This window comes from Sphingobium abikonense NBRC 16140, assembly GCF_001598335.1.
GTDB lineage: Bacteria > Pseudomonadota > Alphaproteobacteria > Sphingomonadales > Sphingomonadaceae > Sphingobium > Sphingobium abikonense.
In genome coordinates this window covers 1-168,086 of record NZ_BCYT01000007.1, presented here as the reverse complement: position 1 = coordinate 168,086, position 168,086 = coordinate 1, and the positions used below count along the sequence as shown (strand labels likewise).

Annotated in this window: 169 protein-coding genes, 2 tRNA genes, 3 pseudogenes and 1 other annotated feature; of the genes and pseudogenes, 76 read left to right on the top strand and 98 right to left on the bottom strand. The window is 64.8% G+C overall.

The features are described 5' to 3' along the window. From SAB01S_RS10685 to SAB01S_RS10640, 10 genes are all read right to left on the bottom strand, one after another. Positions 1 to 713: outer membrane protein (locus SAB01S_RS10685; RefSeq protein ID WP_062732994.1), on the bottom strand; the 713-nt coding region annotated here is incomplete at its 3' end. Positions 714 to 913: 200 nt separating this feature from the next. Continuing rightward, the gene (locus SAB01S_RS10680) at positions 914 to 1,414 is read right to left on the bottom strand and encodes a DUF2793 domain-containing protein (protein WP_439646668.1); all 501 of its coding nucleotides are present in this window, start codon (positions 1,412 to 1,414) and stop codon (positions 914 to 916) included. Positions 1,415 to 1,454: 40 nt separating this feature from the next. Then, positions 1,455 to 3,653, bottom strand: coding sequence for a phage tail protein (locus SAB01S_RS10675; RefSeq protein ID WP_062732993.1), 2,199 nt, complete (start codon positions 3,651 to 3,653; stop codon positions 1,455 to 1,457). Positions 3,654 to 3,666: 13 nt separating this feature from the next. After that, positions 3,667 to 4,050, bottom strand: a complete 384-nt coding sequence (locus SAB01S_RS10670) for a C40 family peptidase (protein WP_062732992.1) — start codon at positions 4,048 to 4,050, stop codon at positions 3,667 to 3,669. Further along, the gene (locus tag SAB01S_RS10665; RefSeq protein WP_062732991.1) at positions 4,047 to 4,856 is read right to left on the bottom strand and encodes a phage/gene transfer agent baseplate hub protein; all 810 of its coding nucleotides are present in this window, start codon (positions 4,854 to 4,856) and stop codon (positions 4,047 to 4,049) included. The genes SAB01S_RS10670 and SAB01S_RS10665 overlap by 4 nt, the downstream gene beginning before the upstream one ends. Then, positions 4,853 to 7,174: a DUF2460 domain-containing protein gene (locus tag SAB01S_RS10660; protein ID WP_062732990.1), complete on the bottom strand. Its 2,322-nt coding sequence runs from the start codon at positions 7,172 to 7,174 to the stop codon at positions 4,853 to 4,855. The genes SAB01S_RS10665 and SAB01S_RS10660 overlap by 4 nt, the downstream gene beginning before the upstream one ends. A 2-nt stretch (positions 7,175 to 7,176) precedes the next feature. Further along, positions 7,177 to 7,734 (bottom strand): hypothetical protein, encoded by a 558-nt coding sequence (locus SAB01S_RS10655; protein ID WP_062733017.1) that lies wholly within the window; start codon positions 7,732 to 7,734, stop codon positions 7,177 to 7,179. Between the two features lie 133 nt (positions 7,735 to 7,867). Continuing rightward, positions 7,868 to 8,068 carry a phage tail assembly chaperone gene (locus SAB01S_RS10650; RefSeq protein ID WP_021225479.1) on the bottom strand — a complete coding sequence of 67 codons (201 nt, stop codon included), beginning with the start codon at positions 8,066 to 8,068 and terminating at the stop codon, positions 7,868 to 7,870. Further along, entirely contained in the window at positions 8,065 to 8,376 is a 312-nt protein-coding gene (locus SAB01S_RS10645; protein WP_062732989.1) for a gene transfer agent family protein, read from the bottom strand. Before SAB01S_RS10645 ends, SAB01S_RS10650 begins: the two co-directional genes overlap by 4 nt. Further along, positions 8,373 to 8,780, bottom strand: coding sequence for a phage major tail protein, TP901-1 family (locus SAB01S_RS10640; protein WP_062732988.1), 408 nt, complete (start codon positions 8,778 to 8,780; stop codon positions 8,373 to 8,375). Before SAB01S_RS10640 ends, SAB01S_RS10645 begins: the two co-directional genes overlap by 4 nt. A 138-nt stretch (positions 8,781 to 8,918) precedes the next feature. On the opposite strand from SAB01S_RS10640, the gene SAB01S_RS10635 reads away from it, so the two are divergent. Then, complete coding sequence (locus tag SAB01S_RS10635; RefSeq protein ID WP_062732987.1) at positions 8,919 to 9,242, top strand: hypothetical protein; 324 nt, start codon at positions 8,919 to 8,921, stop codon at positions 9,240 to 9,242. A gap of 173 nt (positions 9,243 to 9,415) precedes the next feature. Here SAB01S_RS10635 and gp17 read toward each other — a convergent pair whose 3' ends face one another. The 7 genes from gp17 to SAB01S_RS10605 all read right to left on the bottom strand — a co-directional run bounded on the left by gp17 (position 9,416) and on the right by SAB01S_RS10605 (position 13,694). Further along, positions 9,416 to 9,820 (bottom strand): tail completion protein gp17, encoded by a 405-nt coding sequence (gp17, locus tag SAB01S_RS10630; RefSeq protein ID WP_062732986.1) that lies wholly within the window; start codon positions 9,818 to 9,820, stop codon positions 9,416 to 9,418. Then, entirely contained in the window at positions 9,817 to 10,014 is a 198-nt protein-coding gene (locus tag SAB01S_RS10625; RefSeq protein ID WP_062732985.1) for a hypothetical protein, read from the bottom strand. Before SAB01S_RS10625 ends, gp17 begins: the two co-directional genes overlap by 4 nt. Further along, the gene (locus SAB01S_RS10620; protein ID WP_062732984.1) at positions 10,011 to 10,547 is read right to left on the bottom strand and encodes a head-tail connector protein; all 537 of its coding nucleotides are present in this window, start codon (positions 10,545 to 10,547) and stop codon (positions 10,011 to 10,013) included. Before SAB01S_RS10620 ends, SAB01S_RS10625 begins: the two co-directional genes overlap by 4 nt. Continuing rightward, positions 10,547 to 10,825 carry a phage fiber-tail adaptor protein gene (locus SAB01S_RS10615; RefSeq protein ID WP_021225473.1) on the bottom strand — a complete coding sequence of 93 codons (279 nt, stop codon included), beginning with the start codon at positions 10,823 to 10,825 and terminating at the stop codon, positions 10,547 to 10,549. The genes SAB01S_RS10620 and SAB01S_RS10615 overlap by 1 nt, the downstream gene beginning before the upstream one ends. Then, positions 10,822 to 10,992 (bottom strand): hypothetical protein, encoded by a 171-nt coding sequence (locus SAB01S_RS18470; protein WP_157078327.1) that lies wholly within the window; start codon positions 10,990 to 10,992, stop codon positions 10,822 to 10,824. The genes SAB01S_RS10615 and SAB01S_RS18470 overlap by 4 nt, the downstream gene beginning before the upstream one ends. Continuing rightward, positions 10,989 to 12,485 carry a tail fiber domain-containing protein gene (locus tag SAB01S_RS10610; RefSeq protein WP_062732983.1) on the bottom strand — a complete coding sequence of 499 codons (1,497 nt, stop codon included), beginning with the start codon at positions 12,483 to 12,485 and terminating at the stop codon, positions 10,989 to 10,991. The genes SAB01S_RS18470 and SAB01S_RS10610 overlap by 4 nt, the downstream gene beginning before the upstream one ends. Before the next feature lie 93 nt (positions 12,486 to 12,578). Beyond that, the gene (locus tag SAB01S_RS10605) at positions 12,579 to 13,694 is read right to left on the bottom strand and encodes a phage major capsid protein (protein ID WP_062732982.1); all 1,116 of its coding nucleotides are present in this window, start codon (positions 13,692 to 13,694) and stop codon (positions 12,579 to 12,581) included. A gap of 194 nt (positions 13,695 to 13,888) precedes the next feature. On the opposite strand from SAB01S_RS10605, the gene SAB01S_RS10600 reads away from it, so the two are divergent. Together SAB01S_RS10600 and SAB01S_RS10595 are read left to right on the top strand one after the other, a co-directional pair. Next, positions 13,889 to 14,341, top strand: a complete 453-nt coding sequence (locus SAB01S_RS10600) for a DUF805 domain-containing protein (protein ID WP_062732981.1) — start codon at positions 13,889 to 13,891, stop codon at positions 14,339 to 14,341. A gap of 2 nt (positions 14,342 to 14,343) precedes the next feature. Further along, the gene (locus tag SAB01S_RS10595) at positions 14,344 to 15,018 is read left to right on the top strand and encodes a phytanoyl-CoA dioxygenase family protein (RefSeq protein WP_157078326.1); all 675 of its coding nucleotides are present in this window, start codon (positions 14,344 to 14,346) and stop codon (positions 15,016 to 15,018) included. An 81-nt stretch (positions 15,019 to 15,099) separates the two neighbouring features. On the opposite strand, the gene SAB01S_RS10590 is transcribed toward SAB01S_RS10595, so the two are convergent. Together SAB01S_RS10590 and SAB01S_RS10585 are read right to left on the bottom strand one after the other, a co-directional pair. Then, positions 15,100 to 15,504: an HK97 family phage prohead protease gene (locus tag SAB01S_RS10590; RefSeq protein WP_062732980.1), complete on the bottom strand. Its 405-nt coding sequence runs from the start codon at positions 15,502 to 15,504 to the stop codon at positions 15,100 to 15,102. Continuing rightward, positions 15,501 to 15,809: a DUF6127 family protein gene (locus SAB01S_RS10585; RefSeq protein WP_157078325.1), complete on the bottom strand. Its 309-nt coding sequence runs from the start codon at positions 15,807 to 15,809 to the stop codon at positions 15,501 to 15,503. Before SAB01S_RS10585 ends, SAB01S_RS10590 begins: the two co-directional genes overlap by 4 nt. A 16-nt stretch (positions 15,810 to 15,825) precedes the next feature. Here SAB01S_RS10585 and SAB01S_RS10580 point away from each other — a divergent pair, with 16 nt between their 5' ends. Then, positions 15,826 to 16,029: a hypothetical protein gene (locus tag SAB01S_RS10580; protein ID WP_062732978.1), complete on the top strand. Its 204-nt coding sequence runs from the start codon at positions 15,826 to 15,828 to the stop codon at positions 16,027 to 16,029. A 43-nt stretch (positions 16,030 to 16,072) separates the two neighbouring features. Here the strand turns inward: SAB01S_RS10580 and SAB01S_RS10575 are convergent, their stop codons facing one another. Both SAB01S_RS10575 and SAB01S_RS10570 read right to left on the bottom strand, forming a co-directional pair. Then, positions 16,073 to 17,203 carry a phage portal protein gene (locus tag SAB01S_RS10575; RefSeq protein ID WP_062732977.1) on the bottom strand — a complete coding sequence of 377 codons (1,131 nt, stop codon included), beginning with the start codon at positions 17,201 to 17,203 and terminating at the stop codon, positions 16,073 to 16,075. A gap of 117 nt (positions 17,204 to 17,320) precedes the next feature. Beyond that, on the bottom strand, positions 17,321 to 17,659 hold the full coding sequence (locus SAB01S_RS10570; protein WP_062732976.1) for a hypothetical protein: 339 nt from the start codon (positions 17,657 to 17,659) through the stop codon (positions 17,321 to 17,323). A 124-nt stretch (positions 17,660 to 17,783) separates the two neighbouring features. Between SAB01S_RS10570 and SAB01S_RS18465 the strand changes: the two genes are divergently transcribed. Both SAB01S_RS18465 and SAB01S_RS10560 read left to right on the top strand, forming a co-directional pair. Continuing rightward, positions 17,784 to 18,164, top strand: a complete 381-nt coding sequence (locus SAB01S_RS18465) for a hypothetical protein (protein WP_218016151.1) — start codon at positions 17,784 to 17,786, stop codon at positions 18,162 to 18,164. Between the two features lie 157 nt (positions 18,165 to 18,321). Then, complete coding sequence (locus SAB01S_RS10560; RefSeq protein WP_062732974.1) at positions 18,322 to 18,783, top strand: hypothetical protein; 462 nt, start codon at positions 18,322 to 18,324, stop codon at positions 18,781 to 18,783. Between the two features lie 23 nt (positions 18,784 to 18,806). Here the strand turns inward: SAB01S_RS10560 and SAB01S_RS10555 are convergent. Beyond that, positions 18,807 to 20,120, bottom strand: a pseudogene (locus SAB01S_RS10555) (DNA-packaging protein). Positions 20,121 to 20,238: 118 nt separating this feature from the next. On the opposite strand from SAB01S_RS10555, the gene SAB01S_RS10550 reads away from it, so the two are divergent. Beyond that, complete coding sequence (locus SAB01S_RS10550) at positions 20,239 to 20,427, top strand: hypothetical protein (RefSeq protein ID WP_062732973.1); 189 nt, start codon at positions 20,239 to 20,241, stop codon at positions 20,425 to 20,427. A 42-nt stretch (positions 20,428 to 20,469) separates the two neighbouring features. Here the strand turns inward: SAB01S_RS10550 and SAB01S_RS10545 are convergent, their stop codons facing one another. The 7 genes from SAB01S_RS10545 to SAB01S_RS10520 all read right to left on the bottom strand — a co-directional run bounded on the left by SAB01S_RS10545 (position 20,470) and on the right by SAB01S_RS10520 (position 27,419). Beyond that, on the bottom strand, positions 20,470 to 21,777 hold the full coding sequence (locus SAB01S_RS10545) for a M28 family peptidase (RefSeq protein WP_062732972.1): 1,308 nt from the start codon (positions 21,775 to 21,777) through the stop codon (positions 20,470 to 20,472). Between the two features lie 531 nt (positions 21,778 to 22,308). Further along, the gene (locus SAB01S_RS18460) at positions 22,309 to 22,944 is read right to left on the bottom strand and encodes a hypothetical protein (RefSeq protein ID WP_157078323.1); all 636 of its coding nucleotides are present in this window, start codon (positions 22,942 to 22,944) and stop codon (positions 22,309 to 22,311) included. Between the two features lie 274 nt (positions 22,945 to 23,218). Next, positions 23,219 to 23,449: a hypothetical protein gene (locus SAB01S_RS10540; RefSeq protein ID WP_157078322.1), complete on the bottom strand. Its 231-nt coding sequence runs from the start codon at positions 23,447 to 23,449 to the stop codon at positions 23,219 to 23,221. Between the two features lie 116 nt (positions 23,450 to 23,565). Further along, positions 23,566 to 24,117 (bottom strand): hypothetical protein, encoded by a 552-nt coding sequence (locus tag SAB01S_RS18845; protein WP_245646457.1) that lies wholly within the window; start codon positions 24,115 to 24,117, stop codon positions 23,566 to 23,568. A 158-nt stretch (positions 24,118 to 24,275) separates the two neighbouring features. Further along, the gene (locus SAB01S_RS10530) at positions 24,276 to 24,923 is read right to left on the bottom strand and encodes a glutathione S-transferase family protein (RefSeq protein WP_062732969.1); all 648 of its coding nucleotides are present in this window, start codon (positions 24,921 to 24,923) and stop codon (positions 24,276 to 24,278) included. 64 nt (positions 24,924 to 24,987) lie between these two features. Next, positions 24,988 to 26,478: a SulP family inorganic anion transporter gene (locus SAB01S_RS10525; protein ID WP_062732968.1), complete on the bottom strand. Its 1,491-nt coding sequence runs from the start codon at positions 26,476 to 26,478 to the stop codon at positions 24,988 to 24,990. Between the two features lie 67 nt (positions 26,479 to 26,545). Further along, positions 26,546 to 26,601: a sequence feature (sul1 is cis-regulatory element that is thought to sense ions involved in sulfur or methionine metabolism; They are found in Alphaproteobacteria), on the bottom strand. Positions 26,602 to 26,648: 47 nt separating this feature from the next. Then, positions 26,649 to 27,419, bottom strand: coding sequence for a phosphocholine cytidylyltransferase family protein (locus SAB01S_RS10520; protein ID WP_062732967.1), 771 nt, complete (start codon positions 27,417 to 27,419; stop codon positions 26,649 to 26,651). Positions 27,420 to 27,541: 122 nt separating this feature from the next. Here SAB01S_RS10520 and SAB01S_RS10515 point away from each other — a divergent pair, with 122 nt between their 5' ends. Then, positions 27,542 to 28,852: a lipopolysaccharide biosynthesis protein gene (locus SAB01S_RS10515; RefSeq protein ID WP_062732966.1), complete on the top strand. Its 1,311-nt coding sequence runs from the start codon at positions 27,542 to 27,544 to the stop codon at positions 28,850 to 28,852. Here the strand turns inward: SAB01S_RS10515 and SAB01S_RS10510 are convergent. The 15 genes from SAB01S_RS10510 to SAB01S_RS10440 form a co-directional block, all read right to left on the bottom strand. Next, positions 28,849 to 29,643 carry a nucleotidyltransferase family protein gene (locus tag SAB01S_RS10510; RefSeq protein WP_062732965.1) on the bottom strand — a complete coding sequence of 265 codons (795 nt, stop codon included), beginning with the start codon at positions 29,641 to 29,643 and terminating at the stop codon, positions 28,849 to 28,851. The genes SAB01S_RS10515 and SAB01S_RS10510 overlap by 4 nt on opposite strands. 55 nt (positions 29,644 to 29,698) lie before the next feature. Beyond that, positions 29,699 to 31,255 carry a M23 family metallopeptidase gene (locus SAB01S_RS10505; protein ID WP_062733015.1) on the bottom strand — a complete coding sequence of 519 codons (1,557 nt, stop codon included), beginning with the start codon at positions 31,253 to 31,255 and terminating at the stop codon, positions 29,699 to 29,701. Positions 31,256 to 31,391: 136 nt separating this feature from the next. Further along, a complete protein-coding gene (locus tag SAB01S_RS10500; RefSeq protein WP_062732964.1) occupies positions 31,392 to 31,739 on the bottom strand; it encodes a hypothetical protein in 348 nt (115 codons plus the stop codon). 10 nt (positions 31,740 to 31,749) lie between these two features. After that, positions 31,750 to 32,490, bottom strand: coding sequence for a hypothetical protein (locus SAB01S_RS10495; protein ID WP_062732963.1), 741 nt, complete (start codon positions 32,488 to 32,490; stop codon positions 31,750 to 31,752). A gap of 18 nt (positions 32,491 to 32,508) precedes the next feature. Beyond that, positions 32,509 to 33,162, bottom strand: coding sequence for a hypothetical protein (locus SAB01S_RS10490; RefSeq protein ID WP_062732962.1), 654 nt, complete (start codon positions 33,160 to 33,162; stop codon positions 32,509 to 32,511). A 70-nt stretch (positions 33,163 to 33,232) separates the two neighbouring features. Then, on the bottom strand, positions 33,233 to 34,642 hold the full coding sequence (locus tag SAB01S_RS10485) for a hypothetical protein (RefSeq protein ID WP_062732961.1): 1,410 nt from the start codon (positions 34,640 to 34,642) through the stop codon (positions 33,233 to 33,235). A 72-nt stretch (positions 34,643 to 34,714) separates the two neighbouring features. After that, on the bottom strand, positions 34,715 to 36,307 hold the full coding sequence (locus SAB01S_RS10480) for a beta strand repeat-containing protein (protein WP_062732960.1): 1,593 nt from the start codon (positions 36,305 to 36,307) through the stop codon (positions 34,715 to 34,717). Positions 36,308 to 36,531: 224 nt separating this feature from the next. Further along, a complete protein-coding gene (locus SAB01S_RS10475) occupies positions 36,532 to 37,542 on the bottom strand; it encodes a CsgG/HfaB family protein (RefSeq protein WP_021225444.1) in 1,011 nt (336 codons plus the stop codon). 22 nt (positions 37,543 to 37,564) lie between these two features. After that, positions 37,565 to 37,987, bottom strand: coding sequence for a curli assembly protein CsgF (locus tag SAB01S_RS10470; protein WP_245646456.1), 423 nt, complete (start codon positions 37,985 to 37,987; stop codon positions 37,565 to 37,567). A 150-nt stretch (positions 37,988 to 38,137) separates the two neighbouring features. Beyond that, on the bottom strand, positions 38,138 to 38,998 hold the full coding sequence (locus tag SAB01S_RS10465; protein WP_062732959.1) for a helix-turn-helix transcriptional regulator: 861 nt from the start codon (positions 38,996 to 38,998) through the stop codon (positions 38,138 to 38,140). A 318-nt stretch (positions 38,999 to 39,316) separates the two neighbouring features. After that, on the bottom strand, positions 39,317 to 40,351 hold the full coding sequence (gene queA / locus SAB01S_RS10460; RefSeq protein ID WP_062732958.1) for a tRNA preQ1(34) S-adenosylmethionine ribosyltransferase-isomerase QueA: 1,035 nt from the start codon (positions 40,349 to 40,351) through the stop codon (positions 39,317 to 39,319). A gap of 27 nt (positions 40,352 to 40,378) precedes the next feature. Continuing rightward, the gene (locus SAB01S_RS10455; protein WP_062732957.1) at positions 40,379 to 41,131 is read right to left on the bottom strand and encodes a peptidylprolyl isomerase; all 753 of its coding nucleotides are present in this window, start codon (positions 41,129 to 41,131) and stop codon (positions 40,379 to 40,381) included. Between the two features lie 120 nt (positions 41,132 to 41,251). Further along, complete coding sequence (gene coaD, locus SAB01S_RS10450) at positions 41,252 to 41,764, bottom strand: pantetheine-phosphate adenylyltransferase (RefSeq protein ID WP_021225438.1); 513 nt, start codon at positions 41,762 to 41,764, stop codon at positions 41,252 to 41,254. A gap of 4 nt (positions 41,765 to 41,768) precedes the next feature. After that, complete coding sequence (locus SAB01S_RS10445) at positions 41,769 to 42,677, bottom strand: polyprenyl synthetase family protein (RefSeq protein WP_062732956.1); 909 nt, start codon at positions 42,675 to 42,677, stop codon at positions 41,769 to 41,771. A gap of 5 nt (positions 42,678 to 42,682) precedes the next feature. After that, positions 42,683 to 42,934, bottom strand: a complete 252-nt coding sequence (locus tag SAB01S_RS10440) for an exodeoxyribonuclease VII small subunit (RefSeq protein WP_062732955.1) — start codon at positions 42,932 to 42,934, stop codon at positions 42,683 to 42,685. A gap of 179 nt (positions 42,935 to 43,113) precedes the next feature. On the opposite strand from SAB01S_RS10440, the gene SAB01S_RS10435 reads away from it, so the two are divergent. Continuing rightward, positions 43,114 to 43,497, top strand: a complete 384-nt coding sequence (locus SAB01S_RS10435; RefSeq protein ID WP_021225435.1) for a hypothetical protein — start codon at positions 43,114 to 43,116, stop codon at positions 43,495 to 43,497. Between the two features lie 82 nt (positions 43,498 to 43,579). Here SAB01S_RS10435 and SAB01S_RS10430 read toward each other — a convergent pair whose 3' ends face one another. Beyond that, complete coding sequence (locus tag SAB01S_RS10430) at positions 43,580 to 44,014, bottom strand: DUF805 domain-containing protein (RefSeq protein WP_062732954.1); 435 nt, start codon at positions 44,012 to 44,014, stop codon at positions 43,580 to 43,582. A gap of 103 nt (positions 44,015 to 44,117) precedes the next feature. On the opposite strand from SAB01S_RS10430, the gene purL reads away from it, so the two are divergent. Both purL and SAB01S_RS18455 read left to right on the top strand, forming a co-directional pair. Beyond that, positions 44,118 to 46,295, top strand: a complete 2,178-nt coding sequence (gene purL / locus SAB01S_RS10425) for a phosphoribosylformylglycinamidine synthase subunit PurL (protein ID WP_062732953.1) — start codon at positions 44,118 to 44,120, stop codon at positions 46,293 to 46,295. A 75-nt stretch (positions 46,296 to 46,370) separates the two neighbouring features. Continuing rightward, positions 46,371 to 46,994, top strand: a complete 624-nt coding sequence (locus SAB01S_RS18455; protein WP_157078320.1) for a hypothetical protein — start codon at positions 46,371 to 46,373, stop codon at positions 46,992 to 46,994. A 125-nt stretch (positions 46,995 to 47,119) separates the two neighbouring features. Here SAB01S_RS18455 and SAB01S_RS10420 read toward each other — a convergent pair whose 3' ends face one another. After that, on the bottom strand, positions 47,120 to 47,656 hold the full coding sequence (locus SAB01S_RS10420) for a GNAT family N-acetyltransferase (protein WP_062732952.1): 537 nt from the start codon (positions 47,654 to 47,656) through the stop codon (positions 47,120 to 47,122). A 46-nt stretch (positions 47,657 to 47,702) separates the two neighbouring features. After that, the gene (locus SAB01S_RS10415) at positions 47,703 to 48,470 is read right to left on the bottom strand and encodes a methyltransferase domain-containing protein (protein WP_062732951.1); all 768 of its coding nucleotides are present in this window, start codon (positions 48,468 to 48,470) and stop codon (positions 47,703 to 47,705) included. Between the two features lie 57 nt (positions 48,471 to 48,527). Between SAB01S_RS10415 and SAB01S_RS10410 the strand changes: the two genes are divergently transcribed. The 3 genes from SAB01S_RS10410 (at position 48,528) to bfr (ending at position 50,606) form a co-directional block, all read left to right on the top strand. Further along, entirely contained in the window at positions 48,528 to 49,748 is a 1,221-nt protein-coding gene (locus SAB01S_RS10410) for a DUF418 domain-containing protein (RefSeq protein WP_245646455.1), read from the top strand. Between the two features lie 60 nt (positions 49,749 to 49,808). Continuing rightward, positions 49,809 to 49,979, top strand: a complete 171-nt coding sequence (locus SAB01S_RS10405; protein ID WP_021225428.1) for a (2Fe-2S)-binding protein — start codon at positions 49,809 to 49,811, stop codon at positions 49,977 to 49,979. A gap of 147 nt (positions 49,980 to 50,126) precedes the next feature. After that, positions 50,127 to 50,606 carry a bacterioferritin gene (gene bfr / locus SAB01S_RS10400; protein WP_062732949.1) on the top strand — a complete coding sequence of 160 codons (480 nt, stop codon included), beginning with the start codon at positions 50,127 to 50,129 and terminating at the stop codon, positions 50,604 to 50,606. 220 nt (positions 50,607 to 50,826) lie between these two features. On the opposite strand, the gene SAB01S_RS10395 is transcribed toward bfr, so the two are convergent. Further along, positions 50,827 to 51,234, bottom strand: a complete 408-nt coding sequence (locus tag SAB01S_RS10395; RefSeq protein WP_062732948.1) for a (deoxy)nucleoside triphosphate pyrophosphohydrolase — start codon at positions 51,232 to 51,234, stop codon at positions 50,827 to 50,829. An 85-nt stretch (positions 51,235 to 51,319) separates the two neighbouring features. Here SAB01S_RS10395 and SAB01S_RS10390 point away from each other — a divergent pair, with 85 nt between their 5' ends. Both SAB01S_RS10390 and SAB01S_RS10385 read left to right on the top strand, forming a co-directional pair. Then, on the top strand, positions 51,320 to 51,505 hold the full coding sequence (locus tag SAB01S_RS10390) for a Flp family type IVb pilin (RefSeq protein ID WP_009821173.1): 186 nt from the start codon (positions 51,320 to 51,322) through the stop codon (positions 51,503 to 51,505). 139 nt (positions 51,506 to 51,644) lie between these two features. Beyond that, positions 51,645 to 51,809 carry a Flp family type IVb pilin gene (locus SAB01S_RS10385; RefSeq protein ID WP_009821172.1) on the top strand — a complete coding sequence of 55 codons (165 nt, stop codon included), beginning with the start codon at positions 51,645 to 51,647 and terminating at the stop codon, positions 51,807 to 51,809. Between the two features lie 75 nt (positions 51,810 to 51,884). Here the strand turns inward: SAB01S_RS10385 and SAB01S_RS10380 are convergent, their stop codons facing one another. The 5 genes from SAB01S_RS10380 to SAB01S_RS10360 all read right to left on the bottom strand — a co-directional run bounded on the left by SAB01S_RS10380 (position 51,885) and on the right by SAB01S_RS10360 (position 57,371). Further along, positions 51,885 to 53,357 (bottom strand): M48 family metalloprotease, encoded by a 1,473-nt coding sequence (locus tag SAB01S_RS10380; protein ID WP_062732947.1) that lies wholly within the window; start codon positions 53,355 to 53,357, stop codon positions 51,885 to 51,887. A gap of 85 nt (positions 53,358 to 53,442) precedes the next feature. After that, a complete protein-coding gene (locus SAB01S_RS10375; protein WP_062732946.1) occupies positions 53,443 to 54,387 on the bottom strand; it encodes an acetyl-CoA carboxylase carboxyltransferase subunit alpha in 945 nt (314 codons plus the stop codon). 11 nt (positions 54,388 to 54,398) lie between these two features. Beyond that, a complete protein-coding gene (locus tag SAB01S_RS10370; RefSeq protein ID WP_062732945.1) occupies positions 54,399 to 55,331 on the bottom strand; it encodes a tyrosine recombinase in 933 nt (310 codons plus the stop codon). Between the two features lies 1 nt (position 55,332). Then, the gene (locus SAB01S_RS10365; RefSeq protein ID WP_062732944.1) at positions 55,333 to 57,177 is read right to left on the bottom strand and encodes a hypothetical protein; all 1,845 of its coding nucleotides are present in this window, start codon (positions 57,175 to 57,177) and stop codon (positions 55,333 to 55,335) included. Positions 57,178 to 57,182: 5 nt separating this feature from the next. After that, on the bottom strand, positions 57,183 to 57,371 hold the full coding sequence (locus SAB01S_RS10360) for a hypothetical protein (RefSeq protein ID WP_009821167.1): 189 nt from the start codon (positions 57,369 to 57,371) through the stop codon (positions 57,183 to 57,185). Positions 57,372 to 57,466: 95 nt separating this feature from the next. Between SAB01S_RS10360 and SAB01S_RS10355 the strand changes: the two genes are divergently transcribed. Continuing rightward, positions 57,467 to 58,015, top strand: coding sequence for a shikimate kinase (locus SAB01S_RS10355; RefSeq protein ID WP_062732943.1), 549 nt, complete (start codon positions 57,467 to 57,469; stop codon positions 58,013 to 58,015). Then, positions 58,006 to 59,118, top strand: coding sequence for a 3-dehydroquinate synthase (gene aroB, locus SAB01S_RS10350; RefSeq protein ID WP_062732942.1), 1,113 nt, complete (start codon positions 58,006 to 58,008; stop codon positions 59,116 to 59,118). Before SAB01S_RS10355 ends, aroB begins: the two co-directional genes overlap by 10 nt. Before the next feature lie 9 nt (positions 59,119 to 59,127). Here aroB and SAB01S_RS10345 read toward each other — a convergent pair whose 3' ends face one another. Then, positions 59,128 to 60,285 carry a GNAT family N-acetyltransferase family protein gene (locus SAB01S_RS10345; protein WP_062732941.1) on the bottom strand — a complete coding sequence of 386 codons (1,158 nt, stop codon included), beginning with the start codon at positions 60,283 to 60,285 and terminating at the stop codon, positions 59,128 to 59,130. 150 nt (positions 60,286 to 60,435) lie between these two features. Here SAB01S_RS10345 and SAB01S_RS10340 point away from each other — a divergent pair, with 150 nt between their 5' ends. After that, on the top strand, positions 60,436 to 61,506 hold the full coding sequence (locus SAB01S_RS10340) for a fatty acid desaturase family protein (RefSeq protein WP_062732940.1): 1,071 nt from the start codon (positions 60,436 to 60,438) through the stop codon (positions 61,504 to 61,506). 164 nt (positions 61,507 to 61,670) lie between these two features. On the opposite strand, the gene lptG is transcribed toward SAB01S_RS10340, so the two are convergent. Together lptG and lptF are read right to left on the bottom strand one after the other, a co-directional pair. Further along, positions 61,671 to 62,771, bottom strand: coding sequence for an LPS export ABC transporter permease LptG (gene lptG, locus SAB01S_RS10335; RefSeq protein ID WP_021225416.1), 1,101 nt, complete (start codon positions 62,769 to 62,771; stop codon positions 61,671 to 61,673). Between the two features lie 3 nt (positions 62,772 to 62,774). Continuing rightward, a complete protein-coding gene (lptF, locus tag SAB01S_RS10330) occupies positions 62,775 to 63,983 on the bottom strand; it encodes an LPS export ABC transporter permease LptF (RefSeq protein ID WP_062732939.1) in 1,209 nt (402 codons plus the stop codon). A gap of 129 nt (positions 63,984 to 64,112) precedes the next feature. On the opposite strand from lptF, the gene SAB01S_RS10325 reads away from it, so the two are divergent. Next, positions 64,113 to 64,607: a DUF2141 domain-containing protein gene (locus SAB01S_RS10325; RefSeq protein WP_031297797.1), complete on the top strand. Its 495-nt coding sequence runs from the start codon at positions 64,113 to 64,115 to the stop codon at positions 64,605 to 64,607. Between the two features lie 10 nt (positions 64,608 to 64,617). Next, positions 64,618 to 65,586: a diacylglycerol/lipid kinase family protein gene (locus tag SAB01S_RS10320; RefSeq protein WP_062732938.1), complete on the top strand. Its 969-nt coding sequence runs from the start codon at positions 64,618 to 64,620 to the stop codon at positions 65,584 to 65,586. Positions 65,587 to 65,596: 10 nt separating this feature from the next. Here the strand turns inward: SAB01S_RS10320 and xth are convergent, their stop codons facing one another. The 6 genes from xth to SAB01S_RS10290 form a co-directional block, all read right to left on the bottom strand. Beyond that, the gene (xth, locus tag SAB01S_RS10315) at positions 65,597 to 66,373 is read right to left on the bottom strand and encodes an exodeoxyribonuclease III (protein ID WP_062732937.1); all 777 of its coding nucleotides are present in this window, start codon (positions 66,371 to 66,373) and stop codon (positions 65,597 to 65,599) included. Positions 66,374 to 66,447: 74 nt separating this feature from the next. Then, the gene (erpA, locus tag SAB01S_RS10310; RefSeq protein WP_021225409.1) at positions 66,448 to 66,774 is read right to left on the bottom strand and encodes an iron-sulfur cluster insertion protein ErpA; all 327 of its coding nucleotides are present in this window, start codon (positions 66,772 to 66,774) and stop codon (positions 66,448 to 66,450) included. Between the two features lie 80 nt (positions 66,775 to 66,854). Next, positions 66,855 to 67,583, bottom strand: a complete 729-nt coding sequence (locus tag SAB01S_RS10305; RefSeq protein ID WP_174525641.1) for a M23 family metallopeptidase — start codon at positions 67,581 to 67,583, stop codon at positions 66,855 to 66,857. 106 nt (positions 67,584 to 67,689) lie between these two features. Beyond that, the gene (locus tag SAB01S_RS10300) at positions 67,690 to 68,499 is read right to left on the bottom strand and encodes a ferritin-like domain-containing protein (protein ID WP_062732936.1); all 810 of its coding nucleotides are present in this window, start codon (positions 68,497 to 68,499) and stop codon (positions 67,690 to 67,692) included. Then, complete coding sequence (gene bcp / locus SAB01S_RS10295; protein ID WP_062733012.1) at positions 68,496 to 68,957, bottom strand: thioredoxin-dependent thiol peroxidase; 462 nt, start codon at positions 68,955 to 68,957, stop codon at positions 68,496 to 68,498. Before bcp ends, SAB01S_RS10300 begins: the two co-directional genes overlap by 4 nt. Next, on the bottom strand, positions 68,957 to 71,647 hold the full coding sequence (locus SAB01S_RS10290) for a bifunctional [glutamine synthetase] adenylyltransferase/[glutamine synthetase]-adenylyl-L-tyrosine phosphorylase (RefSeq protein WP_062732935.1): 2,691 nt from the start codon (positions 71,645 to 71,647) through the stop codon (positions 68,957 to 68,959). The genes bcp and SAB01S_RS10290 overlap by 1 nt, the downstream gene beginning before the upstream one ends. Before the next feature lie 100 nt (positions 71,648 to 71,747). On the opposite strand from SAB01S_RS10290, the gene SAB01S_RS10285 reads away from it, so the two are divergent. Next, positions 71,748 to 71,921: a hypothetical protein gene (locus SAB01S_RS10285; protein ID WP_236616825.1), complete on the top strand. Its 174-nt coding sequence runs from the start codon at positions 71,748 to 71,750 to the stop codon at positions 71,919 to 71,921. Between the two features lie 73 nt (positions 71,922 to 71,994). Next, entirely contained in the window at positions 71,995 to 72,363 is a 369-nt protein-coding gene (locus SAB01S_RS10280) for a hypothetical protein (RefSeq protein ID WP_062732934.1), read from the top strand. 42 nt (positions 72,364 to 72,405) lie between these two features. Here the strand turns inward: SAB01S_RS10280 and ypfJ are convergent, their stop codons facing one another. Then, complete coding sequence (ypfJ, locus tag SAB01S_RS10275; RefSeq protein WP_062732933.1) at positions 72,406 to 73,281, bottom strand: KPN_02809 family neutral zinc metallopeptidase; 876 nt, start codon at positions 73,279 to 73,281, stop codon at positions 72,406 to 72,408. Positions 73,282 to 73,429: 148 nt separating this feature from the next. Between ypfJ and SAB01S_RS10270 the strand changes: the two genes are divergently transcribed. From SAB01S_RS10270 to SAB01S_RS18450, 5 genes are all read left to right on the top strand, one after another. Further along, positions 73,430 to 74,623, top strand: a complete 1,194-nt coding sequence (locus tag SAB01S_RS10270) for a patatin-like phospholipase family protein (protein WP_062733011.1) — start codon at positions 73,430 to 73,432, stop codon at positions 74,621 to 74,623. Further along, positions 74,620 to 75,411, top strand: coding sequence for a 3-hydroxybutyrate dehydrogenase (locus tag SAB01S_RS10265; protein ID WP_062732932.1), 792 nt, complete (start codon positions 74,620 to 74,622; stop codon positions 75,409 to 75,411). Before SAB01S_RS10270 ends, SAB01S_RS10265 begins: the two co-directional genes overlap by 4 nt. A 280-nt stretch (positions 75,412 to 75,691) precedes the next feature. Further along, positions 75,692 to 77,200: a S10 family peptidase gene (locus SAB01S_RS10260; protein ID WP_062732931.1), complete on the top strand. Its 1,509-nt coding sequence runs from the start codon at positions 75,692 to 75,694 to the stop codon at positions 77,198 to 77,200. A 77-nt stretch (positions 77,201 to 77,277) separates the two neighbouring features. Beyond that, the gene (locus SAB01S_RS10255) at positions 77,278 to 78,639 is read left to right on the top strand and encodes an amidohydrolase (protein ID WP_062733010.1); all 1,362 of its coding nucleotides are present in this window, start codon (positions 77,278 to 77,280) and stop codon (positions 78,637 to 78,639) included. Positions 78,640 to 78,645: 6 nt separating this feature from the next. After that, positions 78,646 to 79,524 carry a hypothetical protein gene (locus tag SAB01S_RS18450; RefSeq protein ID WP_157078319.1) on the top strand — a complete coding sequence of 293 codons (879 nt, stop codon included), beginning with the start codon at positions 78,646 to 78,648 and terminating at the stop codon, positions 79,522 to 79,524. 102 nt (positions 79,525 to 79,626) lie between these two features. On the opposite strand, the gene bdcA is transcribed toward SAB01S_RS18450, so the two are convergent. Then, positions 79,627 to 80,340, bottom strand: a complete 714-nt coding sequence (gene bdcA, locus SAB01S_RS10245) for an SDR family oxidoreductase (protein ID WP_062733009.1) — start codon at positions 80,338 to 80,340, stop codon at positions 79,627 to 79,629. A 72-nt stretch (positions 80,341 to 80,412) separates the two neighbouring features. Between bdcA and SAB01S_RS10240 the strand changes: the two genes are divergently transcribed. Further along, positions 80,413 to 81,012: a TetR/AcrR family transcriptional regulator gene (locus SAB01S_RS10240; protein ID WP_062732929.1), complete on the top strand. Its 600-nt coding sequence runs from the start codon at positions 80,413 to 80,415 to the stop codon at positions 81,010 to 81,012. Here SAB01S_RS10240 and SAB01S_RS10235 read toward each other — a convergent pair. The 5 genes from SAB01S_RS10235 to SAB01S_RS10215 form a co-directional block, all read right to left on the bottom strand. Then, entirely contained in the window at positions 81,009 to 81,998 is a 990-nt protein-coding gene (locus SAB01S_RS10235; protein WP_062732928.1) for a nucleotidyltransferase domain-containing protein, read from the bottom strand. The genes SAB01S_RS10240 and SAB01S_RS10235 overlap by 4 nt on opposite strands. Further along, positions 81,995 to 82,858: an HprK-related kinase A gene (locus tag SAB01S_RS10230; RefSeq protein ID WP_062732927.1), complete on the bottom strand. Its 864-nt coding sequence runs from the start codon at positions 82,856 to 82,858 to the stop codon at positions 81,995 to 81,997. Before SAB01S_RS10230 ends, SAB01S_RS10235 begins: the two co-directional genes overlap by 4 nt. Then, entirely contained in the window at positions 82,855 to 83,163 is a 309-nt protein-coding gene (locus SAB01S_RS10225) for an HPr-rel-A system PqqD family peptide chaperone (RefSeq protein WP_062733008.1), read from the bottom strand. Before SAB01S_RS10225 ends, SAB01S_RS10230 begins: the two co-directional genes overlap by 4 nt. Positions 83,164 to 83,206: 43 nt before the next feature. After that, on the bottom strand, positions 83,207 to 84,367 hold the full coding sequence (locus tag SAB01S_RS10220; protein ID WP_062732926.1) for a glycosyltransferase: 1,161 nt from the start codon (positions 84,365 to 84,367) through the stop codon (positions 83,207 to 83,209). 106 nt (positions 84,368 to 84,473) lie between these two features. After that, the gene (locus SAB01S_RS10215; protein WP_245646458.1) at positions 84,474 to 84,812 is read right to left on the bottom strand and encodes a hypothetical protein; all 339 of its coding nucleotides are present in this window, start codon (positions 84,810 to 84,812) and stop codon (positions 84,474 to 84,476) included. 203 nt (positions 84,813 to 85,015) lie between these two features. Here SAB01S_RS10215 and SAB01S_RS10210 point away from each other — a divergent pair, with 203 nt between their 5' ends. The 7 genes from SAB01S_RS10210 to phoB all read left to right on the top strand — a co-directional run bounded on the left by SAB01S_RS10210 (position 85,016) and on the right by phoB (position 92,436). Continuing rightward, a complete protein-coding gene (locus SAB01S_RS10210; RefSeq protein WP_062733007.1) occupies positions 85,016 to 86,311 on the top strand; it encodes a sensor histidine kinase in 1,296 nt (431 codons plus the stop codon). Positions 86,312 to 86,413: 102 nt separating this feature from the next. Next, positions 86,414 to 87,466, top strand: coding sequence for a substrate-binding domain-containing protein (locus SAB01S_RS10205; protein WP_062733006.1), 1,053 nt, complete (start codon positions 86,414 to 86,416; stop codon positions 87,464 to 87,466). 10 nt (positions 87,467 to 87,476) lie between these two features. Continuing rightward, a complete protein-coding gene (gene pstC / locus SAB01S_RS10200; RefSeq protein ID WP_062732924.1) occupies positions 87,477 to 88,871 on the top strand; it encodes a phosphate ABC transporter permease subunit PstC in 1,395 nt (464 codons plus the stop codon). Positions 88,872 to 88,977: 106 nt separating this feature from the next. Continuing rightward, positions 88,978 to 90,219 carry a phosphate ABC transporter permease PstA gene (pstA, locus tag SAB01S_RS10195; protein ID WP_062732923.1) on the top strand — a complete coding sequence of 414 codons (1,242 nt, stop codon included), beginning with the start codon at positions 88,978 to 88,980 and terminating at the stop codon, positions 90,217 to 90,219. An 8-nt stretch (positions 90,220 to 90,227) separates the two neighbouring features. Then, positions 90,228 to 91,016, top strand: coding sequence for a phosphate ABC transporter ATP-binding protein PstB (pstB, locus tag SAB01S_RS10190; RefSeq protein ID WP_021225387.1), 789 nt, complete (start codon positions 90,228 to 90,230; stop codon positions 91,014 to 91,016). Between the two features lie 20 nt (positions 91,017 to 91,036). Then, positions 91,037 to 91,732 (top strand): phosphate signaling complex protein PhoU, encoded by a 696-nt coding sequence (gene phoU / locus SAB01S_RS10185; protein ID WP_009821133.1) that lies wholly within the window; start codon positions 91,037 to 91,039, stop codon positions 91,730 to 91,732. 2 nt (positions 91,733 to 91,734) lie between these two features. Next, complete coding sequence (gene phoB / locus SAB01S_RS10180; RefSeq protein WP_021225385.1) at positions 91,735 to 92,436, top strand: phosphate regulon transcriptional regulator PhoB; 702 nt, start codon at positions 91,735 to 91,737, stop codon at positions 92,434 to 92,436. A gap of 178 nt (positions 92,437 to 92,614) precedes the next feature. On the opposite strand, the gene def is transcribed toward phoB, so the two are convergent. Then, positions 92,615 to 93,145 carry a peptide deformylase gene (def, locus tag SAB01S_RS10175; RefSeq protein ID WP_062732922.1) on the bottom strand — a complete coding sequence of 177 codons (531 nt, stop codon included), beginning with the start codon at positions 93,143 to 93,145 and terminating at the stop codon, positions 92,615 to 92,617. Between the two features lie 60 nt (positions 93,146 to 93,205). Beyond that, positions 93,206 to 93,802: a recombination mediator RecR gene (recR, locus tag SAB01S_RS10170; protein WP_062732921.1), complete on the bottom strand. Its 597-nt coding sequence runs from the start codon at positions 93,800 to 93,802 to the stop codon at positions 93,206 to 93,208. Positions 93,803 to 93,856: 54 nt separating this feature from the next. Here recR and fmt point away from each other — a divergent pair, with 54 nt between their 5' ends. Together fmt and truA are read left to right on the top strand one after the other, a co-directional pair. Next, positions 93,857 to 94,765, top strand: coding sequence for a methionyl-tRNA formyltransferase (gene fmt, locus SAB01S_RS10165; protein ID WP_062732920.1), 909 nt, complete (start codon positions 93,857 to 93,859; stop codon positions 94,763 to 94,765). A 92-nt stretch (positions 94,766 to 94,857) separates the two neighbouring features. Further along, positions 94,858 to 95,598: a tRNA pseudouridine(38-40) synthase TruA gene (gene truA, locus SAB01S_RS10160; protein WP_062732919.1), complete on the top strand. Its 741-nt coding sequence runs from the start codon at positions 94,858 to 94,860 to the stop codon at positions 95,596 to 95,598. Here the strand turns inward: truA and SAB01S_RS10155 are convergent. Beyond that, positions 95,589 to 96,317, bottom strand: a complete 729-nt coding sequence (locus tag SAB01S_RS10155) for a queuosine precursor transporter (protein WP_062732918.1) — start codon at positions 96,315 to 96,317, stop codon at positions 95,589 to 95,591. The two genes, truA and SAB01S_RS10155, sit on opposite strands and share 10 nt — an antisense overlap. Before the next feature lie 67 nt (positions 96,318 to 96,384). On the opposite strand from SAB01S_RS10155, the gene SAB01S_RS10150 reads away from it, so the two are divergent. Then, positions 96,385 to 96,461 (top strand) — tRNA-Arg (locus SAB01S_RS10150). A gap of 21 nt (positions 96,462 to 96,482) precedes the next feature. On the opposite strand, the gene SAB01S_RS10145 is transcribed toward SAB01S_RS10150, so the two are convergent. The 3 genes from SAB01S_RS10145 to fsa form a co-directional block, all read right to left on the bottom strand. Further along, positions 96,483 to 98,396, bottom strand: coding sequence for a BCCT family transporter (locus SAB01S_RS10145; protein ID WP_062732917.1), 1,914 nt, complete (start codon positions 98,394 to 98,396; stop codon positions 96,483 to 96,485). A gap of 145 nt (positions 98,397 to 98,541) precedes the next feature. Then, positions 98,542 to 98,892, bottom strand: coding sequence for an antibiotic biosynthesis monooxygenase family protein (locus SAB01S_RS10140; RefSeq protein WP_062732916.1), 351 nt, complete (start codon positions 98,890 to 98,892; stop codon positions 98,542 to 98,544). Positions 98,893 to 98,970: 78 nt separating this feature from the next. After that, positions 98,971 to 99,624: a fructose-6-phosphate aldolase gene (fsa, locus tag SAB01S_RS10135; RefSeq protein WP_062732915.1), complete on the bottom strand. Its 654-nt coding sequence runs from the start codon at positions 99,622 to 99,624 to the stop codon at positions 98,971 to 98,973. 121 nt (positions 99,625 to 99,745) lie between these two features. Between fsa and SAB01S_RS10130 the strand changes: the two genes are divergently transcribed. The 3 genes from SAB01S_RS10130 to SAB01S_RS18090 are packed head-to-tail and all read left to right on the top strand — an operon-like array spanning position 99,746 to position 102,811. Continuing rightward, on the top strand, positions 99,746 to 100,393 hold the full coding sequence (locus tag SAB01S_RS10130; RefSeq protein WP_062732914.1) for a DUF2490 domain-containing protein: 648 nt from the start codon (positions 99,746 to 99,748) through the stop codon (positions 100,391 to 100,393). Positions 100,394 to 100,439: 46 nt separating this feature from the next. Further along, positions 100,440 to 102,611 (top strand): primosomal protein N', encoded by a 2,172-nt coding sequence (locus SAB01S_RS10125; protein WP_062732913.1) that lies wholly within the window; start codon positions 100,440 to 100,442, stop codon positions 102,609 to 102,611. Next, entirely contained in the window at positions 102,539 to 102,811 is a 273-nt protein-coding gene (locus tag SAB01S_RS18090) for a DUF1289 domain-containing protein (protein WP_369405243.1), read from the top strand. The genes SAB01S_RS10125 and SAB01S_RS18090 overlap by 73 nt, the downstream gene beginning before the upstream one ends. On the opposite strand, the gene SAB01S_RS10120 is transcribed toward SAB01S_RS18090, so the two are convergent. Both SAB01S_RS10120 and ada read right to left on the bottom strand, forming a co-directional pair. Next, positions 102,747 to 104,279 carry a tetratricopeptide repeat protein gene (locus tag SAB01S_RS10120; protein ID WP_062732912.1) on the bottom strand — a complete coding sequence of 511 codons (1,533 nt, stop codon included), beginning with the start codon at positions 104,277 to 104,279 and terminating at the stop codon, positions 102,747 to 102,749. The genes SAB01S_RS18090 and SAB01S_RS10120 overlap by 65 nt on opposite strands. Positions 104,280 to 104,349: 70 nt before the next feature. After that, positions 104,350 to 105,405, bottom strand: coding sequence for a bifunctional DNA-binding transcriptional regulator/O6-methylguanine-DNA methyltransferase Ada (gene ada / locus SAB01S_RS10115; RefSeq protein ID WP_062732911.1), 1,056 nt, complete (start codon positions 105,403 to 105,405; stop codon positions 104,350 to 104,352). 112 nt (positions 105,406 to 105,517) lie between these two features. Between ada and SAB01S_RS10110 the strand changes: the two genes are divergently transcribed. The 12 genes from SAB01S_RS10110 (at position 105,518) to SAB01S_RS10055 (ending at position 118,750) form a co-directional block, all read left to right on the top strand. Then, entirely contained in the window at positions 105,518 to 107,077 is a 1,560-nt protein-coding gene (locus SAB01S_RS10110; RefSeq protein ID WP_062733005.1) for a S1C family serine protease, read from the top strand. A 187-nt stretch (positions 107,078 to 107,264) separates the two neighbouring features. Beyond that, positions 107,265 to 107,819, top strand: a complete 555-nt coding sequence (locus SAB01S_RS10105; RefSeq protein ID WP_062732910.1) for a F0F1 ATP synthase subunit delta — start codon at positions 107,265 to 107,267, stop codon at positions 107,817 to 107,819. 10 nt (positions 107,820 to 107,829) lie between these two features. Then, the gene (gene atpA / locus SAB01S_RS10100; protein ID WP_062732909.1) at positions 107,830 to 109,359 is read left to right on the top strand and encodes a F0F1 ATP synthase subunit alpha; all 1,530 of its coding nucleotides are present in this window, start codon (positions 107,830 to 107,832) and stop codon (positions 109,357 to 109,359) included. After that, complete coding sequence (locus tag SAB01S_RS10095; protein ID WP_062732908.1) at positions 109,356 to 109,730, top strand: hypothetical protein; 375 nt, start codon at positions 109,356 to 109,358, stop codon at positions 109,728 to 109,730. The genes atpA and SAB01S_RS10095 overlap by 4 nt, the downstream gene beginning before the upstream one ends. Before the next feature lie 29 nt (positions 109,731 to 109,759). Further along, positions 109,760 to 110,644, top strand: a complete 885-nt coding sequence (locus tag SAB01S_RS10090) for a F0F1 ATP synthase subunit gamma (RefSeq protein ID WP_062732907.1) — start codon at positions 109,760 to 109,762, stop codon at positions 110,642 to 110,644. 21 nt (positions 110,645 to 110,665) lie between these two features. Continuing rightward, positions 110,666 to 112,111: a F0F1 ATP synthase subunit beta gene (gene atpD, locus SAB01S_RS10085; protein WP_021225369.1), complete on the top strand. Its 1,446-nt coding sequence runs from the start codon at positions 110,666 to 110,668 to the stop codon at positions 112,109 to 112,111. 175 nt (positions 112,112 to 112,286) lie between these two features. Next, positions 112,287 to 112,541, top strand: a complete 255-nt coding sequence (locus SAB01S_RS10080) for an ATP synthase F1 subunit epsilon (RefSeq protein ID WP_021225368.1) — start codon at positions 112,287 to 112,289, stop codon at positions 112,539 to 112,541. A 118-nt stretch (positions 112,542 to 112,659) separates the two neighbouring features. Next, on the top strand, positions 112,660 to 114,660 hold the full coding sequence (locus SAB01S_RS10075) for a hypothetical protein (RefSeq protein WP_062732906.1): 2,001 nt from the start codon (positions 112,660 to 112,662) through the stop codon (positions 114,658 to 114,660). Next, positions 114,657 to 115,232, top strand: a complete 576-nt coding sequence (locus SAB01S_RS10070; RefSeq protein ID WP_062732905.1) for a hypothetical protein — start codon at positions 114,657 to 114,659, stop codon at positions 115,230 to 115,232. The genes SAB01S_RS10075 and SAB01S_RS10070 overlap by 4 nt, the downstream gene beginning before the upstream one ends. Positions 115,233 to 115,327: 95 nt before the next feature. Further along, entirely contained in the window at positions 115,328 to 116,863 is a 1,536-nt protein-coding gene (locus SAB01S_RS10065; protein ID WP_021225365.1) for a TadA family conjugal transfer-associated ATPase, read from the top strand. A 101-nt stretch (positions 116,864 to 116,964) separates the two neighbouring features. Continuing rightward, a complete protein-coding gene (locus SAB01S_RS10060; protein WP_062732904.1) occupies positions 116,965 to 117,777 on the top strand; it encodes a class I SAM-dependent methyltransferase in 813 nt (270 codons plus the stop codon). 94 nt (positions 117,778 to 117,871) lie between these two features. Further along, on the top strand, positions 117,872 to 118,750 hold the full coding sequence (locus tag SAB01S_RS10055) for a DMT family transporter (protein ID WP_281179049.1): 879 nt from the start codon (positions 117,872 to 117,874) through the stop codon (positions 118,748 to 118,750). Here the strand turns inward: SAB01S_RS10055 and SAB01S_RS10050 are convergent. Continuing rightward, positions 118,722 to 119,153, bottom strand: coding sequence for an OsmC family protein (locus SAB01S_RS10050; protein WP_062733003.1), 432 nt, complete (start codon positions 119,151 to 119,153; stop codon positions 118,722 to 118,724). The two genes, SAB01S_RS10055 and SAB01S_RS10050, sit on opposite strands and share 29 nt — an antisense overlap. Positions 119,154 to 119,239: 86 nt before the next feature. Between SAB01S_RS10050 and SAB01S_RS10045 the strand changes: the two genes are divergently transcribed. From SAB01S_RS10045 to SAB01S_RS09995, 11 genes are all read left to right on the top strand, one after another. Beyond that, positions 119,240 to 119,605 (top strand): PRC-barrel domain-containing protein, encoded by a 366-nt coding sequence (locus tag SAB01S_RS10045; protein WP_062732903.1) that lies wholly within the window; start codon positions 119,240 to 119,242, stop codon positions 119,603 to 119,605. Between the two features lie 157 nt (positions 119,606 to 119,762). Further along, positions 119,763 to 120,431, top strand: a complete 669-nt coding sequence (locus SAB01S_RS10040) for an RBBP9/YdeN family alpha/beta hydrolase (RefSeq protein ID WP_062732902.1) — start codon at positions 119,763 to 119,765, stop codon at positions 120,429 to 120,431. Between the two features lie 110 nt (positions 120,432 to 120,541). Continuing rightward, complete coding sequence (locus SAB01S_RS10035) at positions 120,542 to 120,730, top strand: YezD family protein (RefSeq protein WP_021225359.1); 189 nt, start codon at positions 120,542 to 120,544, stop codon at positions 120,728 to 120,730. Positions 120,731 to 120,897: 167 nt separating this feature from the next. Beyond that, positions 120,898 to 123,279, top strand: coding sequence for a TonB-dependent receptor (locus SAB01S_RS10030; RefSeq protein WP_062732901.1), 2,382 nt, complete (start codon positions 120,898 to 120,900; stop codon positions 123,277 to 123,279). A 93-nt stretch (positions 123,280 to 123,372) separates the two neighbouring features. Beyond that, positions 123,373 to 124,245: a 3-methyl-2-oxobutanoate hydroxymethyltransferase gene (panB, locus tag SAB01S_RS10025; RefSeq protein ID WP_062732900.1), complete on the top strand. Its 873-nt coding sequence runs from the start codon at positions 123,373 to 123,375 to the stop codon at positions 124,243 to 124,245. 75 nt (positions 124,246 to 124,320) lie between these two features. Further along, a complete protein-coding gene (locus SAB01S_RS10020; protein ID WP_062732899.1) occupies positions 124,321 to 125,019 on the top strand; it encodes a tetratricopeptide repeat protein in 699 nt (232 codons plus the stop codon). A gap of 14 nt (positions 125,020 to 125,033) precedes the next feature. Then, positions 125,034 to 126,377 (top strand): outer membrane protein assembly factor BamB family protein, encoded by a 1,344-nt coding sequence (locus SAB01S_RS10015; protein ID WP_439646669.1) that lies wholly within the window; start codon positions 125,034 to 125,036, stop codon positions 126,375 to 126,377. Positions 126,378 to 126,491: 114 nt separating this feature from the next. Beyond that, positions 126,492 to 127,862: a ribosome biogenesis GTPase Der gene (gene der / locus SAB01S_RS10010; protein ID WP_062732897.1), complete on the top strand. Its 1,371-nt coding sequence runs from the start codon at positions 126,492 to 126,494 to the stop codon at positions 127,860 to 127,862. Next, positions 127,852 to 128,094 carry a sulfurtransferase TusA family protein gene (locus tag SAB01S_RS10005; RefSeq protein ID WP_281179047.1) on the top strand — a complete coding sequence of 81 codons (243 nt, stop codon included), beginning with the start codon at positions 127,852 to 127,854 and terminating at the stop codon, positions 128,092 to 128,094. The genes der and SAB01S_RS10005 overlap by 11 nt, the downstream gene beginning before the upstream one ends. Positions 128,095 to 128,135: 41 nt before the next feature. Continuing rightward, on the top strand, positions 128,136 to 128,600 hold the full coding sequence (locus tag SAB01S_RS10000; protein WP_439646667.1) for an Hpt domain-containing protein: 465 nt from the start codon (positions 128,136 to 128,138) through the stop codon (positions 128,598 to 128,600). A gap of 44 nt (positions 128,601 to 128,644) precedes the next feature. Next, the gene (locus tag SAB01S_RS09995; protein WP_062733000.1) at positions 128,645 to 129,661 is read left to right on the top strand and encodes an LLM class flavin-dependent oxidoreductase; all 1,017 of its coding nucleotides are present in this window, start codon (positions 128,645 to 128,647) and stop codon (positions 129,659 to 129,661) included. On the opposite strand, the gene SAB01S_RS09990 is transcribed toward SAB01S_RS09995, so the two are convergent. Continuing rightward, positions 129,627 to 130,745, bottom strand: a complete 1,119-nt coding sequence (locus SAB01S_RS09990; RefSeq protein WP_062732896.1) for an acyltransferase family protein — start codon at positions 130,743 to 130,745, stop codon at positions 129,627 to 129,629. The two genes, SAB01S_RS09995 and SAB01S_RS09990, sit on opposite strands and share 35 nt — an antisense overlap. A gap of 190 nt (positions 130,746 to 130,935) precedes the next feature. Here SAB01S_RS09990 and SAB01S_RS09985 point away from each other — a divergent pair, with 190 nt between their 5' ends. Further along, complete coding sequence (locus tag SAB01S_RS09985; RefSeq protein ID WP_062732999.1) at positions 130,936 to 132,573, top strand: ATP-binding protein; 1,638 nt, start codon at positions 130,936 to 130,938, stop codon at positions 132,571 to 132,573. A 4-nt stretch (positions 132,574 to 132,577) separates the two neighbouring features. On the opposite strand, the gene SAB01S_RS09980 is transcribed toward SAB01S_RS09985, so the two are convergent. From SAB01S_RS09980 to SAB01S_RS09950, 7 genes are all read right to left on the bottom strand, one after another. Beyond that, complete coding sequence (locus SAB01S_RS09980; protein ID WP_062732895.1) at positions 132,578 to 134,029, bottom strand: MATE family efflux transporter; 1,452 nt, start codon at positions 134,027 to 134,029, stop codon at positions 132,578 to 132,580. A gap of 143 nt (positions 134,030 to 134,172) precedes the next feature. Further along, entirely contained in the window at positions 134,173 to 136,962 is a 2,790-nt protein-coding gene (locus SAB01S_RS09975) for a valine--tRNA ligase (protein WP_062732894.1), read from the bottom strand. 45 nt (positions 136,963 to 137,007) lie between these two features. Continuing rightward, a complete protein-coding gene (locus tag SAB01S_RS09970) occupies positions 137,008 to 137,694 on the bottom strand; it encodes an NnrU family protein (RefSeq protein WP_157078318.1) in 687 nt (228 codons plus the stop codon). Positions 137,695 to 137,746: 52 nt separating this feature from the next. Further along, the gene (locus SAB01S_RS09965; RefSeq protein WP_062732893.1) at positions 137,747 to 139,774 is read right to left on the bottom strand and encodes a S9 family peptidase; all 2,028 of its coding nucleotides are present in this window, start codon (positions 139,772 to 139,774) and stop codon (positions 137,747 to 137,749) included. A gap of 105 nt (positions 139,775 to 139,879) precedes the next feature. After that, a complete protein-coding gene (locus tag SAB01S_RS09960) occupies positions 139,880 to 140,350 on the bottom strand; it encodes a DUF2497 domain-containing protein (protein ID WP_062732892.1) in 471 nt (156 codons plus the stop codon). A 71-nt stretch (positions 140,351 to 140,421) separates the two neighbouring features. Continuing rightward, positions 140,422 to 141,915, bottom strand: coding sequence for a TolC family outer membrane protein (locus SAB01S_RS09955; protein WP_062732891.1), 1,494 nt, complete (start codon positions 141,913 to 141,915; stop codon positions 140,422 to 140,424). 20 nt (positions 141,916 to 141,935) lie between these two features. Continuing rightward, positions 141,936 to 142,568, bottom strand: a complete 633-nt coding sequence (locus tag SAB01S_RS09950; RefSeq protein ID WP_062732890.1) for a protein-L-isoaspartate O-methyltransferase family protein — start codon at positions 142,566 to 142,568, stop codon at positions 141,936 to 141,938. A 189-nt stretch (positions 142,569 to 142,757) separates the two neighbouring features. Between SAB01S_RS09950 and SAB01S_RS09945 the strand changes: the two genes are divergently transcribed. After that, positions 142,758 to 142,831: transfer RNA gene (locus SAB01S_RS09945), tRNA-Cys, on the top strand. Positions 142,832 to 142,993: 162 nt separating this feature from the next. Further along, a pseudogene (locus SAB01S_RS09940) lies at positions 142,994 to 144,190 on the top strand (tyrosine-type recombinase/integrase). 65 nt (positions 144,191 to 144,255) lie between these two features. Here the strand turns inward: SAB01S_RS09940 and SAB01S_RS09935 are convergent. From SAB01S_RS09935 to SAB01S_RS09910, 6 genes and pseudogenes are all read right to left on the bottom strand, one after another. Then, the gene (locus SAB01S_RS09935; RefSeq protein WP_062732997.1) at positions 144,256 to 144,429 is read right to left on the bottom strand and encodes a helix-turn-helix domain-containing protein; all 174 of its coding nucleotides are present in this window, start codon (positions 144,427 to 144,429) and stop codon (positions 144,256 to 144,258) included. Positions 144,430 to 144,641: 212 nt separating this feature from the next. After that, complete coding sequence (locus SAB01S_RS09930; protein WP_062732889.1) at positions 144,642 to 144,872, bottom strand: DUF2274 domain-containing protein; 231 nt, start codon at positions 144,870 to 144,872, stop codon at positions 144,642 to 144,644. A gap of 9 nt (positions 144,873 to 144,881) precedes the next feature. Next, positions 144,882 to 145,142, bottom strand: a pseudogene (locus tag SAB01S_RS18840) (TrbI/VirB10 family protein); the annotation flags it as partial. Between the two features lie 345 nt (positions 145,143 to 145,487). After that, entirely contained in the window at positions 145,488 to 146,996 is a 1,509-nt protein-coding gene (locus SAB01S_RS09920; protein ID WP_241763586.1) for an aldehyde dehydrogenase family protein, read from the bottom strand. Between the two features lie 68 nt (positions 146,997 to 147,064). Then, positions 147,065 to 149,428: a TonB-dependent receptor gene (locus SAB01S_RS09915; RefSeq protein WP_062732887.1), complete on the bottom strand. Its 2,364-nt coding sequence runs from the start codon at positions 149,426 to 149,428 to the stop codon at positions 147,065 to 147,067. A 90-nt stretch (positions 149,429 to 149,518) separates the two neighbouring features. Then, entirely contained in the window at positions 149,519 to 150,820 is a 1,302-nt protein-coding gene (locus SAB01S_RS09910; RefSeq protein WP_062732886.1) for a cytochrome P450, read from the bottom strand. Positions 150,821 to 151,041: 221 nt separating this feature from the next. Here SAB01S_RS09910 and SAB01S_RS09905 point away from each other — a divergent pair, with 221 nt between their 5' ends. After that, complete coding sequence (locus tag SAB01S_RS09905; protein WP_062732885.1) at positions 151,042 to 152,145, top strand: NAD(P)-dependent alcohol dehydrogenase; 1,104 nt, start codon at positions 151,042 to 151,044, stop codon at positions 152,143 to 152,145. Here the strand turns inward: SAB01S_RS09905 and SAB01S_RS09900 are convergent. From SAB01S_RS09900 to SAB01S_RS09885, 4 genes are all read right to left on the bottom strand, one after another. Continuing rightward, positions 152,120 to 152,863 (bottom strand): MerR family transcriptional regulator, encoded by a 744-nt coding sequence (locus SAB01S_RS09900; RefSeq protein ID WP_051034284.1) that lies wholly within the window; start codon positions 152,861 to 152,863, stop codon positions 152,120 to 152,122. The genes SAB01S_RS09905 and SAB01S_RS09900 overlap by 26 nt on opposite strands. Before the next feature lie 71 nt (positions 152,864 to 152,934). Beyond that, positions 152,935 to 153,978, bottom strand: a complete 1,044-nt coding sequence (locus SAB01S_RS09895; RefSeq protein WP_062732884.1) for a Rieske 2Fe-2S domain-containing protein — start codon at positions 153,976 to 153,978, stop codon at positions 152,935 to 152,937. 145 nt (positions 153,979 to 154,123) lie between these two features. Then, entirely contained in the window at positions 154,124 to 154,903 is a 780-nt protein-coding gene (locus SAB01S_RS09890; protein ID WP_062732996.1) for an SDR family NAD(P)-dependent oxidoreductase, read from the bottom strand. A 59-nt stretch (positions 154,904 to 154,962) separates the two neighbouring features. Then, positions 154,963 to 157,215, bottom strand: a complete 2,253-nt coding sequence (locus tag SAB01S_RS09885; RefSeq protein ID WP_062732883.1) for a TonB-dependent receptor — start codon at positions 157,213 to 157,215, stop codon at positions 154,963 to 154,965. A 244-nt stretch (positions 157,216 to 157,459) separates the two neighbouring features. Here SAB01S_RS09885 and SAB01S_RS09880 point away from each other — a divergent pair, with 244 nt between their 5' ends. The 6 genes from SAB01S_RS09880 (at position 157,460) to SAB01S_RS09855 (ending at position 164,614) form a co-directional block, all read left to right on the top strand. Continuing rightward, on the top strand, positions 157,460 to 158,749 hold the full coding sequence (locus SAB01S_RS09880) for a Rieske 2Fe-2S domain-containing protein (RefSeq protein ID WP_245646454.1): 1,290 nt from the start codon (positions 157,460 to 157,462) through the stop codon (positions 158,747 to 158,749). A gap of 147 nt (positions 158,750 to 158,896) precedes the next feature. After that, positions 158,897 to 159,829, top strand: coding sequence for a PDR/VanB family oxidoreductase (locus SAB01S_RS09875; RefSeq protein WP_062732881.1), 933 nt, complete (start codon positions 158,897 to 158,899; stop codon positions 159,827 to 159,829). A 133-nt stretch (positions 159,830 to 159,962) separates the two neighbouring features. Further along, positions 159,963 to 161,261 carry an MFS transporter gene (locus SAB01S_RS09870; RefSeq protein ID WP_245646453.1) on the top strand — a complete coding sequence of 433 codons (1,299 nt, stop codon included), beginning with the start codon at positions 159,963 to 159,965 and terminating at the stop codon, positions 161,259 to 161,261. Beyond that, the gene (locus SAB01S_RS09865) at positions 161,258 to 162,886 is read left to right on the top strand and encodes a GMC family oxidoreductase (protein ID WP_062732880.1); all 1,629 of its coding nucleotides are present in this window, start codon (positions 161,258 to 161,260) and stop codon (positions 162,884 to 162,886) included. The genes SAB01S_RS09870 and SAB01S_RS09865 overlap by 4 nt, the downstream gene beginning before the upstream one ends. A gap of 11 nt (positions 162,887 to 162,897) precedes the next feature. Next, entirely contained in the window at positions 162,898 to 164,385 is a 1,488-nt protein-coding gene (locus SAB01S_RS09860) for an aldehyde dehydrogenase family protein (protein WP_062732879.1), read from the top strand. A 10-nt stretch (positions 164,386 to 164,395) separates the two neighbouring features. Further along, entirely contained in the window at positions 164,396 to 164,614 is a 219-nt protein-coding gene (locus SAB01S_RS09855; RefSeq protein WP_062732878.1) for a hypothetical protein, read from the top strand. Positions 164,615 to 164,616: 2 nt separating this feature from the next. Here the strand turns inward: SAB01S_RS09855 and SAB01S_RS09850 are convergent, their stop codons facing one another. Continuing rightward, the gene (locus SAB01S_RS09850; RefSeq protein ID WP_062732877.1) at positions 164,617 to 165,849 is read right to left on the bottom strand and encodes a LysR family transcriptional regulator; all 1,233 of its coding nucleotides are present in this window, start codon (positions 165,847 to 165,849) and stop codon (positions 164,617 to 164,619) included. A gap of 203 nt (positions 165,850 to 166,052) precedes the next feature. On the opposite strand from SAB01S_RS09850, the gene SAB01S_RS09845 reads away from it, so the two are divergent. Further along, on the top strand, positions 166,053 to 167,192 hold the full coding sequence (locus tag SAB01S_RS09845) for an acyl-CoA dehydrogenase family protein (protein ID WP_017181774.1): 1,140 nt from the start codon (positions 166,053 to 166,055) through the stop codon (positions 167,190 to 167,192). Between the two features lie 220 nt (positions 167,193 to 167,412). Here SAB01S_RS09845 and SAB01S_RS18650 read toward each other — a convergent pair. Next, positions 167,413 to 168,086: hypothetical protein (locus SAB01S_RS18650; RefSeq protein ID WP_169802560.1), on the bottom strand; the 674-nt coding region annotated here is incomplete at its 5' end.

Below are 168,086 nucleotides of genomic sequence, written 5' to 3'. Positions count from 1 at the left end.
TATTCAATTGGGGGTTGGAGGGGGGCAGGTATCTGGGACATCTGATGCGGCGGCGGAGCCGCTTCTTCCGGCGCACCGAAGTTGTAGGTCAGGCCGAGCAGCAGGCTGTGCGTGCGCAGCTTGGTTTCGGCGTTCGAACCGGCCTGGCCGTAGATGCTCTGATAAGCCGGGATCAGCTTGATATCGTCCTGGTTGAAGAAGCGATACTTCAGCGAAACGTCGACATTGTTGGTGACCGGGTAACGAACACCCGCGATCGCCTGCCAGGCGAAACCGGTGTCGCTGTCGTTCACGATGTCCGAAGCGAGCTTGCCGCGCGACACGCCGACACCGCCGCCGACGAAGCCCTGCAGGCCATCATCGGGACCGAAGTCCAGCAAACCGTTCAGCATGAACGACAGGGCCGAAGCAGCGCCGCCGAAGCCGCCGCCGGTCTTGTCGAAATCGATCTTCGCACGCTTGTAGGCGGCTTCGGCTTCGAGGCGGAAGCCACCGAAGTCGTAACCGATGTTGGCATCGAAGTCATAGCCCTTGTGGTAGTCGATCGACGGGACCGCCGAACCACCGGGAGGGACGGCGTCGAAGGTCAGGTCCTGATCTTCAACGAGCAGCACGCCGGCGTCCACGCCAACATACCAGCTATTATCGCGCGCCAAGGCCGGGGTGGCCAGGGCACTGGTCGCAAGCGCAGCCGCGAGGGCAAGCTTCCGCATATGGATTCCCCTTTCAAAAGTGTCACGAAGGACTGCTGAAACCCTGTAGTCAGGAGAAGGTTTCATGGCAAGTCCACAATTAGTGAAACCGTTGCAAAAATAACGCACTAGCCTTTTTAACGCGATCCGATCAGGCTAATGCCTGCAAATTCTAGACTATTGACGCACCCGTGCAACAAGAAATGAGCAATCCCGTAATATTACGCAACAATCAGGCCATGGGATCGCAGGCTGTCGAGAATGGCGGCGATGGTTGATCGGGCCTGCGCGTCAATCACGCTCCCCCCGCTCGGCGCGGCAATAGCCGCCTGCCGCTCGCCAACCACTTTTTCATCACCGATATAAAAGCCATCTGGCCGGATCGGGCCTGCCCGCCACTGACTCCCGTCATGAACGCGCGTCAGCCCTTCGTCGGCGACCATAACGGCAAAACCGGCACGGGCGGGAACAAATCGCCAGCCACCCTCCGTCCAGCATGCGAGGGAGCCGCTCTGCCCCTCCCATGCGCCCAGCGCCCCGTCCGCGACGATCCAGCATTGCCCCGGCGCCGGCCCCTCCGGCGGCATGGCCGCCGACGCACTCTCCACCCGGCTCAGCAACAGCGCATCGACCAGCACCAGCGCCTCATTATGCACGATTTCCTTGTGCGCCTGGCCCGCGAACAGCAGCGGCAGGCCCCATATCGGCGTGACATCCATCATCCGACTCCTTCTCTCGTTTCCCTGTGATCGCAACCCATTGTCACAGCGTCAGCATTAGGCTCGCCCCCCGCCCGATCGCATAGGTTCCCCGCTGCCGCACCGCGATCAGCACATCGCGCCCGTCCATGCCGTCCGCCGCGATCATGTCGGCGCCATAGGTCCAGCTGGCGCTTGTCACCTCCTGCGCCCGCACCACGATCGCGCCGTCCAGAACCTCCACCCCATAGCGCTCGCTTTCCTCGCCCAGCGGCACGTCCGTTCCGCTCAGCCAGCGCCATCCGTCGCGACTCCGCCGGGTCCATTCGATCGTCCAGCCGCCCGCCCCGTCGCGCCCCGCGCGCATATGCACGGGCGCAAGCGGCTTCAGCGCCTCGCCGCTGATGGTCAGCATCGCCTCGGCCGGCGCCACATCGCCGATGCCGACCGCCGAAACCCGCAGCACGCTCCCCGCCTCGCTGTCCGCGCCCTGCATCGACAGCGGCTCGACCAGCCGCCCTTCCTCGATCAGCAGGAACGGCTCGCCCGCCATATGCTCCGCCATCGCCCAGTCGGTGCCGCGCACCCCCCGGCGCAGCCCGCTCAGCCGATAGGTCGCAGCACCGGTCCGCTCGGCCGTGTCGAACTGGATCAACTCACGCCCCAGCAAGGCCAGGTTCCGTCCCTGGTCCAGCGCGGCTTCATCGACACTCAGCAACACCATGTCCGCCGCCAGCAGCGTCACCGAAACGGATTGCCCGCGATCCACCAGCAACGCGCTGCCCCCGGGCAAGACCGTATCGGCAACGCCCATCACCGCGCGTCCGGCGCTGCGGCCGATCGGCACCGCCTCCCCGCTCGCGCCCGTGACGAACAGCGCCGCATTGCGCCAGCCAGCCCCGCCGCTCGCCGCCGCCACGACCAGAGGCGCGCTCGCCACGCCGTCCGCAATGCGCGGCAGGTCTGCCAGCAGCAAAGTCGTCGGCCCGTGGGGCGCATCCACCGGCCGCACGATCGCTCCCGATCCCGCACCTATAGGCGGCGCGCCACCGCCACCGGGCAGCCGCCGCAGCGCCAGCCGCACCGCCATCGCTTCCCATTCGCGCTCCTCGATCCGCCACAGCCCCGCCGCCCGATCCACGGTCACAACGTCGCCCGCCGCCAGCCCAAGCGCCCGCCAGTCGCAGCGCACCGTCATGCGCGCCCGGCCGGCCCAGCGCGCCCGCAGACGGTCGCTCGCCAAAGCCCGCGCCGCATCGGGGTCCAGCACGGCGGGCAGGTCGATCCCGCTTTCGCTCCGCCCCGCCCCCGGCCGCGTCACCCGCTGCATCCCGGCCTGATAATCGCGCGCCGCATCATGGTAACGCAGGCTCAGCGCCACCGGCACGCCATCGGCCGAACCGCCTTGATGCTCTACCGGGTCGATCGCTCGGCCATTGACCCGCTGCGCCAGCGCCTCGTCCGCAATGGTACCCGCCGCCGCGCCTGCGTCCACCAGCGCCAGCCCATCCGCTCCCGATCGCAGGCCCAGACCAAAGGCTTCGACCAGCGGCATCACCGCCTCGCGCATGTCCGCCCCGCTCGCGGCAAAGCCATCGACGCTGATCGAAGCCGGCCCCGCCAGCCGCGCGCCGCTTAGTTCGCCGGCAATGCGACCCAGCGACACCGCCCCCTCATCCGCCTCCACCTCGAATGTCAGCGACGGGATGCGATTGCCATAATCGGCCAGCGCCAGATCCTCGAACACGACATAGGCCAGGCCGCGATGCGCCGGCGTCGCACCGATGCCCTGCGCCGAGGCGATCAGCGGATCGGGCGATTGCCCCTCATCGCCTTGATGCACCCGGAACGCGCCCAGCTCCGTCTTGAAATCGCCCGCCGCCCCGCGCAACAGATTGCCGTCCGCCCATATCCGCCGGATCGCCCGGATCGGCCGCGACGACAGCGCCACCGCGATGCTCGCCGAATAGCTGTAGCTCGTCACGCTCGGCCGCCCCTTGCCACCACCGCTGCGGCTCGACGTCTCCTGCAAATCCGTCGCCCAGATCACCGTGCCCGCCACCCGCATCGTGCCAAAGATGGCGGGAAGCTGCGTGCCATAGCTGGATGTCTGCACCTGCAAATCGGACAGGCGCGCGCCTTGCCGGCCCTTGGGCTTAAACAGCACTTCATTATCGAAAGCGTTGCCGATCAGGCCGCCAATCGCCCCGCCGATCGGCCCGCCCAGCACGGTGCCCACCGCGCTCAGCACTATCGTCGCCATGCTTGCCCCTCCTTCATGCCCGCCACCAGCCGATGATCGGCCAGGGCGATTCTCCCGGCATTTCCACCACGCGCCGCAACCCGGCATGGGCGTGGACGAACCCCGCGCCGGTCCCGATCATCAGATGCAGTTGCAATGGTCCCGGCCGCACCAGCGCCAGGTCGCCTGCCTGCCCCTCCGCCACCAGACGCAATCCCGCGGCGTTCAGCCAATGCGCCGCGCGCTCCGCATCGCCGCTGCGCAATCCATAAGCGCGTGGCGCGGCGCGCCCCAGCGCCAGCGCGGCCACGCCCACGCAATCCAGCCCGTCCCGGCCACGCCCATGCAGCCGGAACGGCACGCCCACCAGCGCCCGCGCCGCAGCGACGATGGCCGCCGCGCCCTCTTCCCCGCTCATGCGCCGGGATAGCGGGTCAGGAGGTCCATGCCCGGCAGAAACGGCTCGCCCCGGAAATTGGCGATATTGCCGAAGCGCGCGCCACAGGTCGCCGCCTGCCGGTCGCACCCTTCGGTCAGCAGCGCCAGCGTTCCCGGCTCCACCGCAAAGGCCGGCGCATCCGCCAGCGTCAAGCCGGACGCATCATTATCCAGCACCGCCTGCGTCAGCCCCGCATTGCGCCCCGTCATCCACCGCACCGCGCCAAAGGCATAGACCCCGGGCGCCAGCCCGGCGACGGCGACCTCCGCTCCCGCCGCGGCGTCCACCGCCACGATCCGCCGCCGCCCCGCCATGTCGACCCGGCAGGCCCGGTCGCCTAGCCGCGCCCGGCAGTCGGGCGATGTGCTCGGGGCCACCGGCGCGCCCAATATCGCCGCCGCCCCCACCAGTTCGGCGGAAAATTCCTGCCCCTTGCGCGACACCGCGCCCATCTCGCCCCGCGCCAGCAGCAGCCACAGCGCGCCCGGCGCCTCCCATTGCGTCACCCTTAACTCCAGCGCCGCGCCGTCCCAGCGCCCCGCCATCAGGTCCGCCTCGCTGATCGCCTCGCTCGACAGCGCGCCCGCCACGTCGCTGTCCTCGCCGTCCAGCGTGATGCCGCTGCGCACCGCCGCCGGCGTCATGCCCGGCGCGGCGCGATAGATGAGGCCGCCAATCTCCAGGTCGCGGTCATGGCTGGTGAGCCCGATCGTCACTCCGTCGTGCCGCGCGATCCGCCAGCAAAAGGCCAGCGTGCACAGCGCCTCGTCCAGTCCGCCGATCATTCGCGTATCTCCACCAGCGGCACCGACACCGCTTCGCCTGCGGCAAAGGTCGCGCGGTTCACCTCCAGCCGATCCTCGGCAAAGCGCACCGGAACATCGAACCGGTAGCCGGCGGTCAGCACCACGCCCGCCCCCGGCGCCTCGTCGAACGCAATCACGCCCAGCCCGGAATGGCTCCAGCCGTCGATCATCTCCACCCCGTCTGCCGCGACGCGGATGCTGCCCGCGACCGGCCGGGTGATCCGCCGCGCCTGCGCCTCCTCACCCGCGCCATAATGGCGCATCAGCGGGAATTGCGACCGCACGCCGTCGCCCACGCCCAGCCGCTGGTCGATCGGCGATGGCGCCGCGCCCGCCGGGCCGCTGCGGTCATCATAGGGATCGGTAAAGCGAAACCCCCGCGCCGCCCCGCGCCGCGCCCGGAAAAAGTCGATCAGCACCCTTATGTCCGCCTCCGACCGCACGCCCGGCCCGGCATCATAGGACAGGCGCGCATCCGCCCAGTCGCTCGACCGCCGCTCATGCCCCGAAGGGCTCTCGACAATCTGCGTCGAAAAGGCCGGGCTCAGGCTCGCCTCCCGCCCGATCGCCAGCGGAAAGCGCACATCGTCAAAGGCTTGCACCCCATCCTCCCCTTCTATGCTGAAACAGGTAAAGCCGTCGCGGCACACTTGCGGCAGTGCCCAGATGAATGTCGCCGCCGTCCCGCGCGCCACGGACGCGCGCGCCGCCGCCATGATCGCCCGCCATTGCCCGGATTGTTCGGGTAACAGGACGAAGCCGGCCAGATAATGCTGGTCCTCGACCGGATAGCCCAGCCGCACCGTCGCCAGCGTGATCCCGCGCTCGGTCAGGTTGGGGCGCCCCTCCGTCACCCAGTCATAATCTTCCAGTTGCAGCACGTCGAACGCCGGGGCCGCCCATCCGACCGGCATGTTGGCGCGTTTGGCTTCGGGCGCGCGCGGGTCCAATATCGTGGGCAGATAGGCCAGCAGATGAGTCTCCGCGCCCGGCGCAGCCGCCTTCACCGCCGCGCACAGCGCCGCCGTCGACGCCGCCAGCATCGCGCCCGCCGCATCCAGCAGCGCGCATTGCGCCGCGTCCATTTCGCCCCATAGGCTCGGAATCGACACCGGCGCGCCACCCAGCGCCGCCCGCGCCGCGTCATCATACAGGCAGATGCGCCCGTCGCCCGGCATCACCCACCACCATGGCTCGCCGACCTGAAACAGGATCGACAAGTCCGCGTCCAGGCCTTTGGAAACAAAGGCTGTCGCGATCGCCTGCAAATAGGCCATCGCTCCACCATGCGCGGGCGACAATAATGTCGATGGCGGCTCCCATCCGGTCAGCGCCGGGTCGCCATTTTCGGCCCGCTGCTTCCAGTCGTTCCAGCAATGGGCGTTGAACAGCTCATAGGATAGCGACCATATGACGCCGAACCCCAGCGCCTTCGCCCGCCGCGCAAAATCCCGGTGCCACGCCGCGCACGGCGCATTCAGCGCCCCGCCGGCCAGGCTGACATACAGGTCGCTGCCCAGCCGTTCGAGCCGGAAATAATGGCTCATCCCGACATAATGGTTGATCGCCCCGCGATAGCCCAGCGCATGGATCGCCGCGACCACCCGCTCGGGCGTCTGGTTGAAACAATCGTCATAGCCCGTCGCCATGCTCAGCCCATGTTCGGGCAGCATGACGTCGCCCACCGCCAGCACCGATCCCGCCCCCTCGCACGCGATGGCGCTCAGTTCCGCCCAGCCTTCCTGCGCTTGGACAAAGGGCGTATCTCCTTCGTCATACCCGGGCGGGACGAGCGAAATGAACATCCGGTCGACATCGCCTGCCCATACCGGGTCCGCCTCCTGCGGCAGGTCATATCCCGCCATCAGCGCGGCAAAATCCAGCCGGATGACAGCATCTTCCGGCCCACCACTCGCATAATTCCACAAGCGCACATACCAGACGCGCGGGTTGCCTGCTGCGTCGCGCCCCTCGATCGTCAGCGTCGGCCCATGCGTTTCGTCCAGCCGACGCAGCCCGCCGCTGCGCCAGCGGAACGACAGCACGCAATCCCGAAAATCCCGGTCCGTTTCATAGGCCAGCAGCGGGTGGCTCCATCTGTCCTCCGCCTCCCAGATCAGCCCCGCCAGATCGCCCGACCCATAAAAGACCGCGTCGACCCGTAAGGCATCGGGCGCGCTCGTCACCACGCTCGCCATCATCGGCCGGGGAAAATTCACCGTCCAATGCGTCGCCGCGAACCGCTTGAGGAATCCCGCCTCCTGTCCCTCGCGCGTGTCCGCCAGCCAATATCCCATGCTCATTGCTCCAGCGCCCCCCTGACCGCGCGCGCAACCTGTCGCGCGCTGCGCGCCAGCATGCGCGGCTCGCTCTCGCCTCCCCGTCCGTTCACCGCGATGCTCACCCGCACGTCACGCCTGGCTCCGCCATGGGCGACCACCTGCCCGCTCGTCGTGGGCACGAACATTTCCGGCCCGCGCTCCCCGACCATATAGGCGCGTCCCGGCGCCACCGGCCCGCCCGTCGCTCGCCCCGGCAGCCCCAGCACCGACGTCAGCAGGGTCGCGCCCAGCCCGACCAGCCCGCCATTGCCCGACCCCCCGCTCCCCAGCGCCGACCGCAGGCTGCTCGCGGCAATCTGGTCCAGCGTGCTCAGCGCCAGTCGCTTCAGATCCTCAAAGCCGAACTTGCCCGTCCGCACCGCGCGCAGCAGCCCCTGCTCGATGCGCAGCCCCGCCCGCTCCGCCCCGCTCGCCAGCGGTCCTTCCAGGCTCGCCCGCATCGCCTCGACATCGCGGCCCAGCCCTTGCGTATCGGCCCGCACCCGCACCACCAACGTCTCGACATCCTCGTCCATCGCCGCCTCCATTCGCTCTCTGAAAAATCCTCCCCTCGCAGGGGAGGTGGCAGCACGCAGTGCTGACGGAGGGGTGTCGCGCTCTCGGCCCGCTGACCCTTGAGTCACGCTATGCTCGGCGCACCGCCCGCCCCTAATCCGGCATCGCACCCATCAGCCGCGCCAGCTCCGCGCCATCCACCCCGGCCGCGTCCTCCGCCGCCTCGCCCTTCGCCGCCGTCAGTACGCTCGTCAGTTCGGCCGGCGTCGCGCGCCAGAACTCGTCCGGCCGCCAACCCAGCAGCCAGCCGGCCAGTCCCGCCAGTCGACCGGCTCGCTCGGCAAAGCGCGTCATTTCCCCGCCAAAATCTGTTGCAGCACCGCGCGCAGCACCGGCGTCACCCGGGCCAGGCCCAGCGCCAGCACCGCCTCGCCCAGCGCCTCGCGGCTCAACGCCTCGCGATCGACCAGGCAATGCCACAGCAACGCCACCAGATCGCCCAGCGACAATTTCCCGTCGGCCGCCCGCTCGACCAGGTCGAACAGCGGCCCCAATTCCTGCTCCGCCTCGACCAGCGCGGCAAAGCTGGGCCGCAGCGCCAGCGCCTCGCCGCCCACCATCAGCGCCGTTTCCCCGCGCTCCGGGTTCGCGCCGCCGCTCACAGGCTCACCACCGCGCCGGAGCTTTCCAGGCTCAGCGCATAGTTGCGCTCGCCATTATAGTCGCCGGCATAGTCCAGCCGCGTGACCAGGAACCGCCCGCGCATCCGCTCACCGCTCTCGAAACTCAGCTCATAATCCTCGATCGTGCCGGCCAGCGCATGGTTGCGGATGCGCACCTCCGCGTCCGATCCGGTAAACAGCCCGGCCGCCGACACGCTGACCGACCGCACGCCCGCGCCCGACAGCAATTCGCGCCAGCCGCCCGAATCCTTGCTGGTGATGTTCACCGCCTCGCCGTTCACCGACAATTGCGTGGTCCGCATCCCCGCCACCGTCGCATATGTTGCCGGCGCATTGCCGTCGCCTACCTTGAGCAGAAACGCACTTCCCTTTTCGACGCCCATGGCGCATTCTCCCGACAAGCGATCTCCGGCAACAAAGCGTGCCGCCTTGACCCGGAAAATCGCGAAAAAACAGATAGATTGGGCGGCATTTGGCCGACCCGTCACAACAATGGCTCAGGGTTTCAAGGAGAGGTCCCGATGATTGTTGCCGCTTCGTTCATGATGATGCTTGCCGCCGCCCCATCCGCTGATCCCGTGGGAACGGGGCGCCGCGACTTTTCCAAGTGCCTCAGCGCCCAGATGCAGCCCGCGCTCGACAAGAAAATGCCGCTTGGCGACTTTGTGTCGACGCTCAAACAGACTTGTGCCACCCAGCAATCCGCCTTCCGCGCCGCCATCATCGCGCAGGACAAGGCCGACGGCATGTCTGACGCGGAAGCCAGCGCCGACGCCGACGACCAGGTCGCCGAATATGTCGACAAGATCACCAGCGAATATGAGGAAAACAGCCAGCCCGGCTGAGGCCTGCGCCCGTCCGCCGAACGCCCCTCCATCCTCTCCTCTAAGGGGAGGTGGCAGCACGGAATGCTGACGGAGGGGCGTGACCCTATCCGTCCCTTCCCGTCATTCCCGCGCAAGCGGGAACCCATCTCCCGACCATGCCGCCATCGCAGCGCCATGGGACAGACTTCCCCTCACCCGTCCCGCACCACGCGCAGCCGATAATCCATCACCGCCCGCCACCCCGCGCCCGCGCCGCCGCCACTCCGCGCCACGCGCGATCGCAGCAACCCCGCGCTCACGATCCGCCAGCCATCGCGCACGCCCGCCGCGCCCAGCGCCGGTTCGACCCGGGGCATCATCTCCGCAAGCCGCCCCGGCGTCTCCTCCGCCACGGTCAGCCCGATGGTCAGCCGCAATTCGCGCCCCTCGACATCCTTGCCGCCCCAGTCTGAACCCAGGCATTCGCCCACATGCGCATAAGGGGCCGCCGCCCGCCCCGGCTCGCCGTCATGCACGCCCTGCGCCATCGCCATCAGCGCCGCATCCTCCCGCAGCGCCGCGATCACCGCCGCCCGTATCGCCACTTCCGCGCTCATTGCCCGCTCCCCCCTCGCCCCGCCTCGCGCAGCGCCAGGTCGCGCCACCAGCGCGCGCGCAGCCCCGGCGCGGACAGCCGCACAGTTTCCCCCTCAACCCGCGCCGTGATGCCCTCCGCCGCCGTCGCCGCCGCGATCCGCGCCCGCACCGCCGCTGCCCGCGCCGCCACGTGTTGTTCCAGCCCCGCCCTCATGCCAGCCGCATCCGCCGATAGGGCCGCCACAGCGCGCTCACCACGGCAGGCGGCGCCGCATCCTCGCTGCCACGCGCCAGATAATGGTCCGCCGCCAGCCGGATGATCCCCTGCCGCAACGCTTCGGGCAGGCCGTTCATCTCCGCCGCCATCCCCGCGCGATAGTCCACCGCCAGCGCGCGCCCGTCGCCCGGCCGCGTCGATCGCACCCATCCATCGCCCGCAGCGTCAATGTCGATGGCATAGGCCTCGACCGGCAGCGCCACGCTGGTCCCGTCCGCCTCCACCGCGCGCACCTGGCTCACCGCCAGCACCGGCCGCGCTGACAGCCGCTGCCACCCGCCGCCGCCCGCCACCGTCTCGCGCGCATCCCGCGCGATCAGCCACTGGCCGACAAATTGCTCGCACAGCGCGCTCGCGCCGCGCAGCAACCCGGCCAGCACCGCGTCCTCATCGTCATGCGCGATCCGCAGATAGGCCTTCAATTCCGCCAAAGGCGCCGCCAGCGCCCCGCTCTCCTGCTGTGCCAGCATCAGCGTTCCTCCACCCGCATCGTCACCGATCGTTCATCCGCCTGCCCGTCGGACAGGGTCACGCGATTGGTCAGCCGATAGACCTGGCCCACCCGTCCGCCGGTCACCCGCGCGCTGCTGCGCTGCGCCTCGAACGCGCTTGCCTCGACGACAATCCCGCCGGCTTCCTCCGGCTCGACCATCCAGTCACTGGCGATCAAACTCTGCCCGGCCAGATAGGCGGACCAGTCGATCGCATGGTCGACCCGCGCCTGCGGATCCTTCAACAACAGGCTCATCTGATCTTGCTCCCCATCCTCGCCGCGACCCGGATCGCCGGCGCGCGCACGTCGACCCGCACGCCCAGCCCCCGTCGCACGCCCATGCCCCATGGCCCGCTCCATCCGGGCCGATCCGTGCCGCCATCCCCGATCGGCTGCGCGCCCAGCGCCTCACCCTGCATCATGCGCTCGTCTCCAGCGCCGCGATCCGCGCCTCCAGCCGCGCGATACGCCGCCGCTGCCATGCCGCCTCCAGCGCCAAACACTCCTCGTAGCGCAGCCCCCAGCGGTCGCCCGCCGCGCGCCCTGCCGTCACCACGCCATCATCGCCCGTTTCCGCCTCGCGCACGTCCCAGCGGTCGTGGCACAGCAGCCCCAGCCGCACCGCCGTGCCCATGCCCAGCCGCGCGTCGATCGCATCGCGCACCTCCTGCGCCACCAGCCCCATATGCGTGCGCGCGGCATCGCCCTTGGCCGCCACCGCCTCGCCAAAGCGATATTGCCGCCAGTCCACCGTCCCCCACGCATCGATCAGCGCATCGTCAATATCCGCCAGATCCTGCTTCGCCCGCGCGTCAGATGTGCTGATCGTCCCGCTCGCGGCATAGATGGCCGACCATCGCGCCGCCCCGTTCCCCAGCGCAAAGCCATTGTCGGACGATGGCGCGACCGCGCCGAAGGCGGTGATCGCCTGATGCTCCAGCCGCAGCGTTTCCTGCATCGCCGACGATCCCGTCCGCCCGACATAGAAATTCAACCGCGACGCCAGATTGTTGGTGGCCGGCGCCGCGCCGACATAGGTGGTGCGCACCCGCGACAGCTCGACGAAGTCGCCGCCAATCTGCCCCCACACATTATAGTCGCCAATCACGTCGCCGCTTACAATGTCGGCCCGCGCCGCCAGCGTGCCATTGGCGCGATACAGCCGATTGTTCGCCAGCGATCCCACGCCCACGACGCGGAAACTGCTCTGTCCGCCATCCATGATCACCGACAGGGCCGGGGTCAGCACGCTCACCCGCCCCATCCACCCTTCGGCAGGGTAAGCGTCGGCGGCCATCGTGTTGATGTGCAGTTCCGCGCCCCCCATGCGCTGCACGCCGCTCGCGCCCAGCGCGCCGATCCGCGCGCGCGCGCTGCCCGCATCCCCCTGTTCCAGCAGCGACCGCCCGAACGCCGTGGTCGACAGCGCCGCTATGGCGTCCAGCTGCCCGCTCGCCGCCTGCTTGCCCGCCAGCCCCTGGCCCAGCCCGTCAATCGCCTGGGCCGCGGCCTCCACCGCCACGCCCAGTTCCTCCATCCCGGCCAAGGCCTGGGCCAATCCTTCGATCCCGGCGACATCATGGCCATGCCCCTCGACCGCCGCGATCCAGGCCGCATGCGGGGCCAGCGTCACGCGCTTCTCGCCCGGCCCGAAATCCACCGCCGCGCCGCCCGCCGAAGACGCCGATGGCGTCCGCACCAGCCGGCCGGCCTCGTCCAGAACGCCGCTGCCTGCCTCCCATTGCGGCACATCCCCTGCGCCAACAATCACATAGGGAAAGGCCGCGCCGGCCCCCACCGCGTCGGCAAAGCGCCTGTAGCCCGCCGCCGCGCCGCTCAGCGCCAGCGGCCCTGTCCCCTCGTCATGGCACAGCTCGCGCACCAGCTCCGCCATCTCCAGCCCCGTGATCGCCACGCCCCGCTCCCCTGCCCATCTCGACACAAAAAAGGGGGGAAGGCACCCGCCTCCCCCAGTCCTCAGCAAGGCCTCAGCCTGCCGTCCCGCCGCTTACGAAGCGGCGAACTTCATCAGCTTGATCGCCTCGCTATTGGCCACGCCGCCGCCGATGCGCTTGACCGCGTAGAAATGGACGAACGGCTTGTTGCTGAAGGGATCGCGCAGGATGCTCGTCTCGCTGCGTTCCGCGATGACATAGCCCATCGCGAAATTGCCGAAGGCGATGGACAGGCTGCCCGCGGCAATGTCGGGCATATCCTCGGCCTCGACCACCGGATATCCCAGCAGGGTCGCCGGCTGGCCTGCGCTCAGGCCCGGCTGCCACAGGAACGCGCCGTCGCTCGTCTTCATCTTGCGAATGACCGACAGGGTGGCGCTGTTCATCACGAAGCACGCCCCCTGGCGATAAGGCGCGCGCAGGCTCTGGATCAGGTCGATCAGCCGGTCCTGCGGATTACTCGCCGCAAAGCCGCCCGCCGCGCCCGACGCCACATATTGCAGCGATCCGAATGCGCGCACGCCATCGCCCTCATTGGTGGTCGTATAGGTCAGGAAGCCCTTGGGCTTGTTCGTGCCATTGCCGGTCACAAAGGCCGCGCCCTCGGCCACCGCGAACTCGCGCGCAATCTCGTTCGCCAGCCAGCCTTCGACATCGAACTGTGCATCGTCCAGCATGGCCTGGGATGCCGCCGGATTGGCGAACAGCTCGCCGCCCGGCGGCACGATCTCGTTGAAGCTCGGCGTCCCCGTCTCGCCCCGCGCGCCCGTCTCGCTTGCCCATCCCGACACGATGCCGCCGGCGCTCACCAGCTTGCGGTATCCCGCGCTCCCCGTGCGCACCACATTGGCGATGGCGCGGATCGGCGACATGGCTTTGAGCGTCGATCCGATCAGCTGGTCGATCTCGCGCGGCACCGCATAGCCGCCCGCGGCGCCCGACGCGCCCGAAAAGCTCTTCAGTTCCACGCCCGCTTCCTGCCCATGGCGCAGATAGCGCTCGACAAAGGCCGCCCGCGCCGGGTCCTCCAATCCGCCTTTCACCCCATCCAGCGCCGGCCGCTGCGCGCTCAGCAACGCCCCTTTCAGCGCCGCCACCTCCTGCGCCAACCCCGCAATCCGCTCCCCCTGCACCACCATGTCCAGGCTCGCTTCCAACTGATCCGTCATGCCCGTCTCCACAAAAAAGGGCGGCCCGAAATGGACCGCCCGATCAAACCTTCTCCCTACAGGGAGAAGTATACGAAGCCTTGCCAGCCCGATGGCCAGGCGAAGTCGGATGAGGGGGACGACTGCGCTCTCCTCGCGCCCCATTGCACATCGCAACGCCGCCCGCCATGCTACCGAACAAAAGAGGAATCCCCTTGACCTATCCGTCTGGCACCAAAGCCGAACTCGCTCTTTTGCGTCGCACCATATATGGAATAGCAGACTTCAATGGGCGCTCACGCCGCACGGAGGTTCTGCTTTATCATTTCGCCATCGCGCTTGTCGGCGTGATGCTGGGTTTCACGGCTGGCGTGGCCCTGCAGGGAACACGGGCGTCTTTCCTGATGGCGGTGCTTCAAATCGCCGTCATCCTGCCGATGTTTGCATTGTTCGCACGGCGCCTGCATGACCAGAACCGGTCGGCCTGGTGGGTGCTCATCATGCCAGCGGGCTTTGGATGGAATATGATGCGTCACGACCTGCTCGCTACGGTCTTCCCGCCGCGCTGGGCCGACATCATATATGTTTGCCTCGTGATCGCGATGCTCCTGTTGCTCTACTGGCCCGGCACGCACGGCCCGAACCGCTTCGGCCCCGACCCGCGCTGAAGATGATGCCTCTCGCCCTTGCCACCGACGGCGCGCAGCTTATCCCCGCCGCTCTCGATCCTACCGCGCTGGCCACCATAGAATCCCTGCTCGCAGATTTGCCGCCCGGCCAGCCCGGTCTGCGTCTCGCCAGCCTGCCCGCCCTCGCCAGCATGCTCCGCGCCACCGGCGCGATCGGCCGCCACGCCGCCGCGCACCAAGGCACGACCACAAAAGCCGTCCGCGCCATCCTGTTCGACAAAAGCCCTGCGACCAACTGGGCGCTCGGCTGGCATCAAGACCGGACCATCGCCGTGCGCACCCGCATCGACACGCCGGGCTTCGGCCCCTGGACTCTCAAGTCCGGTATTCAGCACGTCGCGCCGCCGCAATCCCTGCTTGATCGGATGCTCACCCTGCGCATCCATCTCGACCCCGTCGACGCAGATAATGCTCCGCTGCTGATCGCCCCCGGCTCGCATCGCCTCGGCCGCATCTCTGAAAGCGCCGTTGCCGCCCTCGTCGCACGTTGCGGCACCCATGCCTGCTTGGCTGACCGCGGGGACATCTGGCTCTACGCCACGCCGATCCTCCACGCGTCCGACGCGGCATCCAACCCCCGCCACCGCCACGTGCTGCAAATAGACTACAGCGCCGACGATCTGCCGGGCGAATTGAATTGGCTGGGGATCATCTGAAAACCTTCTCCCTGTGGGGTAGAAGGATACGAAACCCTGCCAGCCTGCTGGCCAGGCGAAGTTGGATGAGGAGGAAAAGCGCTACCCCTCCACCGCCACCACCCGCGCCATTGGCTGCATCGGGTGCGTCACCACGCTCACCTCCACCAGCTCCAGCGCCAGCAATTCGCGCGGCCTTGCCCCCCGCGCCGTCTTCACCCGATATCCGAAACTCAGCCCGTCGACCGCGCCCTGCGCGATCGCCGCCGCCGCCTCGCGCCCGGCCGCGCTTGCGCGCGAAACGCGCCCGATCACGCGCAGCCCGCGCGCATCCTCCCGCGCGCTTTCCACCACGCCGATGACGCTCGCCGGCCCATGCTGCCACAGCAGGGGCACGCCCGCCGCCGCCACGTCGCCAAACGCCCCGGCCCGCACGACATCGCCACCCCGGTCCACCCGGTCGAAGATCGCCGCATAGCCGGCAAAGCGCAGGTCGCCCGCGCTCATCCGCGCACCAGCCCGACCAGCCCGACCTTCACCGCCACGCCCAGCAGCACCATCGCCATGCCGATCCGCACGATCCAGCCGATCACCGCCCCGCGCGCCGCCTTCTTCGCGTCGCGCCAAGCGGACAGCAATTCGCGCAGTTCGCGGACATCCGTCTCCGCGCCCCGGTCGCTCAGACCCAGCCGCTCCAGCGCCCGCCCCGCGCCCAGGTCGCTCGCCTCCTCGATCAGCGCGCGGATCGTTACCATGTCGGCCACCTGCCCCTGCGCCTGCGCGACCAGCCGCGCCAGCATCTCCTCCTTCATCGCCCCGCTCCTTTTCATGTCGACACCGCGCGCCTATCTGCACGCCATGAAGCGCCCCACCCGCAAAATCCTGATCGTCCTCGTCATCGCCGCGCTCGGCCTTGTCGGCTGGCATTTCGGCCTCGACCGCGCGGGCGACTGCCTGCTCCAGGGTGGCCGCTGGAACTGGGACGGCGGCTTCTGCCGCCTCGACAGCCTCGCCCAGCATCCCTTCGGCTGACCACTCCCTCCGTTCGCTTCGAGCGCAGTCGAGAAGCCGCCCGTCACCCGATACCCAGCATCGCCTTCTTCTCGTCGGCTGACAGGAAATCTGCGCTCGCCACCCGCTCCCACAGCGCGGCGCGCTCGTCCGAAAGCGCCGGCACCGCGTCCAGGTCCGGCTCGATCTCCAGCCCCGGCCACCAGCCATCCAGCCCCTGGGCCAGCGCCGCGCCGATCTTCGTCACCAGCGGCAAGATGGCCTGCCGCCACAGCGCCTTGTTCGCCTCGCGATAATTGGCGTAGCTATTGTCGCCGGGCAGGCCCATCAGCATCGGCGGCACGCCAAAGGCCAAGGCGATCTCCCGCGCGGCGGCCGCCTTCAACCCCACGAAATCCATCTCGGCGGGCGTCAGGCTCATCGCTTTCCAGTTAAGCCCCCCTTCCAGCAGCATCGGCCGCCCCGCATTGGCCGCGCCGGCAAAGGCCGCCTCCATCTCGCGCTTCACCCGCTCAAACTGTTCGGGGCTCAGCACCGACCCGTCACCCGGCTCATAGACCATCGCGCCCGACGGCCGCGCCGCATTGTCGAGCAGCGCCTTGTTCCACACGCTCGCCGCATTGTGGATCGCCACCGCGCCCGCCGCCGCGCCGACGCAGCCCAGCCCATAATGATCGTCCAGCGGATGCAGCGCTTTCATATGCAGCACGCTGGTCCGCCCGGCCGCGTCTTCGGGGTGCAGCCGCGTCACGCTCTCACCCACACGATAGAGATAGGCCGCCGGCCACCCCCGCGCGTCCGCCTCCACGCTCACCCGCTCGGGCCGCAGCGCGAACAGTTCGGCCGGCATCCCGTCCGCCCCCGCCATCACTTGCACATAGCCATTGCCGTGCAGCAGCAGGTGGCAGGCCAGCGCCTCGATCAGGCCCTGCCCCGCCGACGCTCGGCCGACCAGCGCGCGCACGCGGCCCGCCGCCGCCTCATCCACCCCGCGCAGCTTGATCGCGCAGGCGCCTGCCCCCTCCGACACCAGCCGCATCGCCCGCTGCGCCACCGGATTGCCCATCACGCCCGCGCGCAACTGCGCCTCGTAACTGGCCGGCCATTCGCCAAGCGCCACCGCGCCCGTGCCCCAGGCACGCGCCAACACCGGCCGCGCATCCGCCTGCGCGGCCTTCGTACCGAACCATTTCATGAATTGCTCCCCACAAAGCAAAACCCTCTCCCCACACGGGGAGAGGGCTAATGAAGGTTAGCGGCCCCGCCGCTTAACGTAATTGGGAGAGGGGGCCTGCGCACCCGCCCCCGCTAGTCACGGATTGCGCGCCAACACCCGGTCACATTCCGAATTGGTGCCTTCGCTCTTGCCGATCACCCGGCCAGCCACCGCACCCGCCGCGCCGGCCAGCAGGCTTTCGCCCAGGCTGCCGCCCGCCAGAGCGCCGACACCGGCACCACCGGCCGCGCCGATCACCGTGCCCTTGTCGCGCCCTTCCTTGCCCTTGAGCAGGCAATAGCGCACATCATCCCGATCCCGCGGAGCCGCCCGCGCGACCCGCGCCCGGTCCTTGCTATTCAGGCTCGCCGCCATCACCGGGCTCGCCACCACAGAAACGCCAACGATCGCCGCCAGCACCTTAACCGTCTTCATGATCCATACTCCTGATTACCTCAGGAAAACGGCAACCGCGGGCGGGAGGTTCCCGAAAGATGGGATCCGTCACAGGGCGCGAACCGAAACGCCCTTGGCACGCAGGCGCCGGCCATGCTTAGCTATGCCAGTGAAAAGCCGCGTCATCCCCCGCATCTCCGTTACTGTACTCGCAACGCTGATGCTCCTCACCGCGTGCGCCCGCCCCATCTCCGATCCCGCAAGACTGGAAGCGATCACGCAAGAGGCTCTCTCCCTTGCGCGACGCCAACCTGCCGCTGGCCAAGCCACCATAGACATCCCCAGGAAGCACTGGCCGCCTACCATCGCTGCCCTTGGCCCGCAAAATGTGCGAGTGGACGACCGGCGCGTCCATATCCTCATCCAGCAGGGCTTCGATGGTGGCTATGGCTACGAAATCCCGCGCGACGGGCACAGCCTTGCCATGCCAGCCCAATGCTATTCCCAGCCCGGCAAAAGCATTTTCTGGCATAGCCCTTGCTGACAGCCACTCACCCGTCACCCCGGCCTTGAGCCGGGGTCCCGCTGCCTTCGGACTGTCGTTTCGGGAAGCTCCCGCCATAACGGATCACCGTCGCCTCGCTCCTTACCTCCCGAAATTCCATTCGTCTTTCTGCGCATTCTTGTGATATTTCCGGCCAATGAAGCTGCAAATCCTCTTCATTGGTCTTCCCATGGTCTTATGTGCGGCGGCTGATCGACCTTCCGAGAGGCAAGCGCTTACAGACGAAATTGAACGCGCAATCACGCTGCCTGATGGTGCCCGACCGCTAATGGCCTACGGTCGGAACTATGCATTCGATGGACAGGGTAAGGTGGTTGCGACCTATTTGATCCCGTTCTCGAACCCATCCTTGGACGAGGGATGCGAAGTGATGCTGGACAATTTTGAATCGCGCCCATGCACGCAGAGTGAAATCAGGGAGTTGGCAGATAGCGAAGCCAGCATGGTAGAGAGTCAGACGCCCGCGGGAGAGGTACGTTGGCATGACAGCCCAAAAGGCCTCCCCTTTATAAACGACGGTGGCTGCACCCAGATTAATGTCGAATATGATATTGCTGCGCATCGGGTATTGACTGTCGAATGTAATGGCGAGGCATAAGGACATCGGGGTTTAACTAGCCCTCACATCCCCCGAACCCGCGCCTCCCCCATCTTCCCCAGCATCAGCTCACTCATCGCCCACACCAATGCGTCGGCGCGATCGGGCGACCGTCCCGGCCCGACATAGCCGCCCCCCGCCAGCAATCCGCACATTTCGTCCTCCAGTTCCGGGAAGGCCGCGCGATGCGCCACCCGGCCCGCTTCATAGAGCGCCGCCACCGGCTCCGCCCGCGCCACCTTCCCCCGGCTTGCATGGACCAGTTTCACTGGCAGCGTCTCTTCCGCCGCGCGCAGCACGCTTTCCACCATCGCGCCGCCATTATTCGCCTCGGCCACCACCCGGTCCGCGCCATGCACCATCGCCGCCGCCGCCACCGCCCGCGCCCAGCCTTAGGGCCGCACCCCCGCCACGCTTGCGTCGGCGATCACATAGGCGCGCCCGTCGCCGCCCACACCCGCGACCACAATACCGCACGCGTCGCCGCCCACGCTCGCGGGCGGATCGACCGCCACCACCACGCGGGTCAGCGCGCCCGGCACATGCACGACGCGGCATTGCTCGATCAGCGCCCGCGTCCACAGCGCGCCCTCCACCTCCTCGATCAGCTCGCCATCCAGTTCCTGCCGCCCCAGCCGCGTGCCGCCATAGCCCGCCGTCATCGCCGCGACGAAGCCGGGCGCCAGATTGGCTTCATTGTCCGCCGTCCGTCCCCGCGTCACCACCACGTCATCGCCGTCCCGCGCCATAAGGCTGCGCACCAGCGGCACCGGCCTCGGCGTCGTCGTCGCCAGCACGCGCGGGTCGCGCCCCAGCCGCAAGCCCATCATCAGATTATGCCAGGCCGCCTCGCCGCCTGCCCATTTGGCGATCTCGTCGGCCCAGCCATGGCTGAATTGCGGCCCGCGCAACCCTTCGGGGTCGGCCGCGCCGAACAGCATCGCCACCGCGCCATTGGGCCAGGTCAGCCGCCGCAGCGCCGGGGCATAGGCCGGCCGCGCCCAGTGCGGCGCGATGCTGAGCAGCCCGCTCTCCCCCTCCACCATCACCGCCCGCGCCTCGCCCAGGCTCGCCCCGACCAGCGCGATCCGTGCCGTGGCGTCGGCCTCCGCAATGCCGCGCACCCATTCCGCCCCGGCCCGCGTCTTGCCAAAGCCGCGCCCCGCCATCATCAGCCAAATGCGCCAGTCGCCCGCCGGCGCGCGCTGCCCCGGCCGCGCCACAAAGTCCCAGTCCGCCGCGATCCGCTCCGCCGCGCCCTGCGTCAGCAGTTTCAGCATCGCCCCCTGCTGCGCCGCATCGGCGCGCGCCAGCCACTCCCGGTCCGAAAGCTGCATCGCGCTCCTCCCCTGTTTCGCAGGCCACCGCGCTGCAACAAAATCTTACAGAAATGTGCGGGAACGCACCGTCATCATCGCCATTCTGCCTAGCGCATACGCAGCAGAAAGGACCTTCATGCATCCCCCTTCCCATGATCCTTCCGGCCGGCAGCGCACCCTGCTCGCCATTCTTGGAATCGCCGCCATCGTCGGCGGCGGCATGGTCGCCGCCAGCGCGATCAGCGACCGCCCGGCCACGGTCAAGCCCGCCACCGGCACCGCGAACGCCATGGCGCTGGCGGGCGCAAAACCCGTCAGGGATTGATCGCGTCCCGGCCGCCCCGCGCGGGGCGGCCATGCCCTGCTCTTATTTCCTCGGCGCCATCCCGCCAAAGGTGACGATGCTTTCCGCCCCGTCGCTGGCCACTGCCGCCACGCCGATGAAATGATCGTCGACGACGACATTTTTCAGCAGCGTTTCGGTCGCGCCTGTCACGACGCGGCTGTCGGTCCAGTCCTGCGCGTCCGCGCGCCGCCAATAGACCTTGTAGGCCGCAGCGCCCGGCACCGCGTCCCAGAACACCCGCGTATCCATCGACAGCGCCCCGTCCAGCGATACGCTAGCGGGCGCGGCCGGCGCATCGGCCAGCTCACGCAGCGCCGCGACATTGAGCGCCGTCACCTTCGCCAGATAGGGAAAGTCCATCGCGTCGACCGTATCGCCATAGACGCGGCCATTTTCGGTCCGCAGATCCTGATGCTGCCGGTCGTAATTCTCTATCCCCACCGAAAAGCGCACCGCGGGAAAGCCCAGTTCCAGGAAAGGCGAATGGTCGCCGCCGCGCCCGAACCGGTCCAGCCGCCGCACCGCGAACACGTCCAGCCCGACCTGCGGATTGGCCTCGGCAATGCCGTCGATCTTCTTGGCCAGCGCGCGCGACGGCCCGTCATCCTCCCCACCGATCGCCCGGCGGGTCCGCGCCGCCTTCTCATCCTCGGCAAAGCGTATGCCTTCGGAGAAAACCCGCACCCGGTCGGCGACGATCTGCCCATTCTGGCCCAGCGTATTGCCGACGATGTCGTTGTTCAGCATCGCGCGCACCTGCCAGCCGCGCGCCTTGGCCGTGGCCGCCAGCAGCTTGCCGCCCCACAGCCCCTGCTCCTCGCCCGACAGCAGCGCATAGACGATCGTCCCGTCGAATTTTTCGCCCGCCAGCACCCGCGCCGCCTCGATCACCAAGGCCGTGCCTGACGCATTGTCGTTCGCCCCCGGCGCATCGCTGGTGACATTCATCACGTCGCTCACCCGGCTGTCGATATGCCCGGCGACGATCACCACCTGATTGGGGTCCCCCGTCCCCTTCTGGATCGCCAGCACGTCCACCACCTCGACCCCGTCGGGCGCGCGCGGCCCGGTGAAGCGATCCGCGATCGTCTCGACGGTCAGGCACCCGCCACAGCCCTTGGCGATCTTCTCGAACTCCGCCGCGCCCCAGCGCCGCGCCGCGCCGATCCCGCGCCTGGGGCCGGTCGCCGACGACAGCGTATGGCGCGTGCCGAAACTCACCAGCTTCTCCACCGTCGCCTTCAACCGCGCCGGATCGGGCGCGCGCGTCTGCGCGCTGGCGGACGTCGAGAGGGCGGAAGCGGCGGCAAGCAGGATCAAATTTTTCATGGGGGCAGACCTTATCGGCTATTTGACGACTGTAAAGCCGCCCCGGCGCATATCGGGAATACCGTCCCCTGTCGGCGCTTGTGTCACTCCGGCTACAAACCGGACATTCCCCCGCAGCATTGCCGCGCTAGTCATGCCCCTGTCAGCGGCACCACGCAGTCCCCCTCTGCGCCGCTGATCCTCCCTGAACCTCGACCCCCGGCGCCACGCCGGGGGTTCTTTTTTGGTCCAGGCGAGCCGCCCGTCATTCCCGCAAAAGCCGGAATCCCCCCTCCATCTGATCTACAAAAGCGGTTGCGGACGTCATGCTCCGACCAAAAGCGACGGCAAAAATCCTCCCCTGCAAGGGGAGGGGGACCACGAAGTGGTGGAGGGGTATCACCCTACCAAAAGCACGACACCCCTCCGTCTGGCCAACAGCCAGCCACCTCCCCTTACAGGGGATGCTCGTGTGGAAGCGACCATGTTAGGTCAGCCAAGGTGATTCCTGCATATACCTAGAACAGAGATTCCCCCCGCCCTTGCGAAACCTCATGGGTTTTCATGAAGTGCCCTGTCTAGCTCGCGAGCAAGCAATGTAGCATCCGGGTCATTTTTTCTCGCTGCCAACCGCGCCTGTTCCGCTTCCATGGCTTGTCGGCGCTTCACGCCCGGCAACGCCACAATCTTGACGTATATTTTGATTGCCTTCACCCAAAGAGCATCTGACGATGGCACATCCTCCAATGCCCTCGAAAATGGAGGTGCGTTAACGACATATGTATCGCCTTCTTTCTTCAGGAAGGCTACAACGAGCATGCCTTTATCGAAAACCTGCCGATTACATCCGCCTGAAAAGACATCAGGATTTGGCTCTTGCAAATCGCGAGGATTACTTGCGACAGCCTTCCATCGACTTCTTGATATAGCGCAATATTCACAAGATATTTGTTCGGGCAGTCGGTCACCCTTTAGAAGCGCGACTGGCGTTAGCGACGCTTGGCGAAAGCCAAATTCAGAATGAAGTGCCCCCGCTTTGACTTTTGCCAGAACAATTGCGTCCGAGCCTTCCACCAGTTGCAAAGTGGTCGGGACCCGATAGCCCCGGACCACTGAGCATGCCTGTACAGATGAGGGGATCGTTACAGTCGCTCCAAGATATGCAGCTATGATGGTTTGCTTCCACATGAACCGATGATGGCGAGTATTCTATACTTTGGCAACGTCAGCTGTCCTTTGACTGCCACGAATACCGGACGATCTCATTTCCGTCCCACTCCGTCATTCCCGCGAAAGCGGGAACCCATCTCTCGACCGTAGCCCATGCGCTGTGCGGAAAGACGGACCCCCGCCTCCACGGGGATGACGAAAGGAAACACACGGGCCACAAACCATCCCATCCCCGCGCCCCGAAGAACGGCCACAGGCCAACGAGAGCATCCCCCGCCCTTCCACCACCGCCTCACGCCGCGACCGGCCGCGCCGTCACCTTGCGCACCAGCGCCGCCATGGGCGACAGGATCATATGGCGATGCCAGTATAGCGAAATCTGGTCAGGCCGGATGCAGATTTGCCGCCGCGCCGCCATATGCCGCAGCGTCGTCGCCAGTTCGTCCGCGTCCACGCCCTCCAGCGTCAATCGGCGGATCGGCCCCGCGCCAAGCTGTTGTAAAATCCGGCTTTCTAACGTCATGCCCTTCGAATGCCGCAGTTGCACAATCCGTTCCGGTGGAAAAAGGGTTAACGCGCCGACCGTCGCACCCCCGGCCCGCTTCGTCGGCCCCGTCACGACCGCATGGCGCGCCCGCGTCATTCGCCCGCAGCCGCGCGCCGCCGCCTTATTTCCTCCAGCATCGCGCGCACCCGCGCCTTGGCGTCGGCGCTGTCCGGCCCGCTTCGCTTGCGCCCCTTGGCCGCGCGGATCTGCGTCACGCGGGCGCGATGATGCTGCAACAGCCGCAACCCGATGGTCAGGTTGGGCGCGCGCTTGACCTTGCGGCTTTTCACCACGCCATCGCCATCCATGACGATTTCCTCGCTCTCGCTGCCGAACAGCGACGCGCGCATCAGCATCATCTCCAGTTCGCAATAGCCTTCCTCCAGCGCCGCGTCCCAGGCGCGGGCAAAGGCGATCCGGCGCTTGCGCCGCGCATAGGCGCCCTGCCGGCATTTGCCGATTTCCCGCGCGGCCTCGCTGACATTGCAGCATTCCGCCAGCGTCAGCAGGAATATCCGCTCCTCCTCCAGCGTCCAGCTATCCTTGCGCGCCTGTCGCTGCTGCACGCGCGCGCCACCCGCCCGCGCCTGCCGTTGCGGCACCAGCCGCCTTTCCTCCCCCGTTTCCATCGCCGTTCCCGTCATCGCCCGCATTCCCCCGCCCGGTTCGCCAGACACGAAAAAGGCCGGCCCCGCTTTCGGAACCGACCTGCCCTCGCGCCGCCTTGGCGACTCACATTTTCCCAATATCGACCTATCTGTCAGATCAGCGTGACGATGTCAAGCAAAATGTGCCAGATGGGTTAAGTGTCCAGCATGGCGCGAACCGCCGTCGCCTCTTCCTCCATGGCCGCCGCCACGCTCGGCCGCGCCTTAACCGCCGCCAGCCACGCCGCGACCTTGGGCCATCTCCCCGCGTCCAGCCCGTCTGAACAATAGCCCACATTGATGATCGGGCACGCCGCCGCCAGGTCCGCCAGGGTGAAGCGATCCTCCACCAGCCAGCCGCTTTCGGGCAGCATTTTTTCCAGATAATCGTAGATTTTGGGCATCTCCTCGGCCTCCGCCCGGTCCGCCGCCGCCAAGTCCGGCTCGCGCTTCAACCGCTTCGCCACCGCCCGGTTGAAGAAAATCTTCTGCCCCGCCTGCTGCGCGATCGTGTCACCAAATTCCTCGAACCAGACGGTGCGCGCCCGCGCCCTGGCTTCGGTCGGGATCAGATTGGGCTCAGGACGCAACGCATCCATATAGGTTATGATCGCGGTCGAATCGCAGAGCAGAAAGTCGCCATCTTCCAGCGCCGGTATCTTGCCAAAGGGCGATCCTTCCAGATAGCCCGGATCGCCGCGCCCGAAACCGGCCATCCGAACCTCCGTCTCGATCCCCTTTTCCGCCGCAAAAACAAGAACTTTGCGCACGAAGGGCGACACTCTGGCACCATGGATGATCATCGGTCCGACTCCTCTCTTGCCTGGAGCCGGACCATGTCACATCAGTGGCAGAACGCAACCCTGTTCAATGCGGCACGACGCCCATCTCGACGCCGGTCTTGTCGTGCAGCGCGAACCGGTCAATCAGGTCCGCGCTCGCCCGGTTATAGCCGACCACCTCTACTGCCACGCCCTGCGCGCGCAGCTTCGCCACCACCTTGTCCAGCGCGCCGACGCCCGAAATATCCCAGAAATGCGCGGCCGACACGTCGATCAGCACGGCTTCCGCTCCACTCTCGTCCTGGAAAGCGCGGGTGAAGCGGTCGACCGAGGCAAAGAAGATCTGCCCCGTCACCCGATAGGTCGCCCGGCCCGCATCCTCGCTCCGCTCCACGCCGAACATCCGCTGCACCTTGCCGGCAAAGAAGATGCCCGACAGCAGCACGCCCGCCAGCACGCCCAGCGACAGGTCGCGCGTCGCCACCACGACCACCACCGTCACCAGCATCACCACCGACGATGTCGGCGGATGCCGCCGCAAATTGGGGATCGAATTCCAGCTGAACGTGCCGATTGATACCATGATCATCACCGCGACCAGTGCCGGCATCGGCACGCGCCCGACCCACGGCCCCAACACCGCCAGCAGGAACAGCAGGAACGCGCCGGCGACAAAAGTGGACAATCGCCCGCGCCCGCCCGACGTCACATTGATGACCGACTGGCCGATCATCGCGCACCCGCCCATGCCGCCCAGCATCGCCGCCACGATGTTGGCGCCGCCCTGGCCCATGCATTCGCGCTTCTTGTCGCTGTCACTGTCCGTCATGTCATCGACGATGTGCGCGGTCAGCAGCGATTCCAGCAGCCCGACGGCCGCCATCGTCACCGAATAGGGCGCGATGATGCGCAGCGTTTCCCAGCTCAGCGGGACCTGCGGCAGCGCCAGGCTCGGCAATCCTTCGGGCAGCTTGCCCATGTCGCCGACCATGTTGACCGGAAGGCCCATGCCGATGCTGATCGCGGTCAGCACCAGGATCGCCACCAGCGGCGATGGCACCGCCCTGGTGATCCGCGGAAACCCATAGATGATCGCCAGCCCGCCCGCGACCATGGCGTATGTTTCCCAGCCGACATTGGTCAGCTGCGGCAGCTGCGCCAGGAATATCAGGATCGCCAGCGCATTGACGAAGCCGGTGATGACCGATCGCGAGACGAACTGCATCAGCAGGTCCAGCCGCAACAGCCCGGCGATTGCCTGGATGACGCCCATCAGGATCGTCGCGGCGAACAGATATTGGACGCCATGGTCGCGCACCAGCGGCGTCACCAGAACGGCGACGGCGGCGGTCGCGGCGGAAATCATGCCCGGCCGCCCGCCGATCAGCGCGATCGTCATGGCAATCGCGACCGATGCATACAGGCCGACACGCGGATCGACGCCCGCGATGATGGAAAAGCCGATGGCTTCGGGGATCAGCGCCAGCGCGACGACGATGCCGGCCAATATGTCGCGGCGCGCGCCCGCGCCGCTGCTGAACCACTCCTGCCGGTAGCGGATGAGGGAATTTGTCATTGTATCTGAATGTCCACAACAAGGCACATGACGCGGATCGCCCGCGGTCTTTGAAAATCATGTGTGATGTTGTCCGGCGGATCGGCGGCCGGAATAGCCACCCGGAATTGCACCGGGTCCATGCGAATGCGCGCCCCTTAACCCGGCACGCCCGCGCGGGCAAGCCTGCCTTATCGCGCGTAGCGCCCTTCCGCGATCCACTTGGCCGTCAGCGCCTGCGCCGCTTCGACATCCTGGGGAAAATCGACCTCCTGCCACTCCAGCCCCTCGATCGACACGGTGCCGACGCGGTTGCCCTTGGCGATAATGTCGATCGCGCGCAGATACCAGCGTTCGACCCCCTCGGGCGTGCGCATCATCTGGTCGATCTGGTTGCGGAATATCGCCGGCCCTTCCCCGGTGAAGGCCAGCATGCCGATCGATTCCGCATTGGTGTCGGGCGGCAGCAACCGCTTGCCGATCGCGTGCAACCGCCCGTCGGCGTCGCGGCTGACCTTCATGTCATCGTCGTCATAATCGCCCTGCGGCTTCACGTCGACGGTGACGGTGATCGCGTCCTTGGCTCCTGTGACCAGCCTGGCGACAATCTCGTCCGACACGATGGTATCGCCGTTCAGGATGATGAAATCCCGGTCCATCTCCTCCCGCACGATCCAGCAGGTGCCCAGATTATCGGCCACCTGGAAAAAGGGGTTGAATATGGTGCGGATGCGCGCGCCGGTGTCGCGATACAGCTGCAACGCATGATCCTCCACCCGCTCGGTGCGGAACCCCGTCACCACCACGATGTCCGTCACGCCATTGGCGACCAGCGCCGCGACCTGCCAGCTTATGAGGCTGCGGCCGTTGAAATCGATCATGCATTTGGGCACGTCGCGCGTCAGCGGCAACAGGCGCGACCCCTGGCCGGCGGAAAGGATGATGGCTTTGCTGATCGTCATGGCGCGCGGCTTTAGCCCGCAATTGGGCCGAAAAAAAGGCGGCTTCAAACCGGGCGCGTCAGGCCCTAGATAGGCCCCGCCGGACGACCGGCTGGGGACAGGAAGGGCCGGCGACAAAAGTGATGTTCAAGCGCGGATCAGGCGCGGCGGCGGACGCCTTCGCCCGCATCCTGGCCAATACCGGCTGGCTGCTGGGGGGCAAGGGCGTGGGCGCGGTGCTGAGCCTCGCCTATCTCGCCATCGTCACCCGCACGCTGGGCGTCGCCGATTTCGGCCGTTTCGCCCTGGTCCTGAGCGCCGCCAATGTCATCAAGACGCTGGTCAGCTTCGACAGCTGGCAGATCGTCGTGCGCTATGGCCAGCCGCATCTCGCCGCTGGCAATGGCGACGCGCTCAACCGCGTGCTGCGCTTCTGCATCCTCATCGATCTGGCGTCCGCCGCGGCGGGCGCGGCCATTGCGGCGGGCGTCATCCTCTTTGCCGGGCCGCTGCTGGGGCTGGAACCGGACATGGGGCTTCAGGTCTGGCTGTTCGCGCTCTTGATGATGATCACCATCCGCTCCAGCCCGACGGGTGTGCTGCGCCTGTTCGACCGCTTCGATTCCGCCGCCTTTGCCGAAACCATGATCCCGGTCGGCCGCATGATCGGCGCGCTGGTCGCCTGGGTGGCCGCGCCCGGCATCACCGCCTTCCTGCTCGCCTGGGCCTTTGCGGAACTGCTTTGCGCCGCCAGTTACTGGTTCCTTGCCCTGCGCGTGGGGGGAACCCAGATCGGCAGCTGGCGCGCCGGCCGGGCGCTCGACGCACGCGGGGAAAATCCCGGCATCGTCGGCTTCCTCACCGCCACCAATCTTCAGACCAGCCTGTCCTCGGTCGGGCAGCAGGTGGCAGTGCTCATCGTCGGCGCCTTTGTCGGCCCGGCGGGCGCGGGTCTTTATCGCCTCGCCAATCAGCTCGCCAATTCGCTGACCAAGATTTCCAGCCTGCTCTCGCGCAGCATCTTCGTCGAACTCTCGCGCACCACGGCGCAGGGAACCGAAGCCCTGGGCGCGCTGTTCCGCCGCACCAACCGGCTGGCGCTGATCGCCGGCGCGGTCATCATCACGATCATCCTCACGATCGGCCGGCCGCTGCTGGGCCTCATCGCGGGCGACGAATTCCTGCCCGCCTATCCGCTGCTGCTGATGCTGGGGGTTGCGGCCTGCATCGACCTTGCCGGGGTCAGCTACCGCCCGCTGCTCATGGCCACCGACCGCGCCGGACTGTCGCTGCGGATCAGCGTCATCGCGACATTGCTGTTGCTCGGCCTCCAATCGGCGCTCCTGCCCCTCTATGGCACGCAGGGCGCGGCGATGGCGAACATCCTCTCCTCGCTCGCCGCCTTCACGATGATGGGCCTCGCCAGCCGCCGCGCCGTCGCCATCAAGGATTAGCGCGCGGCCAATATCGCCTCGATCAGCGTCACATCCTCGGCCTTGTCGGCGTCGATGCACGCCTCGGGCTTCGCCATCGCCACCAGCCGCGCCTCCAGCCCCAGCCGTCGGCCCGCCCGCGCCATGCCGCCGCGCAGGCTCGATATCCGCAGCAAGGCGCCCACCAGCGCCAGCGGCCCGAACGCCGCCAGGATCTTCCACCCCTTCTTGCGGTCCTGCTCCACCTCCTGCCACAACGCGATCGCGCGCCGCGCCCGGTCGCTGCCGATCCAGAAGATATTGGCCCCCGACCATCCGCCATCCCGGAATTTGAGCCATGTCCGCCGCGACTGCGGATAGCGCGCCAGCATCGTCGCCCGTTCGACCATGGCGACGGCGATGTCCGCGCCATTCGCCTCGCCGACAAACTGGTCCAGCATCGCCCGGTCCAGCAGCACATGGTCCGCCGTCGTCAGCAGCGCGGGAAAGGCCAGCGCCCCTGCATCCATCATCGCCAGCAGCGACGATGCGATACCCTGCCCGCCCGTTTCGAACCGCACGCGCGGATGGGTCGCCAGCCAGGCGGTGGCCGGATCGGCGGCATAGGCGTCGGGCCGTTGCGTCAGGATGATGACCTCGCCGATCGCGGGATGATCCAGCAACGCCCGCGCCGGCCGGTTGATCATCGGCTCGCCCGCCACCGGCACCAGCGGCTTCACCGCAACGCCCGCGGCCTTGGCCAGCGGATCGGGAATGGGACGCGCGCCTGCAAGCAGGATGGCGGTAACGGTGCCAGTAACGGTGCCTGTCATCCCCGCCCGTTAGCGCAGCGGCGCACCGGCGGAAAGATCGTTTCGCGCCCGCGAATTATTTGCCGCGTTCGGCCGGCGCCACGTCCTGCGCCGCCCCTTGGGCGAACCGCTGATGCGCACCCACCGCCAGCCCCTTATAGGCCGCCAGTTTCGCCCGGAACGCCGCCAGTTCACGGCCCGCCAATTGCGCCGTCGTCGTGAACTTGACCGACAGCGGGTTGACCGTCGCGCCGTTGCGATACAGTTCATAATGAAGATGCGGCCCGGTCGACAGGCCGGTCGACCCGACATAGCCGATCACCTGCCCCCGCCGCACCCGCTGCCCGGACGCCGCCGCTATCCGGCTCATATGCGCATAGCCCGTCGCCAGGCCGCCGCCATGCTGAATGCGCACATAATTACCATGGCCGCCATGCCGCCCGGCAAAGGACACCACGCCATCGGTCACGGCATAAATGGGCGATCCATATCGCGCTGCGAAATCGATGCCGGCATGCATCCTGGTATAGCCCAATATCGGGTGCCGCCGCTGGCCATAGCCCGACGACATGCGCCCGGCGACCGGCGCGGACAACACGCCGCGCCGCTCGCCCACGCCCGACGCCTCATACCATTCGGTGCGGCCGTTGCTGGTCCATTTCACCATGTCGACATCCTTGCCCCGCGCGCGCTTCAGGCCCGCATAGAGCAATTCGCCCACTTCCACGTCGCCGGTTTCGGCCTGCCGATATTTGGTGACGATATCATAGCGGTCGCCCGCCGCGATGGAGCCGAGGTCGACCTGCTTGGCGATCACGCGCAGGAACGCCTGCACCGCCTTGGGCGGCGCGCCGGCCGCGCGCGCGGATCGATAGATGCTGTCCCCCACCACGCCCTGGATGCGCAACGGCGTATCATCGACGCGGATCGGCACGCGCTGCACCGACAGCACCCCGCCCAGCCGCTCGAACGTCATGTCCAGGTCCAGCCGCGCCCGGAACGCCAGATGGTCCAGCGGCCGGGGCCGGTCGCGGCTCGCGCGGCGACCCAGAATGATGTTGAGCCGCGTGCCCGGCTTCACCCCGCCGGCAATATCCGCGCCCGCCATGCCGACCACGGCGGCGACGTCCGCGCTGCTGACGCCCGCGCGCGACAAGGCGCGCGCCAGCGTGTCGCTGCTGCCGACCTGGGCGCTGAGTTCAATCTGCGGCCGCTCGGGCGTCTCGCGCAGCGGCTGCACCGCGTCGGTCGATCCCATGCGATGCCCGCTGTCGCCGCCCAGCGCCAGCGGCGTGATCATCTGGCTGCGCACCTCGTCATACTGCGCATCGCTCAGCGTCGGGCCGGGCGCGCCGGGCACGGGCTGAAAACCGGGCGAGAGGTAGAGCGCGCTCGCGCAAAGTCCGAAACAGGTGGCGAGGCCTCGAAACCACGTCCGGCTGCCGATCCGCTGGCCCAGGTCGGGGACCAGTTCCACATCGTCGGCCCAGTCGCGCAGCCGCGTGCGCCAGTCGCGCGTCGGGATCGGCACGCCGCGCCGCAGCGATTCCGCCATCCACAGCGACATGGGCGCGCCGCCCTGCTGAAACCCGACCTGGCTATCCTGAAACAAACCCGCGACCCCCAAGGGCATCTGTTCGCCACGACGCCCGCCAACCGCATATGCGCCCGCGCCGCCCTTGTGAAGCAAGTGAAGTTAAAGCCGCATTAAGATGCCATGACCCGGCCCGCAGCCGCGACGAATGGCGGTTTGACGCGCGCCTTTCGCGTCAGCGCGCCGCCCCCAGCATCTGGTCATAGGCCGGCTGGCCATCGATCCTGACGGTCAGCCGCGCGCTGCGAAACTGGTTCAGCCGCAATGTCACGAAGGTCGCGGGCACGTTCGCGGCCAGGTGGATGCGCCCCTTCTGCACCGCATGATTGCCCGCCTGCGCGCCCGACAGCACATCCAGTTCATAGGTGCCCGATACCGCCACCGGCGACAGCCCGCGCACGGTCAGCACGTCAACGCCCTCTGCTGGCGTCAGCACCGCCTCGACTGGGCGACCAGTCGTTTCCTGCGCCTCCATCGGCACTGCTCCCATCGCCGCCAGCATCATCATCAAGCGCCCCGGCATCGTCACCCCGTCATCGCGGCGTCAGAATATCGACAACGGCGCCAATCGCCGCATTCTGCAAGGCTTGCGCCTGCGGGTCCTTTTCCTCGTCGGCCGGCTTATCCGCCGCGCTGGCGGGCGCGCCCTGCAAGGCGGCGGCGGCAATCTGCTGATAATCGGGGTCGTCGACATCGGACCGGGCGGCGATCCGGCGATCGGGGGCGACCGGCTCGTTGCGGATGCGCCCGTCGACCAGCAATTTCTGTTCGGGCGACAGGGCGGTGGGCGATGGCTTGGCAAATTCGGCCGACCGCGTCTCGATCACCTGCGCGCAGCGCGTTGGCGACTCCCTGTCGGCCGCGCCCGGATCGCACCGGTCTTGCCCATCGACTGCCTCGACCGCACCAGTGCGCCCCTGCGCCGGGGAAGAGAGCGGCGCGCTGGGCTGGGCGGTCGGGCCGCCGCGATAGAGCTGCGTCACCGGCTCACCATCCTGAACGGGCGTTAGCTGCCCCACCGCCTGCACGGACTGCCGGCGGTCCTCGGTCCGCACCGGGTCCGCCAGCATATCGGTCCCTTCCTCGCGCCAGGTGACGATATCCTCAGGGGGCAGCACCGGTCCCGCATGCGCGCCCTTGTCGCTGATTTGCTCGACCTCTCCCGCCGCCCGGGCAGGCTCGCCGTCGATCACGCTCACCTGCGCGGCCGCAATCGGCGCCGCCAGCATCAGCGATGCGATCGTCAGTCCCGATAGTGTTCGACCGCCCGTCATCGCCGCCTCTCCATGGCGTTATTTGCTGCCGACACCGCCGCTCTGATGGATGGCGATGGCGCTGCCGCCCTGCTGCTGCACGCCCAGGTCGGCATTGTAATTGCCCTCCTGCGTCCAGGTCAATTGATTGCCCGCGCCGGTCTGGCTGGCGGTCATCGCATTATTGTCGCCCGTCTGCGCCAGCGTCGCCTGATTGTCGCCGCCATCCTGCGTCAGTGCGACCTGATTGCCATTGCCGGTCTGCGCGATCGTCGCCTGATTGCTGCTCGCGGCCATCGCGCGCTGCTGCACCACGGCGCTGTTGCCATGGCCGACCTGCGCCAGCGCCAGCATATTCTGGCCTGCACCCTGCTGTGTCACGCGCGCGGCATTATCATCGCCGCGCTGGGTCAGGGCGGCTGCGGCCGCTTCGCCACGCTGCTCGACATGGGCGATATTGCGCGCGCCGTCCTGCGTGATCCGGGCCGCCGCGCGCGGCGCCGCCTGCACCGAAGTCGCGCGATTATAGGACCCCACCTGCTCGATATAGACGCTGCGCCCGGTCGATGCCGGTATCTCCAGCATATAGGGCAGGCTGGGCGCGGGGACGCCGGACTGCGCTTCGCCAGCCTGCGCCGCCAGTGCGCCTGCCAGAGCCAGCGCCAGCAGCGCCGCCATGCCGAATTTCCCCATCACAGCCTCCTTCAGGTAAAAAGCGACCCGCCGGCCCGCCCGATCATGGGCGGGCCGGCGGGCCTTGCGTTTACATCGCGCCGGCCGAACCCTGGACGACCGTGGCGCTGTGGCCGTTGCCGCTCTGGTTGACCCAGCTGTTGTTGAGGTCGCTCGTCTGGGTGACGGTCGCGCTGCTGCCGCTGCCCGACTGGATCACCGACGAATAATTGTCGGCGCCGTCCTGCGTCACTTCGGCCAGATGGTCCGATCCCGACTGGTCGATGAACGACTCGTTCGACACGCCGCCCTGCGTCAGTTCGGCCCGCTGGTCCTGGCCGCGCTGGGTGATGGTCGACATGCCATCATCGCCATTCTGCGCCACCGACGCATATTGGTCCGATCCGTTGAGCGCGGTGCCCTGGTCGATCGAGGACGTGTTGCCATCGCCCACCTGGTCGACATAGGCGGCCTGGCTCCAGCCATATTGCGTCACGGTCGAGCTGTTGCCGTTGCCGCTCTGGTCGACATCGGCCAGATGCGAACCCAGCAGGCCCTGGTTGACCGAAGAGCTGTTGTCGTCGCCGCTCTGGTCTACCAGCGCATCCGACAGCGCCCCCGCCTGGGTGATGACCGACTCATTGCCGCTCCCGCTCTGGTCGACATCGGCATAATGCGCCGCGCCCAGCGAACCGCCCTGGGTGATCTGCGAGTCATTGTCGTCGCCGGTCTGGCGGACGGCCGCGTCCTGCAAGCCGCCCGACTGGCTGATCCGCGAGCTGTTGCGGTCGCCGCTCTGGAACACGCCGCGCACGGTCGCATCGTCGCCCGCATCATTGGCGATGCCGCCCTGCGTCACCTGCGACTCATTGTCCTCGCCGGTCTGCTCGACATTGGCGGTGTTGAGGCCAAGGCCGTTCTGCAAAATCGACGATTCGTTCAGCGACCCTTCCTGCGTCACGATCGCGACGTTGGAACCGGAACTCTGAATGATGCCCGACTGGTTGGTGTCGCCGCTCTGGCTGACATTGGCATCATTGCTGTTGCCCGCCTGGGCGATGGTGGACGTCAGGTCCGTGCCCTGCTGGTCGACGGTCGCGTCGTCATTGTCGCCGGTCTGCAAAATGTCGGAGCTGTTGCCATCGCCATTCTGCGTCACCTGCGCGTCGGCATTGTCATTATACTGGCGGACCCGCGAATAAGCGTCGCCGGTCTGGTCGACGGTGGCGCTGTTATTATCGTCGCTGGCGTTGCTGCCGCCGCCGGTGCCATTGTCCTGCAGGACGATGGATTCAGCGCCATTGCCGGCCTGCGTCACGGTCGCCGCATTATTGTCGCCGCCCTGGGTGACGGTGGAGGAGGCGCTGGACCCGGACTGGGTGACGGTGGCCGTCGCGTCCGTGCCGGTCTGCGTCACGGTGGAGCCATTATTCTGCGCCAAGGCCGGAACCGCGGCCAGGAAGGCAAGCGCCGAAGCGCTCGCAAGAAGGATGCGCTGCATGATCTTATCCCTTTATCTTGTGCGAAAGGAGGGACCAGCGCCGCGATTCTGCGGCGCTGGTCCCCTTTCCGATCACATGCCCTGCGTGACAGTGGCCGTGTTGTTCATGCCGGTCTGGTTGACGACCGAATTGTTCATGTCGCTGCTCTGCGTGACGGTCGCGGTGTGACCCGAACCCGACTGCGACACCCAGGACTCGTTGGTGCTGCCGCTCTGGTCGACCGTGGCTTCGTTCAGCGCACCGTCCTGCATCACCGTGGAGATGTTGTCGTTGCCGCCCTGATCGACGCTGGCGAAGTTACCCGAGCTTGCGCCCGCGACCAGCGTGTTGGTCTGCGAGATGCTGCTCTGGTTGTTGTCGCCCGACTGATTGCTGCTCGCTTCCATCAGACGCGCGCTGATGGTGGCGCTGCCGCCGAACTGGTCGATCGTGCTGCGGTTGTTGCTGCCGCCCTGCTCGATCGAGGCAGTTGCAACGCGCGGATCGGGACCGCCCGAAGGGTTCGGAGCATTGCCGACGCTCTGGTTGATCGACGCAAAGTTATCATCGCCGATCTGGTCGATCATGGCGTCGGACAGCTGGCCGGCCTGTGTCACATAGGCTTCGTTGCTGTTGCCCGACTGGTTGACGCCGACCATGCCGGTATTGTCGCCAGCCGAATTGTCGAAGCCCGACTGGACTACGTCCGACAGGTTGTTGTCGCCCGACTGGTCGACATTCAGATCGCCCGACGAACCGCTCTGCGTCGCATAGGACTGGTTGTTGTCACCGCCCTGCGTGATCAGCGCCTGCTGGCCATTGGTCTGGAACGGGTTGCCGTCATTGCGGCCCTGAGTCAGCTGCGACACATTGTTCGAGCCATCCTGATCGACGGTCGCGATCGACCCGTTCGACGTCTGGTTGATGGTCGAATCATTGTTGTTGCCGCCCTGGGTGACGGTGGCGGTGCCGCCCGCGTCGTCCAGCTGGTTTACGGTCGAATCATTGCCGTCGCCGCTCTGCAGCACATCGGCGATGCTGTCGGCACCCTGCTGGTTCACCGACGAATAGTTGACCGCGCCGCTCTGGGTAACGGTGGCGTCATTGCCGCCGGTGCCGCCCTGCGTGACATAGGACGTGTTTTCATAGGTGGTGCCGGCCGAACCGCCTTCGGGTGCGCCATCGACGCCCTGGCTCACATTGGCGATATTGTTGTCCGACGTCTGATAGAGGCTGGAAAACTGGCCGTCATCCGCCTGCGACACCGACGCGAGGTTGCTGCTGCCCGACTGGACGACCGTCGAATCATTGGTGGTGCCCAGGAAGGATGAAGTCTGCGTCTGCGCGACGGTCGCTTCATTGTCGCTGCCGGTCTGCTGGACTTCCGACGTCTGGGTCGGCGCGACGCCGGTGCCATCGTCATCCTGCGTCACCGAAGCGGTGTTGCCCGCGCCGGTCTGCAGGACGTTCGAATAGCTGCCGGTCGCGCCGGCCTGCGACACGGTGGCGTCGTTGTTCGCATCTTCCTGCGTCACGAACGACACGTCGTTGGCGCCGCTCTGCGTCACCGATGCGGTCTGGCTGTCACCCGACTGGGTCACGGTCGAATCGTTGCTTTGCGCGAAAACCGGGGCCGCTGCCAGCAGCGCCAAGGCCGAAACCGAAGTATAGATGGTCCGTTTCATGGTTGTCATTCCTTTTGAAAAGGGCGATAACCATGCTGTCCCGAAGTAAACCTACTTCAGGGCCGCATGATTGGTGGCACATTCATTCACTCATGCTCGCCCGTCGGAGCTTCCACCTCCGGCGGGCGAATGTTCGCCTGGTTCTTGTCATGGTCCGGGGAACACCAGGCGGTCCCCCGCACCTTTTGAAACGCTGACTGCCTGATGGCGGTCAATCGTCTCGTTTAACGACCCACGCCCGGCCCTCCCTGCTTGGCTTTGCTGGAGGATTTGGGCATTTCCGTCATCGGCACCGCGCGTGGCTTCATCTTCATCGGCGCAGCCTTGCGCGCGGTATCCATTGCCGCTTCCACCTGTTTGGGCGTGAAGACGCCGTCGCGCTCCTGACGGTAGCGCCACAGCATCGGCCAGCCCGCCTGGGTGTCCGCGAAATTCCACAGGTTGAGGTCAATGCCCTCCATGACGAGGCCATAGACCGCCTTCTCGATCGCCTGTTGCAGGGCGATATGATCGGGCTCGTTCGTCGTCATGCCTACTTCCGCCTCCAGCAGCTCCTTGAAGCCGACAAAGCGGAACGCCGACGCGCCCAATGACTGCGACGCGATCGTCTTGGACGCGGTGACGGTGGTCAGCACCTCGCCGGTGCGCACCGAAATGGCGCGCAGATAGACCGTCACCGTATCCTGCCGATACTGCGTGCTGGCGCCGATCCCCAGGAACGAAGCGCCCGCGCCGCCCGTCACCGTATTGGTGTCGAAACTGATGATCCCGCCTTCCAGCAGCACGCCGGCAAACAGCATCGCCGGCAACGCCTGCGGGTTGACGTTATTTTCGCCCAGATAGCGTTCGCGCATCTCGCGGATGATCTGCCGTTCGTTGAGCAGATTGCGCAGCTGCTCACGCTCGACGATCGTGAACCATTTGCGGTTGCCCGCATCCTGCAACGCCCGCACCAGGATCGACGCAGCGCCCTGCGTCACCGCGCGCGACAGCGTCTGCGTTCCCCCTTCGCCAACGCGATACTGGCCGGTCTGGTCGGAAAAATTATAGACGGCGATCGCCACCGGCCGCTGCGGCGGCGGCAATTCCATCAACTGCCGCTGCGCCTGCGTATAGCGGGGATAAACCGCCATCGGGTTCATCGAGGGAATATCGTCCCGCCCCGTCGTCGCCAGCGAATTGCATCCGCCCAGCAGCAGCGCCGCGCTCGTTGTCAGGAATATCTGCCTCAACATGCAAAGAGCCCCCGCCCCTTCTTCAGTTCACATCGACGAAGGTCGGCACCACGATGGTCGTGGTTTCGCCCGTCGCCTCGGTGAAGATGTTGATCGTCACCTCTTCCAGCCCGCGCACGAAATCGATCGTCTGCCCGCCAAAGCTGATCGTTCCGCTTTCCTGCGGGTTTTCGCCGAAGATCGCGTCGACCAGCTGGGAAGACAGCGCCGACAACAGGCGCGACTGCAATTGCCGTGCGAAAATATCCGCCTGCGAAGACGACGTCGCCGTCTTCGGGTCGCGATAATCATTCTGCGCATTGGCCGTGCCCAGGATGTGCGCCGAATTGAAGGGATTGCCCCCGAAGGTCGGGCTGATCGGTGAATGGACCAGATCCTGTGCGCTGGATGCGCAGGGATACCCCAGGCACAACAGTGCCAGTGTCGAGACTACTAACCTTTGCACGCCCCACTCCCACGAAGGCTATGAAGTAACTCGACCCTGTTATTAAGGCTTCGTTAATCCCCTGCCGGGTGAGTCGCATCTACCATTTGGTATATACCGTTCGAAATATGTCCGGCTGTTCCGCATTGGGGCAGTCCGGCCGGCAAATATTTACGCGCGCCCCTTTTCGTCGGGCAAACAGATGATCGGGATCGACAATATCTTGCGCACGATGTCGACCTGCCGCGTGCACTCCATCTTCGCCGCGATCGCCTTCACCTGGTTCCGCACGGTGCCGACGCTGGTCGACCGCTGCTCCGCGATCGCGTCCAGGTCCAACCCGCGCGCCAGTGCGGTGGCGATCTCCGCTTCCGCGCGCCCCAGCCCGTAAAGATCGCGCAGCATGTCCCCCGCGACTGTCGCGCGCTGTTCCGTATCGGTGATAAAGGCGACCAGCGCCTCATTGCATCCCAGCAGGCAGCGCGCGAGCAGCATGACATAGGGCGATGCGCTCAGTCGCTCGATCCGCGTCATGCCGACCGCAGGCGCCTGCGCGCCGCTCAGGCGGGCAAAGAGCTGGCTGATCCGCATCATATTGTCCGGGCGGCTGGCCGACAGCTTGCCGCCGCCGACCTGCAATTCGCTGCTGCCCTCCAGCATCCGCTCGCCATAGCGATTGGCAAAGACCAGATGCGCGTCCGTATCGAAAATGAACATGCCGGTGCAGGTCAGGTCGACCAGCCCCTGCAACGCCTCATGCCCTTGGCCGATCGCTTCGAACGCGTCGGTGAGCAGCGCCAATTCCGCAGCCCCCTCATGCTCGCCCGACAGCAAGGCATCCGCGTCATCCTCGATCGGCGAGCCATGTGGCGTTGCCATGGGGTCAGGCGCGGACCGACCAAAAAAGAGCCGGTTGATGCCACGCGGCTCACCCGTCGCGCTTCCATTCGCCGTTATGGCGTTCGCCGCCATGGCGTTCGGCTGCGCCCCGACGACGCGTCGCGCCAGATGCCGCTCCAGCGCGTTCGCCAATCGCGATATACCCGATGATGGGTGATCCTCGACACATGCAGGTGCAATTGCACCCGCCCATAGGCGCTCGTTTCCGGACTTGTCTTGCAAAGTCCACCCCTCCTTGAATTCAAGACTTCGCGCCACCTGCGTCCCGCAGCACGAATGTCTTGCCCGGACCAATTCCATCGGCCCGGTTATTATGCCCGCATATCGCATCGTCTGTACGATTGGTCAAATATACTTAATGGCCATGACACCAACTCGGGCCAAGGCCTCAATGACCGGACTTTCGGCAAACCACGGAAAAAAGCTGGCGTCGGTCTGCCGACGGATCGATCAGGCGTGCGGCAACAACAGGCTCGAATCACCATAGCTGTAGAAGCGATAGCCCTGCGCGATCGCATGGGCATAGATCGCCTGCATCCGCTCGCGCCCCATCAGCGCGCTGACCAGCATGAACAGGGTCGATTTGGGCAGGTGGAAATTGGTCATAAGCCCATCGACCGCCCGGAAGCGATAGCCCGGCGTGATGAAGATCCGCGTTTCGTCGGCAAAGGGGCGGATCACTCCATCCTCCCCCGCCGCGCTTTCCAGCAGCCGCAGCGACGTTGTGCCCACCGCGATCACCCGGCCGCCCGCGGCGCGCGCGGCATTCATCCGATCAGCTGCCGCCGCGTCGATCCGGCCCCATTCGGCATGCATGCGATGATCCTGGGTATCCTCCGCCTTGACCGGCAGGAATGTCCCCGCTCCGACATGCAGCGTCAGTGTCTGCGTCAGCACGCCCGCCGCCGCGATCGCGTCCATCAATTCGGGCGTGAAGTGCAAGGCCGCGGTCGGCGCCGCCACCGCGCCATCCTCGCGCGCGAACATCGTCTGATAATCGCTGCGATCCTGCTCGTCGGTCGGCCGCTTGCTGGCGATATAGGGCGGCAAGGGCATGGTCCCGGCCCGTTCCAGCAGGATTTCGACCGGCTCCGCGCCTTCGAAATCCAGCGTCACGCCGCCGTCGGCGTCACGCGCCCCCGCAATCGCGGTCACGCCAGCGCCAAAATCGATCCGGTCGCCGTCCCGCACCCGCTTGGCGTTGCGCAAAAAGGCCTGCCATTGCCGCAGCCCCAGGCGCTTGTGCAGCGTCGCGCCGATGCGCGCCTCGCCCCTGCGCCCCTCCAGCTGCGCCGGGATCACCCGCGTATCGTTGAACACCAGCATGTCGCCCGCCCGCAACAGCGACGGCAGGTCGCGCACGATGCGATCGTCGACACCGCTCGCTCCCGCCGCGACCAGCAGCCGCGCCGAATCGCGCGGCGACGCGGGCCGCAGCGCGATATTGTCCGGCGGCAAATCGAAATCGAACAGGTCTACGCGCATGGAAACGCTTTCAGGCGCGATCGCCGCTTATTGCGCCGGCGGTGTCAGCGGGCCGGATGGCAACGCGTCGGGCGCGGCCGGGGCAGTAGGCGCGACCGGAGCCGTCACCGGCGGCTTGCCATCGCTCTCGATCGACGCCTGCAGGATCACCGTCGGACTGGCCGGCGGCTCGCCCTGCGCGATGGCGTCGACATATTGCATGCCTTCGATCACCCGGCCGAAAACCGTATATTTCTTGTCCAGCTGCATGCGCGGTAGCAGCACGATGAAGAACTGGCTGTTGGCGCTATCCTCGCTCTGCGCGCGCGCCATCGACACGGTGCCGCGCAGATGCGGCATCGGATTGAATTCGGCCTTCAGGTCCGGCAGCTGCGATCCGCCGGTGCCATCACCCTTGGGGTCGCCGCCCTGCGCCATGAAGCCGGGAATGACGCGATGGAATTTCAGGCCATTGTAGAAACCCTCCCGCGTCAGCGTCTTGATCCGCTCGACATGGTTGGGCGCGATATCGGGGCGCAGCTGGATGCGCACCCGCCCGCCGCTCGACAGGTCCAGGTCCCACACATTTTGCGGGTCGACCGGCACTGTCGCGGGCGGCAATTGCGGCGTACCCGAATCTTCCAGCGACTTGGCATTTTCCTGCGCGCGCGCGGCGGTTTCGGCCTTCTTGAAATCCTCGCCCTGGCCGCCACCGCCCCCGCCACCTTGAGCAAAGGCCACGCCGGACGCGGTCAGGGCGAGTGTGATCGCCATGGTCTTGAGCGCGCAAGTAAAACGCATGAGGCAGAACTTCCTTGATCCTGTGTGCCGACAAACGGGGCCGTCATTCCCCGCCCTGATAGCGCGCTGATCGCGATTGGCAACTGAACCCAGCCTGAAACGACGCCGGGGGCAGCCGCCTCAGCCCTCGCCCTTGCGTCCGATCCGCGCCACCCGCGCCTCGACTTCCTCGCGCACGCACGGGCTGACGAATTTGTGGATCGGCCCGCCATAGAGCGCGATTTCCTTGACCAGCCGCGATGCAATCGGCTGCAACGACACGTCCGCCATCAGGAATACGGTTTCGACCCGGCCGTTGATCTGCTGGTTCATGCCCGCCATCTGATATTCATATTCGAAGTCCGCGACCGCGCGCAGCCCGCGAATGATGACGCTGGCGCCCTGCGATTCGGCAAAGTCCATCAGCAGCGAATTGAACCCGACCACGCAAATGTCGCTGTCGATGCCGGCACATTCGCGCCGCACCATCTCCAGCCGTTCCTCGTCGGAAAACATCGGCGACTTGGCGATATTGGTGGTGACGCCGATGACCAGCCGGTCGACCAGTTTCGCGCCGCGCCGGATGATGTCCATATGCCCCAGCGTAATGGGGTCGAACGTGCCGGGATAGACGCCGATACGCTGCTTGCTCATGGGCTTAGCGGTCCCTTTCCACGATATAGTCGGCAATCGCGCGCAGCAGGTCGGCCTCCGCGCCATGGGTGCGCAGATGGTCCTTCGCCTGGTCGACCAGCATGTGCGCCCGTTCGCGCGCGGCCTCGACGCCCAGCAGCGATACGAAGGTTTCCTTGCCCGCCGCCGCATCCTTGCCCAGCGCCTTGCCCGCCAGCGCCGCATCGCCCTCCACGTCCAGCAGATCGTCGGCAATCTGGAACGCCAGGCCAATGTCGCGGGCATAACCGTGCAGGCCGGTGCGCGCCTCCTGCGGCAGGCGCGCCATGATCGCCGCGGCCTCGACGCAGAAACAGATCAGCGCCCCGGTCTTGAGGTTCTGCAACCGCGTGACCGTCGCCAGGTCGAACCGCGTACGCTCCGCCTCTAAATCCATCATCTGCCCGCCGGCCATGCCCGCCGGCCCGCTGCACGTCGCCAGCGCCTTGACCAGTTCGATGCGCACGAACGGATCGGGATGCGTTTCCTCATCCGCCAGCACCTCGAACGCCAGGTCATGCAGGCAATCGCCCGCCAGGATCGCCGTCGCCTCGTCGAACGCCTTGTGCACCGTGGGCTTGCCCCGGCGCATGTCATCATCGTCCATCGCCGGCAGATCGTCGTGGATCAGCGAATAGACATGGATGCATTCGATCGCCAGGCCGACCCGCAACGCCGATTCGCGCGAAATGTGGAACAGGTCGCACGCCGCCTGCACCAGCAGCGGGCGCAATCGCTTGCCCCCGCCGATCGCGGCATGGCGCATCGCTTCATACAGCCGCGCGCGCGCATCGTCGGGCACGGCCAGCAAGCGGTCGAAGCCCTTGTCGATCTGCGCTGCAACATCGCGCGCCCGCGCCAGCATGTCCGTGACCGCGCCCCCGCCTTCGGTCATCAACCTCAGTCCGCGCCAAAGGGCTGGGCGCCGGTCACCGCGCCATTGGCGTCGAGCGTCAGCTTGGCGATGCGCGCTTCGGCCGCCTGCAACCGGTCGGCGCAGCGTTTGCGCAATGCCTCGCCCTTGGCATAGAGCGCGATCGATTCGTCCAGCGGCACGTCCCCGCTTTCCAGCCGGCGCACAATCTGCTCCAGCGCGCGCAGGGCGTCCTCGAAGGACAAAGACGACGGATCGGGGGACATTTCCTCAGCCATGGCCCTGCATTGGCCGCGCCCAACGCCCCGGTCAAGTGCGCAGCGCCTCCCGTCCAGCCCGGCGGCGCTTTCGACATCGTTGTCATCATCGCGTCATGACGTCATTTCAGGGGACATGGCGGTTATCCCGTGCTTTTGCGTTGACGGGACATGTTGCACATGCACATAAAAGGATCGCTATGAAACTTCATCTCCCCATGATCGCCTTGGCCGGCGTCGCCCTGCTGTCGGCCTGCAACAAGAATGACGAACCCGAAGTCGTGGGCGGCCCCGCCGACCCGATGGCTGACCAGCTCGCCAACGCAGCGCCGGTCGAACTGCCGCCTTCGGTCAAGGCGACCAAGCAGTATCGCTGCAAGGACAACAGCCTCTATTTCGTCGACTTCATGACCGACGACAAGACCGCCAATTTCCGCACGAAGAAGGGCGGCGAGCCGACCCAGCTGAAGGCGGCCGAAGCGGGCCAGGCCTTCACCGCCGAAGGCGGCTATGAAGTGTCGGGCCAGGGCGACGAGGTAAAGATCACCGTCCCCGGCAAGAGCGCGCAGAGCTGCCACGTCTGATCGACGGACGCTTTTCGTCTGACAATTTCAGGGCCGGTCCTCGCAAGAGGCCGGCCTTTTCCTTGTCCGGCGTTGCCTGGCCTTATGCGCGCCGCTCGCCCACTTCGACCGGGTCTGGGCCAAAGCGATTCGGCCCGCGCGTGCCGCCGATGATGAAGAAGATGAGCAGCACCAGCCCGCCCAGTATCGGGATGAAACCCAGCAGCAGCCACCATCCGCTGCGATCCGTATCATGCAGCCGCCGCACCATCACCGCCAGATGCGGGATGAAGATGCCGAGCGCGAACAGGCCCGTGAGCGGCCCGCCATGGGTGCGGTAGACCGCGCTCGCGCTCCATGGTCCGGTCTGCACCCATCGCTCCGTCACCGCCAGGCCCAGCGCCGTTTCCAGAATCGACAGCGCGATCATCGCCAGCACCACGAACAGCACGAACATCCAATATTCGCGCGGCCGCGCCCGCCCGCTGAACCGTGCATAGCGCCGCAGCGGCAATATCATCCAGTCCCATGCAGTCATGCGCGTTCCCCTTCGTGCGTCATCCGCATCACCCCTAGCATGAAATGCGCCCCGCGCCGCCTTGCCATTGTGAATCCGCGACGCCCTCGCTAAAGGCGCGGGCATGTCCAGCACCGCCACCCAGATCACCCCGGAAGTCGTCGCCGAACATGGCCTCAGCCCGGAAGAATATGACCGCGTGTTAAAGGCGATCGGCCGCGAGCCGAACCTGACCGAACTCGGCATCTTCTCGGTGATGTGGTCGGAACATTGCAGCTATAAAAGCTCCAAGATCCACCTGATGAAGCTGCCGACCAAAGGCCCGCAGGTGATTTGCGGACCGGGCGAAAATGCCGGCGTCGTCGATATCGGCGATGGCCAGGCCGCCATCTTCAAGATGGAAAGCCATAATCACCCCAGCTATATCGAACCCTATCAGGGCGCGGCGACGGGCGTGGGCGGCATCCTGCGCGACGTGTTCACCATGGGCGCGCGCCCAGTCGCCAACATGAACGCGCTGCGCTTCGGCCGGCCCGATCACCCCAAGATGAAGCATCTCATCGCCGGGGTCGTCCATGGCATTGGCGGCTATGGCAATTGCGTCGGCGTGCCGACCGTGGGCGGCGAAGTGAATTTCCACAGCGCCTATGACGGCAATATCCTGGTCAACGCGATGACCGTGGGCGTCGCCGACACCGACAAGATTTTCTATTCGGCCGCCAGCGGCGTCGGCAACCCGATCGTCTATGTAGGGTCCAAGACCGGCCGTGACGGCATCCATGGCGCGACCATGGCCTCGGCCGATTTCGGCGAGGATAGCGAGGAAAAGCGCCCCACCGTGCAGGTCGGCGATCCCTTCACCGAAAAGCTGCTGATCGAGGCGTGCCTGGAACTGATGGCGTCCGATGCGATCGTCGCCATTCAGGACATGGGCGCGGCCGGCCTTACCTCCTCCAGCGTCGAAATGGCGTCCAAGGGCGGCGTTGGCATCCACCTCAAGATGGATGACGTGCCCCAGCGCGAAACCGGCATGACGACCTATGAAATGATGCTGTCGGAAAGCCAGGAGCGGATGCTCATGGTCTTGAAGCCCGGTCGCGAAGCCTTTGCCGAGGCCATCTTCCGCAAATGGGAGCTGGACTTCGCCGTCATCGGCCATGTCACCGACACCGGCCGCATGGTGCTGGAGCATAAGGGCGAGATCGTCTGCGACATCCCGCTCGCCCCGCTCGCCGACGACGCCCCGCTCTATGATCGCCCCTCCATGCCGAAGGATGACTATAAGGCATGGGCCAAGGTCGAACCCCTCGGCGACGTGCCGGCAAGCGCCGACATCGGCGCGGACCTGGTCACGCTGATGGGCAGCCCAGACATTGCCAGCCGCCGATGGATCTGGGAACAATATGACCATATGGTCGGTGCCGACACGGTCCAGCGCCCGGGCGGCGACGCCGCCGTGGTGCGCGTCCATGGCACGCAAAAGGGCATCGCGATCAGCACCGATTGCACGCCGCGCTATTGCTATGCCGACCCTTATGAAGGCGGCAAGCAGGCTATCGCCGAATGCTATCGCAACCTGTCCGCCGTCGGCTCGACCCCACTCGCCGTCACCAACTGCCTCAACTTCGCCAACCCGCAACGGCCTGAAATCATGGCGCAGCTGACCGGATGCCTGGAGGGCATGGGCGACGCCTGTCGCGCCCTCGACTTCCCGATCGTGTCGGGCAATGTCAGCCTTTATAATGAATCAAAGGCGACGGGTGGCGGCTCCGCCATCCTCCCCACCCCCGCCATCGGCGGCATCGGCCTGCTCGCCAATGTCGACATCATGGCGACCATTGCCTTCAAGAACGAAGGCGACGCCATCTGGCTGATCGGCGGCGAAGGCACGCATCTGGGCCAATCCATCTGGCTGCGCGAAGTCGCGGGCCGTGAAGCGGGCGACGCGCCTGCCGTCGATCTCGCCGCCGAACGCGCCAATGCCGACGCCGTACGCGCGCTGGTCGCCGCTGGCACGGTCAACGCCGTCCACGACATTTCCGATGGCGGCCTGCTTGTCACGCTCGCCGAAATGGCGCTCGCCGGCGACAAGGGCGTGGCGCTCGACACCATCCTCACCACCGCTTCGGCCTTTGGCGAGGACCAGGCGCGCTATGTCGTCACCGCGCCCGCCGGCACCGCCATCCCCGGCGCGACGCGGATCGGCACGGTCGGCGGCGACAGTGTCGCGGGCGTCGCCCTCGACACGCTGCGCAAAGCCCATGAAGGCTTCTTCCCCGCCCTGATGAACAACGAACTCTAACGTAAGATATCCTCGGCGGAAGTGTACCGACGAAGTTTTTGGCAAAAAGGTGCATCCTGATTTGGAGCAAAATCGTTGCTAAAGAAAACAAGTCAAGTTCTAGCAATAGCAAGCAGCGTCAAAAATCTTTGGCCAATAGTGATTAGCTTCGTAGGCGGGACTTTTACGGGTTGGGTAGGCAGCTGGTCCGAAGCATTGAAACCCTATGGTCTGGTCGCTTGGGTGGGCATTGGCCTGTTAGCGGCATTTCTCATTTCCGTTATCATTTTTGCTGGTGCCCTCGCATGGGAAACAATCGCGTCAGCAAAAGCGACTATTAAATGGTCAAAAGACGCTGAAGATATAAATCCGCTTTCGGAGTATTTTGAAAACCGTCGGATAAAACTGCTCGATATTGCCCATCCCGTTTCCAATTTAATTCGGAATAAACGCTTTTATAGTTGCGAATTGGTTGGTCCAGCGAATTTGATACTTCTTTTAGACAACACTATAGTCAGAAACAATTTTCATAATTGTGATTTTGTATTACTGAATACCCATAAAAATATACCAGCCTATGCTGCCACTGGGCTACAGAATTGCGATATAAGAAGCTGTGAAATTTTTAAATGCACGATTTATGTAGATTCTAATACACTCAATTATTTAAGGCAGGGAAGTCCCGATCTGCAAGTGTTATCCTATGAGCCTGGACAGTAGAATTTTATGATATCAGCCTCTTCTCAACTGGAAATTACGCGGATTTTTTGAAGTTTATCGCTAGTGGTTAAATCTCACATTGCATGAGATTTCCGACGCCGAAAATTTGACCCCACCCCGCGCAATCACCCGCGCCGGTAGATGAACTCCGCATCGGTCCAGTCGCCAACCTTGAACCCGTAATCGCCGACCTTCTCAAAGCCGCGCTTGGCGTAGAAGGCCTGCGCCAGCGCGTTGCCGGACCATACGCCCAGCCATTGCGGACCGGGAAAGGCTTGCGCCAGCAAGCCCTGCGCCGCCTCCATCAGCGCCCGGCCCACGCCCCGGCCCTGCGCGGCATTGAGCGCATAGAGCTGGTATAATTCCCCCTGCGCCGCCGACGCCTGCGGGTGCGGCAATTTGCAAGGGCCGGCATGGGCATAGGCGAGCAGCCGCCCGTCGCGCGCCTGCGCCACCCAGGTCGCATGATCGGGCGCAGCCAGTTCGCGCGCCACCGTCCCCTCGCCATAGCTATCCGCCTCGAACCGCGCCAGATCGGCGGGCGGATAGGGAATGGCGAAGCCGTCGAGAAACGTCTCCCGAAACGCGGCGAGCTTGAGCGCGGACAGGGCGGCCGCATCGGCCGGTTCCGCCCGCCTGATGGTCAGATCATCATGGGACATGGCCGCTGGATGCCAGTCTGCGCGCCCCCGCGCAACCGCTGCGCCCTCAACCCGCGCGCGTCACCCGCCCGAACAGAATCTGATAGGCGTCCGTGCCGCTCGCAGCATCGAACGCAGCCATAGCCGCGCGCAGCTGCGCCGGCGTCAGGGGCCTGCGCCCCGTTTCCGGCACCACCGCGCCGATGCCCTTCAGGTGCGCGATCAGCCCGCGCGCGCCGCCGCAGTCCAGCGGCACCCTCTCGTCAAAGGCGAAGCTGTCGTCATATGCCCGCAGCATCGCCCGGACCGCCTCCAGCGACGGATAGTCCGGCACCCCGGCCGCCACCTCGCACGCATCATGCGCCGCGCGCCAGGCGGCAAAACTGTCCTGCCCCATGGTCGAGAAGATCAGGCTTCCGCCCGGCGTCAGCAGGCTCGCCAGCCGCCCGATCGCGCCCGGCAGATCGTCAAACCACTGGAAGGCCAGGCTGGACAGGATAAGGTCGAACCACGGCCCCTCGAACGGCGGCGATTCCCCGTCCATCGCCAGGAATGTGCCGCCCACCAGCCCCTGCGCCGCCGCCCGGTCGAGCATAGCGGGCGACAGGTCGGTCACGACCAGCTGCGCGCCGGGCCAGCGCGCCTGAATGTCGCGGGTCAGCAATCCGGTGCCGCAGCCAATCTCCAATATGCGCACGACGCCACTCGGGCGTTGCCGCTGCGCCAGGTCCGCCACCAGCCGCGCGGCGAAGCGCTGCGGCCCGGCATGATCGTCATAATGCGTCGCCGCCGCGCCGAATGCATCGCTTATCCGTTGCTTGCGCCCCTCGTTCATGGCTAGGCCCCTTGGCAGAGCCGTTCGCCGCTGACCAGCATCTTCAAGGATTTCCCCATGCCCCCATCCTCCCGCATTCCCGCCATGGACGTTCTGCGCGGCTGCGCGGTCATGGGCATATTGTGGATGAACATCACCGCCTTCGCCCAGCCGCAAAGCGCCTATATCGATCCGGCCGCCGCCGGTCCGCTCAGTGCAGGCGACATCGCCTTCTGGGCGACCAGCCTGATCCTGGTCGATGGCAAGATGCGCGGGCTGTTCGCAATGCTGTTCGGCGCATCGATGCTGCTGCTGATCGACCGGGAGGAGATGGCCGGGCGCAACGGCGCCCGCACCCAGATGGTCCGCGCGGGCTGGCTGTTCGTCATTGGCGCGGCGCATTATCTGCTGCTCTGGTGGGGCGACATATTGACGCTCTATGCGCTCGTCGGGCTTGCCGCGCTGCGCTTCGTCCATCGCGACCCGATGCAGCTGGTCAAGGCCGCATTCCTGTTCTTCCTGCTGCATTTCCTGCTCGTCGCCGGCTATGTCGCGTCCTTCTACGCCTGGAGCCACGCCAGCGGCGGCACAGCGGGTTTCGCCTCCTTCGCCGCCAGCCTGTCCGACCCCGCCAGCCCCGTGGTCCAACGCGAAATCGCCCTGTACCGCGGCGATTTCCTCTCCATCCTGTCGCACAAGATCGTCGATCTGCCGCGCAGCTGGTCGCTGGGCTTCATGCTCAGCGCGCTCGAAACGCTCGGCTTCATGCTGCTTGGCATGGCCATGCTCAAAAGCGGCTTTCTCACCGGCCGCTGGGATGCGGATCAATATCGCCGCACCGCCCGCCATTGCTTCCTGATCGGCGTGCCGCCGATGATCGCGCTGGCGGCATGGGTCTGGGTCAGCGGCTTTGCCGCGCTGCCGGCGCTCGGCACCGCGCTTGCCTGGTCTTTCCCCTTCCGCGTGCCGCTGAGCGTTGGCTGGGCCGCGCTCATCCTCTGGCTCTTCACCCGCAATCCCGGCCATCCCCTCGCCTCGCGCCTGGGCGCTGCCGGCCGCCTCGCGCTCAGCAATTATCTGGGCACCAGCCTTCTCATGACCACCATCTTCTACGGCTGGGGCCTTGGCAATTTCGCCCATGTCCCGCTCGGCGCGCTGCCGCTGTTCGTCGCCGTGGGCTGGGCGGCGATGCTGCTCTGGTCGCAACCCTATGCCAATCGATTCGCCATTGGCCCCGCTGAATGGCTATGGCGCAGCCTGGTTCGCGCGCAACCGCAAAAGATTCGCAAGAGCAGCTGATTACTATTGCGACCTATTATCATATAGGCTATCTCTCCGTCACACTGGAGAGCATCGCATATGGTCGTCTGCGTTTGTAATGCCATTCGGGAAAAGGACGTGCGGGAAGCCGCGCGCAACGGCGCGGACACGCCATGCAGCGCCTATGCTCAATATGGCCGCCGCCCCAAATGCGGCCAGTGCGTATCCTTCGCCCGCACGATCATCGCGGCCGAGCGCGCGTCCGCCTGACACAAATGCAAATCATGCGCAGCCCATGCGCGCGAACCCGAAGCAATAGCATCGCAATAAATGGCTGATTTCTGCGGTTTTTCAGCTTAACAGCCGCTATCCGCCCCGCTATAGTCGCTCCGTTCCCGCAATTCGGAGTATAGCGCCATGAAGGGCGACGCCAAGGTCATCGAATATCTGAACGAGGTCCTCAAGAATGAGCTGACCGCGATCAACCAATATTTCCTCCATTACCGCATGCTCGACCATTGGGGCGTCAAGAAGCTCGCCAAGTTCGAATATGAAGAATCCATCGACGAGATGAAGCATGCCGACAAGCTGGCGGAGCGCATCCTGTTCCTCGACGGCTTGCCCAATTTCCAGCTGCTCGGCCGCCTCAAGATCGGCGAGACGGTGGAGGAAATCCTGAAAGCCGATCTTGAGCTGGAATATGAGGCGCTGCCGGTTCTACGCGAAGCGATCGCCCATTGCGAATCGATCCGCGATTTCGTCAGCCGCGACCTGTTCGACTATATCCTCAAGAGCGAGGAGGAGCATGTCGACACGCTGGAAACCCAGTTCGAAATGATCGAACGCATGGGCATCCAGAATTATATCCAGCTGCAAAGCCGACCCGTCGAGGACTGATCGCGGCTCCGACGCGCAGCTGGAGCATCGAGCCATAAATCTGACCCGTTCGTCCTGAGTAAGGACCGAGCTCGTCGAGGGCCTGTATCGAAGGACCCTTCGATACGCCGCTTCGACAGGCTCAGCGACTACTCAGGGCGAACGGAAATAAGTGATCCCGATTTTTACGCTCGGCGCTCTAAAAGGGGGCGTGCCTGGACAAGGCGCGCTCCCTTTGTCGTTACAGCAAGGCGTCGAGCAACCCGATCAGCGGCAGGTCCGCAGGCGGCATGTTCAGCGCATACATCTGCGCCGGCCGCTTCCAGCTGAGCGCGGTCGCATGGCGCGCCTCGGGCACCCCCCGCCATTTGCGGCAGACATAAAGCAGCAGCAGCAAATGCCGGTCGCCCAGCGCTTCGCTGGCGAAACTCGCGGGCGCCAGGCAGCTTTCCTGCGTCGCGATACCCAGTTCTTCCTCCAGTTCGCGCACCAGCGCGGCTTCGGGCGTTTCCCCCGCCTCCACCTTGCCGCCGGGAAATTCCCACAGGCCCGCCATGGGCTTACCCGGCGGGCGCTGCTGCAACAATACCCGCCCCTCGGCGTCCACCAAAGCGACAGCGACCACCAGCAGGGGAGAAAAAGACGTCATTTCAGGGGATACTCAAGGGCTATTTGTTAACCCTCCCCGCTTTACACATCTGTCCGGGACTGTCTGTAGCGAACTGGGGAAACGCATGCGCGGGCTTATCGACATCATCGCCCGACAGGGGCTCATCAAATGCGAACGCGGTGCCACGGCGGTCGAATATGGCCTCATCCTCGCGATGATCGTGCTCGCCATGCTGGTCGCTTTGTCCAACGTCGCTGAACGAACCATCCATATGTGGGACGACGTCGATAATAAGGTTACCAACGCTTAACCATAAGATTTTTACAGTCCCGACGACCATTAAACAATTTTCAACCGAAAGACGGTAGTTCGGTCATCGCTGACCACGAACAAATCAAACGGGGGCGGCGGGGTAGTTTTAGTGCGTATGTCCATCAAGGAGACATGAAATGCAGTTCGTCCGTAAGATGCTGAAGAATGAAAAGGGTGCCACCGCGATTGAATACGGCCTGATCGCCGCGCTTATCGCTGTCGCCGCCATCGGCGCCATGACCAGCCTGGGTGGCAACCTCAAGAACACCTTCAACAGCGTCAGCGACAACCTGGACCAGTAAGTCGCGACACTGACTGATTGAAAAAGGGCGGCGGACACCATGTCCGCCGCCCTTTTATATTGTCCTGATCGGGCCTCAGACGACGATCTTGACCTTCTGCCCCGGCCGCAGCGTCGCATTGGCGTCCAGCGCGTTGATCGTCAGGAACCGTTCCAGTTGAAGATCGCCATAGGCCATGCGCCGGCTCAAGGACTGAACCGTGTCGCCCGCCTTCACCGTCACTACGTCGATCCGGCGCGGCTTGATCGCCGCCGCATCCTTCGCCGACAGCCGCTCCACCGACTGCACCATGGACGTGAAGGGGCCAATGCCCCGCCCCGCCGGCGTCAGCAGCAGGAAGTGATAGGCCTTGCCGCCACCAAAATCATAGGCAAACACCGTTGCATCCACCTGGCTCGACTGGCTGGTCGCCCGCACCGTCCGCCATGCGGCCGGAATGCCGTTGATCGTCGTGCGGCTCACCGACCCGCCCGGCACGCCCTTGCCATCGCCCAGGGCGGCAAAGACGCTGTCGATATAGGCGCTCAAATCGCCGCGATAGGCGGCCGTCCCGAATTGCGCCTGCCCGCCGGACCCCGTGATCGACACGGCATCGCTGCCATTTTCCATCCCGAACCCGCTCGGCGCGGCAAAGCTCAGCCGCAGATCGGGGTGCCGGAACCGGTTGCCGTCGATCACCCCCTGCTTGGGATCGTCGCCATAGAGCACGCCATCCAGCGCGGCGAGAAACACGTCGCGATTGCGCGTCGTGCTGGTCGACCGCGTGGCCTGCGCCTCGCGCGCCGCGCGGTCGACGCGCGATGCGGGGTCGGGGTGGGTGCTCGCCCATTCCGGCATGGAACGCGCGCTGCCCGCCACCCGCGCGTCGAGATTGCTCTGCGCCGCCAGCGACGCCAGCATGTCGGACAGGGCGCGCGGATCATAGCCGCCCGCCGCCAGATATCGGATGCCCAGGTCATCCGCCTCATATTCCTGGCTGCGCGAAAATTTGAGCGTCAGCAATTGGCTGCCCGTGCCGATGCCCCGCTGGATCAGCCCGGCAAAGCCCGAATCGCCCAGCAACGCGCCAGTCAGCACCTGCAACAATGCGCCGCCAATCGCGTTGCGCTGCGCCGTCTTCTGCCGCCTCTGCCCATGCTGCGCGGCGACATGGCCGACCTCATGGCCCAGCACGCCCGCCAGTTCGGCCTCGTCATTCATCAGCGCCATCAACTGCCGCGTCACATAGACATAGCCGCCGGGGATCGCGAAGGCGTTGTTGACCGGGGAATTGAGCAAGGTGACGGTGAAGTCGCTCTGCGCATTGGACAGGCCCGACTGCACGGCAATGCGCCGCCCCACCGTCTCGACATAGCGCGCCTGCGGCCCGGCATAGGGACCGCCAAATTCCCTCAGCAATTCAGGATGTTGCTTTGCGCCCGACGCCTTGTCTTGCTGACTGATCGACGACACGGTGCGGATTGCCCGCTGCTGCCCGATCACCGCCGGCGCGCTCAAAGCCATCGCCAGCGCCGCGCCGGTGCCGCCCAGCGCCAAAGTCCACTTCATACACCCTCACCCCTGGAAGTTACGCCATTACCCTGACGTAACAAGCAACCCCGGCGGGACGTTCCGTGAAAATGTCGTCAGGCGATCAGGCGCCGATCGCCAGAAACTTGTCCGCCCGGTCTGTGCGCAGCGCATCGGCGTCCATCGCGTCGAGCGAGTCCAGTTCGGCCTCGATCGCCGCGCCCAGATTGGCGATCGCCTCGACCGGTTCGCGATGCGCGCCGCCCACCGGCTCGGCCACGATCCGGTCGATGACGCCCAGCCCTTTCAGATGCTGTGCCGTCACCTGCATCGCAGTCGCCGCATCACTCGCCTTGTCGGCGGTGCGCCACAGGATCGACGCGCAGCCTTCGGGGGAGATCACCGAATAGACCGCATGTTCGAACATCAGCACGCGATTGGCGGCCGCCAGCGCAATCGCGCCGCCCGATCCGCCTTCGCCCACCACCGCGGCCACCATCGGCACGCCCAGCTTCAGGCACGCCTCGGTCGATCGCGCAATGGCTTCGGCCTGGCCGCGCTCCTCCGCCTGCACGCCTGGGAAAGCGCCCGACGTGTCGACCAGCGTCACCACCGGCAAGCCGAAGCGGTCGGCCAGTTCCATCAGGCGGATCGCCTTGCGATAGCCTTCGGGCTTGGCCATGCCGAAATTGTGGCGCACGCGGCTTGCCGTATCGTCGCCCTTTTCATGGCCGATCACCATGACCTTGCGCTCGCCCAGCGTCGCGAATCCGCCCAATATCGCCTGATCGTCGGCAAAGGCGCGGTCGCCGGCCAGCGGCATGAAATTGTCGAACAGTCCCGCGACATAATCCTTGAAGTGCGGCCGGTCGGGATGGCGCGCCACCTGCGTCTTCTGCCACGGCGTCAGCTTGGCATAGGTGTCGGCCAGCAGCTTGGCCGCGCGCTGCTCCAGCGTCGCGATCTCGCCATCGATATTGATGTCGCCCACGCTCGCGGTGGCGCGCAATTCCACGATGCGCGCTTCCAGCTCCGCGATCGGCTTTTCGAATTCCAGAAAACTTACCATGGGCGATGGCGTTAAGGCGATGGCGGCGCGTCGTCAACGCGGCGTTGCGGCTGCCGCAGCGCCATTGTCGCTAAGGGGTGGCGCTGGTTCACCAGCTCGACCAGCCGGCGGCTATCGACATGGGTGTAGATTTGCGTCGTGCCGATATCGGCATGACCCAGCATGGCCTGCAAGGCACGCAGGTCCGCGCCCCCTTCCAGCAAATGCGTCGCAAAAGCATGACGCAGAACATGCGGGCTGACCCGTTCCGGCGCGATCCCCGCCGCCCCGGCCAGCGCCTTCACCAGTTGATACAGGCGAATGCGGCTCAAATGGCTTTTCCCCGACGGGAACAGCCAGGCGCTGTCCCCAGGCACATGGGCCAGCCAGGCGGATACCGCCGCCCGCGCCCGGTCGGAAATCGGCACCAGCCGCTCGCGCGCGCCCTTGCCCTTCAGGATCAGGAACGGGCGATCCGCCGCCAGCGCGCGGCGCGGCAGCGACACCAGTTCGGTCGCGCGCAAGCCCGATCCGTAGAGCAGCTCGATCAAGGCCGACAGCCTCAGGTCCAGCGGCGCTGGGTTTTCCGCCGCCAGCCGCTCGGCGATCAGCGCGAACAGCCGGTCGACCTCGGCGGTCGACAATATCTTGGGCAACGGCCGGCGCGTCACCGGGCGCGGCAGGGCGGCGGACGGGTTATCCGCCCGCAGCCCCTCTTCCTCCAGAAATCCGTAAAAGGCCCGCAGCGCCGACGCCTTGCGCGCCACCGACGATGCCGCCAGGCGCGCCCAAAGGGCCGCCAGCGTCCCCAACGCCGCCTTGTCCGCGCCGGCCAGTCCGCCCAGCAGGTCGCCCGCGCCGGTCAGGTCGGTGCGATAGGCCATCAGCGTGTTGCGCGACGCCCCGCGTTCCGCCGCCATCATCTCCAGAAAGCGGTCGATCAGGACGGCATCTTCCTGCCCCATATCAGCTGCGGCTGAGCGCCTCGGCCGCGATCATCCGCGCTTCGGGGTCGAGGCCCACCCGATGCAGCGCCGCCACCACATGATAGAGATGCGTCGCGGGCAATCCGCTCCAGTCCTGGCCCTGCATGCCGACAGCCGCCAGCAACGCCACCGTCGCCTTTTCGCCGCGCTGCGCCGCCGCGCCGATCGCGCGCGCCCAGCGGCTGCCCGCCGCCATCGACAGGCCATTATCCTGCGCCAGCGATCCGGCATCCTGCGGCGACAGGCGCGACAAGCCGGCCAGCGCCGCGATCAGCGCCCGGCCTTTGTCCGCGCCCATGACGTCGATATAGGACGACACCCGGCTGCTGTTGATGTCCACCACCGGGCTTGGCGCGCCCACCGCCAGCAAGGCCCAGACCTGGCTGGCGCCATCGCCGTCCAGCTGGCCGATCGCCCGCGCCCAGCGCGCGGCATTGCGATCATAGCCGGCGGTCAGCATCGATCCGACAAGATTGGCGGCATCCTGCCCGTCCGCCTGCGCCACCGGCAAGGCCGCGGCCGCCCGCGCCGTCGCGATCAGCCCGACATAATCGGGCCGCGCCCCGTCGCCCCACCATGTCCGCATCGCCCCGATCCGGTCGCGCACCGTGTTGCCCGCAAAGGCGGTGCGCAGCGCGTCGATCCGATCCGCAACCTCGCCGGAGCTGTCGCCCTCGCTGTCGATCTGGCTATAGAAACCCACCAGCGCCGCGCTCGAAAACACGCCCAGCCGCGCGGCAATATCCGCGCCCGGCCGGCGTCGCATGGGGCTGAGCGCGGGCGCGCGCGCTTCCCACGCCCGCACATGCGGCCCGACCGTCGCATACAGATCATCGGGTATCTCGACATTGAGCGCGGTCGCCAGGCCAAAGCGCCAGGCGGTCAGCCGATCCACCCCGTCCCATTCGATATTGACCGACCGCCGCGCGTTGAACCCGGTGCCGACGACCTTCTCCGCCAGCCTATAGTCGATGCCGCGCACCACGCCGCGCCGCTGCGCCTGGTTGAGCGCGCCGCTCGCCGTGCCTTGATCGCCCGACAGCGCCGGGCATATCGCACGCGTCATGTCCCATCCCGGTGCCTTGCTGGTGCGCAGCGCCCCGGCTGACAGCGGGCACAGGCCAGCGGGATCGGCCGCCGCGAGATAGGTTTCCATCGCCACTGCATAAAGGCGCGGCGTAAACTGGTCCGCGTCGACGCTCTGCACCATCAGCCGCGCGCTGTCGGCCTCGCCCATGCGCAGCAACAGCCAGGCCCGCTCCGCCGCCCAGTCCGCGCCATTGATCCCGCGCGGCGTATCGGTCGCGCTCAGCAGCGCGCGGCGCAGCAGGATGGAGGCCCAGCGCGACACGATCGGCGCATGGGTGCTGCGCATCAGCGCGGCGAGATATTGGCCCTGTTCATTGCCAAAGGCGTCCGGTTCGAACCCCCGCGTCTGCGGCGTCAGCGGGCCGATGCGGTCCAGCGACCGGCGCGCGCTGTCAGGCAGGTCATATTTGGCCTTTTCCGCCGCGATTTCCTCGGGCGTCAGTTCGTCCTCGGCCGCGTTGGCGGCCTCGTCGCCCAGCGCCGCGCTCAAGGATGGATCGAGCGGCTGCACCATCGGCACGGCCGCAGGAGCCGCTGGCGTTGCCGGTGCGGGCGCAGGCGTGCCGCCCGGCGCTGGCGTCGCGGGGCGCGACGGACGGGGCGCGGGCGTCTCGGGCGCATCGCCAAATCCGGGCGGCAGCAACGATTCGGGCGCCTGCTGCGCAACCACGGGCAAGGTCAGGGCAAGCGCGAAGCTGCCCAGCGCCCATTTGGCGTTCCCCCGCGGCCAGCGCATCGGCCTTACTGACCCAGCTTCTCGGCGGGGATGACCTTTTCGACGCGCTGCTGCGGCTTTTCACCACCGCGCGACCAGAAGAAGGCGAGCAGCGCGACGACCAGAATGACGATGACGATGGGAATGATCGGCAAGCGGCCGCCACGGCGACGTGCACTGCCCTCGAAACTGCTGAAGGTGCGATTATTCTTCATGGGTCCTTGGCTTGGCTGTCCGGGCCTGCAAGGCCGGGTGACTTGGAAAGATGCGATTTGCCTCAGTGACGGCTGGCTGTATAGCCCCGCCTGCCATGCAACGAAACAGCAAAATCCCGCACAGCCCCGGCAGGCGCGGTCCCATCGTCCTGGTGGGCATGATGGGCGTGGGCAAATCGACCGTCGGCCGCCGCTTGGCAGCGCGCCTGGGACTCGCCTTCGTCGACGCGGATGAAGAGATTGAGAAGGCGGCTGACATGAGCGTCAGCGAGATTTTCGAACGCTATGGCGAAGCCTATTTCCGCGACGGCGAACGGCGTGTGATCGCCCGCCTGCTCGACGGCGCGCCCAAGGTGATCGCGACCGGCGGCGGCGCCTTCATGCAGGATGAAACCCGCCGCCTGATCCTGGAGGCCGCCACCGCCATCTGGCTCGACGCCGACATCGACATATTGGTCGACCGCGTGTCCCGCCGCGAAAGCCGGCCGCTGCTCAAGGATCGCGATCCGCGCACCGTGCTCACCGAATTGGCGGCGGTGCGCAACCCTGTCTACGCGCTCGCCCCCATTCATGTGAAGAGCATCGCAGCCCCGCACGAAGTCGCGGTCGACCGCATCATGGAGCAATTGACGCAATGGCCTTAGTCCGGGTCGCGCTGGACGCGCGCAGCTACGACATCGTGATCGAACAGGGCGCGCTCGACCGCGCCGGGGACCAGCTTGCCCGTTTCGCCCGGGGCGGCCGGCTTGTGGTCGTCACCGACGCCAACGTTGCCGCCGCGCAGCTGCCTCGCCTCGACGCCAGCCTGCGCGCCGCCAATGTCGGGATCGAACCCATCATCCTGCCGCCGGGCGAACAGACCAAGAGCTGGCGGCATCTGGAACAGTTGCTCGACGCCCTGCTTGGCCTGGAGATCGAACGGGGCGACCATATCGTCGCGTTGGGCGGCGGCGTCATTGGCGATCTGGTCGGCTTTGCCGCCTCCATCCTCAAGCGCGGCTGCCATTTCGTACAGCTGCCCACCACCTTGCTGGCGCAGGTCGATTCGTCGGTCGGCGGCAAGACCGCGATCAACACCCGCGCGGGCAAGAATCTGGTCGGCAGCTTCTACCAGCCCGCGCTGGTCCTGATCGACCCTGCCACGCTCGACAGCCTGCCGCCGCGCGAAACCCGCGCCGGCTATGCCGAAGTCGTCAAATATGGCCTGATCGACAATCCCGATTTCTTCGCCTGGTGCGAAAGCGATGGCCACCGCCTGCTTGCGGGCGATGCTGCCGCGCGCACCCATGCCATCGAAAAAAGCGTGGCGGCCAAGGCGGCGATCGTCGCGGACGACGAACGCGAGACCTCCGGCCGCCGCGCCTTGCTCAACCTTGGCCACACATTCGGCCACGCGCTGGAGGCCGATACCGGCTTTTCCGACACGTTGCTGCATGGCGAAGCGGTCGCGGCTGGCATGGCGCTCGCCTTCCGCTACTCCGCCCGCCTTGGCCTGTGCCCGGCCGAGGACGCCGCGTGCGTCACCGCGCATTTGAAGGCCGTCGGCCTGCCGCACGACCTTGCCAGCGCCCGCGTCGGCGCGGATGGCGCAACGCTGGTCGGGCATATGCTGCATGACAAGAAGATGGCGAGCGGCACCCTGCCCTTCCTGCTGGCGCGCGGCATCGGCCAGACCTTCCTGTCGAAGGATGTCGCGCTGGACGACGTCGCCGCCTTCCTGGACCAGGATCGCGCCGATGCGCTGTAAGTTCCCGGCCTACAGCGCCTTCTCGTAAATCTGGTACACCTTGTTCACCCGGCTCTCGATCGCGTCGGCGATCGCGTTCATGCCCTGATTATCGTCCAGCACCCAGCCGATCTCGCCACGCGTCGCGCCATAATGGGTAATCGCATTGCGGCGGATATATTCGATCATCATGAAGGCCAGCTGGCTCGCCATGCGCGAACTTTGCAGCCGCTGCACCACCCCCATCAGCGGCACGCGCATCGTGCGCACCTGCGGCTTTTTCAGCCAGCGCAGCAGCTTGATCCAGCCGAACGGAAACAGCGATCCGTTGAGCGGGCCGATCGCTTCGTTAAGGTCGGGCAGGGTCATCATGAACGCGACCGGCTCGCCATCCAGCTCGGCGATCATGATCAGATCCTCGAACACGATCGGCTTCAGCTTCTTGCCGGTATGCGCGACTTCGGCGTCGGTGATCGGCACGAAGCCCCAATTCTGCCCCCAGGCGTCGTTCAATATGCCAAGGATGATCGCCGCCTCCTGGTCGAACTTCGCCTTGTCGACATTGCGGATGCGAATGCGGCCATTTTTTTCGCCCGACTGGACGATGCGCTGAATGAGCGGCGGAAATTGCTGTGTGATATCCAGCTCATAGGTCTTGAGCTGCTTGACCGGCGCATAGCCCGCGCCTTCGATCATCGCCTGATAGGCCGGGCTATTATGCCCCATCATCACCGTGGGCGGATGGTCATGGCCCTCGACCAGCAGCCCCGGCTCTTCCCAGATGGACAGCGAAATCGGTCCCAGCACGCGTGTCATGCCCTGCGCGCGCAGCCACTGCTCGGCCGCCGCGATCAGCGCTTCACCAACCTGCGCATCCTCCGCCTCGAACAGGCCGAAATTGCCGGTGCCTGGCCCCATGCCCTGTTCAGCAGGCTGGCCGAGCGCAAGCTCGTCGATATGCGCGGACACGCGCCCCACGACCTGCCCGTTGCGGCGCGCCAGAAAATATTGCGCACTAGCATGGCCAAAAAAGGGATTCTTCCCCGGCGTCAGCAATTCCTTGACCTCGGCCTTCAGCGGCGGGACCCAGTTTGGGTCCTTGGCATAAAGCCGCCAGGGCAGGTCGATGAACGCCTTCATATCGGCCTTGCCGGAAACGGGAGTGATAACCAGATCAGTATGCGCCACGGATGCCGCCTTCGAAAATAACAGGGATGCGGTGCAGTTCGGCGCTTGTTTGCGCAATGTCAATCACGTGCATCGCGCCTGCGGCTATGAGGCCAAACATGACATGGTGCTGCCATGAATCGAGCGCATTTGGAGATTAGGACGGGCCGCATGACAGTGCATGATCCCATACTTGCCGCCGCCCAGCGCGCGCGCGCGGCCATTCCCGACGATACGGTGATGCTGCGCGCGGCGGCCGAACTGGCGCGCGACTATGCGCATGCCGACCCACGCATCTACTGGCCCGACCTGCTGGCCTCCGCGCTGATTGGCTGGAGCGCGCTGGCGGGCGCGATCCTGGTCGATAATCCGGCGGTCGCCCTGGCCTGCGGCCTCGTCTCGATGCTGGCCCTCTATCGGGCGGCCAGCTTCATCCATGAGCTGACCCATATCCGCAAGGGCGCGCTGCCGGGGTTCCGCCTGGGATGGAACCTTCTCGCGGGCCTGCCGCTCATGATCCCCTCCTTCATGTACGAAGGCGTGCACACCCAGCATCATGCCCGCACCCGCTATGGCACGGCGGAAGACCCCGAATATCTGCCGCTGGCGCTGATGAAGCCCTGGTCGCTGCCGCTGTTCATCCTGGTCGCCGCGCTCGCCCCCATCGGGCTCATCCTGCGCTTTGGCGTGCTGACGCCGCTGTCGCTGCTGATCCCCGCGCTGCGCCGCAAGGTGGTGGCGGAATTTTCGGCGCTCTCGATCAACCCGGCCTATCGCCGCCGCGCGCCAGAAGGCGATTTCGCACGGCAATGGGCCTGGCAGGAAACGGGCACCTGCGTCGTCGCGCTGGCGCTGGTCGGCAGCGTCCTCGCCTTCGGGTGGAAGCCGCTGCTTGTCTATATGGCCGTGCACTCCGCCATGACCGTTATCAACCAGTTGCGCACGCTGGTCGCGCATCTCTGGGAAAATGAGGGCGAGGCGATGACCGTCACCGCGCAATATCTCGATTCGGTCAATGTGCCGCCGCCGGCTACCCTGCCGGCGCTCTGGGCGCCTGTTGGCCTGCGCTATCATGCGCTGCATCATTTGCTGCCCAGCGTGCCCTATCATGCGCTCGGCACGGCCCACGCCCGCCTGATGGCCATGATCGACGCGGAATCGCCCTATCACCGGGGCAATTACACCGGCATGATCCCGCTGGTGGGCAAGATCGCACGCAGCACCATGACGCGCCGAGCCTGAAAAGCGCGAAACCTTAAAATTTTTCAGTTTCAGCTTGAAACGGGCAATCGCCTGCCCATATCCCGGTTGTTCCGGCCCTACCCCTCCCCCTCATGAGGGCCGGGACGCCCCCTAGAGGCGAGGCCCCGCGCGACACCCCTTGGTCGCCGGGGCCTTTTTCGTGCCTATTCCTCGGTGCGGAACAACACTGTCTCGCCCACCAGCAGGAACAGGAAGAAGGGCGCCCACGCCGCCAGCACGGGCGGATAGGCCCCCAGATTGCCCATCGCGAGCGAGAAATTGTCGGCCACGAAATAGGCAAAGCCCAGCGCCATGCCCAGCACGGCGCGCATGAACAACTGCCCGGACCGCGCCAGGCCAAAGGCCGCGACCGATCCCAAAATCGGCATCAGCAACGCCGACAAAGGCCCCGACAGCTTGTGCCACAAACTGCCTTCCAATTCCTTGGTCGGCCGTCCCGCGTCGCGCAGGTCGCTGATCGCCGCCTCCAGTTCATGGAATGTCAGCGCGTCGGGGTCGACCCGCGCCAGCGTGAACTGATCGGGCCTGATATCGCGCCCGAACCGGACCGTGCCGATATTGCTGACCGTGCCGCGCGCCACGTCGAACTGGCGCGCGCCTTCCAGCACCCAGCTTTTGGACGCGGCGTCATAATGGCCCTTGGGCGCCTGCACGATCGTCGTCAGCCGGTTGTTGATGCGGTTGTAGATTTCCACCTGCCGCAACTGGACGGCGGTGCCGCGTCCCGCGACGATCGCCGCATTGACCAGATTATTGCCGTCGCGCACCCAGGGGTTGGACTTGACCCCGCTGTCGGGCGGCACCGGACCATAATCCACCGCCTCCCATGCGCTGAGCGCCGCGGTTGATCGCACCACGATCCGTTCGTTGAACACGAAGCTGATGATCGACACGCCCAGCGCCGCCAGCACCAGCGGCGCCAATATCTGGTGCGCCGACAGGCCGGCCGCCTTCATCGAGATGATCTCGCTATTCTGGTTCAGCGTCGCCAGCATCACCAGCGTGCCCAGCAGCACGGAAAAGGGCAGGAAAGTAGCGATGATCTGCGGCGCGCGCAGGCCGACATAATGCCATAGCTGCGCGTCGCTATTGCCGGGATAGGCCAGGATGTCGCCCGAATTGCCCAGCAGGTCGAGCGTCTGGAGCACCACCACCAGCATCGCCAGCACGGCGAAGGTGCGGGTCAGGAACAGCCGCGCCATGTAAAGGCTGATCTGGCGCGACGGGAAGAAATTGACATGCATGGGTCAGGCGGCTCCTTCCGCCGAAGGCCGTCGCCGGCCCAGCCGGAGCAACCGGCCGACCTGCTTGCCGATCTTGGCAAAGGCGAATTCCAGCGCGGCGATCGGCTGCCCGCCCGGACGATGGGCAATCACATGATACATCCACAGCACCAGGCCCGACGCCAGCAGGAATGGCCCCCACAGGGCGATGATCGGGTCGATCTTGCCCAAAGCGCCCACACTTTCGCCATATTGATTGACCTTGTGATAGGTTACGATGAACACGATCGACAGGAACACGCCCAGCGCCGATGTCGATCGCTTGGGCGGTATGGCAAAGGCCAGCGCCGCCAGCGGCAGCAACAGCATGAACACCACCTCCACGATGCGGAAATGGAAATTGGCGCGCACCTCGTTGCGCAGCTTGGCGGGCGTCGCCTGATTCTTGCCGATCACCACCAGTTCGGGAATCGTCTTTTCCCGGTCATTGTCGCGCCCGCGGAAACTTTCGATCTGCGGCAGGTCGATCGGCAGGTCATGGCTGGAAAAGGACAGGATGCGCGGCGTCTTATATTTGGGCGCGTCGTTGACCAGCACGCCGTCGCGCAGGCGGAAGATGATGACATCGGGATCGTCCGTCGCCAGGAATGTGCCCTGCGCCGCCGTCACCGCGACCGACTGGCCGTCGCGGCTTGTCGCGCGCACGAAAATGCCCTGCAAATTGCGCCCCTGGTCGCGGCTGCGCTCGATGCGCAGCGTCATGCGCTTGCCCAGATTGGTGAATTCGCCGACCTTGATCGACGCGCCCAGCGCGCCCGACCGCAGCTCGAACCGCAGCGCCTCATAGGCATGGCGCGACAATGGCTGGACGAAACCCACAATGCCGAAATTGATGAGCGCCAGCCCGATCGCAAACAGATAAGGCACGCGCAGCAGCCGGCCGTAGGACAGGCCGACCGCGCGCATCACGTCCAGTTCCGATGACAAAGCAAGCTTGCGGAACGCCAGCAATATGCCCAGCATCAGGCCGATCGGGATGCCGAGCGACAGATATTCGGGCAGCATGTTGGCCAGCATACGCCACACCACGCTGACCGGCCCGCCCTCCGCCGCGACAAAGTCGAACAGGCTCAACATCTTGTCGAGCACCAGCAGCATTGCGGCGATCACCAGCGTGCCCAGCATCGGCACGGCGATCAGGCGGGCGAGATATCGGTCGGTGGCGGTCAGCATTCTCTAAGTCGTCGTCCCATCACCATGTTTTGGCCGCAAAGCCCGCCCATATCGGAACGGGTAAGTTTGCGGGGCGAACAGGGGCTCGCCATCCGATCCATGCGGATGGCTATAGCTTCCAGGAGTCTGATGGTCATGGTAAAAGTTGCAATGGGTTTGATGTCGGTGGCAGCGATGGTGATCGCCGTGCCGGCCCTGGCCCATGGGCAGGAAATCCCGAATAATCTTGAACGCTGCGCGGCCGATGCGAAAGGGCCGGCGGTCCTGGTCGATGTGCGCGGTTTCGTCGCGCCCACGGGCAAGGTGCGCGTGCAATCCTATCCGGGCACGAAGGCGGCCTGGCTGGAAAAGGGCGAATGGCTCTACCGCATCGACGTGCCGGTGAAGCCCACCAATGGCGGCATGCGCTTTTGCATGCCGGTGCCGCATCCGGGCACCTATGGCATCGCCGTGCGGCATGATCGCGACGGCAATGGCAAGACCGACATCTCGCGCGATGGCGGCGGCTTTTCCAACAATCCGTCGATCAACATCTTCAACCTGGGCAAGCCGAGCATCAGCAAGGCCGCGTTCCAGGCTGGCCCCGGCGTGACGAAAATCACGATCAACCTCAAATATATGTGAACCAGAGCCCATGGTCTGCGTCGCGCTTCTTTCCAACCCCAAGTCGACGGGCAACCGCCAGACCCTCCCGCGCGTCCGCAGCTATTGCGCCAGCAACCCCGACATCTTCCATTATGAAGTGGAGCATGTCGACCAGATCGGCCGGGCGTTCCAGACGATCGCCCGCGTCGATCCGGCCGTCATCGTCATCAATGGCGGCGACGGCACGGTGCAGGCGTCGCTGACCGAACTTTATCAGGGCGAACATTTCACCGGCCGGGTGCCGCCAATCGCGGTCCTGCCCAATGGCAAGACCAACCTGATCGCGCTGGACCTTGGCATCCATGGCGACCCCATCAAGGCGCTGGAGCGCATCGTCGCCATCGCCAAGTCGGGCGTCGACGATCATGTCGTCGCGCGCGAACTCATCGCCCTGTCCGACGGCGCGGCGGGCAGCCGCCCGGTGCTCGGCATGTTCCTGGGCGGCGCTGGGCTGGCCGACTATATGCTCTATTGCCGCAACCAGATTTATCCGCTGGGCCTGTCCAATGGCCTCAGCCATTTCATCACCGCACTGGCGGTCATCGTGTCGCTTCTGTTCGGCATCCGCGCGCGTTTCCTGCCGCCCTCGGGCAAACCCGTCAGCATTTCCCTGATCCGCGACGGCCAGATCGCCGGGCGGTTCGCCGTGCTGATCGTGACGACGCTCGAACGGCTATTGCTGGGCGTTCAGCCCGGCGGCAGCAGCCGCGGCAACATGAAACTGATGGCGGTGGACCAGAATCTTCCCGCCCTGCTGCGGCTCGTCTGGGCCAGCCTCTGGGGCCGCGTGGGCAAGGCCAAGATGCACGGCATCCATCTGGAACAGGGCGACATGATCCGGATTGAGGGCGATCACAGCAGCGTCATCCTCGACGGCGAATTGTTCGAAGCGTCCGAGGGCAAGCCCATCGTCCTGCGCTCGACCGAACCCGTCCCCTTCCTGCGCCTCGCCGCCTGATCCGCTCGCGTCAGGCCGGGCGCAGTTCCACCCAGGTCGGCGCATGGTCGCTGGCCTTTTCCCGGCCGCGAAAGTCCTTGTCCACCTGCGCGTCGATCAGGCGGTCTGCCGCCGCCGGACTGAGCAGCAGATGGTCAATGCGGAACCCCGCATCGCGCGGCCAGCTATTGGCCTGATAGTCCCAGAAGGTCCACACGCCCCCGGCGGGATGGCGGCTCACTATCGCGTCGGTCCACCCGTCATTCAGCATCCGGCGATAGGCCGCCCGGCTTTCCGGCTGCATCAGCGCATCGTCCGCCATCGCCTTCACCGAAAAGGTATCCACGTCGCGTGGGATGACATTATAGTCGCCTGCCAGCACCGCCGGCACTTCTTCCGCCCAGATTTCCGCCGCGCGCCGGCGCAGCCGTTCCATCCAGCGCAGCTTGTAGTCGAATTTCGGCCCCGGCTGCGGATTGCCGTTGGGCAGGTAGATGGACGCGACCCGCACGCCCATCACATCCGCCTCCAGATAGCGGCTATGCTCGTCCTCCGGCTCGCCCTCCAGCCCGCGCCGCACCTCGACCGGCGTGTCGCCGCGCGCCAGGATGGCGACGCCGTTGAAACCCTTTTGCCCGTGCCATATCGCGCCATAGCCGGCCTCCTCGATATCCTTGATCGGGAAGGTTTCGTCGCTGGTCTTGATCTCCTGAAGGCAAGCGACATCGGGCCGCGTTTCATCCAGCCATTCCAGCAGCCGCGGCAGACGCGCCTTGATGCCGTTGATGTTGAAGGTCGCGATGCGCATGAATGGCCATCCGTTGCAAGAGGAACAGGCCCCTGCCTACGCAGCCGCGCCCGGCTTTTCAAACGGAAGACGCGTCAGACCGAAAAGCTGGTCCCGCATCCGCACCCTGCGGTCGCGTTGGGGTTCGTCACCTTGAACGCCTGCCCGCCCAGATCCGACACGAAATCGACCGCCGATCCGCGCACCAGGTCAATGCTGACATCATCGACCACCAGCGTCACGCCATCGCGCTCCACCGCCATATCCTCAGGCTCGACCGCCTCGGCCAGGCCGAAGCGATATTGAAAGCCCGAACAACCGCCGCCTTCCACCGACAGGCGAAGAATGGCTGGCTTGCCCTGTTTGGCGGCGATCGCCGCGACGCGGGCGGCGGCGGAGGGGGTAAGGTCGATGTCGGCCATGGCGTCTAGATAGGATCAGGCAAAAGGCCCGGCAACCCATCGGGGGCCGGGCCTTTGCGAAAGTGCGGGAATAAGGAGGATCAGTCGGCCGCTTGTTCTTCGGCCTTGGTCGGGCCGCCCATGGCGACCGGCGGCTTGGTGTTCATCGCCACCAGATAATCGGGGCCGGACACGAAAGGAATGGGGTTGATTGCCGCGCCATCGACGCGGACTTCATAATGAAGGTGGCTGCCGGTCGAACGGCCGGTCGATCCCATCAGGCCGATGATCTGGCCGCGCTTCACATAGCTGTTGGGCGACACCAGCAGCTTCGACATATGGCCGTAGCGCGTTTCCATGCCGCTGCCATGGGTGATCTGGACCAGATTGCCATAGCCGCTGGCCCATCCGGCGCGGCTGACGACGCCATCGGCGGTTGCGTAGATCGGCGTGCCCACGGGGCCGGGAATGTCGATGCCCTTGTGCATGCGCGCGCCGCCGTTGAACGGATCGGACCGCACACCGAAGTTGGACGTCAGCGACAATTTGGAAACCGGCCGGCCCGACGGGATATAGGCCGACGCCTTGGTCACGCCGTCCAGACGCTGCAGGCTGGCGAACAGGTTGGCAAAGCCCGCGTCATTCTGGTTGGTCTGCGCCGCGGCGGCGGGCACATCGCCATAGGGGTCATCATCATCGGTGGCGGCCTGCGCCGGGGCGACGGCACTCAGCGCGCCTGCGACTGCCATCCCTCCAACCAGCGTCAAAAATTTCGACACGGTCTGGAACATCATCGAACCGCGCGCATTGACCATATTAAGAACCGACATGCAGACCCCGACTATCAGCCGGAGACTATGTCTCTCGGCGCTTCCCGTGTTGTATGTTTGGCGACATGTGTCGCCCCCGCTGGTGGTGCAGACTGCAAATCGGCGGTCAGCTTGCAAGCGCGGCGTAAAAATCTTCGGTTAAACCGGCCTGTCGACGCGCCGAGTCGTTGAACGGCGGCTTCAGGCTGCCGCGAAAATGCCGTTTCACAAGTATTTGGTAACATTGCGGGGCATCCAGCCCTCTTCCGTTCGTCGCCCAGTTGAACCAGCCCGTCCCCGCCGCGACATGCCGAATCTCATCATCGACAATGCGGCGAAGGATGCGGCCGGTCACATGATCGCCAGCGCCTTCGAAACGCGTGACGGTCGCGGGCGTGATGTCGAGCGCGCGCGCCTCCAGCACCATCGGCACGATCGCCAGCCGCGCCAGCGCGTCGCCCGCCGTCTCGCGCGCCGCGTCCCACAGCCCGTCATGCGCGGGCAGCGCGCCATAATGACTCCCCATCTGCCGCAGCCGCCGGTCGAGCAGGGCGAAATGCATCGCCTCATCCGCCCCCACCCGCATCCATTCGTCGGTGAAGGCTGCGGGAAATTCCCCGCCAAAGCGGCCGATCAGATCGAACGCCAGGTCGATCGCCACAAATTCGATATGCGCTAATGCATGGATCATTGCGATCCGCGACCGCTCGGAGCCGATCCTGCCGCGCCGTGGCATCTGGTTGGGCGGCAGCAGCGTCGGCGCAGCCGGTCGCGCCGGCACGTCGGGCATCGCCGCTTCGAACCGATGCGCCAGCCGCCCCAACCGCCACGCACGCGCCACCGCCCGCGCCGCCATCAACTTGGCGGGCGGCTCGGGCGTCATCAGCACATGGGCACAAGCCGCGCCCACCGTGTCGATATGTGTTGGCAGGGTCAAAGCGCCCGCGCCGCCTCCAGCACCTCGGCCGCGTGGCCCTTCACCTTCACCTTGGGCCAGACCCGCTGCACCATGCCGTCGGCGCCGAACAGGAAGGTCGCCCGCTCGATGCCCATATAGGTGCGGCCATACATGGATTTTTCGACCCAGGTCCCGAACGCCGCGCAGGCGTCGCCCGGCTCGTCCGAGGCCAATATGACGCTCAGCCCATATTTCTCGGAAAATTTCTTGAGCTTGGCCGGCTTGTCCTTGGAAATGCCGATCACGGGCACGCCGGCGGCGGCATATTCGTCGGCCAGCGCGGTGAAGTCTTTCGCCTCGTTGGTGCAGCCGGGCGTGTCGGCCTTGGGGTAGAAATAGACCACCAGTGGCTTGCCGCTATAATGGTCCAGCGCGAAGTCCACGCCCTCCATGTCCTTGAGCGTCACTGCGGGAATGGCGTCCCCAACTTCCAGCATCATGCGTCCTCCTGATAGGGCGCGGCGATCGCCGCCCATGTTTCGCCCACGCATTGCCGCGCCTGCGCATAGCTTGCAAGCAATGCGTCCCAATCCGCCTGGCCGCAGGCGCGCGCCATCAGCGGACGTGTGGCTTCGGGTGGCACGGTCGATCCGGGCGATACCAGTCGCGACACGATCAGATAACGGGTGATGAGGTCATGCGCGTCGATCAGCGCGGCCGGCAGATGCCCCGCCTCGACCAATTGCGACAGCGCCACCGACAGGTCGGGATCGAACGCCATGCCATGGCGGAACTGGCTGACATGGATCAGAAACTCTAGGTCGACAAGGCCACCGGGCACCAGCTTGACGTCCATGTCGCTGGCGGGCGGCTTGTGCCGCGCGATGTCGCCGCGCATCTTGACCGCCTGTCGCGTCAATTCCTCCTTGTCGCGCGGCCGCTCCAGCGTTTCCTTCAGCACCGCGTCCAGCGCCGCGCGCGCCTGCACCGAACCAAAGACCGGCCGCGCCCGCGTGAGCGCCAGATGCTCCCAGGTCCAGGCTTCCTCGCGCTGATAGCGGGCGAAACTATCCAGGCTGACCGCCAGCAACCCCTGCGCGCCCGATGGCCGCAACCGCGTATCCACCTCATAGAGCGGACCCGAAGCGGTATGTACCGACAGCGCATTGGTGATCCGCTGCCCCAGCCGGTTGAAATATTGCGTCGCGCCCAGCGGCTTTGGCCCGTCGGATTCGGCCAGGAAATCGCCGGTGAACAGATAGACCAGATCCAGGTCCGACGCATGCGTCAGCACCCCGCCGCCCAGCCGCCCCAGCGCCAGGATCAGCAGTTCGCCGCCCGGCACCTTGCCATGCGCCGCCTCGAACTCGGCGACCGTCGCCGCGCTCAGCGCTTCGATCGCCGCCAGCGCCACGCGGCCATAGCCCCGCCCCGCCTCGATCGGATCGCCCCCCCGGATGATCTGCACGCCCAGGGCAAAGCGCCGGTCGCCGACCTTCTGCCGCACCCGGTCGAGCAGCATCTGATAATCCTCGCCCGGCTCCAGCGCTGACAATTGTTCCACCAGTTGCGGCACCGGCGGCGGCGGGTCGAAGGCGCTGGCGTCGATCAGCCCGTCCAGCAATTCCGTCCGCCGCCCCAGCGCATCCGCCAGCGTCGGCGCATGGCTCAGCACGTCCGCCAGCAATTCGACCAGCGCCGGGCGTGCCGCCAGCAGCTTGAAGAAATTGATCGCGCTGGGCAGCCGGCCGATCATGTCGTCCAGCCGGTTCAATGCGCGGGTCGGGTCGGGCGCCTGCGCCAACGTGCGCATCAGCCCCGGCAGCAATTGCTCCAGCGCGTCGCGCGATGCCGCGCTGCGCAACGCCCGCACCGTTCCTCCGCGCCAGCGCCCGATCCGCGCCAGCGGCGTGTCGGCATCGGCAAAGCCCATCTCGATCAGTTGCGTTTTCAGCTTGTCCTCATCCTGCGACAGGGATGCGTCGTCATTGTCCGGGTTCAACCGGTCATAATTACGGCCCACCCACTCCACTTGCGGCCGCAGCAGGTCCAGCAGGGCCGCGCCGTCGGCCAGCCCATGCAGCCGCGCGACCGTGTCGATGCCGGCCATCGTCGGCGGCAGTTCATGCGTCTGGCGGTCCTCGACCATCTGCAACCGATGCTCGATGGTGCGCAGCAGGACATAGGCCTCGTCCAGCCGCGCGGCGACTTGCCCCTCGATCACCCCGGCCTCGGCCAGCGCGCGCAGCGCCTCACGCGTGTTGCCCGATCGCAGCGACGGGTCGCGTCCGCCATGGATCAGCTGGTGCACCTGCGCGAAAAACTCGACCTCGCGGATGCCTCCGCGTCCGCGCTTCAAGTCATAGCCCGGCCCGAAGGCCTGCCCCTGCGCATAATGGTCGCGGATGCGGCGGGAAATATCGACGATCGCGTCGATCGCGCCGAAGTCCAGGCTGCGCCGCCAGACGAAGGGGCGGATCTGGCGCAGGAACTCCTCGCCCAGCGCCTTGTCCCCGGCTGCCGCTCGCGCGCGGATGAAGGCCGCCTGCTCCCATCCCAGGGCGGTCGATTCATAATAGCCGATCGCCGCGTCCACCGGCAGGGCGATCGGCGTCGCTTCGGGCGAGGGCCGCAACCGCAGGTCCACGCGGAACACATAGCCGTCGCCATCGCGGGCGCTCAATAATTCGCTCACCCGCCGGCCGATTCGCACCGCCGCATCCGCCACATCCTCGCGCGCGCCGTGCGGCAGGGTGGCGGGGTCATAGAGCAAAATCGGATCGATATCGGATGAATAATTGAGTTCGCGGCTGCCATGCTTGCCCAGCGCCAGCACGACAAAGCCCCTATGGTCGGCATCGGGATAGCGTTCCTGCATCGCCGCCGCGATCGCTTCTTCCAGCGCCTGATCGGCAAAGTCCGACAAGGCGCGCGTCACCCGATCCAGGTCCCATGCGCCCGACAGGTCGGCCCCCGCCACCGCCAGCGCGATCGCCCCGCGCCGCCGCCGCAGTGATCGCGCAACGCCGTCCTGCGGGTCGGCGGCGGCATGGGCGGCGGCCAGCGCCCCGTCCATATTCCCCTGTGCCATCTGCGCCACGACGAGGGGGTAGCGCTCCATCGCCCGCGCCAGAAATGGCGAATTTGCGCGGATTCGCGCTTCGGTCTGCGGCCAGTCCAACACCATCTTCTCCTTATCGGGCGGGGCTATCGCGCGCAAAGCAGATGAATTCCAGAAACTTTTGCGCGCCTCGCCCGTTTCCTACCCCATGGAGATGCAGCGCAAAATGACTGGCCAACCGGCATTGGGACGAGACGGCGAACTGGGCCGCATCGTCACCGTCAGCCTGCCCGCGCCCTATGAAGGCGTCGGGAAAGCGCTACGTTCAACCTATAAGCCGCCTCGCGACGCCCTACCGGATGACATGATGGCCTTGCTCGGAAAACTTGATCGACATTAAGTTTAAGCTTTTCGTTACCTTTTGGCCGGCATAATTGCGTCACGTTCGGGCTTGGAACCGGAGTGCCGCCACCATGATGTATCGCAGCTTTGCCATCGCCACGCTGGTCGCCGCGCCATTGATTGTCATGGCCGTGCAGAATTTCCTGCCCACCGCGCCGGACGCGCCCGAGGAGCAGGTCGCCGCGGCGCCTGTCCCGCCTCCGACCCAGCCACCTGTCGCCGCGCCAAGCGTCGCTCCGCCACCGCCTGCGACCATTCCTGCCCCTGCCGATTTTGCGGCGTCCGCGCCCATGGCGGGGGAACCCCTGCCCGGGGCGGGCCAGCCGATGCTATCCCCCGGCCAGGGCCTTCCTTCGGCGTCCTCTTCGGCTGATGGCGGGGCAAACCCATATTCCACGCCGCAACAGGCGCCGGCCGGATCGCCCAACGCGGAATATTGACGCTAGCTCCGTCATTCCGACGCCAGCGGTAATCGCGCCAACTCAAATCGCACCGCCGAACGTATCGCATTGCGCCGGATCGCCGGTGCTCAGCCCTTTGCGCAGCCATTCCATGCGCTGGGCGCTCGACCCATGGGTGAAGCTTTCGGGCACAGGCCGCCGCCCGGCCGCTTTCTGCAACGTGTCGTCGCCGATCGCCTGCGCCGCGCGCATCCCTTCTTCCAGGTCGCCCGGCTCCATCAGATTTTCATCGCGCGCCGCCCAGACGCCGGCATAACAGTCCGCCTGCAACTCCATCTTCACCTGAAGGGCGTTACCCTGCGCTTCCGACACGCGCTGCTGCGCCTTTCGGATGCGGTCGGCCTCGCCGGTGATGGTCTGGATATGATGGCCCACTTCATGCGCGATGATATAGCCGATCGGGAAATCGCCGGGTGCGTTGAACCGCGTTTCCATCTCGCGGAAGAAATCGGTGTCGAGATAGATGCGCTGGTCGGCCGGGCAATAAAAAGGCCCCATGGCCGACATCGCCGCGCCGCACCCCGACTGCCCATTCTGGCTGTAGAAGACCAGCGTCGGGGGCGGATAGGTCTGCCCCTGCGCCCGGAAGATGTCGGCCCAGCGCCGCTCGGTCGATCCCAATACCTTGAGCGACGTGCGCTGCATATCGGTCAGTTCCGCAGTGGAAGGCCGCTCGGTCTGTACCTGCTGCCCGCCACCACCGCCGCCACCCAGCAGGCTCAACGGATTCATCCCCATGACGACCATGATGATCAGCACGACGACGATACCGCCGCAGCCAAAGCGGCTGCCGATCAGCGGCAGCAACATGCCCAGCCCGCCGCCGCCAAATCCGCCGCCGCCGCGCCCGTCCTGCACCTCGAAATGGCTGCTTTCCTGTTCGTCGTCCAGCCGCATCGCGTCCTCCCTGTTGCCCGCGTCATCGCTTACGCGAAGTGCCGTTGCGCGAAAACCGCCGGTATTCGCGAAGGTTGCGCCAACAGGCTGCTTTCTTGCAAGACATTGAGTTGGAACGTGCGCGGCAATGCCTATATTGCGCTGCGACATGGCAGACATAGAACCCACGGCTGCACAGCCCCGTCCGCACCGCCGCGCGCGCACGTCCCTCTCCCTGCCGCGCGAAATCGCGCTGCTGCTTCAGGGCGGGGGCGCGCTCGGGTCCTTTCAGTCCGGGGTGTTCGAACGGCTCGATGAACTGGGCATCGACATCAGCTGGGTCGCGGGCATTTCCATCGGCGCGGTCAACGCCGCCATCATCGCGGGCAACGAACCGCATCGCCGGCTCAGCCGCCTCAAGAAATTCTGGTATACCGTGTCGGGCGGCATGCCCAACGTCATCCTGCCCGATATCGACCAGATCCGCGAAGTCGCGCATCTGGGCGCGGCCGCCACCGTCGCCAGCTTCGGCGTGCCTGGCATGTTCCGCCCGCGCTTGTGGCCGGCCACGCTGATGCCCGAAGGATCGCCTGGCGCGATCAGCTTCTATGACAGCGCGCCGCTCAAGGACATGCTGGACGCCTGCGTCGACTGGGACCTGCTCAATGACGGGCCGGTGCGGCTGTCGGTCGGCGCGGTCGACGTCGAAAGCGGCAATTTCGCCTATTGGGACACGCGCGGGCCGGGCGGCAATACGCGGATCGACGCGCGCCACATCATGGCCTCGGGCGCGTTGCCGCCGGGCCTTCCTCCAATCGAGATTGACGGGCGCTGGTATTGGGATGGCGGCATCGTCTCCAACACGCCGCTCGCCCATGTCCTCACGCACCAGACCGAGGACATGCTGGTTTTCCAGGTCGATCTGTTCCCGGCCGAAGGGCCGATGCCGCAGCAGATGACCGATGTCTATTCGCGCATGAAAGACATTCAGTATAGCAGCCGCACCCGTCAGGTGACGGACCAGTATCTGCGCCTGCGCCGCGAACATGGCGCGATCGAGGCGCTGCTCAAGAAATTGCCGCCCGACCTTCAGAATTCATCCGAAGCCCAGTCGCTGCGCCAGTGTCTGGACCAGGGGTCGGTCAATATCGTCCACCTCATCTACCGGTCGCGCAACTGGGAAAGCGGCGCCAAGGATTTCGAATTTTCCCGCTCGACCATGCTCGACCATTGGAGCCAGGGCCGCGAGGCGGTGGAGGAAGTCATGCACAAGGGCGACCTCATCGCCCGCAACATCCTCGACGGCAAAAGCGCGACCTTCGATCTCGACGCACCCGATCACCTGAAGGAGAAAACGGCATGAGCAAGTTCCTCACTGGCAAGACGGCCCTGATCACCGGATCGACCTCCGGCATCGGCCTTGCTTATGCCAAGGCGCTGGCCGGCGAAGGCGCGAACATTGTCATCAACGGCTTCGGCGACGCAGACGCGATAGAGAAGGAACGGCAGGGCCTGGAAAGCCTGTCCGGCGCCAAGGCACTCTATTCGGGCCATGATCTCACCAAGGTCGACCAGATCGAGGCGATGATGAAGGAGGCCGCCAACGCCTTTGGCGGAGTGGACATTCTCATCAACAATGCGGGCATGCAGCATGTCGCCCCGGTCGAGGAGTTCCCGCTCGACAAATGGGACCTCATCATCGCGCTCAACCTCAACGCCGCCTTCCACACGACGCGCCTCGCCGTGCCCTATATGAAGGAAAAGAAATGGGGCCGGATCATCCAGACGGCCTCCGCCCATTCGCTGGTCGCCTCCCCCTATAAAAGCGCCTATGTGACCGCCAAGCACGGCTTGGCCGGCTTTACCAAGACGGTGGCGCTGGAAGTCGCGACCTTCGGCGTCACCGCCAATTGCATTTCGCCCGGTTATGTTTGGACCCCGCTTGTCGAAAACCAGATTCCCGACACGATGAAGGCGCGCAACATGACGCGCGAGCAGGTGATGAACGACGTGCTGCTTGCGGGCCAACCGACCAAGGAGTTCGTCACCGCAGAACAGGTCGCCGCCACCGCCCTCTATCTTTGCAGCGACGCCGCCGCGCAGGTCACCGGCGCCAACCTGTCCATCGACGGCGGCTGGACCGCGCAATAATGTCAGGCGGGCCCTTGGCCTAGCGCCAGGGCGCTACCCTCCGGGATGACGATCCCGCTCATCCAGGCCCGCTCTGATCCTGTTCATAGCCGCCCCCGCCGTCCTGCCCCCCTGTCGCTTCAGTGTCGCGTTGTGGTCGCTTTGGCGTCGCCTTGCGGTCGCTTCCGCGCGAAAATCGCAAAAGCGTGTGAACTTTGCCCGATAGCGTCGCTGTCGCGTCGCCTCTTCCCTCCGGCTCTGCCCTCCGCTAGCCAGACGGACATAAGACAAGGGGATTATCATGCATTTGACGTCCAGCCTCGCCGCCCTGGCGCTGGCCTTTTCCGCCACCATCGCTCATGCCCAGGACGAACCGAAGAAAAAGGACGAGGCAGCTGAAGCCCCTGTTCCGGCCCCCAATGTTTCGGTGACCCGGCACAAGGGCGTGTTCGGCGGCAAGGCGATCAGCTATACCGCGACCACCGGCGAAACCTATCTCAAGGACAAGGATGGCAAGCCGCTCGCCGCGATCTTTGCCACCTCCTATGTGAAGGATGGCGGCGACGGGAAACGCCCGATCACCTTCCTTTATAATGGCGGCCCCGGCTCGGGCTCGCTGTGGCTGCACATGGGCGCTTTTGGTCCTAAGCGGGTCGTCCTCCCCGACGCGCAGGATGATGGCGCGCCACCCTATTCACTGGTAGACAATGCCGAATCCCTGCTCGACATTACTGACCTTGTCTTCATCGATCCTGTCGGCACCGGCTTTTCTCACGCCCTTGGCGACAAGGACCCGAAGGATTATTGGGGCGTCTCCGCTGACGCCAAGTCGATTGCCCAGTTCATCCGCCTGTGGCTGAACGACAATGGCCGCTGGTCCTCGCCTAAATATATTGGCGGCGAAAGCTACGGCACGACGCGATCGGTGGCGCTCATCAACGAACTGGAAGGCACCTATAATGATGTCGCGGTCAACGGCATCATCCTGATCTCGACCATCCTCGACTTCGGGGCCACAGCCGAGGTCCAGGGTAATGAAATGCCCTACATCATCAACCTGCCTTCAATGGCGACCACCGCCTGGTATCACAAGAAAATGGGAAATCCGCCGGCCACCGTAGCGCAGGCCGCGCAGCAGGCGCGCGCCTTTGCCATCGGTCCCTATGCGGCCGCCTTGCTCAAGGGCAATCAGTTGTCGCCGCAGGAGCGTGCGAGCGTCCGCGCTGAACTCTCCCGCCTGACGGGGCTTTCCGAAACCTTTGTCGATCATGCCGACCTGCGCGTATCGCCCGGCCGCTTCTACAAGGAATTGCTGCGCGACCAGGGAGTCAGCATCGGCCGACTCGACACCCGCTATACCGGCAAGGATTATGACGCGGCGGGCGAGGAGCCGGATAACGATCCCAGCTTTTACGCAATCGACGGCGCCTATACCGCCGCGATGAACAGCTATGCCCGCGACACGCTGAAATATCGCACCGACCGCTCCTATGTGACGATCGGAGGGGTCAGCGGCTGGGACTGGAAACTGGAGGGCAAAAATGGCCGGGCCAGTGAAGTCTACACAAGCGTCGCACCGTATCTTGGCAAAGCCCTGCGGGAAAATAGCGGGCTAAAGGTGTTTGTCGGCCAGGGCTGGTATGATTTCGCCACACCCTTCTTCGGTGCCGAATATGCCATGAGCCGCACCGGTTTCGATCCCGCGCGCATCCGCTATCATTATTATGACGCCGGCCACATGATGTATGTCCGCCCCGACGACCTGCGCAAATTGAGCGCCGATATTCGCGCCTTCATTTCCGACCGGTGATCGGGATGGCGAAAACTTGGCTCTTCAACCGCGCCAAATTGCCCTTATGCTGCGCGCCAGCAAGGGAGATTTTGATTATGCGCCACACGCTCGCGGCCCTGTTGGCCGTTGCCAGCTTCACGTCCGCCGCCGCCGCTCAGACCAGTCCCGCCACCACAGCCGCCCCCGCGACACCGCCCGCCCAAAGCGCGATCGGTGCGGCGGTCGCCAAGGATATGGACGCCATGATGGCGCTCTATCGCGATCTGCACGCCAATCCCGAATTGTCGCTCAAGGAAGTCAACACCGCCGCCAAGCTCGCCAAGCGGCTGAAGGCCCTCAAATATGACGTTACCGAAAAGGTCGGCGGCACCGGCGTCGTCGCGGTGATGAAGAATGGTACCGGCCCCACGTTGCTGATCCGCGCCGACATGGATGGCCTGCCCGTGGTCGAACAGACGGGCCTCGATTTCGCGTCAAAGGTCCGCACCAAGACCCCCGAGGGCGTTGAAACCGGCGTCATGCACGCCTGCGGCCATGACACGCACATGACCGCCTTCATCGAAACCGCCAAGCTGCTCGCCGCGCGCAAGGATGACTGGAAGGGCACGCTGGTCATGATCCTCCAGCCGGCCGAGGAAGTGGGGAAAGGCGCGCGCGACATGCTGGAGGACGGGCTCTATACCCGCTTTCCGCGTCCCACCCATGCGCTCGCCTTCCATGATGCGGCCAATCTGGAAGCGGGTGTCATCGGCTATACGCCCGGCTATGCGCTGGCCAATGTCGACAGCGTCGACATTGATGTGAAGGGCGTGGGCGGCCACGGCGCCTATCCGCAGACCGCCAAGGACCCGATCGTGCTGGGATCGCGCATCGTCGGCACGCTCCAGACTTTGGTGAGCCGCGAACAGGACCCGCAGGACCCCGCCGTGGTGACGGTCGGCAGTTTCCAGGCCGGGGCCAAGCATAATATCATCCCCGATGAAGCCAAGCTGCTGCTGACCGTGCGCAGCTACTCCGACGAAACCCGGCAGAAGCTGATCGACGGGATCAAGCGGGTGGCGCGCGGCGAAGCAATCGCCGCCGGCATGCCCGACGACAAGATGCCGGTGGTGAGCGTCAAGGACGAATTCACGCCCTCCACCTACAACCCGCCCGAATTTGCCGAGGAGATGGCGGGCCTGCTCAAGGCGAATTTCCCCGAAGGGCGCGTCGTTCAAACCAGCGCGGTCATGGGAGGCGAGGATTTCGGCCGCTTCTACCGCGCCGACAAGTCGATCAAGAGCTTCATCTTCTGGGTCGGCGGCGTGCCTGCCGACAAGATGGCCGCGGCCAAGGCCGGGCAGATCAGCCTGCCATCGCTCCACAGCCCCTTCTGGGCACCCCAGGCCGACAAGGTCATCGCCACCGCCAGCGAGGCGATGACCCTGCTGGCGCTCGACATATTGAAGAAGGGCTAAGACGGAATGGTGAACCGGCTCATTGCTCTGGCGGCGTGTGTGGCAATCGGTCTGACAATTGCCGGCCCGCCATCGTCCGCTCAGCCGTCGTTCGCAGGAGAATATGCTGCGCCGCTTCGCAAACCTGTGTCTGTTCGATATGGAACCGAACGCTCGCAGACGGCTAACTTCTGGCGCGCGTCCGGAAAACAGCCGGCGCCATTGGTCATCATTGTCGATAATGGCGGCTGGTCTACGGCTCCCGGCCCCTCCACCTACCAACTTGCTGGAACGCTTGCCAGTCACGGCATTGCCGTAGCCCGACTGCCGGCACGACCTGATCGTCTTCCCGGCGTTCGCGAAATCGTGGCGGACACGACAAGCCTGATGAAATTTTTGCTGTCACAGGCCGCCCGGCGCGGCCTTCGTACGGATCAATATGTGATTATAGGCGTGGGTGGGGGCGCCGCACCAGCGGCCTTGATGGCTACCGATGACAGTTGGGCCGATCAACCCGCGCTCACCTTTTCCCATTTGCGCGGGTTGGTCTTGATCGAACCATTGGGTGTCGATCCCGAGCGCGTCGTCGAAAAGATGCGACCGGATCGCCGTGAGGAGGTTCTAGAAGCCTTGGGCGAGACGACCGAAGCACGAAGGGCTAACTCCGCATTAGGCCATCTTGAAGCGCCCAATACGGGCAGCGTCTTCATTCTGTCTATCGCGGACGGGCTAGCCGAGAGCACAAGCGCTGACCTTGCGCGCCTGCTTAGCAGCCATGATATTGAGGTAAATGCCTCTGAAATGCCGAAACCCGTCGTAAACGGTCCGCGTAGTGTTTTTGGCAATGAAATGAACAATGCTACTCAGGAAATCCTCGATTATCTGAGGAAACGGTTTGAAATGTAAATCCTCTCAAACTGGCAAAGTCGGTTATCGAATGACGGCCATCAATTTAAGTCATCACGACACAACACAAACCGGGGCGCCGCACCCGGCGCCCCGCGCGCATCAGGCGCCGAAGCCGCCGTCGATCGTGTGCATCGCGCCGGTTACATAGGCGGCCTCCGGCCCGGCCAGATAGGCGGTCAGTCCGGCAATCTCGTCCGCCTTGCCATAGCGCTTGATCGCCATGAACGGCATGACCATGCCTGCAATCTCGCCGTCCGCGGGATTCATGTCGGTATCGACCGGGCCGGGCTGGACGACATTGACGGTGATGCCGCGGTCGCCCAGGTCCCGCGCCAGCCCGCGCGCCATGCCCTGCAAGGCAGACTTGGTCATCGCATAGGCCGCCGCCCCGGCGAAAGGCACGGCGTCGCCATTGACCGATCCGATGACGATGATACGCCCGCCGTCCGCCATCATTCGCGCCGCCTCGACCGCTGCATGATAGGGCGCGCGCACATTGATATCGATCATCCGGTCGACGGCATCGGAATCGAATGTCAGCGGATCGCCGATCATCGCGACGCCGGCATTAACCACCAGGATATCGAGGGGCCCCTGCTGCGCCACCACATCGATCACCTGCTGCCGGTCGGCCGCGTCGGACCGGATCGCGCTGGCCCCTGTTTCCTGGCTCAGCGCCTGCGCGGCGTCATGCGACCCGGAATAGGTAAAGGCGACCTGCGCCCCGTCCCGAACGAAACGCCGCACGATCGCCGCGCCAATGCCACGGCTGCCGCCAATGATCAGGGTCTTTTTGGAAGTCAGGTCAGTCATGTCGGTCATCCTTGAGAATTATGTACCGACCGCTATATAAAATGGGGAAATCACGGTTCAAGGATTATTATAGTGGTTGATACAGAAAAAATCCGCAAGCGTGGTCGACCCCGCGCCTTTGACCGGGAAGCGGCGCTGGAAACGGCGCGATCCTTGTTTCACGCCCATGGCTATGAAGGGGTCGGCGTCGCGGCTCTGGCCGAAGCAATGGGGATCAATCCGCCCAGCCTCTATGCCGCTTTCGGCTGCAAGGCGGCGCTCTATGACGAAGTGCTGGCCCGCTATGATGCGGCCGCGGCGCCATTGCATGCGCTGATGCAGCTGGGCGCCGATCCCGCGGTCACGCTGCCCCAATTGCTGCGCGAGGCCGCGCATATCTATGCCGCCGATCCGCAGATGGCGGGATGCCTGGTTCTGGAGGGCGCGCGCAGCGCCGATCCCGATGCCGCCTGCCGCGCGCGGAACTGGCTGGACTTGGGGCGCGGGCGCATCCGCGACTTCATCGCCTGCACCCATCCGCAAAAGGCGGACGTGGTCGCGGACTATGTCGCGGCGGTCATGTCCGGCATGTCCGCCGATGCGCGCGCGGGCCATCCGCCCGAGCGCCTGGCCGCCATCGCCGATATGGCCGCCCTGGCGATCCGGGCAATGCTAGCGCCGACGCCCGCCTAGCGCGGTCGATGCCCCTTGCGCCACTTGGTCCATAAATGCCGCGCCAGCATCAGCGGCGGCATCCGCAGCCAATGCGAGCGCAGATAAAAGGCGAAGACCAGCAGTTTGCGCGTCTCCCGCCCCCAGCCGTCGCGCGCGAGCAGGCGGGCACGGACGATGCGGTCCCACAGCGTCAGCGCCCCGCCGCCGCCATATAACGCGCCGGCCAGTCGTTGCGCCTGCGCCACATGCCGCCGCAAGCCATGGCGCGCCGCCCGTCGATCAAGCGCGACGGGATCAACATGCTCCAGCAGACAATGAATATCCCAAAGATTGCGCAACCCACCCTGCAAATCGCCATCGGCCAGCATATGCGCGGCGGCGTGGATCACCCGGTCTTCAGGCGACAGCGTCCAGACATTCTCCCCCGCCGGCACTGCGTCGGCCAGCAGGGCATCGGCATCGGGCTTGGGCCGCGCCGTCAGCGGCAATATGGTGTGGTGCACGTCGATCATCTGGTCGCGCTCGACATGGATCATCGGCGGCAATTCGTGCATCCACTTGCGGTAATAGGCATCGTCATAGGCGTCTTCCTTCACCCATTCCCAGCCTGCGGCCATCAACGCCCGCTCGACCTGGGGCATCGCCGAGCGTGGCACCAGAATATCGAGGTCGCCGATGAAACGCCCCTGCCCCGCCAGCAATCCGGCGGCGGCATAGGCCGTGCCTTTGAGCACCACCAGCCGCACGCCGATCGGCGCAAGCGCCGCCGCGGCGCGATCCGCCTCCCAAAGGGCCTGCCGCGCCTCCCGTTCTGCGTCCATGCGCGCGTCCCGCAGGATGGGCTGGACATGATCTGGCAAGCGCACCCCCTCCACACGCCACGCCAATGTCGCAATCAGCCGCTCCGCCTTCGCCGCCGCGATCAGGGCGTTCCACTGCGCCGCGTCCAGATGCTCGGCGGCGGCGGGATTTCGCAGCACCCGCACCAGCAGGGCCGCGCTCACACGCCTTCATCCCACAGCCGGTCGATCATCTCGAACGCAGCTTCCCCCGACGGGAAGTCGATCGCGCAGGCAGGCACGCCGGTGACGAAGCGCGTCAAAGCGACAAAGCCCGCCTCACCCAGCGCGACATAATTGGTCGACGCCTGGGTCAGCCGCATGAACGCTTCCCCCTGGCCCACCGGACGGATCGCAGCCGCATGGCCAAAGCGCGGGAAGAGCAGCAGTGCCGGCATCGCCCCTTGCGCCATTCGCGCCACAACGTCGGGTCGCGGCACCAGATGGCGGATGTCGCCCTTGGCCGTGGCACGCAGCAGCGGCCCCATGCGCTGCGCGCCCACCACATGCTGCACGACGCCGATGGCCTGATTTTTCAGGGAAACGAGGCGCGGAAAGGGCAGGATCGCGCCCTTGTCGAGGTCCAGCAGTGCGAACTCGTCGCCCATCAACCGCCAGCCTCGTTCCCCCAAGAGCGCGGCCAATGTCGATTTTCCGGACCCCGACTCACCCGTCATCACCAGTACGCGGCCGTCCCTTTCCACGCTCGACGCATGGAGCAGCAGATGCCGCCGCCATCCCAGCGCCATTTGCAGGTTCATCCCCATTTCCGCCGCCAGCAGTCCGTGGGGCAGGCTCATCGGCGCGGCGTCGGCCAGGCCGTGATCGCCAGTGATGAAGATGGACGGCCGTACCCATCGCCGCAACATATTGGTCGGCTGCAACCGCACCGTGAAGTCGGCAATGGCCCCGCGACGGTCGGGATAGCCGGCATAAAGGTCCGCAAGCTGGTCTATCGGCGCGCGCCAGGCCGACCCGATCCGGAAGGTGGCGGGTCCGATTTGCAGGGTCAGGCTATGCTTCATGCCGCGCGCACCAGACCCAGCGCCTCCAGCGCCTCCAGTTGCGCGCCGATTTGCGCCAAAGCGTCATCGCGATCGCCCAAGTCATAGCTTTGCGCCAGCCGATGCCACAGGTCGTTCACCGTCAGGGTGGCGCCATCCTGCATCGCGCGCAACATTTCTGGCACGGGGCTGATCACCATGTGCGTTTGCCCCGATCGACCATGATAGAGCAAAGTCAGATCATCGAGCGCGCAGGTCAGGCACGCGTCGCGCGGGTCGATACGGTAACGCTTGATCCGGTCCAAAGGTCGCTGGTCCTGCGGCATCACCCCACCCATAAGGGGAGAGGGTAGCCAAGACGCTAACGCATCAGGGCCATGCAGGCGAGGGCAGGATCGAAGCTACGGGTGACGGGATCAGATCGGCGAACGCCGCGACATAGGCGTCGAGCGCCTGCGCCGCCCGGTGGTCGCGGATCGCCGCTTCCATGAGCGACATGGGCGCGGGACGCGCCAAGGTCCGTCCGATCGCCTGGGCCAGGGCCGCGCTGTCGCCAGTTGGCACGGGGGGATGCTGGCCAGCAGCGGCCAGAACCGGACGAATATTGGGCGTACTGTCGGTCGCCACGACGTTTGCGCCGCAGGCCAGCGCCTCGATCAGCGTGGCGCACAACCCCTCCCAGCGGGAGGGCTGCAACAGCAGGTCCGCCTGCCCCATCAAATTGGCGAGCCTTTCAGGATCGGCGACATAGCCTGTGAAGACGACGCGATCGCCAATGCCGAGCGCTGCCGCCTGCGCTGCCAATGCCGCGCGCAGTGGCCCTTCGCCCACGATCGTCAGCCGCCAATCAAGATGCGACAGCCGCGCCAGCGCCGACAATGCCGTTGCATGATCCTTCTGCTCGACCAGTCGCCCGACCATCAGCAGTTGATAAGGCGCGTCGGCATCACGCGGTTGCCGCTGCATTCGCACCTTGTCCATGATCGGGGTCACGGTCGGCCGGGGCAGCAGGCGCACGGTCCCGCTCCGGCCCAGCAACGCGCGATCATGCTCGCCCATGACGATGGTCAGGTCGCTGATCCGGCTGATCGCGCAAAATCGTTTCCACCGCGCCCAGGCGGCAAGGTCGCGGCGACCGGCCGGGCAGATGGGGTTGGAAATGCGCGCCACCGACCGGGTCGTGGTCCCCAGGCACGCCAGCGCGACCAGCATGTTGCTCTGGTTGCCGGCGGAATAGAGGATGTCCGGCCGGTGCCGCCGCACCATCGCGGCGAGCGCGGGGAATTGGGCGATCATCGACAGGCGTCGGTTGCCGCCTGGAGCCGCCACCCGCCGCACCGGCACGCGGGAATCGACAAGATGCGCGCTGACGCCGTCGGTATGCGCCATCCATAGTTCTACGGCCTTGCCCTGGCGCGCCATGTGATTGGCCAGCATGATGGCGACCCGATCCAGTCCGCCATCGCCCGGTCGGTAGAGATATATCGCCGCTGACAGGTCGTCCCTTGACCCGACGCCATGCTGAAACATTGTGTCTCCGCCGTCTGAACCAGTATCGCTGGTTTGACGGCATCAACGCGCGCGTTCCGTATCGGCTCCCGCTCGCCCGCACCGGACGACGCGGCGGCAGGTCGCACTATCGCGGCATTTGCAGCGATGCGTAGCAGGTAAAGCCGCTCGTTCCCGACTGGAGTCGGCGGATATAGTTGAGATAGGCCTGGTTCTGGTCGTAGCTCGTGCCCGGCAACGGCCGTCCGCGCAGCGCCTGTTTCACCTGCTCGCCGGTATAGCTGCGCCCGGTGCCGGGAAAGGCGCCCGGCGTTCCCGGCGGCACGACCTGCCCATTGGGCGCGATATATTTGCCCGCCCGTCCCTGGTCGGGCACCGGGATGGTGCAGTTAAGGACCGACGCCGCGGTATTGGCCAGGGCCGGCCGGATGGACACGATGGTCGACGCGGCGACCGCCCCGCCCATCAGCAATTGGCGACGTGACGCGACGCCACCTTCGGCCAGGCCATCGGCGGCGGAAGGCTGATGCGGGACATCCCCGTCCTGATCGGGCTTGGGATCGGTCATATCGCTCCATTTCGCATCGGGCACTTGCCAAAGCGTAAAGATTGCCCGCTATTGGAACAAGACATTCGCAGCAAATGCGCGACAATTCCAGTGCGGTAACCATGAATCGGCTCAGTATCTCGCAAATCACCGCCTCGCTCGCCATGCTGTTGCTGGGCACGGGCGGCGCCCTGATGATGGGCGCGCCCCCCCTGCACATCGCCTTGCCGATCCTGGCGGGCGTCGTGGTCCTGATCATCACATCGGGCGATGCGGGCCTGCGACCGGCGGAAACGACGCTCGCCATCGCCGCACCCGAACAGACCGATATCACCGCACACCCCGACTTCCCCAGCCTGCTGGAAGGGATTTCGGACCCGCTGATGCTGGTGGAAAAGGGGCGCATCGCCCGCGCCAACCGCGCCGCCATGCGCCTGCTGGGTGCCCATATCGAAGGCGAGGATGCGCGCATCGCCATCCGCCACCCCGCCGCGGCCGAACGGTTGGCCAGCATGGCCCCGCTGGCGGAACCGATCATGATCGAACTGGTGGGCCTTGGCACTCGCGACCAGCGCTGGCAGATGCGCGTCGCGCCGGTCGGTGCGGTGGAAGCGATGCGGCGACTGGTCCATCTGGTCGATCATAGCGGCACCCACGCCGCCGAGCGGATGCGCGTGGACTTCGTCGCCAATGCAAGCCACGAACTGCGCACGCCCCTGGCGGGCATATTGGGCTTCATCGAAACGCTCGCCGACCCCGAACTGGGCAAGGACGTCGAAACCCGCCAGCGCTTCCTCAAGATCATGGACGGCGAAGCGCGCCGAATGCAGCGATTGATCGACGACCTGATTTCGCTGTCCAGGATCGAGGCGGAAAAATATCGCACGCCCGACAGCGCGGTGGACCTCTCCGAACTGGTGGCCGAAGTCGTCGGCGTGTTCCGTTCCAGCCATGGCGAGCGGGGCCGCGACGTGGAAATGGACATCGTGCCGTCACTGCCGCCGGTGCTCGGCGATCGAGCGCAATTGTCGCAGCTCATTCACAATCTGATCGGCAATTCGGTCAAATATGGCCGACCCGGAACGCCGATCAAGGTGACGCTGTCCGAAGGGTCGAGCGGCATGGCCCGGCTCTGCGTCGCCGATGAAGGCGAAGGCATCGGCCCCGATCACCTGCCGCGCTTGACCGAGCGCTTCTACCGCGTCGATTCGGGCCGCAGCCGCGCCATGGGCGGCACGGGCCTGGGCCTTGCCATCGTCAAGCACATCGTGGAACGCCATCGCGGTCGCCTGGACATAGCCAGCACGCTGGGCAAGGGCACCAGCATCACCGTGCTGCTGCCACTGCCGGCGGACGACGTGGCGGCGAATATGGACGAAAAGAAACGCCCATCGGCGCTATCGGGCACGATGTCATGAAATTGAAATGGGAATGTCACAAAGGCGCGACTGTCCGCGACTAGGGCCGGCTCCAAGGGGGGCGGCGACACAGGATTCGCGGCTTCGACAATGGAGATAGACGTGAAGACATTCGCCTTGCTCGCCGCTGCGGCCACGAGCGTCCTCAGCCTTGCCGCCTGCGGAGACCAGTCGGGCAGCGCCGGCAGCACCCGCGACCAGATCCGCGCCGTCGGTTCCTCCACAGTCTATCCCTTCGCCACCGCGGCCGCCGAACTGTTCGTCCAGAGCAATCCCGGCATGAAATCGCCGATCATCGAATCGACCGGCACGGGCGGCGGCATGAAGCTGTTCTGCGCCGGCGTCGGCGCTCAGCATCCCGATATCGAAGACGCGTCGCGCCGGATGAAGAAGTCCGAGTTCGACCAGTGCCAGGCCAATGGCGTCAAGGACATCATCGAAGTGCAGATCGGCGTCGACGGTCTGGCCTTCGCCGAATCCAAGGAAGGCCCCGGCCTCTCGCTGACGCCCAAGATGGTCTATGAAGCGCTGGCCGCCAACCCCTATGGCAAGGGCGCGAACAAGGCGCAGACCTGGAAGGATGTCGACGCCAGCCTGCCCGCCATCCCCATTTCCGTCTTCGGCCCGCCATCCACCAGCGGCACGCGCGATTCGCTCGCTGAACTGATCCTCGAAAAGGGCTGCCAGACCGATCCCGCCATGGCGGCGCTCAAGGACAAGAATGAGGATGAATATAAGGCGACCTGCACCCGCATTCGCGAAGACGGCAAATATGTCGATTCGGGCGAGAACGACAATCTGATCGTGCAGAAACTGGGCGCCAATCCCAACGCGGTCGGCGTTTTCGGTTTCAGCTTCCTGGAAGAGAATAAGAACACGCTGAAAGACGTGCCGATCAATGGCATCCAGGCGACCTATGAAACCGTATCGACCGGCCAGTATCCCGGCGCGCGCCCGCTCTACATCTATGTGAAGAAGGCGCATATGCAGGCGGTCCCAGGCCTCCAGGCCTATCTCAACATCTTCGCCTCCAACTGGGGTCCGGGCGGCGTGCTCGCCAAGCGCGGCATGGTCCCGGCGCCCGACGATGTGCGCAAGGCCAATGCCGAGACGGTCAAGTTGCTGACCGTGCTCGACGGCGCCGACCTCAAATAAGCGAAGGCCAATGACCGGACCTGCCATCATCCTGCTGCTCGCAGGCCTGGGCGCTATCGCCTGGGTCAGCGCCCGCGCCCGCGCCATGCGGTTGCAGACCGCCGCGCGCGCAACCGGGCGTCGCGACGCCGTCCACTCGCTGCCCGGCTATCATGGCTGGTATGTGGCGCTGTGGACGCTGATCCCTGCCGGCATTTTCCTGGCGGTCTGGGCCAATATCGCGCCGGGCCTCGTCACGCAGAGCGTGCTGGCGGACCCGGCGGCCCAGGCCCTGCCCGCCGACGGCTTCGCGCGCTCCGCAATATTGGGCGAAGCGCGCGCCATCGCCAGCGGGCTACAGGCCGGGGCCTTCAATCCCGCGAGCCAGGCGCTGGTCGAACCCTATCGCACGGCGATCAGCGAATATGGCATTGCCGGCGCGGCGCTGGCGCTGATCCTCGCCTTTGCCGGCGGCGCCTATGCCTTCACCCGCATCCGGCCGGACTTTCGCGCCCGCACCCGGGTCGAACGGCTGGTGATGATGGCGTTGCTGCTGGCGTCCCTGCTGGCGATCGTGACCACCCTGGGCATTGTCGCGTCGCTGCTGTGGGAAAGCTTCCGCTTTTTCTCGATGGTCAATCCCATCGACTTCCTGTTCGGCTTCAAATGGTCGCCGCAGTCGGCCGCCATGGGCTATGGCAATGACGATGCGTTCGGCGCGATCCCGCTGTTCTGGGGCACGATCTTTATCGGCGCCATCATCGCCATGATCGTCGCCATCCCGCTGGGGCTGATGAGCGCGGTCTACCTCACCCAATATGCCAGCCCGGCGGTCCGCAAATGGATGAAGCCGCTGCTGGAGGTGCTGGCAGGCGTTCCGACGGTGGTCTATGGCTATTTCGCGGCGCTGACGGTTGCGCCGGCCCTGCGCGACTTTGCCGTCGCCATCGGCATCCAGGGGGCATCCTCCGAAAGCGCGCTCGCCGCCGGCCTTGTCATGGGCGTGATGATCATCCCCTTCGTGTCATCCATGGCCGACGACAGCATCGCCGCCGTTCCGCAGTCGATGCGCGACGGCAGCCTGGCGATGGGCGCGACGACGAGCGAGACAATTAAACGCGTCCTAGTCCCCGCCGCCCTGCCCGGCGTCGTGGGCGGCGTGCTGCTGGCCGTCAGCCGCGCGATCGGCGAAACCATGATCGTGGTCATGGCCGCCGGCCTTGCCGCCAACCTCACGCTCAATCCCTTCGCCAGCGTGACGACGGTGACGACGCAGATCGTCCAGTTGCTGACCGGCGACCAGGAATTTGACAGCGCCAAGACGCTGGCCGCCTTTGCGCTGGGACTTGTCCTGTTTGTCGTCACCTTGCTGCTCAACATCGTGGCCCTGCGGGTCGTGAAAAAATATCGCGAGGCCTACGAATGAGCCGAAACAGCAAAACCCCGCTCGGGCTGAGCTTGTCGAAGCCCTGCCCTTCTGCACAGAAAAATACAGCCCTTCGACAGGCTCAGGGTGAACGGAGGTTTGCGCAATGAGCGCAAGAAATCCCACCGACTGGAAGTCCGACGCCATGCGCAAGCGGATCGCGCGGCGCTACGCGGCCGAACGTCGCTTTCGCCTGCTGGGCCTGGGCGCGGTGCTGCTGTCCGCTGCCTTCCTCGCTTTCCTGCTGGTGACGATGATGGGCAACGGCCTTCGCGGCTTCACCCGGACCGAAATCGCGCTCAACGTCGATTTTCCGGCATCGCCGATGCTGCTCGACCCACAAGCGATCACCGACGAAGCGCTCGCCAACGCCAATCTGCCGATGGTGACGAGCAGCGTCGCAGAAAAGCAATTGGGCGAGGGCGCGGACGCCTTGCTGGCCCCGACCGCGTGGACCAGCCTGCGCGACGCGATCAAGGCTGATCCGACGATCCTCAATCGTACCGAGGTCATACGCGTCCCCGCCTCGACGGACATTGATCTGGCCGCCAAGAGCGACGGAACGCCGGCCGCAGAGGCCGCCGTCAAGCGGCTCAACCAAGCCGGCATCCTGTCGACGGGCTTCAACTGGGGCTTCCTGTCGGGCAGCGACGGCACGGACCCGACGCAGGTCGGCATCTGGGGCGCGTTCAAGGGATCGTTGCTGACGATGCTGGTGACGCTGGTGCTCAGCTTCCCGATCGGCGTCGCCACCGCCCTGTATCTGGAGGAATATGCGCCCAAGGCCTGGTGGACCGACATCATCGAAGTGTCGATCAACAATCTGGCAGCGGTGCCTTCGATCATCTTCGGCCTGCTTGGCCTCTCGATCTTCCTCAATCTCCTGCACCTGCCACGGTCGGCCGCACTGGTCGGTGGCATGACGCTGGCGCTCATGACGATGCCCGTCATCGTCATCGCCGGGCGCAACGCGATCAAGTCCGTGCCGCCCAGCATCCGCGACGCGGCGCTTGGCATCGGCGCGTCGCCGGTACAGGTCGTGTTCCAGCATGTCCTGCCGCTTGCCTTGCCCGGCATCCTGACCGGCACCATCATTGGCATGGCACGTGCACTTGGCGAAACCGCGCCGCTGCTGATGATCGGGATGCGCGCCTTCATCGCCACGCCGCCGGGCGGCGTGACCGATCCGGCGACCGTGCTGCCGGTGCAGATCTTCCTCTGGTCGGATGAGGTATCCAAGGGCTTTGTCGAAAAGACATCCGCCGCGATTATCGTGCTGCTGGTCTTCCTGCTCGCGATGAACGGCCTCGCCATCTACCTGCGCAACAAGTTTGAAAAACGGTGGTAATCAGCCCCATGACTGACGAACAAAAAAGCCTGGCTCCGGCCAATCCGAAGATGACCGCGCGTGACGTCAAGGTCTTCTACGGTCCCAAGCAGGCGATCAAGGGCGTCTCCATCGACGTCGACATGGATAATGTCACCGCCTTCATCGGCCCGTCAGGCTGCGGCAAGTCCACTTTCCTGCGGACGCTGAACCGCATGAACGACACCGTGGCGTCGGCGCGGGTGGAAGGCACAATCACGCTGGATGGCGAAGATATCTACGCCCCGTCGATGGACGTCGTGCAGCTGCGCGCGCGCGTCGGCATGGTATTCCAGAAACCCAATCCCTTCCCCAAGTCGATCTACGAAAATATCGCCTATGGCCCGCGGATCCACGGCCTGGCTGCGTCGAAGGCGGACATGGACGTGATCGTCGAAAAATCGCTCCGTCGTGCGGGTTTGTGGGAAGAAGTGAAGGACCGGCTGCAGGACAGCGGCACGGCCCTGTCGGGCGGGCAGCAGCAGCGCCTGTGCATCGGCCGCGCCATCGCGGTCGAACCAGAAGTCATCCTGATGGACGAGCCCTGCTCGGCGCTCGACCCGATCGCGACCGCCAAGATCGAGGAACTGATCCACGAATTGCGCGGCCGTTACGCCATCGTCATCGTGACCCACAACATGCAGCAGGCCGCCCGCGTGTCGCAGCGCACCGCCTTCTTCCACCTGGGCGAACTGGTCGAATATGGCGTGACATCCGACATCTTCACCAATCCCAAGGCGGAGCGGACCAAGGATTATATCACGGGTCGCTACGGCTGATCCGCGCGGAGAGAAGCATCATGGCAGAACATACAATCAAGGCGTTTGACGACGAAATCGACCGGCTGCGGGGCTTGATCGCCGAAATGGGTGGCCGGGCCGAGGCGGCCATCGAAAATGCGATGCTCGCGCTCCAACGCCACGACAAGGTCTTGGCCGCGGAGGTCGTGGCCGATGACAGGCGCATCGACGCGATCGAGGCGGAGGTTGAGAAGCTGGTGGTGGAGGTGATCGCGCTGCGCGCGCCGATGGCCAACGACCTGCGCGACGTGATCGCGGCATTGAAGATCGTTAGCGTCGTCGAGCGGATCGGCGACTATGCCAAGAATATCGCCAAGCGCGTGCCGCTGGTCGCGACCAACAGCCGGACCGTCGAGCCGATTTCGCTGCTGCCATCCATGGGGCAGGTCGCGGGCGAGATGGTGCATGACGTACTCAACGCCTATGCCGCGCGCGACGCTGATCTGGCGCTTGCGGTGGTCGAACGCGATACGGTGGTGGACGACTTCTACAACAGCGTGTTCCGCACGCTTGTGACCTACATGGTCGAAAATCCCAAGACGATCAGCGAATGCGCGCATCTGCTGTTCATCGCGAAGAATATCGAACGCATCGGCGATCATGCGACCAATGTCGCTGAGATGGTCTATTACGCCGCCACTGGCAAGACATTGCCCGAACGGGAACGCGGCCCCGACATCCAGATGGAGGATTGAGCATGCCGCGGGCCAAGATGCTGCTGGTGGAAGACGACGCGGCGCTTGCCGAGCTGTTGATCTGGCATTTCAAGCGCGAGGATTTCGACGTCTCCCACACCGTCGATGGCGAAGAAGCGTTGTTGATGGCGCAGGAAAGCGTGCCGGACATCGTCCTGCTCGACTGGATGGTGGAAAGCCTGTCGGGGATCGAAGTGTGTCGCCGCCTGCGCCGCATGAGCGGCACCGCCAATGTGCCCATCATCATGCTGACCGCGCGGGGCGAGGAGGAAGATCGCGTGCGCGGGCTGGAAACGGGCGCGGACGATTATGTGACCAAGCCCTTTTCCCCGCGCGAACTGGTGGCGCGCGTCGGCGCGGTGCTGCGCCGCGTCCGCCCGGCGCTGGCAGGCGAAACGCTGACCTTTGCCGATGTGGAAATGGACACGGTCGGCCACAAGGTGCGCCGTTCCGGCCAGGTCATTCCGCTTGGCCCCACCGAATTTCGCCTGCTCAAGCATTTCCTGGAGCATCCCGGCTGGGTTTTCTCGCGCGAGCGGCTGCTTGACAGCGTCTGGGGGCAGGATAGCGACATTGAGCTGCGCACCGTCGACGTCCATATCCGCCGCCTGCGCAAGGCGATCAATGCCGATGGGCAATATCAGGACATCATCCGCACCGTGCGATCGGCCGGTTATGCGCTGGACACGGATGGCGTGGCCTGAGGCTGGCGGCTACTCGCCTTTGCTCACGCTGCCCGTTCGTCCTGAGTGGCCATTGAGCTTGCCGAAATGGCGTATCGAAGGATGCTTCGATACGGGTCGTCGACTTCGCTCAGCCCCTACTAAGAACGAACGGGGGAGAACGAACGCGATTAGCTGACGCTTTTGGGCACTGCGACCATCAGGCCGCGCGGCGCGCCTTGTTGAGTTTCTTCATCAGCATGTCGCGCTTCAGGCGCGAAAGATGATCGATGAAGAGTATGCCCTCCAGATGATCCATCTCATGCTGGAGGCAGGTGGCGAGCAACCCGTCCAGCTGTTCCTCATGAATACGGCCTTCGCGGTCCATCCAGCTGGCGCGGATCACGGAGGGCCGTTCGACCTCGGCAAACTGGTCGGGAACCGACAGGCAGCCCTCATTATAAACAGACAGGTCGTCCGAACCTTTGAGAATTTCCGGGTTGATGAACACCATCGGATTCTTGACCGGTGGCGCGCCTTCCTCATCCGATTCAGGTTCCTGCAGGTCGATGACGAGCACCCGCTTGGGCACGCCCACCTGAATGGCGGCAAGGCCGATGCCGGGCGCGTCATACATGGTGTCGAACATATCGTCGATCAGCGTTTGCAGATCGTCGTCGATCGCCTCGACACGGGTCGAAATGGTGCGCAGCCGGGGATCGGGCGCTTCGAGAATGGGACGGATTGCCATGCGCCGAACATAGGCGGAACGCACGGCTTTATCAAGCCGTCCGCGACGCATCTGCGCGCCTCAGCCTACCGGCCGCCGCGCCCGCAGTGCCTGCGCCAGCGTGCCTTCGTCCAGATAGTCCAGCTCTCCCCCCACCGGCACGCCATGGGCCAGTTGCGTCAGCCGGATCGGAAAACGCTCCAGCCGTTCGGCGAGATAATGGGCGGTGGTCTGCCCCTCCAGCGTGGCATTCATCGCCAGCACCACCTCATCAATGCCGCCCGCCTCCACGCGCGCGACCAGCCCATCGATGGTCAGATCCTCCGGCCGGACCCCGTCCAGCGCGGAAAGCCGCCCGCCCAATACATGAAAGCGGCCGGGAAACAGGCGCGACTTGTCGAGTGCCCACAGGTCCGACACATCCTCCACCACGCACAGCGCCCGCGGGTCACGGCGCGGATCGGCACAGATGCCGCAGGGATCGACCGTGTCGACATTGCCGCAAAGATGACAGGTGACGAGCCGTTCGTTCACCGCCTCCAAAGCGCGCAGCAATGGCTCCATAGCCCCCTCCCGCCGCTTGAGCAGGTGCAGCACCGCACGTCGCGCCGACCGGGGGCCAAGGCCGGGCAAGCGGGACAGCGCCTGCGTCAGCGTCTCGATTTCTGGTGAAGCCATAAGGTGAGATAAGGGGTTGCATGTCCCATCGACAAGGGGTTTGAGGAGCCGATCATGCGTATCATCTATATGGGCACCCCCGAATTCGCCGTTCCGGCGCTCGACGCGCTGGTCGCGGCCGGTCATGAGATCGCCGCCGTCTACAGTCAGCCGCCTCGTCCCGCCGGTCGCGGCAAGGGACTGCGCGCATCGCCCGTGCATCAGCGCGCCGAAGCGATGGGCCTGGAGGTGCGCACGCCCTTGTCGCTCAAGGACGGCGATACGCAGGCGGCCTTCGCCGCGCTGGAGGCCGACGTCGCGGTGGTGGCGGCCTATGGGCTGATCCTGCCACCGGCCATATTGGCCGCGCCGCGCCATGGCTGCATGAACATTCACGCCTCGCTGTTACCCCGCTGGCGCGGGGCGGCGCCGATCCAGCGCGCGATCCTGGCGGGCGACAATGTGACCGGCGTCACTATCATGGACATGGAGGCGGGGCTGGATACCGGCCCGATGCGCGCCAAGCATGTCACCCCGATCGAGGGCAAGACGGCGGGCGCGCTGACGCAGGAACTGGCCGATGCCGGGGCGGAATTGATGGTCGAGGTGCTGGACGACCTGACGCTGCATCCGCCCATGCCTCAGCCGGAAGAGGGCGTCACCTATGCCGCCAAGATCGACAAGGCGGAATCGCGCATCGACTTCACGCACGACGCCCATGCGATCGAGCGACAGGTCCGCGCCTTCAATCCCTTTCCCGGCGCGTTCTTCGCCTATCAAGGTGAGCGGTTCCGTATCCTGGCCGCCCATGTCGAACATCATGCCGGCGCACCGGGCGAGTTGCTGGATGACAGCCTGCTGATCGGGTGCGGCCATGACGCGATCCGCCCCACGCTGATCCAGCGCGCGGGCAAGGGCGCCATGAGCCCGGGCGAATTGCTGCGCGGCTTTGAGATGCCGGCCGGGAGCCGGGTGGATGGGTAAGAGCACCCCCGGTCGCTTCCATCGTATCGAGATACGGAAAGCGCAACTCAGCCCGTTGCCGCACGCCATTCGAAACGCACGGGGGTAGGATCATGCCCCGCTTCGCCTTCACCGTCGAATTTGACGGCCGACCCTTCATGGGCTGGCAGCGGCAGGCGCATGGGCCGAGCGTCCAGCAGACGATCGAGGATGCAATCGCCGCCGTCACTGGCGAGACGACGGTGATCCATGCCGCCGGACGGACGGATGCCGGGGTGCATGGCCTGGCGATGCGCGCCCATGCCGATATTGCCAAAGACATCACCCCCTTCCGCCTGATGGAGGCGATCAACGCGCGGATGCGGCCCGCACCGGTCGCCATCCTGGCGTGCGAAACGGTGGCGGACGACTGGCATGCGCGCTTTTCCTGCGTCGGGCGATCCTATGTCTACCGCATCGCCAATCGCCGCGCGCCGCTGACCGTCGATGCCGGGCTCACGTGGCGCGTCGTCCAGCCGCTCGATGCCGACGCCATGCAGGCGGCGGCGCAGTATCTGGTGGGGAGCCACGACTTCACGACATTCCGCTCCGCCCATTGCCAAGCGCACAGTCCGGTGAAAACGCTGGATCGGCTGGATGTGGAAAGGCTGGGCGATCGCATCGCCATCCATGCCGCCGCCCGCTCCTTCCTGCATCATCAGGTGCGATCGATGGTGGGCTGCCTCGCCATGGTCGGCATGGGGCGCTGGACCGCCAATGACCTGCGCGACGCCCTGGAGGCGAAGGACCGCGCGGCGCTGGGCCTCAACGCCCCGCCCGATGGCCTGTATTTCGTAAGCGCGACCTATCCCTGAGGGATGCTGGCGCGGAAGGGCGTGAAATTCGTGCCCTCGTCGTAGATGTCCAGCCCTTCCCGCCGCTTGACGAAGCCCACCACCGCATAGGTGACGGGCGTCAATATCGCCTCCCACCCGACCTTCATCGCCCAGTTCGTCACCATGACGGTCGCCACCTGCGCATTGGTCCAGTCGCCATAGAAAGCGAGCGGGTAGAAAAGCAGGCTGTCCACCCCCTGCCCCACGATGGTCGATCCGATGGTGCGCATCCACAAATGCCGCCCCTGGGTCAGCAGCTTCATCCGCGCCAGCACGAAACTGTTGGCCAGTTCCCCCGCCCAGAAGGCGATGAGCGAGGCAAAGACGATGCGCCATGTGCTGCCGAACACCGCCTCATAGGCCGCCTGGTCCGGCCAGCCGGCGGCCGGCGGCAAGGCGACGACGACCCAGCTCATCAGCGCCATGAACAGCATCGCGGCGAAACCCGCCCAGACGCACCGGCGCGCGCGGGCATAGCCATAGACTTCGGTCAGGAGGTCGCCCAGCACATAGCCGAGCGGGAAGAAGAGGATGCCAGCGCCAAATGTCACGCCGCCCAGCGTCGACAGCTTGGCGGCGCCAATGAGGTTCGACAGCAGCAGGATGGCGACAAAGGCCGCCATGAAGAAATCATAATAGCGCAGCGGCCGCGCGCCGAGCGCTCCCGCCCCGATCCTTTGCACCGCCTTGTCGTCCATGGCTTCCTGCTTATCGGGCGGACAGGCGATTGCAAGCGGCCTTCCCTGCCGCTATCGCGCAAGCCACGGCCCCGTAGCTCAGTTGGATAGAGCATCCGCCTTCTAAGCGGATGGTCGCAGGTTCGAATCCTGCCGGGGTCGCCACGCAGAACCGGTCGGCAGAACTTACGGCGCTACGGGACGCCAGCCTTCCAGATGCAGCAATATGTCGTGGGTGATCTGTTCGGTCGACAGGCCGGTAAGATCGCGCTTGCGCTGTTGCCCTTCCGATCCGCCGGACATGATCCAGCCGTGGCTGCGGCGGCTTTCCGACGCCTCCAGCGCGGTATAGGCGGCGAGCGGACGGGACCGGGGGGTCAGATGATAGCGAAAGACGCGCTCAGGCCCGAAGCGGATGGTCAGCACCGCCGCGCCATCCTCCTGCCGTTGCACGTCGCTTTCCGCCCAGCCTTCCTCCAGCATCGCGTCGCGCACCGTTTCCAGCGCGGGCACGCCATTGTCGGCGATCTGGCGCGTGATATCGCTTTTAGTGGCCGGCACGAACAGGCGCTTGAGCCTTTCGGTGACGGCGGGCGCATCCTCGCTGATGGCGACGCCTTCCAGATCGGCCGTGGTCTGACGCACCAGGCCGACGGCCAGCAACAGCATGATGATGCAAAAGGGGAGCGCGGCGAGCAAGGTCGCGGTCTGCAAGGCGCCAAGGCCGCCTGCCAGCAACAGCAAGGTCGCCGTCACGCCCAGCAGCAGGCACCAATAGACGCGCTGCCAGCGCGGCGTTTCGTCCGCTCCGCCCGATGCCAGCGTGTCGATGACGAGCGCTCCAGAATCGGCGGAGGTGATGAAGAACACCGCAACCAGCGTGATGGCAAGAGCGGAGGTGAAGCCCGCGCCGGGCAGATAGGCCAGGAATTTGAATAGCGCCGTCGACAGATTGGCGTCGACCGCCTTTGCGATCGCCCCATGCGCCGCGCCCAGGTCCAGCGCGATTGCGGTATTGCCGAACACCGTCATCCACAGGAAGGTGAAGCCCGCCGGTACGAACAGCACGCCGACGACGAATTCCCGGATGGTGCGCCCGCGCGAAATCCGGGCGATGAACATGCCGACAAAGGGCGACCAGGCGATCCACCACGCCCAGTAGAACAGGGTCCAGTCGGCCATCCAGGCGCGCGGTTCATAGGCGTAGAGGGTGAAGGTGCGCTGGATGAAATGATCGAGATAGAGACCGAAATTCTGAACCAGGGCATTCAGCAGGAACAGGGTCGGCCCCCACAGCATGACGAACAGCATCAGCAGGACAGCGAGCGTGAGATTGAGTTCCGACAGGCGCCGCACGCCCCGATCGGCCCCGCTAAGCACCGACAGTGTGGCCGCGCCCATGACCACCACGATGACACCCACCTGCAGGGAAATCGTGTCGGCAAGACCATAATTATAGGCAAGGCCAGCGGTCATCTGCGACACGCCAAAGCCCAGCGATGTCGACACGCCGAAGACGGTGCCGCACACCGCGAATATGTCGATCGCATCGCCCATCGGACCGTGAATGCGCTTGCCCAATATCGGATGCAGCCCCGACCGCAGCGTCAGCGGCAATCCCCGGCGGTAGGAAAAATAGGCCAGGCTGAGCCCCACCAGCGCATAGATCGCCCAGGCGTGGATGCCATAATGGTGGAAGGTGATGGCCATCGCCTCCCGCGCGGCCAATATCGTGCCAGGCTCCGCCTCTGGCGGAGAGATATAATGCTGAACCGGCTCAGCCACGCCGAAATACATGAGGCCAATGCCCATGCCCGCGGCAAACAGCATGGCGAGCCAGGACATATAGGGGAAATCGGGTTCGGAATCGTCGGGGCCAAGGCGCAGCCGTCCGGCCGGTCCAAATCCCAGCACCAGGACGACCACCACAAATGCCGCCACAGAGGCGACGTAGAACCATCCGAATGTGTCGATGGCCCAGCTTTGCGCGGCGCTGAATATCTGGTCCGACGCGCCCGGCGCGATCACAGTGCTGGACAGCATGAGGGCGACGATGATCGATGCCCCCCAGAATACGCGCGGATTCATCTGTGTCTTCATCCGCTTCCCCCTAATCTATGTGAAAGCGAAAATCAGCCGTGCGGGCGGATGTTCCGCGGATCATCCGTAGAAAAGCATCAGCAGCAGGCCGATTGCGGTCAGCAACAGGGAAAACCAGAGGAAGCCGAGGTCGGGCTTGTCGGGATCACGCATGGCTTTGCTCCTCGGCGCTGGCGACCGAACGGGCGAGCAGATCGTCAGTCACGGTCATGGTGAAAATGGGATCGGCATCGGCGGGCACTTCGGCGATGGCGTCGACGAAAGCCGCGCGCGTCGCAGGATCGTCATAGACCATCTTGCGGTCGAAGGCGGCGCGCCAGGTCGCTTCGTCGGGCCATTCGGCATAGCCGACGAAGCGTCCATCGGCGTCGCGATGCAGGCGCGACCCCAGACTGCCATATTTTTCACGGATAAGGTCAGTGCCGCGTCGCCAGGCGGCACGAAACTGATCCTCCTTGCCCGGATGGACCCGCCACCAATAGACAGCAACGAACATGCAGCGTGCCTCCTTGTTACGAAGACACAATGAGCCGGACGGGGCAGCGGTTCCGGCCGCGGCCCGCCCGATGCCGGTTTAGATGATGGTCTGGCCGGTCTTCGCCCAGTCGGCGGCGAAGCCTTCCAGACCCTTGTCGGTCAACACATGCTTGGACAGCATCTTGATGACAGCGGGCGGGGCGGTGATGACGTCGGCGCCGATCTTCGCGCATTCCAGCACATGGATCGGATGGCGCAGCGAGGCCGCCAGGATTTCGGTGTCGAACTGATAATTGTCGTAGATGAGGCGAATATCCTCGATCAGCTTCAGGCCATCAAAGCCATTATCGTCGTGACGGCCGACGAAGGGCGAAATGAAGCTGGCCCCCGCCTTCGCCGCGAGCAGCGCCTGGTTGGCCGAGAAGCAGAGCGTGACGTTGACCAGCGTGCCCTCGTCCGTCAGCGCCTTGCAGGTCTTGAGCCCGTCGATGGTGAGCGGCACCTTGATGCAGACATTGTCCGCGATCTTCCGCAGGATTTCTGCTTCCTTCATCATCGTTTCATGGTCGAGCGCCACGACTTCGGCGGACACGGGGCCATCGACGATGCCGCAGATTTCCTCCACCACTTCCATGAATTTGCGCCCTGACTTGTGGATCAGGGTCGGGTTGGTGGTGACGCCGTCCAGCAGGCCGGTGGCGGCCAGTTCGCGAATGTCGGCGGTGTCGGCGGTGTCGACGAAGAATTTCATGGGGATGCTCCGGGCAATTGGCGATTCGGCTCCCTTTAGCCTTTGGGGCCGGGATTCGCCATCGGTTGCCCGGACGCCGCCGGGTCGGTAAGGGCGCGATCACCTTTCCAAAGGATCACTGATGCGTTTCCCGATATTGCTGGCGGCGATAACGCTGCCCCTGATCGTTGCTCCGGCCCGCGCTGCCGAGGACACGCAGCTCTGGGTATCGGAAGCGCTGACGTTCAAGGCGGACGGCAATGACAGCGTCACACTGGACTTCAGCCAGCGCGCGCGGTCCGATGCGACCAGTGGCGGGGAACAGTCGCTCAGCCGCATCACCTGGGATCACAGGATAGCCGATGGCGTTCAGGTCGGCGGCGGCTTTGCCTATCTCAAAAGCGAAGTCGATCAGGAGCTGCGCTTTCACCAGCAACTGACCGTCACCTACGGCATATTGCAAAGCCGCACCCGGCTGGAGCAACGCTTCTTCGACAATGCCGATGAAGCCAGCTGGCGTCTGCGCGAACGGATCCAGGCGACGGTGCCGCTGGATGCCGACAAGAAGTGGGCGCTGGTCGGGGCTACGGAATTCTTCTTTCATCTGAACCGCGCGAAGCCCAGCGACAAGACGGGCCTGGCGGTCATGCGCCTGCAAGGCGGCATTCGTCGATCCCTGAGCAAATCCGTCGATATCCAGCTGCTCTACATGCGCCAGCAGACATTTCGCGACAATAAAGCCGACACATTCAACCATGTGCCCTGGCTATCGCTCAACTGGCGGATTTAGCGGCGGGGCTGTTTGCGCCGGCTGCGCCAGCGGGTAAGGACGCACCATGTCCTCCCGCGCGCGCGTCCTGCTCCTTAATGCCGCTCTTGGCCCGCTCGACTATCGGGTGCCGCACGGCATGCGGGTCGAGCATGGCAGCATCGTCGTCGCGCCATTGGGGCCGCGCCAGATCGTCGGCGTGGTATGGGAGGAGGACCGCTTTCCCGACGTCGAGAGCGTGGGCGACAATCGCCTGCGCAACCTGCTGGAGGTGGTGGACGCCCCGCCCTTGCCCGAACCGCTGCGCCGGCTGATCGAATGGACGGCGGACTATTATCTCAGCCCCCCGGCCGCGGTGCTGCGCATGGCGCTGTCGTCCATGTCCGCGCTGGAGGGGGCGCGCACGGTCATTGAATATCGCGCCACCGGCGCGGTGCCCGAACGGATGACCGAACAGCGCGCGCAGGCGCTGGAACGGATCGGCGAGCGGCAGGGGCTGATCCGCGAACTCGCGATGATCGGCGGGGTAAGCGACGCGGTGATCCGCGGCCTGATCAAGCAGGACATATTCGAGCCGGTGGAGGTGAGCGTCGACACGCCCTTCCCCATGCCCGATCCCGACCATGCCCCGCCCGCCCTGTCGGAGGCGCAGCGCGCCGCCGCCGGGCAGATGGCGGACGCGGTGCGGGCGGCCGATTTCGCGCCCTTCCTGCTCGACGGCGTTACCGGATCGGGCAAGACCGAAGTCTATTTCGAGGGGATCGCGGCTGCGATCCGGGCGGACCGGCAAGTGTTGGTGCTGCTGCCCGAAATCGCGCTGACAGAGCCGTTTCTGGAGCGGTTCGAAAAACGTTTCGGGTGCGTTCCAGTTAACTGGCACAGCGGCCTGCGGCAGAGCGAGCGGCGGCGGGCCTGGCGCGCCATCGCCAGCGGGCAGGCGCAGGTGGTGGTGGGCGCGCGGTCGGCGCTGTTCCTGCCCTATCCGAACCTGGGCCTTATCATCGTTGACGAAGCGCATGAGGCGAGTTTCAAGCAGGAAGACGGCGTCCATTATCATGCCCGCGACGTGGCGGTGATGCGCGGCCTCATTGAAAAATTCCCGGTCGTGCTGGCGTCGGCCACGCCCGCCATCGAGACGCGGCATCAGGTGGAACTGGGCCGCTATGCCGAAATCAAGCTGCCTTCGCGCTTTGGCGGCGCGGAAATGCCGGACATTCACGGCATCAACCTGCTTACCGACCCGCCGGAGCGCGGCCGCTGGATCGCGCCGCCGCTGGTCGCGGCAATCGACGAGACGATGGGACGGGGCGAACAAAGCCTGCTGTTCCTCAATCGGCGCGGCTATGCGCCGCTGACCCTGTGCCGCCATTGCGGCTATCGCTTCCAATGTCCCAATTGCACCGCCTGGATGGTCGAGCATCGGCTGACGCATCGACTGGCCTGCCATCATTGCGGCCATGTCATTCCCGCGCCGCGCCGCTGCCCGGAGTGCAAGGAGGAGGATAGCCTGGTCGCCTGCGGCCCCGGCGTCGAGCGCATCGCCGATGAGGTGAAGGCGCTCTGGCCGCAGGCGCGCACCGCCATCGCCACATCCGATACGCTCTGGTCGCCCGCGCGCGCCGCCGATTTCGTGAAGTCGGTGGAAGGGGGCGATGTCGACATCATCATCGGCACGCAATTGGTGACGAAGGGCTATCATTTCCCCAATCTGACGCTGGTGGGCGTTATCGACGCCGATCTGGGGCTGGAAGGCGGCGACCTGCGCGCGGCCGAACGCACGTTCCAGCAGGTGATGCAGGTCGCCGGACGCGCGGGACGCGGGGAAAAGCCGGGCCATGTCTTCATCCAGACCCGCATGCCCGAAAGCGAGGTCATCCAGGCGCTGATCGACGCGGACCCGGAGCGTTTCTATGTGGTGGAAACGGAAAACAGGCGACGCGCCAACGCCCCGCCCTTCGGCCGCTTCGCCGCGATCATCGTCTCGAGCGAGGATGCCGACGAAGCGGCGCAGACGGCCCGCCTGATCGGCAAGTCCGCCCCGGTGATCGAGGGGATGCGCGTCTATGGCCCCGCCCCCGCCCCGCTGGCCGTGCTGCGCGGGCGGCACCGCCACCGGCTATTGATCCATGCCAGCCGGCAGGTCGATATCCAGGCGGCGATTCGCGAATGGCTGGGCAATCTGGCCTGGAAATCGGGCACGCGCGTCGCGGTCGACGTCGACCCCTACAGCTTCATGTGATGACGACGCCGATCGCGAGCCCCTGCCGCAACCTGTGCGCGCTCGACCGGGATCGGGCGGCCTGCACGGGCTGCGGGCGAACGATCGAGGAAATCGTGCACTGGCGCAGCATGACCGACGCGCAGCGCGCCGCCGTCATGGCGCGGGTGTGCGACTTTGCGCCCCCTTCTCCGCCGCCTGCGCGTCGAACCGCGCCTTGAGCCGCAGCGCGGCGTCCCGCATGTCAGACCCGTGCGGCGAATAGGCGATGGGGTCGAGCAGGGTGGAGGCGGCTTCATAATCGCCGCGGATGGCCAGCGCATGGGCGAGATTGAAGCGATAATCGGGATTTTGCGGCAGGAGGGTGTAGGCCTTGTAAAGCCCGTCATAGCCAAGGTCGGGCATCTTGCCGCCGCGCATCGCATGATAGCGGTAGAATAGCGCCAGCGGCACCGGGTCTTCGGTATCGGCGCGGTTGGCGCGCACGATGGCGGTGAGCGCGGCCTTCCAATCGTCCGCGCTGTCGCTGTCATGGGCGCGGTCCAGAATGGCCTGCGCCCGCACCGCATAAGCGCGCGAGGATTGCGGGTCGATGGCGATCGCACACTCGGCATCGGCAAGGGCGGCCTCGCGCATGTCGGCTTTCCATTCCGCCTCGGCCAGCAATGCCAGAGCAGCGGCGCTTTGCGGGAATTTCGCTGCCGTCGCGCGGATCGACGACACCAGATCGGGCAGGTCTTCGGTCCGGGGACGATGGATCAGATGCAGTTCGTCCTCGATCAGCGCGCCGTCAGCCGCATCGACCGGGCTGACGGTGATGGCGCCCAATTGCATCTCGCCGGGCCTCAGCACCAGCATATTGGTCCGATGTCGCATATAGGCCTTGAGGTCCCTTTCCAGACTCTCCAGCCCCCCTGCGAAATAGCTGTCCAGTTCGCCCACCTCCCCACGCGCAAGATCGTTCAAATAGCGCGACAATTCGGCGCTGCGTCCGGTCTTGGCATTGAAATAATAATGGGTCAGCAGCCAGGCGGTGCCATAATATCTGTCGCCATCCGCGCGATTGAGCCCATCGGTGGTCTGCGCGAAAAGCTGCTTGAGCGGATAGGGCTGGCCCAGCACTAGTCCGGGGACGCGCGCCATCGGCACCTGCGCGAAGCGGATGGACCCGTCCTTGGGAAAATCGACGACCGAGAAATATTCCGCAAACCCCTCCACATACCAGGCCGGATAGGCAGCGGGGAAATAGTGCAGCATGAAATGATGGGTATATTCGTGGAACAATATCTGTTCCGCGTCGAACCCGAACATCCCGCCCTTCGACGAGCGGGACAGGAAGGCATAGGCGCTGCGATCGGACGTGGTATAAAAGCCAGCGATATTCGGATTGCGGGCCAGGTCCTTAACCTTGGCTTCGCTGGACAGAAGATAGACCTTCACCGGGCTGCCCCTATCCGCCGCTGTCTGGTCCGCTGCTGCCTGGCCCGCGGCGGTCTTGCCCGTCATCTTGCGCAGCAGATAGTCGAATTTTTCCAGCCGCTCCGCAAATTCGCGCAGCTTGTCGTCGTTGCCTTCGCTATAGACGGTGAAATGGTCAGTCCTTGCCTGCCACCACGCCGCCTGCGCATTGCCCGCGCCAGCCAGCAACAGGCCCCATGCCACCAGCAGCCGTCCCCACAAACGCATCATGCTCACCCCCTCACGTCCCCGCATCACGGTGACGCAAAAGGACATTGGGCGAAAGCCCAAATCTTTTCCGCTACTTGCCCTTTTCGCGCGCCAGCAGCGCCTGCTTGCGATCCAGCCCCCAGGCATAGCCGCCCAATGCGCCGTCGCTGCGCAGCACGCGATGACAGGGGATGAGGACGGCCAGCCGATTATCACCGCAGGCGCTGCCCGCCGCACGCATCGCGCCGGGGCGGCCGATGGCGGCGGCAATGTCGCCATAGCTGCGCGTTTCACCCGGCGGGATCGCGCGCAGCGCCGTCCAGACGGCCTGTTGAAAGGCGGTGCCCTCGACATCGGTGGGCAATGTCACGTCAGCGCGCGGGTCCTCGACCAGAGCGGCGACATGCCCGGCCATCGCGTCGAGCGCCGCGTCGGCCGGGCACAGGCGCGCATGGGGGAAGCGCGCGCGCAGGTCCGCCTCGCCCTCGCCAAAGCTGATCCGGCACAGCCCCTTGGCCGTGGCGGCGACCAGCACCGGCCCCAGGCTGGTGTCGGCCGTGCGCCAGCGGATCGTGACGCCGCGCCCGCCATCCTTCCAGGCTGACGGCGTCATGCCCAGATGGCGCTGCGCATCGGCATAGGCGCGGCTGGGGGCGGCATAGCCCGCATCATAGATGGCGTCGGTGATTCGCGCCTGCTCCCCCAGCGCCCTCTTCAGTCGCTCGGCCCGCAGCGCGCGGCTCCATCCCGCCGGCGTCATGCCGGTTTCCCGCTTGAACAGCCGATGGAAATGATGCGGGGCGTAACCGACATGGGCGGCGATGGCGTCCAGCTGGGGCGCCTCCTCCGCCGCCTCGATCATCGCGATCGCCGCTTCCACCGCCAGTCGGTCCCGCCCGACCTCATCCGGGCGACATCGCAGGCAGGCGCGGAAGCCCGCCGCGCGCGCGGCTGCCGGATCGGGCAGGAAGGACATATTGTCCCGCCGGGGATGACGCGCGGCGCAGCTGGGCTTGCAATAAATGCCGGTGGTGGACACGCAGCCCACGAAAAGCCCGTCCATCGCCCGGTCGCGCCGCAGGAAGGCGGCCCAGCAGGCATCGGGATCGGGCATGGTGGTGGTGGCGGGGCGAGTCATCTGGTGCATGGATATAGGAGATAAAGAGGGCGCGCGCGCCCTGCTTCCCGCGCCTTGCGGTCAAAGCATTTCGCCTTTTCCCGATTGCGCCGCGCCCGGCATTGCATATGAATGCGCCACGATGGTCGCCCTACTCCGCCGCTTCGCCCCCGTTCTTGGCCCTATCCTCGCGCTGCTGGCGCCGATGCCGCTCCATGCCGAGCAACAGGACATTGCCGCCGCCGCACGCGGGGTAGTGCGCGTGGCGCTGGTCGCGACCGATGGGTCCGACGCCTATTTCGTGGGCCATGGCAGCGGCTTTGCGGTCGCGCCGGACAAGGTGCTGACCAACGCCCATGTCGTCGAACTGGCGCGCGAGGAGCGCAATCTGGTGATCGGCGTCATCCCGTCCGAAGGCAGCAAGACCTATGGCGGGCGAATCATCGCCTATTCGCCCGGCAACGACCTGGCGCTCATCCAGCTGGAGGAAGGAAGCCTGCCGGTCAGCACCTTTTATGCGGGCGCGGTGGCGGACGGGCAGCATGTGACCGCCATCGGCTATCCCGGCACGGTCGACCGCGCGCAGGGCCTGGGCCTCAAGCAGATGGTCGAGCCGCTGGCGACGGTGAAGACCAGCGGCAACATATCGTCGGGGCGCGCGAGCCAAAGCTTCGACACGATCCTGCACACTGCGCCGCTCGCCGCGGGCAATAGCGGCGGGCCATTGGTCGATGATTGCGGCCGGGTGCTGGGCGTCAACAGTTTCGGGTCGATTTCCGACGGCAATGACGCGGAATTCGGCTTTGCCGTATCCTGGCGCGAAATCGCGTCCTTCCTGCGGCAGGCGGGCGTGGCGTCGCTGCATACGGTCGTCCCCTGCCGGTCGATGGCGGAGGCCGATGCCGCCGAAGCGTCGCTGACGCAGCGCGAGGCGCAGGCGAGCGAGCAAAAGGACCGCGCCGCCAGCCAGGCGCGCGACGCCGCGCTGGCCCGGGCGCGCGACGATGCGGAGCGCGATATCATCACCGCGCGCGAAAATGCGATGGCGGGCGCGGCGGTGCTGCTGGCGATCGCGGTGTTGGGGCTGGGCGCGGGCGGCCTGTTTTATACGCAGGGCAAGGAACGGCAGGCGACGTGGCTGCTGGCGGGCGGCGGCGTGGCGTTGCTCGGCGCGCTCGGCCTGTTCGTCTTCAAGCCCAGCTTCGACAGCATCGACGAGCGGGTGAAGATGCCGCAGGACAAGGGCGTGACCGCCAACAGCGCCTTCGCCTGGGCGGGCGACAATATCTGCAAGGTCGACCTGCCCCGCAGCCGCCTGACGGTGTCGCAGCCCAATGACATCGCCTTCAACTGGGCCGAGGGCGGCTGCGTCAATGGCGAGACGCAATATGGCGCGGACGGGACCGCGTGGCAGCGCACGACTGTTCCGGCGGAGGGCAATTATGTCTCCTCCAGTCGGTTCGACCCGGCCACCGGCACCTTGCGCGTGGAACGCTGGCTGCCTGACCTTGATACGATGGAAAAGCTGCGTGCGCTGGTAAAGGACAAATCCGTCAAGGGATGCGGCAGCGACCCCGACCTGCTGCGCCAGATCGCCACGCTGCGGTCCGACGCCGCCGCGCTGTTGCCCGCCCAGCCCAATGAGCGCATCGTCTATCATTGCCAGAAGGGACGGCTCGCGCCAGCCGACGACGCGCGATGAGCCGATCGCGGCGCCAGAAAAACTCAGGCAAATGGTCCGCTGTCCGACCTTAGGCCGGAATCGTGTCACATGACTTGCATAGTCATATGGGCACTGCTAACCGGCCCGCGACAGGGGTTCGGGACGGCATCACACCGCGCCCCTCTTTTTTGCACGAACTGCAAATATAGCGGAGGACGGAAAGCGCGTGGAGACTAGCGGCGGGATACAGGCCAGCCTCAGCGGCCGCTATGCGGTGGCGCTGTTTGATCTGGCGCGCGACGCACAGTCGCTCGACACCGTGGCCGGCAGTCTGGCCGCGCTGAAGGCGGCGCTGGCCGAATCGGCGGACTTCAAGGCGCTGATCAACAATCCGGTGTTGAGCCGCGACGCATCGGGCAAGACGATCGCCGCCGTCGCATCCGCCATGGGCACCGACCCGCTGACCACGAAATTCCTGGGCGTGCTGGCGCAGAACCGTCGCCTGGCCCAGTTGCCCGCGGTTATTCGCGCCTATGAAACCTTGCTGTCGAATCACAAGGGCGAGGCCCGCGCCGAAGTAACCAGCGCCCATCCGCTCGACGCCGATCAGGTCGCCGCCCTCGCCCGCAACCTGCGCGCCCGCGTCGGCCGGGACGTGGCGGTCAGCACCAAGGTCGATCCCGCGATCCTGGGCGGGCTGGTCGTCAAGATCGGCAGCCAGATGATCGATTCCTCCATTCGTACCCGTTTGAACACGCTCGCCCACGCGATGAAAGGCTGAAAGGCTGAACATGGATATCAACGCCGCAGAAATTTCGAAGGTCATCAAGGACCAGATCGCCAATTTCGGCACCGAAGCGCAGGTGAGCGAAGTCGGTTCCGTGCTGACCGTGGGTGACGGCATCGCCCGTGTCCATGGCCTCGACAATGTCCAGGCGGGCGAAATGGTCGAGTTCGCCAATGGCGTGCAGGGCATGGCGCTGAACTTGGAAGCCGACAATGTCGGCGTCGTGATCTTCGGCTCGGACGCCGAGATCAAGGAAGGCGACACCGTCAAGCGCACCGGCACCATCGTCGACGTGCCCGTGGGCAAGGGCCTGCTGGGCCGCGTCGTCGACGGCCTCGGCAACCCGATCGATGGCAAGGGGCCGATCCTCTATACCGAGCGCAAGCGCGTGGAAGTGAAGGCTCCAGGCATCATCCCGCGCAAGTCGGTGCACGAGCCCGTGCAGACCGGCCTCAAGGCCATCGACGCCCTGGTCCCCGTCGGCCGTGGCCAGCGCGAGCTGATCATCGGCGACCGTCAGACCGGCAAGACCGCCGTCGCGATCGACACCTTCATCAACCAGAAGGGCATCAACGCGGGCCACGATGAGAGCAAGAAGCTCTACTGCATCTACGTCGCGGTCGGCCAGAAGCGCTCGACCGTCGCGCAGATCGTCAAGCAGCTCGAGGAAAATGGCGCGATGGACTATTCCATTGTCGTCGCCGCGACCGCTTCGGAACCCGCGCCGCTCCAGTATCTCGCGCCCTATACCGGCGTGACGATGGGCGAATATTTCCGCGACAACGGCATGCACGCCGTCATCGTCTATGACGACCTGTCCAAACAGGCCGTCGCCTATCGCCAGATGTCGCTGCTGCTGCGTCGTCCTCCGGGCCGCGAAGCCTATCCGGGCGACGTTTTCTACCTGCACAGCCGCCTGCTGGAGCGCGCGGCCAAGATGAACGACGCCAACGGCGCCGGCTCGCTGACCGCGCTGCCGATCATCGAGACGCAGGCGGGCGACGTGTCGGCCTATATTCCGACCAACGTGATCTCCATCACCGACGGCCAGATCTTCCTCGAAACCAACCTTTTCTACCAGGGCATCCGTCCGGCCATCAACGTGGGCCTGTCGGTGTCGCGCGTCGGTTCCGCCGCGCAGACCAAGGCGATGAAGAAAGTGTCGGGCAGCATCAAGCTGGAGCTGGCGCAGTATCGCGAAATGGCGGCCTTCGCCCAGTTCGGTTCGGACCTCGACGCCTCGACGCAGAAGCTGCTCAATCGTGGCGCGCGCCTCACCGAATTGCTCAAGCAGCCGCAATTCTCGCCCCTGCCCTTCGAAGAGCAGACCGCGTCGATCTTCGCCGGCACCAACGGCTATCTCGACAATGTCGCCGTCAAGGATGTGACCCGTTACGAGGAAATGATGCTGGCCTATCTGCGCCACGATCATCCCGAAGTGCTGGCCGCGATCCGCGACAGCAAGGATCTGGGCGACGACGCCAAGGGCAAGCTCAAGGCCGCGCTCGACAGCTTCGGCAAGACTTTCGCATGATCGTCCGCGCCGCTCTCCTGCTCGCCCTAACCGCTGCGCACGCAATGGCGCAGGGTCAGGCGGCTGCGGGCGGCGCGCTGAACGGCCGCTGGACCGTCGATCTGTCCTCCAACGGAGACGGGAGCTACCTCAAGACCATGGACCTGACGCTCGATGCGAACGGCATGGTCAAGGGCAGCTTCTACGACAGCGACATCCAGGCCGGCCGGTGGAAGACGGCACGGGGCCGCACCTGCGTCAGCTTCCGCACCACGGACGGGGCCGGACCCTACCACACGGCGGCCTGCCTCGCGGGCGATCATGTGGAGGGCCAGACCTGGGCCGAACATCGCAATTTCCTGTTCAACTGGAACGCGCAGCGCGCGCAGTGACGGTCGGACGAAAGGGACCATAAGAGACTATGCCTAGCCTCAAGGAACTGAAAATTCGGATCGGGTCGGTCAAATCGACCCAGAAGATCACGAAGGCCAAGCAGATGGTCGCCGCCGCGAAGCTGCGCAAGGCGCAGGCCGCGGCCGAAGCCGCGCGCCCCTATAGCGAGCGGCTGGAAGCGGTCGTCGCCAGCCTGGCGACCAAGATAGCCGGTGGTTCGGGCGAAGGCGCCTCGCCGCTGCTCGCTGGCACCGGCAAGGATGACGTGCATCTGCTGGTCGTCGCCAACTCTGACCGTGGCCTTGCCGGCGCGTTCAACGCGAACATCGTCAAGGCCGCGCTCGCCAAGGCGCGCGCGCTGGAGCTGGACGGCAAGAAGGTGCAGTTCTACCTGATCGGGCGCAAGGGCCGTCCGGTCATCAACCGCACCTATCCCGGCAAGATCGTCGCGCAGTTCGACACCACGGGGGTCAAGGAACCCGGCTTCGATCAGGCCCAGGCGATCGCGCATGAGCTGACCGACATGTATCTGAACGGCAAGTTCGACGTCGCGCACCTCTTCTATTCGCGCTTCAAGTCGGCGCTGGCGCAGATTCCGACCGAACAGCAGATCATTCCGGTGAAGATCCCCGCCGATGCCGACCGCAACGCCATCCCCGCGACGGTCGAATATGAACCGAGCGAGGAAGCGATACTGGACGACCTGCTGCCGCGCAACGTGACGGTGCAGATCTTCAAGGCGCTGCTGGAAAACAACGCGTCGGAGCAGGGCGCGTCGATGACAGCGATGGACAATGCGACCCGCAACGCCGGCGACCTCATCAACAAGCTGACCATCCAGTATAACCGCAGCCGCCAGGCCGCGATCACCACCGAACTGGTCGAAATCATCTCGGGCGCCGAAGCCCTCTAAGTGCAGGCAAGGACAGAAGTCATGGCAACCACCAACAATGTAGGCCGCATTTCGCAGGTCATCGGCGCCGTCGTCGACGTGACCTTCCCCGATGCGCTCCCGGCGATCCTTTCGGCGCTGGAAACCAGCAACAACGGCCAGCGCCTGGTGCTGGAAGTCGCCCAGCATCTGGGTGAGAACACCGTCCGCACCATCGCGATGGACTCGACCGACGGTCTGACCCGCGGTCAGGAAGTGACCGACACCGGTGCGCAGATCAGCGTGCCTGTCGGCCCAGCCACCCTCGGCCGTATTCTGAACGTTGTCGGCGAGCCGATCGACGAGCGCGGCCCGGTCGCGACCGAGCTCAAGTCGCCGATCCATGCCAAGGCCCCCGAGTTCGTCGACCAGTCGACCGACGCGTCGATCCTCGTCACCGGCATCAAGGTCATCGACCTTCTCGCCCCCTATGCCAAGGGCGGCAAGATCGGCCTGTTCGGCGGCGCGGGCGTGGGCAAGACCGTGCTGATTCAGGAACTGATCAACAACATCGCCAAGGGCCATGGCGGCACGTCGGTGTTCGCGGGCGTGGGTGAACGGACCCGCGAGGGCAACGACCTCTATCATGAATTTCTCGATGCGGGCGTCATCGCCAAGGACGCCGACGGCAACGCGATCAGCGAAGGCTCAAAGGTCGCGCTGGTCTATGGCCAGATGAACGAGCCCCCGGGCGCCCGCGCCCGCGTCGCCCTGTCGGGCCTGACGATCGCCGAATATTTCCGCGACGTCGAGAACCAGGACGTGCTGTTCTTCGTCGACAATATCTTCCGCTTCACCCAGGCGGGCGCGGAAGTGTCGGCGCTGCTCGGCCGTATTCCCTCGGCCGTGGGCTATCAGCCGACCCTGTCGACCGACATGGGCGCGCTGCAGGAGCGCATCACGTCGACCAACAAGGGATCGATCACCTCGGTGCAGGCCGTCTACGTCCCCGCGGACGACTTGACCGACCCGGCGCCGGCGACCAGCTTCGCGCACCTTGACGCGACGACCGTGCTTAACCGCGCCATTTCCGAACTCGGCATCTATCCGGCGGTCGATCCGCTCGATTCGACCAGCCGTGTTCTGGAGCCGCGCGTCGTCGGCCAGGAACATTATGAAACCGCCCGCGCGGTTCAGGCGATCCTCCAGAAGTACAAGTCGCTTCAGGACATCATCGCCATTCTGGGCATGGACGAGCTGTCCGAAGAGGACAAGCTGACCGTCGCCCGCGCGCGCAAGATCCAGAAGTTCCTGTCGCAGCCCTTCCACGTCGCCGAAGTCTTCACCGGCATCAGCGGCAAGTTCGTCCAGATCGAGGACACGGTGAAGTCGTTCAAGGCCGTGGTCGAAGGCGAATATGACCACCTGCCCGAAAACGCCTTCTACATGGTCGGCGGCATCGACGAGGCGGTCGAAAAGGCCAAGAAGCTGGCGGCCGAAGCGGCGTAATAACAAACCCTCCCCTCCTTATAGGGAGGGGATTGAGGGGTGGGGAGCGAGCGAAGCGAGCTTCTTGCCTCTCGGCTAGGGCGCAGGCCATTGCTTCGCAATGGCACCCACCCTTGACCGGAGGCACGTGACTCCGGCCAACCCTCTCTGGAAGGGAGGGGCTAAGGAAATGAAAATGGCACTGCATTTCGAACTCGTGACCCCGGAAAAGCTGGTCCGCTCGGCCGAAGTCTATCAGGTCGTCGTGCCCGGCACCGATGGCGATTTCGGCGTGCTGGAGGGCCATGCGCCCTTCATGTCGACTGTGCGCGACGGGGCGATCCAGATTTTCGCCAGCGCTGGCGCCGCACCCGAAGTCATTCCGGTCGAAGGCGGCTTTGCCGAAGTGAATGAAAAGGGCCTGACGGTTCTGGCTGAAAAGGCCGGCTGACGCCCATTTTACGACAAGATAAAAAAGGGCCGCCCTCCACCACGGAGGCGCGGCCCTTTTCTGGTTAGCGCCTCCTTAACCTTGCGCATCTAGACCGACGACCGGTCGGGGAGTGCGCATGTCCTATCTGCTTGAGGATCTTGGCGGTCTGATCGTCGCGACGCTGCTCGCACCGGTGCTGCTGTGCTGCGCCGGCTTCGGGCTGCTGCGCCTGCTGGAGTGCCGGGGATTGGCGGCTACGGAAGACGTCTGGCCGCGCGCCGGCTGGGCCATGGTTCTGTCGCTTGCCATCTTACCGGTGCTGGATGCGCTCGCCATTCGGGCCATCGGCATGCCGGGCATGCTGCTCCTCAATGGCGCGCTCGCTCTGTTTGGCATCCGGCAACTGAGAGGCATCGCGTCTGCCTGTCGCGGCGCGGGCGTCTTTCTGCTGATCGCACTGGGCTGGTGGCTGATCTGCGCCTGGACCCTTGTGGATTTCGATCACGACGGGCGGCTCTATCAAAGCCTGGTCGTGTTCGACATGGTGAAGCACGCCGCCGTCGTCGAACAGATTGCGCGGCAGGGCATTCCCTTCACCGACCCCTTTTTCGCGCGCGACGGGATCGCGGGCTATTATCATTATTTCTACGTCTGGCCCGCCGCCATCCGCTGGGTCAGCGGCTTTCACATCTCGCCGGTCATGGCCTTTGCCGCCTGCGCCTATTGGACGGGCATCGCGGTCGTCGCCCTGCTGTGGCGCATTGCCGCTGATGCTAGCCTGATCCGGAAGGGATGCGGCCGACGCGCATTGATGCTCGCCATCCTGCTCTGCTTCGTCGCGGGCGCGGACCTCCTCTTCATGGCGCTGCGCTATCTGATGGTGGGGCGGATCGAACCGGAAATCGAGAATTGGAACAGCGAGATCCGCATGCTCGCCACCTCGACCATCTGGGTGCCGCATCACATCATGGCGCTGGTCGCGGGGTGGACCGGGCTGCTGCTCAACGCACGGGCCCGCAGAGGCGAAACGCCGCAGCGCCTGTGGCTCGCCGTCGCGGCTGGGGCCGCATATGCCAGCATGTTCGGCGCGTCGGTGTGGATCAGCCTGACCATCGCGCCTGTCCTCATGGTCTGGGGCGTGATGGCGCTATGGCGACGGGATGGCACGCTGCTGCTGTCGGGCGTCGTCGCCCTTTTGTTATCGGTGCCGCAATCCATCGACCTTCTCCATGGCCGAGCGCCCGATATTTTCCCGGTCGCGCTGCATGTCCGGCCCTTCACCCTGCTCTTCGCCGGTCATGACATGGCCGCGCAGCTGTGGAGCCTCATCCTCCTGCCGCTTAACTATGCGCTGGAATTCGGCTTCATGATGCTGGGCGCAGGCCTCTATGCCCGCAGCGTCCGGCCGACCGATGACGCCGGCCGCCCGGTGCGTGCGTTGTTGGTTGGAACTCTGATCGCGGGGCTGCTGGTCGCGAGTTTCCTGCAATCGGTCATCATCAACAATGACTTGGGCTGGCGCGCGGCGCTGTTCATCCTGGTGCCGCTGATGGTCTGGACGATGCGGGTGGCGCAGGAAGACCATGCCTTGCGGCGCTTTGGCGTTCCGGGTGCCTTGCTTCTGGCGCTGGGCCTTGCCGGCACGGCTTGGGACATTGTCGGCCTGCGCATCATTCGTGCCCCCGCCTTCCCCGTCCGCGCGATCGAAGTGAATGACGACCCCGCCATGGCCTATGCCCTGCGGGACGCCTATCGCTGGGCCGACGGGCATCTGCCCGAAGGCGCGACGCTCCAGCATAATCCGGTGCTCAAGCGCCGCGCGCTCGACTTTGGCCTTTATACCCGGCACTGGCCAGCGGTCGCGGACAGGGATGCCTTCCTGTTCGGGGCGGACCGGCACGCTGTCGCTGCCCGCGTGGCGCTGCTCGCCCCGATCTTTATCCGGCCGCTCACCCCTGCCCAATACCGGGATCGCGCCGCGCGCGGGCGGAGCGACACTCTGCTCTTCACCCGGCGCGATCCGGTCTGGAAGAAGCTGGGCGGCCCACCACGCGCCCTCCCCTGCCTCTACCGCACGGCCGATATCTGCATCGCATCCCCGACCCGAACGACGCTACCTGGAAAGACCCTGCCATGATCCTGATCCGCAGCCTCCTGCTGCTGGCGCTGGCCTATTGCGCCACCATCGCGCTGGGCTTTCTGCTCTATGTCGCGTTGATCCGCAGCCCGCTGCTGGGCGGCGTCGCCATCCTCTTTTACAGGGGCGTGGTAATTGCGGGCGTGATCGCATTCCTGCTGCTGGTCGCGGGAATCGTCGCGCGGCACCGGCTGCATCTGGCGCCGAAAACGCTTGTCGGCGCGGTCGCCCTCTCGCTCGCCTTCAACATCAGCTTCCTGATCGTCTTTCCCGTCACCTTCGACCGGTCGATCACCATGTTTCTGCTGGCGCGGATCGAGCGGCAGGACGGGCAGCTGGACCCCAGCGGCCTGGAACAGGTCTTTGTCCGCCAATATCTGGGCGACCTGCGCCAGATCGACCGGCGGATTGCCGAACAGAGCCTGTCGGGCACGATCCGGGTCGAGCGCGGCCGCATCCACATCACGCCGCAGGGCCGCAGGCTGCTGGAGGGCGCGCGGCTGGTGGGCGGATGGTTCGGCGCCGACCCGCGCTTCGTCACCGCGCCCGCGCCCGCCGCCCGCCGCCATTAGGCATTTATCAAAGTTTCCAGCCTATTCACCTTTTTCAGTCTTACATCGGTCCAAACGGGTTCGCCGGGCCGATCATGCAATGATGGCGGAGAAATATGAGCGCCTTTGGACGGAAGAATGGACCTGCCGGCGCCAAGCCCGGCTTTGGCGTTGCACGGCCGATGCAGGGCGGCGGAACCGCGACCAAGGAGGAGTTGCCGGTCGGCGGCGATCAGTTTCCGCCGCTGGATATCGCGTCCCTGCCCGGCGAAGCGCCCTTCGATCCGCTCGCCGCGCCGACCAGCCAGATGCAGCGCAACGCCGACGCGATGTCGCGCCTGTCCGAACGCGCCAATGCCGAGCATGTGCCCGACGCCGGGCCGCAGGGTTTTGAAGCCAGCGTCCACAAGATCAAGGAACAGGTGCTCCCCCGCCTGCTGGAACGGGTCGACCCCGAAGCGGCCGCGACGCTGACCAAGGATGAATTGGCGGAGGAATTCCGCCCGATCATCATGGAAGTGCTGGCGGAGCTGAAACTGACGCTCAACCGGCGCGAGCAGTTCGCGCTGGAAAAGGTGCTGGTTGACGAATTGCTGGGCCTGGGGCCGCTGGAGGAATTGCTGTCCGACCCGGACGTCAGCGACATCATGGTGAACGGCCCGGAACAGACCTATATCGAAAAGAAGGGCAAGCTCCAGATCGCGCCGATCAAGTTCCGCGACGAGGAGCATCTGTTCCAGATCGCGCAGCGCATCGTGAACAAGGTCGGCCGCCGCGTCGACCAGACCACGCCGCTGGCCGACGCCCGCCTGCCTGACGGGTCCCGCGTCAACGTCATCGTGCCGCCGCTCAGCCTGCGCGGCACGGCCATCTCCATTCGTAAATTCTCGGCCAAGCCGATCACCATCGACATGCTCGCCCAATGGGGCGCGATGAGCCCCAAGATGGCGACTGCGCTCAAGATCGCGGGCGCGTGCCGGTTCAACATCGTCATTTCGGGCGGCACCGGCTCGGGCAAGACAACGATGCTCAACGCCCTGTCGAAGATGATCGATCCGGGCGAGCGCGTGCTGACGATCGAGGACGCCGCCGAACTGCGCCTGCAACAGCCGCACTGGCTGCCGCTCGAAACGCGTCCGCCAAACCTGGAGGGTCAGGGCGCGATCACCATCGGAGATCTCGTCAAGAACGCACTGCGTATGCGGCCGGATCGCATCATCCTGGGCGAAATTCGTGGCGCGGAATGTTTCGATCTGCTCGCCGCGATGAACACCGGCCATGACGGCTCCATGTGCACGCTGCACGCCAACTCCCCGCGCGAGTGCCTGGGCCGTATGGAAAACATGATCCTGATGGGCGACATCAAGATCCCGAAGGAAGCGATTTCAAAGCAGATCGCCGATTCGGTCGACCTCATCGTGCAGGTGAAGCGCCTGCGCGACGGCTCGCGCCGCGTCACCAACGTCACCGAAGTCATCGGCATGGAAGGCGACGTCATCGTCACGCAGGAACTGTTCAAGTTCGAATATCATGACGAGGATGACAGCGGAAAGATCGTGGGCGAATATCGATCCATGGGCCTTCGCCCCTACACGCTGGACAAGGCGCGGATGTTCGGTTTCGACCAGCCGTTCCTGGAAGCCTGCTTGTAACATTGCGCGGCGGGCGGGGAATATTCCCCGCCGCCCCCTTGCGCGCCTCTGTTCACAACGGCACATCTGCCTTCATCCGCGATGAAGAGAGGATTGCTGCCATGAACCGTCTCGTTCCGATTGGCCTGGCGATTGCCGGCCTTGCCCTGCCCGCCATGCCGCTGCTGGCGCAGCATGATGCCCATGCCGGCCACCAGATGGCCGCCGATCCCATCGCCGCCGCTGTCGCTGCCCCCACGCGCAAGCCCGCCAATGTCGCGCGCGACCAATATCGCCATCCGGCAGAAACGCTGGCCTTTTTTGGCGTGACACCGATGCAGACCGTGGTCGAATATTCCCCCAGCGGCGGCTGGTATAGCGAAATCCTGGCCCCGCTGATCCGCGATCATGGCACTTTCTACGCCTTGCAACCGAGCGGCAGCTATCTGGATGGCTATAAGAGCTTCCTGGCATCCAACCCGGTCTATGACCAAGTGAAGCTGGTCGCCTATCCAGAGGAAGCCGCCAGCATTCCGGCGGGCAGCGTCGATACGGTGCTGACCTTCCGCAATGTCCACAACATGGTCATGGGCGGCAAGGCGGCCGACACGTTCAAGGCCTTCTACACGATGCTGAAGCCCGGCGGCACGCTGGGGGTGGTCGATCACCGTCTGCCGGAGGATCGCGACAGCGCGGCCGAAATGAAGAGCGGCTATCTCAAAGTCTCGACCGTTCGCAAATTGGCCGAGGATGCCGGGTTTGAATATGTCGGCGCGTCCGAAGTGAATGCCAACCCCAAGGATACGGCCGATTGGGACAAGGGCGTGTGGACCCTGCCGCCGGTGCTGCGCAACAAAGACGTCGACAAGGACAAATATCTGGGCATCGGCGAAAGCGATCGCATGACACTGAAATTCCGCAAGCCGGCCGCCTGACCGGATCGTCCGGCAAGCCGCTTGCGTAGGGACGCAGGCAGGCTAAGGCGGGGGCGTGACTGCCCCCGCCCGCCCCCATCGCCCGCTATTCGCCATTGCGCTGCGCCTGACCGCCGTCATCTGCCTGTCGGTCATGTTCATCACCGTCCGGCTGGCGAGCGAGCGCGGCGTGCATGTCATCGAATCCCTTTTCTATCGCCAGGCGCTGGCCCTGCCGGTGGTCGCGCTCTGGCTGATGTCGGCAGGCGGGCTGGCGACCGTTCGCACCAAGAGGATCGGCGTGCATGCCAGCCGGATGGCCATTGGCCTCACCGGCATGTGCCTCAATTTCCTGTCCTACATCCTGTTGCCGCCCGCTGAAGCCGCGACGATAGGCTTCACCATGCCGATATTCGGCACCATTTTATCGGCAGTCATTCTGCGCGAAGCAACCGGATGGCATCGCTGGGGCGCGGTGGCGCTGGGCTTCGTCGGCGTGCTGGTGATGATACGGCCGGATGCGGGCCATTTCCCGATCCAGGGGGTTGCTGTCGCCATCGCCGCTGCGCTGGTGACGGCAAGCGTCAGCCTGGTCCTGCGCGAGCTTGGTCGCACGGAACCGGCCGGTGTCGTCGTCTTCTGGTTCACGACCCTGTCGATGATCCCGCTGGGACTGGCAATGCCGTTCGTGGCGAAAAATCATGATCTGATGACATGGGGGCTGTTGCTGATGATCGGCCTGTTCGGCGGCATCGCGCAGCTATGTCTGACCGCCGCGCTGCGCTGGGGGCCGGTGTCCGTCGTTCTGCCGATGGATTATAGCGCGATCATCTGGACCACGTTGCTCGGCGTGGCGATCGGCGAGAATTGGCCGCTCACCACCACCTGGATCGGCGCGGCGCTGATCGTCGCCAGCGGCCTCTATATCGCCTGGCGCGAACATCTCCGCGCCAGGCGACCGGTCGTCAGCGCAGCAGTTCCGCCTCGAGGCTGATATCCGCCTTCAGCAGCTTGGAAATGGGGCAATTGGCCTTTGCCTTGGCCGCAAGCTCCTGGAATGTCTCATCATCGGCGCCCGGAATGGTCGCCTTGAGCGACAGGCGGCTGGCGGTGACGGCAAAGCCGCCATCCTGCTGTTCCAGCGTCACGACCGCGCTGGTTTCCATCTTTTCCGCGGTCAACCCGGCTTCGCCCAGAATCATCGACAGCGCCATGGTGAAGCAGGACGCATGGGCGGCGGCGATCAGTTCTTCGGGATTGCTGCCCGGCACGCCCTCGAACCGGGTGGCGAAACCATAGGGATAGGCGTCGAGCGCGCCGCTCTGGGTCGAGATCGTGCCCTTCCCGTCTTTCAGGCCGCCGCTCCAGGCCGCCGATCCGCTGCGATTGATCTTCATATGCGTCTCCATGCCAAAGAAAGGGGGAACCCCTGCGGCCCCGCCTTGTTGCCTTTAGATAGGTAATTTCATGCAGGAGAGTGACAATGACCGATTTCATGACCGACAGCCGGCATGACCTGATCGCGTCCGACCGGGTGGAAGGCACGGCCGTCTATAATCGCCAAGGCGAGCATCTGGGCAAGATCGACAATTTCATGGTCGAAAAGCGCAGCGGCCAGGTCCGCTATGCCGTGCTGTCCTTTGGCGGATTCCTCGGCATTGGCAATGACCATTATCCGCTGCCCTGGTCGATCCTGACCTATGACACTGACAAGGGCGGCTATGTCATCGACCTGGACAAGCAGGTGCTGGACAATGCGCCGCGCTACGCTGCCGATGCCCGCCCCGATTATGACGAGGCCTATGGCCGCAACGTCTACCAATATTATGGCGTGGTCTATCCTTGGTGAGCGCGGAACCAACCATCTGAAGAGGGGGCGGCAGCATGGCGCTGCCGCCCCCTTCTGTTTCTGCATGGCGACATTCAGGCACATTTGAACGCCGATCTATTGTCTACCATTTATATAGACTATATCGGTTGCTCCCATCACGATGAGGAGAAGGACCATGAACCGATTCGGATTTGCCGGCAGCCACGGGTCGCCCGTGGTGCTGACCGTGCCGGGCCTCAATAACAGCGGGCCGGATCATTGGCAGACGCTGTGGGAAGAGGAGCGCGGCGATTGCCAGCGCGTGGACCTGGGCCGTTGGGCCAGCCCCAATCGCAACGCCTGGGTCACGCGCCTCGATGCGGCAATCCGCCAGATCGACGGGCCGGTGATCCTGGCGGCGCACAGCCTGGGCTGCATCACCGTGGCCTGGTGGGGAGCACTGCAAAATCAGGCCTATGGCTGGCCTGTGACCGGGGCGTTGCTGGTCGCGCCGCCCGATTGCGACCGGGCCGAAACGCCCGACATGATCGGCAATTTCGGCCCCGTGCCGCGATCGCCGCTGCCCTTCCCATCGATCCTGGTCGCCAGCCGGGACGACCCCTATATTTTCTTCGAACGCGCCCACAGCATGGGCAAATTTTGGGGCAGCCGCTTTGTCGATGCGGGTCATTGCGGGCATATCAATGCGCGATCGGGGCTTGGGGACTGGGCTTTCGGTCAAAATCTGCTCGATGAACTGATCGACGACGCGCACGGCCTGACGCTGGGCGCTGAGGCCGCACCAGTCCCGCCTCGCCAGAGGTCGGTGCCGACCCGTGACACTGGGCCGGCTGCGCCGCGATAAACCTGAGACGTGCATTTATCCGGGTGGGACAAGGCAAACTTGACCGCCCTTCATTTTTCCTTCTTTGTCTACCTTTGCGATTGAGATAAAAGCAGCGACAAGAGGTGCTCATGACCGACCAACGACCGATTGATTACCGCCATGCGCGCGCCGACGGCATGCGCGGCGATATCGTCGCCAGCATCGACAAGGTGCGCGACGTGCTGGACCAGCTCCGCTTCGGGTCGATCACGCTGACGGTTCATGACGGCCGTGTGGTCCAGATCGACGTTACCGAAAAGACGCGACTGACCGCCTGAAGCAACGACCATAGCCGTTCCGGGCTCGCGCCCGATCGGCCCCATGCGGTTTGGGGGTGAGCCGCATGATGTGACCTTCTGTCATTCCCGCACAGACCTGTGGCTTTGACCGGACCGCCGGAAATGCCGCGATCAACAACCACCGGACAGCCGGAAAGGGATTTGTCATGATTGCGCGTTTCCTGTTGCTCGCGAGCGTCGCGAGCGCATCCTTCATCCTGCCTGCCGCGCATGCGCAGGACAGCGCACCGGACCAAGCGGACACGGCCATCGTCGGCGGCGCCATCGTTGTCACCGCGCGCCGACGCGCCGAAGAGTTGCAGGATGTGCCGCTCTCCGTCTCCGTCCTGAATGCCGAGGCGATCGAGCAGACCGGCAGCTATAATATCCAGCGGCTGACGCAGTTGCAGCCGACGCTGCAATTTTATTCCACCAACCCGCGCAACAGCTCCATCAACATTCGCGGGATCGGCGCGCCGCTTGGCCTGACCAATGACGGCATCGAACAGGGCGTGGGCATCTATATCGACCAGGTCTATTATAACCGGGTCGCCGCCGCGACGCTGGATTTCGTCGATATCGAACAGGTGGAGGTGCTGCGCGGGCCGCAGGGCACGCTCTATGGCAAGAACACGACCGCCGGCGCGATCAACATCACCACCCGCGCCCCCAGCTTCAGCTATGAAGGCAAGGCGGAAATCTCGGTCGGCAATCTTGGCTTCAAACAGGCCAAGGCGACGGTGTCGGGACCGATTACCGATCGGCTGGCGGTGCGCATCGGCGCGTCCGTGACCGACCGAAACGGCACAATCTACAATGTCGCCACCAATCAGCGCGTCAACAGCCAGGATTTCCTGGGCCTCAAAGCTTCCCTGCTGTGGAAGGCCACCGATACGCTGAGCTTCACCCTGTCGGGCGATTATAACCTTCAAAACCCGGTCTGCTGCGCGCAAATCTATGCCGGCTATGGTCCGACCCAGCGCACGGCCAACCGCCAATATCCGGCGCTGACGGCGGCGCTGGGCTATCAGGTGCCGAGCACCAATCCCTATGATCGCCTGACCGACCTGGACGCTGCGCTGCGCGCCCGCAATGAAATGGGCGGTGCGTCGCTGCGCGCCGAATGGGACCTTGGCCCCGGCACGCTGACGTCGGTGTCGGCCTATCGCTACTGGGACTGGCAGCCGTCCAACGACCGCGATTTCACCGGCCTTGATATCACCGCCAAATCGCAGAACCCGACCCAGCAAAAACAATGGACGCAGGAATTGCGCTATGCGCAGGAAGGGCAGACGATCGACTTTGTCGTCGGCGCGTTCGCCTTTCACCAGACGATCCACACCACCGGCAGCCAGGTGCAGGGCGCAGACGCCAGCGCATGGCTGCTCAACCCATCCAGCCCGCTCTCGCAAATCCCGGCCGTGCTGGAAGGGCTGACCGCCGACAATGACATTCGCCTCAAGAACAGCAGCGCCGCGCTGTTCGGCCAGCTGACCTGGCATGTGACCGATCGGCTCAGCCTTCAGCCGGGGCTGCGGCTCAACTATGACCGCAAGACCGGCAGCTATGATTCGGTCGTCACCGGCACCGCGTCGGACGGCACGCGTCAGACCGTCACCTTCGCCAGCACCGATCCCTGGATCGTCGCGCAGCGTGGCGTGCTGGCGCCGCAGTCCTTCGACGCGAAGTTCAGTGACTGGAACCTGTCCTGGGACCTGACGGCATCCTATGAAGTCAGCGACGATGTGATGGCCTATGCCACCTGGTCGCGGGCCTTCAAATCTGGTGGCATCAATTTGAACGGAGTGCCGCTGGACGCGAACGGCAACCCCCAGCTTAACGTGGCGACCGTCAAGCCGGAGAAGGTCAATCATTATGAAGTCGGCCTGAAAACGCAATTCTGGGACAGGCGCGCAACGCTCAACCTGAGCGGCTTCTGGACCGAGATCCGCGATTATCAGGCGATCGTCAACAATGGCCAGAACAGCGTTCTGCGCGGCTATCTCGCCAATGCGGACAAGGTGCGGGTGCGCGGCGTGGAGGCGGATTTTTCGGTCCGCCCGTCCGATCGCGTCAACGCCTATGCGAGCGGCGCCTATACTGATCCCAAATATCTGCGCTTCACCAACGCCCCCTGCCCGCCCGAACTGTCGGGCGGATCGTCCAGCCCCGTGACCTGCGACATATCCGGCCAGTTGCTGCCCGGCATTTCCAAATATTCGCTGTCCTATGGCGTGGAATTCAACGTCCCGACCGCGGTGCTGGGCGGGGACGGGCAATTTTATCTCGGCTGGGACGGCAGCTATCGCTCGACCTTCTCGTCCAACGCGTCGCGCTCCATCTACATGGATATCAAGGGATACAGCCTCAACAATCTGCGCCTGGGCTTCCGCAACAGCGACGGGATCAATGTCTATGGCTGGGTGCGCAACATCTTCGATCAAAATTATATGGAAGTGCTGGCCACCACGCCCGGCAATACGGGCCTCATCGCCGGCCAGCCAGGCGACCCGCGCACCTATGGCCTCACCATCAAGGCGGACTTTTAGGAACGGCCCCCTGGGGAGGAGCGACATGGCAGTGCCGCTCCTCTTCCCTTTGCATCATTTGCGCGACGCCCGCCGCTGGGGTAGAGCGCGCTCATGTCTACGACCTTCACGATCGACACCGCGACGAGCCGCGCCACGCCGACGCCCGCGCCCATGAAGCGGCTGACCGTGCCCGCCATCCAGCGGCGCAAGGTCGACGGGCGGACCGCCGAACCGCTGGTGATGCTGACCGCCTATACCGCGCGGCAGGCGCAACTGCTCGATCCGCATTGCGACATGCTGCTGGTGGGCGATTCGCTGGGCCAGGTGATTTACGGCCTGCCCTCCACCCTGCCGGTGACGCTGGACATGATGATCGCCCATGGCGCGGCGGTGGTGCGCGGCAGCTATCACAGCGTCGTCATCGTCGACATGCCCTTTGGCAGCTATGAAGCATCGCCACAGCAGGCCTTTGCCAGCGCCAGCCGCATTCTTGCCGAAACCGGCGCGGCGGGCGTCAAGCTGGAGGGCGGGGAGGCCATGGCCGACACCATCGCCTTCCTGAGCCAGCGCGGCATCCCGGTGATGGCGCATATCGGCCTGACGCCCCAGGCGGTGAACGCGCTGGGTGGCTATGGCGCGCGCGGCAAGAGCGAGGCGGAACATGCCAAGATCGTGGGCGACGCCCGCGCGGTCGCATCCGCCGGCGCCTTCGCCATGGTGGTCGAAGGCGTGATGGAGGAACTGGCCGACATCATCACCGATGCTGTGGCGGTGCCGGTCATCGGCATCGGCGCGTCGGCGCGCTGCGACGGGCAGGTGCTGGTCGCCGAAGACATGCTGGGCATGTTCGAGCGCACGCCCCGCTTCGTCAAACGCTATGGCGCCATGGCCGAAACCATCAGCGACGCCGCCGCCCGCTATGCCGCCGATGTGCGCAGCCGCGCCTTCCCCACCGCCGATCAGGTCTATCGCCCCAAAAAGTGATTTGCCTGTGGCATAAGCGCCGCTATTGATCGCGCCTTCTGCCAGACGTTTCTGATCCATTTCTCGGAGAATATCGTGGCCCTGACGCCGCAAAATAGCGAAGCCTTCATGCGCGAGGTCGATGACGCCGTCCGCCAGGACCAGCTGACGACCTTCTGGCAACGCTATGGCCGCATCCTCATTGTCCTGCTGGTCGTGGGCTTGGCGGCCTTTGGCGGCTGGCTTTACTGGCAGCATCATCAGAAAACGCAGTCGGAAGCGGTGTCGGAACAGATGGATACGCTGCTCGACACGGCGGTGGGCGGCGGCACGCCCGACGCGAAGCAGCTGGACGCGCTGACCAAGGCCAGCCAGCCGGGCTATCGCGCGTCGGCGCTGCTGGTGCAGGCGGGCGTCGCCGCGCGCAAGGGCGATGCGAAGGCCGCGATCGCCGCCTATCGCGCCATCGCGGCGGACGACAGCCTGGACCAGCCCTATCGCGATCTGGCGCTGATCCGCCAGACCTCGCTGGAATTTGACAGCCTGAAACCCCAGCAGGTGGTCGACCGGCTGAAGCCGCTGGCGGTGGAAGGCGCGCCCTGGTTCGGCAGCGCGGGTGAACTGGTCGCCATCGCCTATATGAAGATGGGCAAGAATGACCTGGCCGGCCCGATGTTCGCGGCCATGGCCAAGGATGAGAAGGTGCCGCAGTCGATCCGTTCACGCGCGCGTCAGATGGCGGGCGTCATGGGTATCGACGCGGTGGAGATACCGGCGGAGCCGAGCGAGGGATGAGCGACAAGATGGCGATGGTGAGCATGAAAAGCCTGGCGCCTGTGGGCCGCGCCGTGACCGTGGCGGCGATGATCGCTTTGCTGGCTGGTTGCGGCATCGTCGGCGGCAAGAAGGGCGGCCCCAAGACGCCGGTCGTCGGCAACCGCGTGTCGATCCTGTCCAACGAACAGGGCGTGGAAGTGGACCCGGCGCTGGCGGACGTGCCCGTCACCCTGCCCGCCCCCTATGTCAACGACAGCTGGAGCCAGCCGGGCGGCAATTCGGCCAAGGCGATGGGCCATGTCTCGCTGGCCGGATCGCCCAGCCAGGCGTGGACCGTCTCCATCCAGGGCAGCAAGCCCCAGGCGCGCCTCGCCGCGTCGCCGGTGGTTGCGGACGGCAAGCTCTATGTCATCGACGCGGGCGCGCATGTCATCGCCTTCGACGCCGCAAGCGGATCGAAACTGTGGCAGACATCGTTGCCGGCCGAAGGCAATGGCCGCGCCCTGTTCGGCGGCGGCGTCAGCGTGCTGGGCGACCGTCTGTTCGCCAGCACGGGCGTCGGTGACGTGGTCGCGATGGAAGCGGCAACCGGCAAAATCCTGTGGCAGAAGCATCTGGGTGGCCCGCTGCGCGGCGCGCCGACGCTGGAAAATGGCCATGTCTATGTCATGGGCCAGGACAACCAGATTTTTGCGCTGAACCAGAGCGATGGCGTCACCCAATGGACCGACAGCGGCACGCTGCAGGTGACGGGTATTTTCGGCGTGGCAGCACCCGCCGCCGCGCAGGGCACGGTGATCGCCGGCTACAGCTCTGGCGAAATTTCGGCCTATCGCTACGAGAATGGCCGATCGCTCTGGGGTGACGCACTGTCGCGCACCAGCATTTCGACCGCCGTCGCCACGCTGACCGACATCGACGCCGATCCGGTGATCGACCGCGGCCGCGTGTTCGCGATCGGCCAGGGCGGCCGCATGGCGAGCTATGAACTGACCAGCGGCCAGCGCATCTGGGAAATCAATATCGCGGGCATTTCGACCCCGGCGGTGGTGGGCGAATGGGTGTTCGCCGTCACCAGCGACGCCAAGCTGCTGTGCGTATCGCGCGCCACCGGCAAGATTCGCTGGATCAGCCAGTTGCGCCGCTGGGTGAAAGAAAAGAAGAAGGACAAGGCGATCCGCTGGACCGGCCCGGTGCTGGCCGGCGGCCGCCTGATCGTCGTGTCCACGCGGGGCGAACTGGTCTATGTCGACCCCGCGTCGGGCGATGTGCAGTCGACGGTCGACATGAAGCGGTCCATGTCGCTGTCCCCGGTCGTCGCCAACAGCATGCTTTACATCTTGGCCGATGACGGAAAACTGACGGCGTTCCGTTAAGCCGCACACTCATGCTAAGCGTGCTCCTGCGCAGGCAGGGGGCGGGGTCCAGCCGATGGGCCAGCCCCCTGCCCGCGCGGGAGCATCTGTTTTTTGACTGGAAGGAAAAGGGCCATGCTGCCGACCGTAGCGATCGTGGGACGGCCTAATGTGGGCAAGTCCACCCTGTTCAACCGCCTGGTCGGCAAGAAGCTGGCGCTGGTGGATGACCAGCCGGGCGTCACGCGCGACCGGCGGGAGGGCGAGGCGCATCTTCTGGGGCTGGACTTCACCATCATCGACACCGCCGGTTATGAGGACGAAGACCCGCAGTCGCTCCCCGGCCGGATGCGTCTCCAGACACAGGCGGCGGTCGAAAATTGCGATGTCGCCCTGTTCCTGGTCGACGCGCGCGCGGGCATCACACCGCTGGACGAGGAGATCGCCCGCTGGCTGCGCGAAGGCGATGCGCCGGTCGTGCTGGTCGCCAACAAGGCGGAAGGGAAATCGTCGGAAGGCGGCGTCATGGAAGCCTTTGGGCTGGGCCTTGGCGAACCCATCCCCTTTTCCGCCGAACATGGCCAGGGCATGGCCGACCTGTTCCAGGCCCTGCTGCCCCATCTCGACCGCGAGGAGGGAGATGAGCCGGAAGCCGCCGGCGACAGCGAAGCCGACATGGAGAACGCGCCGCTCAAACTGGCGATCGTGGGCCGCCCGAACGCAGGAAAGTCCACACTTATCAACAGGTTGTTGGGTGAAAACCGGTTGCTGACGGGGCCGGAGGCCGGCATCACCCGTGATAGCATCGCCGTCGACTGGAGCTGGACCAGCCGGGATGGGCTGGAACGGCCCGTGCGCCTCATCGACACAGCGGGCATGCGCAAGCGCGCCAAGGTTCAGGACAAGCTCGAAAAGCTGGCGGTATCCGATGGCCTGAACGCTGTGAACTTCGCCGAAGTGGTCGTGCTGTTGCTCGATTCCACGCGCGGGCTGGAGGCGCAGGATCTGCGCATCGCCGACAAGGTGCTGGTGGAAGGGCGCGCGCTCGTCATCGCGCTCAACAAATGGGATACGGTCGACAATGGCTCCGCCCTCTATCAGGGCATCAAGCAGGCGCTGTCCGACGGTCTGGCGCAGGTGCGCGGCGTGCCGATCATGACGGTGTCGGCCGCGACCGGAAAGGGCCTGGATGACCTGATCCATGTCGCCTTCGAAACCCGCACCGCCTGGTCGCAGCGCATTTCCACCGGCATTTTGAACCGCTGGTTCGAACGCGCGCTGGAGGCCAATCCCCCGCCCGCGCCCGGCGGCAAGCGCATCAAGCTGCGCTACATCACGCAGAACAAGACGCGGCCGCCGACCTTCGTACTGTTCGGCACCCGGCTTGACGAACTGCCCGAAAGCTATCGCCGCTATCTGGTGAACGGCATCCGCAAGGAACTGGGCTTTGGCGCGGTGCCGGTGCGGTTGACGCTGCGCAGCGCGAAGAACCCTTTTGGCAAATGAGGATGCGCCCGTCGCGATCAATGCGCGGGGGATGAAATGCCCCTGGCCCGCATTGCGCGCCGCGCGCGCGATGCGGGGCGCGCGCGAAATTGTGATCGAGGCGGATGATCCGATCGCGGGCGCGGAGCTGGCGGCGCTTGCCGCGCAAAATGGCTGGTATTTCAGTGAAATGGGGCAGGACCGCTATCTGCTGAGCCATCCCGACAGCGCCCCGGAATCGCGCAGAATTTAACCGCCTGTTTACGCGTGCCCCTTATGTTCGGCACGGCATGCATGGGGCATGTGAGGGAGTGGCGGGTGCTGCATCAACAATCCGATCTGGTGGACTTCACCGAGCTGGCGCGTGCGCGCGCGGAGCTGGGCGCGGCCTATTTGCGCATCCTGAGCTATTTCAAGGAAGACGGCATCAAGTCGATCCATGAAATTGAGGAAGCCATGCGGACCCGCAATGCGACCGCGCTGGTGCGCCCGGCCCACACGCTGAAGGGCGAGTCGGCGCAGTTCTGCGCGCATCGCCTGTCCGCGCTCGCCGAAACGATCGAGATGACTGCCCGGCGCTGTGTCGAAATGCATGAGACGCCCGACGAATTGATCGAAACGGTGGTCGCGCTGCGTCCCTGCTTCAGCGAAACCGTGGCGCTGCTCGATCGGGACGCCAATCCGCTGGCGGCGCGCCGTCCGACAGGCTTTGGTCGCCGCGTGACGGCGCCGCAGCCCAGTTTCGGCCGCGCCAGTTAGGTTCAGTCTTGAACTGAAACGCATCATGCCCCCATATGAGCGGCATGACACGCTTTTCCCTGCTCGACCTGGTCCCCGTCCGCGAAGGCAGCGACGTCGCGTCCGCGCTGGCGCAGACAGCTGACCTTGCCGCCCATGCCGAACGCCTTGGCTATCATCGTTTCTGGGTGGCCGAGCATCATGGCATGGCGGGCATTGCATCGGCCGCGACCGCCGTCGTGCTGGCGCATATCGGCCATGCCACCTCCACCATGCGCATCGGCGCGGGCGGCATCATGCTGCCCAATCATGCGCCGCTGGTGATCGCCGAACAGTTCGGGACATTGGACGCGCTGTTTCCCGGCCGCATCGACCTTGGCCTTGGCCGCGCGCCGGGATCGGACCAGAAGGTCGCGCAGGCGATCCGCCGCAATTTGAGCGGCGGCGTCGACCAGTTTCCCCGTGACGTGATGGAATTGCAGGCTTTCCTGGCCGGCGACGACCGGCTGGGCATAGAGGCGACGCCGGGCGCGGGCGCGAACGTGCCGCTGTGGATCTTGGGCTCAAGCCTCTATGGCGCGCAACTCGCCGCGGCGCTCGGTCTTCCCTATGCCTTCGCCTCGCATTTCGCGCCGGCTGCGCTGGACGAGGCGATCGCCCTCTACCGCCGCGACTTTCGCCCGTCCGCCCAGCTCCACCGGCCCTATGTGATGGCGGCCTATAATGTCTTTGCCGCCGATAGCCAGGAGGAGGCCACGCTCCTCGCCAGTTCGATGCAGCAAGCCTTTGTGCGGCTGCGCACCGGCCAGCCGGGCAAGCTGCAACCGCCGGTGCCCGGCTATCTCGATAGCCTGCCTGCGCCGGGGCGCGCGATGCTGGCCGATGTGATGAATGTGTCGAGCATCGGCACCCGGCAGGATGTCGAACGCGATCTGGCCGCCTTTCTCACGCGCACGCAGGCCGACGAAATCATGCTGACCGGGCAGATTTACGATCCCGAAGCGCGCAAGCACAGCTTTGCCATCGCCATGGCCGCTGCGCAGGCGATCACGGCGCGCGCACCAGAACCGGTTGATCTTTGATCCGCGCGGGGCCAAGCCGCCCTCCGCTCAGCAATGCCGCCGCGCCCGGAGCGATCCGGCGCAGTGTCGATCCGATCGCGATGACAGTGATCAGCACGATCAGCGGCTGAAGGACCAGGTAGAGGGGATAAAGGGGCGATCCCATGTCGCCGGTGAGTTTGCCGATCAGCGGCCCGCCCAGCCAGATCAGGATCAGGTGGGCGCAGAACAGGAAGAACATATAGGGTTCGATCCGCAGCAACAGCCCCCGCGCGCCCGATCCCGCCAGCGCCCAGGCGATCCGCCAGAAGGCGACGGCGGCGGTAATGCGCACGCTCATGTCAATCGCGCGCTGCACCGTCGTCCATTCGCCGTTCCCTACCGCCACGGCACGGTAAAGCTGCACCATCATCAGCAAGAGGAAGGGCACCAGCGCAAGCCACAACGGCAGGCGCGCAACGGTCTGCTCCGCACCCTGCCGCCGCGCCAAAATCCCGATGACGAAGAAGAACAGGATCGACGCGCGCATCAGCACCGGCGGTCCCAGCCCCGCCACCTGCGCCGCCGCCGCGATCAGGGCGAGCAGGATCAGCATCCATCCGGGCAACCGCACCAGCAAGGGCGCGGCCAGCATGCACAGGAACAGGTCGCGCAGGAACGGCATTTGCACGTTGATGTCGGGATTGCGCGTCAGGATGAACAATTCCTGCGCCACCCACTCCAGCGAACTGGGCGTCGGCGCCTGAAGGTGGAACAGCAACGCCGCGCCCGATACGAACAGGATGGCCAGCGCATTCCACAAGACCATCGGCAGCAAAATGGTGCGCGCCTTGCGCGCGACATGGGTGGTCCAGGCGCGCGATGTGCCCGATCCCGCCACCAGCCAGCCGGAAATCAGGCCCAGGAGCGGCACCGCGCTGCGCCCGAACACCTCCATCAGCGTCCAGCGCAGCGTGTCCTGCCCGGTGCCGCGCAAGGCCGCCAGCGCGATGCCGTTCAGCCCGGTCCAGGCATGGACATAGACCACGCCCAATATGCAGATGACGCGCGCGATGGCGATGGCGTCGGATCGGCGGGCGCGGTCGGCAACTATCGTTTCGGACAAGAAAGCATCCTGTATTTAAGCTGGCGCTTCTAATGCGTGAAGCTGATCCATGTTCCCTTGTCCGGCCTGTGCAAGCAATCGGGATGACAGCCCCGGACGCAGCTAAGCCAAAATTTACCTCTTGCTCCTAGAGCCTTGATGTTTGCCGGATCGTGATCGGCGCCAAGGAAACGGATGCATCATGTCCTATATGTCGGACGCCCAGAGTTTCGCCGCGTCGACCACGCCGGATCATCCCCATTCCATGGGCATGGTGTTCCAGATCGCCGGGTCCAGTTCCAAGGTGCTGATCGACGCTCAGCGGCTGGGCATATTGGGCCAGGACGCCGACCCTTGCGTCGCCATGGCGGGACAGGTCGGCAGCCAGGTCAAGATGCGGGTCGGGGCCAGCTGGGCGATCGCCAGCGTACGCGCCATGGCGCTGGATCAGGCGACGCACAGCGTCATTGCCGACATTGATTTTCTGGGCGAAGGCGATGAGGAGCCGGCGACGGGGTGCATTCATCATTTCCGGCGCGGCATCACCCGCTATCCCACGCCCGGCACCGACATCTTCCCGGTGTCGAGCGCCGACATGCAGCAAATCTACGCCGCCGACGACCGCGCCAATGTGGAGATCGGCACCGTCTACCCCACCAGCGACACGCGCGCGGCGCTGTATGTCGATTCGATGCTGGGCAAGCATTTCGCGCTGCTGGGATCGACCGGCACCGGCAAATCGACCAGCGCGGCGCTGATCCTGCACCGCATCTGCGACCTGTCGCCCCAGGGGCATATCGTCATGATCGACCCCCATGGCGAATATGGCGCCGCCTTCGCGCAGAATGGCGCGGTCTATGACGTCAGCAATCTGGCGCTGCCCTATTGGCTGATGAATTTCGAGGAACATTGCGAGGTGTTCGTGACCTCGCAGGGTGCCGACCGCACCGTCGACAGCGATATCCTGGCCAAGTGCCTGCTCGCCGCGCGGTCGAAGAACCGGCTGGCCGACAGCATCGGCCGCCTGACGGTGGATTCGCCCGTGCCCTATCTGCTGTCCGACCTCACCACCATCCTCCAGAACGAGATGGGAAAGCTGGACAAGGGCACCGGCGCGCTCCCCTATATGCGGCTCAAGACCAAGATTGACGAGATCAAGGCCGATCCGCGCTACAGCTTCATGTTTTCGGGCATGCTGGTCGCGGACACGATGCAGCAGTTCATTGCCAAGATTTTCCGCCTGCCCTCCGATGGCAAGCCCATTTCCATCATCGACGTGTCGGCCATGCCATCCGACATCACATCGACCGTGGTGTCGGTGCTGTCGCGGCTGGTGTTCGACTATGCCATCTGGGCACGGGACGAGCCGCAGCGGCCGATCCTGCTGGTGTGCGAGGAGGCGCATCGCTACATCCCCGCCTCCACCAGCGGGTCGGGGCAAGCCGTGCGCAAGATATTGGAGCGGATCGCCAAGGAAGGCCGCAAATATGGCGTATCACTGGGCCTCATCACGCAGCGCCCGTCGGACCTTGCCGAAGGCGTGCTGTCGCAATGCGGCACCATCATCGCCATGCGCCTCAACAATGATCGCGACCAGGCGTTCGTAAAGGCGGCGATGCCCGAAGGCGCGCGCGGATTTCTGGACAGCATCCCCGCGCTTCGCAACCGCGAGGCGATCATCTGCGGGGAAGGCGTCGCCGTGCCGATCCGCGTCGCGCTCGACACGCTGGAGCCGCAGCGACGCCCGGCGTCGAGCGACCCCAGCTTCACCGACCTGTGGCGTCAATCGGGCGGCGAGCAGGATATTCTGGCGCGCACCATCACCCGCTGGCGCAGCCAGGGGCGCTGACGGCTTAGCCGACCGGGGTGATGCGCCCGGCCGGTTCGGCTTCGCTGTTCACGCTTTCGCGGCATTGTTCGGCATGGACCGGCGCCATCAGCTTCGCCTTGCGCCAGCCGCCGTGCAGATACACCGCCGCTGCCAGCAGCAGCGCGGTCAGCGACCCGACGGGGAAGCTCAGCCACAGGGCGTTCGCGTCCAGCACCGGATAGGCGAGATGATAAAAGCCCAGCCGCACCGCGAACAATGTGAAGATGAGAATCAGCAGCGGCGCGACCACCACGCCATTGGCGCGCATGACGCCGAACAGGATCATGGTGCAGCCAAAGAAGATGAAGCTCCAGCTGGCGAGCAGCTGCATCGTCCAGGCTGCCGCGATTGCCGCCTGATTATCGCCCAGGAACAGCGCCAGCAGCGGTTCGTGGAACAACAGAATGACCAGGACCATTGCGCTGGTCACGGCCAGCAGATAGCCCAGGCCATAGCCGGTGATGCGGCTGATCCGGTCCCACCGCGCCGCACCGATATTCTGCGCCGCCATCGCGCTGACCGCCGCGCCCATCGCCATCGCCGGCATCTGAAGATAGGTCCATATCTGCTGCGCCGCGCCATAGGCGGCCGTCACCAGCAGCCCCTCGCGGTTGACGAGGCCGATCATGACCAGGCCCGACAGGGACATGACGATCATCTGCAACCCCATCGGCAATCCCTTGCCCAGCAGCACGCGCATCTGGTCGGCGGCAGGCCAGAGGTAGCGCAGTTCCGCGCCACGCAGCCGCAGCGGCATGTCCTTGGCGTAGATGAAGGCGACGACGCCGATCAGGCTGATGAACCCGGCCGCCGCCGTCGCCGCCGCAGACCCCGCAATGCCGAAGGCCGGAACCGGCCCAAGCCCCAGGATCAGCACGGGATTGAGCACCAGGTCAATGGCGACGCTGACAATCATGAAGATGAGCGGGGTGCGCGCGTCGCCCGCGCCGCGCAGGCCCATCATGATCATGACGACCAGCAAGGTCGCTGGCATGGCGAAGAAGATGACGCGCAGATAAACGAGCGCCAGGTCGAACGCCTCCTGCGGCGTCGCGAGCAACCGCAGCAATGCGGGCGCGCCGATCCAGCCGGCGATGGCGACGCCCAGCCCCAGCATCGAACAAAAGCCGACCGCCGTACCGAACGCGCGGCGCGCCGCGTCGATATCCTTCGCGCCGACCGACTGGGCGACCACCACGGTCGAGGCCATGCCGAACCCGAACACGACCGAGAACATGAGGAACATGATGATATTGGCGTTGGCGGTCGCCGCCAGCGCCTGCGCGCCCAGGAAGCGGCCAACCCAGATGGCGTTGATCGAGCCATTCAAGGACTGGAGGATGTTGGACGCCAGCGTCGGCATGGCAAAGAGCAGCAGCGTCGATCCGATCGCCCCCTGCGTCAGGTCCTTGCTGCCTGATTCGCGTGTCGCCATTGTCTGCACCTCCCCACGCAGGCTGGATAAGGAAGCGGACCATGGCCGCCACCGTTCGCCCTGAGCCTGTCGAAGGGCCGTTCTTCTATCAAGGAAGAACAGGGCTTCGACAAGCTCAGCCCGAACGGGTCATATGCCCGGGCTTATCCCAACCGTTCCAGTGCCGCTTTCAGCCGCTCGGCCTCGGCGGTCTTTTCGGCATGGTCCTCGCGCGCCTTGGCGACGGCTTCAGGCTTGGCCTTTTCCACGAAACTGGCGTTGGACAGGCGACCGCCCAGCGAATCGCGTTCCTTTTCCGCCCCGGCCAGCGCCTTGGCAAGCCGCGCCTTTTCCGCCGCAATGTCGATCACGCCTTCCAGCGGCAGGATGAAGGTCGCTTCGTCCAGGACGATTTGCGCCGCGCCGCCAGCGGGCGGTTCGCCAAGGCTCAGGCTCTCCACCCGGCCCAGCCGCGCCAGCGCCACGCCCTGCCGGTCCAGCCGGCGATGCGTATCCTCCGCCGCGCCGCTCACGACCATCGGCAGCTTCGCGCCGGGCGGCACATTGAGTTCGGTGCGCGCGGTGCGGATCGCACTCACCAGCCGGATCAGCCAGTCGATTTCCGCCTGCGCTTGCCTGTCGACGGCGGCCAGCGCCTGCGGCCATTGCGCGACGATCAATTCGTTCGCGCGCTTGCCGGTCAGGTTCCATAACTCTTCCGTTATGAATGGCATGAACGGGTGCAGCATGACGAGGATCTGGTCGAACGCCCAGCCCGCGACGGCGCGGGTTTCATCGTCCATCGCGCCCTTAGTCAGCTCGATATACCAGTCGCAAAACTGGTCCCAGACGAAGTGATAGATGGCGTTGGCCGCCGCGTCGAAGCGCAGTTCGGCCATCGCCGTGTCGATCGCCTGCACGCAGCCGACCGTTTCTGCGATGATCCAGCGATTGACCGGCAGCGTGGCGGCGGGCGCTTCATGGGTCGCGGAGGCCGTAATCCCATTGGACTGGAGGAAGCGCGCCGCATTCCACAGCTTGGTCGCGAAATTGCGATAGCCCTCGACCCGCTTCTCATCCATCTTCACGTCGCGGCCCTGGCTTTCCATCGCCGCCATGAAGAAGCGCAGCGCGTCCGCGCCGAACCGATCGATCAGGCCCAGCGGATCGACGACATTGCCCTTGGACTTGGACATTTTCTGCCCATCCGCCGCGCGAACGAGGCCATGGAGATAGAGTTTGCGCCACGGGACATCCCCCATGAACTCTTGTCCCATCATCGCCATGCGCGCGTCCCAGAAGAACAATATGTCGAACCCGGAAATCAGCAGGTCATTGGGATAATGACGCGCGAGCAAGCTCTGACCCGTTCGGGCTGAGCCTGTCGAAGCCCTGTCCTTGTTTTCAGAAGACAAAGACTGCCCTTCGACAAGCTCAGGGCGAACGGCGGTTGATTCTTCGGGCCAGCCAAGCGTGCCGAACGGCCATAGCGCCGAGGAGAACCACGTGTCGAGCACGTCGGGATCGCGGGTCAGCGCCTTGTTGCCTGCCAGCGTCTGCGCTTCGGCTTCGGTTTCAGCGACATAGCTGTTGCCGTCCGCGTCGAACCATGCCGGAATCCGGTGCCCCCACCACAGTTGCCGCGAGACGCACCAGGGCTGGATATTCTCCATCCAGTTGAAGAAGGTCTTTTCCCACGTCCTTGGCACGATCTCGATCGCGCCGTCGCGCACGGCCTGCATCGGCGCCTGCGCCAGCTTTGCGGCGTCGACATACCATTGATCGGTCAGCCAGGGTTCGATGACGACACCCGACCGGTCGCCGAAGGGAGTCTGGATGGTGCGCGGTTCGAAATCGGCCGTGACCTCCTCGCCTTCCTTGTTTTTCGTCACATGCGGCACGAGGAAGCCCTGCGCCTTCATCTCCGCCACCACGGCTTCGCGCGCGCCATCGACGCCGTCGCGCTTGAAGCGGTGCAGCCCCAGAAAAGCCTCGGGGATCAGGCCGTCGGCGGTCTGGACGACATTGGCGTCGGCATCCAGCATGTTGAGCATGTCGCCCGCCTTGAAGCCCGCACGCTTGCCGACTTCGAAGTCGTTGAAGTCATGCCCCGGCGTGATCTTGACCGCGCCCGTGCCCAATTCCGGGTCGGCATGATCGTCCGCGACGATGGGGATGCGCCGGCCCGTTATGGGCAAAATTATCTCCTTGCCGATCACATCCTTGTACCGCGCGTCGTCGGGATGCACCGCGACCGCCATGTCAGCCAGCATGGTTTCGGGCCGAGTCGTCGCCACCACGATATGATCGCTGCCGTCAGCCAGGGTCACGCCATCGGCCAGCGGATAGCGGAAGCGCCAGAAACCGCCCTTGGTCTCGACCGTCTCGACCTCAAGGTCCGAAATGGCGGAGCGGAAATGCGGGTCCCAATTGACCAGCCTTTTGTCACGGTAGAGCAGGCCGCGCTTGTGCAACTCCACGAACACCTTGACCACGGCCTTTGAAAAGCCCTCATCCATGGTGAAGCGTTCATTCGCCCAGTCCATCGAACAGCCAAGCCGCCGCAGCTGGCGCGTGATCGCGCCGCCGCTTTCGGCTTTCCACTCCCACACCTTGGCGATGAAATCCTCGCGGCTGTAATCGGTGCGCTTTTCGCCCTTGGCGTTGAGCTGGCGCTCCACCACCATCTGCGTCGCAATGCCGGCATGGTCGGTGCCCACCACCCACAGCGCATCCTTGCCGCGCAGCCGTTCGTAGCGGATGACGATATCCTGCAACGTATTGTCCAGCGCATGGCCGATATGCAGGCTGCCCGTCACATTGGGCGGCGGGTTGACGATGGTGAAGGGCGTGGCGTCGGGGCGGTCGGGGCGGAACAGCCCCTTTTCCTCCCAATGCTGATACCAGCGGGCTTCGATGGACGCGGGGTCGAATGTCTTGGGCAGCTCGGTCATGACAGCGCCCTTAAAGGCCCTGCCCGCTCCATTCCAGCGAAACTATCAGCCGATCCAGCGCCATATGCCCGCCGCCCGGCCCGCCAGAGGCATATGCGCCCAGGTCGCGGCCAGCCATAGCACCACGCCGCCCGCCAAGGCATGAGCGCCGAACTGCCCGAAGCGCGCGCGCCCCGCCGCGATGGCGGCAAAGGGCCAATAGCTGGTTTTCGCCTCCCATTCCCGCCATTGCGCCGGTTGCAGCTGTTCTTTCTTGCGGTCCTGCAAGGCCGCGCCGACGAGCGACAGGATCAGGATGGCGAGCGCGACGATGATATTCTTCGCCACCGGGTAGACCAGAATATGGCTCAGCCCCCACAGGGCAAAGGCCCAGAGCATCGGATGGCGCGTGACTGCAAACACGCCCTTGGCCTGCGCCGGCACCCGCACCGCGCCATCCGGGTCGGGCATCGCCGGATTGCCGATCAGCGACCCCATCAGCAGCACCGACGCCAGCAGCATGACGATGGTCGCAATGGCCCACAGACCATCGCCCACCGGCCAGAGCATATTCGTTACGGTTTCGGAACGATAGGCGACGACCAGCCACCCCAGGGTCGCAAAGGCCACCAGCGAATAGAGCGCCAGAAACCCCTTCTCCGCCACCCGCCCCACAATCGGCGCGCGCAGGGGATGGGACAGAAGGAAATGCGTGCCGACAAAGGCAATCGCTGCGATCATCACCATCGACATGGCCGCCCCCTATCCAAGGAAGCGACCAGTCTATCACAGCGCGCGCAGCTGTCTATTTTGCTGTCCATTTGTCGAGCCAGCCCAGCGCCTCGCCATACCATTGCAGCGAGTTTTTCGGCTTCAGCACCCAATGATTTTCATCGGGAAAGACCAGCAGCTTCGAGGGGATATTCCGCCGTTGCAGCGCGGTGAAAGCCGCCAGCCCCTGGGTATAGGGAATGCGGAAATCCTTTTCGCCCGTCACCACCAGCATCGGCGTCTTCCACTGGGCGACATGATTGACCGGGTTCCATTTCTCGAATTCCTGCGGCACCTCGAAATAAGGGCCGCCATGTTCCCATTCGTCGAACCACAGCTCCTCGGTTTCATAGGCCATGGCCCGCGCGTCGAACACGCCGTCATGCTGGACCAGGCATTTGAACCCGTCGGGCCACTGCCCCGCGATCCAGTTCATCATATAGCCGCCATAGCTGGCGCCGAGCGCGCAGGCATTGCCGGCATCCGCCTGCCCGTCCTGCGCCGCAGCCGCCGCCAGGCCCAGTTTCAGGTCTTCCAGCGGCTTGCCGCCCCAGTCCTTGCTGATGCTGTCGGTAAAGGCCTGACCATAGCCGGTGGAGCCGTGGAAATCGACGATCACCGCGGCATAGCCATGGGCGGCGAACGCCTTGGGGTTCCAGCGATAGGACCAGCTGTCGCTGAAGCTGCCCTGCGGCCCGCCATGGACTAGGAAGGCGACGGGCAGCTTGCCGGTCGCGCCTTTCGGCTTGACGATCTGCCCCCAGACGGTGTCGCCATTGGCGCCCTTGAAGCTGTAGCGTTCGACCGACACATCATCGACGCCCGCCAGCTTATCGGCGTTGACCTGGGTCAGACGCACCGGCTTGCCCCTAGCGGGCATCTTCCAGAAATCAGCGGGCGACTGGATGCTGTCGAGCGCGTAGACGAACCCGCCCTGCGGCAAGGGAATGACGCTGCCGGCATGGCCCTTGCCGGTCAGGCGCGTCACCTTGCCAGACGCGACATCGACCCGGAATACCGGATTGTCGAGCACGTCATTGGCCGTCACCAGCAATGACTTGCCGTCCGCCGCCCAGGCGATCGACCCGACCGACCGGTCCCATCCTTCCGTCAGCGCACGGGTTTCGCCGGTCGCGATGTTGCGCAGCGTCAGCACCAGCTGGTCCGCTTCATAACCCGGCCGCTTCATCGCCGCATAGGCCAGCCATTGTCCGTCCGGCGAGACCGCCGGCATCGTGTCGGTGGCGTCATTGGCGTCGGTCAGGTTGGTCGGCGCGGCGCTGCCGTCGGCGGGCGTCGCAAAAATGTCGAGATTAGTCGACAGCGGCTCGATCCGCCCCGCCTCCCGCAGAGTGAAGAACAGGGTCTTGCCATCCTTGCTCCAGGCCATCTCCTCCGCGCCGCCAAAGGGCTTTGACGGGCTGTCGCCGACCAGTCCGCCCATCACCGACACGGCAGGGCCGCCCGCGACAGGCATGACGAAAATCTGCGACCGCTGGCCATCCGACCATGTGTCCCAATGGCGCACGAACAGCTGGTCATAGACGCGGCCGCTGCCCGCATCCGCCGGCGCGTCGGGCTTCACATCGTCCAGCGTCTTCGCGCCTATCGGACGGTCGGCCCAAAGCGCGACCTTCATGCCATCGGGGCTGAGCAGGAAGCCGGAAATGCCACCGGGCGCCTTGCTGATCTGCACCGGATCGCCGCCGCTCAGCGATACGCGCCAGAGTTGGTCGTCGCCGCTCGCGTCCGACTGAAAATAGAGCGCCGATCCGTCGGGCGAAAAAACGGGCGAGGCTTCATTCTTGTCCGCCATCGAAGCGATCTTGCGCGGTGCTTGGCCCGGCTTGTCGATGGCAAGCAGATACAGGTCGGTGCGCCCACGATTGGCGGCCAGGTCGGTGCTGCGCAGCTGATAGGCCAGCCATTTGCCGTCCGGGGAAACCGCCGGCGCGCCGATCCGGTCAAGATTCACCATGTCGGCCGGCGTGAACGGCCGGGCAAGCGCGGGCGCGCAGGCCAGCGCCATCGCGCCGATGCCCGCAAGCAGCAAAGTCTTCATGCATATCGTCCCATGTCGTGCAGGCGGCGCCCGGACCCGATAGGGTCGTGCGCCGTCAGGATGACATGGGTCTAGGCCGCTGCGCCAGCGGCCGCAAGGCCAGCCTTAACGACCGGTGATGCGCGCGATTTCCTTGGCCACCATATCCTCGACCAGCGCAGGCAGGCGCGCATCGAGCCATTCCTTGAGCATCGGCCGCAGCATGGAGCGGACCAGGCCGTCGAGCGTGTTTTCCTCGCCATCGCGCGGCGCGACCAGCATGGAGGACAGCGCGGAAAGCGAATGGCGCGCGGCCACTTCGCTTTCGACCGAAAGGATCGTATCGTCGCCCTTCGGATCGGACGGTTTGGCGGCAGCAGCTTTGGGAGCGGGCATCACTTCCTCCTCCGCGACCTCATCGGTCAATTCCAGCACTTCGTCGATCGCGGGCGCGACCGGGGCGGACGTCGTCCGGGCGCTGTCGCCGCGCGTGCGGCGGGGCGCGGCCTGCACCGCCTCCTCGCCTTCTTCGGCGATGATCCGCTTGATGGACGAGAGTATCTCTTCCATCGAGGGTTCCTTGGTCATGTCACCCATGGATAGTCCCCGTCCAAAATCCATTGCGCAGCAATACCGCCTTAGAATTACCTGACCCGGTTAACAAGCAGTTAAGGCTGGCGGGCCGTCGCGGGATCGACTTTGGCATCCTGCGCAGGCGTGTCAACGGTGCGCGTCGCCACGGGCGTCGGCGCTGCGCCCCAATCCCAGTCGAACCATTTGCCCTCGACCCGGTCATAATTGACCATCGGATCATAAAGGGTGCCGCTTTCCAGCCCCAGATCCTTGGCTTCGGCATGGCCCATCGCGGCGAGCAGTGAGAAGCCGGCGACATAGGCGTTGCGCTGCGCCGACACCAGTTCGACCCGCGCGATCAGCGCTTCCTGCTCGGCGTTGAGGATGTCGAGGATGGTGCGGCTGCCCACCGAATTTTCCGCCCGCACGCCTTCCAGCGACAGAGCGGTGGCGTCGACCGCCTTGCGGCTGGACTGGATCGTCTGGAGCGATGCCTGCCAGCTGGCATAGGCCGCGCGCGTCTGCGCGATGACGTTGCGCTCGGTTTCAATCTCCTGCTCGATCGCCTGCGATTCGAGCGCTTGGTTCTGCCGCACCTGCGCGGCGGGCCGTCCGCCCTGGTAGAGCGGGATCGTCAGCTGGACGCCGGCGGCGGCCTGCTTGTTGATCTGCGGCCCTTCGATGCTGTTGCCATCCGCGTCGAGCGCCGTGCTGTCGAGCGAATGGAGATAGTTGGTATAGCCCGCCTGGGTGAAGGCGGAAACGGTGGGCAACACGGTGCCGCGCGCCGCCTTCACGTCATAGCGCCGGGCCTCGCGCTGCTTCTTGGCGGACAATATGTCGGGATTGTCATTGAGCGCGACGCGAACCGCGATCGACGGATCGGCCGGCAGGCCGGGAAGCTGCGGCGGCGGCTCCAGCGCGTCGGGCGCTTCCCCGACCAGCGCGATATAATTTTCGCGGCTGGTGATGAGGTTGGCCTGCGCGGTCTGAAGGTCGGACCGCGCCAGCGCCAGTCGCGATTCGGACTGGGCCACGTCGGTGCGCGTCAGGTCGCCGACCTCGAACCGGTCGTTGGTCGCCTGAAGATTGACCTCCAGCACATTCACATTGGCTTGGTTGAGCGACACGATCGCGCTGTCGCGGATCACGTCCATATAGGCCGCGACCGTTTGCGAGAAAATGCTGGCTTCCGTGCCGCGAAGGCCCGCCTGCCCCGCCTCCACCCGCACTTGCGCGGCCTTGACGCTGTTGCGCACGGACCCGCCGGAATAAATCGGCACGCTCAAGGACGCTTGGGCGTTCAGCGTGCGCTGGGGTGAGGTGAAGCTGATCGTGGGCTTGAGGATGCTCTCACTATAACTGCCCTGGACGTCGGCGGCCGGGCGGCCATTCGCCTTCTGGATCGGCACATTCTCGTCGGTCGCACGCTGCCCCGCGCGCGCGCCGGTCAGCGTCGGGTTCGACGCATAGGCCTTCGCCAGCGCGCCCTGCAGCGTTTCGGCATGCGCGGGCAGGCTGATGGCGGAAGACAGCAACAGCAGGGCAGCTGCGGCATGGTGCCGTTTATAGGTGCGCTTGCCTGTCATCTCCCCCGCTCATCCTCCTTCTAGAACGTAAACGTCTTGGCCGCGCCGAACCCGGGCAAGGCCACCATTTCGATATCCGCCAGGCTGTTGAGCCCCAGCGCGCCGCCGACCATCCGACCCGCGCACAGCCGCGTGACGCCACGGTCGATGATCCCGGTCACGACGCGGGCGCCATCGGCAAGCTGCTGAACGAGTGCGGCGGGAACTTCCTCCACCGCACCGTCGATGAACAATATGTCATAGGGCGCGCCGTCGGGCGCCCCTTGGGCCAGCGCACCGCGCACGACCGTCATGCCCGGCACGGCGATTTCGGGGCCGCCCTCTTCTTCCACCGCCGTCACCTGCGCGCCCATTTCGGCAAGCAGCGCCGCGCTATATCCGGTCGCCGCGCCGATCAGCAGCACCTTGTCACCCGCGTCGACCTGCGCTTCCTTGAGCAGCCGTCCCGTCACCAGCGGCGCATTGAGCGCGCGGCCGCCGTTCAGCGGGATGGGACGGTCGATATAGGTCATGGCGCGGCGCTCGGCGGGCACATAATCTTCCCGCGGCACCCGGGCCATCACGGCGATCACGCGCTGGTCATCCACGTCGCTGGTGCGCAACTGGCTTTCGACCATGGCGGTCCGCATCGAAGAATAGGTCTGCTCGCTCACGATAGTTCCTCGCTTGGCACAACTGTATTGGCAATGCAATACACTAAGGAGATCATCGGACCTCTAAATCAGCGGGCGCGCCGCGCCAAGCCGCTTTGCAAGAAGGCGCCCAAGATTCTTGAGCCACCGCCGCGCCATCCGGCTTGACTTTGCCGCCAAAGCCGCACATTTGCGGCCACCCACTGCCGAGGCCCGATGGCGGAGTGGTTACGCAGAGGACTGCAAATCCTTGCACGCCGGTTCGATTCCGGCTCGGGCCTCCAAAATTCTGTTTGGCGACGTCTGCCCACAGTTGAAAAACCCCTGATTTCCGGTAGTTTATGGGCATTCTCTGATTGTCAGTGGATGCCCTGTTTGCCTGCAATTGCGAATGATTGGGGCCTAATTTGGGGGCCCAAAAGGCCCCAGCAGAATCGAGGCCCCCAATGGTGCTAACCGATACCGCTATCCGCAATGCCAAGCCCGCAGATAAGCCTTACAAGGTTACTGACTCCCAAGGTTTGTATCTGCTCGTCAATCCAAGAGGCAGCAAGCTGTGGCGAATCAAATACCGGATCGACGGCGTAGAACGGAAACTGTCGCTCGGGGCGTATCCCGAGATTACCTTGGCCGAGGCGCGCGCTGCCAGGGATGCCGCCCGTAGGCAGCTGGCTCATGCGATCGATCCCAACGTAGCCAAACGACAAGCCCGCATTGAGGCGAGCATTCGGGCCAGCAACAGTTTCGCTAGCGTGGCCGAGGAATTGATAGAGAAGAAAGCGCGTGAGGGGTTGGCTGAGCCAACGCTGGAGAAGATGCGCTGGTTTGTGAAACTGATGGGGGCAAACTTCGGAAAGCGGCCTGTCACCGATATCACGCCTCAGGAACTTCTTCATGAACTGCAGAAGCATGAACGACGTGGCCGCTCGGAAACCGCCAATCTGCTGCGCGCCTTTGCCAGCCGCGTTTTCCGCTTTGCAGTCGCAACGGCGCGTGCCGAACGTGATCCGGCGCAACTCCTGATCGGCGCATTGACCACACCGCGAGTCAAGCACTTCGCCGCCATCATCGATCCAAACGAGTTCGGCGCTCTCCTGCGCGCTATCGAGGATTATCAGGGCGATCCCGCCGTCATGTACGCCCTTAAACTCACACCTCATGTCTTTCAGCGCCCGGGTGAACTGCGGCAAATGGAATGGGCTGAGGTTAATTTCGACAAAGCTGTCTGGACGATCCCGGTAACAAAGATGAAAATGCGCCAGCCCCATTCGGTGCCTCTGTCTCGGCAGGCTCTCGCGATACTGCAAGCCATGCGATCCTTATCCGGCTCCGGGCGCTATGTGTTCCCTTCGATCCGCACCCGAGCAAGACCGATCAGCGAAAACACCATCAACGCGGCATTGCGGCGCATGGGCTATTCCAAAGAGCAAATGACGGCCCACGGCTTCCGCACGTCCGCATCATCGCTGTTGAACGAATCCGGCAAACGGAACCCGGACGCCATCGAGCGCGCACTGGCACATATGGTGGCCGGGTCCGTACGTCGCATATATAACCAGTCCGCCTATTGAGCTGAACGTGTTGAAATGGCGCAGTGGTGGAGCGACTATATGGATGAACTGCGAAAGGGCGGAAACAGATGACGGGCCCGCCTTGCCCTACTCTACCGCGGGCATTTTTTCAGCAAGAGCCGTGTAGCGCTGGCGTATCAAGCCATATCTCGGGATTGTGCCAGCCGCTTGATGGACTCAGTGGTCAGCAAAGTTCGCCTACCGATTTTGATCGCATCAAGTTTGCCCGATTTGAGTAAGGCATAAACCGATGACCGACCGATGCCGAGCGCCTTAGCGGTGTCGTTAATAGAGATTGCTAGCACTTCCATGTGCATCTCCTTGCTTATCGATTACCAAGGTAAGCGTGCGTTCCGGCTCACACGCTGAACCATTGATGCTGGCCATTAGCTAAGTTTACGCCTGCGCCCGGATGTCAGAATGCTGAGATTGTCACGATCTTATAAAGCCTTCGCGGTGTTTGACACATGCCGATAGGGATAACCGGCTCAGTCGACATGCTGTATTTTGTCGCTGCCTGCCCTCATTTACGCCGTGCGGCGAGCCCTGCCCGCGCTTTGGCAAAGCCGCGGTCACTCGCGAGGAAGGCAAAAAGCATATGCGGGACCAAATCGGCGATCGCCTGATCATCGCCATAGGTCTCATGATAGATGGTGTCAAAATCCGCCAACGCCAAATGAAGGTCTGGCGGGACGCTGATAGCTAGTTTGACCGGCGTTCTGTCGGGCAGACGACCAAGTTTTATATCCGTCATATCGTGCTCCTATTCTGTCCACGGTGCCAAAATGAGATCGCGATGCACTATGAGTCGGACCGGGGCACCGGGCCGAATGGTGATGGTCGGTTGGATCTGAAGATTGCGGGATGTGATCTGGTCTCCGGCGCGGGACACATTCTGCTGCGTGGATTGACGGATCGCTTGCACAAGATCGCTTTCACCGGAAAAGGTGACGTTCGCCCCGACGCCGAGCAATGTCGATATCGCGACGCCCTTGAGCAGCGCCCAGGTGTGGAAATCGACTTGAGACATGCGCCGACGCCTTTGGCCGCAAGCGGCTTGGACATGCGCGTCGGCCACCCGGCCGCGTCGATGGCGGGTCCATTCTTCCCAAGCGAGGTTCTCAAGCCTCGGCGCCGCCTTCGCGACGCGGAACAAGACTAACATTCTGATTCGGAGAAGCAATACCGATGGGACGATTTGCAAAGCGCGCCTATTTGGAGAGGGGAAGATCGACCACGATCTCGCCCGTAATAATTTCCCTGTTTCCCAGACAGCGCCAGACGTTCTTTGCCCTCATGGGTCGTCTACGACGATCACGCTTAAAACGATCATCCTCGTCCCGCCACAACCATCATTCGCGGCGCGGCTTCAATCGGCCAAAAGTGCTGTCACGGTTTTTGTCTCCGTGTAATGGAGGACACCTTCTTCGCCAACCTCCCGGCCCCAGCCTGATTCCTTGACCCCGCCAAAGGGGGCGGAGGGATCGTTCATCCCGTGCGTATTGATCCAGACCGTGCCGGCCTGAAGCCGTCTTGCGGTCAGATGAGCGCGGGACAGGTCGCGGGTCCAGATATTGGCAGCCAGGCCGTAGCGGGTGTCATTGGCTTGCCTGACCACGTCATCGATATCGTCAAAGGGGGTCGCAACCAGTACCGGGCCAAAAATCTCCTCCCGCACGATGCTGGCATCAGCATCGGGATTGGCGAAGATCGTCGGCTCGACGAAATAGCCGTCCCGGTCCCCGGTCCCGCCACCTGTGACAAGGTCCGCGCCGGTCGCCTTGCCTTGCGCGATAAAGTCCAGCACGCGCCCCTGCTGCACCTTCGATACCAGCGGTCCGAGCATCGTGTCAGGATCGCGCCCATGGCCAAGTTTGAAGCTCTTAGCGACCTGCGCGATACCGTCGATCACCTTGTCGAACACCGACCGTTCGACATAGAGGCGCGAGGCGGCCAAGCAAACCTGGCCCGAATTGAAGAAAATGGCGAGCGCCGCGCCGATCGCCGCCTTGTCGAGATCGGCATCGGCGAAGATGAGCGAGGGCGACTTGCCGCCCAGTTCCAGCGTGACGCGCTTGAGGTCTTTCGCACAGGTCTGGACGATCCGCTTGCCGACGCGGGTCGATCCGGTAAAAGCGATCTTGTCGATGCCGGGATGCTCAACCAGCGCCTGCCCAGCTTCATGCCCATAGCCGGTGACGATGTTCAGCACACCGTCAGGCAGCCCCGCCTCCAGCGCCAGTTCCGCGAGGCGCAGCGCGGTCAGTGGGGTGACTTCGGACGGCTTCAGCACAATGGTGCAGCCCGCCGCCAGCGCCGACGCGATCTTCCAGGCCGCCATCGCCAGCGGATAATTCCACGGCACGATTTGGCCGACAACACCGATCGGCTCGCGCACCGAGTAACTGTGATATTGGCGGCCATCGCCGGAAATGGGGTTCACCTGCCCATAAATCTTAGATGCCCAGCCCGCCATGTAGCGAAAAATATCGACGGCGGCGGGCACGTCCACCGCCAGCGCATGATGCACCGCCTTGCCATTGTCATAGCTTTCGAGCAGCGCCAGTTCTTGCGAATGATCCTCGATCTTGCGCGCGATCGCCTCGATGATCCGGCCGCGATCGAGCGGGCGCATCCGGCTCCAGGCGGCTGATTCGAACGCGGTCCGCGCTGCCCTGACGGCGCGATCGACATCGGCGGCCGTTCCTGCGGGAACAGCGGCGAACACCTTGCCGGTAGCCGGGTCTTCCACATCGATGACGCGGCCGTCCGCGGCCGCTTCCCATGATTGGCCGATCAACATTTTTTGCTGTGGCAGGCGGACCTTGAAACCGGCGTCACCATGTAATCCAGCGGCGATCAAAACGGGTGCGGTCATGGAACATGTCTCCGGGGATCAAGAAAGAGCCGCGCCCGCCTTTCAGGGCGCGGCCCAGGGGGAGCAGGTCAGAAGCGCGCCGACAGGGTCGCGCCGAATGTGCGTGGTCGTCCGGCAAAACGGACCGTCGTGTCCGTGATGCGCGTGGCGTTGGACCAATAGTAGGTGTTGCCCAGGTTCCGCACGAAGGCGCTGATCTTGTAGCGCTTGTCGGCAAAGGACAGGCCAGCGCGCAGATCGATCAGCGTATAATCCTCGATCGTCAGGCCACCCTGCGCGCTTAGGTCCGCCGATGGCGTAGCGCGGGCGTTGCCCAGCACCGCCTTGGTATCGCTCTGGAAATTCAGATTGGCACCGACGAAAGCCTCGACATCGTCGCTGAGCGCCCAGTCATATTGGGCATCGGTCACGATCTGAAATTTGGGCGTGTAGGGAAAGGCCGATCCGCCAAAATCCAGCTGGCTGCCATAGCTGTCATAGTTGACGAAACTGCCCTTGATCCGCGTGTCGAGATAGGTCGCGCCGATGCTGACGCGCAAGCCATCGGTCGGCGCGAGGTCGAGTTGAATTTCCGCGCCCTTTACCCGGCTTTTCGGGACATTGACCAACGCTTCGAGCGGGCCGAAGACATTGGGACTTGCGATCACGCGGCCCTTCAACTGCTTGTCGCTATAGTCGTAATAAAAAAGGGCGCCGTTGATCTGGGCGGTATTCTCCAGCAAGGTCAGTTTCGCGCCGAGTTCATAAGCGGTCACGGATTCCTGCGTGACGGGATTGAACTGGTTGGCGTCGCTGGCCGACAGCAGGGGAAAGCTGCCCGACTTGTAGCCTTTGCTGACGGAAGCGTAGAGCAGCACGTCCCTGCTCGGCTTGTAATCGACACCCGCCCGCCAGGATATATTATCCTCGTTCAGCGACTTGCGCACCTCGCCCACGGTCAGCGTCGATCCGTCGATCGTGACGCAGCCATTGGTGGGAATATCGATGGGTGCCAACCCTGCGCCGCCGCGAATGAAGTTGACCAGATTTTCGATCCCCAGCCCCAACGCATTGCCGCGATCGGCCGTACAACCGGCAAAATCGATATTGGTCTTGGTATAACGCACGCCGCCATGCAGGGTGATGCTGTCACCGATGTCATAGTCCAGATTGGCGAACACCGCCTTGTTCACGAATTTCTGGCGCGCATATTGGCTGTAGACGAAAAAGGGGATGCCAAGGCCAGCGTCGACGAAATTATAGGCCGATGTCGATTGGTCATAGGGACCGGCATCATCCTGCTGATAGGTTTTTTCGCGCGCATAATTGGCACCCAGAATATAGGTCAGGCCGCCGGTCCGCCCTTGCAGACGCAATTCCTGCGACAGTGCCGTGATCTTTCCGGTGGTGTTGTAGAAATAGTCACGCAGGGCGACGCCGTCCGGGTCGATATCCTGGTCGTTATGATATTCCGACCAGCTGCTGATCGAAGTCAGGCTGACATCGTCGGTCAGATCGATATCCCCCCGAAACGAGGCCTGATAGAACCAGTCGTCACGCTTGGGCCTCTGTTCCGGTGTCCAGTCGGCGTCCCGATTGTTGCGCGGCGCGATAGGATAGGTGGCCAAAGGCCCTAACCGCGCGGGATTGCCCAGCGGCACCACGCCGATCAGTTGCGCTGCCTGCCCGTCGCTCTTGTCGATGAAACCGTTGAGGTTGAGCGAAAAGCGTGCGCTGTCGGACGGCTCGAAGTCGATGAGGATGCGGCCGGTGGTGAAGTTGCGATCGCCGAGCTTTTCATCGCGCGTGTAGCTGCGTTGCCATGCCCCACCCTGCTCGGTCCGCACCGCGACCCGCGCCGACACTGTGTCGCTGATCGGCCCGCTAATGAAACCGCCACCCGACACCTGCCCGAAACTGTCCAGACCCGCATCAAGACCGGCTTTGAAGGTCGATGTCGGCTTGGCCGCGATATAGTTGATCGCACCGCCCGTCGCGTTCGATCCGAACAGCGTGCCCTGCGGCCCTTTCAGCACTTCCACCCGCTCCAGATCGAGCGTCGCGCCGCGCGTCATGATGGAAAAGGGGATCGGCACCTGATCCTGATAGATGCTGACCGTCGGCTTGGCGGCGAGGCTGGTGTCGTAAAAGCCGATGCCGCGCAATGTGTAGACCGGCGTTGCAAAGGCGCTCTCGGTATAGTTGAACCCCGGCACGATCTTTACCAGATCCGCGACATTGGTGATGCCCTGGTTCGCCAGCTTCTCGCCGGATGCCGCGGTGATCGACAGCGGCACATCATTGATCGCCTGCTCGCGCTTCTGTGCCGTCACGACGATGTCGCCAAGGCCCGATGATGTCGCCTGTGGCGCAACGTCGGTCTGGCCCCAGGCCTGCGCATGCAATACAACGGCCGATACGGTGGCGGCGAGCGTGATAAACCTCTTGGTCATGTTCAGACTCCTCCCATTTATCGCCCGGATGTTCCCATCCTGGGCCTGTGCGCCGGTCTCGCTTTGGCGGTGATCCAGCGGCGATGTGCGTCAGTTCTTCGTGAAGCGGATCGGCAGGGCCTTGTACCCGCCGACGAAATTGGTCTCGACCATGCGGGGATCGCCCGCCATTTCGACCGACCTGAGATGCGGCAGCAATTCCTCGAACAGGATGCGCATCTCCAGCTTGGCGAGATGCTGGCCCAGGCACATATGCGGACCAAAGCCAAAGGCGATGTGCGGATTGGGCGAGCGGGTAATGTCGAAGCGGTCAGCGTCGTCGAACACCGCCTCGTCGCGATTGCCCGACGGGTAACAGATCATCAGCCGTTCCATCGCGCGGATGTCCATGCCGCGCACCTGCGTATCGGCGGTGGCATTGCGCATGAAATGCTTGACCGGACTGGTCCAGCGGATCGCCTCATCCACCAGGCCGGGGATGAGCGACGGGTCCGCCTTCACCTTGGCCCAATTTTCGGGATAGACCATCATCCCGTGCAGCCCACCAGCGGTCGAGGACGACGTCGTGTCATGGCCCGCCGTGGCGATCGCGACATAATAGCCATTCGCCTCATCGCGCGGGATCGGCGCACCGTTGATCCGCGAATTGGCGATCAGCGACAACAGGTCATCGGTCGGTTTTTCCCGGCGGTCGGCGCTCAATTTGTCGAAATAGGTGTAGAAATCCTCGATCGAGGCTGCCCACTGCTTTGCCGCCACAACCGGGTCCGCCGCCATTTCGGGCCGCTGTTCTTCGGGATCATGCACGCCGAAAAACTCTTGCGTCAGCTTGAGCATCCGCGGTTCGTCTTCGGGTGGCACGCCGAACAGCGTCATGATGACGCGCAGCGGATAATGCAGCGCGAAATCGCTGACGAAATCGCATTCGCCATCGAAGCTCAGCAGATTGTCCACCGACTGGCGCGCCAGCACGCGGATCTGGTCCTCCAGCTTGCTGATCTTGCCGGGCAGGAACCAGTTGGACGTCAGGGTGCGGTAGGACGCATGTTCCGGCGGGTCCATATAGGTCAGCGACGACAAGATGCGGATCGACCCGCCGTTGATGTCTCGCGTGAAGGCGTCCGACGCCTGATCGACCAGAATCGGGTTGTGATCGGCGTTGTGGAACAGCTTGCCGTTGCGTTCCACTTCCTTGATGTCGCCATGTTTGGTGACGACCCAGACCGGGTCATAGCCAGGCACCTGTGCGATACCCAGCGGCATATGTTCGCGCAGCCAGCGAAAAGCGCCATAGATCGTCGCCTCGTCCGTATAGCTTTTGGGCGCGATCACGATCCGCGCAATGTCGTCGGGGATGATGGGACGCACATCGGCATCCAGCGAAGTCGCCATGAAACTACCCTCTCCTACACGCTGTCCTAGGGAAAATTACGTATTGCGTATCGTCATTACGTAACTATGGACAAGCGGATTCGTCAATCGTAAAAAGAGGTCGGACCATTCAGCCTTTTAAGGACGGGAATCGTAGAAAATACGCGACTTTACGGCGCAAATCATCCGCTCCCATCCCCGAAACTGAATGACGAACCCAAAGATTGAATAGGAGAAGACCCATGGAAGTGAAGGCAGCTGTCGCACGGATAGCGGGTGGTGACTTTACGCTAGAGCAGCTCACTTTGTCCGATATGCGCGCCGACGAAGTGCTGGTGCGGATCGTCGCGACGGGCCTGTGCCATACCGATATCGTCGTGCGCGATCAGTTGCTGCCGACGCCCCTGCCCGCTGTGCTGGGCCATGAAGGTGCAGGCATCGTCGAGGCGGTCGGCGCGGATGTCACCACGCTCTTGCCGGGTGATCGCGTCGTGATGGGCTTTGCCGCCTGCCGCGAATGCCCCCAATGTGTGGCGGGACACCCAGCCTATTGCCGCGATTTTTCCGCACTCAACTTCGGCGGCTGCCGGGCGGACGGCTCGACCTGCCTGCATGACGGCGTAGCACCGGTCAGCAGTCACTTCTTCGGCCAATCCTCCTTCGCCAGCCACGCCATCGCGGCCGCCCATAATCTGGTGAAGGTACCGGCCGAAGCACCGCTCGAACTGCTCGGCCCGCTGGGCTGCGGTATCATGACCGGGGCAGGCGCGGTGATGAAGGCGCTCAAACTTCAGGCTGGCGAGACCATCCTGATCACTGGCGGCGGCCCCGTCGGTCTGAGCGCCGTCATGGCGGCGAAGGCTTCGGGCGCTGGGCAGATCATCGTCGCGGATCCTTTGGCAACACGCCGCGCCATGGCGCTCGACTTGGGCGCGACCCATGTCATCGACGTGACCGCGAGCGACACCGCCGAACAGTTGCGCAAGCTGTTGCCCCAAGGCGTCGATTGCGTGCTGGACACGTCGGGCGCGGTCCCGGCGATCGACGCCGGCGTGGCCTCTCTTGCCCCTCTGGGGCGTCTTGCCATCGTCGGTGTGCCCAAGGCGCTGGATGCGGCGATCAGCCTCAACATCCTAACCCTCCTGTCGCTTGGCATCTCGATCTGCGGCGTGACCGAAGGCAATGCCGACCCGCAGACGTTCCTGCCCGAACTGATCGCGCTGAATGCCAAAGGGCTGTTCCCATTCGAGAAGCTGATAACGACCTACAGGCTGGAAGACATCAACCAAGCGATCGAGGACCAGCATGATGGCCGCTGCGTCAAGGCTGTACTGACGATGGCGTGACCTTGCCCGCCGGGCGATCCGTTTCCTTGCCGGCGCGGATCGCCTCGACATGGCGGAAGAAAGCGCGCTGCCGCATCAGGCCGAAGAAATCGAGCATGAGCGGAAGCGCATGTTCGACCATGGTGGCTGCCTCAGCCACATCGATATGCCCGTCGACCCGCTCCATGAAGGTCGACGCTTCCCAGCGTCCAACGAAATCCGCTGCCTCTGTGTAGAAACCCAGAATGTCGGGCGTATAATCAAGCCGCTGATCGAACCCGGCCTTGCGCATGTCGCCCCAGATACGCACCAGCTGCGCACAGGTGATGCTCAGCGCCTCGCCCTGATCCGTTTCGATGATATCCAATATGCCGATCTTCGCCAGCGTGCGGGCATCCTCCGCCGCATGCGGATGGCGTTCCAGCAGCGACGCGATCGTCACCGGCGGCCCGTCCACGCCGACGCGATGCGCGACCAGTTGCTCCAGCTGGTCGAACGCGCTGGCCTCGACCCGGCCTTCAGTGCCCTCGCCGCCGATGATCGCCTTAATCTGTGCCAGTGTCAGCCGGTTCTCACGCTGGAGCCGACGCACAGACAGGATCGCCTGGACATGCTCCTCCCCATAATCGGCAACCGTCTTGCGCGGCCGCTCTGGCTCCGGGATCAATCCTTCGCGCAGATAGACGCGGATTGTCTCCCGATGAACCCCTGTCCGATCCTCCAGTTCGCGCATCTTCATGATGGCGCTACAGCATGGCGCACCGGACAGGGCAAGCCGCTATGTTACTTATATACGCAAGGCATGGTGGTTCAGGCAGCGACCTTGCCGCCATCCTCCGCTTCCTGCATCGCGCTGAGCAGCCGCCGCGCCTGGTTGACCGCGCCATCGCTGGCGATACCCACAAATGCCCGTTCCGGTTCATCGTCGATCCGCCGCTGCTGCGCTTCAAGCGTCACCTCATCCTCGGTGATGGTATCGAAAAACTGGTCGAACAGCACGTCGGGCACACCGCTTTCCTTTGGCGCGGTGGTGCAGATAGTCCACAGATAATGGCTGGTCGTTTCCGTTTCCGGCGTGATGAAATGGTTGTTGGCCAGCATGAAGCCATTGTCGCGTTTGCCTTCATAGGCACCGGTGCCAGCATCACAGCCCCCCGCGTTGACGCGGCACGTCATGCCGATGCCCGGCTCGAACCGCACTTCCTGCCAGCGATCGACCCGGCCTTTGAACCCACCAGCATCGATATAGGATTTGGGCGGGATCGAATTGGGCATCTTGCGCAGCAACGTCACCTTGCGACCGTCGAACTCGACCTTGGTATCGGCATTATAATGCTGCTCCGGGTTCCCGCCGATCGTGCGCGCATGGATATAAGGCACATGGGTCAGGTCCATGATATTGTCGATGATCAGCTGCCAATTGGCCTTCACCGGGAAATTATAGGGCCGCCACGTCCAGGCCGGATCATTATGTTCCGGGCTGTCGACGATGATCGACGGATCAGCCAGCGCCGGTTCGCCCATCCAGATCCAGATGAGATGATCCTTTTCCACCACCGGATAATGGCGGACGTTGGCGGCGGCAGGGATACGCGCCTGGTTGGGGATGCGGGTGCAGGTGCCTTTGCCGTCGAATTCCACGCCATGATAGCAGCAGCGGATGACGTCGCCATCCACATGACCCGAAGAGAGCGGCATCGCCCGATGGCTGCACCGATCCTCCAACGCGGCGATCTCGCCGCTTTCGGTGCGGAACAGCACGACCGCCTTGTTCAGATATTTGCGCCCAAGCGTCTTGCCCGCTTCGATATCGGCGGCGAAAGCGGCCACATACCATGCGTTGTGAATGAACATGCTGCTCTCCATTATCCGGCCGGGCCGTTCACGGCTCCGGCGCTACCCTATTGTTGGTGGTGATTATGGATGGCCCGCGCAGAACCGCCAATCGCAATCCCATAACGCCATAAGAAAAGCGGGAAACAAAGACGGTAAAGCGGGATCAGCGCAAATACAGCCCGCCATTCATGTCCAGCGTCGCGCCCACGAAGAACCCACCGCGATCCGAAGCCAGCAGCGCCGTCGCCGCCGCGATCTCGCCCACTTCCATGAAGCGCCCGACCGGCACTTCCCCCTCGACCCGCGCGATCTGTTCGGCCGACAGCCGCGCCTTGGCGGTGTCGATCGGGCCGGGTGCGATGGCGTTTACGGTCACGCCGGTTCCGGCCAGATAGCGCGCGAAATATTTGGTCAGCATGATCGCCCCGGCTTTGGACGCGGCATAATGGGGGGAGGCCACCGTCCCGCCATTCTGCCCGGCGAGCGAGGTGATGTTGACGATCCGCCCATAACCATTCTCGCGCATATGGTCGGAGAATATCTGGCAGCTCAGGAATACGCTGCGCATGTTGATCTGGACGATCGCGTCAAACTCTTCCGGGCTGATATCCTGCGTCGGCGTGCGCTTGGCGAAGCCAGCATTGTTGACCACGATGTCGACCTTGCCCCACAGGCCCGCCATATGATCCCGCGCAGCGATGAAATGCGCCTTCTCCCGCACGTCCAGCGTCAAGGCGATCGCCGTTTCGCCCGACGGATCGAGCGAGGCCGCCACCGCCTGCGCCACAGCGCTGTCCACATCGCTGACGGCCACGCGCCCACCCCCGGCGTGAATCTCGCGCGCCACCGCCTCCCCCACACCACGGCCACCGCCCGTCACCAGTGCGGTGCGGCCTGCAAAGGAAAAACTGCCATTGGCAGGCAGCGTGAAGTGATCGCTCATGATATCGTCCTGCAATGAAATGGCGGGGAAGGCCGCACCCTCCCCGCCCATGCCGTTCGTCAGCGGCGGATCGACAGCGTCAGGCCATAGGTCCGCGGCGTATTGGTAAAGATCTTCCAATAAGTCGTGCCATTGCCGGGCACGGCCAGGAAGGCGGTGATGTCGTCCGCATTCACGATCTGATAATTGTTGGTTAGGTTCTTGCCCCACAGGCCGATCTGGAACCGGCCATCGGCTGTTTCATAATTCAGACGGGCATTGAGTGTCCGGCCGCGCGTATCGCGATGCAGATTGTCATAAAGCCGCAGCGTATTGGCGTCGTCGGTCGAAATGCGGGTGGAGAAGTTGAAATCCGCCTGCGGCGTCAGCGTCGCGCCATTGCCCAGCCGCCCGGTATAGGCCGCGCCAACGGTGAAGCTGTCGCGCGGTGCGAACTTGGCGGGATTGCCCGAATAATCGAGGTTCACCAGCGGATCGCGCAGATCGGTATAGGTGCCGACCAGATGCGTATAATTGGCGGTCAGGCGTAGATCCTCGACCGGTCGAATGACGGATTCGACCTCCATGCCCTTCATCTTGAGCGTGCCATTATAGGTATGGGCAATACCGCCCGCGCCGGAGAAATTCTGGAGATTCTTGGTCGTCTGGTGGAACAGCGCGACGTTCAGATCCAGTCTGTTGTCGAACAGGCGGGACTTTGCGCCGATTTCATAATTTTCGGCATTTTCCGGCGCCAGCGGGATGGTCGGGTCGCGATAGGCATTGTCGACGAAGCCGCCCGATTTGAATCCCTTGGCATAGGTCGCATACATGTTGATCTGTTCGGTCGGCTCGAACTTGATCGTGAAGCGCGGCGTGAAGGCATCCCAGGTGCGGCCGCCCGATGCGCGCACTTCGCCGGGGAAACCGAAACCGGGAATGGTCCCTGCATCCGTCGTCGAAAAGGCACGATAATCGACCTTCTTGCGATCCGACGTATAACGACCGCCCGCGACCACGGCCAGATTGTCAGTGATTTCGAACGTCGCCTCGCCGAACACGGCCAGGCTGCGGACATTGCCGTCCTGGACGCGCGTGATGTTGGTGACGTCAGGATTGCGGCGGATGCTGCCGGGCACGGCCGATCCGGGCAGCGGGCTGTAGAAGAAGATGTTGGTCGTCGAAACATCCGCCGACAGGAAATAGGCACCCACGACATAGGAGAAGCGGCCCGGTGCCGATGCGAAGCGCACTTCCTGCGTGAAGCTGCGGTTCTTGACCACTTGGCGGCGGTCGAACACCGGCACGACCGTCCCCACCGGCACGTCGTCATTGATCGCGCGGCTGTCGTTCATGCGATAGCCGGTGATCGACGTCAGCGTGCCGCCGAGCAGGTCAAGGTCGCCGCGCAGATAGCCGCCGCGCAGCCGCTGGCGATAGGGTGATGATACGAAGTCGTTATTGGTCCATTCGTCGTCGGTATAGGCGCCGAACGTATCGGGGATGACCTGATTGCCGCCAATGCCGAGCTGGATCGCGCCGCCATTGCCTTTGGTATAGCTATAGTCGCCCGACAGGACGACCTGCAGCGTATCGGTCGGCTGGAACAGCAGCTTGCCGCGCGCCGAATAGCTGTCATATTTGCCGTAACGTCCCGACTGGTTGGGCGTGTCGATCAGGCCATCGCTATGTTCGGTGCTGAACGCGAAGCGAGCGGCGATCTTGTCCTCGACCAGCGCGCCGTTCAGCATCCCTTCGGTCCGCACGAAGCCGCCATTGCCGCCAGTGACCTGCGCGAAATAGTCGTCCTCAAATTTGGGATTATTGGTGATGACGGCAATCGCGCCGCCTACCACGTTGCGCCCGAACAATGTCCCCTGCGGGCCGCGCAACACTTCGACGCGGTCGGTGTCGTAGAAATTGGCGTTCAGGTCATTGTTGAACACATAATAGACGTCGTCCATGAAGAAGGCGACCGGCGTGTCCAGCGTGGCGGTACGGAATGTCGACACATTGCCACGGATCGCGACGATCGACAGCGACTTGTCGGCGGTGTTGATGGTGATGCCCGGCATCTGCTGCGTCAGCGCGGCGGGGCTGTAGACCTGCGCTTCGCGCAGCAATTCGCCGCCGAACGCCGCAATGGAAAAAGGCACTTCGCGCACCGTCGATTCGCGCCGCTCGGCAGTGACGACGATGTCTTCGGGGAAGATCGCCTGCTGGGGCGCGGCGTCCTGCGGCACTGGCTGATCGGCCTGCGCAAAGGCCGAAACGCTCGTCATCGCGGCGATGATCGCGCCCATGGCGCAGGATGTTTTGAAGCTGAAAGGCATTCCCGGACTCTCCCTTGACAACACGGCTTGATGCCGTCTGCCAACCGTGAAGCAGCAAAAACAAAAGAGGCGCAATAGCATCGTCCCGGTTATTGAATGGTCCGACCACATTCCGATTGGGGCGGGGCGTGCAGTGGCTCTAGTCAGGGATCAGGGAATGGCGCTGGCTTCGATTCACGCCGCGCCGATAACGAGAAGCAAGGAAGAGGCTGAAAAACTCATGCAGTCCACAGATAGCGCAGACATGACCAGGGTAGGACCGGGCACGGTCATGGGCACGATGATGCGCCAATATTGGCTGCCCGCCTGCCTTTCGTCCGAAGTTACCGCTGACGGCGATCCGGTCCGCCTGATGATCCTGTGCGAAAAGCTGATCGCCTTTCGCGACAGCTCAGGCCGCGTAGGCATCATGGACCATCGCTGCCCACATCGCTGCGCGTCACTGTTCATCGGCCGCAACGAAGAAAACGGCATACGCTGCGTCTATCATGGCTGGAAGTTCGACGTCGACGGCAAGTGCGTCGACATGCCGTCCGTCCCCGCCCGCATGGACTTCAAGGACAAGGTCCATGCCAAAGCGTATAAGACGCACGAGGCCAATGGCCTGATCTGGGTTTATATGGGCGAAAACCAGTCCGCGCCGCCGCCCTTGCCGGAAATCGAAGCAACGATGCACCCGGACGCGGAAATCTGGTGCCTGCAGCGCGACTGCAACTGGCTTCAGGCGCTGGAGGGCGACATCGACACCAGCCATGTCGGCTTCCTGCATGTCGGATCGATCGAGGCGGACGATCTGGATGAGGATCATCCGATGCGTCCCACCGTCCTCAACCGCGCGCCCGACTATGAAGTGGCGCAGGCCGACTGGGGCGTCATGTATGGAGGCTATCGCCCGAATGATGATGGCCAGATGAGCTGGCGCGTCGCCCACTATATGTTCCCCTTCTGGACGCAGACACCCAACAATCGCTTCGCCACCCGCGCCATTGCCCGCGCCTGGGTGCCGATGGACGACGAACATTCGATGCTGTTCGACATCACCTGCGGCGTGGACGCGGGCAACCCGGCCTATACCTCGACGCTCAAGGACGGCACGCCCTTGTTCGCGCCGCTGGAATATGCGCCGACGACCACCGACTGGTTTGGCCGCTGGCGCTCGCCCGATAGCGAGAAGAATGACTGGGCGATCGACCGTGAATCCCAGCGCAACGGCACCCAGTTCACCGGCATCCCCAACATCACGATGCAGGATCAGGCGGTGACCGAAAGCATGGGACCGATCACCGACCACAGCTTTGAAAATCTGGCGCCGACTGACCAGATGATCGCCCGCGTGCGCCGCCGCGTGCTGCTGGCCGCCCGTGCGCTCGCCAATAAGGGCACGCTGCCGCCGGGCATCGAAGACCCCAGCATCTTCTATCGCGCGCGCGCAGGCTCCTTCCTTCACGACCCCAGCGACACGCTCGCCAACGCCTATGAATCGGCACTAGCCAAGGCGGTACGCTGGCCCGACAAGGTCGAAGCGGCTGAGTGACACATATATAAGGGCCGGGGCGATCCATGCCCCGGTGCCTCAGACAAGGATGACAGAGGTGACGACACGCATTGCGGATTGTCCGGTTCGCCGATCCATGGCGCCCCGGCCCTGCCAAAAGACGCATCGCACCGGACGGAGAGGGTGATGCGCGCACGATTGAAGAATATCCGCTGGGAAGCCGAAGGCATCAACAGCTACATCCTCGAACCGGTCGATGGCGGGCTGATGCCGCCCTTCGATCCCGGCGCACATATCGACGTGCAGCTTTCCCCCGGCTTGGCGCGCAGCTATTCGTTGGTCAACGATCCCGCCATTCGCGGCTATTATGAAATCGCCGTCCATCATGCGATCGACGGTCGCGGCGGATCGCGCCACATCCATGAAAAATGGCAGGTCGGCCAGATCCTCGACATCTCGGAACCGAAAAACAATTTTCCGATGGTGGAGGATGCCAGCCACACCGTGATGATCGGTGGCGGGATCGGCATTACGCCGATGTTGCCCATGATCGCGCGTCTCGAAAAACTTGGGCGTAGCTGGGAACTCCATTATGTCGCCGCCTCGCCTGAGCGCGCCGCCTATGTCGATCGCCTGTCTGATTATGACCAGGTGGAAATCGCCTATGACGGCATTCCCGGCGGCCGCCGCCTGGACCTCAAGGCCATCTGCGCGGCTGCGCCTGCCGACGCGCATCTCTATTGCTGCGGTCCGGGCGGGATGCTCGATGCTTTCGTGGCGATCAATTGCAACCGGCCCAAGGGCCACGCCCATATCGAATATTTCTCGGCCGAAACCGAAATAGCGACCGAGGGCGGCTACACGCTGGAACTGGCCAAAAGCGGCAAGACCATCGCGGTGGAAGAAGGCGAAACGATGCTCGACGCGCTGCTCAGCGCCGGTGTCAATGTCGGCTTTGCTTGTTCGGAAGGAATTTGCGGCACCTGCGAGGTCAAGGTGCTGGACGGCATTCCCGACCATCGCGACCATTTCCTGTCGGATGACGACAAAGCCGCCAACAGGTCGATCATGGTCTGCTGTTCGGGGTCAAAAAGTGCCAACCTCGTCCTCGACATCTGATTGCGTTATTCCGGTTTTTCAATTGCCTGTCGATAAATGAATAGAGCGGCCACACATGGCCCAGGATAAGGAGAAGGTGTTGGCGGTCGTCCCAATGAAAGGCAGCAGTAAGGGGATGCTGGATGACATACCCATGTCGTCCTACCAGATCTGGTCCGTGCTGATGATCGCCGCGACCGTCATTCTCGACGGCCTCGACAATCAGATGCTTGGCCTAGCCGCGCCCTCCTTGCTCCAGGAATGGGGCATCGACCGCACGGCGTTGGGGTCCGTGTTCGCGCTGGGCTTTGTCGGCATGGCCATCGGCACGCTGACGTCGGGCTGGGTCGGCGACCGTTTCGGACGGCGCGGCGCGCTCATCATCGGCGTCGCCATCTTCGGCATTGCGACCTTGCTTACCGGCTTTTCCACGGCATTGTGGCAGGTTGCTGCGCTCAAGACGCTGGCGGGCGTGGGCCTTGGCGGCGTCCCCGGCACCGCTAGCGCCATGATCGCCGAATTCACCCCCGTCCGCTGGCGCAGCGTCGCCGTCACCTTCGGCGTGGTGTGCGTGTCGATCGGCGGGATATTGGGCGGGGTCGCGGCCGCGCTTATCCTGCCGGGCCTTGGTTGGCGATGGCTCTTCTATATCGGCGGCAGCGTGACGATGATCTTCGTCGCATGGCTCTGGTTCATCCTGCCCGAATCCCCCCGCTATCTGGCGGACCGGCCGGATCGCGCCGTTGAACTCGACCGCATCTTGCGCCGCATCGGCCACCCTGATCCCACCTTTGTCGCCCACAGCCCCCTCGCCGCCGGGGAAGCGCCCCGCTACGAACCGATGCGCAACCTGTTCGGCAAGGCGCTGTTGCGCGACACGCTGGCGCTGTCGGTGGCGATGTTCTCCGGCATGTTCATGATCTATCTCATGTTCAACTGGGCGCCGACCATGCTCACCAGCGCGGGCTTCGGCCTCCAGACCGCCAGCCTTGGCCTGACCAGCTTTAACATTGGTGGCACCACCGGCGCGATGATCGCGTCGCTGGCCATCATCCGCTTCGGATCGCGCCCGGTGCTGATCCTGATGGCGATCGTCGGGGCGGCCGTCTGCGCCACCCTCGCCCTGCTCCCCATCAGCGGCGCGCGGAACGAAGGGGCTGTCCTTGCCTGCCTCGGTGCGCTCGGCCTGTTCGCCAGTGCAGCCCAGTCGGCCATGTTCGCGGTGGGCGCACACGCTTTCCCCACCGGCCTGCGCGCCCGTGGCCTGGGCCTGATGGGCGCGGCGGGCCGGGTCGGCGCGATCGTCAGCGCGGTGGCGGGCGCGCTCCTCATCGACTGGGGCAATCTCGGCTTCTTCGGCGCGCTCGCCGCCCTGATGCTGGTCAACGCCTTGGGCTTCATCGCCGTGCGGGGCCATGTGCCCGCCATCGGCCGCAAGGATGCACAGATATGAGCGACAGCTTCGACTATATCGTGATCGGCTCCGGCTCGGCGGGCAGCCTGATGGCCAATCGCCTGTCCGCCGACCCGGCCAACCGCGTCACTCTGATCGAAGCCGGGCCATCCGACAAACAATGGCCGGTGAACCTCAAGACCGCGATGCCGGTCGGCAATATCTTCCTGCTGCCGCACGCAAAATATAACTGGAAACAGGCGCTGACCGGCAACGCCGCCGTCAACGACCGTACGATCAACTTTCCGCGCGGCAAGCTGTTCGGGGGATGCAGCGCCATCAACGGTGGCGTCTACATTCGCGGGCAACGGGCGGACTATGACGCCTGGGCCGATGCGGGCAATGATGGCTGGGCCTATGACGATGTCCTGCCCGCGTTCAAGGCGGTCGAAAATTACGCCGGTCCCGATACGCCCTGGCACGGCAAGGGCGGCGAACTGGACGTGCAGAAGCCCAAAAGCTGGAACCCCGTCAGCGCCGCCATCGTCGACGCGGCAGAACAAGCCGGGCATCGCCGCAATGATGATTTCGCCAGCGATCGGCAGGACGGCTTTGGCCGTTACGACCTCAACCAACGCAACGGCACCCGCCTGTCGAGCGCCCGCGCCTTCCTCCACCCCGTGCTGGATCGCGCCAACCTGACTGTCATGGCGGACACCATGGTCCGCCGCATCCTGTTCGACCGGGGTCGCGCGGTAGGGCTGGAGATCGAGACGGGCGGCGCGCGCAGCACCATCGCCGCCCGGCGGGAAATCATCCTGTGCGCGGGTGCGACCAATTCGCCGCAACTGCTGATGCTGTCAGGCATCGGGCCGCAGGATCATCTGCGCGAGAAGGGCATCGACTTGGTCCACCATCTGCCCGGCGTCGGCGCGCATTTGCAGGACCATCCCACCGTCCATGTCGCGATGGAGAACCCGTCGGCGGAATCCTATGCCGTATCGGCCAAGGTTCTGCCCCGCATCCTGGCCAGCCCGTTCAAATATCTGCTGAAACGCGAAGGGATGCTGGCGTCCAATGTCGCGGAGGCCGGCGGTTTCCTTTGCACCGACGGAACGGGCCGCCCGGACATCCAGATCACCTTCCTCGCCGGGCTGAAGCTCGACGCCCGTTCGGTCCCCCGCCGCCACGGCTATATGGGGCTCATTCAGTTGCTGCGTCCCAAAAGCAGCGGGTCGGTCCGCTTGGCCAGCAACCGGCCGGAGGACAAGCCGGTCATTGATCCCAATTTCTTTGCCGATCCCTATGACATGCAGACGCTGATCGCCGGGTTTCGCGCCTGCCGCCATATCTTCGCCCAGCCCGCGCTCGCCGCCATGACCGGCGCAGAAATCGAACCGGGCGCGCAGCATCAAAGCGACGCCGAGATCGGCGCCGCCCTGCGCAAGATCGTCAACACTGCCTATCATCCGACCGGCACCTGCAAGATGGGGCCGGACAGCGACCCGATGGCCGTCGTGGACAATCGCCTGCGCGTGCGCGGCGTATCCGGCCTGCGCGTCGTCGATGCATCGGTCATGCCCGACATCATCAGCGGCAACACCTCCGCCCCCACCATGATGATCGCCCAGCGCGCGGCACAGTTCATCCTGCAAGACGCCGTCACATCCAACATCGCCGCCTGAAAGAAGCTCCCATGACCCAACTCATCATCCCCCCGCGCCCCGCCTTGCTCGACACCCCGCATCAGGACATGCTGATCGGCGGCCAGCGCGTCCCCGCTTTGTCGGGGCAGCGTTTCGAGACCCGCAACCCCGCCACCGGCGATCTGTTGGCTACCGTTGCGCAGGGCGGGGCGGAGGATGTCGACCGCGCGGTCAAATCGGCCCGCGCCGCGTTCGAGGGGCCATGGCGGCGCATGAAGCCGGTGGAGCGCCAGCGCATCATGCTGCGCCTCGCCGATCTGGTGGAGCAGGATTTCGAGGAACTGGCGATGCTCGACACGCTGGACCTTGGCGCACCCTATAGCCGCACGATCATGGGCAAAACCCGCGCAGGCGCATTGCTGCGCTATTATGCGGGGCAGGCAACGCTGATCGCGGGCGACACGATCGACAATAGCGCGATGGGCGACGTCCTCTCCCATACGCTCAAGGAACCGATCGGCGTGGTCGCAGCAATCAACCCATGGAATGGCCCGATCGGCATGTCGGTGTGGAAGGCGGGGCCGGTACTCGCTACCGGCTGCACCCTCGTCATGAAGCCCGCTGAACAGACGCCCCTTTCCGCGCTGCGCTTTGGCGAACTATGCCTGGAAGCGGGCGTACCGGACGGAGTCATCAACATCGTCACGGGCCTTGGCGATGCAGGCGCGGCGCTCTCCAGCCACCCGGACGTCGACAAGATCGCCTTCACTGGCTCCACCGGCGTCGGTGAAAAAATCCTGCACGCCGCCGCCGGAACGATGAAGCGCGTAACGGTGGAACTGGGCGGCAAGTCGCCCAACATCGTCTTTGCGGACGCTGATCTCGACAAGGCCGTCCCTGCGGCCGCCATGGCCGTGTTCGCCAATGCCGGGCAGATTTGCAGCGCGGGCACGCGCCTGTTCGTGCAAAGCACAATCCACGACGAATTCATGGAGCGCCTGGCCGCCTTCACGAAGACGATCAAGGTCGGCGACCCCCTGGACCCGACCACCCAGATTGGGCCTGTCATTTCCCTGCCCCAAATGGACAAGATCCTCGGCTTCATCGCCAGCGCCAACACGCAAGGCGCCCACCCGCTGACCGGCGGCAATCGCATGAGCGGCGCGGGCTATGATGCAGGCTATTTCATCGAACCCACCATCTTCACCCATGTCGCCGACGACATGACGATCGCGCGGGAAGAGATTTTCGGCCCGGTGCTCTCCGCCTTCACATTCGAGCACGTAGAGGAGGTTCTAACCCGCGCCAACGCCACCGAATTTGGCCTGGGAGGCGGCGTATGGACCCGCGACCTGGCCACCGCGCACCGCATGGCGCGCGGCATCCGCGCCGGGTCCGTCTGGGTCAATTGCTACCAGATGCTCGACCCCGCCGTCCCCTTCGGCGGCTATCGCATGAGCGGCTTCGGCCGCGAGTCCGGCGCGCACCATATCGAGGATTATCTGGAAACGAAGGCGGTCTGGATCAACCTGGACTGAGGCGCGCATCGTGCAACAGGACAACAGCAATGGCGTGCATCTGGAGGAGGAGATGATCCTCCAGATGCAAAGGCTGGTGACTGGCCGCACCGACGAAGCGCTTAACGCCCGCTTCGGCATCAGTTACAATACATGGCGCAAATTGCTCGCCGGACAGCCGATCCGCCCTTCGCTCGCTGATCGTCTGAAGGGCCGCATCGCCGCGCTTGAGGCCAACAACCCGCGATAGCCTCACACCCAGCCCGATTCCCGCAAGTCCGGCGGCGCGCCTGCCACGCGCTCGCCCTTGGCCGCCTCGCTCAGCATGTCGAGAAAGCGGCGCTGGGTCGCTGTGGGGCGCCAACTGCGCCGCGTCGTGATCCCCACCACGCGCTTGCTGCCTTCCAGCGGCGGCCCGACCTGCGTCAGCAGCCCGCTGCGGATCTGGAGCGCCACCTGATCGGGCGACAGCAGCGTCAGGAAATCCCCCTCCGTCAGCAACCGCCCGATGATCATCACCGACCCGCACTCGACCGGCGTCGCTGGCACCTTGCTTTCCCCGAACAGCTTTTCCCACTGTTCGCGCAACGGCGAATTGGCAGGCGCGACGATCCAGGGATAGCTGGCCAGTTGCTCCATCGTCGGCTTGTCCACCTTGGCCAGCGGATGCTGGCTCCCCGCCGCAATCACCAGTCGATCCTCCGACAAGGGCAACTGATAAAGATCAGCAATCTCGAACGGCCGCAACGCGCCGACCACCATGTCGATCACTCCGTCGCGCAGCGGCTCCACCAGCTCGCGCCAGCTTCCCTCCAGCACCTTGAACGCCGCGCGCGGATCGCTCCGCGCCATCCGCGCCATGGCGGCGGGGACCAGATAAGGCCGCGCCAATGGAAGCGCCCCGAACGCGATCAGCTCGCTCCCGCTCCCGCTATCGCGCCCGATGTCCGCCAGCGCCGCGACGATCTCCGCCACCGCCAGCCTTGTCCCGCGCGCCAGCCTTTTCCCCGCCGGATTGAGCCACACCGCCCGCCCCCGCCGTTCGACCAGCTTCCCGCCGATCATCTGCTCCAGGTCGCCGACCGCGCGATGCACCGCCGTCTGCGACAGAGTGCTACCATGCGCCGCCGCCGCGAAACTCCCTGCCTCCGCCAACGCCAGAAAGGCGCGCAACTGCGTCATCGTCATTAGCCGCTCGGGATAATGGAACACGCCCGACAAGCCCTTGGCCGCCTGCGACAGATGATCGAGCGCCGCGCGCGCCCGCTCGATCACGATCTCGCCCATGGGCGTTGGCACCATCCCGCCCGACCGACGCTCAAAAAAGGTGTAGCCGAACTGCCGCTCCAGCTTGGCCAGCCCCTGCGTCAGCGCCGGTTGCGACAGGCTGACCACATCGGCGGCGGCGGTGATGCTGCCATGTTCGCGGATCGCCAGCAGCGCGCGCAGGTGGCGCAGATTGAGGTCGAACGGATCGGTCGCCATGCCGCTTACTCTTGTTACCCTGCGCCCGCGCGCTGTGTCGTCATCGGGCGACCGCAGCCTTACCGGACAACTACCCCAAAGGACAGCGGCCCCTTGCCCAAATCAGTCGAAATTCTAATGGACTGACCATTACCGTAATGGTAGGACCATTAGCGAGAGGCGCGCACTGCCGCCCGACGGATTCGGATAAAAAGGAGGCACCCATGGACTTTGAACTGCCCGACGACATCAAGGAATTTTGCGACGTCACCCGCGCCATCGTGCGCGACCTGCTGCCTTATGAAACGGAATTTCAGGCCACCGGCAAAGTGCCGCCGATCGTGCGGCAAACGCTGGTCGATAATGGCTATTTCGGCCTGTCGCTGCCGGAAGAATATGGCGGCCTGGGCCTCGGCGCACTCGCGCAGGCGGCAGTGCAGATAGAACTCGCCCGCCTTCCCCCCCAATTCTGGACCGAATTGCGCCCGCTCATGGGTCCGGGCGCGCGCAACATCGTCTATCATGCTTCGGAAGCGCAAAAGCAGCAGTTGATCCCCGGCATGGTGTCAGGCGAAATCCCGATCGCCTTTGCCCTCACCGAACCCAATAGCGGCTCCGATCCGGGCTCGATGCGCACCACCGCCACCCGCAATGCCGACGGCTGGGTCATCAACGGCTCCAAAACCTATATTTCCAACGGCAAGAACGCCAAATATGTGATCGTCTATGCCTATACCGACAAGGCCGCCGGGCCACGCGGCGGCATTTCCGCCTTCCTAATGCCCGCCGACACGCCCGGCTTTGCCGTCACTGGCACGATCGAACTGATGGGCACCGCAACGCCGGGCGTCTATGAACTGACCTTCGACGAATGCCAATTGCCCGCCGACGCCCTGCTCGGCGAAGAAGGGCGCGGCTTCCACTATGCGCTCGAAGGCCTGAACGAGGGCCGCATGAATGTCGGCGCGACCGCCGTCGGCATGGGCGAATATGCGCTGGAACTGGCGATCGAGGAATCGAAACAGCGCCCCGCCTTTGGCGGCGTCATCTCCGATTTTCAGGCGATCCGCCACTATATCGCCACCATGGCGACGGACATGCGCGCTGCACGCCTGATCCTGCTCGACGCCTGCTGGCGCTACGACCAGGGTGAGAAAAAACGTGAGCTGGCGTCCATGGCCAAATTGTTCGCCACCGAAGCCGGCAGCCGCACGGTCGACACAGCAGTCCAGATTTTCGGTGGATCAGGCTATTGCCGGGGCTTTGCGATCGAGCGCCTGTACCGCGACATTCGGATTACGCGGATCTACGAGGGGTCGTCGGAGATTCAACGCAATACGATTGCGCGGGAGTTGTTGCGGTAAAGAGGGTGTGGGCGGGAGGGCTGTAGGGCGTCTCCCGCCTAATGGCTGGTATGCGCCAAACGCGGCCGTTCAGCTCGACTTGCGCTAATCCCGAAAGCTGCCGCTCGTTAGAGGGCAGATGAAACGGCAGCTATCGGTGGTCAGCTCGACCAACGATCAACTACAGCGCCGTTCACAGGAGCGCTGCTGCTGGGTTTAAGGCACCCGTAAGTGCCCGTTCTCAGCCCAGGGTGATTCCGAGCATCCGAAGTGCCGCACGCTCGATAGGCGGGAGGATGGCCATGATCGCGGCGTCCCCATCCGAGAATTTCTCGAATATCATGTCCTTTTCACCGGCGTGGACCACGGCGCAACGGGTCTGGTAGACGAGCGCGGCACCGGTTTTCCACTTTCCTTGGGCATTGACTTTCTTTTCCGCAACGCGCCGAAAGAGGGCAGCTGCGAACTGGTTCGTGTTCTTGAGCGCTTCCAGCTTGTTCCAGCATTCCTCGAACAGATCCTGGTACGGCTCAGCAAGTGCCGTGATCTGCCGCAACTCTGACTTAAGGGCTTCCGTCGCCTCTGCTAGCGAGGTGGCAGGCTCAGCGTCGAACGCTGTGATGAGCCTGTTCTTCACATCCGCAAGAAAGAGAGCCTCCATGACGCGGTAGAGTTCGAGGAAGCGAAACTTCAACGGTGAGGTTGCATATGAGTTCAACAGGCACTCTAGGGCCACCTCTACTCGCCGACCGTCTCCAGGCGCAATGACGGCGCTTCTAAACTGGTCGAACTCGGTGGACTCACCAGCCATTGGGTTCTCCGCCGCGCACGCAGCCTTGCGAAACTCAGCGCATGCGGCCTCGGAACCAAGAACGACCTCGGCTCCTCCAGCGAGGATCGTTGGATGCTGATCAG

Excerpts from the sequence above, each read along its gene's own strand:
- pstA (WP_062732923.1), top strand. The coding sequence starts at position 88,978 with ATGAGCGCAAGAAATCCCACCGACTGGAAGTCCGACGCCATGCGCAAG.
- SAB01S_RS10540 (WP_157078322.1), bottom strand. The coding sequence starts at position 23,449 with ATGACGTTAGAAAGCCGGATTTTACAACAGCTTGGCGCGGGGCCGATC.
- SAB01S_RS10140 (WP_062732916.1), bottom strand. The coding sequence starts at position 98,892 with ATGTTCGTTGCTGTCTATTGGTGGCGGGTCCATCCGGGCAAGGAGGAT.
- SAB01S_RS10360 (WP_009821167.1), bottom strand. The coding sequence starts at position 57,371 with ATGAAGAATAATCGCACCTTCAGCAGTTTCGAGGGCAGTGCACGTCGC.
- aroB (WP_062732942.1), top strand. The coding sequence starts at position 58,006 with ATGGCCTTAGTCCGGGTCGCGCTGGACGCGCGCAGCTACGACATCGTG.
- purL (WP_062732953.1), top strand. The coding sequence starts at position 44,118 with ATGTCCAGCACCGCCACCCAGATCACCCCGGAAGTCGTCGCCGAACAT.
- SAB01S_RS09905 (WP_062732885.1), top strand. The coding sequence starts at position 151,042 with ATGGAAGTGAAGGCAGCTGTCGCACGGATAGCGGGTGGTGACTTTACG.
- SAB01S_RS10120 (WP_062732912.1), bottom strand. The coding sequence starts at position 104,279 with ATGATGCGTTTGTGGGGACGGCTGCTGGTGGCATGGGGCCTGTTGCTG.
- SAB01S_RS10510 (WP_062732965.1), bottom strand. The coding sequence starts at position 29,643 with ATGACAGGCACCGTTACTGGCACCGTTACCGCCATCCTGCTTGCAGGC.
- SAB01S_RS10595 (WP_157078326.1), top strand. The coding sequence starts at position 14,344 with ATGATGCCTCTCGCCCTTGCCACCGACGGCGCGCAGCTTATCCCCGCC.
- SAB01S_RS09895 (WP_062732884.1), bottom strand. The coding sequence starts at position 153,978 with ATGTTCATTCACAACGCATGGTATGTGGCCGCTTTCGCCGCCGATATC.
- SAB01S_RS10035 (WP_021225359.1), top strand. The coding sequence starts at position 120,542 with ATGACCGACCAACGACCGATTGATTACCGCCATGCGCGCGCCGACGGC.
- phoB (WP_021225385.1), top strand. The coding sequence starts at position 91,735 with ATGCCGCGGGCCAAGATGCTGCTGGTGGAAGACGACGCGGCGCTTGCC.
- SAB01S_RS10580 (WP_062732978.1), top strand. The coding sequence starts at position 15,826 with ATGTCGACACCGCGCGCCTATCTGCACGCCATGAAGCGCCCCACCCGC.
- SAB01S_RS10075 (WP_062732906.1), top strand. The coding sequence starts at position 112,660 with ATGTCCTATCTGCTTGAGGATCTTGGCGGTCTGATCGTCGCGACGCTG.
- coaD (WP_021225438.1), bottom strand. The coding sequence starts at position 41,764 with ATGAGCAAGCAGCGTATCGGCGTCTATCCCGGCACGTTCGACCCCATT.
- SAB01S_RS10415 (WP_062732951.1), bottom strand. The coding sequence starts at position 48,470 with ATGAACGAGGGGCGCAAGCAACGGATAAGCGATGCATTCGGCGCGGCG.
- SAB01S_RS10560 (WP_062732974.1), top strand. The coding sequence starts at position 18,322 with ATGAAGCTGCAAATCCTCTTCATTGGTCTTCCCATGGTCTTATGTGCG.
- SAB01S_RS09900 (WP_051034284.1), bottom strand. The coding sequence starts at position 152,863 with ATGAAGATGCGCGAACTGGAGGATCGGACAGGGGTTCATCGGGAGACA.
- SAB01S_RS10280 (WP_062732934.1), top strand. The coding sequence starts at position 71,995 with ATGATGTATCGCAGCTTTGCCATCGCCACGCTGGTCGCCGCGCCATTG.
- SAB01S_RS18465 (WP_218016151.1), top strand. The coding sequence starts at position 17,784 with ATGCCAGTGAAAAGCCGCGTCATCCCCCGCATCTCCGTTACTGTACTC.
- SAB01S_RS09885 (WP_062732883.1), bottom strand. The coding sequence starts at position 157,215 with ATGCCTTTCAGCTTCAAAACATCCTGCGCCATGGGCGCGATCATCGCC.
- SAB01S_RS09915 (WP_062732887.1), bottom strand. The coding sequence starts at position 149,428 with ATGACCAAGAGGTTTATCACGCTCGCCGCCACCGTATCGGCCGTTGTA.
- recR (WP_062732921.1), bottom strand. The coding sequence starts at position 93,802 with ATGGCTTCACCAGAAATCGAGACGCTGACGCAGGCGCTGTCCCGCTTG.
- SAB01S_RS10680 (WP_439646668.1), bottom strand. The coding sequence starts at position 1,414 with ATGATGGATGTCACGCCGATATGGGGCCTGCCGCTGCTGTTCGCGGGC.
- SAB01S_RS18090 (WP_369405243.1), top strand. The coding sequence starts at position 102,539 with ATGGCTGGGCAATCTGGCCTGGAAATCGGGCACGCGCGTCGCGGTCGA.
- SAB01S_RS10320 (WP_062732938.1), top strand. The coding sequence starts at position 64,618 with ATGGTCTGCGTCGCGCTTCTTTCCAACCCCAAGTCGACGGGCAACCGC.
- SAB01S_RS10225 (WP_062733008.1), bottom strand. The coding sequence starts at position 83,163 with ATGCCGCAGGACCAGCGACCTTTGGACCGGATCAAGCGTTACCGTATC.
- SAB01S_RS10585 (WP_157078325.1), bottom strand. The coding sequence starts at position 15,809 with ATGAAGGAGGAGATGCTGGCGCGGCTGGTCGCGCAGGCGCAGGGGCAG.
- SAB01S_RS10530 (WP_062732969.1), bottom strand. The coding sequence starts at position 24,923 with ATGATCATCCATGGTGCCAGAGTGTCGCCCTTCGTGCGCAAAGTTCTT.
- gp17 (WP_062732986.1), bottom strand. The coding sequence starts at position 9,820 with ATGAGCGCGGAAGTGGCGATACGGGCGGCGGTGATCGCGGCGCTGCGG.
- SAB01S_RS10405 (WP_021225428.1), top strand. The coding sequence starts at position 49,809 with ATGGTCGTCTGCGTTTGTAATGCCATTCGGGAAAAGGACGTGCGGGAA.
- SAB01S_RS18845 (WP_245646457.1), bottom strand. The coding sequence starts at position 24,117 with ATGACGGGAACGGCGATGGAAACGGGGGAGGAAAGGCGGCTGGTGCCG.
- SAB01S_RS10230 (WP_062732927.1), bottom strand. The coding sequence starts at position 82,858 with ATGAAGCATAGCCTGACCCTGCAAATCGGACCCGCCACCTTCCGGATC.
- SAB01S_RS09995 (WP_062733000.1), top strand. The coding sequence starts at position 128,645 with ATGACACGCTTTTCCCTGCTCGACCTGGTCCCCGTCCGCGAAGGCAGC.
- SAB01S_RS10550 (WP_062732973.1), top strand. The coding sequence starts at position 20,239 with ATGCATCCCCCTTCCCATGATCCTTCCGGCCGGCAGCGCACCCTGCTC.
- SAB01S_RS10455 (WP_062732957.1), bottom strand. The coding sequence starts at position 41,131 with ATGCGTTTTACTTGCGCGCTCAAGACCATGGCGATCACACTCGCCCTG.
- SAB01S_RS09860 (WP_062732879.1), top strand. The coding sequence starts at position 162,898 with ATGACCCAACTCATCATCCCCCCGCGCCCCGCCTTGCTCGACACCCCG.
- SAB01S_RS10125 (WP_062732913.1), top strand. The coding sequence starts at position 100,440 with ATGTCCTCCCGCGCGCGCGTCCTGCTCCTTAATGCCGCTCTTGGCCCG.
- SAB01S_RS18460 (WP_157078323.1), bottom strand. The coding sequence starts at position 22,944 with ATGTGGAAGCAAACCATCATAGCTGCATATCTTGGAGCGACTGTAACG.
- SAB01S_RS10590 (WP_062732980.1), bottom strand. The coding sequence starts at position 15,504 with ATGAGCGCGGGCGACCTGCGCTTTGCCGGCTATGCGGCGATCTTCGAC.
- SAB01S_RS09955 (WP_062732891.1), bottom strand. The coding sequence starts at position 141,915 with ATGACAGGCAAGCGCACCTATAAACGGCACCATGCCGCAGCTGCCCTG.
- SAB01S_RS10670 (WP_062732992.1), bottom strand. The coding sequence starts at position 4,050 with ATGAGCGGGGAAGAGGGCGCGGCGGCCATCGTCGCTGCGGCGCGGGCG.
- SAB01S_RS09890 (WP_062732996.1), bottom strand. The coding sequence starts at position 154,903 with ATGAGCGATCACTTCACGCTGCCTGCCAATGGCAGTTTTTCCTTTGCA.
- SAB01S_RS10520 (WP_062732967.1), bottom strand. The coding sequence starts at position 27,419 with ATGACGATCAGCAAAGCCATCATCCTTTCCGCCGGCCAGGGGTCGCGC.
- SAB01S_RS10130 (WP_062732914.1), top strand. The coding sequence starts at position 99,746 with ATGCGTTTCCCGATATTGCTGGCGGCGATAACGCTGCCCCTGATCGTT.
- SAB01S_RS10110 (WP_062733005.1), top strand. The coding sequence starts at position 105,518 with ATGGTCGCCCTACTCCGCCGCTTCGCCCCCGTTCTTGGCCCTATCCTC.
- SAB01S_RS10420 (WP_062732952.1), bottom strand. The coding sequence starts at position 47,656 with ATGTCCCATGATGATCTGACCATCAGGCGGGCGGAACCGGCCGATGCG.
- lptF (WP_062732939.1), bottom strand. The coding sequence starts at position 63,983 with ATGCTGACCGCCACCGACCGATATCTCGCCCGCCTGATCGCCGTGCCG.
- SAB01S_RS09880 (WP_245646454.1), top strand. The coding sequence starts at position 157,460 with ATGACCAGGGTAGGACCGGGCACGGTCATGGGCACGATGATGCGCCAA.
- SAB01S_RS10260 (WP_062732931.1), top strand. The coding sequence starts at position 75,692 with ATGCATTTGACGTCCAGCCTCGCCGCCCTGGCGCTGGCCTTTTCCGCC.
- SAB01S_RS09875 (WP_062732881.1), top strand. The coding sequence starts at position 158,897 with ATGCGCGCACGATTGAAGAATATCCGCTGGGAAGCCGAAGGCATCAAC.
- SAB01S_RS09910 (WP_062732886.1), bottom strand. The coding sequence starts at position 150,820 with ATGGCGACTTCGCTGGATGCCGATGTGCGTCCCATCATCCCCGACGAC.
- SAB01S_RS10370 (WP_062732945.1), bottom strand. The coding sequence starts at position 55,331 with ATGGGGCAGGAAGATGCCGTCCTGATCGACCGCTTTCTGGAGATGATG.
- SAB01S_RS10490 (WP_062732962.1), bottom strand. The coding sequence starts at position 33,162 with ATGGGGAAATTCGGCATGGCGGCGCTGCTGGCGCTGGCTCTGGCAGGC.
- panB (WP_062732900.1), top strand. The coding sequence starts at position 123,373 with ATGTCTACGACCTTCACGATCGACACCGCGACGAGCCGCGCCACGCCG.
- SAB01S_RS09970 (WP_157078318.1), bottom strand. The coding sequence starts at position 137,694 with ATGTCGATGGTGATGATCGCAGCGATTGCCTTTGTCGGCACGCATTTC.
- erpA (WP_021225409.1), bottom strand. The coding sequence starts at position 66,774 with ATGGCCGACATCGACCTTACCCCCTCCGCCGCCGCCCGCGTCGCGGCG.
- bfr (WP_062732949.1), top strand. The coding sequence starts at position 50,127 with ATGAAGGGCGACGCCAAGGTCATCGAATATCTGAACGAGGTCCTCAAG.
- SAB01S_RS10040 (WP_062732902.1), top strand. The coding sequence starts at position 119,763 with ATGAACCGATTCGGATTTGCCGGCAGCCACGGGTCGCCCGTGGTGCTG.
- SAB01S_RS10340 (WP_062732940.1), top strand. The coding sequence starts at position 60,436 with ATGACAGTGCATGATCCCATACTTGCCGCCGCCCAGCGCGCGCGCGCG.
- SAB01S_RS10570 (WP_062732976.1), bottom strand. The coding sequence starts at position 17,659 with ATGAAGACGGTTAAGGTGCTGGCGGCGATCGTTGGCGTTTCTGTGGTG.
- atpD (WP_021225369.1), top strand. The coding sequence starts at position 110,666 with ATGGCAACCACCAACAATGTAGGCCGCATTTCGCAGGTCATCGGCGCC.
- SAB01S_RS10265 (WP_062732932.1), top strand. The coding sequence starts at position 74,620 with ATGAGCAAGTTCCTCACTGGCAAGACGGCCCTGATCACCGGATCGACC.
- xth (WP_062732937.1), bottom strand. The coding sequence starts at position 66,373 with ATGCGCATCGCGACCTTCAACATCAACGGCATCAAGGCGCGTCTGCCG.
- SAB01S_RS09975 (WP_062732894.1), bottom strand. The coding sequence starts at position 136,962 with ATGACCGAGCTGCCCAAGACATTCGACCCCGCGTCCATCGAAGCCCGC.
- der (WP_062732897.1), top strand. The coding sequence starts at position 126,492 with ATGCTGCCGACCGTAGCGATCGTGGGACGGCCTAATGTGGGCAAGTCC.
- ypfJ (WP_062732933.1), bottom strand. The coding sequence starts at position 73,281 with ATGCGGCTGGACGACGAACAGGAAAGCAGCCATTTCGAGGTGCAGGAC.
- phoU (WP_009821133.1), top strand. The coding sequence starts at position 91,037 with ATGGCAGAACATACAATCAAGGCGTTTGACGACGAAATCGACCGGCTG.
- SAB01S_RS10655 (WP_062733017.1), bottom strand. The coding sequence starts at position 7,734 with ATGGACGAGGATGTCGAGACGTTGGTGGTGCGGGTGCGGGCCGATACG.
- SAB01S_RS10325 (WP_031297797.1), top strand. The coding sequence starts at position 64,113 with ATGGTCATGGTAAAAGTTGCAATGGGTTTGATGTCGGTGGCAGCGATG.
- SAB01S_RS18470 (WP_157078327.1), bottom strand. The coding sequence starts at position 10,992 with ATGATGCAGGGTGAGGCGCTGGGCGCGCAGCCGATCGGGGATGGCGGC.
- fsa (WP_062732915.1), bottom strand. The coding sequence starts at position 99,624 with ATGAAATTCTTCGTCGACACCGCCGACACCGCCGACATTCGCGAACTG.
- SAB01S_RS09930 (WP_062732889.1), bottom strand. The coding sequence starts at position 144,872 with ATGACGGATATAAAACTTGGTCGTCTGCCCGACAGAACGCCGGTCAAA.
- SAB01S_RS10220 (WP_062732926.1), bottom strand. The coding sequence starts at position 84,367 with ATGTTTCAGCATGGCGTCGGGTCAAGGGACGACCTGTCAGCGGCGATA.
- SAB01S_RS10215 (WP_245646458.1), bottom strand. The coding sequence starts at position 84,812 with ATGGGCGGGGCGGTCGCCGCGTCGACCATCGTGTCCATCCGGCCGGCC.
- SAB01S_RS10640 (WP_062732988.1), bottom strand. The coding sequence starts at position 8,780 with ATGGGCGTCGAAAAGGGAAGTGCGTTTCTGCTCAAGGTAGGCGACGGC.
- SAB01S_RS10625 (WP_062732985.1), bottom strand. The coding sequence starts at position 10,014 with ATGAGGGCGGGGCTGGAACAACACGTGGCGGCGCGGGCAGCGGCGGTG.
- SAB01S_RS09870 (WP_245646453.1), top strand. The coding sequence starts at position 159,963 with ATGTCGTCCTACCAGATCTGGTCCGTGCTGATGATCGCCGCGACCGTC.
- SAB01S_RS10475 (WP_021225444.1), bottom strand. The coding sequence starts at position 37,542 with ATGTTGAGGCAGATATTCCTGACAACGAGCGCGGCGCTGCTGCTGGGC.
- SAB01S_RS10270 (WP_062733011.1), top strand. The coding sequence starts at position 73,430 with ATGGCAGACATAGAACCCACGGCTGCACAGCCCCGTCCGCACCGCCGC.
- pstC (WP_062732924.1), top strand. The coding sequence starts at position 87,477 with ATGACCGGACCTGCCATCATCCTGCTGCTCGCAGGCCTGGGCGCTATC.
- SAB01S_RS10480 (WP_062732960.1), bottom strand. The coding sequence starts at position 36,307 with ATGAAACGGACCATCTATACTTCGGTTTCGGCCTTGGCGCTGCTGGCA.
- SAB01S_RS10365 (WP_062732944.1), bottom strand. The coding sequence starts at position 57,177 with ATGCGCTGGCCGCGGGGGAACGCCAAATGGGCGCTGGGCAGCTTCGCG.
- SAB01S_RS10445 (WP_062732956.1), bottom strand. The coding sequence starts at position 42,677 with ATGACCGAAGGCGGGGGCGCGGTCACGGACATGCTGGCGCGGGCGCGC.
- SAB01S_RS09960 (WP_062732892.1), bottom strand. The coding sequence starts at position 140,350 with ATGGGTGACATGACCAAGGAACCCTCGATGGAAGAGATACTCTCGTCC.
- SAB01S_RS10355 (WP_062732943.1), top strand. The coding sequence starts at position 57,467 with ATGCAACGAAACAGCAAAATCCCGCACAGCCCCGGCAGGCGCGGTCCC.
- SAB01S_RS10435 (WP_021225435.1), top strand. The coding sequence starts at position 43,114 with ATGAAACTTCATCTCCCCATGATCGCCTTGGCCGGCGTCGCCCTGCTG.
- SAB01S_RS10660 (WP_062732990.1), bottom strand. The coding sequence starts at position 7,174 with ATGGGATATTGGCTGGCGGACACGCGCGAGGGACAGGAGGCGGGATTC.
- SAB01S_RS10255 (WP_062733010.1), top strand. The coding sequence starts at position 77,278 with ATGCGCCACACGCTCGCGGCCCTGTTGGCCGTTGCCAGCTTCACGTCC.
- SAB01S_RS09850 (WP_062732877.1), bottom strand. The coding sequence starts at position 165,849 with ATGGCGACCGATCCGTTCGACCTCAATCTGCGCCACCTGCGCGCGCTG.
- SAB01S_RS10080 (WP_021225368.1), top strand. The coding sequence starts at position 112,287 with ATGGCACTGCATTTCGAACTCGTGACCCCGGAAAAGCTGGTCCGCTCG.
- SAB01S_RS10525 (WP_062732968.1), bottom strand. The coding sequence starts at position 26,478 with ATGACAAATTCCCTCATCCGCTACCGGCAGGAGTGGTTCAGCAGCGGC.
- SAB01S_RS10000 (WP_439646667.1), top strand. The coding sequence starts at position 128,136 with ATGGGGCATGTGAGGGAGTGGCGGGTGCTGCATCAACAATCCGATCTG.
- SAB01S_RS10665 (WP_062732991.1), bottom strand. The coding sequence starts at position 4,856 with ATGATCGGCGGACTGGACGAGGCGCTGTGCACGCTGGCCTTTTGCTGG.
- SAB01S_RS10605 (WP_062732982.1), bottom strand. The coding sequence starts at position 13,694 with ATGACGGATCAGTTGGAAGCGAGCCTGGACATGGTGGTGCAGGGGGAG.
- SAB01S_RS10385 (WP_009821172.1), top strand. The coding sequence starts at position 51,645 with ATGCAGTTCGTCCGTAAGATGCTGAAGAATGAAAAGGGTGCCACCGCG.
- pstB (WP_021225387.1), top strand. The coding sequence starts at position 90,228 with ATGACTGACGAACAAAAAAGCCTGGCTCCGGCCAATCCGAAGATGACC.
- SAB01S_RS09965 (WP_062732893.1), bottom strand. The coding sequence starts at position 139,774 with ATGAAGACTTTGCTGCTTGCGGGCATCGGCGCGATGGCGCTGGCCTGC.
- SAB01S_RS10545 (WP_062732972.1), bottom strand. The coding sequence starts at position 21,777 with ATGAAAAATTTGATCCTGCTTGCCGCCGCTTCCGCCCTCTCGACGTCC.
- SAB01S_RS10155 (WP_062732918.1), bottom strand. The coding sequence starts at position 96,317 with ATGGACGACAAGGCGGTGCAAAGGATCGGGGCGGGAGCGCTCGGCGCG.
- SAB01S_RS09935 (WP_062732997.1), bottom strand. The coding sequence starts at position 144,429 with ATGGAAGTGCTAGCAATCTCTATTAACGACACCGCTAAGGCGCTCGGC.
- SAB01S_RS10390 (WP_009821173.1), top strand. The coding sequence starts at position 51,320 with ATGCGCGGGCTTATCGACATCATCGCCCGACAGGGGCTCATCAAATGC.
- bcp (WP_062733012.1), bottom strand. The coding sequence starts at position 68,957 with ATGCTGGAAGTTGGGGACGCCATTCCCGCAGTGACGCTCAAGGACATG.
- SAB01S_RS10045 (WP_062732903.1), top strand. The coding sequence starts at position 119,240 with ATGACCGATTTCATGACCGACAGCCGGCATGACCTGATCGCGTCCGAC.
- SAB01S_RS10410 (WP_245646455.1), top strand. The coding sequence starts at position 48,528 with ATGCCCCCATCCTCCCGCATTCCCGCCATGGACGTTCTGCGCGGCTGC.
- bdcA (WP_062733009.1), bottom strand. The coding sequence starts at position 80,340 with ATGACTGACCTGACTTCCAAAAAGACCCTGATCATTGGCGGCAGCCGT.
- fmt (WP_062732920.1), top strand. The coding sequence starts at position 93,857 with ATGCGTATCATCTATATGGGCACCCCCGAATTCGCCGTTCCGGCGCTC.
- def (WP_062732922.1), bottom strand. The coding sequence starts at position 93,145 with ATGGCAATCCGTCCCATTCTCGAAGCGCCCGATCCCCGGCTGCGCACC.
- SAB01S_RS10440 (WP_062732955.1), bottom strand. The coding sequence starts at position 42,934 with ATGGCTGAGGAAATGTCCCCCGATCCGTCGTCTTTGTCCTTCGAGGAC.
- SAB01S_RS10505 (WP_062733015.1), bottom strand. The coding sequence starts at position 31,255 with ATGCCCTTGGGGGTCGCGGGTTTGTTTCAGGATAGCCAGGTCGGGTTT.
- SAB01S_RS10430 (WP_062732954.1), bottom strand. The coding sequence starts at position 44,014 with ATGACTGCATGGGACTGGATGATATTGCCGCTGCGGCGCTATGCACGG.
- SAB01S_RS10065 (WP_021225365.1), top strand. The coding sequence starts at position 115,328 with ATGAGCGCCTTTGGACGGAAGAATGGACCTGCCGGCGCCAAGCCCGGC.
- SAB01S_RS10380 (WP_062732947.1), bottom strand. The coding sequence starts at position 53,357 with ATGAAGTGGACTTTGGCGCTGGGCGGCACCGGCGCGGCGCTGGCGATG.
- SAB01S_RS09845 (WP_017181774.1), top strand. The coding sequence starts at position 166,053 with ATGGACTTTGAACTGCCCGACGACATCAAGGAATTTTGCGACGTCACC.
- SAB01S_RS10145 (WP_062732917.1), bottom strand. The coding sequence starts at position 98,396 with ATGAAGACACAGATGAATCCGCGCGTATTCTGGGGGGCATCGATCATC.
- SAB01S_RS10615 (WP_021225473.1), bottom strand. The coding sequence starts at position 10,825 with ATGAGCCTGTTGTTGAAGGATCCGCAGGCGCGGGTCGACCATGCGATC.
- SAB01S_RS10500 (WP_062732964.1), bottom strand. The coding sequence starts at position 31,739 with ATGCCGGGGCGCTTGATGATGATGCTGGCGGCGATGGGAGCAGTGCCG.
- SAB01S_RS10375 (WP_062732946.1), bottom strand. The coding sequence starts at position 54,387 with ATGGTAAGTTTTCTGGAATTCGAAAAGCCGATCGCGGAGCTGGAAGCG.
- SAB01S_RS10675 (WP_062732993.1), bottom strand. The coding sequence starts at position 3,653 with ATGGCGACGATAGTGCTGAGCGCGGTGGGCACCGTGCTGGGCGGGCCG.
- SAB01S_RS10495 (WP_062732963.1), bottom strand. The coding sequence starts at position 32,490 with ATGACGGGCGGTCGAACACTATCGGGACTGACGATCGCATCGCTGATG.
- SAB01S_RS10090 (WP_062732907.1), top strand. The coding sequence starts at position 109,760 with ATGCCTAGCCTCAAGGAACTGAAAATTCGGATCGGGTCGGTCAAATCG.
- SAB01S_RS10015 (WP_439646669.1), top strand. The coding sequence starts at position 125,034 with ATGGTGAGCATGAAAAGCCTGGCGCCTGTGGGCCGCGCCGTGACCGTG.
- SAB01S_RS10030 (WP_062732901.1), top strand. The coding sequence starts at position 120,898 with ATGATTGCGCGTTTCCTGTTGCTCGCGAGCGTCGCGAGCGCATCCTTC.
- ada (WP_062732911.1), bottom strand. The coding sequence starts at position 105,405 with ATGCACCAGATGACTCGCCCCGCCACCACCACCATGCCCGATCCCGAT.
- SAB01S_RS10515 (WP_062732966.1), top strand. The coding sequence starts at position 27,542 with ATGTTCAAGCGCGGATCAGGCGCGGCGGCGGACGCCTTCGCCCGCATC.
- SAB01S_RS10485 (WP_062732961.1), bottom strand. The coding sequence starts at position 34,642 with ATGCAGCGCATCCTTCTTGCGAGCGCTTCGGCGCTTGCCTTCCTGGCC.
- SAB01S_RS09865 (WP_062732880.1), top strand. The coding sequence starts at position 161,258 with ATGAGCGACAGCTTCGACTATATCGTGATCGGCTCCGGCTCGGCGGGC.
- SAB01S_RS10050 (WP_062733003.1), bottom strand. The coding sequence starts at position 119,153 with ATGAAGATCAATCGCAGCGGATCGGCGGCCTGGAGCGGCGGCCTGAAA.
- truA (WP_062732919.1), top strand. The coding sequence starts at position 94,858 with ATGCCCCGCTTCGCCTTCACCGTCGAATTTGACGGCCGACCCTTCATG.
- SAB01S_RS10060 (WP_062732904.1), top strand. The coding sequence starts at position 116,965 with ATGAACCGTCTCGTTCCGATTGGCCTGGCGATTGCCGGCCTTGCCCTG.
- SAB01S_RS09980 (WP_062732895.1), bottom strand. The coding sequence starts at position 134,029 with ATGGCGACACGCGAATCAGGCAGCAAGGACCTGACGCAGGGGGCGATC.
- SAB01S_RS09920 (WP_241763586.1), bottom strand. The coding sequence starts at position 146,996 with ATGACCGCACCCGTTTTGATCGCCGCTGGATTACATGGTGACGCCGGT.
- SAB01S_RS10650 (WP_021225479.1), bottom strand. The coding sequence starts at position 8,068 with ATGACGCGCTTTGCCGAGCGAGCCGGTCGACTGGCGGGACTGGCCGGC.
- SAB01S_RS10620 (WP_062732984.1), bottom strand. The coding sequence starts at position 10,547 with ATGCTGGCACAGCAGGAGAGCGGGGCGCTGGCGGCGCCTTTGGCGGAA.
- atpA (WP_062732909.1), top strand. The coding sequence starts at position 107,830 with ATGGATATCAACGCCGCAGAAATTTCGAAGGTCATCAAGGACCAGATC.
- queA (WP_062732958.1), bottom strand. The coding sequence starts at position 40,351 with ATGCGCGTAGACCTGTTCGATTTCGATTTGCCGCCGGACAATATCGCG.
- SAB01S_RS10095 (WP_062732908.1), top strand. The coding sequence starts at position 109,356 with ATGATCGTCCGCGCCGCTCTCCTGCTCGCCCTAACCGCTGCGCACGCA.
- SAB01S_RS10395 (WP_062732948.1), bottom strand. The coding sequence starts at position 51,234 with ATGACGTCTTTTTCTCCCCTGCTGGTGGTCGCTGTCGCTTTGGTGGAC.
- SAB01S_RS18450 (WP_157078319.1), top strand. The coding sequence starts at position 78,646 with ATGGTGAACCGGCTCATTGCTCTGGCGGCGTGTGTGGCAATCGGTCTG.
- SAB01S_RS10070 (WP_062732905.1), top strand. The coding sequence starts at position 114,657 with ATGATCCTGATCCGCAGCCTCCTGCTGCTGGCGCTGGCCTATTGCGCC.
- SAB01S_RS10285 (WP_236616825.1), top strand. The coding sequence starts at position 71,748 with ATGACTGGCCAACCGGCATTGGGACGAGACGGCGAACTGGGCCGCATC.
- SAB01S_RS10210 (WP_062733007.1), top strand. The coding sequence starts at position 85,016 with ATGAATCGGCTCAGTATCTCGCAAATCACCGCCTCGCTCGCCATGCTG.
- SAB01S_RS10290 (WP_062732935.1), bottom strand. The coding sequence starts at position 71,647 with ATGGTGTTGGACTGGCCGCAGACCGAAGCGCGAATCCGCGCAAATTCG.
- SAB01S_RS09985 (WP_062732999.1), top strand. The coding sequence starts at position 130,936 with ATGTCGGACGCCCAGAGTTTCGCCGCGTCGACCACGCCGGATCATCCC.
- SAB01S_RS10635 (WP_062732987.1), top strand. The coding sequence starts at position 8,919 with ATGATTGTTGCCGCTTCGTTCATGATGATGCTTGCCGCCGCCCCATCC.
- SAB01S_RS10575 (WP_062732977.1), bottom strand. The coding sequence starts at position 17,203 with ATGAAATGGTTCGGTACGAAGGCCGCGCAGGCGGATGCGCGGCCGGTG.
- lptG (WP_021225416.1), bottom strand. The coding sequence starts at position 62,771 with ATGCATGTCAATTTCTTCCCGTCGCGCCAGATCAGCCTTTACATGGCG.
- SAB01S_RS10305 (WP_174525641.1), bottom strand. The coding sequence starts at position 67,583 with ATGTCGGTTCTTAATATGGTCAATGCGCGCGGTTCGATGATGTTCCAG.